Below are 228754 nucleotides of genomic sequence, written 5' to 3'. Positions count from 1 at the left end.
CGCTATCCTGGGCGCGGGCGCCCATGGACGTCAGTGCAAGGAAAATAAATACGGCTACGAGGGAGCGTATCCGCGGGTTGGCGTCTTTCATCGGATGGGTCTCCGTAATGCGGTTTTATTATTGTGGACCAAAGTCGTAGATCGAAGGTAAAGTAACTGCGTCAGCCAATCAAGCAGTTTTGGCGGCGTTGTCGCCCGTAAATGTAAATAACTTTGAAATTTGCGTGATGAAGCTCCTAATTTCCCTGAGCAGTGGCTTCCAGTTCACTGAAACATAACAATTCCGCTCCAATTTCTTCGGTTGCCCCCGGCATTTTGGGGACTTTTGCAACCCTCCCGAAAGAAACAAATTGACAAACGCGCCGTTTTTTTTCATCGTGTGCCCTCACGATTCAAACGACTGTATGAATTTTTGGATCGGATGATCGGGCAGTGACCGAAATCTCGCTGCACAAACAGCCGCGCCGGTAAACCAAAAGCACCGCTCGGCTGGAAGCAGTTCCAAACACAGACTGGAGATCAGTTGATGATTTACGAAGGTAAAGCCATCACGGTTAAAGAGATCGAAGGCGGGATCGCTCAGTTGAACTTCGACTTGCAGGGCGAGTCAGTGAACAAGTTCAACCGTCTTACTATTGAAGAGCTCCGCGCCGCGACTGACGCACTTAAAGCGCAGAAGAACCTGAAGGGCCTGGTAGTGACCAGCTCCAAGGACAGCTTCATTGTTGGTGCCGATATTACCGAATTCACCGAGCTGTTTGCGGGCTCGGAAGAGGATCTGGTAGCCAACAACCTCAAGGCCAACGAAGTCTTCAACGCTGTTGAAGATCTGCCGTTCCCCACCGTTACCGCGATCAACGGTATGGCCCTGGGTGGCGGTTTCGAGATGTGCCTGGCGACCGACTACCGGGTGATGGACAAGAAGGCCAAGGTTGGTCTTCCGGAAGTGAAACTGGGCATCTTCCCTGGCTTCGGCGGTACCGTGCGTCTGTCCCGTCTGGTAGGTGTCGACAACGCCGTTGAGTGGATCAGTGGCGGCACCGAGAACCGTGCAGATGCGGCACTGAAAGTCGGCGCTGTGGATGCTGTGCTCGAGTCCGACAAGCTTGTGGATGCAGCGGTTGGCATTATTAACCAGTGCAACGAAGGCAAGCTGGATTACGAAGCTCGTCGCGAAGAGAAGAAGGGCAAGATCAAGCTTAATGCCATGGAAAGCATGATGGCATTCGAGATCTCCAAGGCATTCGTGGCCGGCAAGGCTGGCAAGAATTACCCGGCGCCGGTCGAGGCCATCAAGGTCATGCAGAAGCATGCCGGTATGACCCGTGACAAGGCAATCGAGGTAGAGGCCAAAGGCTTCGCCAAGATGGCCAAGACCAACGTTGCGGCTTGCCTGGTTGGCCTGTTCCTGAACGATCAGGAGCTCAAGAAGAAGGCCAAGGCCTGGGAAAAAGAAGCCAATGACGTGAACCTGGCCGCCGTACTCGGCGCCGGTATCATGGGTGGTGGCGTTGCGTTCCAGTCCGCCCTGAAAGGCACGCCGATCATCATGAAGGACATCAACCAGGACGGTATCGCCCTGGGCCTGAAGGAAGCCAAGAAGCTTCTGACCAAACGGGTCGAGAAGGGCAAGATGAAGCCCGATCAGATGGCTGACGTGCTTAACAGCATCACGCCGACCCTGAACTACGGTGACTTCAAGAACGTCGACCTGGTTGTAGAAGCCGTGGTTGAGAATCCGAAGGTGAAAGACGCGGTTCTTCGTGAAACCGAAGATGCGGTTCGTGAGGACACTATCCTGACCTCCAACACCTCGACGATTTCTATCGATCTGCTGGCGAAGAACCTGAAGCGTCCGGAAAACTTCTGCGGCATGCATTTCTTCAACCCGGTACACATGATGCCGCTGGTTGAGGTAATCCGTGGCGAAAAGACCAGTGATCGTGCAATCGCGACCACCGTGGCTTACGCCAAAGCCATGGGCAAGACCCCGATCGTTGTTAACGATTGCCCGGGCTTCCTGGTTAACCGCGTTCTGTTCCCGTACTTCGGCGGCTTTATCGGCCTGGTGCGTGACGGTGCTGACTTCCAGCACGTTGACAAGGTTATGGAAAAGTTCGGCTGGCCGATGGGCCCTGCCTACCTGCTGGACGTTGTCGGCATGGATACCGGCAAGCACGCCGGTGAAGTGATGGCAGACGGCTTCCCGGACCGCATGAAGCACGAAGGTACAACCGCCATTGACGTGATGTTCGATAACAACCGTTACGGACAGAAGAACGACAAGGGCTTCTACAAGTATGAACTGGACCGCAAGGGCAAGCAGAAGAAGGTTGTCGACGAAGAGACCTACAAGCTGCTCGAGCCGGTTGTTCAGGGTAAGAACGAATTCAGCGAAGAAGACATCATCGCCCGTATGATGATTCCTCTGTGTCTGGAAACCGTTCGCTGCCTGGAAGACGGCATTGTCGAAGATCCGGCAGATGCTGATATGGGCCTGATTTTCGGTATCGGCTTCCCGCCGTTCCGTGGCGGTGCCCTGCGCTATATCGACGATATGGGTGTAGACAAGTTCGTCGAACTGGCAGACAAGTTTGCAGACCTTGGTCCTCTTTATCACCCGACCGAGAAGCTGCGTGAAATGGCCAAGACTGGCAAAAAGTTCTTTGGCTAACCCTGAACGAGATTTCCGAACGGAGAAAGATCTATGAGCCTTAATCCGAGAGACGTTGTCGTCGTCGATTGCGTGCGGACTCCGATGGGTCGTGCCAAAAACGGTTGTTTCCGGAACGTGCGTGCAGAGACCCTGTCCGCCAATCTGATCGAAGCACTGTTTGAGCGCAACCCGAAGCTCGACCCGAAAGAAGTTGAAGATGTTATTTGGGGCTGTGTAAACCAGACCAAGGAGCAGGGCTTCAACGTGGCGCGTCAGATTTCCCTGCTGACCCGCATTCCCCACGAGTCTGCTGCTCAGACCGTGAACCGTCTGTGTGGTTCGGCCATGAGTGCGATCCATACTGCCGCGCAGGCCATCATGACCGGTAACGGTGATGTGTTCTTCGTGGGTGGTGTCGAGCACATGGGGCACGTACCCATGACCGAAGGCTTCGACCACAATCCGGCGGCCTCCAAGTACTCCGCAAAGGCGTCCAACATGATGGGCCTGACTGCGGAAATGCTGGCCAAGATGCACGGGATTACCCGTGAGCAGCAGGACGAGTTCGGTGCTCGCTCCCACCGTTTGGCCCATGAAGCGACCGTAGAAGGCCGTTTCAAGAACGAAATCGTGCCGATTGAAGGTCACGATGAGAATGGCTTCAAGGTGCTGATTGAGCAGGACGAGACTATTCGTCCGGAGACCACGGCTGAATCCCTGAGCCAGCTGAAGCCGGCCTTCGATCCGAAGAACGGTACTGTGACTGCCGGGACTTCCTCCCAGCTGACCGACGGTGCCGCTGCCATGGTACTGATGTCCGCAGAGCGGGCTGAGGCCCTGGGACTTAAGCCGATTGCCAAGATTCGCAGCATGGCCGTTGCCGGCTGTGATCCCGCAATCATGGGCTATGGTCCGGTGCCTGCCACCAAAAAGGCGCTCAAGCGCGCAGGCCTGAAAGTTGAAGATATCGACTTCTGGGAACTGAACGAGGCCTTTGCCGGCCAGTCGCTTCCTGTTCTCAAGGACCTGAAGCTGCTGGGCGTTATGGAAGAGAAGGTGAACCTGAACGGCGGCGCGATTGCCCTTGGCCATCCGCTGGGCTGCTCCGGTGCACGTATCTCCACAACCCTGCTGAATGTGATGCAGGCCAAAGGCGGTAAACTTGGTGTTTCCACCATGTGTATCGGTCTGGGCCAGGGCATCGCGACGGTCTGGGAGCGTCTGTAACCCGTTAAGGAGGTTGCAGTGCGCGGTTTCAGAAGGCCCGGCAAATGCCGGGCCTTTCTGTTTCAATCGGCGGCCTGAACCGGGTTCCCGAATGTGAAAAAAAGCAGGATTGAAACCAAAGAATGGGTTGTCTTGCTATTCTTGACCCTGTAAAACAGTGAGCCTATACAGATTGGCGGCGTATGAGTGTTTTCTAGCCGACTGATTTTACAGCGAGTTTACGGTTTGCTGATTAATTGACCGATTTATCGCCAAGGATACAGAACTCCGATATGGGTAAAAGTCTCGTAATTGTCGAGTCACCAGCGAAAGCGAAGACCATCAACAAGTACCTGGGCTCTGACTTCATCGTCAAATCGAGCGTCGGGCATATTCGTGATCTTCCCGTCAGTGGCAGCGGATCCCAAACCGATCCCAAGGAGCGTGCCAAACAGGCTGCGCTCACCCGGAAGATGAGCCCGGAAGAAAAGGCGGTGCATAAAAAGCGCAAGGCCCGTGAGCAGCTGGTCGCCCGCATGGGCGTCGACCCGGATCAGGACTGGAGTGCGCGTTACGAGATCCTTCCCGGCAAGGAGAAGGTGGTCAGCGAGCTCAAGCGTCTCGCCAAATCAGCAGACCACATCTATCTGGCAACGGATTTGGACCGCGAAGGGGAGGCCATCGCCTGGCACCTTCAGCAGACGATCGGTGGCGAGCCCGAGAAATACCGACGTGTAGTGTTCAACGAAATCACCAAACGTGCCATCCAGGAAGCCTTCAAGGATCCCGGCAATCTTGACAATAACCGGGTGAATGCCCAGCAGGCCCGACGTTTCCTGGATCGGGTTGTCGGGTACATGGTGTCGCCCCTGCTTTGGGCCAAGATTGCCCGGGGCCTGTCTGCCGGTCGGGTGCAATCAGTCGCCGTACGGCTGATTGTTGAGAGGGAGCGGGAGATCCGGAAGTTTGTTCCGGAGGAGTTCTGGCAGTTACACGCCGATCTCGCGTCCGCCAAGGCGGATCAGCCGGTCCGCTTTGAAGTAACCCGCCATGACGACAAGCCTTATCGCCCGGTCAATGAGCAGCAGAGCAGCGAGCACGTCAGCCGCCTCAAGGCGGGTACGTTCAAGGTTGCCAAGCGGGAAGACAAACCAACCCGTTCCCGCCCTTCGGCTCCGTTTATTACCTCCACGCTGCAGCAGGCGGCGAGTAACCGCATGGGCTTCAGTGTCAAAAAGACCATGATGCTTGCCCAGCGTCTATATGAAGCTGGCTTTATTACTTATATGCGTACTGACTCCACCAACCTGAGTCAGGATGCGATCAACAGTTGCCGCACCTATATTCAGAAGCAGTTTGGCGATAAATACCTGCCGGAAAAGCCCCGGGTTTACGGTAGTAAAGAGGGCGCCCAGGAAGCCCACGAAGCCATCCGGCCAACGGAAGTCAGTCGCTGGCCCTCGGATATCAGTGGCCTGGAGAAAGACGCGGAGAAGCTCTACGACCTGATTTGGCGCCAGTTCATTGCCTGCCAGATGTCCGATGCGGAGTTTCTCAGTACCTCGATAGTCGTTGCCAACGGCGATTATGAGCTGCGCACCCGGGGCCGGATTATCAAGTTCGACGGTTTCCTGAAAGCCGCGCCACAGGCGGCCAAGAAAGATGAAGACATCGCGCTGCCTGATATTCAGGTAGATGAAGTGCTGGACCTGAAAAAACTCGACCCGAGCCAGCACTTTACCAAGCCTGCGCCGAGGTACACCGAGGCGAGCCTGGTCAAAGAGCTCGAAAAGCAGGGTATTGGCCGTCCCTCGACCTATGCGTCGATTATTTCGACGATTCAGGATCGCGGCTATGTCAGGCTGCAGAACCGCCGCTTCTATGCCGAGAAGATGGGCGAGATTGTGACCGAGCGCCTGTCAGAATCTTTCCCGAATCTGATGGACTTCGATTTCACCGCGAAGATGGAAGATGAGCTCGACGAGATTGCCGAGGGTGATGTCGAGTGGAAGAAAGTCCTGAATGATTTTTACGGCCGTTTCAAGCAGCAACTGGAAACGGCAGAAAGTGGCGAAGACGGCGGCATGCGCGCCAACACGCCCACCGAGACTGATATTCCGTGCCCGAGCTGTGGTCGGAATATGCAGATTCGTGTGGCCAGTACGGGTGTATTCCTGGGCTGCTCCGGTTACTCATTACCACCGAAGGAGCGTTGCAAGACCACCATCAATCTCGTGTCCGGCGACGAAGTGGTCAGCGCCGATGATGATGTCGAGGGCGAGGGCGAAACCCGGCTGCTGCGCAAGAAGCGCCGCTGCCCCAAGTGTGGCACTGCCATGGACAGCTACCTGGTGGACGAAACCCGCAAGCTGCATGTCTGTGGTAACAATCCGGATTGCTCTGGCTACGAGGTAGAAAAGGGCACGTTCCGCATCAAGGGCTACGATGGACCGACCCTCGAGTGCGACAAGTGCGGCTCTGAGATGCAGCTGAAGACGGGGCGGTTTGGAAAGTATTTTGGTTGTACCAATACCGAGTGCAAGAACACCCGTAAGCTGCTCAAGAATGGCGAGCCGGCACCGCCCAAGATGGACCCGGTACCCATGCCGGAGCTTCAGTGCCAGAAGGTGGATGACACTTACGTTCTTCGTGATGGGGCGTCCGGGTTGTTTCTGGCCGCGAGCAAGTTCCCTAAAAATCGGGAAACGCGACCACCTCTGGTGATGGAGATCAAACCACACCGCAAGGAAATCGACCCGAAGTACGATTACCTGATGGATGCGCCCGAGCGTGATCCTGAAGGCAATCCGACGGTGATTCGCTACAGCCGCAAGACCAAGGAGCAGTACGTCATGTCCGAGAAGGAAGGCAAGGCGACGGGCTGGTCCGCGTGGTATGTGAACGGAAAGTGGCAGCCGCAGGACAAGAAAAAGTAGTGCCTGTGGATTCGGGGCCGGTGAGAGTTTTCATCCGGCCCCAGCTTCAGAGACTTACCGGAATTTCCTGAGTCTCTGGATTAAAGAGGATGTATCCCAGCGTTTGCCCCCCATGGACTGCACATCCGCGTAGAACTGATCCACCAGAGCGGTGACTGGCAGAGACGCGTTCACTTTTCGCGCCTCTTCCAGGCAAATCCCCAGGTCCTTCCGCATCCAGTCAACAGCAAAGCCATGTTCGAATTCACCCGCAATCATCGTTGCCGAGCGGTTTTCCATCTGCCAGGACTGGGCTGCCCCTTTCGAAATCACATCCACCACTTTTGCCACATCCAGCTCAGCCTGCTCGGCAAAGTGCAGCGCCTCTGAAAGGCCCTGTACAAGACCGGCAATGGCGATCTGGTTCACCATCTTGGTTTTCTGGCCACTGCCAGCGGGGCCCATTCGGTTGAGTGCCCGCGCATAGTGCTCCATAACTGGCTCGGCTTTCGCATAGTCCTGTTCCGAGCCGCCGCACATGATAGTCAGTTTGCCGTTTTCAGCGCCTTGCTGGCCGCCGGATACAGGCGCGTCCACAAATCCCATGTTGTTTTTACTGGCAGCTTCAGCAAGATACTCAGCAATGCCGGCAGAAGCCGTGGTGTGGTCGACCAGAACTGCACCTTTGGAGGCATTAGCGAGGATGCCTTCATCGCCTTCGTAAACTGCTTTAAGGTCGATATCCGCACCAACGCAGGTGAGTACTATATCCGCGCCCTTCACGGCCTCGGCAATGGAGGTGCAGCTGGTTCCCCCGTATTCGCTTGCCCATTGCTCGGCTTTGGCGCTGGTTCGGTTCCAGACCCTGACGTTGAGCCCGGCCTTGGCCAGGTGCCCGGCCATTGGATAGCCCATTACGCCGAGGCCGATAAACGCTGCTGTAGTCATTGCTTTCTCCTCTTATGTTTTTGTCGGGTTAACTTAGCACAGAAGGGCGGGGCGGCACGCAATAAAAAAGGCCGCTGAATCAGCGGCCTTTCCATGCGTTGCCCGAGAAATCAGGCTTATTTCGCCGGATAATCCCGGGAATCCGAGCCAGTGTAAAGCTGGCGCGGACGGCCGATGCGATAGTCTCCGCTGACCATTTCGTTCCAGTGCGAGAACCAGCCGATGGTCCGCGACAGGGCGAAGATAACGGTGAACATCGAAGTCGGGATTCCGATGGCCTTGAGGATGAGTCCGGAGTAGAAGTCGACGTTCGGGTAAAGCTTGCGCTTCACGAAGTACTCGTCTTCCAGCGCGATTTTTTCCAGGCGCTGGGCGATCTTCAGCAGCGGGTCGTTTTCCAGGCCCAGCTCGGTCAGAACCTCGTGAGCGGTTTCTGCCATTACCTTGGCGCGCGGGTCGAAGTTCTTGTAAACCCGGTGTCCGAAGCCCATCAGGCGGAACGGATCGTCTTTGTCCTTGGCCTTGGCGATGAATTTCTCGATGTTGGACTCGTCTCCGATTTCGGCCAGCATGTCGAGGACCGCTTCGTTTGCGCCGCCGTGGGCAGGGCCCCACAGTGCAGCGATGCCGGAGGCGATGCAGGCGTAGGGGTTAGCACCGGTGGAGCCAGCCAGACGCACGGTCGACGTCGACGCATTCTGTTCATGGTCTGCGTGCAGAATGAAGATCTTGTCCATGGCCTTGGCCAGGATCGGGTTCGGCTTGTACTCCTCGCAAGGAACGCCGAACATCATCTGCAGGAAGTTCTCGGAGTACGAGAGGTCATTACGCGGATAAATGAAAGGTTGGCCAATGGCATACTTGTAACACCAGGCGGCAATGGTCGGCATTTTTGCAATCAGGCGATGAGCGGTGATCTCACGCTGCTCCTGGCTGGCTACGTCCATCTCGCCGTGGTAGAAGGCGGACAGGGCGCCGACCACACCACACATGATGGCCATCGGGTGTGCATCACGACGGAAACCCTGGAAGAAGTTCCGCATCTGGTCGTGCAGCATGGTGTGGTTTTTGATGGTCTCGTGGAACTTCTGGTTCTCCTCGGCGCTTGGAAGTTCGCCGTGAAGCAGGAGATAGCAGACTTCTAGGTAGTCGGAGTGTTCGGCGAGTTGTTCGATCGGGTAGCCGCGGTGCAGGAGAACGCCATTTGCACCGTCGATGTAGGTAATGGCCGATTCGCAGGCTGCGGTGGATACGAATCCGGGGTCGTATGTAAAAACGCCTTCCTGGACTAGGCCTCGTACGTCGATAACGTCAGGGCCGACGGTGCCGGAATAAATCGGTAGCTCAATGGACTTGTCCCCCACCGAGAGCGTGGCTTTCCTGTCGGTCATGGTGCTCTCCTATTTATCAGCTTTGAAAGCTTTATCTACAGTTATGGATGCGCTAGAAGGCGCGTATTATCGCAAAACTGGCGGCAAAATATAGGGCGTTGGCTTTTTTTGTCAATGGAAGAGTCGGGAAAACCCAGAATTTGACATTCGCTGTAAATCAGGGATATCCCGAATAACAACGGATTGGGGATGGAAAAGGATTTGTCAATCATCCTTATAGCTGGCTTAACCCCCTGAAATACGCGGCTTGAGCGACGTTGCAGGTTTGTAATTGGTTAGGGTACTCCTTATAATCCCTAGCCCGGAATTGGGGATAAACCTTCTCCCGCTGCCTGTAAATAGTGGTTTGCCGGTGAGGTTATCTCCCTTCTGAGCCAATCGTGTGCCGGTTTCGTATCTGCACGCCGATCCTTACATACCAACCATCCGCACCCGGTTTTCCGGTCCCGCGGAACCAAGAGAGAGTGTGAGAGCGCTGTGAATAGCAAACGACCAGTAAATCTCGATCTCGGCAAGTTTCATTTTCCGCTGCCAGCCATTACGTCCATATTGCACCGTATCAGCGGCATCATCATTTTTGTTGGTGTTGCGTTCCTGCTTTACGGGCTTCAGCTTTCCCTGTCGGGGGAAGAGGGCTTCAGTCGTGTCAATGAACTGCTGGACAGCTTCCTTGCCAAGCTGATTATCTGGGGCATCTTGTCTGCTCTGTTGTACCACCTGGTTGCGGGTATCAAGCACCTGTTCATGGATATGGGCATTGGTGAAGAGCTCGAGAGCGGCCGCCTCGCCTCGAAGATCACGATTGTGGTTTCCGTCATTCTCATCGTTCTGGCAGGAGTCTGGGTATGGTAAACAGCGTCACGAACCTGGGTCGCAGTGGTGTCTATGACTGGCTGATCCAGAGGGTAACCGCCTACGTACTTGCTTTGTATACAATTTTCCTACTCGGCTTTCTGTTGACCTCCGACGTCAACTACGAAACCTGGAGTGCGCTTTTCGACCAGACCTGGTTCCGTATCTTTACCTTGATGGCACTGCTTTCAATCGGTGCTCACGCCTGGGTAGGGCTCTGGACGGTGACGACCGACTATATCAAGGCCATGGGTCCCAGGTTTATCGTGCAGGCGGCTTGTGGGCTGACCATGTTCGTCTATGTGGTTTGGGGCATTCAGATTCTTTGGGGGCTTTAATCGATGGCTAATATCAAGACCATGTCCTTTGACGCAATTGTTATCGGCGGCGGCGGTTCCGGCATGCGTGCCGCGCTCCAGTTGACCGAGTCCGGCGTCAATACCGCGTGTATCACCAAGGTTTTCCCGACGCGGTCTCATACGGTCTCTGCCCAAGGTGGCATCACCTGTGCGATCGCCAGTGCTGATCCGAATGACGACTGGCGCTGGCACATGTATGACACGGTTAAAGGCTCGGACTACATTGCCGACCAGGATGCCGTCGAGTACATGTGTTCCGTTGGTCCTCAGGCGGTATTCGAGCTTGAGCACATGGGTCTTCCGTTCTCGCGCACCGAGCAGGGCCGTATCTATCAGCGTCCGTTTGGTGGTCAGTCCAAAGGCCCTGATAACCCGACTCAGGCAGCACGTACCTGTGCCGCTGCTGACCGTACCGGTCACGCCCTGCTTCACACTCTGTACCAGGCCAACATCAAGGGCGGAACCACCTTCCTGAACGAGTGGTACGCGGTAGATCTCGTCAAGAACAGTAAGGATGAGGTCGTTGGTGTGGTTGCCATTGAGGTTGAGACCGGCGAAGTCGCCTACATCAAATCCAAAGCGACCGTTCTTGCTACCGGTGGCGCGGGACGTATTTACGCCTCCACAACCAATGCGCTGATCAACACCGGCGACGGTATGGGTATGGCACTGCGTGCCGGTTTCCCGATGCAGGACATGGAAATGTGGCAGTTCCACCCGACCGGCATTTACGGTGCGGGAACGCTGGTGACCGAAGGTTGTCGGGGTGAGGGTGGCTACCTGATCAACGCCGAGGGTGAGCGTTTCATGGAGCGCTATGCGCCGAACGCGAAAGACCTGGCGGGCCGTGACGTTGTAGCCAGGGCAATGGTGATCGAGATTCTGGAAGGTCGTGGCTGCGGTCCGGATAAGGACCACGTTCTGCTGAAGCTGGATCATCTGGGTGAAGAGACCCTGAACCTGCGCCTGCCGGGCATCTGTGAGCTGTCCCGCACCTTTGCGCATGTGGATCCTGTCAAAGAGCCGATCCCGGTCGTGCCTACCTGTCACTACATGATGGGCGGCATTCCGACCAACGTTGGTGGTCAGGCGTTGACCCAAGATGAAAACGGAAAAGACAAGCCAATCCCCGGGCTGTTCGCCTGTGGCGAGGCAGCGTGTGTATCGGTACACGGCGCCAACCGTCTGGGTGGTAACTCTCTGCTGGACCTGGTGGTGTTTGGTCGCGCAGCTGGCCTGCACATTGAAGAGCAGCTTCGCGGCGGCTTCGAGGTAGACGGTGCCAGTGAGGACGATATCAAGCGTGCCATGGCGCGGCTTGACCGCCTGAACAACGCAACCGAGGGCGAGAGCGTTGCAGAGGTCCGCAAGGATCTGCAGAACTGCATGCAGTTGTACTTCGGCGTGTTCCGTGACGGCAAGAGCATGGAAGAGGGTCTCAAAAAGCTGGAAGCGATTGGTGAGCGTGTTCGCAACACCAAGCTGGCCGATACCAGCAACGCCTTCAACACCGCCCGTATCGAAGCGCTCGAGCTGGATAACCTCTACGAGGTTGCCCTGGCTACAGCGGTTTCCGCCTTTGAGCGGAAGGAAAGTCGCGGCGCTCATGCCCGGAACGACTACACCGAGCGTGATGATGAGAACTGGCTGAAGCACTCCATGTTCTTCCCGCTGGAAAAGCGTGTGGGCAAGCGTGATGTGAACTTTGCACCGAAGACGGTGGACAAGTTCGAGCCGAAGGTCCGGACTTACTAAGGGGGACTCCGAAAATGTTAGTAAGCCTTTATCGTTATAACCCGGAGACTGACAACGCGCCTTACATGCAGGACGTGGATGTTGATATTCCGGAAGGCAAGGATCTCATGGTTCTTGATGTGCTGAACCTGATCAAGGAGCGGGATCCTTCAATGGCCTACCGTCGTTCCTGCCGGGAGGGCGTGTGTGGCTCTGATGGCATGAACATGAACGGCAAGAACGGCCTGGCGTGTATTACGCCGGTCTCCCAGGTGGTGAAGGGCGACAAGCTGGTGCTGCGTCCGCTGCCGGGTCTGCCGGTTATTCGTGATCTGGTTGTAGATATGAGTCTTTTCTACAAGCAGTACGAAAAGGTCATGCCTTACTTGATTAACGACAAGCCTGCTCCCGCGATCGAGCGGCTGCAGTCTCCGGAAGACCGCCAGAAGCTGGATGGCCTGTACGAGTGTATTCTCTGTGCCTGCTGTTCCACGTCCTGTCCGTCGTTCTGGTGGAACCCGGACAAGTTTATCGGTCCTGCTGGCCTGCTTCAGGCTTACCGTTTCCTGGCGGACAGCCGGGATACAGCCCAGGACGAGCGACTTGCCGGCCTTGATGACCCGTTCAGTGTATTCCGCTGCCGGGGCATCATGAACTGTGTCAGTGTCTGCCCGAAAGGTCTGAACCCCACAAGGGCTATCGGCCACATTCGGAATCTTCTGCTGCAAAGGGCGACTTAAGCAGCAGGATTTGCGACAGACGCTATACTGTTCTGATCAGGTTAGTACCCGGAAGGCCTCGCAAGTTTGCGGGGCCTTCAACCAAAGGCTTATAGTCAAAAGTCTTACCCGGGTGCACACTACGCAAGCCGTGGCGGGAACTTATAAAGTTTTCTCCCTGTTTTGCTGAGTACAAAAACCACCGGGGAATGGAAAACATCCATGTCGGGTGTGGTGGCCAAAGTCGATCCCGTAAAAACCCGTATTGACTGAGATATACCCCTGGCCGACCATATCGGGCTCCCCGCACCAGCCCAAGGTGAGCTATTCAAGATGCACGAAAGCATAATGGAGCAGTTATGGCAGACTTCCCACCTTCAGGGTGGAAATCTCGCCTATGTTGAACAGCTTTTTGAAACCTACCTGACAGACCCCAATGCCGTTCCCGAAGAGTGGCGCAGCTATTTCGACAAACTCCCCAGTGTCGATGGCTATAAAGGCCGTGACATTGTCCACTCTTCCATCCGCGAACAGTTCGAACACATCTCCCGTAACCAGCGCTTTCTTGCCAGTGGCGGCGTTCCCGCCAGCGCAACGTCGGATGCGGACAAGAAACAGATTCGCGTTCTCCAGCTGATTAACGCCTACCGCTTCCGCGGCCATCAGGAAGCGAAGCTGGACCCGCTCGGTGTTTGGCAACGTCCCAAGGTTGAAGACCTCGATCCCGAATTCCATGAACTGTCCGACTCTGACCGTGACCTCGAGTTCCAGACCGGCTCACTGAACCTCGGCTCCGAGACCATGAAGCTCGGAGATATTGTCGATGGTTTGCGCCAGACCTACTGCGAAAGCATTGGCGCTGAATACATGCACGTTGTCGATACCCGCATCAAGCGCTGGTTCCAGCAACGCATGGAGCCGGTTCGTTCACGTCCCGCATACGAGGACAACACCCGTAAGCACATCCTTGAGCGACTGACGGCTGCCGAAGGTCTCGAAAAGTACCTGGGTTCCCGTTATCCGGGTGTGAAACGCTTTGGTCTTGAGGGTGGCGAAAGTCTCATTCCCTGTCTGGACGAGCTGATCCAGCGTGCCGGTTCCTACGGCGCCAAGGAAATCGTTCTGGGTATGGCGCACCGTGGTCGCCTGAACGTCCTGGTCAACACTCTGGGCAAGAATCCGAGAGAACTCTTCGACGAGTTTGAAGGCAAGAAACTGGCCGATTCCGGTTCAGGTGACGTGAAGTACCACCAGGGCTTCTCATCCAACGTGATGACACCAGGTGGCGAAGTGCACCTGGCGATGGCTTTCAACCCGTCGCACCTGGAAATCGTTTCGCCGGTGGTTGAAGGCTCCGTTCGGGCCCGCCAGACCCGTCGCAACGACGAGGATGGCAGCAAGGTAGTGCCAATCATCATGCACGGTGACGCGGCGTTTGCCGGCCAGGGCGTTGTGATGGAAACCTTCCAGATGTCCCAGACCCGTGGGTTTGGCGTTGGTGGCACCATTCATATTGTTATCAACAACCAGGTTGGTTTCACCACCAGCAAGCAGGAAGATGCGCGGTCCACGGAGTACTGCACCGACGTGGCCAAGATGATTCAGGCGCCAATCCTGCATGTGAATGCGGACGACCCGGAAGCGGTCATGTTCGTGACCCAGATGGCCATGGACTACCGCAACGAATTCAAGAACGACGTGGTGATCGATCTGGTCTGCTATCGTCGTCGTGGTCACAACGAGGCGGATGAGCCGGCCGCAACCCAGCCGGTCATGTACGAGAAGATCCGTAAGCTGAAGACCACTCGCAACCTGTACGTTGACCAACTGGTGGAAGCCGGTGTTATCACCGAGGAAGAAGCCAAGCAGATGGAGAACGACTACCGTGACGCCCTGGACAATGGCGAGCACGTGGTCAAATCCCTGGTCAAGGAGCCCAACAAGGAGCTCTACGTAGACTGGACACCGTACCTGGGCCACGAGTGGACGGCCAAGTGCAAGTCCAGCGTTGCGCTGAAGACCATCCAGAAGCTGGGCAAGAAACTGACCTCGGTCCCTGAAGGTTTCAGTATCCAGCGCCAGGTCTCCAAGATTGTGTCCGACCGCGAGAAAATGACCGCCGGTGCCCTGCCGATCAACTGGGGCTACGGTGAAGTCATGGCCTATGCGACGTTGCTCAACGAAGGGCATCCGATCCGCATTACCGGCCAGGATGTTGGCCGCGGCACCTTCTCGCATCGCCACGCGGTTCTGCACAACCAGAAAGACGGCTCGACTCATATTGCCCTTGAGCAATTGTCGGAAGACCAGCCGAAATTCGAAATTTACGACTCGCTGCTCTCGGAAGAAGCCGTGATGGCGTTCGAGTACGGTTACGCGACCACCGCACCTGATGGCCTTGTGGTCTGGGAAGCGCAGTTTGGCGACTTCGCCAACGGTGCCCAGGTCGTGATCGATCAGTTCCTGACCAGTGGTGAGCACAAGTGGGGGCGCCTCTGTGGCCTGACCCTGCTGCTGCCTCATGGCTACGAAGGGCAGGGGCCGGAGCATAGCTCTGCACGCCTCGAGCGTTTCCTGCAGCTGAGTGCCGAGCATAATATCCAGGTCTGCGTGCCGACCACGCCGTCGCAGGTATTCCATATGCTGCGTCGCCAGGTGAAGCGCCCGCTGCGCAAGCCTCTGGTTGCCATCACGCCCAAGAGCCTGCTGCGGCACAAGGAAGCGACGTCCGATCTTGACGATCTGACCACCGGTACCTTCAAGACCGTGCTGCCTGAGAAAGAGCTGTCCGATCCGAAGAAAGTCACCCGTCTGATCCTGTGTTCCGGCAAGGTCTATTTTGATCTGCTCGAGAAGAAGAAGTCGGACGAGCGTGAAGACGTCGCTATTGTCCGGATCGAACAGCTGTATCCTTTCCCCGGAGACGACCTTGACGAGCTCCTGAGCGAGTACACCAAGCTCAAGCACGTTGTCTGGTGTCAGGAAGAGCCGATGAACCAGGGTGCCTGGTATTGCAGCCAGCATCACATGCGTAATGCGCTGCACCGCCTGAATCCCAAGCTGTACCTTCAGTATGCCGGTCGTGACGCTTCGGCTGCTCCTGCCTGTGGCCATATGTCGGTCCACATTGAAGAGCAGAAGAAACTGGTTAACGACGCGTTTGAAATTTGACGAGCTACCGAACTAAGGATCTGTAATGTCAACTGAGATTAAAGCCCCCGTTTTCCCGGAGTCGGTCGCGGAAGGTACTGTCGCGACCTGGCACAAACAGCCGGGTGAAGCCTGCTCCCGTGACGAGCTGATTGTCGATATCGAGACCGACAAGGTCGTTCTTGAGGTGGTTGCGCCTGCTGACGGCGTGATCGAAGAAATCATCAAGAACGAAGGCGATACCGTTGAAAGTGGTGAGGTAGTCGGCAAGTTCAAGGAAGGTGCCAAGGGCGAGGCCAAGCCTGCCGAGGGCAAGAAAGAAGAGGCCAAGGAAGAAGCTCCGAAAGAAGAGGCCAAGAGTGAAGCCGCTTCCGGCGAAGCGATTCTGAGCCCGGCAGCGCGTAAGCTGGCCGAGGAAAACAACGTTGATCCGAACAGCATCAAGGGTACCGGCAAAGATGGCCGTGTAACCAAGGAAGACGTTCAGAACCACGTGGACAGCGCCAAGTCCTCCGGTGGTGCTTCCGCGCCCCAGCCTGCGGCGGGTATGCCGGAAGTGAACGTCAGCCAGGGCGAGCGTCCAGAGAAGCGCGTGCCGATGACCCGCCTGCGTGCGAGCATCGCCAAGCGTCTGGTCAACGCGCAGCAGAGCGCAGCCATGCTGACCACCTTCAACGAGGTGAACATGGCGCCAATCATGGAACTGCGCAAGCAGTACCAGGAGAGCTTTGTAAAACGTCATGGTATCAAGCTTGGCTTTATGTCCTTCTTCACCAAGGCGGCCACCGAAGCCCTGAAGCGGTTCCCCGCGGTGAACGCGTCCATTGATGGAAACGACATGGTTTACCACGGTTACCAGGATATCGGCGTGGCCGTATCCACGGATCGTGGTCTGGTCGTTCCGGTACTCCGCGATTCCGACGCCATGGGCCTGGCCGACATCGAGAAGAAGATCGTTGAATACGGTACCAAGGCGAAAGAGGGCAAGCTGGCCATTGAAGACATGACCGGTGGTACCTTCACGATTACCAACGGTGGCATCTTCGGCTCGCTGATTTCCACACCGATCCTGAACCCGCCACAGACGGCAATCCTGGGCATGCACAAGATCCAGGAGCGTCCGATGGCCGTGAACGGCAAGGTGGAAATTCTGCCAATGATGTACTTGGCGCTTTCTTACGACCACCGAATGATTGATGGCAAGGAAGCGGTGCAGTTCCTTGTTGCCATCAAGGAAATGCTTGAAGACCCGGCACGTATTCTGCTGGACGTCTGAGTCGACTTTAAACGTATCGGAAAACGGGATTAGCTATGTCTGATAAATACGACGTCATTGTTATTGGTGCGGGCCCGGGCGGCTATGTTGCTGCCATCAAGGCTGCCCAACTGGGTCTCAAGACCGCGTGTGTCGAATCCTGGACCGCCGAAGACGGCAAGGCGCAGGTGCTTGGCGGTACCTGCCTGAACGTGGGCTGTATTCCCTCCAAGGCACTGCTGGAGATTTCCCACAAGTTCGAGGAAACCACCCACGATTACGAGATGCAGGGCATCATCGCCAAGGATGTCAAGATGGACATCGGCAAGATGATGGAGCGCAAGGCTGGCATCGTGAAGCAGCTGACCGGCGGTATCGCCGGCCTGTTCAAGTCCAACGGCGTTACCTCCATCCACGGCCACGGCAAGTTGCTGGCCAACCGCAAAGTGGAAGTAACTGACAAGGACGGCAAGTCCAAGACCTACGAAGCCGAAAACATCATTCTGGCCACTGGCTCCAAGCCGATCCAGATTCCGCCTGCGCCGTTCGATGGCGAGTACATCGTGGATTCCGAGGGAGCCCTCGAGTTTACCGAAGTGCCCAAGCGTCTGGGTGTGATCGGTGCCGGTGTTATCGGCCTGGAGCTTGGCAGCGTCTGGGCACGTCTGGGCTCCGAGGTGACGGTCCTTGAAGCGGTGGATACCTTCCTGCCGGCGGTGGATCAGCAGGTTGCCAAGGACGCACTCAAGCAGTTCCAGAAGCAGGGTCTGAACATCGTCATGGGTGCTCGCATGACCGGCGCTGAAGTCAAACGCAAGCTGGTCAACGTTACCTATGAAGATTCCAAGGGCAAGCAAGAAGCCAAGTTTGACAAGCTGATTGTTGCCGTTGGACGTCGTCCGTACACCGATAACCTGCTTTCCGAGGATTCCGGTGTGCAGATGGACGAGCGCGGTTTCATCTTCGTGGATGACAACTGCAAGACCGAGGCGCCGGGTGTCTGGGCCATCGGTGACGTGGTCCGTGGTCCAATGCTGGCTCACAAGGCGTCCGAAGAGGGCATCATGGTTGCCGAGCGCATTGCCGGGCACAAGCCCCAGGTCAACTACGACTGCATTCCCAACGTGATCTACACCTCGCCGGAAGTTGCCTGGGTTGGCAAAACCGAAGAGCAGATGAAGGCAGAAGGTGAAGAGTACAAGGTAGGTACCTTCCCGTTTGCGGCCAACGGTCGTGCCATGGCTGCAAACTCGGCGTCCGGTCTGGTCAAGATCATTGCCGACGCAAAAACTGACCGCATTGTCGGTTTCCATGTAGTTGGTCCCCAGGCCTCTGAAATCGTTGCCCAGGGCGTAATCGCCATGGAATTCGGTTCCAGCGCCGAAGATCTGGCCCTGACCTGCTTTGCACATCCGACTCTGTCCGAGTCCGTGCACGAAGCAGCTCTGGCCGTCGGTGGTGGCGCGATTCATATCGCCAACCGCCGCAAGAAGAAGTAACGCAAACCAGGAATTTTTTAATTCGGGACATTAACTATGAATTTGCATGAATATCAGGGCAAGCAGCTTTTCGCTGAATATGGCCTGCCCGTATCCAAAGGCATTGCCTGTGATACTCCCAAGGAAGCAGTAGCAGCTGCTGACGAAATCGGCGGCGATGGCTGGGTAGTGAAGGCTCAGGTGCACGCAGGCGGCCGTGGTAAGGCTGGTGGCGTTAAGCTGGTTAAAAGCAAAGACGAGATCCGTGAGTTTGCCGAAAAGTGGTTGGGCAAGAACCTGGTAACCTACCAGACTGATGAAAATGGCCAGCCGGTCAGCAAGATTCTGGTTGAATCCCTCACCGACATCGACCAGGAACTGTACCTGGGCGCGGTCGTTGACCGTGGCACCCGTCGCATCGTGTTCATGGCCTCCACCGAGGGTGGCGTTGAGATCGAGAAGGTTGCCGAAGAGACCCCCGAGAAGATCCTGAAAGCCGAAATCGACCCACTGGTTGGCGCTCAGCCTTACCAGGGCCGTGAGTTGGCCTTCAAACTGGGCCTGGAAGGCAAGCAGATCGGTCAGTTCACCAAGATTTTCATTGGCCTGGCCAAGCTGTTCGAAGAGTGCGACCTCGCGCTGGTAGAGATCAACCCGCTGGTTATCACCCCGGCCGGTGACCTGCATTGCCTCGACGCCAAAGTCGGTATTGACGGTAACGCGCTGTATCGCCAGAAGAAGATCCACGAGATGCACGATCCCTCCCAGGAAGATTCCCGGGAAGCGGAAGCGGCCAAGTGGGAGCTGAACTACGTGGCCCTGGAAGGCAACATTGGCTGCATGGTAAACGGTGCTGGTCTGGCAATGGGCACCATGGACATCATCAAGCTTTCTGGTGGCCAGCCTGCCAACTTCCTGGACGTTGGTGGCGGTGCAACCAAGGAGCGTGTTTCCGAAGCATTCAAGATCATCCTGTCTGACTCCAACGTCAAGGCGGTTCTGGTCAACATCTTCGGCGGTATCGTTCGTTGCGACATGATTGCAGAAGGCATCATCGGTGCCGTTAAGGAAGTCGGCGTCAAGGTTCCTGTTGTGGTTCGCCTTGAAGGCAACAACGCGGAGAAGGGTACTCAGGTACTCGCCGATAGCGGCCTGAACATCATTGCCGCTACCAGTCTGTCGAATGCGGCAGAGCAAGTTGTTAAAGCCGCAGGGGGTAAATAATGAGCATCCTGATTAACAAAGACACCAAGGTTATCTGTCAGGGCTTTACCGGCGCACAGGGCACCTTCCACTCAGAGCAGGCAATTGCCTACGGCACCAAGATGGTTGGCGGCGTTAGCCCCGGCAAGGGTGGCACTGAGCACCTCGGCCTTCCGGTGTTCAACACCGTTCGTGACGCCGTTGAAGCAACCGGCGCAGAGGCGACCGTTATCTACGTACCGGCGCCTTTCTGTAAAGACGCTATTATCGAAGCCGCGGATGCCGGCATTCAGCTGATCGTCTGTATCACTGAAGGTATCCCGACCATCGATATGCTGTACGCCAAGGAATACGTGGATCGCAAGGGCGTTCGCATGATTGGTCCCAACTGCCCGGGTGTTATCACTCCGGACGAGTGCAAGATCGGCATCATGCCTGGCCACATCCACAAGAAGGGCAAGGTTGGTATCGTGTCCCGTTCAGGTACCCTGACTTACGAAGCGGTCAAGCAGACCACCGACTTCGGCTACGGTCAGTCCACCTGTATCGGTATCGGTGGCGACCCGATCCCGGGCTCCAACTTCATCGACATTCTGGCCCTGCTGCAGGAAGATCCTGAGACTGAAGCCATTGTGATGATTGGTGAGATCGGCGGTACCGCTGAGGAAGAAGCCGCGGCCTACATCAAGCAGAACGTCACCAAACCGGTGGTTTCCTACATCGCTGGTGTTACAGCGCCTCCGGGCAAACGCATGGGCCACGCTGGCGCCATCATCTCCGGTGGTAAGGGTACTGCAGACGAGAAGTTTGCCGCCCTGGAAGACGCTGGCGTTCGCACCGTCCGCAGTCTGGCCGAGATCGGCCAGGCCCTGAAGGAGGTCACTGGCTGGTAAGCTGGCCTTCTTTCAGCAAAAACCCCCGTTTCTGCCCTGCAGAGCGGGGGTTTTTTATTTATAATGCCGGGTCGCCTGAACTATGATGGCGGTTCCAATATCAAATAAGGAGTTCGTGCTTTGAGTTCTGTAGATTCCCAGCAAAGGGTTTTGTCCGGCATGCGTCCGACCGGCAAGCTTCACCTTGGCCACTACCACGGTGTGCTGAAAAACTGGGTTAAACTCCAGCATGAATTCGAATGCTTTTTCTTTGTGGCGGACTGGCACGCCCTGACCACCAACTATGACGACCCCTCCGGCATTGAGCAGAGCGTCTGGGACATGGTCATTGACTGGCTGGCGGCCGGTGTGAACCCGGGTTCGTCCACCATGTTTATTCAGTCACAGGTGCCCGAGCACGCAGAATTGCACCTGTTGCTGTCGATGATTACGCCTCTCGGTTGGCTAGAACGTGTGCCGACCTTCAAGGACCAGCAGGAGAAGCTGCGGGAGAAGGATCTGGCGACTTACGGATTTCTGGGTTACCCGTTGCTTCAGAGTGCAGACATTCTGGTTTACCGGGCAGGGAAGGTACCGGTCGGTGCCGATCAGGTGTCCCATGTTGAAATTACCCGGGAGATCGCCCGTCGCTTCAACCATATCTACGGTCGTGAGCCCGGATTCGAGGAGCAGGCAGAAGGCGCCATCGTGAAGATGGGCAAGAAAAACGCCAAGCTGTACCGCAACCTGAAGAAGCGGTACCAGGAAGAGGGCGATATGGACGCCCTGGAAACTGCTCGTGCGCTGTTGAAAGAACAGCAGAACATCTCCCTGGGCGATCGCGAGCGTTTGTACGGCTACATCGAGGGTGGTGGCAAGGTGATTCTGCCAGAGCCGCAGCCGCTGCTGACACCGGAGTCCAAGTTGCCGGGTCTGGATGGGCAGAAAATGTCCAAGTCCTACAACAACTATATTGGACTGCGGGAGGAGCCGGACAGCGTTGCCCAGAAGGTCCGCACCATGCAAACCGATCCCCAGCGAGTCCGCCGTACGGATCCGGGTGAACCCGAGAAATGCCCGGTGTGGGGGATGCACAAGATCTATTCGGACGCGGACACCCAGGAGTGGGTACAGACCGGTTGTCGCAGTGCCGGCATTGGCTGCCTTGATTGCAAGAAGCCGTTGATTGACGCGATTGTCGAAGAGCAGCGTCCGCTCCACGAGCGCGCGCGTGAGTATGAGGGCAACCCGGACCTGGTTCATTCCATTCTCCAGGAAGGTCGCGAACACGCCCGCGATGCTGCCAGAGATACCCTTGAGGAAGTCCGGGCGGCCATGGGGCTTCATTACCGCTGAATCCGCAGGAATCGGTCCCGCGGGCACAGAGCCGCGGGACCGATCCGGAGAGAAAGGTTATGACCGAAGAATCCACCGATCAGGCGACGCCGGAAGCTCAGGACGCCGGCCCGGAGCAATCGCCCCTGGCGCTGGTGTCCGGCAAGCCGGTGGTGGATCTTCCCAAGGACCTGTACATTCCGCCGGATGCCCTGGCGGTCTTCCTTGAAGCGTTTGAAGGCCCGCTGGACCTTCTGCTGTACCTAATACGTCGCCAGAACATGAACATACTGGACATCGACGTCAGCGAGATTACCCGGCAATACATGGATTACATCGGTGCCGTCGAGGCCATGCGCTTTGAACTGGCTGCCGAATATCTGGTGATGGCGGCCACCCTGGCGGAAATCAAATCGCGCATGCTGTTACCTCGCCAGGAAAGCGACGATGAAGAAGAGGTCGATCCTCGTGCCGAACTGATTCGTCGGCTTCAGCAGTACGAACGGTTCAAGCAGGCCGCCGAGGATATCGACGAACTGCCGCGGCTGGAGCGGGATAACTTCACAGCCTCCGCCGCCCTGCCCAGGATGCCGTCAAGTCAGCCCCATCCCGATGTGGATCTGAGGGAGATGCTGCTGGCCCTTCAGGGTGTTTTACAGCGCGCAGACCTGTTCACCAGTCACCATGTTGAGCGTGAGAAGCTGTCCACCCGTGAACGCATGTCGGCAATCCTTTCGGTGCTTCAGGATGACCATTTTGTGACCTTTGAGAGCCTGTTCACGGTCGAAGAGGGGCGGCTGGGGGTTGTTGTAACCTTCCTGGCGACGCTTGAGCTGGTCAAGGAGCAGTTGATCGAGGTGGTTCAGGCGGAAGTTCTCGGGCCGATTCATGTTCGCGCCAGGGCGGCAAGTTAGGGCCCCTGGAAGTCGGAAGCACGGAAATACGGATCAGACACCATGAACGAAGAGCACCTGCTGAGAATCCAGGCAATTGCCGAGGCCGCCCTGCTGGCGGCGGGCAAACCGCTGTCTCTTGACCAGCTGCGGGAATTGTTCAGTGAAGAGGAGCGGCCGGCGCGACAGGTCATGGAGCACGTCATGGTGCTTCTTGAAGCGGCCTGTGAAGGGCGAGGCTTCGAGCTGAAAAAGGTCGCCAGTGGCTACCGACTCCAGGTGCGTGAGGAGTATGCGCCCTGGGTGGGTCGACTGTTTGAGGAAAAGCCCCAGCGTTATTCACGGGCCTTGCTGGAGACCCTGGCACTGATTGCTTACCGACAGCCCATCACCCGGGGTGAAATCGAGGACATCCGGGGTGTTACGGTAAGCAGCAATATCATTCGTACACTGCTTGAGCGAGAGTGGGTGCGCGTCGTTGGGCATCGGGATGTCCCGGGGCGGCCGGCCATGTACGCGACCACGAAACAATTCCTGGATTACTTTAATCTCACGGGCCTGGACCAGCTACCGCCCCTGAATGAAGTCCGCGATCTTGAAGAAATCGGCCGGGAAATTGAGAAGAACATGCAGGGTGAGATCGAGTTCGAATCCACGACTGCCGAGAACGACGACGAATCTTCGAGCCAGACACTTCACTGACGCCATTCGGGTGTCAGTCAGAAACTAAGGATTGATTACATGGCGGCAGAACGCCCCAACAAACCAGCCAGACCCGCCCGTGACCCAGCCAGTCAGGGCGGCCCTGAGCGTATTCAGAAATTGCTCGCCCGGGCAGGTGTTGGTTCGCGCCGGGAAATCGAGGGCTGGATGGAAGCCGGTCGTCTCCTGGTCAATGGACAACCGGTGGCACCAGGGCAGAAGGCGTCCGTTGAGGACCGTTTCGAGCTCGATGGCAAACGACTGGAAGTGTCCGGCGCGGCTGAAGTGATGCGCCGGGTGCTGATTTATAACAAGCCCGAGGGCGAGGTCACTACCCGAAAAGACCCTGAGGGCAGACCGACGGTGTTTGATCGTTTGCCACGTCTTAAAGAGCATCGGTGGATTTCCATTGGCCGGCTTGATATCAACACCACTGGCCTGGTGCTTTTTACCACAGACGGAGAGTTGGCAAACCGGCTGATGCATCCTTCCAACCAGATTGACCGGGAATATGCGGTACGTATCTTTGGGGAAGTGGACGACGCCATGATCGAGCGACTGCTTCAGGGCGTTCTCCTGGAAGATGGCATGGCCAAGTTCACCGATATCTCTCCGGCCGGTGGCAGCGGTATGAATCGCTGGTTCCACGTTACCCTGCTGGAAGGGCGCAATCGGGAGGTGCGTCGCCTGTGGGAATCCCAGGGCGTTCGAGTCAGTCGGCTGAAACGCGTGCGTTACGGGCCGATCTTCCTGCCAAGCAGGCTGACCTTGGGAAAATGGGAAGAGCTGGATCAGCGGGCGGTAGATACCCTCAGTCGAACCGTTGGTCTCGAGTCGGTCGAGATTCCCCAGAAAACGCCAAACGAAAAGGCAGCCCATGATCGCCAGAGGCGCAAGAGCCCTGGCAGGGCCGGAAAGAAAACTCCGGGCAATAAATGGGCGGTCAGCGACACCAAGCCCGCCAGGCCCGCCGGGCGTGCTCCCAGGCCGGAGAGAGCCCGAAGCAAAACGCCGCGCGGTTAAGCGTTACGAAATGGTGGCAAACACCCGGGTGCAGTTACGACCCTGGTGTTTGGCACGATAGAGCGCTTCGTCAGCCCTGGCCAGCCAGGCCTGCGGGGCTTCCTGGGTCAGAAACGTAGCAACGCCACAGCTGGTTGTGACTCTCAGCTCCTTTTCTCCGCCATCCACCCGAATGGCCGCGATCGCTTTGCGAACCCGCTCCGCCACATCTTTTGCATCCTGCTCCGAGGTATGCGGCAGCAGGATGGCAAATTCCTCGCCACCAAAGCGATACACTGAGTCAGATGTGCGGATGGACTTCTCGATCTCCGCCGCCGCGATCTGAAGGATATGGTCGCCTACCACGTGACCATGTGTGTCGTTGATCGTTTTGAAATGGTCCAGGTCGCAGAGCACAAGTGAATATGGTTCCCCATGTCGTTCCGACAACAGGCTGGAGCGCTGAAGCGCGTCATCCAGGGCGCGTTTGTTGGGAATCCCGGTCAGGGAATCGGTCAGAGACGCCTGCTCAATGGCGACGTACTGGCAGGCGTTACGAATCGGGCAGATGGCCGCACCCAGAATTATCTCGATGCCTTCAAGCTCCTGTTCGGTGAACCTCTGACGGCGTTGCAGCACAAGAGTCCCGTAATTGACGCCCTCAAGGCTCAGACGATACTCGCAGCGGTGCGGGCCGCCCATTCCGGTGGCATAGACGAAATCCTGTTTACCGATCCGGTGGCGGTAGTTTAGGGAGCTGAACGGAATAATGGCGACCAGTTCTTCGGCCAGGATGGCCAGCTGTTGCTCCAGCGACAGGGTAGTCGAGAGCCGTCGTGTCAGTCTTGCAAGCACATCCGGCGTATTGGTCCAGTCCTGATGTGCCTGACGCAGCGCAGCCAGTTTTTGGGGCTGGGAAGGAGACTGATGGATCGACGGTATGTTTTTCACTACGGTTCACTCTGTCGCAGAAATTTACAGTGCTTTCGGGGTCAAAAGCAGAAACCGTGCCTACTTAAAAAATAACAACAAAAACAGCTGCTAATGAACTGTTTTTCACTCAATTTATGATTTTTCAGCGGTAGTTCAGGAATTGCTGTCAAAAAACCGGCAGTGATTTGCCGTGATGCGTTCCTGACCGCTCAAAATGTCAGACAAGGGGTGGGGCTATAGATTCCCTGTGGTAAACTTCTGCGTTTGAAATCGTGCCGTCTTCAGGAATGAGTGACCAACTTTATGAGGTTTCAGGCCCCGGAAAGTCTGTCTGAACAAATTGCCCAGCATCTGGGGCAAAGAATCATCACGCGAGATCTCAAACCCGGCGAACGCATTCAGGAACTGAAAGTGTCGGGTGAACTGAATGTCAGCCGTGGCTCTGTGCGCGAAGCGCTACTTATTCTGGAGCGCCGCCATCTGATCGAAATCTTCCCAAGGCGGGGCGCGGTTGTCTCCAGCCTTACGCCGGAAAGCGTCAACAGCCTCTACGATATCTACATCGATCTTCTCTGCATGCTCGGACGAAAGGTACTTGAACGTTGGTCCGGCAAAGAGCTTGGTGGTGTCATGGGTCAGGTCCGTGAACTGCAGGCGGTCATTGACGCCCTCAACGCGACCAGCGCTGACGCTGCCGAGCAGGTCATTGACGCCGGATTCGGGGTAATGCGCTACGCCTATGGGCTGGTTGAGAACCCCTTTCTTGAGGAAACTCTCGAGAACTTCCGGCCGGCCATCAGCCGAACCTATTTTGTGGCGTTGGAGCACTTCCGGGAAGAAATCGGGGAAACCGCGACCTTCTTCCGGCAGTTGGCCGAGGCTGCCGTTGATGACGACGCGGAACGATTGCAAGCGGTCATACAGGCCTTTGGTGAACACCAGCGGCAGCAGGTGTTGACGATTCTCCGGCAGGAGGCGAGCGCCTGATATGCGTCTGAAGTCCATCAAACTGGCTGGCTTCAAATCCTTCGTTGATCCAACCACTGTGCCGTTCCCATCGAACATGACTGCCGTGGTAGGGCCAAATGGGTGTGGCAAGTCCAACATCATCGACGCGGTGCGCTGGGTGATGGGGGAAAGCTCCGCCAAGTACCTGCGCGGCGAGTCCATGACAGACGTTATCTTCAACGGCTCCAGCGCAAGAAAGCCGGTAGGTCAGGCCTCCATAGAACTGGTGTTCGATAACAGCGATGGTTCGGCCCCGGGTGAATTCGCGAAATTCAGCGAAATTTCTGTTCGCCGCCGGGTTTCCCGGGAAGGGCAGTCCGAATACTTCCTGAACGGCTCCAAGTGCCGGCGTCGGGACATTACCGATCTGTTCCTGGGAACTGGCCTGGGCCCGCGGAGCTACGCCATTATCGAGCAGGGCATGATCTCCCGCCTGATCGAGGCAAAACCGGAAGAACTCAGGATCTACATTGAGGAAGCCGCCGGCATCTCAAAATACAAGGAACGGCGCCGGGAAACGGAGAATCGCATCCGTCGGACCCAGGAAAATCTGGAACGGCTGACCGACCTCAGGGAGGAGCTGGGCCGACAACTGCAGCACCTGGAGCGCCAGGCGGCAGCGGCGGAAAAGTACAAGGCTTACAAGCAGGAAGAGCGCCAAAAGAAAGCCGAACTGACGGTACTGCGCTGGCAATCCCTCGACAATGACCTGCAGGCCTGGCGGGGCAAGATCCGGGACACCGAGCTTGAGCTCGAAAAATACCTGACCGAACGCGTCAGCCTTGAGACCTCTCTCGAATCCCTCCGGGACAATCATCAGGAACGGACCGAACATTTCAACCGGGCCCAGGCACGCTATTACGAGGCCGGCGCGGATATCGCCCGTATCGAACAGAGTCTTGAGCACCAGCGCGAACGGAGCCGGCAGATGGCCGCGGAACTGGATCAGGCCATGGCCAACCAGCGCGAACTGGCCAGGGAACTGGAGCAGGACGAGGACAAGCTGGCGGGTATCCAGGAAGAGCTGGACATGATGGAGCCCGAACAGGAAGCGTTGGCGATACGCTCTGAAGAGTCGGGCGAGAAACTGCAGCAGGCCGAAGACGCCATGAGCGACTGGCAGCACCAATGGGAAGATTTCAGCGCCCGCTCGTCGGATGCCCGGCGCCAGGCCGAGTTGGCCCAGTCCAGGATTCGCTCGCTCGAAGACGCCATTGAGCAACTGCTCACTCGGCAACGCAAACTGCAGGATGAGCAGGAATTGCTGGAAGGCCAGATGGATCGAGCGGAACTTGAGGAGCTGCTGGAACAGCAAGAAACACTGGAGCTGAAACGGGAGGAAGCGGCTGAGCGCATTGCGGCGATCCAGGATGAGCTCTATGACGCCCGGCAGCATCAGCGTGACGCCGAGCAGGCCGTCTCGGAGGAGCGCCAACGGGTCCAGAGCCTTCGCGCCTCTCTTGAGTCTCAGCAGGCGCTTCTGGATGAACAGATGGGGGCCGGAGATGATGTCCTGCAATCCTGGCTTTCCCGGAACGATTTGGGCGATATGCCCCGGGTAGCCAGCCAGCTCGATATTGCCGATGGCTGGGAGTTTGCGGTTGAACAGGTTATCGGGCGTTTTACCCAGGGCCTGTGTCTCCCCGACATCGACCAGCTCTCCTCGGCGATGAGAGAAGCGCCAAGGGGCCTGGCACTCGTTGAAGCCGGGGCGTCTGGTAATGCTGGAACAACGGGCCTGGCGGCCAAGGTTTCCGGTGTGCCCGGAATTGCCTCGTTGCTTCACGGCATTGACGCGGTAGAAACCGTTTCCGATGCCATGGGTATGCGAGCCGGGCTCCAGAAAGGGCAGAGCCTGATGACCCCGGAAGGCGTTTGGGTTTCCCGCGATTGGGTATTGATGCCGGACTCAGACGCAGGCCAGGTCGGGGTGATTGAGCGACAAAAGAAAGTTACCGAATTGGCTTCACAACTGACAGAGGCTGAGGAAGCACTGGAGGCGGCCAGCGAGAAACTGGACGAATTGCACGAGCGCGCCGAGCGCTCCGAATCCGCCCGGGATGAGGCCCAGGCCCGTTTGAGCGAGGCAGACCGCGAGCTGAGCTCGCTGTCGTCCAGGGTCAGCGGCCTGCGAGCCCGAGCCGAGCAGATTGACGCCCGTCTGCAGAGAATCCGGGACGATATCGAGGATGTCTCTGAAAACCTGGAGGGTCAGAAAGAGAACCTGCAGGAGGCCCGGGAAGAATGGCAACTGGCGCTGGCGTCCAGTGAAGACAGCGATGAAGAAAAAGAGCGGCTTCTCGAGCAGCGGGACAGCCTGCGCGAGAACCTCGACCGTCTGCGCCAGGAGGCCCGGCACGACCGTGACCACGCGCATCAGTTGCAGCTTCAGCTACAGACTCTGCACAGTCAGCGGGACGGTCTGAGGCAGACAATTGACCGGATGCAGTTGCAGAAAGAGCGTATCGATGAGCGACTGGAGATTCTGAGGGAATCCCGGGAAAGCGCCGAGGAACCCATTGAAGATCTGCAGATGCAGCTTGAAGGCCTGCTGGATCGCCGATTGGCGGAAGAGGAGAAACTGGGCGCGGCGCGCGACGCCCTGGAAGAGATCGACCGTGAGGTCCGGGAGAAAGAGCAGGGCCGAAGCGGGACCGATCACCGCATCCAGGAAGTCCGGTCCAGGCTGGAACAGTTGAAGATGGAATCCCAGGCCCTGGAAATCCGCTCTGGCAATCATATCGAGCAGCTCAAGGAGCTGGACGTAAAACTCCAGGACATTCTTTCGCAGTTGCCTGAAGGTGCGAATGAGAAAGACTGGGCTGACGAGCTGGAGCGCATCGGCAACCGGATACAACGATTGGGCGCCATCAACCTCGCGGCTATCGAGGAGTACCAGGTACAGAGCGAGCGCAAGACCTACCTGGATTCCCAGCACGAAGATCTGATGGAAGCCCTGGAAACACTCGACAATGCGATCCGGAAGATCGACCGGGAGACCCGTCAACGCTTCAAGGAAACCTTTGATCAGGTGAATGGCGGCCTCCAGGCGCTCTTCCCGAAGGTGTTTGGAGGTGGAAATGCCTATCTGGAGCTTACCGGCGAGGATCTTCTGGAAACCGGCGTTGCGATCATGGCCCGGCCACCCGGCAAGAAGAACAGCACCATCCATCTGTTGTCAGGTGGTGAAAAGGCCCTCACGGCGATTGCTTTGGTGTTCTCGATTTTCCAGCTGAACCCGGCACCCTTCTGTATGCTGGATGAGGTGGATGCACCGTTGGATGATGCCAACGTGGGTCGCTATGCCAATATGGTCAAAGAGATGTCGAAGCAGGTTCAGTTCATCTACATTACCCACAACAAGATTGCGATGGAGATGGCGGATCAGTTGATGGGGGTCACCATGCATGAACCGGGATGTTCGCGGCTGGTTTCGGTGGACGTGGACGAAGCCGCAGCCCTCGCGGAGGCTTGAGGCTGTTCAGAATTCGGGCAACCATGACAAAAACGCCATCTGGCCCGGGTGTGCGTTGTATTCATTCCGGGCTTTTCTTAGAGTAGCAACGTTACGGGATCTGCAAACAGGACAGCAGCACTATGTCACTTAGGGAATGGTTAATTGCCATCGGTACCCTGGTTATAATCGGCATTGTCATTGATGGCGTGCGCCGGATGCGGCGCGCCCGTAAGGAATCCATGGCGATTTCATCCGGTATGGGCGCCGACGAGCTGGAGGATTCGCCACTCGACGACGAGTACAACCCCGAGTTGCCCAATGGCGGAGCAAGAACCATTTCCCGCGATACCCTCGAAGAACGGGGCTATGTGAAGCGCGAAAAGCCCAGTCGATTCGGTTCTCCGAAACCCAAGCCGACCCGTCCTGTCACTGCCGCTGCCAAATCGGAGCAGCCCGAATCGTCAGAACCGGATCCACAAACGGAAACCGAACCGACGGCTGAGCGCTACGAAGAGTCCGCTGAGTCGGAGCCCGATTTCGGACTTTCCAGTCAGGAGCCTGAGGAAACCGAGCTCGAATCCGGCTGGGGCGCCATTGAAGACGAGGCGGAAGCCGTCCCGCCAACGGTCACGACCGAAGTGGAAGAGGACACTGCGCGGCGTGAGCCCTCCCGACCGTCGGCCGGTCAACCTCTGGCGGGCGCGAATCGCCCTGAGGCCAGGGAAGTGATCGTCATCAACGTGTTGGCGAAGAGCGACGAGGACTTCAAGGGGCCGGCGTTGAAGAAGCTGTTCGAAGCGTGCGGTCTGGAGCACGGAGACATGGACATATACCACCGCCATGAAGAATCCGATACCACCAGCCCTGTGCAGTTCAGTGTTGCCAACGCCGTGGAACCCGGCACATTCAAACCCGGGGATATGCCGGCCCTCACCACGCCCGGGATCAGCTTTTTCATGAGTATGCCGGGGCCCACCAATGCGCTGCAGGCATTCGACTTCATGCTCGAAACCGCCCAGGCAGTGGTACGTAACCTTGGCGGGGAACTGAAAGACGAGCGCCGAAGCGTGATGACCCCGCAAACTATCGAGCACTGCCGCCAGAGAATCCGCGAGTTCGAGCGTAAGCAACGTTCCCAGAAAGTGTGAAACCAGGCGGTAACAGATGGCCCGATGCCCGGTTCGCTCCGGGCATTTTTTTGAGAAACGAGAGTGCCAGTCCATGAGCAAAGCCACGCCCGATATTACCCAGCGTGTAGAAGAACTCCGTTCGGTTATTGATGATCACAACTACCGGTATTACGTGCTGGACGACCCCCGTATTCCCGATGCGGAATACGACAGGCTGTTCCGTGAGCTGCAGACCCTGGAAGCCGATTATCCGGAGCTGGCCTCAGATACCTCGCCCACCCGGCGAGTTGGCAGTGCCGCGGAAACCAGTTTTGAGGAGGTGGTTCACCGGCTGCCTATGCTGTCGCTCGACAACGCCTTCAATGAGGATGAACTGCGGGAATTCGATCGGAGGGTGAGGGACCGGCTGGGCATCAGCGAAGATGTGGAATACGTGTGCGAACCCAAACTCGATGGGCTGGCGGTCAGTCTGCACTACGAGAATGGCGCCCTCACCACTGCCGCCACCCGGGGTGATGGTTACTCCGGAGAGGACATCACCGCCAATATCCGAACGATTCCTTCGGTGCCATTGAAGCTGCGGGGCGAAGATGTGCCGGATCTTGTAGAGATCCGTGGCGAAGTTTACATGCCCAAGGACGGTTTCGAGCAACTGAATCGTCGACTGGCCGAGCGCGGGGAGAAAACCTTCGTAAACCCCCGGAACGCGGCGGCTGGCAGTCTCAGGCAGAAAAAGTCCACGGTCACGGCGAAGCGTCCGCTGGAAATGTGCGCCTACAGTGTTGCCGTGACGGACGAGAGCCTGTTGCCCGATACCCAGTGGGATGGCCTCCAGCGCGTTCAGAGTTGGGGTTTCCGGATCAATCCCGAGATGCGCAAGGCGAAAGGCGTGGAGGAGTGCCTTGAGGCCTACAGCGAGCTAATGGCCAAGCGGGACACGCTGCCATATGAAATTGACGGCATAGTGTTCAAGGTGAACCGCCTTGACCAGCAAAATGCCCTGGGTTTTGTCTCCAGGGCGCCGCGCTGGGCGATTGCCCACAAGTTCCCGGCGCAGGAAGAGCTCACCGTTATTGAGGATGTGGAGTTCCAGGTGGGTCGAACGGGAGCCGTTACCCCGGTGGCCCGTCTCAAGCCTGTGTTTGTCGGTGGCGTGACCGTCAGCAACGCCACTCTCCACAACATGGACGAAATCCGCCGGCTCGATGTTCGCATCGGCGATACCGTGTTTATCCGTCGCGCCGGTGATGTGATACCTCAGGTGGTCAAGGTGGTTCCCGAAAAGCGTCCCTCGGGCGCCAGGGAAGTGGAATTGCCCGCCCATTGCCCGGTCTGCGATTCCGACGTTATCCAGATTGAAGGGGAAGCGGTAGCCCGATGCTCTGGCGGCCTGTTCTGTCCGGCCCAGCGCAAAGAAGCCATCCGTCACTATGCTTCCCGGAAAGCCCTGGACATTGAAGGGCTGGGTGACAAATGGATCGACATCATGGTTGATCAGGGCATGGTAAAAACCGTGGCCGACCTTTATCACCTGACCACCGATGATCTGGTCAAACTTGAGCGGATGGGGGAGAAGTCGGCCGCCAACCTGGTCGCTGCCATCGATAAAGCCAGAAAACCCGTTCTATGGCGTTTTCTATACGCGCTTGGGATTCGCGAGGTGGGGGAGGCCACCGCCAAGGGCCTGGCTTCGCACTTCGGGACTCTCGAGGCCATTGCCGCCGCCGATGAAGAAAGCCTGCAGTCAGTTCCCGATGTCGGGCCGATTGTCGCTGGTCATATCCGCAGCTTCTTCGAACAGACCCATAACCGGGAAACCCTGGATGCCCTGCGGGACGCCGGCGTGGAATGGCAGGAAGAGCAGATCCAGAAAGGGGACAAGCCCCTGAAGGGCCAGACTTGGGTGCTGACGGGCACGCTCTCAGGAATGACTCGCGACGAAGCCAAAGAAAAGCTGGAGTCTCTGGGAGCCAAGGTGGCCGGAAGCGTCTCCAAAAAGACCGCCTGCGTGGTAGCGGGCGAGGCCGCGGGTTCCAAGCTGGCGAAGGCCGAACAGTTGGAGGTTCCTGTCCTGGATGAGGCGGGCCTGGTTGCTCTGCTGCAGGAGCATGGCGTGGATGCGGGCTAACCGAATCTGAGAACTCGCGCAGATCCCCTGCGTAACAAATTGGCTACCATGGCGTTGTTCTGTAACGGTGTGTAAACCGCCCGGTGTTTCTGCTTCACCCGGCGGTCGCTACCACAATAACAACGATTGAAACGGATTTTTCCATGGGCGCCGATTTTTACTCCCGCATTCATCCCGTTCGCCAACTTGTCTTTCTGGCCCTGCTTTCGCTCGGGCTCTCTGGCTGCAAGACGGAAAAAGATCCCGATCAGCCCACCATTCTCGGCGTGCCCCCGGTGTTTGCCTATCTCGGCGTTGAGTACTCCTACAACTTCGGGGCTTACGGTGGCGAGGACATCCTTGACTATTCCCTGACCAACGCGCCGTCCTGGCTGGCGCTCGAAGACACCAGTAACAAAGCCCGGCAGGGCATCATAATGCGTGGCGTTCCTGGGCTTACAGGTGGTAGCAGGGGAGAGGCAGACCTGGGCAAAACTGAAGATATCAACCTCGTAACAACCGATGGCCGCATGGCGGGCGCCCAACCGTTTGATATCGATGTCAAATACAACGTGATGTCCCTGGATGCCGAGCCGTTCACGGAGGGCGAAAGCCCGGAGATTCCGGCAAGCAATCGGGAACAATGCGCCTTGCCGGATCTGGAGACCGGCGGTGAGCACAGTTTTACAATTAATCTCTACAACGACGACGGCTCGGTCTCCGGCACCAAAGATCTGACACTTCCGACGCGCCGCGTTTTCGTCAAGGTAATTCTCGATCAACCGTCGGTTACCCGGGTTGCGGTCGCCTTTGAGCTGCTGTCTGATTATGACGCCTCCAGCTGCGACGTCGGATTCTCGCCTCCACACCAGAATTGCGATTACAGTGCCTCCAACGCTGGTGATGCCATTCTGGGCAAGGACATCGTTGGATTGGGCAGTAACAGTCCGGTGCCGCTGGACGAAACCGGTGAGAATGAACTCGACTACATCGATTATGAGCTCGATGAGCAGGGCTTCTATACCCGGGGTGTCATCACCCTTGAGCCCGGTATTACCGAGTGTTATCTGCCGCTGGAAGTGGTCGAGGACAGTTTTGCTGAGCCGGTTGAATCCCTCAGGCTGGCTCTCACAGAAGTGCGCTCCGGTCTGGCGGGCCTCGGAAGCGGTAACGGTGGCGTCGTCACCAATCTTTCGATTCAGGATAACGAGCCTGTCCTGTCCCTCGAAACGGTAAAAGGTGGGGGCAGGGATACCCAGAACGTGGGTGATGTGCGCGAGTATGTTGCCACGCTTTCCGGCGATAGAGACCGGGATATTTTTGCCAAACTCAGCCATACCGAAGACTCTACGGCGAGGCTTGATTCCGAGTTCGTTATCGAGCGGCTGGAAGGCGGTAACTGGGTTGAGAACGACGAGCTGGTTTTCCCTGAGGGAACCGACGCAGTGCCATTCCGGATCCGGGTGTCCGCGGGCAGCTACGCCAATCCGGCCTTCAGTGACCGATTCATATTGCTTGGTATCAATGAGAGCTTTCAGGCTGGCCGCGAGGACTACGCCCGGGCTGCATCTGACAACCTGCTCCGGATCAGCCTCAACGAGCTGACAACGCCCCTCGCGCTGAGCGGCGGTAATGGCTTTGTTGCCACGGATATTACCATGGGGCACGACGGCAGGCTGTTTGTCGCAGGCTTCGACACTGAGGATAACAATAGGGTACTGGTGCGGATTTTCGACCAGCGCGGTGCCCAGTTACAGCAGGTGGCCGTTTCCTCTGCCGGCGATAGTCTGATTTCGCCAGATCCGGTCATTAACGTGGTACAGCGTAAGGTGACCGAGGGTGGCACCAGAGTAGACCGATTCGAATTTGTCGTCGCGTACAGCACCGATCAACCGGTCGCGGGCACCACCGCACTCGGTGGCAAGGATGTTGTAACCTCCCTGTACTGGTTTGATTCCGCCTCCAACGGTGGCGAATACGTTCCAACCTGGACGACCCGGACCGGGACGGATGCCGACGATCAGGTGCGCTGGGCCGGAATCAACCGGGACACCGGCTATGTGGTGTTGGCAGGGGAAACCGATGGTGTTTTTGATCAGCAGCAGGCAGCGGGCGGCACGGACAGCTTTTTGCAGCGTATTGATACGGAGCTGGACGGCAATACCCAGCAGCCTGCGGTGGCCTGGACCCGCCAGGTGGGGTCGGCTGCCGATGACAGCGTCGCCGGCGGCAGTATCGAGTCTATCAGCCCGGGGTTATTTGGTTCCGCGGCGGGCTCTGTTGAAGGCGTTCCGGTAATAGGAGGCATTGATGCATTCTTCTACACCGCGTCCAGTGCAACCAGCGAACTCAGTGTCAAACAGGTGGGCACTGCCGGGGATGAACCGGTATCCAATGGGCTGTTCCAGGGCAGCACGCTCTGGCTGATAGGCGCCAGTGACGGGGCGTACTCTGTGCTGGAGCAGGAAGAAGAGGACCCTGAATTGGAGCGGGAGCCGCTTTCCAGTACGGCAGGGTTCCTTCTGGGTTACTCCTCCTCAGGCCTCGTGAGTCGTGCCTTTTCCCTGAATGATGAGAACGACCAGGCTACTGAAACACTTCAAGGCCTGACCGGTTTCGATGGTGACTTGGTTGTTGCAGGGTCCACGGACGGAGATTTTGCCAGTGAAGGCGTTGTGTCGGGTATGGAGCAGGGCATCGTTGCCCGGGTATCGCTGGTTCCGGAAGCGGAGACTGAGGGTGAAGACACCGGGTTCAGAAACGACTGGCGCTATCAGCTTGCCGTGGACAACTCGGAAATCCTCGCTCTGACGAATTACCGGGAGGATGAGATCGTCGCGCTCAGCAGAACCGGCAGTGACTGGTACGTGCTCCTGTTCAGCCCCGAGGGTCAGCTGTTGACGCCACTGAACTAGCTGGCCGGGGGCGCTAAACTGTCCCCTCGTGTCGCCCAGAGCTGGCGTATAGCTTGAGGTAGTCTGTACTGGTTACGATGCCAGCGGCTGCGCCACTGGCGTCTACCACCAGTGCGGCATTGAGCTGATGGGCCAGCATCAGCCTGGCGAGTTGGTGGGCATCGGTTTCGGGAGAGGCCGTCAGAAAGGCGGGAAGCTCAATGTGAACCAGGCTCTGGGTCATGGCATTGGCGTCGTGTTCGTGCAGCCAACCAAGGAGCCAGCGCAGATCAACAAGGCCAGCCACGTTGTTTTCCGCCATGATCACCAGGTGATGAACCTGATGCTCATCCATCTCTGACAGCGCTTCGGAAATGGTTGCTGAAGCCTGCACCGAGTAAAGTGCCGGTGATGAAATACGGGATACGGGTAGGTAAGCGCGGTCTTCGCGACGCTCGCCGGCTGCCGCTGCCCCATATTCCTCCAAAGCCTTGTACCGACCAGCATTAGCCGCCTGCTGAAACTCTGCGTCTGTTGCTTCGCTCCTGCCGGGATTGATCGCCTTGGTTTCTGCCAGCTCCGTGACATCGCCCACGGGCCTTGCCCGGAATGTCTCCGGTAGCCGGGTGCCGACCGGTCGGCCGGGTTCGCTGACATAAATGGACATGGGCTCTCTCCGTGACTATGCCACTCTTTCCACGGTTAACGGCAGTCTGACCGGAAACTTCAGAGGTAGTTTATTACGAAACCGCCATATCAGTCTGGTACAGACGCCGTGTTTCCAGCCGTCTGATAAGGTTCGCCGGGAGGCAGGCAGGCTGCCCGGTCAGTTGGTCCGCCAGATACTCGGCCAGCAGCGGAGCGTAGGTCAGGCCTTTGCTGCCGAGGCCGGTGAAGAGAAAGAGACCATCCAGAGAAGCGCTTTCGCCATCGAATACCGGGCCGGCGACGGGCTGGTAATCGTGTGTGGTGCATCGAAAGGCGACCCGCCCGTCCAGATCCGCGCCACCGGGTTTTTCGCTTGTGGAAGAAAACAGGGACGGCAGCATTGAGCCGAGTTCCTGCATGTTTTCGTTATGGCTTTCGATCGTCGGCAACGGGTTGTTATCGCGAAGATCAAAGGTGGCTCCGGTCACAGCGATCTCACCGAGCGTCGGATTCAGGTACCGGTTACCACAGATAACGGCCTTGGGGCTGATAATGGCTGGTGCCGGAAGGTGTGAAACCTGGCCCCGTATTGCTTTCAGGCGAAAGCGTCCTTCTGTCGGAATGAGTTCCGGGCTGAGATGACCCGAGCAGATGGCCACGCGGTCGGCCACGATGGGCGATCCGTCTTCCATGGATATGTGCCATTGCCCGTTGCAGGGCCGGAGCCCGCTAACGGTGGCACCTAACGCGGTCGATATCAGCGGGTGGTCAGCCAGTGCTTTGCACAGGTTTCCCGGCTCCAGCCAGCCACTGCCGGGAAACCAGAGACCGCCTGTTTGCGTCGGAACGCCGGCAAGTTCGCTGGCCTGAGCCCGGTTCGCCGGCCATAGAATATCCCCGGGGTATTCGTTGCGATCGAGAAATTTCGCCTGTCGGGCCTCTTCCTGGGGGCTGTGGGCCAATTGCAGCAGCCCAGTCGGATGCCAGTACTGGTTGCGCCAGTTGTTGTAAAAGCGCTGGGCAAAGGTCAGGGCTGTGAGGGCCAGTTCGGTCTGGTCGTTGAACTCAACTCCCAGCTTTACGTAAAGAGCGCCCTGGGCGTTTCCGGACGCGCCATTTCCCGGCCCATGGGAATCAACGAGTGTGACGGGCAAACCCCGCTCTGCAAGGTTTCGTGCCAGCGTACAGCCTGCAATGCCCGCTCCAATGATGGCGATGGTCCCGTGTTGTTCGGGTTCAGCCAGGGCCGACGCCTCAAGCACTCCCTTCAGCATTTCCCGCTTGCGGCCGTACCCTGAGGTTTTCTCCATATGGAATCCGGCCTCGAGGAAAGCCCGACGGATCCGACCGACGGAAGTGAAGGTAGCCAGCGTTGTGCCCGGCTTGCTATGGGCGCGAACCAGGCGGATGGTGTTCTCCAGCCACATGTCCGGATTGCGGGCCGGAGCAAAGCCGTCCAGAAACCAGGCGTCGGCTTTAAAATCCAGGGCTTCCCAGGCGTCATTGATGTCGCCGAAAAACAGCGTCAGTCGAACCCGCCCACCGTCAAGAACCAGTCGGTGAACCCCTCGCACCAGAGGTGGGTAATGCAGAAGCAGTTCGTCAGCGAGCACCTTTAACTCGGGCCACAAAGCGAGGGCACGAGTCAGGTCTTCCCGAGTGAGTGGGAAGCGTTCCACCGAGACAAAATGCAGGGTAGCAGCATGGGTTGGCGCATGGTGGCGCCAGGCCTGCCAGGCTGCCAGAAAGTTCAGGCCGGTTCCGAAGCCGCTTTCGGCAATAGCAAAGCTCCCGCCCCGGGGAATCTGCGAGAAGCGCTCCGGCAACTGGTTATGCTGCAGAAAAACGTGGCGGGTTTCCTCCAGGCCGTTGTCCCGGCTGAAGTAAACATCGCCAAACCGCTTTGATTCCGGGATCCCGTCGTGCCAGACCAGTTCAGCTGGCTCGATCGCAGGGGGCTGAAATGGCCGGTTCACGGTGTCAGCCTTCGGATTCAACCACGGTGACGGTTTCGATGGTCACAGGTTCCACCGGCACGTCGGCCATGCCCTGTTTCCGGGTGGTCTGTTTGCGGGCGATGGCATCGACAACACCCATGCCCTGGGTAACCTTGCCAAAAACCGCATAGCCCGGGCCGCGGACCCCGGCATTCAGAAACCCGTTGTCCGTGAGATTGATGAAGAACTGTGACGTTGCAGAATCGGGCGCACTGGTTCGCGCCATGGCAATGGTTCCACGAAGGTTCGGCAGGGTTTTTGTGGCTTCATTGCGGATCGGGGCGCGGGTCGATTTCCGGGACAGCTCCTCGGTAAACCCGCCGCCCTGGATCATGAATCCAGGGATAACGCGATGGAAAATGGTGCCGTCGAAGAAACCTTCCCGGGCGTACTGCAGGAAATTGGCAACCGTATCCGGGGCGACATCCGGTCGCAGCTGGAGCTCGATCACGCCCTCGCTGGTCACCATGCGAACCATTGGCAGTGGCTCGTTGGCGGGCTGCTCATTGGTCTGGGCCATTGCCCAGGAGGCCGGCACCAGCAAGGCGAGAGCCATCAGCAGTACGGGTGTCACAGTTTTCAGGGGTTTTACCAAGTTTGTCATTTGCAACCGCTCTCTTTGTTATGCGCAGGCGTTTTAGCTGCGACAATTCAGCGAATTCTGTTATCAGGTGCCAGATCTTACCAGAAGGGGATGGTAAAACGATGACTGTATCCACGCACATTGCGTTGTGATCGTCTAACATTCCGGGTATCGGAAATCATGGATCACATTAGCCGGGCCGGGTTGTACGGTTTTCACTGTTCAAAAGGAGACACTGGGTGAGAATCCGTCAGGGATTTGAAGAAAAGTCACGCCTCGGGCGGCTGCTTGTTAATCGCGGCTACCTGTCCGAGAAACAACTGGATGAGGGCCTGAAGCTCCAGCGCGAAACCGGACAGCGCCTGGGTGAGGTGTTCATCCAGGCCGGCTGGATCAGCGAAAAAGAACTTCACCGGGTCCTCAAGCACCAGTCCCGGTATCGCAACGCTGCGGCGCTCGTCACAGCGGTAACGCTGCCATTCCAGCCCCTGGTCACCTTTGCGGCGAGCAATTCGGCCGAAGCGTCCCAGGCATCGCTGGAGGCTGGTGAATTGTATGAGCGCGGTAATCTCGCTCCATTGAGCGAGACTGAGCTGGCGGCCGTCTCAGGTCAGGGAGACCCGAACCTGCTGGAGCGTATCGGTATTGTACGCGATATGGTTGAGAATCCGGCGGGTGACGGCGAACAGGGCGCAGACGGATCCCCAGATGTTATCGAGGGGCTGAAACTTACCGCCAATATTTTTGTACCGGTCCTCAACTTTCTCGACTCGGACCTGACCATTTCCGGTGTCCACTACCGCGACGGGGAGCCTCGCTATCGGATTAGGGATGATGGCGCCTTGATGCTTGCGTTCCCCGAGCGCATCGAGGAAATCCGCATGGACAATATCCGGGTCAGCGGTAGCCAGGGTGCCTCAATGGGTAACGTAAGTATCCACGACATCCGCTTCCATCCGGACTCCCAGATGACAATCTATACCCGATGAAGTAAAAAGCGTTGCTTGCCAGGGCCCTGCTCAGGCGCTGGCAAGCACTGTGCTGCTGGAAACTGTGGTCTGCTGGCCCTGGGCACCGTACAGCTTTTGCTGACCGGTGGCGCCACGGAAGATGTCGGTAAGCCGGGACAGGCGTTTTTGCAGATGGCTGATCACCCGACCGTTGGTCTGGTTCAGCGTCTGACAGGCCCGGAGTTTCTGATCCGCTTCCTGCCAGAGCTGGAACAGCTCAGAAAAGCCGGCGCTACGGATAAAACGGGAAGGCTCGCCACTTTCCGGGCGGTATCCCATCTGGACCAATGTCCGGATTTTCTGTTTGGCGCGTTCGCGAACGGCACCCAGAAGCTCGTTTTTCTCTTTGGTCAGAGTTTCCAGCTGGCGGAGGTCCGAACTGGCAAGGCATGTCTTTTCTTTGTCGAGAATGTCAGCCAGCGTCTCTAGCTGACTGACATCCTGAGAAAGAAGGGTCTCCAGATCATCGATTGCGGCCATGGTTTACTCACCCGAAAATGCTTTCATCCATCTCAAGCATTTTCTGGGCCAGTTTCTCGGCGTCAATCTTGTAGGTTCCGTTCTCCAGGGCGGAGCGGATCTGTTCGATGCGGTCGTCATCCATTTCCGGATAATCGCCCAGCTTCTGTTCAAGTTGTTTGAGATTCTTGGCCTGATTACTCAGGCTGACGTTCTCGCCACGGGCACCCTGGGCCTGGGTTTTCGCCTGTTCGTTGGTCGCCGGCTGGGTGTTCTGGGTGCCTGCGCTCTTATCGGCCGTGGTTCTCTGGGTGTTGACCTGGCCGGGGCCAATTCCATTTAAGTCAACTGACATATCTGTACCTGCTTGCCTGTCGCGCCACGTGAATGCAGCGCTTACTCGAGTTTATGTCTTCTTAACGGCGGCGCCGCGAAAACCTTTAGTAATTTTCAGTAGTTTTTTCGTCTGTTTTTTTCTACCGGGTTTCCGGCAGGGATTTGCCGCACCGGCAAGCTCATGCCGAGCCGGCCTTACATCGGGATTTCGACATGTCCCGGCGCAACAACGCTGGCCTTGATCGTGCGGGAGGATCGCAGATTCTCAACCAGAACCTGTTCGCCAATCCCTGCGCTGGCAAGCGCCTTCCCGCGAGAACGCACTGAGAATCCGCCCGTTTTGGCGGTGATGATAACATGGTCGCCCCGTTCCACGGCATTTGGCGCAGAGAGCATATCCGGCGTAACGAGCGAGCCTGCGTTGACCGACCGCCGTACTTCCATGCCAATGGCCTGTTGCGCATCGGTAATGACGCCGCGCCGGGAGGCATTGATTTCAACGGACTGCTTGGTCAGGAGGCCTTCGGTTACCCGTTCTCCCCGTGTCAGCGGTCTTGCCGCCACAAGGGCCGGCCCGTGGATGGAAACGGAAGCCGTCACAAACATCCGCCAGGGCCTTGATCCTGCGCAGGCCACCTGCATTGAAGGGCTGGTGCTTTTCCAGGGATCTCCACTGAATTCGACACTTAAGGGCTTCTCGCATTCCGCGAGTGCAAGTCGGTCGTCGATGGAGCCCGGTTCAAAGGATACCGTATAGCCTTCTGCAGCCTGTTCTGTGGCGAAGCCGTCAAGAAATTCCAGGGTCGCCTGGCGAATCTGTTCAGCGGTTGTGTCAGCCAGCAGCGGGGCGCTCAAGCAAGACATTAGCAGTATCAGAACGAATTTCGTGGTGCGCATACGTAGCAGTTTGTCCTATGCTGTCAACAACAAGGCAGAAAAGCCCGAATCAGGCTAAGGATTCGATGGCAGTGGCCGTTAAACGGGCTAATCCGCCGCTGATATGACGGTTTTCCGTCAATCACGCTATTATTCAGTGACCAGCAAGATATATGCCGTTGTAATTCCGGCAGGCCAGGAGAATCGAAATGGCAGGGGTATTGGACAGTGTTAACCAGCGAACCCAGTTGGTGGGGCAGAATCGCCTGGAGCTCCTTCTTTTCCGCTTAAGGGGGAGGCAGATCTATGGGATCAACGTCTTCAAGGTGAAAGAAGTACTGCAGTGTCCGAAACTGTCGTCACTGCCAAACAGTCGGCCTGTTGTTCGTGGCGTCGCCCACAGCCGCGGTGAGACCATCCCCATCATTGACCTGAGCATGGCCATTGGCTTGCCCGGCATTCCTCAGGAAGAGCTGGCTACCAGCTTTGTCATCATTACCGAGTACAATCGCAAGACACAGGGTTTCCTGGTCACCGGCGTCGACCGGATCATGAACATGAACTGGGAGGACATTCTGCCTCCGCCCAAGGGGGCAGGGCGCGATGTGTACCTTACCGCTGTCACCAAGATTGATGATAAGCTGGTCGAAATCATTGATGTAGAGAAGATTCTTGCAGAAGTTTCTCCGCTTGGTGAGGATGTCACCGAGGCGGTTCTGAGCAAGAGTGCCGAGCGCGTCCCGGGGCATCTCCCGGTGCTGGTCGTGGACGACTCCTCAGTGGCCCGCCGGCAGATCGAGCGCTGCCTGACTGCCATCGGGATGGAAGTCATCACAAAGAACGACGGCAAGCAGGCGTTCGAATACCTGAAGGAGGTGACTTCTGACGGTTCAAAGGCGCGGGATCATTTCTCTTTGATTATCTCCGATGTCGAGATGCCGGAAATGGATGGTTATACCCTGGTCACCAAGGTGAAAGGTGACCCGGCCCTTGCAGACATGTTTGTCATGCTCCACACCTCCCTCAGTGGTGTGTTCAATCAGGCGATGGTGAAGAAGGTCGGGGCCGACGACTTTATGGCAAAGTTCAGTCCGGACGAGCTGGCGGAGCGGGTAATGGAGATCATCGACCAGGGTTGATGGCGCCGCTCGAAGATTCACTCAGAACAGAGATCCAATGAAAGCGGAAATAACGCCACAGGAATATGAAGCCTTCAAATCGTTCCTGCAGGATGCCTGTGGGATTTTACTCGGCGAGAACAAACAGTACCTGGTAAAAAGCAGGCTGCGCAGGATTCTCGAAGAGAACAGTCTGAATACCCTGGGTGAACTCCTTGATCGCCTCAAGCGTCCCGGGCGGGGCGGCCTGAAGGAGGTGGTCATCGATGCGATGACCACCAATGAAACCCTGTGGTTCCGCGACAATCACCCTTTCCGGATTCTCCAGGAAAAACTGCTTCCCGAGTTCGCTGAGCGCAAAACCGCCCAACCCCTTCGTATCTGGTCGGCGGCCTGCTCAACAGGTCAGGAACCCTACTCCATCGCCATGATCGTGGAAGAATTCCGGCGTGCGAGGCCCGGGAAGCTTCGCGACGTGAAAATCACGGCCACGGATATCTCCAAAAGCGTTCTGGAAGTCGCCCGCAAGGGTGAATACGAGATGATCGCCATTGGCCGGGGCCTGTCACCGGAGCGACAAAAGCAGTTCTTCACCCCGTCCCTGAATGGCGGCTGGCAAATCAAGCCGCAAATCCGGAGTATGGTGGAGTTCAAGGAATTGAACCTGCTTGAGCGCTACATGCTCGGCAAGTTCGACATCGTGATGTGCCGGAATGTTTTGATCTATTTTTCCGCAGATCTCAAGAAGGACATCCTTACCCGGATGCACGCCACCCTGAATCCCGGCGGCTACCTTGTTCTGGGTGCCTCCGAATCGCTGAACGGTTTGCCTCACCTCTACGAGATGGTGCAGTGCCATCCCGGAATCATCTACAGGAAAAAGTAGCCATGCCCCTTAATGTCTGGGTCCTGGTTGCTGCCCAGGCGCTCGCCATGTGCACCGCGCCTTTTATTGTGTTTATCGGCAGCATCCAGGGACGATTGCTGGCTCCAGCGCCTGAATATGCAACGCTGCCCGTCGGTCTGGTGGTGGTCGGTACTGTACTGGCCATCAAACCGGCAACCTGGTTGATGGAACGCATGGGGCGCAAGCGCGTGATGCTGCTCGGTGCGGTCATGGGCATCCTCGCCGGTTTTCTCGGAGCGTTGGCCTCCTGGTCCGGTCTTTTTTCACTACTGTGTCTGGCGGCTGTGGTTGGTGGTACCGGCCTTGCGGTCGTTCACCAATACCGGTTTGCCGCCATGGAATCCGTGGCACCGGGTATGGCCGGCTCTGCCGCCGCCCGTGTGCTGCTGGGTGGTCTGGTCGCGGCCTGGCTCGGGCCCGAAGTGGCAGGGCTGGGAAGCGGCGCAGCCGAGCGGTATCCGTTTCTGATCAGCTGGGTTGGGCTCGCCGTGGTTCAGGCCGCAGCCCTGTTGATTCTTGGTGCTGGCTACCGGGCCGGTGCTGAGCGAGTACAGGAAACGCGGCCTGGCGGAGGGCGTCCCTTGCGGGAAATTCTCGGCAACCCACTGGTTTGGGCCGCTATCAGTGCGGCCGCCATCGGCTATGCGGTGATGAGTTTCATAATGACAGCAACGCCGCTGAGTATGACCGAGATGGCCGGGCATGAACTGGACGACGCCAAGCGCGTGATCCAGCTTCATATCATGGCCATGTATTTACCCTCGCTGATCAGCGGTTGGCTGACCCGTGTCGTGGGTATACCGCTGATGATGGCTGCGGGATTGCTGGCGTATTTGGGCTGCATTGGCCTCGCGGCCAGTGGCGTGAGTTTTCACCATTATCTTTCAGCGCTCCTGTTACTCGGTGTCGGTTGGAATTTTCTCTTTGTTGGTGGCACAACGTTGCTGCCCCGGGGGTACCGGGATGCCGAACGTTTCCGGGTTCAGGGCCTGAACGACATGATGGTCTTTGGCTCCCAGGCCACCGCCGCCCTGTCTGCCGGCGCTATTCTGAACTGGTTGGGGTGGGGCGGCCTGGTTATGGTTGCAGTGCCATTCCTCATTATTCACGGGTTGTTGATGACTCTGTGGCTGTTGCGTGAACGAGCGCCCGAAGCCGCCGTCAAAGGGAGAGAATAATGCTTATAGATTTCGAGGGTATGGATCCGAAGGACGCCTACCACATCCTGACCCAGACGGTTATCCCCCGACCGGTGGCCTGGGTGCTGAGTGAAAACCCGGACGGCGACTTCAATCTGGCGCCGTTCTCTTTTTTCACGCCTATTACCAGCTATCCACCGCTGCTGATGATTTCGGTTGGTAAAAAGCCGGCGGAGGGTGTTTCCAAGGATACCCGGGTCAACATTGAGGCAAGAAAGCATTTTGTGGTTCACATCGCCCATCGGGATCTCGCCGCCGCCGTTACGGAATCCTCACGAACGCTGCCCCATGGCGAATCGGAGCTCAAAAATCTTGATCTGGAGCTGGTGGATTTCGAGGGTACAGGCTTGCCCCGGCTCAAGGACTGTCACGTCGCCTTTGCCTGCGAGCTTTATGACATCAAGGAAATTGGTGCAGCGCCGCAGTCGCTGGTATTCGGGAAGGTTACCCGGGTCTGGGTATCGGATGCTGCGGCCCGTTACGATGACAAGAATCGTCTGACCTTCGACGGCGCTGCGATTGATCCCATTGGCCGCCTGGGTGGGAGCGAATATGTCACCTTCGGTGAGATTCTCAAAATTCCGCGGCCCTCCTGACGCTGACAGGGCAGATCCATGGAACAGTTGAATCTTCGCCACCTGTATTATTTCTGGGTAATCAGTAGGGAAGGGTCGATCGCGCGCGCCAGCGAGGTCCTGGAGCTGGCTCCGCAGACGCTCAGCGGTCAGTTGGCGACGTTTGAGGCGTCGGTGGGTGGTCGCCTGTTTTCCCGGGAGAGACGCAAGCTTATTCTCACGGACCTTGGCCGGCTGATTCTCGGCTACGCCGATGATATTTTCGCCCTGACTGGCGAGCTTGCTGAGACCCTCCGGCTTGATCCTTCCGAGCGGCCCTTGACCCTGCGCGCCGGCGTATCGGCTTCCATTCACAAATTGATTGCCTATTACCTGCTGCAACCGGCCATGGCAGGTGAGCGCTCCGTTCAGCTGGAATGCCAGACGGGCCGGACCGAGGACCTCGTGCTGAGCCTGAAGCGCAAGGAGCTGGACCTTGTGCTGACTGACCGCATGCCGAAACTGCAAGAAGATGGCAACCTCACAGTGCATCCCCTTTCGGGGTCCAGCATGAGTTTGTATGCCGCACCGAAGCTCGCGAAAAAGCTGAGGAAAGGGTTTCCGGAATCCCTCAATGGGCAGCCGCTGCTGGCCAACGCCACCGACGCCCCTTACTTCGAACGGTTGATGAACTGGTTCTCCCTGAACGGGGTTCGCATGAAACTCGTTGCCCGTGTCGACGATAGCGCCCTGATAAAAGTGTTTGGCAGCCAGGGCTATGGCGTTTTTGCCGCACCTACATCAATCCGTGAGGAGGTGTGTCGTCAGTATGAGGTAGAGCAGATTGCCTCAATCGACGAGGTAATGGATGAGTTGTTTGCCATCACCCGGGGCCGAAAAACCGCCCACGAAGGTGTTCGGGCAATAGTTGAGGCCCATGCTGACAGCAGAGAAGCCTAAGTACATCGAAAATGTCGAAGTTAAAAGCTCACAAAAGCTTATTTTATCGATTCCTGTTCCTGTCCATGATGGAGTTGTGAAAGGCAGCAACCCAAAGAGGAGCAGCAGCTATGAAAACCATCCACAAATTCCGTCTGGAACCGGGCAAAGAGCCGACCACGCTCACGCTCAAAGAGGGTTACAGGGTGGTGCGCAGCGAATACATCGTGCCCCACAAGGCCGTTTACCTTTGGGTAGAGCAGCCCCTGAGCGTTACCACACCGACCCTGGATCGCCAGTTCCGTGTCGCTTTCTCGGGTGAACCCGTGCCGGACAGCTTCGAGTATGTCGACACCGCTCTGGATCCATTTGGCCCTGAGGCGTATCACGTGTTTGCGGTCCCCGCGGACGAAGAGACACTCTTCAGCCCGGTTCAAGAGGGTGCAAGCAACGACGCATTCAGCAGGCACAACTGGCAAAACACAGCGATCTCTTAGCCTTTTCAGGGCCCTCCGGGGCCCTTTTTTAATGCGCTTCGATCGGTAGATGACCGGTTTTTACCCAGATAATCGTTTCCTCGTCCACGAATGGATGATGCTGACTCATATGCGGGCTGCGAATCCAGGTTCCGGCGGGATAGCGCCCATGCTCGTCACAGAATTCTCCGGACAGCACAAAAATTTCCTCACCGCCGAAGTGCCGATGGGGCTGAAAGATCTCCTTGGCCGGCCACTTCACCAGGGCGACGTGCTCGTGCTCGAACTCATGTAGAGGCATTACCTCTAGCCCTCCGATACCCGGGAGCCACGGTGTATTGCGGGTGTCGATGCGCACCGTCGACCGGTCACGCTCATCGAACTGATGAAGTTTGACCAAGAGGGTGCAACCTTCCTTGCTGAATGGGGCGTGTCCGCTGCCGGGCGGATTGCGCAAATAGGTGCCGGCCGGATAATCGCCGGTCTCGTCGGAAAACACGCCTTTCAGCACCAGGATCTCCTCGCCCAAGGGGTGCTCGTGTCGCTGGAAGGAGGCTCCGGGCTCGTATCGGACGACGCTGGTGGCATGCCCACGTTCGGCCTCCTCACGTGCCAGGGGCTTTCTCAGAACACCTCCGGCGGGGCTGGGAACCCACTCCTCCTCGGTGGTGCGAACGACAACCTTCTTGGAAAAGTCCATATTGAGCATTGTGAACCTCGAAACCACCTGTGACTGAAGCGATTGTCTACGATTGCAGCCGCACAGTGGATGCCTTTATTTGATCAGGGACTGGATGTTCCGGAATTGCGGATGCTTGCAATGGCGCATCCACTCGAACGCGACCATTTCAAGCGTTACGATCCTGGCGCCGCTCTCGCTGAGGCGATCCAGCGCTACATCGCGATCAAATTCGTTACGGGACCCGGTCGCATCCGCCACCACCCAGACCTTGTAACCCGCATCAATCAGGCTCAGAGCGGTCTGCATCATACAGACATGGGTCTCGCAACCGCCTATGACAATGTGCTGTCGGCCCTCGGGTAGCTGATCAACAAGACCATCCGGGCAGGCATCAAAATGGTGCTTGGCCAAGGTCGTGTTACACAGTTCCCGAATGGCTTCAACGTTATGCCCAAGCTTGTCAGGCATCTGCTCGGTTCCCAACACAGGAACCTCCATAAGCCCCGCAATGGTGGCCAGAACGATGGACCGGTCCACCACTTCATCACCGTGACTGATGGCGGGCATCAGCTTCTCCTGAACATCGATGAGCAGCAGTGTCGATTGCTCGGCTTTCATCAGCATTTTTATTATCTCCCGATTGCTTTGATGATTCCTGTTCGCATTGTGTTAACGATAGCCCTGAAACTGTTCAACCGGTAAACACAAAACCGCCCAGGCAGTAATTTTTTCGACGATTTTACGCCAGGGAGTTGCCAACCGCCCATAAAACCATTAAAGTTTGCGCCCTCAAATGAGCGACGACATCGCTGATTTGAAACAGTTTATTGGAGAGGTGGCCGAGTGGCTGAAGGCGCACGCCTGGAAAGTGTGTAAACGTTAATAGCGTTTCGAGGGTTCGAATCCCTCCCTCTCCGCCAATACAAAACCCCAGCAGAAATGCTGGGGTTTTTTATTGGCTGATTGGCAGGGTAGAAAGAACCCTCGCGGTTCGACCGAAGCCTGCAAAGCAGGCTGAGGAACGTCGGAGCAAAGCGACGACGGCCCCGAAGGGGTGAGGGCCGCAGGCCCGAATAATCCCTCCCTCTCCAGGTTCCGACAGTTCGAGGGCCGCTAGTTTCTCATTCCTTCCTTCGCCAAACCAACAACCGATTATTAGCCGGCATCCCAAAATCCTCCTCGAGGACAAAGCCGGTGTCCTCAGCAAGCACCTTCAGATCCTCCATATCCCGTATACCCATATGCGGCGCCTGAGTTCTCAACGACAAATCAAACCGAGCATTACTTTCACTGGTGTTCCGGCCGCCATAGCTGAAAGGTCCATACAGACAGAAGATTCCCCCTTGCGGCAACACCTCCGATACACCGCGAAACATTGCCTGAACCTCCTGCCAGCCCATGATATGGGCGGTGTTGGCAGAAAAAACGCCATCGATGGCGGGCAGATCGGCCCAGCTTCCACCGAGCACGTCCAGGGCCAGGGGCGTGTTGATATTGGTAAGCCCTGAGTCATCGATCCACGCCCGAGAGAGCTGGGCATTACTGGGATGATCGGTGGGCTGCCAAACCAGGTGCGGTAGGTGGCCGGCAAAGTGCACCGCGTGCTGGCCGGTGCCCGTGCCAATCTCCAGAATGGTGCCTGGTTGTTTGAAAAGTGCCCTCAGTTTTTCCAGAATCGGCGCTTTGTTGTTTTCGCAGGCTTGGGAAAACGGCTTGTCCTGTTGCATGCTCGACCTTTTGAAAGGGGGTAATAGATGGCGGTATCGATGATCCGGCTCAGCGGCGATCAGATTAACCCATACATTGATGATCTCGCACGTCTGCGAATCGAAGTATTTCGCAGCTTTCCCTACCTGTACGACGGCGATATGGGCTACGAACGCAAGTATCTGGATACCTACGCCCGCTCGCCAGAGAGCCTGTTCGTTCTGGCAATGGATGGGGAGTCGGTTATTGGTGCCGCAACGGGTATCCCGATGGACCACGAAACAGAAGAGTTCAAAGGCCCGTTTATAGAGCAGGGTTATGAGCCGGAAAAGATCTTTTATTTCGGCGAGTCGGTGCTACTGCCGGACTACCGGGGGAAGGGCATCGGGGTGGCCTTTTTTGACCACCGGGAAGGCCATGCCCGGGAGCAGGGCCGTTTCACACACTGCTGTTTCTGCGCCGTCGAGAGGCCGCTGGATCATCCGCTAAGGCCGTCGGATTACCAGCCCCTGGACCAGTTCTGGCACAACCGCGGATACCGGAAAGTACCTGAGCTGGCCACCACCTACACCTGGAAAGATGTGGACCAAGCGGAAGAAACCGCCAAGCCAATGACCTTCTGGCTCAGGCGAATCTATTAACGCACGCTGAAACTGCTGAACTCGCCGGTCGGGGACTCCTGGGCAATATCGACCGCGTCCACCCGGGCATCCGGTGGCCCTTCGGCGCACCACGCTTTCAGCTGATCCAGTCGGTCTTCGGGCCCTTCGGCGACGATCTCGACCCGTCCATCGGGCAGATTGCGGGCGAAACCCGTGAGGCCAAGGGAGGAGGCCTTCTGTTCCGTGGAAGCGCGGTAATAAACCCCCTGTACCCGGCCGGATATCAGAAGTTGCCAGCGTTTAGTATCCATGGTTTGCCCCCGCTCGTTGTGTCATGTCAGTCTTCATTTCAATCTACCGGTTCGGGCATCACAACTTCAAGGAGCGCGAAAGTCGATGGTCAATACCTACCTGAAACACAACGCCACTGATTATGCTGATGCCCTGATCTGTGAAGCGGAGGGGTTGGAACGCCTCGCCAGCGCACTCGATGAGGCCGGGGTGACGGGCATTGGCGTCCCGCGCGTTCACCGGGTGGCTGAAAATGAACTCGAAATCACCGCCATACAGTCGTCAGGTGCCTCGGATCGGGCTCGCGAGGTCCTGGGTGAAGGGCTGGCGAGAATGCACGCTTTACGTCAGAAGGCCTACGGCTGGGGACGGGACAACTACATTGGCCTGTCGCCGCAACCCAATCGCTGGTGTGACAGCTGGGGTGAATTCTTTGTTCGGGAACGCCTTGGCTACCAGGTCTCCCGTGTCCGTGATACGGGCCAGAGGAGCCGTTTCCAGAAGGTTCTGGATGAGTACGGAGGCACGTTGATTGATTGGCTGAACGCGCACTGTGAGCACCCGAGCCTGCTTCACGGCGACCTCTGGAATGGTAATGTACTCTATGGCGCCGACGGCCCCTGGCTGATTGATCCGGCTGTTTACTGCGGTGACCGCGAGGCCGATATTGCCATGACCCAAATGTTTGGCGGCTTTGGGGAAGCGTTCTACCGGGCCTACGACGCGCACTACCCACGAACAGCGGTGTATGGTACCAAGCGGGATGTCTACAACCTCTACCACTATCTGAACCATTACAACCTGTTCGGCGGCGGATACCTTGGGGGATGCCAGGCGGGGTTTGCTGTTGTCGAGTCTGTCGGGCGCGGCGAGGCCTAGATCAAATCGGCGCTGCGAAGCACAAACACCCCCAGAGTTACGGTAATACTCGCCAGCAGGGTGGTCAGCGCAATGATATTGGCCGCCAACCGGTCGTTACCGCCCAACGCCTTAACCATCACGAAACTGGCGGCCGCCGTCGGGCTGGCGAAGAACAGGAACATCAGGCCCAGCTCGGAACCACGAAAACCAGCCAGCCACGCTGCGGCTGTGCAGAGCGCTGGCAATATCACCATCTTGAACAGGCTGGACCCCAACGCCGTCTTACTGTCGCTGCGGATGGCGCTCAGGGAAACCGTGGCGCCAATGCACAGCAGCGCCAGGGGCAGGGTGAGCGAGGCGAAATAGTCGCCGCTGGTCATTACCCAGCGTGGCAGCGTGATATCCAGGGCGGCAAAGGGGATGGCCACAAAGACCGCCAGGATGAGGGGATTGCGGACGATGTCGTGGAAGATCTTTGTCCAGTCCGTTGTCTGACCCGGCTGGTAGGCCACCAGCACGATCACCGAGAGAATGTTGTAGGAGATGATCACCAGGCCAAGCAGGATGCCACCCGCCGAAAGGCCAAAGTCGCCGTAAAGGTTGGCGGCCAGAGCCAGGCCGACGATGCCGCAGTTGCCCCGAAAGGCCCCTTGTACGTAAACCCCTCGATCTTCCCGAACCACGCGCCACCGGGCCCAAAGCCACGTGATGGCAAAGCTGGCCAGTGTCGCGGCCAGGTAAAACACCAGCAGGCCGGGGTTGAACGCGGTATCCAGGTCGGCCCGGATGATGCTCAGAAATACCAGGGTCGGCAGCGTGGCCTTGAACACCAGTGCCGACGCGGTGTTCACAAACGCATTGTCGATCCAGCCAATTTTCCGAAGCCCCAGGCCGATAAACACCATGGCAAACACGGGCAGTGTGGTTTCCATGGTTTGCAGGAACAGGTCGATCAGGGTCATCAAGGGTGGCCGTTGGGTCGAGGGAAGTTAAGAGATCCAGCCGGATTATAAGCGGGGAGAAAGCTAGGATGCTATGGGAATACCACGAAGGTATGGGCCGGAAAGAAAATAGCCAATAAAAAATCAGGGCCCCGGAGGGCCCTGATCGATTTCACCCTTTCAGCTGGTCGCCAACCGGCAACCGCCTGATGCGTTTACCGGTTGCTGCATAGATCGCGTTGCAGAGCGCCGGCGCTACCGGGGGCAGGCCAGGTTCACCTACGCCCCCCATGGCCTCACCCGGATTGTCGACCAGATGGACCCTAAGGGTTTTAGGGGCGTCCGGCATGCGCGGGATCAGGTATTTGTCGAAGTTACCCTGCTGCGCCACGCCGTCTTCAAAGGTCACCTCGCTTTGCAGCGCGATGCCGATGCCCATCACGATGGCGCCTTCCAACTGGGAACGAATTCGCTCCGGGTTGGCCTGGGGGCCGCAATCGAAGGCGATGTCTGCCCGGTGAATGGTTAGCTCGCCCTGGTCATCGACTTCCACGTCAAACACGATCGCGGTGTAGGAGACAAAGCTGTGGTGAAACGCCAGGCCAAGCCCTCGGCCTTTACCCATGGACTTGCCCCAACCGGCTTCACTGGTCGCGCGCTCAACGACGTTGCGCATTCGGCCGATATCGATGGGGTAGAGGTCCGGGTCTTCGCCATAGTTCCAGCCATCGCCCACGGTCAGGTTGTGGATCTTCCGGTCCGGCCCGAGAAGGTCGAGTACGTAATCCCGATGGTCCTTGCCGGCCGCCACAGCCATTTCATGGGCAAAACTCTGGATCGCCCAGGCATGGGGCAGGTTGTAGACCGAGCGGAACCAGCCAATGCGCACATGGGCGGGTGCAGGCGGGTTTTCCAGCCTCAGGGCAGGCACCGAGAACGGCATGGTGTTAAAGCCCATGCCCAGTTCAAACTCACCCTTGTGCTTTGGGTCGGGCGCGAACAGCGAGCCGATACTCGGTGACAGGGTCCGGTGTAGCCAGCCTGTGGCCTGGCCATTGTCGTCCAGCCCGGCCTCCAGATAATCGACAGACACCGCATGGAAGTAGGCGTGGTGGATATCGTCTTCCCGCGACCACTGCAGCCTTACGGGCCGGCCTTTGAAGGCCTCGGCAATGCTGGCCGCTTCAATGGCGAAATCCGGCTTGGATTTCCGGCCGAAGCCGCCCCCAAGCAGGGTAACGTGAACGGTGACATTCTCTGCATCAAGGCCGAGCCGGCCGGCGACCGTATCGCGGGTTGCCTGTGGATTCTGGACTGGCGCCCAGACTTCGGCCTTGCCGTCCTTGATTCGGACGGTCGCCACCGGAGGCTCCATTGGGGCCTGGGCCATATGGGGCATGTAGTAGGTAGCGGAGACGCGCTTGGTGGCATTTTCCAGAGCTTTATCCAGATCGCCATGCTGGCGGACCACCGAACCGGGCTGCTGCGCTGCCTTTTCCAGAGATTCGCGATAGGCGGACGAAGTATAACTGGCGTTGTCTCCCGCAGCCTCCAGATCCCAGTCGATCTTCAGTACTTTGCGTCCTTCCATGGCGGCCCAGGTATTGGAGGCCACCACGGCAATCCCACCGAGGGGGCTGAAGCCCGCCGGCTGGCCGGTACCCTCAACCTTCATTACCTTCTCTACGCCGGGCACCTTAAGGGCTTCGGTATCATCGAAGCTGGTGACGGTTGCGCCATAAACGGGTGGGCGTGCAATCACGGCATAGAGCAGGTTCTCAAACGGCACATCTGCCCCATAAACCGCTTTACCGGTCACGATATCTTCGCCGTCGATCGCTTTCGGGTAAGCCGATTTCAGCTCTCCGTTGATCAGACCGGTTTCCTTGCCGACAAATCGAAGCTCTTCATCGCGCTTGAGTACCAGTGCATTGCGCCCGGGAACCTCGAGTTCCCTGGCTTTTGCGGCGAGTTCGCCAAAGCCGAGCTCTTTGCCGGAGGATCTGTGAACGACTTTATGTACACCGGCCTGAACTTCATTGGTCGAAACGCCCCACTCATTGGCGGCGGCTTGCTCCAGCATCTGCCTGGCGGCTGCTGCGGCGCGGCGCATCGGCTGGTACCAATGGCGCATACTGCGCGAACCGTCGGTGTTCTGGTTGCCGTATTTGCTGTGGTCACCCTCGGCCTGTTCGACTCTCACCTGGTCCCAGTCAGCGCCAAGCTCGTCGGCACCGACCATCACCAGACTGGTCCGGATACCCTGACCCATTTCAGACCGGTTGTTTACGATAGTAACAAGGCCATCCGCATCGATATGGATGAAGACAGTGGGGTCGTCGACCCAGCCGCCGGGCATGGCCCCGGCACCAAATTGAGCTTTTTCATCGCCACCCAGGGCCACATCCCATCGGGCTGCGAGCACCAGGGCAGAGCCGCCGGCCAGGCCCATCAGGAACCGTCGACGGCTCACGTTGGCAATCATCAAGTTGTCATCGGCGCTCATGCTTCACCCTCCTTGCCGGAAGCCCGTTCGATTGCAGCAAGGATTCGGTTGTAGGTGCCACAGCGACAAAGGTTGCCCGCCATGGCGTCAACAATCTCTGCAGTTTCGGGATTCGGTGTCTGTTTCAGCAAAGCGGTCGCGTTCATGATCTGGCCACCCTGGCAGTAACCACACTGGGCGACACCGAGGTCGAGCCAGGCCTGCTGAACCTTGCTGCCAACCGGGTCGTCAGCCATGGCTTCAATGGTGGTAATCTCGCCGGCGGCGGCAGAGACCGGGGTCACGCAGGAGCGGATTGCTGTTCCGTTGAGGTGTACCGTGCAGGCGCCGCACTGGGACATGCCGCATCCAAACTTGGTTCCTTTGAGGCCGACAACGTCGCGGATCACCCAGAGCAGGGGCATGTTATCGGGAACGTCGAGCTCATAGCGCTCGCCGTTAATCGTGAGGGTAGCCATATCGTCCTCTCATTTATGAGTTTTGCGTCTCCTTCACTGTAGCCTTACGAAGAAAGAAGGCAAAAAGAGCAAACTGAATGAAAGGTAATGAAATCGCTTGCGCGTACGCCTCCGGCCTGGGCTATAGTAGGCCCCGGAAACACGAGAAGAAGAGGATAAGGATGGACGCCGTTAATCCCACTCCCGAACAGCTGCAGAAAGTCCTGGCGGATACCCCGAAAGACCAGCCTGTCGTCATGTTGAATCTGCTGCGCTTCCGCGACCGGGCCAACTACAAGGAAGAGGCGCCGGAGCGGACCGGTCGGGAAGCCTACACGCTCTACATGGAAGAGGCCGCTGCCTGCGTAAGATCGGTGGGCGCAGAAGTCATCTGGTCGGGCCGCAGCGTTGGATCACTGATAGCACCCCCGGATGAATCCTGGGATCAGGTACTGCTGGTCCGCTACCCGTCAATCGACGCCTTCATGGCGATGATCGAAAGCCCGGAATACAAAGGCGTGGTCAAGCACCGCACCGCCGCATTGCAGGATTCCCGGCTGGTCGCCAATCTCGAAAACAGGGTGTAAACCTGGCTGGATCAGAGCCCGGCTTGCTGTATGGCCATGTAGCTGATGGTGCCCGCAGCAATGGAGAGCAGGGCGTTGCGGCGCCAAAGGTGAATGATAACTACCAAGGCGCCCGGCAACAGGGCATCAAAGCCCATCCATGCACCTGACCAGTCCGCCGAACGTTGCAGGAACACCGTTGCCAGCAGGGCCATCACCGCCGCAGGTAAATAGCGCCCCAGGTGTCGGACCAGCGGGTGTTCCGTATGCCGCTCGAAAAACAGGAAGGGAATCACCCGTGTGGCGAAGGTGGCGAGTGCCGCGACCGCTATGAAGGCTGCTAAATGGCCGGATTCACCCATGGTTACTCTCCCTGTGCAGTGCTTGCCTGCGATGCTTCCGGTACTCCACCAAAAGCACGGCGGTTACCAGCGCTATGGCCCCGATCAACTGGTGTGCCGGCGGCAGAAGCAGCATTGCAACACCCGCTGCGGCGGCCCCAAGCCAGATCGGGAAACCCTCGCCCAGCGCCTTGAACTGTTCCAGAGTAAGAACAATGAACAAAGCCACCAGCGCGAACTCGATGCCCGTGCTGTCAAAGGCGACGTTGTCGCCAAGCAGTGCACCGATTGCGCAGCCTGCCACCCAATAGCACTGATTGAACCCTGTAATACGGAAATCCACCTCCTGCTCATGAGCCCGGTCGGTTCCGCGCGGGCGACTGGTGAGCAGGGAATAGGTTTCATCCGTTAAACCGAAAATCAGGTACAGCTTGCGCCAGCCCGCCCCCTTGAACTGGCCAAGCAATGAAAGCCCGTAGAACAGATGACGGGCATTCAGAACAAACATCGCGATGAATACTTCCAGCAGGCCGGCGTTAACCGCCAGAAGACTCACAGCCAGTATCTGGCCGGCGCCGGCGTAAATCACCAGTCCCATGAGAGGTGCTGCCCACCAGGCGTAGTCGAGCTGGGTGGCAAACAGCACGCCAAAGGCCATGCCCAACGGTAAGTAGCCGAACAGAATGGGTAAGGTGAGTCGAAAGACGGACTGGTTCATTAGCATCCAAACGGTCTGAAAGCGGCGATCATAGAGAATTCGTCACACTTTTTGAAGTAAGTCGCAGAAGCCGCACAGGTTTTCAACAGCTTGTTACCTTCATTCCCTGTCCGTTTATCCGTAATATGGTGGCGTCACAGGAGGTAGTATGACTGACAGCCCTGAAAACCAGCCCGAGCAAGATCCCCGGCAGGAAAAGTTCATTGTTGATACCGAGTTGCTGACCGAAGACCAGCTCCAGGGCCTGGTGGAAGAATATTGCACCCGGTACCACGGCCTGAACGATACTGAAAACCCAATGGGCGAGCAGAGCAGGGTGATGTCTGCGGTGCGGCGGGGCGAGCTGGTGGTCTGGTTCGACCCGGTTGAGAATACCGCCGGTCTGGGTGTGCCGGGTTAGGCGTCAGGTCTGTCACGGTATTTATGTTTGCACCTACCCGGGGCCGGAACTAAACGTTACAATCGCGCTGTTTTCCCGAAAGCCGTGTGCGAGGTGAATTTTGATCAGGGTACTGGTTGTAGATGACCATGAGCTGGTGAGGTCCGGCATTACCCGGATGCTGGCTGACAACCCGGACATTGAAGTCATCGGGCAGGCGTCATCCGGCGAGGACGCTATCGATTTTGTTCGCCAACAGCGTCCGGATATTGTGCTCATGGATATCCGCATGCCGGGTATCGGGGGCCTCGAGGCAACCCGTCGTATCCTCCGAATTGATGATTCCATTCGTGTAATTGTGGTCACCGCCTGCGCAGACGATCCCTATCCGACACGCGTTATGCAAAGCGGCGCCACGGCTTACATCACCAAAGGCGCTGATATCAAGGAAATGGTCCGCGCCATCCGTATGGCACATACCGGTCAGCGCTATATCAGCCCGGAAATCGCCCAGAAGATGGCCCTGAAGCAACTGGGCGGCGGTGATCGGGATGAAGACGGTGAGCTGTCTCTGTTCGACCGGCTGTCCGAACGGGAAATGCAGATTGCCATGATGGTGGTGGATTGCCAGAAGGTGCAGGATATCTCCGACAAGCTGTGCCTGAGCCCCAAGACGGTGAACAGTTACCGCTACCGCATCTTTGAGAAACTGGAAATCTCCAGTGATGTTGAATTGGCCCTGATGGCAGTTCGGCTCGGGTTGCTTGATGCCGACAAGGTCTGACCCTGAGAGCACCCACATCGGGGAGTTTGACAGCAAGAGCTTCCTGAAACAGTTGACCGAGCGGCCCGGCGTCTACCGAATGTACGACGAGGGTGGCTCGGTTCTTTACGTGGGCAAGGCCCGCAACCTGAAAAAGCGGGTTGGCAGCTACTTCCGCAAGACCGGCTTGGCGCCCAAGACCGAAGCCCTGGTTGGCAAGATTGCCTCCATTGAAGTGACCATCACCGGCAGCGAAACCGAAGCACTGCTGCTCGAACAGAACCTGATCAAATCGTTACGGCCGCCCTACAACATCCTGCTCCGTGACGATAAGTCCTATCCCTATATCTATTTGTCTTCCCACAGCGATTACCCCTCGCTGACGTTCCGACGTGGGCGCACCAAGAAGGGTGGCGGCACCTGGTTCGGGCCGTTTCCAAGCTCGGGTGCGGTCAAGGAAAGTCTTAATGTTTTACAAAAGATTTTCCGCATAAGGAACTGTAGTGAAAGCTTTTTCAGGAATCGCACAAGGCCTTGCCTGCAATACCAGATCAACCGTTGCACGGCACCTTGTGTTGAATACATCACGCCCGAGGAGTATCAGCAGGACATCCGTCACGCGACAATGTTTCTGGAGGGCAAGAACCCTGCGATTCTCCACGATCTGATGAACGCCATGGAGGCGGCATCAAAGAATCTGGAATTTGAAAAAGCGGCAGCCTACCGGGACCAGATCAACCACCTGCGCCACGTGCAGGAGCAGCAATCAATCGAAGGCGAGGGCGGCGACGCGGATGTCATTGCCATTGCCCAGGATGCCGGGGTTGTATGTATTGTTGTGATCATCGTTCGGGGTGGCCGGGTGTTGGGGACCAAAGATTACTTCCCCCGTTACTCCATCGAACAGACCGAAGGCGAACTGCTCAGCGCCTTTCTTGGCCAGTACTATTTCGGGGGCAACACCCGCCGGGAGATTCCTCGGGATATCCTGGTGCCGGTTGAGGTGGAAGGCCAGGAATTGCTGGCCCAGGCCCTCAGCGAGTCCGCAAACCGGGAAACCCGTATTCGCGGCAATGTGCGGGGTGAACGCCGCCGGTGGCTGGAGCTGGCGATGACCAACGCCCGCCAGACCCTGCTCACGCACCTGGCGAGCAAGGAGACCGTGTACCGGCGCCTGCTGGCATTGAGGGACCTCCTGGAGCTGGCGGAAACCCCGCAAAGAATGGAGTGTTTCGACATCAGCCACAGCCACGGGGAAAATACCGTCGCATCCTGTGTGGTTTTCGATGAGAATGGCCCCCTGAAGAGCGATTACCGCCTGTACAATATCGAGGGTGTCACCGCCGGCGATGATTACGCCGCCATGCGACAGGTGCTTACCCGCCGCTACAAGCGGATGGTGGCCGGGGAGGGCAAGCGCCCGGATCTGGTCTTCATCGATGGTGGTAAAGGGCAGTTGAATATTGCCCGGGAAGTGTTTGATGAGCTTGAGATTTCCGATATCCCGCTGATTGGTGTCGCCAAGGGAGTGACCCGTCGTGCAGGCATGGAGCAGCTGATTGACGCCATGACTGGCGATGTGTTCCGGGTGCCTGCCGATTCACCGGCGCTGCACCTGATCCAGCACATCCGGGATGAATCCCACCGGTTTGCGATTACCGGGCACCGGGCCCGGCGGGACAAAAAACGCCGGCAGTCTACACTGGAAGGCATTGAAGGCGTGGGACCGAAGAAGCGTCGCGACCTGATCCGGTATTTTGGCGGCATTCAGGAACTCCGCAAGGCCGGGGTTGATGAGATGGCCAAGGTGCAGGGCATCAGCAAATCACTGGCCGAAACCATATACGCAGCATTGCACGACGAGTAAGGACAGCATGAATCTACCAAACATCCTCACCCTCTCCCGCATCATCATGATTCCGGTGTTTGTGGTGATTTTTTACCTTCCGGTGGGGTGGAGCTACCTCGTGAGCGCAGCGATTTTCGGATTGGCAGCGGCCACGGACTGGCTGGACGGTTACCTGGCAAGAAAGCTTGATCAGAGCACTCCGTTTGGCGCATTCCTGGACCCGGTTGCAGACAAGCTTATGGTGGCCGTTGCCCTGGCTGTGCTGATCGAGGAACACTCGGCGATCCTGCTGACCATTCCGGCCACGGTGATTATCGGTCGTGAAATCGTGATTTCCGCATTGCGGGAGTGGATGGCAGAAATCGGCAGCCGTGCAAGTGTGGCAGTCTCCTACATCGGGAAGATCAAGACTACGGCACAGATGGCAGCCATCGTGGGCTTGCTGGCCTTCCCCCCTGGCGTGCTCTGGGCCAATGTTGCACTGGCGCTGCTCTACATCGCCGCTATTCTTACGCTCTGGTCCATGGGTCTGTACCTCAAGGCTGCGTGGTCTGATCTGTTTCCCGAGAAGGCCTCAGCCGAGGCGGATAGTCACACGTCGTAGCCCAGTCAACCACCCTGGCGGCCAGCTGGCTGCCAGCGGTCCCGAACGCCTCAACAATCTGGTCAACCGATGTGCCCGCCGCGGGCTCAACAATCCGGACGGAACGTGTACACAGGTTGGCCCTCGAACGATTGTGAATCATCTGCAGGTGTAGCTCGATAACCACCTGGGGGCCGGTGTCCGGGGTTTCCGAATTAAACGCAGAGAGTTCGGTCACCAGCGTCAGCTCAGCCTGCGCGGGATTCGTATCGGTGATGACGTTTGTGAAGGCGCCACTCTGGCGAAGGCTGGCAACCAGGGTATCCCGGACCACCACAGGCGCTGTATCCCTCCATCGGATGGCCTCGTAGGACCGAAACTCCTGCGGTATGGGCTTTGCCAGAATGAGGGAGCCATTGAAGGGCTCTGAGGCGTAGGGAGTATCCACGCGAAGGGATGCCTGAACCGTTTGCTCGACCGCGGGAATTGGCTGTACCAACGCCAGGTCCATAACCCTGGGTGGCTCGGGGTTCGGAAACACCGTGCAGCCACTGGCTAAGGCAGCGCCCAGGAGGAGCGCAACGCTTTTGATTGACCTCAATGTCACTGTGCCATCTCCTTCATGGTTTCATTGCCGAATAGCGTGCCTGTGGGATCCTGTTCCAGCCGGTGAGTGAACTGGTTCAGGCTGCGCAGAGTTGCCCTCAGCTCCCGGAGCGCGGGTGCCAACTCGCCCATGCCCTGAAGGCCAGCATCCATTGCGCCCTGATTGTCACGGGTCAGCTCATCAATTCGCCCAATGGTCGTGGTGATTACCGTCAGGGCTCGGTCCATGGACTCCAGAACCCGCTGGCCATCGGTTCGCAGCAGTTCGTTGGCATTATCCGATACATTGGACACCTTGATGGCGGCTTCTTCTGCACGAATGGCGGCAGCGTCGAACTGTTCAAGCAGGGCGGTCAGCTGATCCCGGCGGTCGAGCAGGGCATCCGTGGCCTCGCGCGTGTTTCTCAGGATCGCAGAGGCGTTCTCGATATTGTCTCCGGACAGCAACTCCGTGGCGCTGGTAAGCAACTGGTCCGCCTTGGCCAGCAGTTGTTCGCTGTTGGCCAGCAGGTTGTTGAATGCCGAGGGCTCGGCAAAGATGACCGGTGGGTTGTCCCGGTCGCCCTTTAGCACGGGCTGGTCGGGGCTCCCACCGCTGAACTGGACGCTCATGCTGCCGGTAATATTGGCGAGCACCATGCCGGCCTTGGTGTTCTCGCGGATGGGAATCGACTGATCAACCCGCACCAGAACCCGCACATGAGCGGGATTGTTCGGATCGAGGTTCAGTTCCACGACATCGCCAATCTGGACGCCGTTATAAAGCACTGGATTACCCTCGGACAGACCGCCGACTGCCTGCTCGAACACGATCTCATAGTAGCCCCATTCCCGATCGGCAGAGGATTTCGCCAGCCACAGCGAGAAGATCAGAGCGGCGGCGAAGGCCAGGATGGTAAACAGGCCAATGATCAGGTGATGGGCCCTCGGCTCCATGGTTACTGCTCCTGCGTCCGTGTGTTCGAATGGTCCCTGAAGGCGTAGCTCGCCGCCCGGCCACGGGGGCCGTGAAAGTAATCCTGGATCCAACCGTCCTCCGTGGCGGCAACGGCCTCCAGCGTATCAGCTACCAGGACTTTTCGCTGTGACAGAACCGCAACCCGGTCACAGGTTGAGTACAGGGTGTCCAGATCATGGGTGACCAGGAACACGGTCAGCCCCAGGGCATCACGCAGCGTTACAATCAGTCGGTCGAATGCCGCGGCCCCGATGGGATCCAGGCCGGCAGTGGGTTCGTCCAGAAACAGGATTTCCGGATCAAGGGCCAGGGCTCGTGCCAGGCTCGCGCGTTTAACCATGCCGCCGGAGAGTTCGGACGGGTAGCGAAGCGCCGCATTGGGCGGTAATCCGGTCAGCGCCAGTTTCATGCGGGCCAGCTGTTCCGCTTCGGGCCGCTTCAGGCCGGCGTGTTCAATCAGGGGAACCGCTATATTCTCTTGCAGGTTCAATGAGGTGAACAGGGCGCCCCCCTGGAACAGTACACCGAACCGTTGCTCTATCCGTGAGCGTTCACGGGCCGAAAGCTGGATCAGATCTTCGCCAAACACGCGTATGTGGCCCGAGGTGGGTGTGTTCAGCCCAACAATGCTGCGCAAAAGCACGGTTTTGCCGGTTCCAGAGCCACCAACCACACCCAGAATCTCGCCTCTAAGCAGGTCCAGGTCGAGGTCCTCGTGGACAACATGATCGCCAAACTGGTTGCACAGGTCCCGTACCGCAATCACCGGTTTACTGCCGGCTTCACTACCTGGGGATTCGCTCATAGCCGCCATGATTACCAGCCCATTTCCATAAAGAATAGTGCAGCAATGGAATCCAGCAGAATCACCATGAAGATGGACTGAACCACGCTGGAGGTGGTGTGTTCACCCACGGATTGGGCGCTGCCGGCCACCTTGAACCCTTCCAGGCAGCCAATCACGGCAATCAGGAATGCAAAGATCGGCGCCTTGCCAATGCCTACAAGGAAATGCTGAAGGGCAATATCCCTCTGCACGATGCTCATGAACTGATAAGGGGTAATGTCCAGCACCAGTGCGCAGACCATGGCGCCGCCTACCATGCCCGAAATCATGCCGACAAAGGTCAGGATAGGCAGGCTCACCATCATGGCCATCACACGGGGCAGCACCAGCAGTTCGATCGGGTTAAGGCCGAGGGTGCGGATCGCATCAAGCTCCTCGTTCACTTTCATGGCGCCAATGTGGGCTGTAAAAGCACTGGCGGTTCGGCCTGCCAGCAGTATTGCGGCCAACAGCACCCCGAACTCCCGCAGGAAGGAGAAGGCCACCAGGTTTACGGTGTAAATGGTCGCGCCAAAATCTTCCAGCACGGTTGCTCCCAGGAACGCCACCACAGCACCCACCAGAAACGTCAGCAGTGCCACGATGGGCAGGGCATTCAGGCCGGTGTCGTGAACTGCGGCAACGAAGGGTGTCATACGCCAGCGCCAGGGCCTCGGAAGGTTCCAGGCCAGGGTTCCGAGCGTCTGGCCGATAAAGCCGACAAGAATCCACAGCAGTCGGAATATGCCTTCCACCTTCTGACCGGTGCCGATCACGAAGCTCCGGATAAGGGAAGGTGTGCCGTTGTCTGGCTCGGGCTGGTCTTTCATCGCCTCGCAAACGGCAACAATCAGGGCGGATTTTTCCCTTGGCAAGTCGTCGGCAGAGGTCACCGCTTCCAGCAGGCGCTGGGGGCCAATGAGTGAGGCCAGCTGGGATGCTCCGGCCGTGTCGATCCGATCCAGCCTCGAGAGATCTATTGATAGTGCGCTCGTATCCCTGGAAGACATGGATGAAGCCAGGGACGCCAGTGACCGGTAATGACTCAACAGCCAGTCATCAGTCACTCTAAGGGTGCCGGCCTCAATGGTCACGGATCCGGGTTTGGAGGACGGTGGTTGTGGATCGGTCTGCTCGGAAGAATCAGGACTGGGCACGTTCTGTCGAATCCATGAGTGATTTGGCCTGCCAATTACTAGCTTACCCACAATCTCCAATAAAACAAAAACTTGATAAAAAACTGTTGACGCCCGAACGGTAATCCGTAGAATACGCAGCCGTTGACGAGGCAATGCCCCGGAAACAAAGAGCGGGAATAGCTCAGTTGGTAGAGCACAACCTTGCCAAGGTTGGGGTCGCGAGTTCGAATCTCGTTTCCCGCTCCAATTTCAAGTCTCTCAATGCCCACCTGAGAGCACAAAGATCCGATCTCTTCGATCTTTTCCGGCGCGGTGGCAGAGTGGTTATGCAGCGGACTGCAACTCCGTGTACGCCGGTTCGATTCCGACCCGCGCCTCCATTATTTCCCCTAGTTTCAAAGTTCCAGACCCAAGGCCAGGACAGACCCTCGGTTCATTCCGTTATTCATCGTCTGGCGCCATCCCGTCTTCCTATGCTTCAATGATTGCAAAGCAGTCAAGCCAGCCAACAAGGCTCTACCTGGATCCCCGGCGCCTGGTCAAAAGCATGGATACGGACGAAAAAGTGGTCAAACGTCGGCGCTCCGCCCTTCGGGGCCGTCAACTGGAACCGGCTATATTGTCGGAGCTGCGTGAACTGATCGGTGACGAACGCGTCGATTCGTCATTGCGAGACCGCGATCGCCTTATCGAGCACCTGCATGTATTGCAGGACGCAGACGGTTATCTCTCCATGCCCCGCCTGCGGGCCCTTGCGGCTTTCATGAATCTGCCCATGGCCGCCATCTATGAAACCGCCACGTTCTACGCCCATTTCGATGTCATTCACGACGAACAAACGCCACCACCGGCAATAACCCTGCGGGTATGTGATTCGCTTTCCTGCCAGTTGGCCGGGGCGGAGGCGCTGCATCAGGCGCTGTCGGGCGGCGCTGATCCCGCCCGGGTGCGTGTGCGGCGTGCACCCTGCATGGGGCGCTGCGACACGGCGCCCGTGGTTGAAGTTGGCCATCATCACGTCTGCCATGCCAACGTCGAGAATGTGAGCGCGGCGGTAGAGCAGGGCCGGATTCACCCGGAAGACATCCAATGGCAAGGACTGGCGGATTACCGTTCAACCGGCGGTTATGGCCTGCTGGCTGATTGCCATGAAGGTCGGGTGAGCGTTGAATCGCTGGCCGAGGAACTGGAGCATGCAGGCTTGCGCGGCCTCGGTGGTGCTGGTTTCCCCACCTACCGCAAATGGCAGGCCGTTCGGGCGGAACCGGGGCCACGCTATGCAGTGATCAACGCCGACGAGGGCGAACCGGGCACCTTTAAAGACCGCTATTACCTGGAACGGGAACCCCACGTATTCCTGGAGGGCGCGCTGGTTAGCGCCTGGGCTGTTGAGGCGGAAGCTCTCTACATCTATTTACGAGACGAATACCCCGGCCTGCACCGGGTTCTGAAAAACGCCATTGCCGAACTGGAAACGGGCGGTATCGTCGAGCCAGGGTTTATCATCCTTCGCCGTGGCGCTGGTGCCTATATCTGTGGTGAGGAATCTGCCCTGATCGAATCCCTGGAAGGCAAACCCGGCAAGCCGCGCCATCGCCCGCCGTTCGTGGCCCAGAAGGGGCTGTTCAACCAGCCAACCCTGGTGAACAACGTCGAGACGGTGTATTGGATACCCCGCATCCATGCCCAGGGCGCGGAGTGGTTCGCCAGCCAGGGTCGGCATGATCGCAAGGGGCTTCGCAGTTTTTCGGTGTCCGGCCGGGTCGCGCGGCCTGGAGTGCATGTGGCGCCTGCGGGCATCACGCTCAATGAATTGATCGAGGAATACTGTGGCGGCATGGCGGAAGGGCATCGCCTGCTGGCCTATCTGCCCGGTGGAGCGTCCGGCGGCATTCTACCGGCCAGCAAAGCGGACATTCCGCTGGACTTCGACACCCTGCAGGAACACGGCTGTTTCATCGGCTCTGCGGCGGTGATTGTTCTGTCTGATCAGGACGATTTGCAGGCCGCGGCCGCCAACCTTTTGGGCTTCTTCGCCGATGAGTCCTGCGGGCAGTGCACCCCTTGCCGTGTGGGCACCGAGAAAATGCTCACCCTTCTGGAACGCAAAACCTGGGATGAGGAAACCCTTGAGCAACTGGCGAGTGTTATGGCCGATGCGTCCATCTGTGGGCTGGGCCAGGCCGCACCCAATCCGGTGTTGAGCCTGCTGCGGGATTTCCGCAGCGAACTGGCCAGCAGCAACCTGATAGCGAAAGGTTAGGGGAGGCAGCCATGAGCCATTCCAGAACAAGCTTTACCCTGACACTCGACGACGTTGAAGTTCAGGCCTTCCCCGGCGAAACCCTGTGGCAGGTGGCCAAGCGCGCCGGCGAGACCATCCCGCACCTGTGCTTCAAAGACGCCCCGGGTTACCGCGCCGATGGTAATTGCCGCGCATGCATGGTGGAAGTGGAAGGTGAACGGGTGCTGGCCGCAAGCTGCATTCGCGAGGCAGCGCCCGGCATGGTGGTGCGCAGCGCCGGCTCTTCCCGGGTTCAGGCGGCCCGCAAAGGCGTGCTCGAATTGCTGTTGGCGGATCAACCTGAGCGAGAGAATAGTCCCGACCGCTCAAGCCGCCTGTGGGACACGGCGGATCAGCTGGCCATTGATGCCGCTACCGTGCGCCAACGCATTCCGGCGCATTCGGATCGGGATGAGCCCACGGTTCATCATGTGGAACCACGCTCTGATTCGCTGCCCCACGTCCAGGGGCATGACGCTTCCCATTCCGCCATGAACGTCAACCTGGATGCCTGCATTACGTGCGGCCTGTGTGAGCGCGCTTGCCGGGAAGTGCAGGGCAATGATGTGATCGGCCTGGCGCACCGTGGCGCTGCGTCGAAGGTGGTGTTTGATTTTGATGACCCCATGGGTGACAGCACCTGTGTTGCCTGCGGCGAATGCGTGCAGGCCTGCCCGACCGGGGCGCTTATGCCGGCCACCCTGATCGATGCCCAGGGCCGGGGAGATTCCGCCACGGCCGATCGCAAAGTCGATTCCGTCTGCCCCTATTGCGGCGTGGGCTGCCAACTGACCTATCACGTGAAAGATGAGCAGCGAGGACGCATCCTGTTTGTGGAAGGCAAAGACGGCCCCTCAAACCAGGGCCGGCTGTGCGTGAAGGGCCGTTTTGGCTTCGACTATCCCACGCACCCGGCGCGGCTCACCCGACCGTTGATTCGTCGGGAGGGCATACCCAAGGGGCTGGACCCGGAGTTCGATCCGGCTAATCCGTTGACGCACTTCCGAGAAGCAAGCTGGGAAGAAGCCCTGGATCTGGCGGCCAACGGGTTGACCCAACTAAAAGCACAACACGGACAGGCCGCGCTTGCCGGCTTCGGAAGTGCCAAATGCTCCAACGAGGAAGCCTGGCTGTTCCAGAAGCTGGTGCGCACTGGCTTCGGCTCCAACCATGTGGACCATTGCACACGGCTTTGCCACGCAAGCTCCGTGGCCGCATTGATGGAATGCCTGGGCTCCGGCGCCGTGACGGCCTCTTTCATGCAGGCATTGCAGGCCGACGTGGTGATCCTCACCGGCTGTAACCCGGCGGTAAACCACCCGGTAGCCGCCACCTACTTCAAGCAGGCGGCACGCAACGGCACCAAACTGATCATCATTGATCCACGGGGCCAGGCGCTGGATGCCTATGCCTGGCGCAGCCTGCGATTCTCTCCAGGCGGCGACGTGTCACTGTTCAACGCAATGCTGAACGTGATCATCAGCGAAGGTCTGTTTGACCAGGCCTACATTGACGCTCACACCGAAGGTTTCGAGGCGCTGGCGGCCAGCGTCGAAGGCATGACCCCGGAAGTGATGAGCCCGGTCTGCGGCGTGGCGCCCGATGCCATTCGTGAAGTGGCCCGCGCCTACGCGAGCGCGGATAAGGCGATGATTTTCTGGGGCATGGGCATCTCCCAGCACGTGCACGGCACCGACAACGCCCGCTGCCTGATATCCCTGGCGCTCACCTGCGGCCACACCGGCCGGCATGGCACTGGTTTGCACCCATTGCGGGGGCAAAACAACGTGCAGGGCGCATCCGATGCCGGGCTGATCCCCATGGTATTGCCCGACTACCAGCCGGTAGGCGATCAACAGCTGCGGGCCGCCTTCGAAGAACTCTGGAACACAGAGCTGGACCCTGAGCCGGGGCTCACCGTGGTGGAGATCATGGATGCCATCAAGGCGGGCACCATCAAGGGCATGTACATTCTGGGCGAAAACCCCGCCATGTCCGATCCGGACCTGACCCACGCCCGGGCCGCGCTCGCTGGCCTTGAACACCTGGTGGTGCAGGACCTGTTTGTCACCGAGACCGCCCAGTTTGCCGATGTTATCCTGCCGGCCGCCGCCTGGTCGGAAAAATCTGGCACCGTTACCAACACCAACCGCCAGGTGCAAATGGGCCGTGCCGCACTGGCGCCGCCGGGGGAGGCAAAGCCCGACTGGTGGGTTATCCAGGAAATCGCCCGGCGTTTCGGGCTTCGTTGGAACTACGCCGGCCCCGAGCAGGTGTTTGAAGAAATGAAGCAGGGCATGCACTCACTGGATCATATTTCCTGGTCTCGCCTTGAGCGCGAAGGGTCCGTTACCTATCCATGCCCGGCCGACGATGCCCCGGGCAACGACGTTGTCTTCTCCGATGCCTTCCCGCGAGCGGGAGGCCGCGCCAGATTCTCACCAGCCAGCCCGCTACCGCCGGACGAGCCGGTGGATGAGGCCTATCCCGTCGTACTAACCACCGGGCGATTGCTTGAGCACTGGCACACCGGCGCCATGACCCGTCGCAGCCGCGTGCTGGATGAGCGGGAACCGGAAGCGGCGGCGTATCTCGCACCAGCAGAGCTGGAACGCATGGGCGTAGCACCGGGCAATGACATTCAAATTGCCACCCGGCGCGGCACCATCACGCTGACGGCACGGGCCGACCAGACCATGCCCGAAGGTATGGTGTTCGTGCCCTTCGCCTTTGTGGAAGCGGCAGCGAACGTGCTCACCAACCCGGCGCTGGACCCGTTCGGCAAAATCCCGGAATTCAAGTACGCCGCGTGTCGACTGAGCCCGGCCTAGGCTTCGAAGCCAACTGGCCCTGCCCGGGCTCTGTTCGAATTCTGTCCAACTTCTGCCCGAACGACAGTCATGGTCGTACGGCGTCTGTAAACTGTGCGCAGTTGGTCTAGAATAACGCCAAAATTTCCAGATCTTTCAGGTAGATAAAATGCCAAAGTTTTTGCATACGGCAGACTGGCAGATGGGCCGCGCATTTACCCGTTTCGAAACGGAGGACGGTGCCGCCCTGGTCGAGGCCCGGTTCGAGGCCATTGAAACGCTTGCACGACTGGCCAACGAACACGAGTGCGATGCGGTCCTCGTGGCCGGTGATGTTTTTGATGCCCAGACCGTCTCCGACCGAACCATTCGCCGGGTGTTCAACGCCACAAAGGATTTTACTGGCCCCTGGGTCATGCTCCCCGGAAACCACGACGCTGCACTGGCAGAAAGCGTGTGGACCCGGGCCCAACGCCTAGGGGCGGTGCCGGAGAATGTGCATCTCGCGCTTCAGCCCGGCGTGATTGATCTGGCCCCCCAGAAACTCAGCATCCTGTGCGCACCGCTGACCCAGCGCCACACGTATGGTGATCTGACCGAGCCATTCAGTGGCTATGAAACGCCTGAAGGTTTCATAAGAATCGGCCTGGCCCATGGCAGTGTCCAGGGCCTGTTGCCGGACGAGATTGATTCCACCAACCCCATCGCGCCGAACCGTGCCGAAGCCAGCAGGCTCGACTACCTCGCCCTGGGCGACTGGCACGGTACCAAACAGATTAATGAGCGCACCTGGTACAGCGGCACGCCGGAACCCGAGCGGTTCAGAAACAACGAAGCGGGCAATGCCCTGATTGTTGAGGTTGCCGAACCCGGCGCCACACCTGCGGTAACCCGGGTTCCAACAGGGCGGTACCAATGGCACCAGTTTCGGGAAACCCTGGCTGTACACTCCGATCTTGAACAGTTGCTGGAACGTTTGAATACCTTGCCCGAATCCGCCGTAGTCGACCTTCGACTTGAAGGCTCGGTGACCCTGGCCGGCGAGGAAACACTGTTGAAGGCGTTGTCAGTTGCTGAAGCGCGATTCCGCAGCCTTCGCTGCGAGCGAAGTGGGCTTCAGCTTGCCCCGACCGACGAAGACATCTCGGCTCTGAAGGCCGATGGCTACGTGGGCGAAGTGGTTGAGAGTCTGCGCGATCGGCAAGAAGACGCGCAGGATGATACCGCCCGGGATGCGCTGGCTATCCTGGCGGGGTTACTGCGGGAACGTGAACAGGAGGCGGGGCAATGAAGCTGCAGCGAATGCGCATTGAACAGCTGCGCCAGTTCCGCAAGCCGTTTGAGCTGAACAATTTGCAACCGGGCCTCAACCTGATTCACGGCCCCAATGAGTCCGGCAAAAGCACCCTGGTGCGGGCCATCCGTGCCGCGTTTTTTGAGCGTTATCGGTCCACAGCCGTGGACGACCTGCGCCCCTGGGGCGACTCCGCCGCGGCGCCCACCATCGAGCTGGATTTCGAGCACGAGGGCCGTGCCTGGCGCCTGACCAAGAGCTTTCTCCAGCGCAAGCGGTGCGACCTGGTTGTTGGCACCGAGACCTACAGTGAAGACGATGCGGAAGAAAAACTGGCCGAACTGTTGGGCTACCAGTACCCGAAACGGGGCGCCAGCAAAGCCGAACACTGGGGCATACCGGGATTGCTGTGGGTGGAGCAGGGCACCGGGCAGGACATTGAGCAGGCCATAGAACATGCCGGAGATCATCTGAAGTCCGCGCTGAATTCCATGGTCGGTGAGGTGGCCAGTTCCGGCGGCGACGACCTGATCGAAACGGTTCGCAGCCAGCGGGACACCCTGCTGACCGGGACCGGCAAGCCCCGAGGCGATTACCTGAAACTGGAAAAAGACCGCGCCCAATACGTAGCTGAAATTGAAGAACTGAAGGAGCGGGTACACAAATACCAGGAGCAGGTCGACCGGCTTGGCAAACTGACCCGGGACTATGATCAGGCGGAAGCCGAACGGCCCTGGGAAGACGCTCAACGCCATCTGGAGGAAGCCCGGGCGCGCTATCAAAAGGTTGAGCGCCTGGAGCAGGAGCAAAACCAGGAGAAGGCCACGTTTGCCCAGCAGCAGCAAAACCACCGTCTGCTGCAGCAGAACAAAGAGCATCTGGAAGGGCTCAGTCGCCAGCTGGAGAGCCGAAAGGCGGAGCTGGATCGCGCTGAGCACGACCTCTCCGTGGCCCAAGCACAAACGCCGGCCGTCACAGGCCGTTTAGCCGAAGCGAGAACGGCCTTCGAGAAAGCGGAAAAGCGACGGAAACTGGCGGGCCTGCTGCAAACCCGGGAGCGGCTGGAACAGGACCTGAGGCGGCTTGAACAGCAACAACAAGTGATCAGCCAGAACCTCGCCATGGCCAGGGAATACCAACAGCAGTTGGAGCAAGCGAGGCAGCAGGCCAGGGAAAACCGGATCGATCCAGAGTTGGTGAAAAAACTGCGAGCGACCGGCAGCCAGCTCAACGAAGAGACCATTCGTTCACAGACCATCGCCACCCGATTGAGCTGGCAGCTGGACGCTGACGCATCACTAACGCTGAACAACGAGCCGCTTGTCGGGCAAGGCGAACAACAGCTTCTGGAAGAATCGACACTGGTTATTCCTGGCGTGGGTACCCTGGGCATAACACCCGGCGGGAAAGAACTGGCCAGCACGCGCCGGAAGCTCAAAGCGCTGGAGGAGAACCTGGCGGAACAGCTGAAGACCCTTGGCGTGGAATCGGTAACACAGGCTGAGGATCGTCTTTCTGCGTTCGAAACTGCCGAAAGAGCCCTAAAGCACGCTGAAGATCTGTTCAAAACCGTGGCCCCGGCGGGCATGGAGCAACTTGTCTTTGAACAAAGCGAGGCCGAAAGCGAACTGGAAAAAGCCAGGAAACAACTGGAATCCACGCCGAAGCCGGATTCGAACGAACCAGTTCCCACCCTGGAGGAGGCCGAGGCCGCTTTTAACCAGGCCAGCGCCGCCCTGGATAAAGCGGAATCCGATGAGCGAGCGCATCAGTCCAGGCTGTCGGCCCTGAAGCAGGCCCGGGACAATGCCAAAACGGAATGGCAGCGGCTGGCGGATGAAGAAAAGAGCCCGGAACGCCAGCAGCAACTTCGCCAGATAATCACCGACCTGGCAAACCTGGAAAAGCAGCAGGCCGAACTGGAAGCCAGCCTTGAGCGTCGCGAACGGGAAATCCGCGATGCCCGCCCCGACTTTCTCCGGCAGGACATCGAGCGCTACCAGAACGCCGTCAACCAGCTGCGCCAGACCCAGGAGAACCGTGGACGAGAACTGCGCGATATCAAAGTCAGACTGGAAGCCTGGGGCGCGGAAGGGCTGGAAGAGCAGCTCAACGAGAAAGAGGCGGAGCTCGACCAGTGCAATCGGCGCTACGAGGAATTGCACCGCCGTGCCCTGGCGCTGGACCTACTGCTTAATTTGCTCACCGAAAAACGCCAGGCCCTGACACGCCGCCTGCAGGCGCCCCTGCAAAAGCACCTCAATCACTATCTCTCTGTGCTTTTCCCGGAAGCCTTGCTGGAAGTGGATGAACAGCTACGGCCCGGCATCTTCAGCCGCGGCACTGAGCTTGGTCTGATTACCGAACTGAGCTTTGGCGCCCGCGAACAGATGGGCCTGATCAGCCGTCTGGCCTATGCCGATCTGCTGAGGGAGGCAGGAAGGCCAACGCTGGTTATCCTGGACGACACTCTTGTGCACAGTGACAGCGACCGACTGGAAGACATGAAGCGCATCCTTTTTGATGCGGCCAGCCGGCATCAGGTATTGCTGTTTACCTGTCATCCGGAGAAGTGGCAGGACTTGGGGGTGCCGCCGGTGGATATTGAGGCTTCGAAGGAGCTGAGCGCCTAGCTGGTATGTTCATAATGGATTATGTGGACCGGTGCACTTGAGTTTGGTTAATGTGCAAATAGATCGAAAGCAAATGGTTTTCTTACGAGAAAGGGGAGTTTAACCAAAATGGATTCGCTGGAAGAGTTGCGCCTGAAACTGAAGCAATTTGCTGAAGAACGCGATTGGCGCCAGTTCCACTCACCGAAAAACCTGACCATGGCCCTCTGTGGTGAGGCGGGTGAGTTGTCAGAACAATTCCAGTGGCTTAGCGAAGACGACTCGAAAAACCTCAGTGAAAAACGTTTGGCAGCAGTTAAAGACGAGATTGCGGACATCCAGCTGTACCTTGTTCTACTGGCAGATTCTTTGGGCGTCGATATTGCTAAAGAATCCGCCCGAAAAATAGAGGCAAATGCCGTCAAATATCCTGTTGCTAAAGCTAAAGGCAGGTCTAGTAAATATAACGAGTTGTAGGGGTTATTCGTGATCGTCTATTCGGCTTCCAAGGCGGAATTTGTTGAACATGTGAAGTTCAATCAGATCGAGAAGGTTATTGAGGAAGAGGTCTGGAGAAAGCTCAAGCGAAGAACCCCAAAATCCGAAATTGAGTCATGGAAGAACTCGCTTCAGTACATGTTTAACGCGTTGCTGGATCAAGGTATACCGCCGTCAGCCGGTGTTGCAATTGAGTATACGATTCCACTCACCAGTCGCCGAGTTGATTTTATCCTTACGGGGAAAGATTCTTCGCGCAATGACACCGCAATCATCGTCGAACTGAAGCAGTGGTCCGAAGCAGAGGTTACCGATAAAGACGCAATTGTCCGAACGTTTCTGAACGGGTCTATCCGAGAAGTTAACCATCCGTCCTACCAAGCGTGGTCGTATTCAGCCCTGATTGAGGATTACAACGAAACAGTCCGAGAGGAGCGCATCAGCCTTCAACCCTGCGCCTATCTCCACAATATGGATAGTGGCGAGGCTATTAACGACGCCCGCTATGCTGAGCACACTGAAAGAGCGCCGGTTTATATTTCGAGCGATGCGAAAAAGCTGTCGGAGTTCCTCAGGCGCAATATCCGGTATGGCGACAGCGATAACATCCTGTACCGGATCGAACATGGTGTAATTAAACCGTCGAAAGGACTTGCTGATTGCCTTGCCTCGATGCTTCGTGGCAACAGGGAATTCATTTTGCTTGATGAGCAAAAACTGGTTTACGAGACTGCGTTGGATCTTGCCGAAAAAGGCCGCGAAAAACCGAAACAGACCTTTATTGTGAAGGGTGGACCGGGCACCGGGAAATCGGTTGTTGCAATTAACCTTATCGTTGAAGCAACCAATAGAGAGATGCTGACCCAGTTTGTTAGCAAGAATGCAGCACCCCGGGAAGTCTTCAAAGCTCGTCTGACAGGCACAATGCGCAAAACCAACATCGACAACCTTTTTCGCGGTTCTGGTGGTTATACAGATACCGAGAACAACTATTTCGATATGTTGGTGGTTGATGAAGCCCACAGATTAAATGAAAAATCTGGCCTATACGGCAATCTGGGCGAGAACCAGATAAAGGAACTCATAACTAGCGCCAAAACCACCGTTTTCTTCATTGATGAAGACCAGCGCGTCACTCTTGCGGATATCGGTACGGTCGAAGAAATCCGTCACTTTGCCGGGCAATTGGGGGCAGAAGTCACTGTCTTGGAGTTAAGTTCACAGTTCCGCTGCAATGGCTCTGATGGTTATCTGGCCTGGGTTGATCATGTCCTTCGAATCCGGGAAACGGCAAATACTTCGCTGGAAGGCATTGACTACGATTTTCGGGTCTTTGACGATCCGAACGAGCTGCGAAGTGTCATTGAACGGAAAAATCGCCGGGCCAATAAGGCGCGGTTGGTGGCTGGATACTGCTGGGACTGGAATAGCAAAAAGGATCCAGAGAGGTTTGATATTGAACTACCTGAGCATGATTTCAGAGCAAGATGGAATCTGGACAAACACGGGTCAAAATGGTTAATCGCCGAGGATTCGATAAGTGAGATTGGTTGTATCCACACATGCCAGGGGTTAGAGCTTGATTACGTAGGCGTGATTATCGGGGAGGATTTTGTAATCCGTGACGGCATTGCGGTCACGAACGCCGCCGCTCGCTCAAGATCCGACCGATCTGTACGTGGTTACAAAAAGAGGCTCAAAGAGGATCGGGAGAGTGCCCTCGCGGATGCCGACATGATCATCAAGAACACATACCGTACGTTGATGACGCGGGGTATGAAAGGGTGCTTCATCTACTCTGCGGATGCAGAAACTAGGGAACACTTCCGTAGCTTTGCGGAAACCCAGCTCATGGAGCAGACCGATAGCGTCACAACGCAGCGCCTGCCCTATGAAGTAGTTGATTTTGAATCAGCGATCCCATACGACGGATTTGTTCCCGTGTTCGACCTGCAGGCGGCAGCCGGCGAATTCAGCGGCTTCCAGTCATCGGCTGATGAATTTCAATGGGTAAAGCTGCCCGAGCACTTTGCAACCAGACCCGGCCAATTTGTCGCTCAGGTTGTTGGTGAGTCCATGAATAAACGTATACCGAATGGCGCATGGTGTCTCTTCAATGAAAACCCAGGGGGGACTCGAAATGGCAAGATAGTGTTGGTGCAACATCGGGCCATTGAAGATCCTGACAACGGGAGTTGCCTCACCGTTAAACTTTATCGCAGCGAAAAAACGATGTCCGGCGATGAACTCGTTAACGAAAGAGTGATATTGAAGCCTGTTACCAGCGCTCATGGATATCGAGATATTGTTATTGAAGACGATGATCTTCACGACTTGAGGGTCGTTGGAGAGTTTGTTGCGGTATTGGCCTGAGATCAGAGATTCAAAAAAAATACTCCTGCATCTTGAAGGGAAGTTCTTGAGTAGATCTCCCAAGTTTGTTGGCGACGACCTGTCCGCCTGGTAGCCTGGTCTAGATCGACTTCAGGCTAATTAGTCGCAAGGGAACTATTTAATGCAGGATACGCTGAGTTATTACGACGGCAATGCCGATGACTTTGTGGAGTCTACATTTGAGGTCAGTATGGAAGACCTTTATCGAGAGTTCTTGCCACAAGTTCCTGAAGGTGGACACATTCTCGATGCCGGCTGTGGTTCGGGTCGAGATGCTTTGTTTTTCAAAAAGCATGGCTACCGCGTTTCTGCTTTCGATGGCTCAAAAGCCATTACCACTCTTGCCCGCCAAAAGACTGGATTGCCAATTCAGCACAGGTCCTTTTCAGACGTTCAAGAAACCATTACGTATGACGGCATTTGGGCCTGTGCCAGCCTTTTGCATTTGCCTCTCGTTGAAGTGCCCAGAGCTATTGAACGATTATGGAATGCCCTGAAACCGGGTGGCGTTTTCTACATGAGTTTCAAGATCGGCCAGGGGGAACGTGACCACAATGGCCGACACTTTACAGATGCTGACGAGTCGATTGCCGAGCAATGGATTCAGGGCCTGACGGACTTTGAAGCTTGCCAGATGTGGCGCACTGATGATCAGCGTCCTGATAGGGACGAGCAGTGGTTGAACATCCTTCTGACCAAGGCGCCGGCTTCCCACAAAAAGCTGACAACTGGCGGGAAAGAGCATCATTTTCTACCAAAGCTTTGCCAAGCAATTAAAGCTGCCGATCAAGTGGATATGGCGGTAGCTTTTGTTAAAACCACCGGTTTAAACCTCTTGTTCGCGGATTTGGTGACCGCGCTGCAACGAACTCCTTATCCGACTCGCATCCGCATTCTCACCAGTGATTATTTGGACATTACCGACACAGAGGCCCTTCGAAAGCTTGTCCTATTGCATGATCATGGCGCTCAGGTGCGCGTCTTTCAGAGCAAAGGGAGTAGCTTTCATTTGAAGGCTTATCTATTCGCTGGCCATGTTGAAAATCAACAAATGTGGGGCAGAGCGTTTATCGGCTCTAGCAATATCAGCCGACAGGCGCTTCAGGACGGTGTGGAATGGAATTATCAGGTGGATTTCCCGCCCGACTCTGGGTACCTTGAGGCCGCCAGCAGGTTCGAGGAACTGTTTCAGCACCCAAATGTTGTGCCTCTTACTGACAACTGGATCGATGACTACGAGAAACGGAGGAAGCCACCAGAACAGTCACTGGAGCCGGGCAGTGATGAGAAACAGGACGTTCCGACACCTAATGATGTGCAACATGAAGCACTAGAGGCACTCGATCTAACTCGCGTGGAGGGTTATAGACGAGGCTTGGTCGTTTTAGCGACGGGTCTGGGCAAAACCTGGCTATCTGCCTTTGACGCCGTTCAAATGGGTGCCAGGAGGATCCTTTTTGTCGCCCATCGCGAGGAGATTCTTTATCAGGCGGCTGAAACCTATTTGCGGATCAAGCCGAATAGCCGCGTTGGCTTTTACATGGGTAAGCAGCGCGATCGGACGGTGGATATCCTTTGTGCTTCGGTACAGACACTCGGCAAAGAAACCCATCTCGAACGATTCGATCCACGCCATTTCGATTACATCGTTGTCGATGAATTCCATCATGCCGCCGCGCCTGTTTATCATCGGCTTCTGAATTATTTCGCACCCCAGTTTCTGCTGGGATTAACGGCGACGCCAGATCGAACGGACCGCTCCGATATCTTGTCGTTATGCGATGACAATCTGGTATTCGAGTATCCGTTGTTCGAGGGTGTAAAGGGTCAATTCCTGGTGCCGTTTCACTACTACGGCATCTACGACGAGACTGTCGATTACACCGAGATCCCCTGGCGTAATGGAAAGTTCGATCCAAATCTGCTCGCAAATAAACTGGCTACATACGGACGTGCCAAACACGTGCACAGGGAATGGGGTGAAAAGAAGCAAAGCCGGACTTTGGCGTTTTGTGTTTCGCGGGTCCATGCCGATTTCATGGCAGAACAATTCTCTAAAAAGGGCGTAAGGTCTGCAGCCGTCCACGGTGAATCAGAGATGTCCCGTGGCGAGGCCTTGGAGCAGTTGGAGAACGGTCAACTCGATGTGATTTTTTCTGTTGACCTGTTCAACGAGGGTGTCGATCTGCCCGCCATCGATACGGTCCTGCTCTTACGCCCAACGGAATCCAAGATCCTTTTCCTCCAGCAGATCGGCCGGGGCCTGCGAAAAAGCGTGTCCACTGGAAAAGACAGGCTTGTGATTCTGGATTTTGTGGGTAACCACCAGAGTTTTCTGCATAAACCTCAGGCGCTGATTGGTCAGGCGATGAATCACCGTCAGTTGGCTGAGTTTGCGAGGAAAGCTGAAAAGAACCAACTGGATCTGCCAGACGGATGTTTTATCAATTACGATCTGCAGATAATCGATTTCCTGAAAGGTCTTGATCACCAGGGCGCTGAGAAAGACTACCAAGTATTGAAAGATACATTGGGCCGTCGCCCAACACTTACAGAGTACTACCATTTCGGTGCCAGTATCGCTAAAACTCGCAAACTGCACGGAAGCTGGTTTGGATTGGTTCGGGATATGGAGGATCTCACCGAGATTGAGACAGAACTCTTGTCCAGGCACGAAAGCTTTTTGCTGGAAGTGGAAACGACGGCAATGAGCAAATCATTCAAAATGATATTGCTAGACGCGTTCCAGCAGTTAGGCGGATGGCGTAGTCCGCCAAAGCTCTCGGAACTAGCGCAAACATCCTGGGAAACATTGAAACGCCGTCCCAGGCTTTATCAAGAAATTGCTGCCTCAGTGAGGGACGTGGATGGCTCCTCGACTCAATGGCAACAATACTGGAAGAAAAATCCGGTCGATCATTGGACCAATAAGTCCCCAGCTATTTTTGAGATCGAGAGCGATCAGTTTAAGCCTTTAATAGATTTGGAAGGTGAACAGATACCGGCTTTCGAGGAGATGGTGCAGGAGTTAATTGATTATCGCCTGGCTTCCTATGAAGCGCGGCAGTCTTCCAAACAGGAGCAGCAATCTGTTGAGAATGTTGTCCCGATCACTCCTTCTAGAACGGAACTGCCTTACTTCCCATCCCTAAAGATCGCTTGTGGCCATTTCAGGAACAGTAACGCCGAAGAACCGGAGTACAGGTCCATCGGGTTGGGGCACGGGCGAATAGAGCCAAATCGTCATTTTATTGCTCGAGCATTGGGTAACTCCATGAACGGTGGGAAGCAGCCGATTCACGATGGGGATTATCTGCTGCTTGAACAGATCAATCCCAATCAAGCTGGATCGATCACGGGTAAAACGCTGGCAATTGAGCGGCTGGATGATACAGGCGACACGCAATACCTTCTTCGTACCGTTCGTAAATCCCCCGTTGGGGAGTATCGGCTCGAAGCCGCTAACCCAGAGTATGAAGATATTATTGTCACTCCCGAACTGATTGAACAGTTTCGAACATTCGCACGCTTTTGCGAGGTTATAGATCCATTGGAAATGGCCCTTGGCCAGGAAATCCCGAGAGAAGAGATTCCGAAGTTATTCGGAGCGACGTTTAATCCCGGCAATTGGCAGAGCGGGCACGTCTTTCTGAAAGACGCCAATGCTCATGTTTTGCTTGTGACGTTAAACAAACAGGGTAAAGGCGTTCAGCACCGCTATGTTGATCATTGGATTGATGAGCAAACATTTCATTGGCAGAGCCAGAACTCAACGACACCTCAGAGCAAGCGTGGTCGGGAACTGATCGAACACAAAAAGCTTGGACTCTCCGTACACCTGTTTGTTCGTGAGAACAAGCTACGTAATGGCAAAGCGGCGCCATTTACTTATTTTGGACCCGTCGAGTATCAGAGCCATGAAGGAAGCAACCCAATGAGCGTGATTTTCAGATTAAATTCGACGGATTAAGACTGTCATGACCCAATCGCCTCTTTCCAAACCCCTAAAACTCCCCTGCGGAGCAGTCCTGCCCAACCGCATAGCCAAGGCCGCCATGACCGAAGGGCTGGCAGACGATCAACTCCACGCCACCCACCGCCATGAAACCCTCTACCGTCGCTGGTCCGAAGGCGGAGCAGGGCTGTTAATCACCGGCAACGTGATGATCGACCACCGGGTGCTGGAGCGGCCGGGTAACGTGGCGATTGATCCGGCACCGGCTGAAGGAGAGCCCGAGGGAATGGCGCAGTTGCGTGCCTGGGCTGATGCGGGCACCCGTAACGGCAACCATTTGTGGATGCAGATTTCCCACGCCGGTCGCCAGTCGCCCCGTTACGTTACCTCGCACCCGATGGGGCCGTCAGAAGTCCAGTTATCGTTGATGGGCAACTATGCCCGCCCACGGGCGCTCACGGAGCCGGAGATCCTCGATTTTATCCAGCGCTTTGCCAATGTCGCGCGGATCGCCAAACAGGCGGGCTTCACCGGTGTTCAGGTGCACGGGGCTCATGGGTATCTGTTGTCGTCTTTTCTGTCGCCGGTCACCAATCAGCGCACCGATCGCTGGGGTGGACCGTTGGAGAATCGCGCCCGTTTTCTGCTTGAGGTGGTGCGGGCGACTCGCGCTGCTGTCGGGCCGGAGTTTCCGGTGGCGGTAAAGCTGAATTCCGACGATTTCCGCAAGGGCGGTTTTAGTCTTGATGAGTCTGTGAAAGTGGTGCGCTGGCTCAATGAGGAGGGGATTGATCTGCTGGAGGTGTCCGGCGGCACCTACGAACAGCCACGGCTGCTTGGGTACAGCGGTAATGCCGACACGGCGAGCGAGGGGCCGGCCCTGCGGGAAAGCACTCGCAAGCGGGAGGCGTATTTCCTGGATTACGCCCAGACGATTCGTGAGGTGTGCGAATGCCCGTTGATGGTCACCGGTGGATTTCGGTCGCGGGCGTTCATGGAAGAGGTGATAGCCAATGGCGAGACCGATGTCATTGGCCTGGGCCGACCGCTCTGTACGGACCCGGCTACGCCCAGGGATCTGCTTGAAGGGCGCATCGAGAAGACGGTCTGCTATGAGGATGACATCAAACTCGCCCAGAGCGGGCTCTTCTCACCGGCCAGTCCTTTAATGCCGTTCAAGGTGATTAACGTTCTAGGCGGCCAGGCGTGGTACTACCAGCAGATTTTTCGGCTGGCGGATGACGAACAGGCCGATCCGGACCTGGGTATCCTCAAGGCCATCGGGGCTTACGTGAAGGATGAGCTGACCCGGGCCCGGAGGATCAAGAAGACCCACTCTACCTCAAGATAATTCTCTGGATCGAGCGGGGAATAAACCGGGTAATGAATTCGCCGGCATAGGTCTGAGGTGTCACCAGGTATCGAGGTTTGGGTCTTGTAGCCTCGGCAGCTGTGACTATCTTTTTGGCGACATCCGATGCACTGGCTGTAAACGGCTTGAAGCTGGCACCTGGCGCAAGCGCTGCTTTCATGGCTTCATACTTTTCCCGGTGTACCTCGCTTGCTTGCCCAAGCACCGGCTGCAAAGCGGCCAGGGCATGTTCTCTGAACCGGGTTTTCACGGGGCCCGGGAGCACCAGCGAGACACTCTCCAGGCTTTTGCTGCGCTGTTCATCAAACCAGAAGCTCTCGTGGGCCGTGTTCATTGCGGATTTGGCGGCACAGTAGGCGCCTTTCATTTTCTGGGGCGTCAGTGAGAGAACGGAGCTTACGGCAATGACCCTCAGGGGTGTTCCGTGTTGCTCGCAGAGCCGTAGGCAGACGGCGGCCAGTTTGATGGGGCCGAATACGTGGGTGCTGAATTGCTTTTGCCACATGGATTCGGACAGGTCGCTCAACGCGCCGAACTGCCCGTAGCCGGAGTTGTTAACCAGAATAACTTTCTCCGCCTCCGCAATTTCAGCCTCCAGCGCATCGGCCAGGCCTTCAATCTGCTCGAAGGATTCAAGATCCAGCGCCAGTTCCCGATCTGCGGACTCCACGCCGGTTGGTTGTCTTGAGAGGGCGACAACCCGGTAGCCTTTTTGGGCGAACAGGGTGCAGGCCTCATGGCCAATGCCTGCGCTGGCGCCGGTTATCAGGGCGAGTTTGGTCATTGTAAACTCCGCATGGTCGTCTTGTGCCGGGAATCCTGATTCTTTTGAGCATCGTAATGCTCTCATACCCGGCGGTTAAGGCATACGCTGAACAAAAGGAAACTGATGGTGTTTCAAAGCAAACGAAAGCAGGAACTACAGGCCGCTCTGGAAAAGCTGGAGGCTGCCGAGAACCGGGTGTCCGAACTGGAGGCCGATTGGCAGGCGATTCAGCGGTCGGTAGCGCTTGCGGTAATGAGCGGCGATGGACTGTTTGAGTCGGTCAGCGATGTCTTTCTGGAGTTGCTTGGCTACCAGGAGCAACAGCTGATTGGAAAGCATCATCGGGTACTCTGCAAGCCTGAGGATGCTCGTGGTGAAGCGTACATCCGGTTCTGGCGTGAGCTGGTTACAGGCCAGGTGCAACAGGGCCGATTCCTGAATCTCGGTGCAGATGGGCAGCCGGTCTGGCTGGAAGCCAGCTATTTACCGGTTCTGTCCGATAAGGGCATCGTAAAACGCATCATCATGATCGCCAGCGGCATCACTGAAGCCTTGCCAGCTTAGCTACGGAATAGCCGCCAAGTCAGCTTTCACAGACGAAAATCCGTCGTCTTTGTCCAGTCGTACAGTGCCGTGAAAGAGGCCAATACCGTCATCGTGACAGACAACCTCGCCATCAGACTGCTTGCCAATGACCTGGTCACCGAGTGGCTGCCAATGGAAGTCAGGGTTCTGGCAGTTTTCTTCGTATTATTGCGAATCTGCTATTGAGCTTTAAAGTAGAGCTTAACAAAGCTTCCGGGAAAGGCATTGATGGACGATTTCGTAGTTGAGGCCACTAGTCGTAAAGCAGGGGCTGATAGTCAATTTTCAAGGATGGAGAAGTAGCATGAGTGAAGGAAGCGATACCCCGATCGTTATCTATGAGAGTGCCGATCGGGCAGTAGAAGTTCGCCTGGATGCTGATCAAGAAACTGTCTGGCTTAGCCTGCAGCAGCTTGCAGATGTTTTTAGTCGCGATAAATCAGTAATTTCTCGGCATTTGAAGAACATATTCCGCGACGCGGAGCTGGACCGGGAGGCAGTTGTTGCAAAAAATGCAACAACTGCCGCGGATGGCAAAACCTATCAGGTTGAGTATTTTAATCTGGATGCGATTATTTCTGTGGGCTATCGCGTTAATTCCAGTCAGGCTACGCGTTTCCGCCAGTGGGCCACCCGTATTCTACGTGAGCACCTCACTCAGGGCTGGACCATCAATCGGCACCGTTTTGAAGAAAACGCCCAGGAATTGGAAGCGGCTTTGAGACTGGTTCGTAAGGCTGCCCAGAGTCCTGCGTTCGACACAGACAGCGGTCGTGGATTGGTCGACATCGTCAGCCGCTATGCCCAGACCTTTCTTCTTTTGCAACGTTATGACGAAGGGCTGCTAACCGATCCGCAGTCTCAGGCCGGTGGCACTTTGCCATCGCTGAAGGAGGCTCGATCAGGCCTGGATGGCTTGAAGAGCGAGTTAATGTCGAGGGGCGAAGCGACCGAGTTGTTCGCGCGTGACCGGGGTGATGGCCTAGCTTCGCTATTGGGCAACCTGGACCAGTCTGTTTTCGGCGAGCCCGCTTATCCCAGTGTGGAGGCAAAGGCGGCACATCTGTTGTATTTTGTGATCAAGAATCACCCGTTTTCCGATGGCAACAAACGCAGCGCGGCCTTTCTGTTTGTGGATTTCCTGCACCGCAATAGTCGGCTTTTTAACAACAGTGGTGAGCCGGTAATCAATGATGTCGGTCTGGCCGCCTTGACATTGTTAGTGGCCGAATCCGAACCTGCGAACAAAAACACTATGATCCGACTGATCATGAATATGCTGGCCGGGGAGAACGATTGAACGATTACCTCCAGAAAATCCTCCGTGGCCAGCCCATTAATTATGAAGCTTTCCTGAAGAAGTTGCCCGAGGCTTTTCGACGTCGCCATAGAGAATTGTTCGCGACGGAAAAGGTCAAAGGCAACCGCTGGCTTGTCTTCATCCTGGATGAAGCCGCTTTCAAGGAGCTGCAGGCTGTTGCGCAAACGCCGGTAAGCCGGGTAGACGCCGCGAAAAAGGGCAACTCTCACCGCCATGGCACAGAGGTCAGTTTTCTTCTCGTTTACCATGAGGGGTTGTCGCACAGCAGGCCCGACACTGTCGTTGTTGGAACGGAGTCCGTGGATATAGGGTTTCAGCAAGCTCGGTCGGTGCTGGTGGTAGAGAATGAGCGTAATTTTTATCAGTATGCGCAGATGCTCGATTTCGCCGGTGAAGTACTGGGCAACTCTCTTGAGCTAGCGGAGTGTGACGTGATGTTGGGAGGTGGCAACCGAATTACCCGGGGCGCGATTCTTGACTGGCTGCAGGGCTACGAAGAAGTATTCTGTGCATTCGATTATGATGCGGGTGGTCTGCAAATGTTCTCGACAATCGCAGCCTCTCTTGGTGACAAAGCCAGGTTTGTTCAGCCCCGCGACTGGCAACCCTGGTTGGGTCGGTTTCGCAACACACCGGACAGCACCGAACGATTTACAAGAGCGATATCGCTGGCGGAAGGGCTCGGCTTTGATAGCCTGGCAGAGGCCTTTCGATCGACCGGCAAATTCATGGAACAGGAGATGATTCTGGATGAGTGACTCCCAGGGGAGCCCAGGCAATTTCAATTTTGGTATCCGTCGTCTGGTACTGGTGGATTCCGCCGGCTTCTGTTACGTAGAAATTCCGGTGGACAACCACGGTCTGATCCTGGGCCCGGGCAATCTTGGAAAATCCAGCCTTCTAAACAGTCTGCGTCTGTTTCTGCTGCCGGAAAACACCTTTAAGAACAGCCGCAAGAAATTTGCCTTCCGTAATGCCAGTGCCGGTAGCTTTTACACCAACGAGGAAAGCTACCAGCATTATTTTCCCAGCCAGTTCAGTTTCCTGATCATGGAAGCCGAGAACCCGGCCGGTGTGCATTGCCAGATTCTGTATCGGGACAGCGCGAGCCAGCTCAGCTATGGCCGCGCCTTTGTGCCGGTGGGTTACGATCAACTCCGCCCGTTGTTCTGGGACGGGGATGATGAGGACGGAATTGGCCAGGCGGTGCCGGAGCTGTCGTTCAGCCGTTTGTCCGAGGCTTTGAAAAAGCGTTCCAAAGAAACCCGGCTGGTGAATGACCCGGCCAAACTCAAACAGATGCTGTACAGCAGCGAGCTGATGAATGCGGATGCTGTGCGTTATTCGGTACTGCCTCTGGGTGAGTCTGATGAACGCCGGGTTCAGTCCCTGCGCACACTGATCCTGCTGCTGTTTGAGATGAAGGCGGACGATCAGGCCATGTCCAATGCGGTAGCCAGCATTATAGAGGCGGATAAGAAGTTTGCCGACGACGCTTTCGATTTCAATATCGATGACTTCCTGAACCGCCATGACCAGCTGAAGCAGCAGCAGACTCAGCTTAACCGGATCGAGAAAGAGCGTTCACGGTTTGAAAAGCTCGAAAAAGATTATCAGGCCTACCAGACGCTTCTCCGCAGCCAGCATGATTTCGCCGCGTTTCGGGATGGTGTGAGCAATGCCTTGCAGGACATTGGTTTAAAACGAAAAGCTGCAGCAGAGGCATTCAATGAACAGAATGAGACTTTGCGCCATGTGCTGCAGGCTCTGAAAAAGCTTGAGCAGGACGCCAGCGGCTTGAAGGGCGAGATCCGTTCCGCTGATCGGCGTATCAAGCAGGCGGAGCAGAATCAGAAAGATGGCGATTTGCTCGTCTCCCAATATGGGGAGATGACGCTCCAGGAAATCGAGGATATCCAGAAGGAAGAGCTTGAGAGCAGGAAAGGCCACCTGGCCGCATTGAAAAGCGCCGCCCAGGCGGAAATTCGGCTGGAGCAGATCCAGAAGAAGAAACAGGAGCTTGAGCGCAAGCTGGAATCCCTGCAGGAACGGGAAAGCAAGCAGCATTGGCAGTTGCAGAACCAGTTGGACGAAGGTGCCGCTGCACCGCTGCGGGCCGTGGACCCCCGTTTGGTCATGGCCAGCCCGGGTCGGGATCTGGATGCCGACAGCAAGGCCGCCATTGAGGCTTTCGCCCGGCTGTTCGTGCCCAATGATAAAGGCTTTGACTGGTTCGATACGGAATACCAGGCACAGCCGGCCCGGCAGACCGACTTTGCAGAGCAGCGCCGGCATATGGAAGGCGAGCTTCATGGCCTGGAAAAGGAGCGGGCGGAGCTGGCAGACACCGCCAATCAGGAGCATGATCGGCCACGGCTGATCGAGCGCACCGAGAAAGAGATCCGAGCCATCGAAAAGGATCTCGAAACGCTCCAGCGCTACCCGGCCACCGCGACCACCCTGCGGGATGCCACTGAGGAGAAGCAGGCGGCCGAAGAACAGTTGGCCAAACTGGAAGAACAGGCCCGGCTGGAGCAGGAAAAGCAGGATGCGGTGCAGCAGAAAGCCGCCAAGGCCAGAGCCGAGAAAGAGCGGATCGAAGAAAGGGAGCGGGAGCTGGCGGGCCTCAGCCGCAGCGTTGGCACGGTAGAGCACCGGTTCCCGCACCTGAAAACCGTGGAAGCGGAAAAGCCGTTGGACATCGAACAGGTGTCCGTCGCGGCGTTTGACGACCTTCAAACCCAGCTGGACGACCTGGAAGAGCGTCGGCGCAGCATTCTCGACCACCTTCGCCAGTTCGTTTATCTGGGTATCCATGAGGATACCGAAGGTGAATTGCAGAAAGACAGCCCGGCCTCCTCGGTTATCCGGGAAACGTTCAAGAGCCTGTCGGACCTGTTTGCCGGTATGGCCGAGCGCTGGAACGTGCTGGAGCAGCAGGTGGGCATCCACAACGAAACCGTAGCCAGCTACCGGCAGGCCCTGAAATCCAACCACGAACACATTGCCCGTTTCGAAGCGCAGCTGAATCGCGAGCTGGATGGCGTGCGCATCAACGATCTGGTGGAAATCCGGGTGGATATCCACACCGATCCGAAATTCCGCAACCTGGTGGAAGAAGCCAACAACATCGACCCGTATGGCAACCAGCTGCAGTCGGACGCGTTCTATGACCGTTTGCGGGTGTTCGTGGCGGACTTTTTCGTGGAGGGCGGGAGCAAGCGCCTGACCATGGACAAGGTGATCACCGGCATTTCCTACCGTACTCGCAAGGAGAACGCCGCGAACCTGGACAAAAAAGGCCAGTCCACCTCCACCACTGCACTGATCAATCTGGAACTGGTGTACCGGCTCCTTAAACGGGTGCTGTACCCGGGCGTGCAGCTGTCTTTCCCTATGGTGCTGGACGAGCTGGCCAGTGTGGACATCAGCCAGATGCCGTCACTGTTGGAACGGCTCCGCAAACAAGGATTCAACCTGTTCTCGGCGGCCACCCACAGTGCCAGTGCGGAAGTGATTTATCTGATCGGCCGGCACCTGGAAGTAGGGCAGATGCGCACCGCAAAGCCTTACAGTCCGCAGCGCACCCTGGTGTTCTGGGGTGGGGCTGAAGGCTTCACCAACGGCGAGGCCATGAGCCACTGGGCCGACCAGGCCCAGGCCAGCCTGATGGAGCCGGTGGATGAGTAAACGCTTCAGCACCCTGGACACCACCCGGCTGCTGTTCGAGCACCCGAAAATTCTGTTCCGGATGATTGAACGGATGGACCGGAACGAAGCCCGGTATATCTGTGAGAGCGATCTGGTGGCCGAGGTGATGGACTACACCCGCTCACTCGGCAATGCCGATCGGGATCGGGTGCGTATGGCACTGAATACCGACAATCTGTTCCGCAGTGGCCTGGTGATCGACATCATCAAGGCCGAGGGTGAGCGGCGCTTGGTGTTCCAGGATGCCCTGATCAATCTGATGCGGGCCTGTAATGCCTCGCTGTACCAGGAACTGACGGATGCTCGCCTGCGCGGCCATCTGGTGACCCTGCGGGATGTGCGCAATCGGCTGGAAACCAGCAGTTTCAGCGACGCGGACCCGGACTATACGGAACTGCGCGATGACCTTAATGAACGAGTCAGCCAGCTGATTGGTCTGTTGCGCCAGAATGTCCTGCGTATGCAGACCATCAGTGCCCAGCTTGCGGATCTGTCCGGCGACGCCAGCCGGGCGCCGGAGAAATTCCTGGAGTTCCGCCAGAACCTGTTTGAGCAGATCGTTACCCTCTACGAGCGCCACATCAAGCCAACCCTGGTGTTCCTGAACCCGGATACCCGGCTGCCAGATGGCAGCAACCTGTTTGAGACCCTGGAAGCCATGGTTCGGCTGCTGGAAAGTCATGGTGATCACAGCCTGGCGGACCAGTTGTTCCGTTCCTCCATCAGCCTGAACGCCCTGTACAAACCCATTCAGGTGGTGGCTCAGGAGGTGGAGCACTTCCTGCGCAAGACTCGCCAGGGCATGGTCCAGTACAACGCCATGGAGCATTTCTACGGCAAGCTGCAGGAACTCAAGGGCGAAACCGAGACCCTCAGCCTGAAACGAAAGTGGCTGGAAGGTGGTGACTTTGCCCGCAGTACCGGCTTTCTGGTGGGTTTGCGGGCCCAGCAGCGCCCCAAGCATTATGCTTTCGGTGAATCGTCCAGCTACTACCAGCTATTGTTCAGCGAACTGGAGCTGCGCCTGAATGACCTTCGTCGCAAGGCCGAGGTGCCGGTTCTGCAGGAAGTGGAGGGCAGTGGTCGCCACACCAGAATCGATGTCCAGCGCATCAACCAGCTGTATCAATGGCTGGAAACCCTGGAGCTGCGGCCCACCAACGATCTGGTGCGGGAGCTGCACGGCCGCCTGGACGGCTTTATTCCGGGCTATCGCTTTCCGGATTTGCTGGCGGCTCTGAATCGGCTGGTCAATTCGCCGCCGGAGGGCTTGAAGGTGGTCACCACCAACCGATTCCGAATCCTTGATCAGTCATCCGACAGCGATCGGTTTGTCTACCGCAAGCGCCGTCTGGAAACGACTCAAAGCAACGCCCCGGTCAATCAAGAAGAGCAACAGCATGCCTGACTTATCAAACGCGATGGATACGAACGAATCCGCCGATCAATCACAAGCGTCGAGCAGCTTCGAGCAGATCCTGCCGGCCCAGAGCGCCGCGATCTACCGGGAGTTCCAGGCCGGCCGGGTGCTTGTGCGTGATCTGTGGGACAGCAACCGCTCCGAGCTGCGTGCCAATCCGCTTTACAACCTGTTGTACAACCATCTGTCTCACTTCCGGACTTTCTATGAGCACCTGGGCAGCGAGCTGGTGTTCAACGAATCCGGCGCGTTTTTCTTCCTTAAGGAAAGCAGTGACGACGAGAATGAAGAACACGATGAGAATGCCTTCCGGGTGCAGGTGATCCTGCTGTTGATCGGGCGCTATTTCGCGCGCAGCGGGCGGGATCTTGAATACCTGGGGCGCCCCGATGCCGGGCTGAATGAGCAAGACATGTCGGCGCTGGCCAGCGATGACGAGTATCAGGAGATCCTCCGGGCAGCCCGGTTCGAAAAAGGCGTACCGGAAGCCCTAGACTACCTCGATAAACGCCATCTTCTGTTCCGTGCCGGCGCAGGGCGGTGTTTCCTGAGTTCTGCCGGCCTGTATTTCCTGCAGGAACTGGTTCGGGAATACGAGCAGGGATAAGGTTTTCTGGTCAGAAGCTTGCCAGGAACTCTTCCATCTTTTGGGCCGGCATCGGCTTGGCATACAGAAAACCCTGGGCGAGGTCACAGCCCAGGTCTGTCACCAGCTGGGCCTGTTCATCCGTTTCAACGCCCTCCACAAGCACGCTTAACCCCAGACTGTGTCCGACCGTGATCATGGCCTCCATGATGGCCATATCGGCGTTGTTCTGCATCGCATGCTGGAGGAAGCTCCGGTCGATTTTTATGCCACAGACCGGGAGTTTTCTGAGATAGACGAGCGATGAGTATCCGGTGCCGAAATCATCGATGGAAATATGCAAGCCAGCCTCTTTCAGTTTTTCGAGTTGTCTGGTCTGGTTCTCATCACTGCCGAAAACCTCATTCTCGGTCAGCTCGACCCCTAACTGGTGCGGCTCCAGTTTATAGCGTTTGAGGGTTTCGAGAATGTGGTTGGCAAGGTGCGGATTCGTGAGCTGACGTCCCGACAGGTTGATATCAACCCGCAGGTTCTCCAGAGGCGTTCCTTTCCAGGCGTGGAGCTGTTTGCAGGCCGCTTCGATAACCCAGTCGCCAATCCGGTTAATGAGGCCGGACTTCTCTGCCACGGGAATAAAAATGGCGGGCGAAACGGCCCGTGATTGACCGTTAAAACACCGGAGAAGCGCCTCACAGGAGTCACTTTTCCGTTCGCTGAGGCTGATCTGGGGCTGAAACACCAATTCCAGTCCATCGTTGTTCAGGGCGTCCCGGAGCAGGTTGGTGATTTCCTGGTATTGCACCAGTCGATCATTGATATCGGGGGTATAGAAACAGAGGCCGTTCTTGCCGGTTTCTTTGGCCTGGTACATGGCCGCATCTGCATTGCCCATAAGCTCCGCCACGGTGGTGCCATTGTGCGGAAACAGGCTGACACCGAAACTGGCGGTAACCTGGTAACAGTCGCCTTCCAGGTGAACTTGATGTTCCAGGGCATCAATCAAACGACAGATCAGCTCATGCAGAGCTTCGGGGCCATCGAAGTCGAAGATCAGGAGCACAAATTCGTCTCCACCAAAGCGACTCAAAAGGTCGCCGCCCCGTAGTTCGGCCCTCAAGGTTTCCGCCACCGCTTTGAGGAGGCTGTCACCGTGATGATGGCCCAGCGTATCGTTGATGATCTTGAAATTGTCCAGATCGATGAACACGACCGCCAGTTCCTGTTGCAGGCGATCCGCCTCGTTGAGTCGGCTCGACAATTCCGCTTCCATGAAATGACGGTTCGGTAGTCCGGTCAGGTCGTCAAAACTCGCTCGCCGGTATAGCTCATCCCTGGCACGTTTTTGTTCTTCCAGGCTGATGTCGATACAGAACATCTCGCAGGCGCCGCTCTCCTGTTTGATCATGACATGGCTGGAGTAAACGGGAACCAGGTGTCCTTCTTTGTGCTTGAGTTCGAGTTCGTCGGAGGGAATGCTGATGTTGTTTTCGAGCCAGTCGCGATGGGCTTCAATCACACCGTCACGCATGTGATCGGGAATGATCAGGTCTTCTAACAACTGGCCGAGTGCTTCCTGGCGGGAATAGCCGTAAATACGGGCGCTGGCATCGTTCCAATAAATAACCCGGCGCTCTCTGTCGTATCCCTGGACAGCCACCATTGGCAGACTCTCAATCAGCTCGTAGAACCTGCTTTCACCGTCTTCTGTCGCTGATCGAAATCCTTGTCTATGTCCCATTGCGGGTCAGGATCCTCCTGGTAAGCGTTTAGCGCACCGCAAAGCGATGATGCGATAGAACTGAGCATAGTTCGGGACCGGTGTGTTATCTAGTTGATCTGCCAAGTGGCAGGGCAACGATTTTCAAGAGGGGTCAGGCATTGTGGTGCGCAGTGTCTGCGTCCAGCTCATTTTCCAGAGCGGATATGCAGCGGTCAAAAGCCCGGCTGATCCGTGTCTGATCCTCGATCATCGCCAGCCTTGGCCAGGTGGCCTGTTCCCCAAGATTGATAAACATTTCCAGATCCTCAGGGCTGGGGTTCGCCAGTACCTTGCGGTAGAGCGCGGGTTTCGGCGGGAAGTGGATGTTGATGTCTCCCAGGTACTGCTGGCTGGTCATGGCGTGGGCCTGCTCGATCAGCGGGCGAATGAGGCCGGGGTGCGGGCTTTGTTTGGTCAGTTTCAGTGCCGTGGCGATCTGGCCGTGGGCCATGGAAACCGCCGCCCGTTTGGCCCAGGCGGTAACGCCGCTCTGGTCATGGTGGCTGATAAAGGGCACCACATGGGGATTGGCCTGGCTCACAATGGTTTTGTTCACGTTGTGTAGGCGGGCCATCCGCATCAGGGGCAGATCGCCATGCACGCTGCCATCAATCCAGCTTTCGGTGGGCATATAGGGCACGCTGCTTTGCCGGCTGCCGTTTGATTCGCGTGCCTGAAGAACCACTGGCGGAAAGATGCCCGGCACGGCACAGGACGCCATCACTGCCGAATCCACCAGTACAGCCGGTGAGGACAGCCAGTTCAGCAGCCTGGGTTTTTGCTGGGTGCGGGTAGGGGATACGGAAATGTTCAGTGTACGGCCGCTGTGTTCGTAGGCCTCTCTGAAACTGACGCTGCCAAGGTTGTGCTGGAGATGCTCCTGCAGTTGCCGTGGGTCCATGGCATGGCCGGCCTTCAGGCCTTCCCGGACGCCGAGCCAGCGGAAGGCATTGCGATGGATGCGCTCCGGGTGATTGAAGAAGTTCGCCAGCTCCTTGTCGTTTCGGGTGCAGATGGCACCGGCCACGATGGCGCCCATGCTGGAACCTGCCATGACATCCGGTAGAAGGTCCTGGCGCCAGAGCGCCCGGGTAACGCCTATGTGGTAGATGCCGAAAGCCGCGCCGCCGCTAAGCATCAGTGCTGGCCGGCCATAGACCCGTTCGGCGTCCTGAAACATTTTCAGTTTGCGGGCGGTTGTCACTTCAGGTATCGGGTGTTCGCAAATGAATTCCATGGACGTCTCGACGGCGTCCAGGAATTCCCCCACCAACCGGTTGCTGCCGCTTCTTGCCACCGTGTACAGATCAGGGTTGGAGAGTTCGCCCAGGTGTCGGTACAGGCTTTCCTGCAGAATACGGATCAATCGCCTTGTGTCGCCATTCTGCCGGCAATGATCCATCAGGCCCATGTGCTTGCGCATCAGGCTTTCATGCAGCATTCCGGTTTCTTCCTGCTCGCGCCAGTCCAGCAGGCCGTCCATGTCGTCGAGCGCGGTGGCGGCCTGGCACCACTGCTCGTAGTCGCGGGCCTGTTCGAGTTGCTGCTGGAGTTGTCTGCGGGTCTTCGAGGCGTGTTGCATGATCTTTACCTTAACTGATCTCGGCGGAGCTGTGCAGCGGCTGGTTTCCTGGCTCCGGGTTATTTGCTATGTTTAGGCCCGTGGGTTGGGTTTTATTACCAATCAGACATGTCTGCGGGAGAGACTGAATCCCTTGCGATCAGCGCCGAAGGAGCAACTGCCCCGGAAACTCTCAGGCAAAAGGACCGCTGACATGAATACTTTCCGAAGAGCTGTCGACAATCGCGTCAGTCGGCACACCGAAGGAGCAAGCGACTGTTTTCATTGAAACAGGTCGTGAATCTCTCAGGTCCCGTGACGGAAGGGGTGCTTCCTGCCATTTCGAGCAGGGAGGAAACCCTTGGCGCTCACGGAGATTGGAATGAAGCGAATTGCAGTTATCGGCGGTGGCATTACCGGTATTACCACAGCCTACACCCTTGCCAAGCGCGGGCTTGACGTTACGGTTTACGAGAAACACCGCTATGCGGCGATGGAAACCTCCTTCGCCAACGGTGGGCAGCTCTCGGCCTCTAACGCCGAGGTCTGGAACAACTGGCAGACCGTTATGAAGGGCATCAAATGGATGTCCCGCCGGGATGCGCCACTGCTGGTCAACCCGAAGCCTTCCTGGCACAAATTGAGCTGGTTCGCCGAGTTCATTGCCGCTATTCCCCAGTACGAGAAAAACACCACGGAAACCGCCCGCCTGGCCATTGCTGCCCGCGACCACCTGTTTGCCTGGGCACAGGAAGAGGGCATCGATTTCGATCTGAAGAAGCAGGGTATCCTGCACATATACCGGGACAAGGCTGGCTTCGATCACGCGGCCAAAGTGTCTCGGCTTCTGGCCGCGGGCGGCCTTGAGCGCCGTTCGGTTACCCCGGAGGAAATGAAATCCATCGAGCCGACTCTGGCAGGTACCTACTACGGCGGCTTTTTCACCGAGAGTGACTCCACCGGTGACATTCACAAGTTCACCAACGGCCTGGCCGACGCCATCCAGCGCCTTGGCGTAAAAACCTGTTATGGCCATACCGTGACCGAGCTGAGCGCCGATGAGCGTAATGCCTGGGTGACCGCCCATGACGGCAACGAGCAAACCCGGGATACCTTCGACGGCGTGGTGATCTGTGCCGGTGTCGGCAGTCGTGGGCTCGCGAAAAAGCTGGGTGACCGGGTGAATATCTACCCGGTGAAGGGTTATTCCATTACCGTAGAGCTGGAAGACGAAGCCTCGCAGAAGGCAGCACCCACTGTCAGTCTGCTGGATGACGCCACCAAGATCGTCACCAGTCGCCTGGGCGATGGCCGTTTCCGCGTTGCCGGTACTGCCGAGTTCAGCGGCTACAATCGCGACATCAAGGACGACCGAATCCGCCCGCTGACCCGTTGGGTTGAGCAGTGCTTCCCCGGAGTCTGTACTCGCAAGGTAGTTCCCTGGGCCGGATTGCGGCCAATGCTACCGAACATGATGCCCAGGGTTGGGCCAGGGCGCCTGCCAACCGTGTTCTACAACACCGGTCACGGCCACCTCGGCTGGACCCTTTCGGCGATTACCGCGGAAATGGTGGCGGAGCGTGTTACCGGGGATAGCCGGTAATCTCCCGGATTTTCCGGTAGAGGGGTTGGAGCTGGGGGTACATCCTCAGGTACACCTCGGAATAGAGCCTCTGGTACAGGGCCCGGGTTTCTTCGTTGGGATGGAAAACGTCGCCAACCCGGGTCATGTTTGTCACTGCCGTATCGAAATCCGGATGCAGGCCCAGGCCTACCGCCGCGTCAATGGCGGCACCGAGCCCGGAGGTCTCATAGGTATGAGGCCTTTCGGCCGGCAATCCGAACACATCGGCGGTTAACTGCATGGCGGCATCACTCTGGGAGCCGCCACCTGCCACTCGAAGCTTCCGGATCTTCACACCGCTTCGCTTTTCGATTTTTTCCTTGCCTTCCCGCAGCGCATAGGCAAGGCCTTCAAGGATCGCGCGGTATATGTGCGAGCGGGTGTGAACGTCCCCGAATCCAATGATCGAGCCTTTTGCTTCCGGCCCGGGCTGACGTACACCGGGTGACCAGTAGGGCTGGAGCATCAGGCCCATAGATCCGGGGGGAACGGCCTTGACCAGTTCATCGAACAGCGCTTCGGGCTCAATGCCCCTTTCCTCGGCGATTTTCCGCTCCCGAAGGCCGAATTCCCGCTTGAACCAGCTAACCATCCAGAAACCCCGATAGATCATCACTTCCGTGGAATAGTGACCGGGCAGTGCAGAAGGATAGGGCGGCATCAGCCGGATAGGTTCCACGTAGCGCTTGCTGGTGGTGTTGATGGTGGCGGTGGTGCCGTAACTCATGCAACCGATGTCTGGTGTCAGCCCGCCGGACCCGAGTATCTCGCAGGCTTTGTCGGAGGCGGCTGCAATAACGGGCAGGCTTTTTTGCAAGCCGAGGTGTCGGCAGGCTTCGTCGGTCAGATGCCCCAATGTTTCCCCGGGCGCTACCAGTTCAGGCAGCATGGAACGCTCGACCGGCATGGTCTGCCATTTGAAATCCCGTTGGCCGGCCCAGCGGTGCTTCTTGTAGTCGAAGGGCAGGTATCCGACCTGGCTTCCGGTGGAATCCCTGAATTCTCCTGTTAGCCGGTACGTGAGGAAGCCCGAGAGCAAGAGAAAGTGTCGGGTTTTCGCCCAGATCTCGGGTTCATTCTGGGCAATCCAGTTAGCCTGGGTCTTTTCCCGAAACCGGTTGATGGTGTCTTCCAGCCGGGCGAGTTTGAACAGCCATCCCCAGGGCCCTTTGACCGGGCCATCAACTCTGGCATGGCGCTGGTCGAGCCAGATGATCGCAGGGCGCAGAGGTTGGCCGTTTGCATCAAGATTGATCACGGTGCCCCGTTGGGTGGTCACGGTGACCCCGGCAACCTGATCCGGCGTTGCCTCTGTTGAATTCCAGAGCAGCTTGCAGGCTTCCCCGAGCTGTTCCCAGAAATAATCCGGATGCTGCTCGGCCCAGCCGGGTTCCCGCGAGAAGTAGGGCTCGATTTCCTGCTTGCCTTTGCCCACCAGGTTGCCGCGGGTATCAAACAACAGCGCGCGAACGCTCTGGGTGCCATTGTCGATGGCCAGAATCAGTGAATCAGCCGGCATTGGACAACTCCCCGGATGGCATCGAATAGGCATGGTGGTAGATCGACAGGTAGCGGGCCTGTTCCTCGTACCAGCGCTGGTCATCCCAGCCAAGCACGGGTTGGCAATGCCTGCGGATCTCCGGCAGAAGGCTTTCGGCCGCGTTCGGAAGCACCAGGCCCAATCGGGTTCTGCGCAGCAGCAGATCATCCAGGTGCTGCACATCTTCTTTCTGGCAGGCCCAGCAGAGCTCCGCCCAGAGAAGCTCGGAAGCCTGGTGAGCAGTAACAGCTCCCAATGGTCCAACTGCAAGAACCTGGTTAAGCTCGGGACCATAGAACCCCTGGAGCCGTTGCCAGCACTGATGGCCGATCGCGGCTGGTCTTGCCGAACCATGTTCTGGCTGGAAGACCGGCTCGGATTCTGGCCGCAGAACCGTGGCGGCGTCTTCACCAAGTCCCCGGTTGAGCGCTTCCCGGGCGATAACCCGGAAAGTGGTGAGCTTGCCCCCGGCAATGCTGACGAGGCCCCGGTCTACCCTGAGTTCGTGTTCTCGGTTTTCCTTCGAGGGCGCTTTGCCCGTGCCGTCGGTTACCACGGGCCGCACCCCGGCCCAGGTTGAGAGAATGTCCTCGCGGGCAATGGGGCTTCCCGGAAACAGCCGTGACGCGACCTCAAGCAGATAGGCGGTCTCTGTTTCGGAGATAACCGGTTCCTGATCAAGATCGCCTTCATGATCAATATCGGTCGTGCCGAGAACGGTTGTGCCGAGCCAGGGGAAGGCGAACACCGGGCGACCATCCTCAGGATGGAAAAGGGAAACCGAACAGGACACCGGCAGGCAGGACCACGGGAGGACTAGATGGCTGCCGCGCAAGGGCCGGATGTGCATGGTGTCCCCGGTAGTCTTGTCGGATTGCAGCCGGTCTGCCCACGCGCCGGTGGCATTGATCACCAGGGGCGCGGAAATCATGATGAGCGCATCGTCTTCCTCTGGCTGAATCAGTAATCCAGACACCTTTCCGTCATCGCTGCGCTTTACTTCCGTCGCACGGGTGTAGTTCAGGCACAGGGCTCCATCACGTCGGGCTTCGGCAATCAGGCGCAGCACCAGTCTGGAGTCGTCGGTAACCGCGTCGGTAAAACCACTGGCGCCGACAAGTTTCTCGCTGGTCAGGCCCGGCACCCAGAGCATGGATTCGGCCGAGGTCAGAAAGTGGCGGCTGCGATTGCGGGCAATAAAGTCGTAAACCCGGAGCAGCGTCTGAAACAGGCGCGGTCCGGGGAACTGGCCTTTGAAATGCGGCATGATGAAGCGCAGGGGGCCAATCAACCCCGGTGCCTCCGCCATCAGCCGTTCCCGCTCCCGCACAGCATCCCGGGTAAGACCGTAATGGCCGCTACCGAGGTACCGAAGGCCGCCGTGGACCATCTTGGAGGACCGGCTGGAGGTGCCCCAGGAGAAATCCTTCTGTTCCACCAGAAGGGTGCGCAGGCCGCTGCCTGCTGCTTCCCGGGCCACGCCGGCACCGGTGATGCCGCCGCCGACCACCACCACATCAAATTCGGTTGTCCCTGAACGCAGCGCATTGAGGCTTTTAGTCCGGGTCATAACGAGGCTCCCATTCGGCGTTGTGCTCACTTCACCAGGGTTTCCGGGTTCAGGATGGAATTGGGATCAAAGGTGTTGCACAGGGATCTGATGGCGAGCATTCCCAGTTCGCCTTTCTCCACCGGCAGATAGGGCGCGTGATCCTTGCCAACACCGTGCTGGTGGCTGATGGTGCCGCGGTTTTTCACGATCAGTTCAGAGGTTGTGGTCTTGAGCTTTTGCCAGCGCGCGAGTGTTTCCTCGTAGCTGTCGCCTACCCGGAACACGTACGTGGTGTAAATGCTGCAGCCCTGGCTGTAAAAATGCGACAAATGAGTGAATACGTGGGTGCCCTCCTGCTGGTCGGTCAGTCCCTCCCGCAGATTGGTCTCGATCAGCCCCAGGAGATTATCGACGTTGTCCCAATCGGTGGCCGTCTCCAGAGTGTCGACCGCGTAGCCCATTTGCCAGAGGGCTTCCCTCAGATAGGGCATGGTGAAACGCTTGGCTGCCCATTTATCGCCGAGCCGGGTGCCGGTATAGACGCCATTTTGGGCCTTACAGATGCTTCGGGCCTCTTTGAGGGCGTTTCGGGTCTGGCGCCGGGTGCCGGTGATACCGAAGGTCATCATGCATTTGCCGGTGCCTGCGCCACGGAGTGACAGAAAGCGCTCGAGCATGCCGATCAGTCTGGGGTGGCCGGCCAGGGCGAGCTGGGTTTCCGTTTCTACCGCATTACTGAGCCTGAGCATCGAGAGTTGCGTGCGGTTCTGCACCAGCTGGCGGCTGGCAGTCCGGGCACTGTCCCAGTCAGGGAAAAACACTACGTGAAAACTTTCGTGTTCGGGAAGCGGGGTTACCCGAACCTTCACTTCGGTGATCAGCCCGATGCGGCCTTCGGAGCCCAGAATCATTTCGCGGATATCCGGGCCGGCGCTGGAAGCCGGAATGGTAGGCAGATCAAAGGTGCCTTGCAGGGTTTCGACCCGGCCGCCAGCAAACAGTTGTTCAATTCGTCCGTAGCGGAGGGATTGCTGGCCACTGGAGCGGGAGGCCACCCAGCCGCCCACGGTGGACAGCTCAAACGACTGTGGGAAATGCCCGAGTGTATAGCCGTGGGCCCGGAGTTGGGACTCGACCAGTGGGCCGGGCGTACCCGCGCCGAAGGTTGCGATCTGGCTTTCCCGGTCCAGATCCATCAGGCGATTCATCTTGCCCATATCCACGGTCAGCACGGGCTGACCCTTGTCCAGCGGGTTGATATGCCCAGCCACACTGGTGCCACCACCATAGGGGATCAGGTGAATGGTTTGCTCAGCGGCCCAGGCGAGCAAAGCCTGAACTTCGTCGCTGCTGGTAGGGAAAGCAACGCCATCAGGAAACACGCCAAATTCGCCACTGCGCATGGCCAGCCAGTCAGCCAGGCTCTGGCCCCGGGCATGCCGCACCCTTGCTTCCGGGGTTGTGTCGATCAGTGATTCCAGTTCTGCCGGCGGCTTCAGCCGGGAATCCGGCACTTTGGCGCAGACTGACTCCAGAGTGGCGTCGGCCAGAGGGCGGCCGTTTCCAATCCGCGAAGCCAGAAAATCCTGGCCCTGTTCCGGCATTGCCAGGTTGAATCTTTCATCGCCCCAGCCGTTCCAGCGTCGCATGTGTTTCATTCTCCTGATTAAAAAGCAGTGTGGCGCATTCTAGCGGGTCCGGGCCTACTGCAGATGTCGCTTGGCGCCAGTCGCGCTGTCATTTGCCGCCAGCAGATTCGTTGAAATGGGGGTCAGGGCCGGAGTGATTCGGTCAGCCGGCTGTTCAGATCCTGCCACCGGGAAAGCCGTCCTGCTTCCCCGATCCGTTTGCGGGCTCCGCCGGATCGATTGAGCCAGAGGCCTTCGCCATTGAAGCTATAAACCGGTTCAAGATCAGTGCGTTGAGAGGCAGGTTTAATGTCATTTATAAGATTGTCCAGAATAAGCGGGTCCGCGTCTGGCTCCGGGTACCATGCCAACACCATGTGGGCCTGATTCAGCTCCAGTGCTTTGACATACACAATCCGCAACTGGTCATCGGGAACACCCATGGATTTGAGGGTCAGATATTTCGCGATCGAAAAATCTTCGCAATCGCCGCCATTCGTGGTGAGCAATTCCACTGGCGTTGCCCAGTAGTCTTCCTCGCCCCAATGGCGGATATCGCTGACGAAAGCAACCCTGTTGAAGAAGGAGTTGACCAGTCGAAGCTGCCGGTCGACGGGGGCGTTCGCGGCCAGGGCATGAAGGCGCTGCCAGTTTTCCAGGCGCTGGTGGGCCTCGGTGCCGAATTCCTCCTGTACATAGTTCATCAGGCGGGAACTGAGCTCAAAGGCACCCACAACGGAAACTGCTAATAACAGCGCCGGCAGAAGGCTGGAACGGCGGCGTATCTGGATAGCGGCCGTTTCCATAGCGCGCCTCAGTTATTGTTCCGTAGGCGTTCCCTGAGCTGCTCAAGGCGCCGGCGGATTTCCTCCCGGCGCTGCTCATCGCTGGTGGCGGAGGCGGGCGCTCTTGAGGGCGAGGGGGTGGCAGCCTGTTGCGTTGCAGGCGTGGACGGTTCCTGTTCGTCCGCTGTGAAGGACATGCCGCTGCGGTCCTCGGATTCCGGGAAATACAGGTTCTCGAGTTTCCCGGAGCGTTCAATGATCACACGGTTCGGGTGGACCGAGCGCAGCTTGGCATTGCCAGGCAATTCATCACCCACCAGGTAGGCTTCGGTGTTACTTTTGTCATCTTCGATCAGAGCGCTGCCGGGGAATTCGCCATCAGCGGCCAGAACACCGCGGAGAAACAATCGAAGGTTGGTTTCCGGCAGGTTCTCGGTATCCATTTCCGCCGGCGCGGCTTCACCCGATGCGGCCCCGAACAGGTCCAGGGACGACAGGTTTACGCTCGGTGGCTCACGGCTGGCAGCCGGATCTGTGACCAATGGCTGCGCAGTGTCGTAGTTTCCTTGTCGGCTTTCCATTTGCCAGAAGCGGTAACCCTGCCAGGCTGTCAGAGCCACCATGGCAGCCCCTGCCACAAGCGCAAGAATCAGGGGAAGCCGTTCATTGTTTAGGAGCATTGATCATCCTGAATGCAAGTTTGTGGGCCGGGAAAAAGCTCACAGGTTATCAGACTGCAACGTTTTATTGGCAGTATAGTGTATAGAGTTATTCAGCGGGTCCATATCCTGTGGTAGCCTTTCTGAATTAGTTGAATCGAAAAGGGTTTCACGAACGAGGACGACCTTGGACACAGATACTGAACTTCAGCCGCAGGATGCTCCGCTGGGCCGTCTTCCGTTTACTTTCGCCAAGCGCAACGGAGTAATCCTGACCCGTTCGGATGCCGGTGAACCGGTTATTCTGGTTCGCCCCGGTGCGTCCCATTCAGCCCTTGCGGAAGCGAACCGAATCAGTGGCGGCCGGGCCCGTTTCGCCACCATTGACCCGGATCGATTCGATCAGGCCCTGAACTCCGCCTACCAGAACGATTCCGCTGAAGCCATGCAGATGGTTGAGGGCATCGGCGACGATATGGATCTGGCCTCCCTGGCGGACTCGGTGCCGGAAACCGAGGACCTGCTGGAGCAGGAAGATGATGCTCCGATCATCCGTCTGATCAATGCCATTCTCACCGAAGCGGTGAAAACCAGCGCCTCGGACGTTCACATCGAAACCTATGAAAAGCGGCTGGTGGTTCGCTTCCGGGTGGATGGCGTGTTGCGGGAAGTCGTGGAACCCAAGCGGGCCTTGGCGCCTTTGCTGGTGTCCCGGATCAAGGTTATGGCGAAGCTGGATATCGCCGAGAAGCGGGTGCCCCAGGATGGTCGTATCGCTCTCAGGGTTGCCGGAAGGGAAGTGGATATTCGTGTGTCGACCATGCCGTCTTCAAGCGGTGAACGCGTGGTTCTACGTTTGCTGGACAAACAGGCCGGTGCCATAAGGCTGGAATCCCTGGGTATGGCGGGGCGCGACCTGAAAGTTCTGCGCAAGCTGATTTACCGGCCCTATGGCATCCTACTGGTAACCGGCCCGACCGGTTCTGGTAAGTCCACCACGCTCTATGCCTCGCTGCAGGAAATCAACGATCGCAGCCGCAACATCCTGACCGTTGAAGATCCCATTGAATATAACCTGCCAGGCATTGGTCAGACCCAGGTCAACACCAAAGTAGACATGACCTTTGCCCGGGGCCTTCGGGCCATTCTGCGCCAGGACCCCGACGTGGTGATGATTGGTGAGATCCGGGACCTAGAGACGGCGGAGATCGCGGTTCAGGCGAGTCTGACCGGACATCTGGTTCTTTCCACATTGCACACCAATACAGCCGTTGGCGCTATTACCCGGCTGATGGACATGGGCATCGAGCCGTTCCTGATTTCCTCAAGCCTGGTGGGCATTGTCGCCCAGCGGCTGGTCCGGGTTCTGTGCCACGAATGCCGGGAGCCCTACACGCCAACCGAAGAGCACTGCGAGTTCCTGCAGCAGGACCCCACCAATCCGCCCACCATTTACCGGGCAACGGGTTGCAGCCACTGCAACCAGCTGGGTTACCGCGGCCGTATCGGTATTTATGAGGTAGTGGAGATCTCCGAGGAAATCAGCGCTCTGATTCACAAAAGGGCTGGTGAACTGGACCTTGAAAAGGTGGCGCGCCAGCATGGCCCGAGTATTCACGCAGACGGCGTGCAGAAGATACTGGATGGTGTGACAACGGTGGAAGAAGTGCTCCGCGTTACACACCGGGGTCAGTAAGCCATGCCTGCATACGAATACAAGGCGCTTGATGCCCGCGGCAAGCAGAAACATGGTGTGGTCGAGGCGGATGCCCCGAGAGCCGTTCGCCAGCAGTTGCGGGAGCGCGGCCTGACGCCACTGGCGGTTGAGCCGGCAGCGGAAAAGCAGGCCCGAAGCAATCCCCTGAGCAGCCGGGGCTCCCTGGCGGCTGCCGATCTGGCCCTGGTCACCCGCCAGCTGGCAACGCTGATTCAATCGGGTATTCCCATCGAGCAGGCGCTTTCTGCCGCCGCGCAGCAGTCCCCGAAGCCAAGAATTCGCAGCATGCTGATCGCTATCAGGGCCAAGGTCATGGAAGGTTACACCCTGGCGGACAGCCTCGGGGAGTTCCCGCGCGCGTTTCCGCGGCTTTATCGGTCCACCGTTGCCGCAGGCGAGCACGCCGGCCATCTGGACCTGGTGCTCAACCGGCTGGCGGATTACACGGAAAGCCGTCAGGAGGCACGCCAGAAGATTCAGCTGGCGGCAATCTATCCCATCATTCTGAGCATCGTCGCCATAGCCATCGTGGTGTTCCTCCTCACCTATGTAGTGCCGGATATCATTGATGTGTTTCTCAAGCAGGGGCAGGAGTTGCCAACGCTGACCATGGCGATGCTGGCAGTGTCGGAATTTCTGGCGGATTACGGTGTCTACCTGTTTATACTGCTGGTTGCGGCGCTGATGGTGTTCCGTTTTTTCCTGACCAAACCCGGGTTCCGGCTGCGGTTTCACAAGCGTCTGCTACATCTGCCCCTGTTCTCCGGGATGGTTCGCGGGGTAAACACCGCCCGGTATGCCAGCACCTTGAGTATTCTGACTACCAGTGGTGTGCCGCTGGTAGAAGCGATGCGCATTGCCGGTGAGGTGCTCTCCAACGATTTTCTCAGGCAGGAATTGAGGGACGCGGCCAGGAAAGTGAGTGAAGGCGGCTCGTTGCACCGTTCCCTGGATCAGACCGGGTATTTCCCGCCGATGATGCTGCACATGATCGCCAGCGGAGAGGCCAGTGGTGAACTGGATAGCATGCTGGAGCGGACCGCCCGAATGCAGGAAAACACCCTGCAGTCCAAGATAGCCGCGATCGTAGGGCTGTTTGAGCCCATGATGCTGCTGGTAATGGGCGTAGTGGTGCTGATCATCGTGCTGGCGATCATGTTACCGATACTGAATATGAGTAATCTCGTGGGATGACACCCATGCCGGATTGTCAGTAGACGAATCCGAACCGAAAGCAATCAATGCCAATGACGAGTGAGACAATGACCATCAAGAAACTCAACACACACAACCACAGCCGCGGCTTCACCCTTATCGAAATCATGGTGGTGATGGTGATCCTCGGCCTGCTGGTGGCCATCGTGGCGCCAAACATTATGGGCCGTAGTGATCAGGCAAAAGTCACCGTGGCGGAAACCCAGTTGAGCAACATTGCCAATGCGCTGGACCTGTATCGCCTGGATAACAGTCATTACCCGTCTACCCAGCAGGGTCTCGAAGCGCTGGTTTCCAAGCCCAGCGGTAGCCCGGAACCGAAGAACTGGAACGCGGATGGTTACCTCAAGAGCGTGCCGGAAGATCCCTGGGGATCTGAATACCAGTACGTGAGCCCGGGTACTGAAGGCCCCTATGATCTGTATTCCTATGGCTCTGACGGCCAGGAAGGCGGCGACGGCGATGCCGCCGATATCAGTGTCTGGGATACCGAAGGCTAAATAACTGTGCAGGTCAGCTCCCGACAGACCGGTTTCACCCTGATTGAGATACTGGTGGTCCTGGTGGTTGTGGGTCTGCTGGCATCCCTTGCCGTGTTTACCATGGGAGGGAGCTCTCAGCAGCGGGAACTGGAGAACGAAGTCAGGGAGCTGTATCTGCTCATGCAGACGGCGTCTGAGCAGGCCGTGCTCAACAACCTGGAACTGGGCTTGAGGCTTGAGGATGACGGCTACCAGTTCGTAGCCTTCCAGGATCAGACCGGGGACTGGAAAGCCTCTGGCGAGCGCATGTTCCGGGCCCGTAGCCTTCCCGAATGGCTAACGGTTACCGAGTTTATCGAGAGCGATGCACCGAGGCTGGCGTCCTCTGAAGACACCTTGCTCCCGGACGTGGTGTTCTTTTCCAGTGGCGAGACAACACCGTTCGAGCTTGAATTCACCATCGGCAGCGGGTCTGACAACATACACGTCCTCGCCTCTGATGGTGTATCGCCCATGGAGTGGCGCAAGCCGGGCGATGAGGGGAGCAGCGGGTGAAAACGCAAAGCGGGTTCACGCTGATTGAAGTTCTCATCGCGCTGCTTGTCTTTGGTCTGATTGCAACTGCAGCAGCCGAAGTGGGGAGCCAGTACATTTCCAGCTACGAGCGGGTGCGGGATAAAACCCTTGCCAGCTGGTTGGCGGATAACCGGATCAATGAAATCCGCCTGCAGGAAACTATCCCCGGCATCTCCGAAAATTCCAAGGACACGGATTTCGGGCCCTATCGTTGGCGAGTGACCACGGCAATTCTCGCCACTGCCGAGGCCAAGATGCGGCGTGTGGAGGTCACGGTTGCCCTTTACCGTGAGGAAGGCGCGGCTCCGGTTCCGGTCCATACCCTGTCTGCTTTTGTGGGGGCACAGTGATGATCGCCCCAGCAAAGACCTCCCAACCGCTGCAACACGGCTTCACCCTGCTGGAGGTGTTGATCGCGGTCACCATAACCGCCTTCATTGGGCTGGGCGTGTGGCAGGTTATCAATGGGGTGGTCAACTCCCGAGATCGGGTGAATGAGCTGGCTGAACAGTTCGACGGCCTGCAGCGGGCCATGCTGTTGCTTGAGCGGGATATCATGCAGGTGGTAAACCGGCCGGCCAGGGATATTTACGGAGATTTCCAGCCGGCACTGTCGAGTCGTGATGATGATTTTTCCCTGGTGTTGACCCGTCAGGGCTGGCGTAACCCCCTTGGAATTCGCCGCAGTGGCTTGCAGCGTGTTGGCTGGGAATACACCGGCAGCGAATTACGGCGCCGGTACTGGCCTATGGTGGACCAGGGGCAGGAAGATGACAGCCGCGATGTGCTGCTTCTGGAGGGCGTAAAACGCCTGGAAGTGCGGTTTCTGGATTCCAACCGAAGCTGGCAGCCGCAGTGGCCCACCGATGAAGTCATGGCCGGATTGACCCCGGGCAGCCGCCCGGATGTTCCGTTGCCACTGGGTATGGAAGTGACTCTGGAGCACGAGCGTTTTGGCACGCTGGTACGGACCTTTGCCCTGCCGGATTTTGATCCGGCGGTCGCCCAGGGTGCGCTGAACCAGGCAAACCAGGCTGCCAGTGAGGCGGAAGAAGAAAGCACCGAAGAAGAAGGAACGACAGAACAACCCGGTGAAACCACCGGCGCAACGGGGCAGGGAGGCTAGGCCAATATGGTGCAGATCCCGGCTTTTCCAAACCGTCAGCGCGGCGTTGCCCTGATTATGGTGCTGCTGGCCATGGCCCTGGTGGTCATGTTGGCGTCAGGCATGACCCAGCAACAAAGCCTCCGGGTGTTCAAGGCAGGTCACTACCTGGCACAGCAGCAGGGCCAGAGTATTGCGCTGGGTGCGGAAGCCTTTGCTCGCCAGATCCTGCGCAGGGATTACGACGAGGACAAGGAAGAAAACCTGATGGTCGACAGCCTGGACGAATTCTGGGCTGCCAATGTAGCCGTGTTGCCACTGGATGATAACGGCGTGGCCGAAGTTCAGATTGACGACCTGGGTGGTCGACTGAACCTGAATGATCTGGTCGGTGCCAATGGTCAGGTGGACCCTATTGTCAGGGATCGATTTGTTCAGTTGTTCGCTGCATTGGGGATTACGGCCGTTTCCGTGGACTCGCTGGTGGACTGGATAGACCCGAACGACCAGACGGTAACCGCTTATGGCGCCGAGGATGGCCAGTACCTTATGGCGGAGCAGGGATACCGCGCGGCGAATCAGCCTTTCACAACGGTGACTGAGTTACGCCTGATCGAGGGCATGACCGAAGAGATTTATCGCGCCCTGCGGCCCCACGTGACAGCACTGCCGGTAAACGGGGCGGGCATAAATGTGAACACCGCCACTGCCATGGTGATCCGCTCACTGCATGAGGAGCTGACGGACGCCCAGGCTGCGTCTATTCTTGAGAAGCGGGAAGAGGAACGGTTCGAGAACCTTCAGGACTTTATGGCATTACCGGAGTTCGCGGGCCTCGGGCTCAAATCGGTCGGCCTGGGGTTGCAGACACGGTTTTTTGAAGTTGCCTCGCGGATTACCTACGATAACCGTGTCGTGAATATGGTCAGTACCGTGTTCCGTACTCCGGAAGGGGAAGTCCAGACGGTTCACAGGGATACCGGGCAGAAGAACCGAATTACCAAAGAGCCCTTTACCATTTCAGAAGGATAATCATGTCTTATCGCCTCTACGTCCGTCCGATACCGCCGTTCGCGGACGCTGACCAGGATCCCGACGCCCAGATGTTCAATTGGGTGCTGCACGACGCCAGCGGCGATGCCCAGGCCCGGGGTGCCGGCGACAGCCGTGATGCCATCGAGCATACCCTGGGGCAGAATGCCCTGGATAACGTTCTGTTGATCGGCCTGATTCCCGGTGAGGAAGCGATTTATTGCCTGGCTGACATTCCCGCAAAGCAAAGTCGGTTTATCAATCAGGCCTTACCCTACGCCGTTGAGGAGCAGATTGCCCAGGACATAGATTCCGTGCACCTGGCGCTGGGCTCCCATACCGAGCATGGTTACCGGGTCGCTGCCATAGACCGTGAGCGTATGGGGCAATGGGTGCAGTTATTCAGCGGTTGGGAGCATCTCCGCCTGGATGCCATTTTCCCGGACGCCTCGTTGCTGCCCCGCACCGAAGGCGGCTGGTCAGTCTGTCTGGACGGCGAAACGGCCATGATGGTCAGCGAGCGGGGCGAGTGGTTGAGCATGCAGTCTGCCAATCTTGGTATGTTCGCCCACACCCTCGCGGCGCCATCCGCCGAAGAAGTGGTGGCGGAGATCCCGGTCACCGTGTACGGCACCGACGAAGAGTTTTATGTCCAGCAATCTGCACTTACCGAGTTAGCTGGCTCGGGGCGTCTTGCGGTTCGTCGGGAAACCCTGGAGCTCATGCCGCTGGAATTGCTCGCCTACGCCCATCACCATCATCTCTGCGAGCCGGTGAATCTTTGCCAGGGCGTGTTTTCGTCCAAATCGGGCAAAGCCAGCCCGCTGAAACCCTGGAAACCGTTGATTGCGGTGGCGGCAGTCTGGTTCGGCGTTCAGGTGGCGTTGAACCTGGGCATGGGGTTGTACTATCAGAATCAAGCGGAAGAGCTACAAAACGAGGCCATGGCAATCTATCGCGATGCTTTCCCCAATGACCGGCGTACTCACGCAGGTAATGTCCGGCGTGTGATCGAAGGTCAGTTGCGGGTGGCCGGCTCCAGTGGACCGGAAGTGGACTTTATCACCCTGATGAAATACACCGGCCAGCAATTTGCCCGCCTCCCGGGTAGTCAGGGGGTGAACTTCAATTCGGTGAACTACAGCCGCTCAAGGGGAGAGCTTATCGTGGATGTGCGAGCTGACAGCTACGATCGCCTGAGTGCCCTGCGTAACGGCCTCGCGAACCAGGGCCTGGAAGCGCAGATTGGCTCGGTCGTGAACGAAGCGAGCGGCGCCCGCGGCCGCCTGACGGTTTCAGGAGGTTAAGGCTATGCTTTCACGAATCAAGGATCAGCCGGCAGTCGGCAAGCTCATTGCACAGTATGATCAATTGCCCCGCCGCGACCAGCAGGCTCTGGTCGTGCTCGCCATCGCTGTTTTTCTTGGCATTCTGTATTTCGCCGTCTGGCGCCCGGCGACCGTATTCCATGATCAAGCGGAATCTGCCCGGAACAATGCCGGCGAGCTGTTGGCCTGGATGCAGGCAAATGAACAGACGATCCAGCGTTTGGGGAATGCCGGAGGTGCCAGCACGTCGGCGTCGGCAGACAAGCCTGCCGATGGCCGTGCCCTGATGGCCCTGGTGACCCGTTCCGCCGGTGAGGCGGGTTTGTCGCTCCAGCGGTTTGAACCTAGCGGGGAAGATGCAATCCGCGTCTGGATCGAGAACGCACCTTTTGCAGAGGTGGCGGCGTGGCTGGAGCGGCTGAATGGCAGCCATGGTGTTGTGATCGATCAGGCAGCCATGGACCGGGCAAGTGAACCGGGCCGGGTGTCCGTTCGTTTAACCCTGGCCATCTGATTCTGAAAACCAGATTCCGGGCCTTCCGTCCGGAACTGATGCAGGAGAGGGAAGCGATGAGTAACGGCAGCGACAACAAGAACAAATCCGAGCCAGCCATTGTTCGCCTGGACGAAACAGCGGTCAATGAAGCCAGATCCATTCTGTTTCACGCCTATCGAAACGAGCCGACGTTTCAGTACCTTTTTGATCATCGGCGTCCCGGTTACGATCAACGGGTTCGGGCAACCATACGGGAACTGATTGACCTGTATTTTGAGCTCGATCAGGAGGCCATCGGTGTGATGGTAGACGACACGCTGGTTGCCGTGGCGTTTATCGGGGACCCGGAGCTCAGGATGAACCTGGCCGATCAGCTCAGCTGGCGGATCCGTATGGTGCTGACCACCGGTTTTGCATCCACGCGCCGATACCTGGATTACCACCAGAAAATCCGGGACATGTTGCCACAGCCGTTGGCGCACCAGTTACCAATGATGGGGGTAAATCCGAAATACCAGAATCGCGGCTATGGCCGGCTGTTGCTGAAAACTGTTGAAAGGCTGTGTGCAGAGAACCCAAGGGGGAGCGGCCTGGTGCTTGATACCGGCAACAATCGCTATCTGCCTTTCTACGAGTCCGAGGGTTTCCGGAGCCTTGGCAAGATACAGCTCGGCGATTTCGAGGATCACGTGCTGTTCAGGGAAGTGCATCCGGAAAGTAAAACGGCCGCGCCCGGCCAAACCTGACTTTTTTAACGTTTAACGGGAGAAGCTGTGTCTGACCAGCAGGATTTTGATCTGATCGTTATCGGAGCCGGCTCTGGCGGTGTTCGTCTGGCCCGTATGTCTGCCCAAAGGGGCGCAAAAGTGGCCGTGGTTGAATCCCGGTACCTTGGCGGAACCTGTGTGAACGTGGGCTGCGTGCCCAAGAAGCTGTTTGTATACGGCGCTCATGTTCATGATGAGCTGGAAGACGCCGCAGGCTATGGCTGGCAGGTCCCTCTCGATGATGTCAGTTTCGACTGGCCAAAGCTGGTGGCGAACAAGAACGCCGAGATCGAGCGTCTGAACGGCATTTATGGCCGGTTGTTGGAGAATGCGGGCGTAACCATCATCGAAGGGACCGCGTCTCTGTCAGACGCCAACACAGTGGTGGTCGGCGAAACGTCTTACCGGGCCAGACACATCACTATTGCCACGGGTAGCTGGCCTGTAATTCCGGACGTGCCTGGCAAGGAATGTATTCTTACCTCCAACGAGATGTTCTACCTGCCACAGCTGCCGAAGCAGGCCGTGGTGTGGGGCGGCGGCTATATTGCCGTGGAGTTTGCCGGCATCCTGGCAGGACTGGGTGTTGAGACCACGCTGTTGTATCGCGGCGATCTGTTCCTGCGTGGGTTTGATAATGACATCCGCCGGTTCACGGAACAGGAAATGCGAAAGAAGGGCGTAAACCTGCGTTTTGGCGTGACCATTGAATCGGTTGAAGCCGAGAATGCCCATTACCGGGTACAACTGAACAATGGTGAAACCCTGGAAACCGGGCTGGTGATGGCGGCGACCGGACGCCGGGCGCTCGTCGACGGGCTTGGCCTGACCGATCTTGGTGTCCAGCTCAGCGCGTCAGGCCATGTTGTGGTGGATGATCATTTCCAGACCGCGGTGCCTTCCATTACCGCGCTGGGTGATGTAATCGGAACCCCACAGCTTACGCCGGTGGCTCTGGCCCAGGGCATGGTGTTATCCCGGCGATTGTTCGGGGATGGCAAAGGCGACATGGACTATTTCGCAATTCCAACCGCCGTGTTCTGTCAGCCCAACATCGGCACAGTGGGACTGACCGAGGAAGAGGCCCGGGAAGCGGGGCATCGTCTCAGGATTTATCGCTCCGAGTTCCGCCCGATGAAATACACCCTCAGTGGACGGGATGAGCGAAGCCTGATGAAACTGGTGGTGGATGATGAGACCGACAGGGTACTCGGCGCCCATATGGTCGGCCCGGACGCCGGCGAAATTACGCAGGGCTTGGCAGTAGCCATCAAGGCTGGAGCCACCAAGGCCCAGTTCGATTCTACCCTGGGCATCCACCCCACCTCTGCGGAAGAGTTTGTCACCATGCGGGAACCCGTCGCCTGATCCTGCGCCGGCGCCCGGGATGACGGCGCCGGCATTCTTCTAGAGCTGAATCCAGCGGCTCAGCACTTCCCGCAACATTTCCTTGCGGACCGGTTTGGCCAGATAGTCATTCATTCCACAGTCGAGAGCTCTTCTCGGTGCCGGGGAGTACATCGGCCGTCAAGGCGATGATCGGCGTGCCGATTTGGCCGTTACTCTGTTCCCATTCCCGGATAAACCGGGTTGCCTCATAACCATCCATCACCGGCATCTGGCAATCCATCAGAATAATGTCGTAACCCGTGTGATTGGTAGTGACCTTCTCAAGTGCTTCCTTACCGTTATTGGCGGAATCCGTCTGGAAGCCCAGCCGCTTGAGCATGGCCGTGGCAACGCGCTGGTTCACGGGGTTGTCTTCCACTACCAGGGCATGGCTGGTGCTGTTGATGGCTTCTCTGGGCGGCGGGCCGGAGGGCTCTGATTGGTTGGTCGGATTGGCCAACTCGAAGGGCAGTTCAAAGCGGAATGAAGAGCCTTTGCCCAGATCGGTTTCGACCTGAATGTGGCCACCCATGAGTTCCACCAGCCGTTGAACAAGGGACAATCCCAGGCCGGTGCCACCGAATCCCCGGCTGTTGCCATGGTCTAACTGTTCGAAGGAGTTAAAAATGTCCTGAAGGCGTTCCACCGGAATCCCGGAACCGGAATCGCTGATTGAGCAATTCAGGATAATGCAGTTGTCTTCCAGGGCAAAGAATCCCGCCTGGATATTGATGAAACCATCGCCGGTAAACTTGATAGCGTTGTCGGCCAATCCGGCAAGTATCTGACGCAGGCGTGCCGGGTCGCCGATCACCACCGGGTTGTCAGGCCAGTCACCGTAGAACTTGAGGTTGAGGGCCAGGCCCTGTTGTTCCGCCAGGTGCCGGTAGGTGGCGGTGCAGTTGGAAATCAATTCCCTGAGATCGAATTCCTGGCTCTCGAGCTTCAGGGTGCCGCTGTCCATCTTGGAATAGTCCAGGATATCCGCGATCACCGTGAGCAGATCCTCGGTGGATTGCCGGGCGGTGTTCAGGTACTCCCGCTGGCGATGGGTGAGCGGCTCTTCCTGGATCAGATCCACCATGCCAAGAACCCCGTTGAGAGGGGTGCGAAGCTCATGACTCATGGTGGCCAGAAACTCGGATTTTGCCTGGTTCGCCATTTCGGCTTTTTCCCGAGCGCTTTCAGACGCTGTGAGTGTCTGGTCACGAGCTGTTCTCAGGCCTGCGAGGTGTCGGGCAAGTTCGTTAAGCTGCTCCTCAATCGCCACGATCTCGCGGGAACTCTGGTGGGTGTTAAGGGCGCGTTCCTGATAGTCGCCGGCGGTCAGCTTTCCGATTCGTCCGGCAAGGTCCCGGATGGGCGCGAGGATGGTCCCCAGAAAATGGTTGATGATCAGAATGGTAAACAAAAGCAGGGCCACGCCTACGGCGATGGACGTCCAGAGAATATCCTGCCGCCTGTCGGCAAGGACATCGTGATCCATGCCCACCTGTACTGTGCCGACTCGCAGGGAGCCGGAGCCAAAGCCATAATCGGGTTCAAACCATTCCGCTGTTCGTTCCGAACCAAGCTCCAGGGGTTGCTGGAGAATGTCGGCCTCGAAAATCTGGTAGCGACTTGGCAAGTCACCGGCATTGACCGGTTGGTGGGAGACGAAACCAATCTGCTCTCCCATCACGTCTGAAACACGGATCCAGTCTGCGTTGCTGCGTCGCAGTGATTGGGACAGGATCTGATCCAATGCCAGAGTGTTACCCGAAACCACGGCGTACTCGAGCGCGGGCGCCAGGCTGTCCGCAAGCATCTGGCCGCTGTCTGACAAATCCCGGTGGGCGTCCTCCAGGCGCGCGGACGTAAAGAACACCATGAGCACGATGAACATGACAACGGCGGGGAGCGCACCCAGGAGCAAGAGCGTGCGGGAGAGGGGCCGCTGCTGTCTCTTGAGGTTACTCATCGGCCACCTCCCCATTGACGGTCAGTTGTCTGTCCACCCGTTGGGCAATGTCTTCACGGCTGGGAAGGGGTATGTTCAGGGAACGAGCAACCTGAGCGTTCACTTCAACCCGGAAGTTTTCCGGATAGGAGGGTGCCGGAAACTCTCCTGTCTCGAAATACGTGGTCAGAAACTCATCTGCCATCTCGATCATTTCCGGAAACGGCGCATAGCTGGATGCGAGTGATCCCGCCTTCACATAAGCTTGCGTTGGTCCAATGACGATCTGATTACGGCGATAAGCGGTCAGCAGAATATGTTTGATGGTTCTGGGGTTGTAGATGGCGCTGTCCGGGGCGGCTAACAGAAAATCACCGTAACCGAGAGCCCGGACGAGCGTGGGAATCAGCTTGTCGTCGTCATCGACAAGAAACAGCCGGGCCGACATGCCATAGGTCGGCAGCTTATCAATCAGTGGTTCGTAGAGTTCCACCGAATCTGCGGTTGCCAGCAGGGCTATCTTGGTAGCCTGTGGCAGGATGGCCTTTCCCGTCAGAGCCTGACGGATGAGAGGGACGTCATACAGAACGCCGGTGATCTGGCCGGGGGATCGGTCCGCAAAACCCGAAATGAAGGATTTATCAACCAGCAGCGCGAGAATGGGCGCGGAGCGATTGGCCTGCCGGGCGCGGGAGAAGGCGGAAGGTCCAGCAGTAATGATTGGTCCGGAATCAAGCGCGGCCAGCTGCTCGTCGGTGACCTCCACCAGGGAAATGGATGGCTCAAGCTCTGCTTTGAGGAGCTGCACGAGGTGCTGATCAAGTGGCGCGTTGCCCGAGCCGGCGAAGTAGACCGTTCTCGCCGTCGATTCCTGAGCGCTGACAAACGTGGAAAAAACGGCCAAAAGCAGAAACCACAGGGTCTTGTGAACAAGACCCTGGATTCGGCTTCCGGGCCGATTAGGGTGATTCGTGCCTGACCTTCGCTCCATACCGTCCAGGGCTCATGCTTTCCTTGTTAAATTCAGAAACGAATACCAGCCTCAACAAAGAACTGGTTGTGATCTTCAATCCGGTTATCCGGGCTGATCCATGGCTTGGCGTTAAGGTAATGCTGGATCGTCAATGCCAGCATATAGCTGTAATCTGTTTTGTCCACCCGGCGAGCCAAACGGAAATCGGCACGTTCGAACCGGGTTTCCCTGACTTCATTGGTCCAGTACATCGCCGCTGACGTCATGAAGCCCTTCGGTAGATCCTGGATCCAGGCGAAGCTGCCGGAATCGCGGGCGGACAGACGGGCCAGAAGATCGACAGCCCGTTCCTGTTTGTTCAGCGGGAGTGCGTTGGGATCACCCGTGTATCTGCCCTCCTGTTCAAGATAGGCGTAGGTGGCTCGGAGTTTGGTGCCTGAGAATTCCAGGGAGGTTTCCAGTTCGACGCCCTCCTGCTCCAGATCCACGTTGTTGGCGATATACCATTCTTCTTCGTTGATGACGCCGCTGATCATGTCGCGGAAGTCGTCATTGAAGTAGCGTACTTCCACGGAGAGCAGGGCCCTTTCCAGATGGAACTGCCCGAAGTAGCTGATTTCCCTGGAGGTGATCCATTCCTCCTCCAGCCTCTGTCCGTATGTGGATGTGGCTGGATCCAGGAGGTTTTCGACCTCGATTCGCTGGCCGTCCAATGCCTCGAAGGGTGGCTGAACATTGGTCGGCGTATAGCCCCAGTCCGGATTCTGTTCGAAGGCGTCCGGTGTGCGTACCGCCCGGGAAAACACAAACCGCAGGGCATGGTTATTGTTCAGGATGAAGTTCGCGGCGGCTCTGGGCGAGAAATAATCTTCATCGGTGGTTGTGGTCTGCTCCCAGTTGCCGCCTGCGTTGAAGGTCAGCCAGCGGAAAGGCGAGTACTCGGCGTTGGCGAATACCCTGGATTGGTAGTTATTCCCTTGCCCGTTAAAGAAGGTCTCAGAATTGAACGAGTCCTTGCGATAGCCCAGGCCAGAGACCAGCTTGAACTGATCGCTGAAAATGATGGTGTCCTGGAGCTCGATTTCCTGCCGGGTTTCTTCCAGGTCTTCATTCAGGTCAGCGATGAACGGTCCCTGGTCCTCTGGGAAGGGTGGGAACCCGGTCGGCAGCAGTGCGTTTATCTCCGCTGCAGGCGCGGCAACGGTCCAACGCTGGCGCTGCCGCTGATTCTGGTAACTGGCCTGGATATGATAGAAATGATCAGGCGAGGTCGCTCCATCGAACCGCACATGAAGGTAGTAATCGTCCATGATGATGTCCGGGTTTGTGGTGGCTCCCAGCTTGCCCGACTTCTCGAGATCTTCTTCATTCACTCCGTCCAGAACGCCTGCCCGGACGTCAATGGAGTGCTGGCGGTCGATGCGAAATACGCTGTCGAAATTGAAGCTGTTGATATCTTGGCCATCTTGGAAGGGGATTTCCTCTCCGCCATCAATTTGGTTGTCAAAACCGTTGGATTTCCGCTTTTCATAGGACAGGCGCCAGCTTTTATCGGCGTCGGCATCACCCACCGACGTAAACGTGCGCAGATGTCCGCGGGACCCGACCGAGGTGTAGGCTTCCACGCCGGCTGTATCCTGCGGCGAGCGGGTAATGATATTGATGCTGCCAAGAAAGGCATTGATGCCATAGGCGGCGGAATTCGGTCCCCGACTCACCTCAATGCGCTCAATGTTCTCCAGTGCCACCGGCATGCCCAGCCAGTCGACGTCGGCCAGACTGATTCGATAGGCCGTTCGCCCGTCAATCTGAACCTGCAGCCGGCGCTGCTCGTACTGGGAGGTACCGTGGTAGGTTGCAACCGGATTGGTGCTTCCCCAGTGGCCAACCACCATGCCGGGAACCAGCCGGAGTGCCTCTACGAGATTCATGATGCCGAGGTCGCGAATCATGTCTCCGGTGATGATCGTGGTGGTGCCGGGCACCCGGAGTTTTGACTGGCGCAATCGTGTTGTCGTCAGGACTTCGGGGATTTCGCTTTGTTCGCCTTCCAGGGCAAGTAAGCCGGGTATGAAATCAGGGGTATCGGTTTGGCCGGCTGCTGTGGTTGGTAGCAGAGCGGACAGGGCAAGGCTGAGGCCGAAGCACGCTGCGCGAGGATGGAGCTTACCCATCCTTGCCGTTTTGGTCGATTGATGCATGGTTGACGTTCTATAATCTGCCGAGAAAAACGGATAAAGCGGTTTTATTATCATTGGGTCCTATCGTAAGGGACTACAGACGTTTTGTCTCTCTTAAATGTAATGAATCTCGGCCCGGGAGTGGCAGCTGTATGAATTGTTGGGAAATCCTTGGAATTGAACCCACCGACGATCGTCGGAGAATCCAGGATGCGTATGAGCAACAGCTCAAATTTGCTTCGGAAAGCGAGGCAAGAAGCCTGGAACAGGCGTTTCGGGAAGCGGTGGGTGAGGCGCCAGCGCCGGCAACCCGGACTGCCGACACTGCACAGCCGGGCCAGACGACTCATGAGGTAGAAGAGGCAAGTGAACGTCCCCTGGATGCCAATGATGGGCAGGTGGTTCGTGAGGTTGTTATTCAGATCAAGGCACTGCTCAATGACTCATCCAGAAGCAAGGATGCGGGTATCTGGCAAGCCATTCTTTGCGAACCGCCTGCCGATCAGCCGCAATTGCGACGTGAAATCGGCAGGCAACTGGAGCCCCAGGTGCGACCAATGGCTGAAAACGGAACTTTTCCGGCCCCGGTTGCCCAGTTTCTGGGGGAGTGGTTTGACTGGTTCAGCATGGAGGAGGCTCCTGAAGTAGCCGACGAGCGTAACTACCCGGAACCCGGCATGGCAGAAGAGCAGGGTGACCAGCCTCCGCAGATGGTGAATTTCTGGCCGGCGGTTATTGGCTGGATTGTCGGCCTGGTGATCCTGGCCACGCTGTTTGGCGGAATGGGGGGCGGTTAATTCCGCCGTCCCGGTTAGCTGGTCTCGCTCGCGTTTGCCCGTTCAATTTTTTCGCGGTACTTCTGGGCCAGGATGGCTCCCACAATCACCTGTATCTGGTTGTAGCACATGATCGGTAACACGATCATGCCGAAACCGGGATGGCCCGAGAACAGAACTTTGGCCATCGGCAAGCCAGATGCCAGACTCTTCTTCGAGCCGCAGAACACCACCGCGGCTTCATCTTCCAGGCTGAAGCCAAATCGCCGCACCAGGAATTTCGCAAACACCATAAACAACAGCAGCAAGCCCAGGCACAGCGCGATGGCGAACAGAATGGCCTGGAGCGGCAGGTTCTCCCAGAGCCCGCTTTCCACTGAATGCGAGAAGGCAGAGTAAACAATCAGCCAGATCACGCACTGATCGTAGCGCGACATCAGCGTTTCATTTCTTCCCAGGAATCCTCCGAGCCAGGGCCTGAGGGCGTGGCCCACGGCAAAGGGCAGCAGTAGTTGCAGGATAATGTCTTTGAGGGCCTCCGCAATGGAGAAATCCCCGCCACCGGATGTACTCACCAGCAGCAACAGCAGGAACGGCGTCAGCATCATGCCGAAGACATTGGAGGCGGCTGCGCTGCAGATGGCTGCGGGTACATTGCCTCTGGCCATTGCTGTGTAGGCGATGGAGGAAGAAACCGCCGACGGCAGCACGCCCAAGTAAAGGAATCCGAGCCCGAGATCCCTCGGCATCCAGGAAGGCGCAATGTCGCTGAGTCCGTTGATCGGCAGCACCGCCAGCGGAAAAAAGATGAACGTGAGCGAGGTGATCAGGATGTGCAGTCGCCAGTGAGTGGCACCGGCGATGATCTGTTCCCGGGAAAGTGCCGCGCCATGAAAGAAGAAGAGCAGGGCGACGGCAACGGTTCCGGCGGTTGCCAGGGCGTCCCCGGCCTGGCCGGTGGCCGGCAGGAACGTCGCCAGGACGATGGCACCTAGCAGCAGCAGGGTAAAGGTGTCGATCCGGAATTTCATGAATCAGGACTCCCTGCGCTTGAGCGCCTGCAGGCTTGGCTTAAGAAGTTCCCGGGCCAGAGTCTCGGCTTTGCTCTCATCCTGCCGTCTGACGGCGGCGAGCAGCAGTTCGTGGTCTTCCTGGGAGGGCTCCGGAAGATCCGTATCCGTCTCGGTCTGCTCTATGGTCTGGCTGACGGCGTGGGAGAAGTAATCGTACAGTTCTACCAGCGCGGAATTATGGGACGCGGCGACCAGGGCATGGTGGAAGGCTTCATCGTGGCGGATGCGGGCCTGAAGATTTTGTCCCGCCCTGGCGCGCGCATCCAGGGCCTTGGTCATCTGCTGCAGATCCCGGTCGGTTCGCCTCGCCGCGGCCAGTTTGGCGGCTTCCGTTTCCAGCATGATGCGTACTTCCAGCTGGTCCGCCAGCTGGGTGCGGGCAATCCTCCGTAGGGTTTCCCCGGCGTCGCGAGTGGCGCGCACGTAGGTACCATCGCCCTGGCGGGTTTCCAGCATGCCTACATGCACAAGTACCCGAACTGCCTCCCGCACGGTATTTCGGCTGACTCCGAGGGAATCAGACAGCTCCGATTCCACGGGCAGGCGATCTCCCACCGACCAATCGCCTTTCTCGATTGCGTTTCTGAGGCTCTCTATGGCGGTTTCCACCAGCGAGCCTTTGCGGATACGTTCCAGCATGGTGTTTATCATCCCTCAAACCGATAACCCAATCATCCTATGAATCAAGCCAGCCTTCAAGGGAATGTTGAAATCGGACACCTAGCCCGGGGGCTGCCCCGGATAGAGAAACTGATAATCAGCGGTGTCTACGTGGCGGGTAGCGAACCGGTAGGTGAAGGTGAATCCCGGCCAGTTGACCGTATTTCGGCCGTTGGCGTCTAGATACCAGGACGTGCAGCCGGAGCTCCAGACCGTATCTTCCAGGCCCTGCTGGACCACCTGGGTGAAGCGGTCCTGACGGTCCTGGCGCACATCCATGGCGGATTGGGGGTATTTTTCCAGTGCTTCGAGACATTCCAGGACGTATCGGAACTGGGATTCCAGCATGTAAAGGATCGAGTTGTGGGCCAGATTGGTGTTGGGGCCATACAACATAAACATGTTGGGGAAGCCGCTTACGGTAATGCCTTTGAAGGCTGTGGCGCCATTCTGCCAGGCGTCGTTCAGGGTTTTTCCGTCACGGCCGGTTATCCGGATGGGCGAAAGAAACTTCGAGGCCCGGAAACCGGTGCCGCAGATAATGGCATCTGCAGGATGGTGGTGACCGTCCCGGGTGATCACGCCGGTTTCATCAATCCGCTCGATGGGGTCGGTAATCAGGTTCACGTTGGGCCGGTTGATGGCCGGATACCAGTCATTGGAAATCAGAATGCGCTTACAGCCGATCTTGTAGTCGGGAATGATCTTTTTCAGTTTGGCGGGGTCCGATACCCGCTTTCTCGCCTCACGTTTGGCCTGGTTGGCGTAATACTCCAGCAGGCCACTGAATTTGGTGAACGCCAGGGCCCGGCTCTCGTTTTTCCAGTAAATCAGGTAACGATAAAAGCGGTCCCAGAGAGGCAGTTTCTGGAACAGCGTCTGCTCCCAGCGCTTGAATGGCCGATCTGGTTTGGGCAGTACCCAGGCTGCGGAGCGCTGGAACAGATCCAGTTGTTCAACCTTATGTGCAATCTCCGGGACAAACTGTATGGCGCTGGCGCCGGTACCAATAACGGCCACCCGTTTACCGGTCAGGTCGTAGTCATGATCCCACCGGGCCGAGTGGAACATCTTGCCCTGGAAGCGATCCAGGCCGTCGAGTTTTGGCCAGGCAGGTTGGTTCAACTGCCCGGTGGCGGTAATGAGTACGTCCGCGGTGAGTTGCTCGCCGTCAGCCAGTGTGACCGTCCACTGGTTCGATTGATCGTCAAAGGTGGCTTCCTGTACTTCCGCCTGGAAACGGATGTGATCGTCAAGCCGGTATTTCTCGACGCAGTGCTGCATGTAGCCGAGTATTTCCCGCTGCAACCCGAATTTTCGCGACCAGTCGTGCTTTGGTTCGAAGGAGTAGGAGTAGAAGTGTGACTGTACATCGCAGGCAGCGCCGGGGTAGGTGTTATCGCGCCAGGTACCGCCAACACGGTCGGCTTTTTCCAGCAGGGTCAGGTTGGTGAAGCCTGCCAGTTTCAGTTTGATGGCCATTCCCAGGCCACCGAAACCGGTGCCGATAATCAGAATGGACGGGTGTTCACGGCGACTGGCTTGGGTCATATTCAGGTGTCCGGCATTATTATTGTGGTCTTTCGAAGTTAGTATACGCATGTAACCACCCGGTAGGGATGACATTTCTCGCCACACGGGCTAGTCAGAATGACCAATCGGCGTGCGGCTCAGGAAACTGTCCTCGGTTTGAGACAGCAGTTCCCGAAGCGCCGGCGTCTCGAACTGGCGTCGGATACTGATGGCGTAGAATTCCTCGAAAACGCCGGGCAGAGCGCCGTAATCCGCCAGAGCACCGCTTCTCATTTCGTCCCGCACGACCACCGGCGGCATGATGGCAAAGTGGCCGGTGTCCCGGGTCAGCAGTCGCATCAAGGCCATATCGTCTACTTCCGCGGCGATGCTCGGGCGTAGCCGGTGGTATTCGCACAGCTGATCAAAGGCCTGGCGTATGTTGTTGTCGGGCCCGGGAACGATCAGGCTCCTGCCGCGCAGCACGTCGACAAAATCACCCTGAACATCCACCCCCCGGGGGCCAATGATGCTGACCGGTTGTTTTGCAATCAAACGCGACCGCCACGGATTCTGCTCGTCGCCGTGTACCGACTGGTTGGCAAGGATCAAATCCAGCCGGTGGGCTGAAAGCCGCCGCAGCAATTCATCGATGTGACTGCTTTGCAAGCTGAGTTCCAGATCCTCGCGATTAAGGAGGGGTTGGAGAAAACCCTCCTGGAAGTTCCGGGAAAGGGTAGCGACCGCCCCGATCCTCAGGATTTCCCGATTGGGCTGGGCGCCAGAGGCAAACAACGCTGTCAGTTCCTCACCCTGTCGGAAAATCTCTTCTGCGTATGAAAAAGCCATGCGCCCCGCTTCAGACAGCTTGAGGCGCCGCCCCTCACGGATAAAAAGGTCATGCCCCAGGCTCTCTTCCAGCTTCCGGATCTGTCCGGACAGCGCGGACTGGGAAATATGCAACGAGTCGGCGGCGCGGGTCAGATGGCCGGTTCGGGCAACCTTCCAGAAATAGTAGAGATGGTGGTAGTTGAGTTTCATGGCTTTTCGTTCTCAAAAAAAGAATGAAGTGATCAGTATAAACCATTTTTTATATGTGATTGGTCAAGGCAAAGTACTGGCAAACAGGAGGTTTGCTGATATGCACCCAATCGCTGAATCGTCATCGCTATTGATCCTCGCAATCTGGCTGCTGCTTCCGGTGAGTCTTTTCGTACTGGCAGGGTTGAGTGGCTGGCTGAAAAGCCCGCTGAAGCTGAACCACTGCTGGAGAGTAGCCGGATGGCTACTGGTGTCCTCTATGGCTGCGTCTCTGACGGTGGGCGTGTTGCTTTTGTTGCAGGCCAGCGTTGGAGGAAACAGTAATACCTTGGCGAACCTGGGGAGTCGATACGGTCTCTACCCGGACGGTATTGCAGTCTGGATGGCGCTCATGGTGGCCTTTATCGGTTGGGTGATACTGCGGTTCGCGAACAACTACCTCAGCCAGGATCCCGGCCGCGACCGGTTTTTCCCCTGGTTTCTGGTCACCGTTGCCTCTGTCCTGATCCTGGTATTCACCAACCACCTGTTGATTCTTGCGGGCGCCTGGATTGGTGTCAGTCTGGCCTTGCATCATTTGCTGACCCTCTACCAGGACCGCCCCCAGGCCCGTATGGCGGCAGTGCAGAAGTTTATTGTCAGTCGGGTAGGCGATGCACTGGTCATCTCCGGTGTGGTGGCCCTGTATCTTCACTACGGCACCTTTTACCTGCCGGAAATGGTTCAGGCTGAGGCCGCCCGTGAAGGCGGATCCACTGCCCTGACTGTGGCATCGGTTGTTCTGGCCCTGGCGGCAGTACTCAAGTGCGCCCAGATTCCTTTTCACGGTTGGCTTATCCGCGTAATGGAAGCGCCGACGCCGGTATCGGCGTTGCTTCACGCCGGTGTAATCAACCTTGGGGGGTTCCTCTGGCTGCGCCTGTTCCCCGTGTTTGACGGCTTTACGGCCGGCCATATGGTGTTGCTGGTCTTCGGTGGTATGACAGCGATCGTTGCGATCCTGACCATGATGACGCAGTACTCCGTCAAGCATGCCCTGGCGTGGTCCACCTGCGCGCAGATGGGGTTCATGCTGTTTGAGATCGGTATGGGCGCTTACACCCTGGCTCTGCTGCATCTGCTGGCTCACTCGCTGTACAAGGCACACTCTTTCCTGGCTTCCGGTCGCACCGTGGCAGTATCTGCGGCAAATCCATTTCCGGAATCGTCGCCGGCCAGTCGGCTGTTTTGGGCCGGTTCTACCGGCCTGTTGGCCGCCGCTATCCTGGTTCTGGCTCCGTGGATCGTGGAGAACAACCCGGTATTCGGAGCTTTGTTGGTGTTGGCGGTCTCCGCGGCTGCCATGGGTATTCCGGCCGGAGCGACCTCTGCGCTGAAGCTGAGGCTTGCAGGCCTGGCTGTGCTGCTGGTTCCCCTGTACTCGCTGCTGCACTTCCTCGTTGGCCCGGCAGTGCCTGTGCACGAGGGCTTTGTTATCCCCATTGCAGCCTGGTCGGTTGCGTCCGCAATGATCGCGGTGTTGGCCGTCTTTTCTTTGATGATCGTTTTCGGGGCCCGTTTTCCGGCAACCCGAACGCTGTGTGTCCATTTCCGTCAGGGGCTTTATCTTGAGTTGCCGTTTGACCGGCTGACGCATTACCTGGCGGCGGAAGCCCTCAAGGTGCCTGCCATGTTTCACCGTGTTCCCCACCATCCGTTCAGACTGGAGGAGAGATCATGAGTGGCGTCAGCGAGTCGGTCCCGGATCTGCGTGCAATGACGGATGACTGGCAAAAGCCTTTCCGGCAGGCATGCGAGCTTATCGCTCCAGTCTGGCCCCTGGACCAGTGGATTGCGGTGAATCCGTTCTGGGGGCTGCGGCACCTGCCGGCTTCGCGGGCTGACCAGGTACTCGGCGAGCGCGGCGGATTCAGCATGCTTATGCCAACAGAGTTCTATCGGGAGGCCTGGCAAGGTGGTCGGATCCGGCGGGAGGATTTGCAGGCAAGCATCGCCGAACGGGGCGATGTGCAGAACACAGCATGGTATCTGGATTGGCTTGGTCGGGCACCTTCCACAAGAGCACCCCTGAAAAGCTCCATACTCGATACCTACAGGTTGGCAAGCGGCGACGATCAGGATGGTGTGGCCGACACCGCCCGTGATCAGGTGTCGCGTGTGTGTGGCGCCTTCTTCGATCAGCGGCAGGGCCGCTGGTCAGCTGTTGGCGATAGCCCCGAAACGGGTCTTTTCCAGTTTTGGCTGGAGTCCGTCCGCAGCGACCTTTCTCTGGATTTCAGTACCGGCCTAAAAGGGGCAAGGGCCTTCTTCAAAAGCGTGCCAGACAAGATGGACCAAGCCATTCCTGACGCCCTGAATCGGATCGGTGTCTTCGGAGAAGAGCTTGAGGCCCTGTGCCACAGCCTGTTGCTGAAGGTGAACGGCTGGGCGTCCTGGTGCCGGGGTGAGGATTGGCGGGCCGGCCTTGAGGGCCGCTCATCGGATCGGTGCGCGGAGATACTGGCCATCATGCTGGTATGGGAATCCGCCGGTGTTGCCTTCGCAACAACGGCCCAGAAAGACGAGTGGCAGAGGCAGAGAGCACGGGCGCGTCGCAACGGAGACCACGACATTCGCACGAGGCTCTGGGTCTGGCAACGTGCCTTTGAAATCGGCTATCAACGCACTCTCTGGAGCGCGCTCGCGGCTGGTCACGAGAAGCAACCGGCATCCGATCACGAAAGCGAAAGACCGGACGCCCAGGCCGTATTCTGTATTGACGTCCGCTCTGAAGTCATGCGCCGCCACCTGGAGGAGGTTTATCCCGGGGTTCAGACCCTCGGCTTTGCCGGGTTCTTCGGAATGCCAATTGACCACCAGCAGCACGGACCGTTCGCGCCGGCTCGCCGTTTGCCGGGTCTGTTGCCCGCCTCGTACCGGTTGATCGATACCAGGGGCAGCTTGCGCGAGGATTTGGCAGAGAACCGCTCCCTGGATCAGAGAGAAATTGCCCGGGAATCGGTGAGGAAGGCGAAATACACCAGCCTGTCGACCTTCACGCTGGTCGAAACGACCGGTCTGGCCTGGGCCTGGAAGCTGCTGAAGGACTCGTTGAAAAAAGGCCATAGAGCGAAAGATGAAAAAGCCGTCGAGGGCCGGTTGGTGCACAGTCTTGGCGGGGACCCCCTGTCGGATCCCCAAAAGGTTGCGCTGGTCGCAAATATGCTCCGTGGCATGTCTCTGACCAACGGTTTTGCACCTTTGCTGGCGCTGGTTGGCCATGGAAGTCATACCGACAACAACCCGAACCAGGCCGGGCTGGAGTGTGGTGCCTGCGGTGGGCAGAGTGGTGGCGTCAACGCGCGGCTGGCGGCGCGCCTGTTGAACGACCCACAGGTTCGGGCAGGCTTGGCAGACGAGGGCATCAGGATCCCGGACTTTACATGGGTGGTCGCTGCCGAGCATTGCACGGCGACGGATAAAGTAACGATTGCCGATCGCCATCTGGTTCCGGATTCCCATGTACAGAGGCTGGCGGATCTCGAAGCGGGGTTTGCAGGGGCTGGCGTTCGCGTGCGGAAGGAGCGGGCCACACCATTGAAACTGAATGGTCTGGACGATGCGAACCTCGAGGAGGCTATGGAAACCAGAACCCGGGATTGGTCTGAGGTGCGCCCGGAGTGGGGCCTGGCCAATAACGCGGCCATCATTTTTGCCAAACGAAACAAAACCCGGGGGTGCGACCTGACGGGGCGGGTATTCCTGCATGACTACGACCCGGCTCAAGACGCTGATGGTGCTCTCCTCGAATCCCTACTGGCGGCACCCATGGTGGTCGCCAACTGGATCAACCTCCAGTATTTCGCGTCCGTTACGGTTCCCGATGTTTACGGTGCCGGTAATAAGCTGCTGCATTCGGTGGTTGGGGGTAATGTGGGTGTGGTCGAAGGCAACGGCGCGCATTTGAGAATCGGTCTGCCGTTACAGTCTGTGCACGACGGCACCTATTGGCGTCATGAACCGGTCCGTCTGACGGTTCTTATTGATGCACCAGCGGATCGAATCGAATCGGTATTGCATCGCCAGCGGGATGTAGCCGCGCTGGTGGATAACCAGTGGGTCAGTCTGCACCGAATGGCTGACCAGGGAATCGTGCGCTATGACAATGGCAGATGGATAGAAGTTGGGTGAAAATAGGGCGGCAACTGACTGCCGCCCTTGAAGTTTTTTACTGATCCGCGTTCAGAAGCTCTGGCTTTTTGAGGGCCTTCTGGAACAGTTCTTTATCCTCGGCGATGGCCATGGCGCAGCGTTCGGCCAGGTCGTCACCCAGCCCCTCGACCTTGCGGCCCAGGAATACCTGAATTTCTTCGGCCAACTCGAGCACTTTGTCTCGTGCGTCGGCTTCGGCTTTTGAAGTGAACAGCATCGTCTCAGGATTTTTCAGTGCCATATCCAGGCCGTCCCTATCAGAAAAGTAGACTGCTTGTACTGCCATGGTCTTTCCTCGCAGTGGGATTGCTTATTACTGTATAAAAATACAGTTTAACCGAATGGCCTTTCGGGTGCCAATCTCATTCAGGAACGCTTCACTGCTTATTTACATTCCCTCACATCCCGGGAATGCCGGGATACGTAAAAGCTATCTGAGCAAGTGTTTTTGCAGGCTTTTGGTACCAATTCCAGCGACTCGAGAGGATGTTCAGATTGTCCGCAGCAGGTTACCCGAAAAGACGAATATTTGTGCCAGCCGCAGTCGCTTTTACCGTAGGCGTGGTCATCAGTCTTGCCCTTGGAAGACTGTTCTATATCGAGGAATCGAAAGCCGTTGAGCTCGAGTTCAAGGCGGACATAGATCAACTTTCCGATAGCATTGAACGCGAGGTTTTGTTGAACCTCGAGATTCTCTATGCGCTGAAGTCAGCCGTGGGAATCATGCCTGAAATGACCCGGGCCCGTTTCGAGACACTTACGAGGAACGTCCTCGATCGATCCCCGGCCATCCAGGCGTTTGCCTGGGCGCCTGTGCTGGAGCAGGACCAACTCAGCGAATTCACTCGCAAGCAAAGCGAGGTTTTTGAGGACTTCACTGTTCGCGAGGCAGGTTCGGACGGGCTGGTTCCAGTGAATTCGAGAGCGCAGTACGTGCCCGTTCAGTTCATTGAGCCGCTTTTTGATAACCGGGCGGCGCTTGGATTTGATCTTGCCAGTGAAGGCTCCCGCTTCGAGGCGCTTGACCGGGCAAAGGCGACCGGTGAAATGGTGGCGACGGCAGGAATCCGTCTGGTTCAGGAACCGGAGAATCAAAAAGGGTTTCTGGTGTTTGCGCCTCTGTATAGGGTCGAGCCGGGCGCCATGGCTGGGCAAGGTGACTCCGAAGCTTATCATTCCGGCTTTATCAACGGTGTTTTCCGGGTTGGAGAGCTGGTTGGGCAAGCGGTCGGAAGTGAGCTTGGAAGCGATCTTCTGTTGGAAGTGATTGATCGAACGGGGGGTGATGAGACGCTGCTTTTCAGATCCGGGGATCCGGCGGCCGAATCATGGCAGTACGATAATCGATACCGGGCGGGAGAATTCGAGATTGCGGGTCGTCAGTGGACCGTCGAAGCGGTTCCGTCTGCCCGCTTGATTCGCGAAAAACGCGGCCTGCTGCCAGTGTTTGTGGCCTCTTCCGGCATTGTTCTTGTGTGCGTTGTTGTCGGGTATTTCCTGGCAGGTGCCAGGCGCAACCTGGCGTTGACGGATGCAAAGGCCCAGTTGGAGCAGATTTCACTCACGGATGCCCTGACAGGGCTCGCTAATCGGCGACATTTCGATACCGTGCTTGAGCGAGAGGTCAGGCGGGCGGGGCGAGACGGTACCCGGTTGTCTTTGATCATGATCGATATCGATTTTTTCAAAGAATACAACGATGAATATGGTCACCCGGCAGGCGATGCTTGTCTGAAAGAGGTCGCGAGCATTCTGAGAGATATGGCAAAGAGGCCCGGGGACCTGGTCGCACGGTATGGCGGTGAGGAATTCGCAATCATCTTGCCGGACACTGCCGATCCCGGGGTGATTGCGGAGTCCTGTCGAAAAGGGGTTCTTGAACGGGCAATGCCCCACGAGCTGTCTTCAGTTGCAGAGTACGTCACCATCAGCCTTGGCCTAACCACAACGGGCGTGGCAACGGAGGTCACGCCCGAGGGGCTGGTCGATAGAGCCGATTCAGCCCTTTATGAAGCCAAGGAATCGGGGCGCAACCGGGTGTGCGTAGGCTGACTCAGTATCTCAGCAACGCTGAGCCCCAGGTGAAGCCGCCGCCGAACGCTTCCAGCAGCAGTACTTCATTGCGCTTGATGCGACCGTCTCTTACCGCTACATCAAGGGCCAGGGGAATGGATGCAGCTGAGGTGTTGCCGTGCTCATTGACGGTAACGACCACCTGGTCCATAGACATGTTCAGTTTCCTTGCCGTCGCCGAGATAATGCGGAGATTGGCCTGGTGGGGGACCAGCCAGTCGATTTCCGATTTCTGCATCTGGTTGGCGGCCAGGGTTTCGTCAACGATCTTCCCGAGCGTGTTGACCGCCACCTTGAACACTTCGTTGCCTTTCATCTCAACGAATGCGCGTCCGGCTTTTACCTGATCGTAGTTGTCCGAGATACCACAGGGTACGTGCAGCAGATCTTCATACTGACCATCCGCGTGGATGTGGGTAGACAGGATGCCGGTTTCCTCATCGGCCTCCAGGATCACAGCACCGGCGCCATCACCGAACAAAACACAGGTTCCCCGGTCGTCCCAGTCAATGATGCGGGAAAACACCTCAGCGCCGATAACCAGCGCTTTTTTGCTGCTTCCGGTCTTGATGAATTTGTCGGCGGTTGAAAGGGCGTAGACAAACCCGCTACATACGGCCTGAATGTCGAAGGCAGGGCAGCCATGGATTCCCAGGCGGGCCTGCAGGATGCAGGCGGAGCTCGGAAAGATCTTGTCTGGCGTGGAGGTGGCAAACACGATCAGGTCAATGTCTTCAGCCTTGATGCCTGCCGCGTCAATGGCATTCTTTGCAGCCTGCTCGGCAAGGTCTACCGTGGTCTGGCCTTCGATGGCGATGTGCCGCCTTTCAATGCCCGTGCGCTCGCGAATCCACTGGTCGGTGGTGTCGACCATTTTCTCGAGGTCTTTATTGGTAACAATGTTGTCAGGCAGGTAAGAACCGGTGCCGGTAATTCGTGCAAAGGTCATTCGCAAGTGTCCCGAGGCGTAACTGGATAACGTTCTGACATGCTATACCCATGCAACGTCGTGCGTAATTAGCGATTTGTCAAAGACGCCCAGAAACTGGCACGCTCGTCTATGCTGAAGGTGATCAGCTTTGATCAACACTCTGCAAACAAAAGGAGCGTATAACGATGGGCATTTCCAGCCACGAGCTTCACGTAGAATTCCCCCAGTACAAAGACCTTATCCAGGAACTCAAGAGCAATGATCTGAAGTTCAATGAAAAGCTTCAGGAGTACACGCATCTTGATCACGAAATTGAAGGGCTGGAAAAGAGGGACTCTCCCATCGGCGACGACAAATTGCACCGCATGAAGCAGAAGCGGGCACAGCTCAAGGACGACCTTTACCAGGTGCTGATTTCAAACGCCAAGGCGTCATGAAACTGCAATTAAAATGACACCATTCTGAAACGCTAAAATGCTGGGAGCCCCTGTTTATAGGGGTTTCCAAGTATTCAGAAAACTCCTTGTCAAGCCTAGAATAGGATCCTAATTAAACAAGGTCCCGGTTTTACCGACCGAATTCTGGGTTGACTAAGGAGTAATGAAATGAAAAGAGCTGCTTCTCTTTACAAAGGCTGGCGGATGAAGCGCAACTTTGTCCATTTGGTAATGACAATGGATCGCCGTTTGCTGAACGATGTGGGATTTTCCCCGGAGCTCGTTGAACAGAAATTGAGCACCCCGTTCTGGAAATTCTGATCGGTAGACGCGATCGAATGTGGCTAAGGTAACCTTCTGAGTTGGTTGAAAAATAACCGGTCCGGAAGGTTACATGTTGTCACAATAATGAAATATGCCCTTGTTCTTAAAGTATTTTTATCTCGAAAAAGTCTAAGAAAATTGATCTGAATCTGTATTCTCTATTAGCGGATCAGCTTATAGTTACGCTGCCTCCAGAACCAGACCGGTTCACCCCGAAAGGAGAGCTTGACGATGATCCAGGAATTCCTTCAAAGCACCTTACCTCTAGACTCTTCCGTAAGCCTCAGACGTTCTGACACAGATCCCGACAAAGAAATGGCCAGGGCCCACAGTGAAGCCTTTGAAATCGTTTCAGATGACGGTGAAACCGTCGGCTTTGTGAAAGCCTGGGAAGATGACCCCAGTTTTCGTGGTTATGTCCATTTCGACTCTGAAGGCAACGTGATCGACTGGAAGGTCTTCAAAGACCGGTTGCAGAGCTGACGCTCATACCAGCCAACCGAAAAAGAAGTCGAACAACTTGCTGAAAAAGCCGCCCCCGGTGCTCTGAGGTTTCTCGGCAGCCGTGGGTGTTGATGCAGTAGTCTCTTCCTCGATTGGCTGGGCTTTCCTGGTATCCGTCGCTTCCGGCTCGGCGTATCCCGCGCTGGTCGGTTCCGTAGGGAGTTGGGCCAGCACCGGGTCTGGTTCTTCGGTGACTTCCGGTGTTGTTACTTCGGCGACCACAGGTTTCGGCGTGGGATCTGGCGTTGGGGCTTGGGGTTCTGAGGGCGTCATTTCCTCGATCGCAACTTCAGGTTGTTTAGAAGTATCTGCAGTATCGACTTGTTTTTCCGTCGTTTTAATATCAGTTGAGGGTGTTTGAGCGACCTGCTCGGAAGGAGTTCGGGTGGGTGTCGCGACAGGTTGGGGCGCAGGCTCTGGCTTCGGTTCAGCTCTGGCAACGGCAGGAGAATCGGGTGCTGGCTCGGGCAGGGACAAACCAAGCTTTGCCATTGATGCCTTTCGACTGCCGACCGAATTTGCCGCGATGGTTGCGCTCGAGGTTTTGCTCACGCCGAGTGCTTCCAGTGTTGCTGCATCCAGGTTGCCGTTGGTTTGCAGCCCATTCTTACCTTGATAGGCGCGTATGGCCATTCGGAGTTGTTCATCGATCCAACCATCCGCGCGGCCGATATCATGGCCGGCCCCATAAAGCGCATTCTCTGCGGCGAAGATGACTTTCTCTGGCTCGGCGGCTTGAGCAGTGCCAAGGCCGGCAGCCGCTGTCAGCATGGCGACGACAGGGCTGCGTACGCCTGGCTTCCGGGATGATTGAGAGCGCGTCATTGCGGGATACCTCCGGGCAGTCCGTTTCCGGTTACATTGTGTAACTTGAAGCCCCAAGGTATCAGGTAATTATGGACGCTCTCGTGAAGTGGTTAACATCTGCAACCATTGTCCGCTCAGGATTCACTGGCGCGGAAGCGTCTCACCAGAGTGTTCAACTCATCAGCCATGGTGGCCAGCGACTGGCTTGAATGGTTTACCTGGGAGATATCCCCGGCGAGTTCTTCAATGGCACCGCTGCTTATCTCCACATTTTGAGTCATCTCTGATGCCGTGGCTCTCTGCTGTTCGGTGGCGCTGGCTATCTGGGTTGTCATTTCGACGATGCTGTTGACCGCGGCGAGAATATCGGTCAGTGCTTCGCCGGACTTGCTCGCCTCCTCGCTGGCCTCTTCTGCCATCTGCTTGGCCTTGCTCATGTCAACGACTGCACCGGCCGCGCCACTTTGAAGCTGTGACACAATGCGCTCGATATCGACGGTTGATTCCTGCACCCGTTTGGCCAACCCGCGAACCTCATCGGCAACCACGGCAAACCCCCGTCCTGCCTCGCCGGCGCGGGCCGCTTCGATGGCGGCGTTCAAGGCCAGGAGGTTGGTCTGTTCGGCAATGCTCTGAATCACCGCAAGCACATTGCCAATCTCGGCTGACTCATTTTCCAACTGCTGGATGCGCGTCGATCCTTTTTCTACCTGATTGGCAAGGTTAGTGACTGCTCTGATGGCAGAGCCAACGGTTTCCTGGCCGGAATCGGCAAGAGAAGCTGCCTTGCGGGCGGATTCGTCAGTTTCGCTGGTGTTCGAAGCGATTTCTTCAGAGGTCGAGACCATCTCCTGCATGGCGGCGGACACCTGAGTGATCTGATCGCGCTGCTGCTCGGAGTTGGCGGTGGTGCGCTTGGTGATGCCGGAGAGGGATTCCGACTCGCCAGTAAGCTGGCGGGAAGCCCTCACGATTTGCGAGATTGTCTTCTCGAGGGTTTCCAGGAAGGTGTTGACGGCACCAATGAAATCACCGATTTCGTCCGGGCGACCCGGGGTCAGCCTGGTGGACAAGTCGCCGTTATTGTTGGCGATGTCGTCGAGATAGCCGAGGATTTCGGTTTTCGCACGTTTAACACTGGAGCCCATCAAACGGCTCATTAACACCGCAACGATCAGCCCGAGCACCGCAGACACTGTGAACGCGGCGAGAGTGAATTTGAGTGCGAGGGATGTTTCTGCCGTCGCTTCATCCGCTTCCTGATCCAACGACGCGAAGATACTGCTTTCAAGTTGCCGTGCCATACTAGCAATTTCCGGCCCAAGGACATCCAGCTTCTGGGCTTTGACGCTCACCAGGATACTCTGTTGTTCCAGCATCTGTTGAACGCCGGTTCTGTATGCTTCCAGCTCCTCGACGACGGTATTGAGGTACACCTGAACGAATTCCGGACCGTTTGCAGCGTCAATCAGTTCCAATGCATCAGACAGGTCCTCGATGGCCCATCCCAGTGCCTTTTGCGAGTCCTCGTCGCCAGTCGCCAGATAGCGCTGAGCAGTCATTCGCATGATCAGCGCATCGTTCAGGAGCTGTTCCAGTCCAGCTCTCAATTCGCTGTCTGGTTCACGATTGGCGACGCCGTTTAAAGCGAGTCTGAGGGCTTTTGTTGCGTTCGGCCCATGCACATCCAGTTTCTCATCGATGATGCTGAGCACCTGACGCTTTGCTGGAACCAGTTCGTTTCTGAACGAATCAATGTACTGATTGGTTGTCTCTTCAATGCGATCAACCAGTTTGGCTCGCTCGGGCTCCTGGATGTCTTCCTGGGCTTTTGCCATCACCGCCCTGAAATCCGCCTCCGATTCACCGAAGCGTTCAAGGGTCTTTTCGTTTCCGGTCGAAAAATAATCGAACACGCGAAGTCTCATTCGATAGACGCTGGTGATCGAGTCGGTTCCTATCGCGGTATCCGGTGCCAAATCCCGGGCAACCGTGTTCATTCTCTGATCCAGTTCCTGGAATTCAAAAACGCTGAAAAGCGTGACAGCAGCGAACAGTAAAAGAATAAAAAGGGGAGCAATTAATAACTTGCCGGGAACACCTAATTTTCTTTCTAAGGAGTTTAGGAAAGAGGAAGCCAAAGCGTAGCCCTTCTATTAATTTGTTTTGTTTCTTATCGGCTGCGCCGACCAAATCTGAAGTTTTACGTCAGATTTTGGGGATCGGCGCAGCGGTCGTTAACGGGAAAGCGATGAATCTACTCTACAAAGTTCGCCTGACTGGCGATCAGCGGCGATAGCTGAAGGTTCCAGTGCTCGAGTCCGCTTTCGCTGTAGACATAATGGCCGCTGAGGGATTTCAGCTGCGGTATCTGGTCTGGTCTCATGCCATTGAGGATTAGCGAGGCCAGTCTTGCTGCCGTAAGCCCCTCCTGTTGGGCTGAGATGGTGAAACCGCCGATGCTTTGTTCTTCACCAACGAAGATATCCCAGAAGGAGAAAAGTGGAAGCTGGGCGCTGTAATAGGCCTCCTTGAGCAGTTCATGGGGTATAACGTAGTTGCCGTCCTTGTCCCGGATGGTGTGGTGGGTTCCCAGAACCACGGCGTCGTAGCGCTCATGAGCGTTTACCACCGATTTCAGCCAGGTATCCCGGTCGTTGGTCAGGACAATATCCAGGTCCGAGCCGTAAATAGTGGCCTGGCGTTTATCTCCGAAATATTCGTTTACCGCGTTGCGCATGGTGGGCGAGTCATCCATCAGCACCAGGAAGCGATCCCTCTGCCGAAGGACTTTTCGCAGATGCCGGATACTGTCGGCGAAGAAGGGGCGTTCCAGTATTCCGGTAACCAGAGGGTGCTCAAGGGTAGGGTGCTGAACCGGGCCTCCATTCACCCCCAGGAAGACCACCGGAATCTCGCGCTGCACCAGATGCTCCGCCATCAGTGAAAACGCGTTGTCATCCCCCAGGATGGCAACATCGGGGTTCACTTCGGCAATTTTGCCCTGAATTTCAGCCACCTTGTCTGGCCATGCGGGCTTAGGCAGGCGTTTGGTGTCCAGTTCAAAGACCTTTATGTCGTGGTCATTCCCAAGGACCGAACGGACTGCTTCAATGTAGTCGGCATCCCATTTGTATTCGATGTGGTAGCTTTGAACGATAACGACGGTTTTGGCAAAACACAGGGGGCTAACCAGCAACAGTGCCAGTAGGAGAAATCGCATAGTTGTTCCTTATTGTTATCCGAGCAAACGTGAAAAACAGTGTTTTTAACGAATTGTTCTTCAGGCAGTTTTTATAGTTATGTCCGGTTCTGATACAGGAACCATGCCAGTTTCCCAAGTGGCTGTTTTTCCGGGATCGTTTATCTTCTTCAGGACGATGTTTTCGCCGCGCGTCCAAGAATGTCCTGTTATCAATACAATAATTCTTCTTTTGGTCGTTTGTTGTCTGAAATGCCGGACAGATCAGTCCGGCATGCCGGACAACCTGGCTCTGTGCCCCTGACTGGCGTCAAGGGGCACTGTTCGTTGTTAAGGTTCCGTTCTGGATTCAGCGCGAACAGCAGGCTTCTGCTCGACTTTCACCGAACCTAAGCGCTTCCGGAAAAGGTGTTCAAGTTCGCCAACGATACCTCGACGGAAGAGGAGCACGCAGACAATGAACGTCAGGCCGATGGCGACCGTTACCCAGGAACCGAACCCGCTGAGCTCAGATTGCAGCGTCACGACGGTGAAGGCGCCGACCAGTGGGCCGAGAATGGTGCCAAGCCCGCCCAGCAACGTCATCAGTACCACCTCGCCAGACAGGTGCCAGGAAGCGTCTGGAAGCGAGGCAAACTGGAACACGATAGTTTTGGTAGCGCCCGCCACGCCAGCCAGCGCCGCGGACAGTACAAAGGCCATGTGCTTGTAGCGGGAGACGTTGAAACCCAGTGACAGCGCCCGGGGCTCGTTCTCCCGGATGGCCTTGAGCACTTGCCCGAAGGGCGAATCGACGATGCGTGCGATCAGCCAGAAACCGGCCAGGAACACGGTCATCACGAAGTAATACATGGCCATGGTGTCATTGAGGTCGATCAGGCCCAGCGCGCTACCCCGTGGCACCCCCTGAAGGCCGTCCTCACCGCCGGTGATGGGTGCTTTGAGAGCGATGAAGAACACGATTTGCGCCAGGGCCAGGGTAATCATGGCGAAATAAATACCCTGTCGACGGATGGCCAGGGCGCCGAAGACATAGCCTATTGCGCCGGCTGCCAGGCCACCGCTGAGTATGGCCAGTTCAGGCGTGAGTCCCACATCACGGGCAAGGTAACCGCAGACATAAGCCGCACTTCCGAAAAACGCGGCATGGCCAAAGGAGAGCAATCCGGTGTAGCCAATCAAAAGGTTGAAGGCGCACGCGAACAACCCAAAACACAGCAGCTTCGCGAGGAAGACTGGATACACGAAGAAAGGCGCAATCAGGCATGCGCCAACCAGTATCACCCAAAGTGTGCGATTCATCGTTTAGCGCTCCTTTCCGAATAAGCCGGCCGGGCGTACCAACAAGACCAGCACCATGAGCAGGAAAATGACTGTGTTGGCTGCAGGGGCATAGATTACTTTCGTGAGGCCCTCGATCATGCCCAGGGAAAGGCCAGTGACGATCGCGCCCATAATCGAACCCATGCCGCCGATGACTACAACGGCGAACACGATAATGATCAGGTCCGCGCCCATCAGCGGGCTGATAGAATAGATGGGCGCCGCTACCACCCCGGCGAAAGCAGCCAGGGCCACACCGAAGCCGTAGGTCAGCGTCACCATCAGAGGAACATTGACCCCAAAAGCCTGAACCAGGCCCGGGTTCTCCGTTCCGGCGCGCAGCAAGGCGCCAATCTTGGTGCGTTCGATCACATACCAGGTCGCGAAACAAACCGCCAGCGAGGCGATAATGGCGAACAGTCGGTAGGTGGGGAAATACATGAAGCCCAGGTCTACCGCGCCTTTGAGCAGGCTCGGGGTGGCAGGGTACGGCGTTCCGCCAGTGCTGAAATAGTTGAGGAAGTAGCCCTGGAGCACCAGGGCAATACCGAAGGTGAGTAACAGTCCATAGAGATGATCAAGCTGATACAGACGTTTGAGCATTGTCCGCTCGATGATCATCCCGAAGATGGCTACAACCAGGGGGGCTAAGGCCAGAGCCCACCAGAACCCGGTTTGCAGTTCCGGAAAGCCGATCCAGGTGCCCAGATAGGAATATCCGATCAGGGCAACCATGGCGCCCAACATGTACATGGCCCCATGGGCAAAGTTGATTATGTTCAGCAAGCCGAAGATAACCGCCAGCCCGAGGCTCAGTATTGCGTAAAAAGCGCCATTGGTGAGCCCAAGCATGGCTTGGGCAAGAATGGCATCGATTGAAAGACTCATGGAAATAGCCCCCGTTGGATCCTTGGCGTTACTTCAGCAGCGAGCAGGTGCTCTTCGACAGCGGGATGAATGCCTTGTCGCCAGGGATGGTCCCCTCGATGGTGGCGTAATCCCACGGCTGTTTGGATTCGCCAGGGGTCTTGACCTTGAGAAGGTACATGTCATGAATGACGCGGCCGTTCGGCTGGACTGTGGCGTTCTTGTGGAACATGTCATTCATGGTGGTTTCGCCGAAGTAAGCACGCACGGTCTTGCCTTCGTCGGTACCGGTCTCTTCAATAGCCTTCAGGTAGTTAGTGACCGCGGAGTACAGGCCGGCCTGGACCATGCTGGGCATTGACCCGGTGCGCTCAAGGAAACGCTCGGCGAAGGCGCGAGCTTCATCATTCTGATCCCAGTACCACGCAGAGGTGTACTGCAGCCCTTGCGCGGTTTCCAGGCCCAGGGCATGGACGTCACTGATGAAGACCAGCATCCCGGCGAGAGTCTGGGTGTCAGTGATACCGAACTCTCCGGCTTGCCGGACGGCGTTGGTGAAATCGGTGCCAGCGTTACCCAGGGCGACCACGTCCGCACCGGACGTCTGTGCCTGGATCAGGTAGGAGGAGAAGTCGGTAGTGCTCAGTGGGTGACGGACGGAGCCGACGACGTTCCCGCCATTTGCTTTGACGACATCCGAGGTGTTTTTTTCCAGGGACTGGCCGAAGGCGTAGTCGGCTGTGATGAAGTACCAGTTCTCGCCGCCGTTCTCGACAATGGCGGTCGCGGTGCCCACGGGCAGCGCGTGGGTGTCGTAAACATAGTGGATGCCCAGGGGGGCACATTCTTCATTGGTCAGTGCGGTCGTGCCGGCACCGGTGTTGATTGTCACCACGCCTTTCGAGGATGCCAGCTTCTGCACGGCAATAGCGACGGAGGAGTTGAGCATCTCGACGATGACATCAACGCCTTCATTGTCGATCCATTCACGGGCCTTGGACGAAGCGATGTCGGCCCTGTTCTGGTGGTCGGAACTCACAACGTTGATCGGTTTGCCGGCCACTTCACCGCCGAAGTCCTCCACCGCCATCTCTGTGGCTGTAACCGCACCAGCGCCGCCTACAGCCGAGTAGAGGCCGGTCATATCGGTCAGTACGCCAATATTAACCGCGTCGCCGGAAATATTTGCCTGCGCGGCACCGCTGGCTGCCATGGCCGTAGCCAGAGCCAAACTCATCATGTTCTTTTTCATTGTTCCCATCCTTTCATTGTTGTCTTTGTATTCAGACGCTTAGAAATCGATTAAGTCTTTCCTTGTTTTCTTCCAGTTCGTCCTTGTTGATCATCGCCGCTACTTGCCCGTGCTCGATCACGTAGTGTCGGTCGGCCAGAGGAGCGGCGAAGTGGAAGTTCTGCTCGACGAGCACGATGGTGTAGCCGCGCTCCTTGAGTTTGCTGATGACATCGCCCAGGGCCTGGACGATGACGGGGGCGAGCCCCTCGGTAATTTCATCCAACAGCAGAAGATGCGCTCCGGTGCGCAGAATTCGAGCAATAGCCAGCATCTGCTGTTCGCCACCAGAGAGCTTGCTGCCCTGGCTCTTTCGGCGCTCATGGAGATTGGGAAACATCTCGTAAATTTCTCGGACCGACATTCCGTCACTGCGAACTACCGGCGGCAGAACCAGGTTTTCTTCCACGGACAGGCTGGCGAAAATACCGCGCTCTTCGGGGCAGTAGCCCACGCCAATATGGGCGATCCTGTGGGTGGGCAGGTCAATGACAGGGCGACCGTTGACGCTGATCTGGCCTGTACGGGCGCCCACCAGGCCGAGGATGGCCTTCAGAGTGGTGGACCGCCCGGAGCCGTTGCGTCCCAACAGCGTTACCACTTCGCCACGATTAACGGCGAGGTCGATACCGTGGAGCACGTGAGATTCGCCATACCAGGCGTGCAGGTCAGAGATGCGCAGGATCTCGTCGGGTTGCGGATTCAAGATGGCACTAGGCATGTGCGGCGGTCCCCATGTAAGCGCTGATAACTTCCGGATTGGTCGAGACTTCCTCATAGTTGCCCTCGGCCAGAACGGCACCGCGCTGGAGCACGGTGATGTGGTCAGCCAGGTCGGCTACCACGCCGAGGTTGTGTTCGACCATGAGCACCGTCCGGCCGACGGCAACCTTCTTGAGCAGAGCAGAAATGGCACCGACGTCTTCAGTACCCATCCCCTGAGTCGGTTCATCAAGCAGCATCAGCTTTGGATCCAGCGCCAGGGTGGTGGCGATTTCCAACGCACGCTTGCGTCCGTAGGGCAGTTCAACGGCAGTTACCTCCCCGAATCTGGTTAGCCCGACGGAGTCCAGAAGCGCCATCGCTTCGTCGTTGAGGCTCTCCAGACACTTTCCAGCCCGCCAGAATGTGAATGAGTTCTGTGTCTTGGCTTGCAGGCCCAGACGCACGTTCTGCAACACCGTGAGGTGCGGGAACACCGAGGAGATCTGGAAGGAACGGATCATGCCCAGTGTGGCTATGTCCGCCGAATCGGACCGTGTGATGTCACGGCCGTCGTAAACAATTTCTCCCCGGGTGGGCTTGAGGAACTTGGTCAGAAGGTTGAAGAACGTCGTCTTGCCGGCACCGTTGGGGCCGATCAGAGCGTGGATGGTGCCACGCCGGACATTCAGGTCTACCTGGTCAACGGCAACAAAACCTTTGAACTCCTTGACCAGTCCGCGAGTTTGCAAAATGTATTCATTAGCCATGGAATCGGCCCTTTTTTTGTTATCTGGAACATTCCGTTTGCTGCACTATTGGGCAGTCCAGCCCCCGTCAATCGGGATTGATGCCCCGGTAATGGCGTCTGCACTGTCTGAAATCAGGAACTGGATCATCCGGCCGATGGCTTCCGGCGGAATCAGCTCTGGGTAGGGGGCCTTGGTTTGTATCAGGCCGACTTTTGCTTGTTCGAAGCTGACGCCATGATTCTTGGCGTACTGATTGAATTGGTGGTTCAGAATGGGTGTATCGGTCCAGCCAGGGCAGATGCAGTTCACGGTCACGCCGTGTTCTGCGTATTCCAGAGCAGCTACTTTGGACAGGCCCACCAGGCCGTGCTTGGCGGCGCAATAGGCGGCTTTATTGGGTGAGGCCACAAGGCCGTGCACTGAGGCCATATTGATTACCCGACCCCAGCCAGCCTGCTTCATGGCCGGCATCAGGCGTTGCATAGAATGGAATGCCGCAGACAGGTTCAGGGCAATGATGGCGTCCCACTTTTTTTGCGGGAAATCCGCCAGACTTGATGTGTACTGGATGCCGGCGTTGTTAATCAGAACGCCAATCGGGCCAAGGTCGGTTTCCGCTTTTTGGATCAGCGTTTCAAGCTGTTCCACGAGGCTGAGATCGGCCTGGCAATAGGATGTTCGGACACCGAATTCCCTCTGAAGACCTTCTGCCAGGGCAGCCCCTTCGGCGTGGGATTCCAGGCCATTGAGCATAAGATTGAAACCCTGCGCCGCCAGCACCCTGGCGGTCGCCAGCCCGATCCCGCTGGTGGAACCGGTGATGAGTACGTTGTCTTTATTCATTGTTATTGCTCCTTAAAGGCTCAGGATGCTTACGTAGTTGGCAACGCCGGATCCGCCCATATTGAAGACGCCGCCTAGCGAGACGTCTTTCAACTGCATGGCGTTGGCACGGCCCTGAAGCTGCAATGCCGCCATGGCGTGCATGGATACGCCGGTAGCGCCGATGGGATGGCCTTTGGCCTTCAAGCCACCGGAGCGGTTAACCGGCAGGCGTCCGTCCGCCATGACCCAGCCCTCCTGCAAGGCTTTGTGGCCCTGACCCGGTTCGGTAAGCCCCATGGCCTCGTACTGCATGAGCTCGGCGATGGTGAAACAGTCGTGGGTCTCCACGAAGTCCAGATCGGACACACCGGACAGTTGCGCTCGCCGGAAGGCCAGGTTCCAGGCCTCGCGACAGCCGCGAAGTTCGGAAAGGTCGCGTTTCGAGATCGGCAGGTAGTCGTTTACCTGGGCAATTGCCCGGAAACGCACGGAATTGGTCGGAGCGTGGACGCTTTCCGGCCGGCTTATAACCAGCGCCGCAGCGCCGTCTGAAACGGGCGAGCAGTCTGTTCGCTTCAACGGGCCCGCCACGCGAGGGTTCCTGTCCGAGACGGTGGCACAGAAATCCACCGACAGGTCTTTACGCAGTTGCGCAAGGGGGTTGTCCAGGCCGTTATGGTGGTTTTTGGCGGCAATCTGCGCCATGGCCTTTTCGTGATTGCCAAAGCGACTGAAGTATTGATTCGCGATTTCACCGAACAGCGCTGCGAACGAATCGTACTGTGCTTCCTCCGCCTGGTAGCTGGCGGTAGCCAGAGCCTGGCCGACGTTGTCACAGGCACTCATTTTTTCAACGCCGGCCACCAGCACGCAGCGGCTTTGCCCGGACATCACCGCACGAACCGCCGCATGGACAGCCGCAGAGCCACTGGCGCAGGCATTTTCCAGCCGGTGCACTGGCTTAAGATGCAATGCCGGGTCGGCGTTCAACACCAGTGAAGAGATGAAGCCCTGTGGGTCCATTCCGGCGCCAAAATGGCCGATAAACACCTCATCGATCTCCGACGCAGGTGTGCTGGCATCATTCAGGGCTTCGCGAACTGCGCTCGTGAGCAGGGTCTCAAGTGAATCCTCGTGGGCCCGGAATGGCGTATGCCCGATACCCGAGATAATGGCTTCAAACATTGCCGCTCTCCTCAATCTCTCCAACCCGATCACGCAGGGCGGTTTTCAGGATCTTGCCGGTCGCGTTTTTGGGCAGTTCCTCGAAGAACCGGTATTCTTTGGGAAGTTTGAAACGCGCCAGCTGTTTGGCGCAGAACTGGCTCAGGTTGTCGGTAGAGCAGGGCAGCCCGTCTTCGGTTGCAACACACGCAACCACTCGCTCGCCCCAGTCGGAATCCGGCGCACCGATCACTGAGACTTCCCGGACAGCCGGATGCTGAAGCAGCACTTCTTCAACCTCTCGGGGGTAGATGTTGGTGCCGCCGCTGATGATGACGTCCTTGGAGCGATCGGTGAGATACAGGAAGCCGTCCTTGTCGAGGTGGCCGACATCGCCGGTGTGCAGCCAGCCATCCCGGGTCAGGGTTTTGCTGGTGGCTTCCGGGTTGTTCCAGTAGCCCAGCATGACAGCGTTACCCCGAACGAGTATTTCACCGGTCTCGCCGGTGACCAGCTCGTTACCCGTGGGGTCGGCAATGCGCAGTTCGATGCCGGCGTGGGCCTGGCCTGCTGACGACAGCCTCTTGCGGTAATCCGGGTGGTCAGTATCCCGGTGGGCGGCCGCGTCGAGTACCGTAATGGTCATCGGGCACTCCCCCTGGCCATAGATCTGCACCAGCTTGTAGCCGAGAATCTGATGGGCCCGCTCCAGGTCACTCAGATACATCGGGCCGCCGCCGTAGATAATGCAGTCAAGCCCGGCAATGGCGGACTGGTTCAGCAAATCTGGGCGATCCAGCAGACGCTTGACCATGGTTGGTGCCGCAAAGAAGGATACCGACGGGTAGCTGGACAAAATGTTGCAGAGTTCTTCCACGTCAAAGCCGCCGGAGGGCGGAATAATCTGGCATCCGCCACGGGCCAGGAAGGGCAGAATGTAGTAGCCGCCACCGTGAGACATGGGCGCGCCGTGATAGACGCCCTGGCCGGGCTCCACGCGCTTTACCCGGTTCAGGAACCCGTCCAGCATGGCGTAAAGATTCCTGTGGGACTGCATGGCCCCTTTTGGCTTGCCCGTTGTCCCGCTGGTGTAGAACAGCCAGGCAAGGTCGTCGGCTTCGCGCTCGACCAGGTTGGCCGGTCGGGCTTCAAAGCACTGCTGGTACTCCGCTTTGTCGACGTTGATGAAGCTGCACGAAGGTTGGTCTTCGGCGTCGTCAAGCGCCGGCATCGTCTTAGAGCTCACGAAGGCAACAGAGGTGCCGCTGCCATCTGCGATATGCAGAAATTCCCGTGGATGGAGTTTGGCGTTGACAGGCACCACCACCAGGCCGGCGTACCAGGTCGCCAGCATGATTTCCGGGTAGGCCATGCGGTTTTCCATAAAGATGGCGATCCTGTCTCCGGGCTGCAGCCCGATGTCGGATTGAAGCCAGCCGGAAAGGCGGCGGACGCGGTCGTGGAATTCCGAGAAGGAGACTGTGGTGCCTTGGGCATCGGAGAGCGCGGGACGGTCTCCATAACGGGCTGCCGAGTCCGGCAGGATGTTGGCAATATTCATAGGGCGGTGAACCGGTCGTCTAATTATCGTTGTGACTATTGACCGATCAACAACCGTGCCATTCTTTCAAGATATTGTTTTATATGTATAAAAAATTATCGACCTCTTTTGGTGTCCAATAAAATAGACATTTATGTTCATAAAATTCAACACAAGTTGTCTAAAATTCTGTACACTGCCTGGTTAGGTTTCGCTGGGAGAAAGCTCGATGGCTAATCTGAATACTCCTCCAGAGGGGGTGAAAGAAAGTGCCGTACAGATGTTGGCCGAGTCCTTTGGTACGTTTTATGAACATGCCATCGCGGTGGACACCCGGCACCGGATAACATGGATCAGTGAGGGCTATCGCAAATTCCTGGGGCTGAACTATGAGCCCCTCGGCGAGCCGATCAAGCGGCACGTCCCGAACAGTTTCATGCCCCGGGTGGTTGATACCGGCAAGCCTGTTTTCCTGGATCTGCTGTATGTTCAGGAACAGTGGGTCATTGTAAGTGCCCTGCCACTGCAGAATGAGAAAGGGGATATTGTCGGTGGTTTCGGTTTTGTGGCCATGGCTGACAACACAAGCCTTGGCAAGCTCGCCGACAAGTACAACAAGCTCCAGAAAGAGCTGGACAGCGTTACCAGTCAGCTTGACCTGGAGCGCCGGAGCAAATACCGGTTGTCTCATATCGTTGGTCGCAGCCGGGAGTTGCAGGGCCTCAAGAAAAAGCTCAGGCAGGTGGCCCGTTTCGATATCTCGGTGCTTCTCACTGGTGAGACCGGTACGGGTAAAGAGCTCTTCGCCCACGCGATTCATCAACTCTCCAACCGCTCCCATAAGCCGTTTGTTTCTCTGAATGTCTCGGCCGTTCCGGAAAACCTCATAGAAGCCGAGTTCTTTGGTGTCGCGCCCGGCGCTTTTACCGGTGCGAGCCGGGAAGGCAGGGAAGGGAAGCTTGCCCTGGCCAGGGGAGGCACGCTGTTCCTGGACGAAATCGGCGACATGCCACCGAATGTGCAAAGCAAACTGTTGCGGGTACTGCAGGATCAAGAGTTTGAGGCCGTTGGCTCAAACAAGGTCCAGAAAGCCAATGTCAGGATTGTTGCTGCAACCAGCCGGGATCTTCAGGGAATGATCCGGGACGGGGATTTCCGGGCGGACCTGTTCTACCGACTCAACGGCATGCCAATCCATCTGCCGGCCCTGCGTCAGCGCCTTGAAGACATTGATCTGATTGCCGAACGCATCCTCGACGAGATCACCACCAGACTGAACCTGACGCTATACTTTCTGACACCTGAGGCGCTGGACATCTTGCGCAGGCACACCTGGCCGGGAAACGTGCGCGAACTGCGTAATGTGCTCGAACGAGCGGTGATCCTGTCGGAAAACAATCCTGAAATTGGCGCCGAACTTGTCCATGAGCTGATCGGAACGGACCTTTCTACCGAAGTGGTCAAACCTCCAGTCGAAGGCGTTTTCAGCAATGACTGGTCGCCGGACTTTCAGGCTCCCGTACCACTTCAGGAGCAGATGGCCGCCGCAGAGCGCACCATACTCCGCGAGGCTCTGGGTAAAACCGGTGGTAATCGCAAGCAGGCCGCGGAACTGCTGGGCATTTCCCGGGCGTCCCTGTACGAAAAAATGCGAAGGCTCGGCGTCTAGACCGTTTCTGATCTCGGGTTGCGCGGGTAATACCGGTCGGGCAGACGTTCGATATGCGCGAAGAAGCGCGTGTCCTTATAGGGCATCTTCATATACCCGGAAACTCCGAGCCCGGTGATCTGTTCGACAGCGGAAAGGATTTCATCCAACAGCCGCGTAAACTCCGCTTCCCGGTCGGGATCCAGCAGCCGGTAGTGGCTGTGAATCTTAAGGTGCCGGGGCAGGGCTTCGAAGATAATCATGCCGGTGTGGTGGATGTCGTTCAGGGCCTCCAGAGCGTGGATTATGATGTCCGGCAGAACCAGAAACTCCTCCGGATCGGGGCCGTCCTCGAAGTAGGAATGCACGCGGCTTTCATCCTCAACCTCCGGCGCAGCGCTGACCTCGTAATGCAGTTTCATTCCCGGTGACAGGAGAAAGGGTTGATCCGGCTCGTCACGGTCGATGTGCAGAGTGTTCCGGGCGTTAAACAGGCAGCTTTTGAAAATGCCCTGTCGGTAAATTGCCTGGGCGAGGTAAACCATGTTGTTGACCGCCTGAACAAATGCTGACTTCAGTGCCGGATCGTGCAGGTTCAGCGACGTGTCGATGTAGATTCCATCGGTTTCCCAACGCACGGCCAGGCCACCTTCCACCGGGTAGCGCCCCAGGCGGCTGACGGCCGCCAGGAAGGCTTTCTCGGTTTCGCCCATGCCCTGCATGAAGTTCTTGTAGTAGCGGTCGAGCTGAACGTCGTTAACGTCGTTGAGGGTTTCCGGCGCTCCTTCTTCCCGGAGGAAGGATTTGCGGGAGCTGTAAACCACGGTGTCGATTTCCTGGTCCGAGGCTCGCACCCAAACCGGTACCTGGGCCGCGACCGGCTTTTCGGGCAGATCGATCATCACCGTTCGGGCCATCCGTGGCATTTCCCTAAGGTAGTAATCACCGGCTTTGCGCCGGGTGTCTGGATCCGGCGACAGCATGCCATCCAGCATCCGGGCGAACTCCATGGGCAGTCCCAGGGAAGTGGCGGGAATGGCACGATGACCAAAACGGCAGGATTGCGCCGAAGCGAGGGCATAGAGTGTGCCGGCCGCCCCCTGTTCATCAAAGCGGGGTGAAGACAGACCACCGTTGAGCTGTTCCTCACCAATAAAATAGACATCCCCAAGCCGCGCGTTGGTTTGCTGCAGGTTGTCGGACATCAGTTCCATGACGTTGGCGGTAATGAACTGCTGGTTAGCGTCCAGCTGGGCAAACACCGAGGAGCCCCAGTCAATCAGCGCGATGTTTTCGGTGCTGGCGTCGAACACCAGATTGGATGGTTTGATATCACCGTGAACGATCGGTCTTCCGGCAGGGCCGTTTTCCCGGCGCAGGTTGCGCAGGATGTCGGCCAGCTGGTCGGCAATGCGGATAATGAGTCTTGGCTTCAGGCGGCCATCACGAAGGGATACCTCTTCCAGATTCAGCCCGGCAGCCCGTTCCATCACCAGAATCGGTTGGTTATTGGCTCGCTGATAGGAAATCAGCCGCGGCACCCTGGGGTGACGGACCTGCTCAAGAATATACGCTTCGTCTTCAAGCCGGTCCTGAAGATGTCTGGGCAGGTTGATGCGGGTGAATTTGAACACATGTTCCGGGCCACCGATGGCTGTGCCCGGCAGGCGGCCGGCAAAGACAAAGCCGTAGGCGCCCTTACCAATCAGTTCGATGTCCTGATAGCCGAGTTGGCGGAGCTGGGCGGCGCAAAGCGCCACCCAGTCCTTGAGCTTCTTGGCATCATCATGGCTGAGCAGATAGATCGACTGCTCTTCGGGGATGTAGAACTGCTGCAGTTGAGTCTTCTGCGCCATGATTGTCCGTCAGCCCATATGCAGCAGCATGGTTTGGGGCGATTCCAGGTAACCTTTCCAGCGGTTGCAGAAGCGGGCGATCGTGCCGCCATCGATTATGCGGTGATCGCCGGCCCAGCTCACCGTCATGATGGCCCGTTCCACCACCTGGCCGTTGGCGTCAAACCGGGGCAGTTTCTGGGTGCGTCCCAGGGCCACGATAGCAACCTCGGGTGCATTGATAATGGGTGCAGCGTAGGTGCCACCCAGTGCGCCAATGTTGGAGATGGTGATGGTGCCGCCCTTGAGGTCTTCCTGGCTGACACGGCCGGATCGGGCCGCTTCGGTAAGGCGCGCCACTTCGTCAGCAATGCCCAGCAAGGACAGGCTCTCAACGCCCTTGATGTTCGGCACCATAAGCCCGGCCTTGCCATCCACCGCCATACCAATGTTGCATTGGGGCAGGTAGTGAATCTCGGTGACGTCGTCGTTGAGCTGACTGTTGAGTACCGGGAATTCCTGGACCGCCAGGGCCATGGCCTTCATGAAGAAGGGCATGAGCGTCAGCCGTGAGCCCCGAGCTTCCGCCTCTGGTTTGAGTTGTTCCCGGAGCTTGAGCAGATCGGTGACATCAATATCCTCGCTGTAAATAAAGTGAGGAATGGTGGTCGCCGATTTCACCATGCTTTTCGCCATGGCGGCTTTCATGCCTCGGATCGGTTCCACACGAACGTCCTGCTCGGGCGCGTTCTGCCGGCGTGTTACGGTACCGCCGGAAGCTTGCGCTTCGTGGCCGGAATCCGGAGCCTGCGCCGATTTTGAACCACTCTCAATATGCGCCAGCACATCGGCCTTCAGCACCCGGCCATCTTTGCCGGAGCCGGCGATGTCGCTGAGGTTGAGCTCGTGTTCCCGCACCAGGCGACGGACGGCCGGGCTGGCGGGAATACGCTGTCCGCTGGCCTTAGCAACCGGTGAGGCCGTTGCGGTTGAGAGTTGCGCAGCGGGCTCCGGTTTGGCTCTGGGCTCTTCTGGCTCTTCCCGGTCCCGGGGAATGAACGCGAACAGCGGCGCATGAACCTTGGCCATCGCCTGCTGTTGGTGATAAAGCTTGGTTACCCGCCCGGCTTTGGGAGCAGTAATCTCGACCATGGCCTTGTCGGTCATAACGTCCACGACAGGCTGGTCTTCCTCGATTTCGTCACCCTCGGCAACCCGCCATTCCACCACCTCGCACTCAACGATGCCTTCGCCGATATCCGGCAGGATAAAGTCTTCGGTGGCGTTATCTCCGGACTCGGCGCCTGAGGGAGATTGCTTTTCAGCCACGGGCGCAGCTTTTGGTTCAGCAGAACTGGCAGACGGTGCCTGGCCACCACTTTCGCTCTCGTCCACCAGTTCAAACAGCGGGGCATGAACCTTGGCGATATCGCCTTCCTTGTAGTAAAGGCGTGTCACCCGGCCCTTATAGGGCGCCGGAATTTCCACCAGGGCCTTGTCGGTCATGACCTCGGCCACCGGCTGATCTTCTTCGATCACATCGCCTTCACTGACCAGCCATTTGACCAGTTCACATTCCACGATACCTTCGCCGATATCGGGCAGAATAAAATCACTCATAGTTGCTCTCCTGTCCTGATATCAGCCTAGAATTCAACGCTCGCCCTGATGGCCTCGTAGACCTTCAGGTGATTGGGCAGGTGCTCTTTTTCCAGCACCAGCGGGAACGGAGTGTCCATTCCGGTTACCCGAGCGATCGGAGATTCCAGATACAGGAAGCAGCGCTCCTGAATCGTGGCGGCGATTTCACCGGCGAAGCCGCCGGTCAGGGGAGCTTCGTGGGTGACCACCAGCCTTCCGGTCTTGAACACGGAGTTGGCGACGGTTTCCACATCCCAGGGCAAGATGGTCCTCAGGTCGATGACCTCACAGGAAATGCCATCCTTCTCGGCCCGTTCCACGGCCTGATCGATAACTTCCATCTGGGCGCCCCAGCCCAGAACCGTCACATCCGTGCCTTCCTTGGTGACTTCAGCTTCACCCAGGGGCAGGCGGTAGTCCTCGTCTGGCACTTCACCCACCGAGGCCCGGTAAAGCCGCTTGGGCTCGAAGAACAGGGTTGGGTTGGGATCGTGGATGGCGGCCAGCAATAGCCCTTTGGCCTGATGCGGGTTGCGCGGTACCACGATTTTCAAACCCGGGGTGTGGGCGAAGTAGGCTTCCGGGGACTGGGAGTGATACAGGCCGCCGGCAATACCGCCGCCGTAAGGGGCGCGAATGGTTAGCCCGCCAACGTTGAACAGGTTGCCCGAGCGGTAGCGGAACTTGGCGGATTCGTTCACGATCTGATCGAACGCCGGGAAGATGTAGTCCGCGAACTGGATCTCGGCTACCGGTACCGAGCCCTGTGCCGCCAGGCCGTTGGCAAACCCGATGATGCCTTGCTCTACCAGGGGTGTGTTGAAGCAACGGGCCTTGCCGTACTTCTGTTGCAGGTTACTGGTGGCACGGAAAACGCCGCCAAAGACACCCACGTCCTCACCGAAACACAGCACTCGCTCGTCTTCCGCCATGGCAGTGTCGAGGGCGTTGTTGATGGCCTGGAGCATATTCATCTTGGTCATATCATGCTCCTCCCTTGGCGTCTTCGGCACTCTTCGGGTACTCGTCCGGATACCGGCGAATATGCGCCTTCAGTTTGTCGAACTGCTCAGCCAGCGCCGGCGGGACTTCGTCATAGACATCACTGACCAATGATTCAAGCGGTGGTGGCGGCCGTTTCTGCGCCCGTTTCATGGTTTCGAGCACTTCCCGGCGCATGTTCTCCTGCAGCTGCTTTTCGTCGTCCTCACTCCACCATTTCTTGCTTTCCAGCCACAGGCGCATGCGCAGGATCGGATCTTTTTCCCGCCATACTGCCTCTTCATCCTTGCTGCGATAACCGGACGGGTCGTCTGATGAGGAGTGGGCCGCCAGCCGATAACTCATGGCTTCGATCAATACCGGACGGTTGTGTTCTACGGCCAGCTTGCGGGCCTCTTGCGTGGCCTGATACATCGCCAGAATGTCGTTTCCGTCCACCCGGATCACATCCATCTTGTAGCCGTAGGCCCGGGGTGCAACGCCGTCGGCTGCAAACTGTTCGGCGGCCGGTGTGGAAATAGCGTAACCGTTGTTCCGGCACAGGAAGATCACGGGCACCCGATGAACCGCCGCCATGTTCAGGGCCGCGTGGAAATCGCCCTCGGAAGCGGCGCCTTCACCGAAATAGGTAATGGTGCAATGACCTTCGCCCCGGAGTTTCTGACCGTAGGCATAGCCCGTGGCCTGGGGAATCTGGGTGGCCAGCGGTGAAGAGATGGTCATGTAGTTCAGCTTTTTCGAGCCATAATGGACCGGCATCTGGCGACCCTTGCCATAGTCCATCTCATTGCCGAACAGCTGGTTCATGAATTCGTCGATGGTAAAGCCGCGGTAGGCGAGGGCACCTTGCTCCCGATACTGCGCCATAATCATGTCGCCATCATCCAGCGCCGCCGCGCTGCCAATTACGGCCGCTTCTTCACCGGTGCACTGCATGTAAAAGCTCAGGCGGCCCTGCCGTTGGGCGGCAAGCATGCGTTCATCAAGAATTCGGGTGGTGACCATGGCCCTATAGATGCGAAGGGCTTTGTCTTTGTCGAGATCAGGAGCTTTGGCGCTCTTGTAGAGCTTGCCGTCCTGTTTCAGAAGCCTGAACGTGGGAATACGGAATTCCGCACCGTCGGTAAACACTGGGGAATACACAACTTTGGACTTTGTTGTTGTCATAATCCTCTTCCTGGGGTAGTGGCCTGAGGAACAAACACTCCTTGTGGGAGTGTAGTTAATGTCATTGTAGACAGCCTGGCAGAATCTGGTGTGATTCGTGCCAGGTGATGTTTACCTTAACGTAAACTGCTGGAGAGGGGTAGACCCCCGTTGATAGATTTTAAGTGATGAGTAACCGCTGTCTCCGCGTTTTCCGCGCCTGGCGAAGCGTGCTACCGTCAAGGTATACACTTTTTAACGGATTCAGACATTTGACTCACGCGGGCAGGTTTTAATGAACGTAATCATTATCGGCGCAGGAATAATGGGCACCACTTTCGCCACCCTGGCGAAAGAGTTGGCACCGGAACTGGAAATCACCATTCTGGAAAGACTGGACGGCCCCGGGGCCGGGAATTCCTGGGTGTTCAACAACGCAGGTACCGGGCACGAGGCAAACTGTGAGCTGAACTACACACCGGTGGACGAAGAGGTTATTTCGGTCGAAAAGGCGGTAAAGATTCACGCCCAGTTTAACGTGGCCAAGCAGTTCTGGGCCTATCTGATCCAGAAGGGCGCTATCAAGGATCCCAAATCCTTCATCAACCAGACCAAGCACTGCACCATTGTCTCGGAACCGTCGATTCAGGAACTGAAACTCCGCTTCAACGAGATGTCGGCGCACCATTTCTTTGAGCAGATGCGCTATTCAGAAGACTTCGACGAGATCAAGAGCTGGATTCCCTACACCATGGAGGGGCGGCCGCGCCATGAGAAGATGGCGGCGACGGTTATCGAAACCGGCACGGACGTCAACTTTGGTGCGCTGACAGAGCAAATGGCCCGGCACGCCGTTGACGACCTCGGGGTAAAGATTGAATACGGCACCCACGTGAAGCGCGTACATCGCAGCCCGGCCGGTAGCTGGCTTGTGGAAACCCAGAGTAGGGGAGGTGATCGACAGTACAAGGCGGATGTTCTGTTTGTCGGTGCGGGCGGTGGTGCATTCCCGATCCTGAAAAAGAGCCATCTGCCTTTTGCCCGTCGTTTCACCGGTTTTCCCGTTGGCGGGCGTTTCCTGCAGGCCGAGATCACCGCCGTGCAGGCCAAGCAATACAGGGCCAAAACCTACGGTAAGGCAAAGGTGGGTGCACCGCCGATGTCCGTTCCGCACCTTGATCTGCGGGTATCAGACGGAAAGTATTACCTTCTGTTTGGCCCGTTCGCCTCGTTCAAACCGGTACTGGAGAGAGGGCGGGGATTCCTCGATTACCTTCGTTCAATGCGCCTCCACGATATTCCGAGCCTGCTGAACGTCGCCCTGGAGCACTTCCCTCTGGTCAAATATCTGGTTTCAGAGACCTTCAAGGGCGAAAAGAGCATGTTCGAAGAGCTGGACAGCTTCGCTCCGGGCATGAGTAAGAAGTTCAACTGGAAAGCGGTTGAGGCTGGCCAGCGGGTACAGATCATCCGGGATGGGGACCTGCAGATGGGCACCGAGATCCTGGTATCCAGTGACAAGACCTACGGTACCTTGCTCGGCGCATCCCCGGGTGCTTCGGTGTCGCCGGAGGTCATGCTGCGTTGCCTGGAACAGCTTTTGCCGTCTATTTTTACCAGTGAGCAAGCGGAAAAGAAGAAGAAAGAAATATTCCCCGAAGATAACCTGGAGGCGCTAGCGAAGAATCCCGACCGATACCGGGAGATCCGGGATTTGGTCAATGAGCGGTTGGGTATCAAGCCGTCGGCATCACAGCAGGACTGAACAGGCCAACAAATAACAGGGAGATTTCCATGGACAGCAGAATCAGTGTCACCTCGCCTCTTGTGATCCTTCACGGCGACGAAATGGCCCAGGTAGCGTTTGACCATATTCTGAAGAAGTTCGTGAACTCACGGCTTGATATTCAGCTTGAAGAAATCGACCTGTCTGCGGAAAACCGACTGTTGACCAATGGCCAGGTAGTCATCGATGCCATTGAAGCTCTCCAACGTCATGGTGTGGGAGTCAAAAATGCCGGCATGACCGTAAACCGGCAGCAGCTCGAGGACTTGCTCCGTAAGCATCCGGATGTGGACGGCAACAACCTGCACCCGCTTGCGACCAAATCGCCAAACGGCGCTATCCGGAAGGGCATCAGCGGCAATATAACCCGGGAAGACATCAAGTTCCGTAACCTCAACATTCGTCGTCCGGAATGGGTAGGGCGCGACATTGAGGTGGATACCATGGAATTCGGTGGCATCAAGGACAGCTTTAACCAGCTATCCATGGCAACCGGTGTGGTCAAGCTGATGTTTGTCGGGAGTAGTGGAGACCCTGTAGAGCTGCATCGCCGAGAGATTCGCAAGGGCGATCCCTGGCTGTTGGCAACCAATGACCTGGAGGACGTTAAAGCCTGGGCACATCGCTTCTTCCAGCGAGCTATTGCCGAGAAACGGGATGTCTACCTGGGCCTGAAAGACACCGTGATCCCCGGCTACGACGGCGCCATGAGAGCAGCGATCGAGGACATCTACCACAGTGACTACAAGAAGCAGATCGAGGATCTGGGTCTGAAGTACTTCTACGAGCTGATTGATGCCCAGGCGGCACGAATTGTTTCCAACCCACCTAAGCGAGCGCTGTGGGGCGTGCCGGACAACACCACCGGGCGTAAATTGCTCAAGCTGGTGAACCAACTCAAGGAGTTTGGTATTCCGGGCCGGGGTGCCCATGTGTCAATTTCTCGCATGAGTGCCGGAGGCGGCGACCAGTACGGCAGCTTCAACATGGCGGCCAAGGAAGATGGCATTCTCAAGGTGATCGTCGACGGTGACGAGAAGCATGCCCGCCGGGTCAGAAAAGGCGATCCGATGCTTCTCATGTCTAATGACCGCGAGGCCATCAAGGACTGGGTTCTGCAAGTGTTCCGGGATGCCTCGCGCAAAGACAAGGAGGTGTATTTCGGTCTAAAGCGCGAGTACATGGAGTACGACGAAGTCTACAGCGATGTGATTACCGAAGTGCGCCGCGAGTTGGCCAGTGAGGACACGCCGCCACCATCGTTTATGATCATGCGGCCTTCGAGCCAGCTCAAGAAGATGATCACCGATCCTCCCAGAAATGCGCTGTATCCGTCCCAGAACCTGGATGGGGACATCTTCTCGGACATCTCAGCGGCGCTCGGCGGCAGCCTGGCGACCGCCAGTTCCATCATCGAGAGCAAGGACGGCACCATGCTGTTCGAGGCGCCCCATGGCACGGCACATGATCTTTACCTGAAGTATCTTGAGAGTGACGGAAAGATCGCCCACTTCAATCCATCGGCGTTGATCTTCGCGCTGGCCAACGCCCTGGAAACTGTCGGTGAGCGAGAGGGTAACGAACCTTTGAGCCAGTACGCCGTTCAATTGAAGGCCGCGTTAACGGATACCGTCGACAGCGGAATTGTTACTGCCGATTTGAGGGGTAAAACCGTTGATCCGGATTCTGAACAGGTGGTGGATATGATTGGCTTTCTGGAGGCGGTGGAAAAGGTGCTCGGATGAAACCTCAGAAAAAGCCGAGCCCCCTTTAAAAGAATGGAGACGCGATGTAACACCTGGGCCAGTCGGGTTACTGATAGCAAATGGGATAACATTTTCAGAACCTCGGGAGCCCGCCATGGCGCACAAGTTTGCCGAAATCGCGTTTACCAGAACGGTAAAGCAGGTCCAGGAAAAGATGGGCAGCCGTTCGGGGTATTCATCCATCGAGTCCGGGCCTGACCGTAACAATCTGCTGAGAGACCGCGAGCGTGGGTTCATCGAGGCCCGTGACAGCTTTTACATTGCCAGTGTCAGCGAAACAGGTTGGCCCTACATTCAGCATCGGGGAGGACCGGCCGGTTTTTTGAAGGTGATAGATCAATCGACAATCGGCTTTGCCGATTACTCCGGCAATCGCCAATACATCACCACGGGCAATGTCCTTACCAATGACCGAGTCGCCCTGTTCATGATGGACTACCCAAACAAAAGGCGGCTCAAACTGCTTGGCCGGATGACACTGGTCGGCTCAGACCAGCCTGACCTCCTCGAGCAATTGCAGGATGGCGATTACAACGCCCAGGTAGAGAAGGGCATGATCATTCGAGTTGAAGCGTTTGACTGGAATTGTCCGCAGCATATTACCCCTCGCTATACTCAATCAGAGGTCGAAGCATTGCTCGAGTCCATGCGTGATTGAGGCTGAAGAGGCGTCAGAGGGTCGACTGGAGTTTACTGCTGTAGCGCCGGAGCTTTCCCACGGTCTCTGACCAGTCATCTGCACCCACCATGTTGGTGAACTCATCGTGAGCTTCCTCCCACCTTGCCAGTGCCTGCACGTATATGTCTTCGCCCTCCGGCGTCAATGAAAGCCCCAGAGAACGCTTATGCCCTGTAGGCTGGGACTGCAGAAGCCCCTTGGCGATCAGTTTTTCAACCGTGCGCTGAAGGGATGTGCGCTCCATGCCGAGAAGCTCGGCCAGCTCGTTGATGGAGTTTGGTGGCGACAGTTTGATGGCATTCAGAATAGAAAACTGGGTAATCCTGAGGCCGGTGTCCGAAAGGTGATGGTTGTAGTGACGGGTTACCAGCCTGGAAAACACGCGGGAGTACAGAGCGGCGCAGGTTCTGGCAACATCGAGAGGCGTTGCTTCCTGGTCTAATGAGTGCCCGGACACGGTGGGTTTCCCTGTGTTTAAGTGTATATGCATGATGCTAGGTGGAAGTGCCCGTGATGTCCAGCCGATCAAACCAAAGAAGTTCAGGGAATCTTGCGTGGTTTCAGTAACAGTCAGGCCTCCAGGGCGTCTGAGAAACAGGTATCACGTTCTCTCCGATGTCCTCTTCACACGCAAGCGAGGCACCATGAAAAATCAGGAACTCAACTTGTTGCATGTCTTCAGCGCCATCATGACTGAAGGCTCCATTACACGAGCGGCGGACCGCCTGGGCATGACCCAGCCTGCGGTTTCGAATGTAGTTTCCCGAATGCGCATCGCCTGGAAGGATCCTCTGTTTGTTAAACGCGGAAGACAGGTGGAGCCGACGTCCTATGCCCAAAGCCTCTGGGACCAGATTCGCAACCCCCTGCACGAGCTGTCCAACGCGGTAAACTCCACCCGCTTCACGCCCGGCGAATCCCGCAGGACGTTCAGGGTTGCGGTCACCGATCTGATACTCGAAATGGTCTGGCAACCGCTGGTCTCCGAGTTGCAGCAAAGTGCGCCCGGGATTGATCTGCATGCGGTGCCTTTCTCTCCGGCCACGGCAGCGAATCATCTGCGAGAAGCGAGTGTCGACTTTGTGATTGGATTTTTCGAACAGCATGATCACAGCCTGCGAAGCCTTTGGCTTTTTGACACCGGCTATGTGCTGGCCATGAGAAGCGACCATGACCTGAGTGGTCGGCCCGTGGACCTGGATTCATTTCTGGAAGCTCAACATTTGCTGGCAACCATGTCTGGTGAGGCTCACGGTGTTGTCGACGATACACTCAACAGGCGTGGCCTGGAGAGACGCGTCGCAGTGACGGTAAACCATTTTTCCGCCGTTCCAAATCTGCTCAGAAACTCCGACCTGGTTGCTACCATCCCGGAAGTTATTACCGGCGACTGCGAATTCTGCGCGGGAATTTCGATCACCAGTCTGCCAATTGAGGTGGAGCCAACCAGCCTGTACCTCGCATGGCACACCCGCCACGACCGGGACCCTGGCATTATCTGGATTCGAAGCGTAATCGAGCGAGTGGCCAAGGCGTGTTGGGCGCAAGCCATGGCCGCCAGAGAACTTGATTGTGGACCACTGACGGTGATTAACCCCGGTTTGGACAATCGGCCCATAAACTAGAACACCTGTCCATTTGTCGGGGTGTTCCGGTGGTTAGTATTTCTCCCGTAGACATCAACCACTGGAGAAACCCATCATGAAAAACCTTACTGCCAAAGCACTGCTTGTTGTTTCCATCGCCCTGATCTCGGCATCCGCCAGCGCATCTCTGGCGGACCGAAAGTCCGATATCGACGATTTCAGCGAGACCGTGAGTAGCCCATACAGCGGGCAAAAGGTCATCCGCGGGCAGATTGTTCTGAAGTAAAACGTTAAACCAAACGAAAAGCGGGCAAGGATTCAGAATCCTTGCCCGCTTTTCGTTGAGCACCATTCACGCGACGTTGGCGTTCTCCTCAGCTACGGTGTTCTGAGCCTCGGTAGCTGTTGCGTTCAACTTTTTCCATTCCCTGGGCGTCATGCCCGTATTCTTTTTGAAGGCCCTGGAGAACCCCGAGGCGTCTTCGTAGCCTACTTCGAAACAAATAATCGACATGGGCTTGTCTTTCAGAATGAGCTTCTTGGCAGCAGAGATACGGGCATTCTGGACGTATTCGCCAGGTGCCAGACCAAGCACATTCTTGAAGTGTTGGATGAAGGTTGATCGGGACATGGTCGCCACGTCAGCCAACTTATCAACAGAAAGATCTCCATTGAGATTGCTGTCGATGCAATTCAGTACCTTGCTCAGCTGACGGTCCGCGAGCGCGGATAGCATGCCCTTGGGTGTTTCCCCCTCGGAAACGATATGCCGGAGCACATTTACGAAAATGACCTCAACGAGTCGGTTCATAACCGCGTCCCGCCCTTCCTGGGCTGCTTCGGCTTCCGCGAACAACACATCTACGAATGAGCCAAGGCCCTGAACCGAAGACAGGGGAAGTACAACGGAAGGAGGCAGCGCCTGGAGGACCGGGTTTCGGGAACCAGTCTGAAACTTGATTGAGGCGCAAATCATCTCGGCACCTTCCTTGTTTGCGCCGAACAGCTGATGGGGCTGGGAGCGCACCGAGAAGATCATGGTCGGCTCCGTGAGTGTCATTTTTTCCCGGTTCGCTTCCATGATATCGAGCACCCCCGAACGGAGTACATGGATGTATCCGGTTCCTTCCTCTTCAAAGGACGCGAGTCCACAAAGCTGGCCCCGAAAGAACACGCCGGCGTTTACGTTGAGCTGGTCGAGAATGTAAGAAAGCCTGTCCATAAGCCACTCCAGATAATTGGCATAGAAGTTTGAACGATCGTACGCATTCAGTACCGCCCGAGGCCTTAATGTTTCAAACGTAGTCATCATTCATTCAAAGGAGATACCCAATGACTCGTTTCAACAAACTTCGTGCCTTCGTTGCTTTTGCTGCCATGAGCGCGGCTTCTGGTGTTTTTGCTGCCGATATCGACATGAACGCCGACGCCAATGATGTCGCCATCAGCGGTTACGACCCGGTGGCCTACTTTTCTGATTCAGAGGCCACCAAAGGTTCGGCCGAATACACCGCCACCTACAAGAACGCGATTTACCATTTCTCCAGCGCGGAGAACCGTGATCTGTTCCGTGCCGACCCCAGTGCCTATGCGCCCCAATACGGCGGCTACTGCGCATTCGGCGTAACCATGGAGAAGAAGTTCGACGTTGATCCCGAGGCCTGGCGGATTGTCGATAACAAACTCTACCTGAACCTGAACAAAGATGTGCAGAAGCGTTGGCTCACTGATGTACCTGGCTTCATCGCCAATGCCAACGACATCTGGCCGGAGATCAAAACCGTGGAAGCAGCCGAGCTGTAAAGCGCTGCCAGTGATCGGAGCAATTCGCAGGGTCCTTGATCTCAAGAACAAGGACCCTGAATCAAACTTTCAGGGTGATCGATATGAACCAGAAGCTTCTTTTTAGCGCGGCACTGGCCGCTGCACTGGCCGGCGCCATGTCCGCGCCACTGGCTCACGCAGGCGGCAAGAAAAAAATGCTATGGCATTTCCCCGGTTGGCGGTAACGACTGTGCGAACCTTGCGGGAACGCACTCCTGTGCTGGCCAGGCAAAGGTCGCCAACGACCCGGGTGAGTACAAGATTGTTGAGAAGGGCACCTGTGAAGATCTGGGTGGTTTTGACAAGGAAACGGCTCTGAAAATCATTGCTGAGAAAAGCAAGGGTTAAGGGTCATGAGTAATCGTCAGGACTCAGGCCAAAGCCAGCAGGAACTCAAGAGCACCGCCGTTGGGGTAGGGCTGCGACCAGAGCACTACCAGGACGTTCTGGAGCAGGCACCCTCAATCGATTTTCTTGAGGTTCACTCGGAGAACTTCTTCGCAGACGCCGGCATCTCTGTCGATCTTCTACAAGAGGTCTCGGCCAGCACGCCGATCAGCCTGCACGGCACCTCGGCAGGTTTGGGGTCGGTTGAGGCTGTTCCTGACGATTATCTCAAAAAACTGAAACGCCTTGTGGATCGGGTGGATCCGGTACTCGTGTCGGACCACCTGTGTTTCACCTGGGCAAGGATCGGTGGAAGGCTTTTTCACGGTGGTGATCTTCTACCCATTCCCTATACCGAAGACAGCTTGCTGCATGCAGTGAACAACATTGATCGCATACAACAGTACCTCGGTCGTCAGATCGCTATCGAGAATGTCTGCGCCTACATCGAGTTTGACCAGAGTGATTTCGACGAAGCGAGTTTTATCGGTGAAATCGTAGCTCTCACGCAGTGTGGACTGATCCTCGATATCAACAATCTGATGGTGAACGCCCGAAATGGGCAAGTCTCAAATCTGGAGAATTTTGTTGATCGCTATGTCGGATCACTCGACCACTCTGCGATTACCGAGATTCATCTTGCGGGCTCGACGCCCGTGGGCGAAGAAGAGCTGCTGATCGACGACCACGCCTGCCCGGTAACCGTGGCTGGCTGGCAAACCTACGAACGCGTGCTCAATGTGATTGGCCCAAAGCCCACGTTGATTGAATGGGATAACAATCTCCCATCCTGGCGCGAGCTTCTTGGGGAGGCTACCAAGGCCAGAAAGGCACAGCGCCGGGTACTGGGGAGTGAGCGCAGCCGTGAATCTCTCTGATTACCAAGCTCATTTCCTCGAATTCCTGTTCGGCGGTACGAGCACGCCGGTGCAGCCCAATTCCGAGGTGTATCGATTTGGGGTTGAGGCAAAGGCAGTTCGAGCCCTCGAGCAAGGTTATCCAACCGTGAGGGCACTGCTAGGCCCTGCCGACTTTGAAGGGCTGGCCCTCGACTATTTCAGGATGATCCGGAAACAGAGCGGAGACTGGGGCGATTTCGGTTGGGGCTTTTCGAGCTGGATTATCTCCCATCGGATTTCAGACCGCGTTCCTTATCTGTCCGATGTGGCGCGACTCGACAATCACGTAGCGGGGGTTGAGAGGAGCCAGTACGAAGAGGTGAGCGTTGCGAGCTTTAACGCAATTGGAGAGGACCTGGCGTCTTGCTCTCTGATTCTTAACAAAGGGATCCAGTTTTTCCGCTCCATGTACCCAGTGGTCAGTATCTGGGAGGCGCATAAAAGCGAGACCCCGAAGGACACACTCAGTTTCGCTCAGGCGAAGAGAATGATCGCCAAGGGCCTAGGGCAGAATGCGCTGGTCTATCGCGCGGGTTGGAAGGGAATGGCGGAAGTCATTACTGAGAGAGATGTGCTGTTGCTGGAGGCAGTCAGAAACCAGCGGAGTATCGCCGAAGTCTTTGGCGAGGATGTTCTGAAGGACAGCAACTTTACCTATTGGCTGCAAGACATGATCGCAAAAGGCGTCATTGTTGGCGCCAAAACCATTCACTAAGAGGAGATCGACATGAAAACCTTGGCTTACAGTTTCTACGGTTTGAACGATTCGGTTCAGCGATTGGTTGGCAGCCTGCTACCTATCGCGTTGTTTCTCGGGCGCCTTTATGTGGCCTGGGTCTTTTTCAAAGCTGGCCTAACAAAGATAGATGACTGGGGAACCACCCTGTTCCTGTTTGAGGAAGAATACAGTGTTCCTCTGTTGAGCCCCGAGTTTGCGGCGTTCCTGGCGACCTTTGGCGAACTGGTTTTTCCGGTGTTGCTGGTCATTGGCCTGTTTTCCCTGGTGTCCTCGCTGGGTCTGTTCGTCATCAACATTGTTGCGGTCATCAGTCTTGAAGCGATTGCACCAGCAGCAGAGTTATATCACGTGGTCTGGGGCCTTATTCTGATGGGCTTGGCCATGTGTGGGCCCGGTCTGTTGTCGCTCGACAAGCTGATCAGAACCCGTTTGAGAGGTGACTATGCCGCTAATTAATCTGAATACCTTTGAAGAACTGGGCGAACTCGCCAATAAACACGAATGGCTGCTACTGGACTTCTGGGCACCCTGGTGCGCGCCGTGCAAGGTAATGAATCCCGTGCTTGAAAAGTTCAGTGAACTGAATCCTGACAACGCGGTCATCAAGGTGGATGTGGATCAGAAGCACGAGATCGCCGCCAAATTCGGCGTCAGGGCGATACCGACTCTGGTTCTTCTCAGACGCGACCAGTTCATGGGGCAGGAGACCGGGTCCAGATCACTGAACGATCTGAACAAGTGGATCGACGGGCTAAAACAGAAGGTATCCCATTTGGCGTGAGTTGTTGGCGGTTTTCAGAGTAAACTCAGTTCGCCGGGTCCACGCCCGGCTTTTTTATTTGGAAATCGGGTAAGGTTCGCTTTCGCTCGATGTTCCGAATAGATTCCTGAGTGTGTGTGGAGATGGATCAGGCAATGACAGTCGATTTGCCCAAATACCAGGCGCTTGAGAATACTCTTCGAAAGAGTATCGAGGGTGGTCGATGGCGGCCCGGCGAACGGATGCCATCCATAAGAGAACTCTGCAACCGCTACGGGTTTTCCAAGATTACCGTACAGCACGCGCTGCAGCGGCTTGAGGCTCAGGGATTGATTCAGGCCCGGGAGCGAAGCGGCTTTTTTGTGTCGTTGGGGCAAAGCGAGTTCGAGCCCCCCAGGCAAGCCGCCATGCCTGCCGCGCCCCAGCCTGTCTCAGTTAGCCAGGTGTTTCAGGACATCATGACCCGGAGCGCTGCCTTTGATTTGCTCCCGGATCTCCAAAGCGACGAGCCGCCACCGGCCATAATTCAGCTGAACCGGTCGATCGGCCGGGCCCTGCGTCGCCAGTCTGCGAGCTTTCAATATTATGACGGGCCGGCTGGTGATCAGGCGTTGAGGGCCCAGCTTGCGCTTCGAGCCGCCAAAAGAGGGTGGACGGCGGAGGCCAATCAGTTCTGCGTCACTTCTGGCTGCCAGCAGTCCTTGTTCCTGGCCTTGATGGCGGTTTGCAAGAGCGGCGACGTGGTTGCGGTTGAAGCCCCGGGGTTTTATGGGGTTCTCCAGTTGCTTGAACAACTGGAGCTAAGGGTGATTGAGATCCCGGCTTCGCCGACGACTGGAATGGATGTCCGGGCGCTTGAAGAGAGCCTCCAAGTCTGGGACATCAAGGCGTGCGTGGTTTCACCGTCCTTTGCCACTCCTACCGGAGCTGTCATGCCTTCCGAAGACCGTCGACGGTTGCTTGAGCTTGCCGAACGACATGATCTGGCCATCATTGAAGATGATATATACGGCGAGTCAGGGTGGTTTAACACTCCCGATTCCCTGAAGGCGATTGATGAGTGTGACCGCGTCATCCATTGCAGTTCTTTCTCGAAAGTTCTCTCGCGAGACCTGCGTTTGGGATGGGTTTCAGGTGGCCGGTGGCATCGAAACATACTGCAACTGAAATTGACCACTCAGTTGGCCAGTAGCCGGTTCCTGCAGCAGGGCGTGGCAAGCTTTATTGCCGAGGGCGGCTACGCATCGTACCTCCGCCGGTATCGGCAACGCTTGCGTCTGCAGCGAGACCGTTTACTGGATTTGCTGGGAAACTGGCCGGTGCCTTTGAAAGCAACCGCGCCTCAGGGTGGTTTGGCTTTGTGGGTGGAATTGCCGCCAGAAGTGGACACTCTGAGTCTTTACGCCAAAACCCTCAAGGAAGGTATTGTCATAACGCCCGGTAGCCTCTTCTCGGTTTCCGGAAAGTTTTCGAACTGCCTGAGAATCAGCTTTGCCCATCCGTGGAACGAAGCACGAACAGATGCGTTGCAGAGACTACCCGCACTCATGCTCTGAAGTTCCGTCATCTGTCCCTATCAAATATTAAAAAAGTGGTCCTGCCCCCGTTAAGTGCGATCCATTAACCTCGCGTCACCTTTTATTCCCTGGTGATGGCAAGGTGCGCAACAAATGAGTCGCCTTATCTCTGTAAAGCAAATCGAGTCAACTTCGAAAGTCCTCGAGGCCGACCACAAAATCCAACCCCGAAGTTTCTCCGGTTTCTATCGTCGTGTGCGAATTACCGGAGGTCTTGTTCTCTTTGCGCTGTATTTTGGTGTGGCGTGGCTCGACTGGGGTGGCAGACAGGCAGTCCTCTGGGATCTCTCAGAGAAGAAGTTCCATATCTTTTCCGCCACGTTCTGGCCGGAAGACCTGGTGTTGCTCTCCGGGATTCTCTTGATCTGTGCATTCGGCCTGTTTTTCTTGACGGTACTGGCGGGTCGAGTGTGGTGCGGCTACGCGTGCCCTCAGAGTGTCTGGACCTGGGTCTTCCTGTGGGCGGAGCGAGTGGCGGAGGGCGATCGATCAAAAAGGATCAAGCTTGATGCAGCGCCTCTCAGCGTGAAGAAGCTCGTTCGCCGCGGTTCCAAACATGGGCTCTGGCTCCTCATCAGTCTCTTAACGGCGATAACGTTTGTAGGGTATTTCACACCGATACGCGATCTTGTCGGAGATCTGTTTGTCTTGGAAGCATCAGGATGGGCCGTGTTCTGGGTTCTGTTCTTCACGGCGGCCACTTATCTGAATGCTGGTTGGCTGCGCGAGAAAGTCTGTTGCCACATGTGCCCTTACGGCAGATTCCAGTCGTCCATGGTGGATGCAGACTCCATGGTTATTTCCTATGACGCTGAACGGGGTGAACCCAGAGGTTCTCGGAAAAAGGATGTTACGCCAGCTTCAGCGGAGCTGGGAGACTGCATTGATTGTCAGCTGTGTGTGCAGGTGTGCCCGACAGGGATTGATATTCGGGACGGGTTGCAGATGGAGTGTATTGGGTGTGCCGCCTGCATCGACGCCTGCGACTCGATCATGGACAAGATGGGCTATACCCGTGGCTTGGTGCGTTACGCCAGTGAACGCGACCTGAAGGGCGGGAAAACAAATCTGTTGAGACCACGACTGGTGGGGTATTTCGGCTTCCTGATTGTGATGATTGGGCTGTTTGCATGGGGCGTGGTGTCCAGGCCTCTGATCACGCTCGATGTTGAAAGGGACCGGGGTATGTACCGGTATACGAGTGAGGGCGAGATCGAAAACAGCTACCTGCTGAAACTCACGAACAAAGACAGCAGCCAAAAGTACATCATCATACAGGTTGAAGATCCATTGCGAGCGTCAACCACAGGCCCCTTGGGCGTGGTAGTTGAGGCCGGAGAAAAGGTTGAGGTTCCTTATTCCGTGGCCCTGCCTGCATCCTCCCTCAATGCTGGCGCCAACGACATCGTTTTTCAGATCAGCACCCTGCATGGGGAGAAGGCGTTGGTTACCGAAACCAGTACGTTCCTTGCTCCGTCAGAGCATTGATGGCGTCGATCAATGCTGCCAGCTAAACTCAAAAAGTTGAGTATGACAACTAAAGGTATCTCAGATGTTACAGACGCAGGATGTAACAGGCCCCATCTCTGGGGGCAGTGCCATTCCCTATGATGAGTGGACTGAAAAACTGGGGACTGTTTATGGGCTTTGGAGGCCCAGGAAAGCCGCGTCTGATGACTTTACGGCGGGAGTCGTCCATCGTTCCGTTGGTAACTTCGGAGTCGTCAACTGCGTTTGCGACCCCTGTGGTGGTGCTCGCCAGGCTAAAGAAATATCCGGCGATGACCTGGAGACAGTCATCCTGCAACTGGTTCTTTCGGGGCAGGAGAGGTTCACGATTGATTCGAAAGGCTTCGAACTGACGGCCGGGGACATTATTTTATGGAATACAACGCGCCCAATGACATTCGATGTTACGGAAAAGCTGCACAAGATCTCGGTGCTGATGCCTCTGGCGCGTTTGAGGAACTGGCTGCCAGGCTCCTGGCATCTCATTGACAACAAATTTGCCAGAGACTCCACCACAGCATCATTGTTGTGCGCGTTGATACAATCAATGGCGCCGCAATTTTTAGCCGGCAGGCTGGAGAACAGCGACGCTTTAACGGATGCGCTGATGGGCACACTGGTCAGTACTCTCGGACCGCCGACCAGTCGAGGCGAGTTTTATGAACGGCATCAACTGATTCGGATCAAGCGTTTCATCGATAAACATCTGAGTAATCCGGACTTATCCCTCCAGAGCATTGCCTCTGCGCACCAAATTTCCTTGAGGCACCTGCATTCTCTTTTCCAATCGGAAGGGCAAACTGCATTGCAGTATCTGATAAGCCAGCGCCTGCTGCGCTGTCGGCGGGATCTTTCGAATCCTGCGATGACGGGCCGAACGATCACGGAAATCGCGCTTGGCTGGGGTTTCCAGCATCCCACTCACTTCAGCAGACGTTTTAAGTCCGAGTTTGGCTTGACCCCCTACGAATTTCGGCATGCTTCGAATGAAGGTTTAGTTCTTCACGACTAAGTGAACAAGCCTGCACGGACAGTTCAAAGAAGATTCACCCAGAAGCATGCTGCCATCTCTGAATCCCTCTAATGTGGATGCATAACTGATCTATCGCGATGTGTCCCCGAGGCGGAGCTGGAGGAGTGCAGCATGAATATCCAACCAAAAAACATTCAGAAAGTACCCGCCTTTGGGCGCGAGGCTGATTTAATAGAGGGCTTGCAAACTGGGGATCCGATAGCCTTCGATGAAGCGTATCGGAAGTATCACCCGGTAATGCTGCGAGTGGCCGCCAAGTACACCTCTGCGGCCGTTGCCGAAGATATTGCCCAGGAGGCCTGGTTGGCCGCCATTGGAGCCATCGCGTCGTTCGAGGGCCGTTCGTCCCTGAAAACCTGGCTGTGCCGGATCGTGATCAATAAAGCGTTCAATACCTATCGGGAAAAGCGGCCGGAATTCCCTGCGACGCCCAGCCTTGCAATGCTGTCAGACCAATCAGCCGAGAACCAGGGTGTCAGTGCTTCCTGTCATCTCAGCGAACCGGAACTGGCTGTGCAGACGTCCAGGGCCCGGGAGCGCATTCGGATTGAAATGAAGAATATGAACCGGGATCACGCCCACGCGATTCTGTTGAAAGGCATGACCCAACTGACGGGCTCGCAGGTATCTGAGGTGTTGCAGATTTCTCACGGAAACCTCCGGGTCATACTGCATCGAGCGAGAAACGAGCTAGCGGCCGTGCTCCAGGCATAAGGGCAGCGACCGCGCTCTGAGAGTTAATAGTCCGCCAGCTATATAAAGTATCACAGCCCCAGATCACTCAACCCCGGGTGATCATCCGGTCTGCGCCCCAGGGGCCAACGGAAAAGCCGATCTGACTCTTTGATGGGGCTGTCGTTGATGCATGCGAATCGACGCTGCATGAGACCGTCCGCATCGAATTCCCAGTTTTCATTGCCATAGGAGCGGAACCAGTTTCCGCTGTCGTCATGCCACTCATAGGCATATCTCACGGCAATGCGGTTGTCGGTGTAGGCCCAGAGTTCTTTGATCAGACGGTAATCCAGTTCACGATTCCATTTGCGGGTGAGGAATTCTTCGACCTCCTTCCGGCCGTTGGCGAACTCGGCCCGGTTACGCCAGCGTGTGTCCTCGGTGTAGGCGAGGACAACCTTTGCCGGATCCCGGCTGTTCCAGCCATCTTCGGCAAGGCGAACTTTTTCAATGGCGCTTTCCCGGGTGAAGGGTGGCAGTGGTGGACGTTGGGAAGTCATGTTGGTTCTCCATTTCTTGGCAAACAGATTGGTGCGGCCGCCTGGATCAGAGCAGGGCGGCCAGCTCGTTTCGTGCACGGTGCAGGATGACTCGCAGATTTCCATGGGAGATCTGCAGCACATCCGAAACCTGCGAACCGGTGAGCGCGCTCATGCCCTTTAGCAGAATCGCGTTGGCGTAATCCCGGTTCATATTCTTCATTTCTACGCGAATGCGTTCCTGAACCTTTGCAGTCTGGGTAGCCAACTCCGGTTCGCTAAGATGCCCGGCGGTGCCACCAAATTGGTTGTCTGGTGAGTTATCGGATAACAGAGCGAGGCTTGGCGAAGCAGGAAATTCCCTTCGGTTTTCACGGTAGGTGTTGAAGGCTTTGTTGGTGACGATCCGGCACAGCCAGGTTTTCAGCGACGAACGGCCCTCGAACGACGCGATGGCTCCAATCGCAGCCATCCAGGCCTCCTGCGCGATATCTTCAGCAACGGCCGCAGAGGTGTACTTGGCGGCCACTCGCAGCATTACCGGATGGTATCTCCGGTAAGCTTCATCAAAGGCCTTCGGATGGCCCGCTTGCAAGCCATCAATCAAGCCTGCCTCATGCTCAAAAGCCGTTTCCTTCCGGGTGACTTTAATTTGAATGTCCATCCTGCTTGTCTCCATGCCGTTTTCATTGGTGGTTCGCAAATGAAACCGACAACAACACCAGTCAAAAAATACCCTGCTTCGCTTCCCAAACTGGCATTTCCCGAAGTAGACAAGTCGGTCTATTTTTAATAGTAGACAGGTTTGTCTAATTTGGTCAAGATATATTCAATGAAAAAGGTGGAGGTTTACCGATGGGACGCAGACAGGATCTGATCGATACAGCACTAAGACTGTTTTATGAACATGGAATACACGCCATCGGCATTAACCAGGTGCTGCAGGAAGCGGGTGTTGCAAAGCAAACGCTCTATAACCATTTTGAGAGCAAAGACAGCCTTGTAGAGGCTGCCGTTGAGCACCGGGACAAACTTTTTTTCCAATGGCTTGACTCGCGAATGAACAGCCAGCCGGCGGGAAGAGAGGCTCTGATGGAGATGTTTGATGCGGTTCACGACTGGTTCAATGACCGAGTTCCGTCACTCCAGCGTTTCTACGGTTGTTTTTTCATCAACACCTGCGGTGAGTACAGCGACCCGGACCACCCGGTCCACAGACGCTGCGCGGCTCATAAAACAAAAGTTTTTGAGCTACTGAAGCGGCACGCTCTGGAAATCTGTACTTCAGAGACTGAAGCAGATGAACTGGCCAATGCGCTGTTTTTGCTTAAAGAGGGTGCCATCGTTAAAGCGCACGTTGAAGGCGATCTGGATGCGGCGTTGAAGGCAAAGGCAATTGCCTCAAGGATGATTTCGCCGCACTGAAAAAAACTGTGCGGCGAAATTCGGGGTTCAACGGTACCTTGAAATTGGCACATTGAGGCCAGAGGACCTTTCACAATCCCGGTCGCTGGACCATTTGCCAAGCATGAAAACGCAAAATGGAACGCAGTAGGTCAAGACTGCCGGCAGCCATTGAATGTCCTGATATCCAAAAAGCGCATCGTGCTGATTTATCAGTAACAGAATCGTACCCACCACCAGGGCAACTCTTGTCGCCTGTGTGTAATAACGCTTAAACAGTTCAAGCAGCTGCATGAGGCGCCTCCTTACGTTCGGCCTGTCTGAGCTTTTCTGCAGCATCCCGGAAGGCGGTGCGAACACCTTCTTCAATAACAGGGTGATAGAAAGGCATTCCGAGTATCTCGTTCACCGTCAGAGACTGCTGCACGGCCCAGGCCAGCAGGTGACCAATATGCTCTGCTGCTGGCCCAAACATTTCAGCGCCCATCAGCGTGCTGGTGCTCTTATCGGCGTAGACTTTCAGCATGCCCTGGTTTTTGGCCATTACGCGGCTTCTTCCCTGATTGTGGAAGCTCACCTTTCCGGAGATGAAGCTGTCGGCCAGCAGTTCGTGCGCTCGTTTGCCGACACTGGCAATTTGCGGGTCGGAAAAGACAACGCCCAGCGCGGCACGACGATGACCCGCTTCTACCGTGGGAAACGTGCCGGCGTTACGGCCTGCGATACGCCCCTCATCTGAGGCTTCATGCAACAAGGGCAGCTCGTTGTTAGCATCACCTGCGATGAATATGTGCGACTCACGGGTCTGCAAGGTGTAATGATCGAAGCCAGGAACGCCGCGGGCGTCCAGTTCAATGCCGGTATTCTCGAGGCCCAGCTTGTCAGTATTCGGAATTCGACCGGTCGCTGCCAGAACATAGTCCACCACGACTGTATGAACCACACCTCCGGACGTGCGGTAGGTCACCTGCACTCCGTTCAGGGTTTCCTTTGCTCCGAGGACATCCGCGTGAAGGATCAGGTCAAATTCAGACTGGAAAGTATCCGCTGCAATCTGACGAATTTCGTCGTCGGCAATTCCGCCAATCGATTCGTTGCGCGACAGCATTGTAACGTCAACGTGTAGCCGGCTCAGAGCCTGCCCTAACTCGAGTCCAATAACGCCTGTGCCGACCACGAGCACGGATTGCGGAAGTTGCTCCAGTTCGAATACATCGTCGTTAATGAGCAGGCGTTTGCCCGCACCCTCGAGTACTTCAGGAATGAATGGTCTGGAACCCGTTGCGATAACAACCCGGTCGGCGGTAATTTCGAGCCCGGTATCAATCTGCAAACGATGGGCGTCGAGAAAGCGAGCGTAACCACGGACCTTGTGGCTATCATCAAACTCATCGACGTCTTCAACAACAAACCCCACGAAACGGTCGCGCTCTTTTTTCACGCGATCCATGACCGCCGCACCGTCAGTCTCAACGGTCGGGACATTGAGCCCGAAAACCCCCGCATGCTTTGCGCCGTGGGCGGCTTCTGCCGCGGCAATCAAAAGCTTACTGGGCATGCAGCCGACACGCGCGCAAGTGGTGCCGTAATGGCCGCCCTCAATCAGCGCGATGCTGTCGGTAAATTTGCGAGCTTCGCGGTAGGCACCCATACCAGCCGTGCCCGTGCCAATGATGGCAACATCAACCTTTCGTTTGAGCATTTTTACTTTCCTGTAGGTTATGAGGACCGTTCATGCGGTTTGATTTTGATCAGCCGACTGGGCGGCATGGCGCTGCAGGTAGCGGACGATATCCTGGGACTCATACAACCACCGAACCTTGCCGTTTGATTCGATTCTCAGGCAGGGAACCTGTGCCCGCCCTCCGCCTTTGATCAGCTCTGCCCGGTAGGCAGGGGTTCTGGCGATGTCACGTTCCTCCACTTCGATGTCGATGTGCTTCATCGCAGAGCGGGTATATGCGCAAAAAGGGCACGCGCGATAGTGGTAAAGAGAGAACGATGTGGTTTGCGAACTGACGGACATGGACTGTCTCCTTCGTAGTGAATGTGCCTGCCATTCTCTGTTCTTCAGGCAGACCGGAGGCGGCAGGACGGTTGGAATAGTTGTCCATCTGTTTCAAAGGCACCCTGTTGGCGAGGGGTGGTGTTGGGTAAGAAATATACAATTCTGCTTGCAGCTCTGATTAGAATGTATATACACTTTATGAAAACCGATTCGAGACGGAAAGCGGTTCCGCTCAATCGACGATTCATTGTTCATCAGACTGAGGAAACGAACATGAACCTTTCGCTTACTGTGTTCCAGGCTGCTTTCGGTTTCTACAGCCGATTGATGCCAGCAAAAGCGGCTTCAAAAGCTGTCGAACTTATGACCAGCCCACGAATCAAGACAGAACGCAGAAATTCATCCCGAACGCTGTTCGAACGAGTCGTGCCGCTCAATAATGACGGTCTACTCTCGATCTACGGAGTTGGCCCAAAGAAAATCCTGCTCTTGCACGGGTGGTCCGGCTGGATCGGGCAATTCAAGGATCTGATCAGTGAGATTGATCCCCAGGAATACACCATCTACGCGGTGCATCCGGCAGGGCACGGTGAGTCGCCGGCCACCGAATCACATCCGGGGCGGTTTATCGAGGCTGTACTGGAAGCCCATCAATACGCTGGCTCGTCTTTCGACGTTGGGGTTGGCCATTCATTGGGAGCCGCTGCGCTTGTTTATGCCCAATCCACCAGAAACTGTTTTGAACGTCTCGTATTGGTTTCTGGACCGGCAACGATTGAGGGGGTTCTGAGCCGGTTCGCCCGTTTCGTAAACCTTGGGGAACGCAGTAAACGCCTGTTCGTAAACGACATGGAAAAAACGGTGGGATTGAGTGTTGACCGATTGGATCTTGTTGCATTGGCCCCCTCGATCGAAACACCCGTGTTGTTGATTCACGATGACCGGGATACCGAGGTTCCGGTTGCGGAATCCAGGGCACTGCACGCGGCGTTTCCGAGGAGCCGTTTGACCCATACAACGGGTTATGGCCATAGCCGGCTTTTGCAAAAACCTGAGGTCATTAAGGAAATTGTTGAATTTTCGAATTCACCGTTCAGGCCTTAGTCCGAAATGGTATCGGATCAGGAAAAACGCACCGTCCCTGGTGCCAAGACGCAGATGAAACTTCTAACGCTTAACCGTGGGTCCCGGAACGTACTTCACCACGAATGACAATTTGGCCGCTGTAAGGCGCCGGTTCTGCATTCTCGTAGTTAGCGTCCCGGTTCTGGATCTCGCCACGAATCACGATCTGGCCACTATAGGGCGCGGGTTGGGCCTGCTCGGAACGAGGCTCGTCGGATTTCCGGTCTGCCAGGGTTGCATGGGCGGGCAGGGCAGCGATGGTAACGAGTGAAGCGAGGGTAATCAGTGCAAATTTACGCATTTTCAATTCTCCATAGTGTTAGTCGGTTCAGCTGACTCCGAGGCCCCAATGGCTCGGATATCAGATGAGCGAATTATGTGGATGGAGAAGGTCAAGGAATAATTCTGAAACAGTATGGAAAGCATCATTTTCAGTGATGAAGCGTGGCCGTAAGCCTCTAAAAGGCACTCGTATTACTACTTATTTATAAGCGAAAGTGATGTTTTAAATATCTACGCTTGATTAGTCGTGCGGGCCCGGTATTCGAAAAATAGCAGCCAACGTTTTTTCCGACACACATTCGGAGTTGGCTATGAATTTTCGCTTCTTGACCGTTCCTTTTCTTGCTGTGGCGATGGCTTCAACTGTGCAGGCCGAGTCTGCTGATTCTGTGCTAGCGCTCTCTACTGATAATGACCTGTTTGCGCCCACACAGACAGATCGGGATTACACAGCCGGTGTTGCTATTACCTATTCCTCCAATTCAGAGGATTTCATCCGTAACCCAGCGTCCAGAGTGAGTCAGGGGCTGGACAGTATTGTGCTGCCTCTACTGGGCGGGGAGATTGGAGAACCGGGGAGTACCGCACTTGAACTGGGGGTTTATGGCTTTACGCCCGAGGAAATCAAGGAATCGGCAATTGATCGTAGCGATCGACCATACAGCAGCCTGGTCTACTTATCCTCAAGCCAGAGCTATCAGACGCCAGGCGCTGATTCGGGGTGGACAACATCTATGACGGTCGGCGTACTCGGGCTTGATATCTTCAAATCCGGCCAGAACGCGGTGCATAAAATAGTGGGTAGCGATCGTGCGAACGGTTGGGATCATCAGATCTCGAATGGTGGTGAACCGACTTTCCGGTACTCTGCGGCGTACCACCAATATCTGGATGCCAGCGAATCAGACCAACAGTTCAAAGTGACGTATTTTGGATCAGCCGGATACCTGACTGAGTTTGGTGCGGCACTCGTCTTCCGGGATGGTCTGATTTCCTCCCCGGATAACCGCTTTAATCCGGAGTTGATGGCTTACGGCGAACGAGCGCCCGGGGTATCAGCTCCAGGGGGACGTGAACACTATTTCTGGGGCGGCTTGTCGGTAAAAGCTCGGGCCTATAACGCTTTTCTTCAGGGGCAGTTTCGTGACTCAGACCACGAACTGGATGCCAACGATCTGAACATTCTGCTGGCAGAAGTGTGGGCGGGCTACACCCACAGCTTCCTGGCAGGCACTGAATTGAGTTATGTGCTGCGTGTACAGAGTTCCGAAATCAAATCCGGTACAGGGAACCGCACGCTGGCGTGGGGTGGGCTGGTTTTTAGCATGCGACTGTAAGAGCCGGGGAGGGAATCATCATCAGAAGAAATACAACTTATACAGTCCCGCTATTGGTTTTCGCCAACAGAAGGCTTCAGTGTTTGAAACAGGTTTTTACAGAGAAGAGGTTTGCCGATGAGCAACATGATAGAAGTAACAGATGTGAATTTTGAACAAGCGGTTGTTCAGAGTGATCGCCCCGTACTGGTCGACTTCTGGGCGCCCTGGTGCGGCCCCTGCAAGACCGTCGCCCCCATGCTGGAGGCAATCGCTGATGAATTTGGCGAGCAGTTGACCATCGCCAAAGTGAACGTGGACGACAGCCCCGATATAACGGCAAAGATGCGCATCCGGGGCATTCCGACTCTGGCGCTGTTTCAAGAAGGCGGCGTTGTTGCCCAAAAGACCGGAGCTGGGAGCCTGAGTGAGCTGAGAACTTTCGTAAAAGGGAATCTGTAAACCTTACCCAAAGTCTCCCGATCGGGAGGCTTCTTCGCTTCTTACTCAAGAAAACCACGCCTAAATACATACCGCAATTGCGGTCCAGGCACTTCCAAGCCAGACTTGACCGGACCCATTCCCCAGGAACATTGAATGAAAACGCAAGAACTCCAGCTGCTGTACATCTTTGATGCGATCATGACCGAGCGCTCCGTAACCCGCGCAGCAGATCGGCTTGCCATGACCCAGCCTGCGGTATCGAATGCGATTTCCCGGATGCGCCAGATCTGGAACGACCCATTGTTTGTGCGAAAGGGCCGCAATATAGAGCCAACATCCTATGCGCTCAGCCTGTGGGATCAGGTAGGCGACCATATGTACGCATTGACCAACGCAGTCAGCGCCACGCAATTTGATCCGGCCACATCAAAGCGAAAATTCCGGATTGCCGTGACGGATGTGACTGTCGAAATGATCTGGCGCCAGTTAATTGAGTTGCTGGAGGAGCAGGCGCCTGGTGTTGATATCCACGCGGTGCCCTATACGCCCGAAGGCACCTACGACGACTTGCGCGAGGCCCACGTGGATCTGGCGGTCGGTATGCTGACCCAACATGATCACAGTCTGCGCAGTACGTGGCTTTTTGAGGGCGGTTATGTTCTGGCGATGCGCGCCGACCACCCCCTGGCTGGCCGACAGATTACCATGGAGGAATTTCTCGAGGCCCGGCACCTGCTGGTGACAATGTCCGGCGATGCCCATGGCTTCGTGGATAGCTACCTCGACCAGAAGGGCCAGAACCGGCGCATTGCCGCGACGGTCAACCATTTTTCGATTGTTCCCCAGGTTCTACGGGATTCGAATCTCATCGCCGCGGTTCCCGAATTGATCAGCCAGGATTGTGGGTTCGTGGATGGCCTGTGGATGGGGCAGCTTCCTTTCGAAGTCGACCCGACCAGCCTGTACCTTATCTGGCACACGCGCCATGATCGTGACCCCGGCATTGTCTGGTTGCGGGACCACGTGGAGCGGCTGCTGCGCGAACGATGGCATGACATCATGACCAACTCGCCTTGCGGTCATTCGCCTACAAAAGCCATCGCCTGAGCGGTTGGCCAGAGGCAGTCATCATTTTTCGTGATGACAAAGATACAGCAACGGAATTATTCAGGATCCCGGAAACTCCCAATAATGCTCCCCAGATGACGCTAGCAGCGGCATTGGCATGAGTGCCGGTTGGGAGACGCCCAGTTCGGTCCTCTTGCCCCAATTATCTGCGTTCTTCACGAATTGGGAGGAGGGTATGAACGGTCAAGTGAACTGCCCGTCAATGGGGTCCGGCCTGGAGCCCATCGAAGTCAACGATGCCGCAAACCAGAAATGGTATAAGCCAATCATCTCCGTTGATGCGGACGCCAGCGGCAACAGACACGTCTACAAGGCGTTCAGGTTTTCCCACGGCCTGTTGGGAAACTACTTCAGATTTCTGGCGTTTCACGAATTCAGGATGCTAAGAAAAGTCGAGCATCTCGACTTCACTCCAGACCAGGTAAGTCGCCGGTCCGACACCTCTCCGACAATCCATTACCGGTTGATTGAAGGGAAGTCGATAAAAGATGTCGCGGCAAGCAATGGCGTGCCTGCAAACTTCTTTTCGAAGCTGTTCAGCGATGTAAAAACGTTGCATCAGCATGGCGTTGTGCATATGGATCTGGGCAATTCCGGAAACATCCTGGTATCTGGCCAGGGTTCCCCGGCCATCATCGATTTCGGCTCGGCGATTCCTTTGAGCTGGCTGCCATCGTCCGTTCAGAGCTGGGCCTGTCGCAAGGATATCCTCGGCGTTCTGAAGCTGTGGCACCGTTTCGACAAGGAATCCATGCCGTTGTTTCTACTGCACTACTATCAGAGCAATTACCGCAAGAACATCTACACGCCCAAACGTTTCCTGAAAGCTGCGCGTCGTTGGGTAACAGGCGACACCGGCAGCGCGGACCTTTCTGGTGTCACGACTGTTATCAGCGTGTTTTTCGGACTGTTGGTGCTGGTGTCTTTCATCTGAAGAGCGGCGTTCTGCCGCTCCATTTTCCCTCAAGCGCGGCGCAGGAAACAGGATCAAGAGGCAGGCAAAAAAAAGGGGCGGTCGTAATGACCGCCCCTTTTCGGTGTGCTCAGCTTAGTTGCTGATACCGAGCTCGACTGTTTCGATGGCCGGGTTGTTGCCACGATCGATATCTTCCTGGCTTACACCTTCTGCCTGTGCGAAAGCAGAGAAAGCGACGACAGAGAAAACGAGAAAGAACTTGTTGATTGCGTTCATGTGATATTCCACCTTTCAAGAGAGTTAAGTTAAACAGCATCGCCGTATTGGCTTGATGGTTATTCTCTTGGTTTCCCGTCTTCAGAAAAAATTGCTTTGCGGTATACAACACATCAAGTCAGGTGATGGGTTTAGACGAGCGCATTCTTGCTTATAGCGCTCGTCTTCAAATCATCATAGGTCCAGGTGAACAACTTCTTTGATTGATCCCCGACCACCCGCGAACAGGTTTTCGATCCCGTTGTCGTTTCCAATGGTCAGCCTTACATTGATAACGCTCGGTGAGGGTGTGGCCATCCAGCGTCCCTGTTCGATTGTGAACTCGTGCTTTTGCATGCCCAATTGTTCACGCAGATAACAGGCGAGCGGGCCCGCCGCCATTCCCGTTGCAGACTCCTCCAGGATGCCATAGCGGGGTGCAAACATGCGGGTTCCTGCGTCCCTCCCATCGCCAACGCCATCGAGGGAAAACACGTAGAATCCGATCAGATCCAGGGATTCGCTGAGTTTCTCAATGAGGTCGAAATCCGGCTTCAGACCTTTGATCGTTTTGCTGTCTCGAATGCCGATGACGACGAAGCTATTGCCGGTGTTGACCAACATCGGCTCTGCCCCTTCGATCAGATCGTCGGCCGCCAGGCCAAGGGACTGGAGGGTTGCTTGCAGATCATCCTCGCTAAGCGTTTCGAACCTGGGTGCTCTTTGCTCCATATAGGCCGAGTCGCTCTCCATATTGACTGATCTCAGGCCATCGATTGTTTCTTTCGATGACCGATCGCGAACCAACAAGCCGTTTTGTTTCAGAAAGCTGAAGGTGGCAATTGTTGCGTGGCCGCAATGAGCGATCTGCTGGGTTGGCGTGAAGAATTCCAGCTTGATGTCTGCAGATTTGGAAGGTGAAACGAAAGCGGTTTCTGACAATCCGACTGCCGCAGCGATGTTCTGCTTTTGCTCAGAACTGAATTGTTCGGCGTTCAACACGACACCTGCCGGATTTCCGCCAGCATCGCCGTCGACAAAGGCGCTGACTATGGGGACTTCAATTTTCATGTGATGTTCCTCGGGTGGTTTGTATCACCTGATTCTTTCAGTGGCCGGTTCCTGGAACAAACGGATAAAACTGGTCTATGCTTAATTAAAAGTTAACTATGGGAGAGCAGGTGAATGCAGAAACTCCCTCCTCTGCGGGCGCTGCAGGCGTTCCGATACGCGGCCAGGGAGCTGAGCTTCAAGTCTGCGGCCGAGGCGCTGAGTATTTCCCAGGCAGCCGTCAGCACTCATATTCGCGGCCTGGAAGATTTTCTGGGCCTGAAGCTCTTCGTTCGCATGACGCGCGAAGTGGAATTGACCCAAGAGGGCAGGATGCTCTCAGGCTATGTGGAAACGGGCTTTCAGGAGTTGGAAAGAGGGGTTGCCCTGTTCCGGCCCGATTCAGATCCAGGACGATTGACCGTCGCAACCGTTCCATCCTTCGCTAGCCGCTGGCTTGTTCCAAGGATCGAGTCATTCCAGCGGGCTCATCCGGAAATCAGGCTTAGCCTTCAACCCAATTTGCAATTGGCGAGTTTTCAGGGAGATGGGGTCGATCTGGCGATTCGTTTTGGGAAAGGCGACTATCCCGGGCTCGAATCAAGGCTATTGCTGGAAGAAAAACTGATGCCTGTCTGTCATGGCATGCTCGTTGACAACAAGCCTGTAACCCGGGAATCACTGGCGCGCCTGCCCTGGCTTATCGATGAATCAGCCGATCTGGCGAGCTCGTGGACTGACTTCCAGGAAAAACTCGGCACCCAAATACCCGATTCCTCCATCATACTGAGGGTTAACGAGGGAGCGACGCTCGTGGAAGCGGTGCTTGCGGGCAGGGGAATTGCATTGATGCGGTACAGCCTTGTGGCCGATCTCCTGAAAACCGGGCTGCTCAGGTGCCCGATGGATTTCTCGGTTCCTGCGGAGTACCAATACTACCTGGTGGCACCGGAGGCGAAATTTCGAACGGATAAGGTTCGGGCATTTGTTTCATGGATTATCGGGGAAGTCTCATCACTAAGGGAATGAAAGGCTTTGCAGTTCGATGGCTGCACCAGGAAAGCACCAGTTTGCAATGAGCGGCTCAAAACGGTGCTAGATTGTCATATGTGCGCGATATTCGGCTAGAGGAAAGGAAAAGATGATGCGAACTCAGTTTCTGCAGGATTTAATCAAACAGCTTTCGCCAACCGTTGATCCAACTCACTACGTCTACTGCACTGTAGAGAAAGCGAAGTATGGTGAGCTGGAGCACCTGAAACCTATTGTCAGTATTGCCGAACTTGAGGGGCTGACCCTGGTAATCCCCCTGGAAGAGGCCAAAGCAGAGGGCCTGGATTATTACAGGGTATTCCGGCGAATCACTCTGGAGGGACACTCCAGCCTTGAAGCCCTGGGCCTTACATCTGTGGTAACTAGCCTGCTGGCTGAACGGGGGATCACGACAAATGTGATCGCCGGTTTCTACCATGATCATATGTTCGTACCGAGTGACCGGACCGAAGAGGCTATTAGAGCGTTGAAGGAGCTGGCCAGCAATCCAGGCGGCTGATGCGAGCCCCTTGCATTCGGGCCTGAAGTCCGGTTGTGGCGGGTTAATCCAAATGCTGAAGGGAACACTATAATTTTAACAGTGCTTGGGTTCTTTTAGACAAAAATAACCAATAAACGAAAAGCCTGTTTCCGAGGGGAAGCGCCTATGGCTCGTCATACTGGTTTGTTCTCCCCGGACCTACAAAGTGTTGGGCTGACCCTTCTTCTTTCCTTTCTGGCTTGCCTGGGCAACATGCTTTCGGTCGGACTCGCGTTCGGTGTCGATTTGATTTTCGGCACGATTTTCGTGTTCGTTGCTATCTCTTACCTGGGACCCAGATCATCGGTGATCGTCGCACTCGCAGGTGGGCTTTATACCTGGGTGATTTGGGATCATTTTTACGCATCGGTCGTGTTTGTTCTGGAAGCGATCGTTGTCTATTTCCTTCACAGACGCCTCAATAAATCCCTTCTTGCGTCAGATGTTCTCTTTTGGAGCTGTCTGGGCTTTCCAATTACCCTGCTTTACCTTACTCAGGCCATCGAACTGTCAATTGACTCTTCGGCTCTCATCGCATTGAAGCAATTTATCAACGCCATCTTCAATGTTCTCCTTGCCAGTTTCATCGTTTTGATAGTGAACATCGCGCAAGGGAAACTCTCGTCATTTTATCTGGGACACAAACAGATAAAGGACATTCTCTTCTACTCAATGGTCGCTTTAACGCTGGGTGCTGGAACTCTTCCCATCATCCAGTCCAGTAAAACCGACGAGCGTAATACTGAGAGAAGCTTGGAAGCGACGCTCTCCGGGCCTCTTAATCACCTTGCGACTGACCTTGAGTTGTCACGACAACCAGCAAATGATGTGCTGGATGAGTTCACTTCCCGTCCGAGGATCGACGACTCCCTTTCCTTTGCCGTGCTTGACCAATCAGGTAAAGCGGTCGCCAGCAAACGGGACCCATGGCTGAAGAATAGTGATCAAGTGCCTGCCAACTCCCGCGAAGGGGAACTGGTATTTATTGAACCAGAGGGCGACCTTTCGTTTGTCCAGCGTCTTCGACAGGGCCGATATCAGATGGTGCAAGCCATCGAAAACGGTCAGCCACTGTGGGTGGTGATTCAAACTCCGGCAGCCCCATTTGCGGAAAAAATGGCGCAGGCAACATTTAACCTTCTGCTGTTGCTCGGGGTCCTCTTAGTGTTGGGAATAATTGTCTCGCAGGTTTTGAGCCGAGTGCTGACGGCTCCGATCTGGAGACTGTCGGCAGCGTTGGACAGCTCAACGAATGGCATTGTTATTACTAACCTCGAAGGTGAGGTTGAGTGGATCAACAAGGGTTTTGGCAAGATCTCTGGCTACTCCATAGAAGACATGAAAGGGAAAAAACCTGGAGCGATACTCCAGGGCATTGGTACAGACCCGGAAACGGTGGACAGAATTCGTTCATCGCTTGCGGAGGAGCGCAAGTTTGATGAAGAAATGGTCAACTATGGCAAAGATGGTCGGCCATATTGGGTTCACATCAATTGCGAGCCATTGAGAGGGGAGAGCGGAAAGAGTCAGGGCTACATTGCGGTTGAAACGGATGTGTAGTGGTTCAATGATTCCGGACACCAACGTAGGTGGTAAGATCGCCACCATAAACGAGGTGTCTGATGACCAGAAAGCGACGTTCTTTTTCTCCTGAGTTCAAACAGGAAGCAGCCAGCCTGGTGCTGGATCAAGGTTACACGATTCCCCAGGCGAGCGTGTCCCTGGGAATTGGTGAAAGCGCTATCCGGCGCTGGGTTAACCAACTGACCGAGGAGCGTGACGGTGTCACCCCAAAGGGTAAGGCTTTAACCCCGGAGCAGCGTCGGATTCAGGAATTGGAAGCCCGCTGCAAGCGCCTTGAGCAGGAGAAAGACATACTAAAAAAGGCTACCGCTCTCTTGATGTCGGACGACATGAATCGTACGCGCTGATAGACCAGTTGAGTGAGCAAGTGCCTGTTGAAATGGTCTGCAATGCGTTCGATATCAGCCGTTCCAGCTATTACGAGTATCGCCAACGGCGGAAGCACGTGGATGTTGAGCGTCTGGCCCTGAAGGCTCAGGTGAACCGCCTGTTTACCAAGAGCCGCAGTTCTGCTGGCAGCCGGACAATCAAAGGCATGCTCAACGACGACGGCGTTGTCATTGGTCGCTTCAAGGTTCGACGATTGATGAGTGAGCTGGGGCTGATCTGTAAGCAGCCGGGTCCTCACGCCTACAAGCAGTCGACCGTTGAGCGGCCGGATATCCCGAACCATCTGGCTCGTGAGTTTACGGTAGACCGGCCCAATCAGGCGTGGTGTGGTGACATCACCTATGTCTGGAGCGGCCAGCGGTGGAGCTATCTGGCTGTCGTGCTGGATCTGTATGCCCGCCGCGTTGTTGGTTGGGCGATGTCATCCAGCCCCGATGCCGATTTGGTGGTCAAAGCTCTGGACCACGCGTGGGAACAGCGTGGTCAGCCAGAGAAGGTCATGTTCCACTCGGATCAGGGAAGTCAGTATGCCAGCCGTAAGTTCCGCCAGAGGCTCTGGCGTTATCGAATGACACAAAGCATGAGCCGACGTGGCAACTGTTGGGACAATGCCCCGATGGAGAGGCTGTTCCGGAGCCTGAAATCTGAATGGATACCGGCCCCGGGGTATCCGAACCTGCCCGAGGCCAAAAAAGATGTGGGTGGCTATCTGATGGACTACTACAACCGGCAAAGACCTCATACGTTCAACGGTGGCATCTCTCCCGTTGCAGCAGAGGAAAACCTTAAAATACTGTCCGGGATTAGTTGACCACTACAATGTGACTGAACAAAAGCAAATCAAGGAACTTGAACTGTTTGGCCGTGAAGCGCTGGAAAAACTGGCGAAGAAAGAATCACTGGAAGATATTTACCAAACCGTTTTGCACAATGTTGAATCAGTTCTTCCGGTGAGGTGTGTTATTGAATTGGGTGGAAGTGGATGCGGGGACAATAGTTACCTGCCCAAAGCCTGTTATTTAAACATTGAAGACGGCAATTATCGATTACCTTCCCAAAGTCCATTGCACTCAATCCCCATAGTTAACTCAAGTGGCGAGCATATGGGGACTTTCCGAATTTTACACCGTTACAGGAACACTCATCCCGGCCGGGAATTGGAGTTTGGCAACCGAGCCAGTCAGTTGATTGCGATAGCTACGGAACGTTTTTGGTCCGACAGAAAATTGCAGGAAACTGCCAGCGTTTTTAGTTGCGTTGATGAGGGGATTTTTATCACCGATGCGGACTTTCTGGTACTGGATGTCAATGCTGCTTTTTCTACGATTACTGGCTTCACTGGCAGCGAAATCATCGGCCAGAAGGCTAACAGCTTCATTTCAAATCAGGGTACTGCCCTTTTCTCATCAAGTGTAGTGGGCGCACTGAATCAGTTTGGCCAGTGGCAAGGCGAAACTTCGATCAAGAATGGAAACGGACGGGAGGTTTATCTCTCGCTAAGTATCAGCACCATACCTGACGAGCTGGGAGAACCCAGTGGGTATATATTTTTGATAAGCGATATTACTGAACTCAAGGAATACCAACGTCAGCTCGAAAACATGGCCCACTATGATGGGCTTACGCAGTTGCCAAATCGGGTGTTGCTGGGAGATCGCCTGGATCAGGCTATGCGGAAGGCTGACAGGAACCGGGACCGCCTTGCGGTTCTTTTTATCGACCTTGATGGTTTCAAAAAAGTGAACGACACGATGGGGCACGAGGCTGGTGATGAGTTGCTGAAGGTTGTTACCAGTCGCATTTCGAGCCAGCTCCGAGATACCGACACATTTTCCAGATTTGGCGGCGATGAGTTCGTGGTTGTTTTACCAGAGCTGGAGAATGCAGAAACCGTTGATGACGTTGTGCGACGGATTCTTACTGCCGTCGAGGAGAAAATCCTGTTGGCCGATCGCGAACTGCAAATCACTGCAAGCATAGGCGTTGCTTTTTATCCCCAGAAAGAGTCGCTCGACGCTGACCAGGTTCTCCGACAGGCGGACCAGGCTATGTATGCCGCAAAGCAACGTGGGCGTAACTGCTACCAGTATTTTGACATGGATAACGATAAGGCCGTTCGGCAATTCCATGAAATTGTGGCTGAAATTGGCGCTGCCCTTAAAAACAACGAGTTTTCGCTCTTCTACCAGCCGAAGGTGAACCTGAAAACCACTGAAATCATCGGGGCGGAAGCGCTCATACGTTGGACTCATCCCACTCGGGGATTGGTTCCGCCGAGCGATTTTCTGCCTTTGATTGAGCACCATGTCCTGAGCGTGGAAATCGGCGAGTGGGTTCTGAACAGTGCGTTGTCGCAAATGGATGAGTGGCGAAAGCAGGGCATTCATATGCCAATCAGTGTGAATATTAATTCGTTTCATCTCCGACAACTTAACTTCGCCAGCCGTCTGAGAGACATATTGAAACAGCATCCATTAGTGCGCCCTGGAGATCTGGAACTGGAAATTGTTGAAACTTCGGCGCTAGAAAACCTTGAGACAGTGTCTGGCTTAATAAGTGAATGCCAGCGGATGGGAGTAAGCTTTTCGCTGGATGATTTCGGGACCGGGTACTCGTCGCTGTCTTACCTCCGCCGGTTGCCGGTCGAGCGTCTGAAGATCGATATGAGTTTTGTTCGCGATATGCTACAAGACGCAAACGATTTCGCAATCGTACAAGGCGTGCTGGGTCTGGCTAGCTCCTTTGATCTTGCAGTCATTGCCGAGGGAGTAGAGACCGCAGAACACAGCGCAAAGTTAATTGAAATCGGGTGCTATTTCGGCCAGGGCTTCGGTATTGCCAAACCGATGCCGAGCAATGCCGTTCCCGGCTGGGTAGAAAGTTGGAATAACAAGAAAGTAGACGGCGAGTCCTTGCGCACAGTGTAAGACGGCTAGCGTCCTGCGTTCGCCAATCGTCGAGCCGCTTTCCGAATGCTCTGCCAGGGCATATTAAACGTCAGAAGAGATAATACCTTTTTGGGTCATACGCTCAATGAGCGCGTGGCACCTCTGTTTCAGAGTATCCCGCAGCAAACGCACGGATGGGGTCACGGATTGGCGTGTTGGACAAATCAACCATAATTCAGAGACGGGCGGGGCATAGCTCGGCATGACATTGGTGACTCGGCCAGAGAGCAAATCGTGCGACATATCCAGGCAGGATTTCACTGCAATGCCGTGACCGGCCACGCACCACCGTCTTACCAGGTCGCCATCGTTAGACGCCCGGTTGCCCCTCATTTTCACCCGGAATTCTTCGTCGCCTTTCTTGAAAGCCCACAGATCGTAGGGGATGTCCTGAAGCTGATAAAACAGCCCGTTGTGCCCTGCAAGATCCCTTGGGTGCATCGGCACGCCACGCTCGTTCAGGTAACTCGGTGCCGCACACAATAGGCGAGGGACATCACAGATCTTGAAGCCATACAGATTGGAATCATCGGGTGACCCGTAGCGAAGAGCCATATCGACCGAATCCCGGAAAAAATCTACATTGCTGTCTGTGATCTGAACCCGCAGACTGAGCCCCGGGTGGAACACCAAGAGTTCATCTATCCAGGGAACCACCAGGTTTCGCCCCAGATCGGATGACACTGAAAGCCGAATCTCTCCTTCCACGGCCTCCGTCCCTGACCGGATGTTCTGGCGGGCCTCGTCCAGCAATGCCAGAGCTTGTTGACATTGAGGCAGATACTTTTCCCCAGCGGCTGAAAGTCGAAGCTGTCGGGTTGAGCGAACAAACAACTCAGCCCCTAGCGACTTTTCAACGCGTTTAACCGCCGCGCTGGCCGTTGCCGGGCGCATGTCGAGACTGGTGGCGGCCGCCGAAATGTTCCTGAATTCCGCTACTTTGAGCACAACGGTAAGATCGTCGAATGTCATTTTCAAAAATTCTTTGAATATGTTTATGGGATTGGCCTGTTTTTCATAGTGTAAAGGTCGGTCAAACTGCTCGTCATTAGAAACCTGTTTTGGAGAAAAGCATGAAAGCTGTCGGATACACTGAGTCACTACCCATCGACGATCCGAAATCGCTGCAGGATGTTGAGCTGCCCAATCCAGTTGCCGAGGGCAGAGACCTCCTGGTGCGGGTCAGGGCGATTGGCGTCAATCCGGTTGATTGCAAGGTGCGGAAGCGGGCGGCGGCTGAAGCAGGGCAATTTAAAATTCTGGGCTGGGACGCCGTCGGCGAAGTTATCGCGACGGGCGAGGACGTTTCATTATTCAAACCAGGCGATGAGGTGTACTACGCAGGCGATGTTACCCGCCAGGGGAGCAATGCAGAGTATCAGATCGTTGATGAGCGAATTGTAGGTCGTAAGCCTGCTAGCCTGAGTGATGCGGAGGCGGCAGCACTGCCGTTGACTACCATCACCGCTTGGGAAATGCTCTTCGACCATTTGGGCCTCGACCAGCAGCAACCAGAGAAAATCAGTCCAACTGAAGACGTTATTCTGGTAGTTGGCGCGGCTGGTGGCGTTGGTTCCATACTGATCCAGTTGGCCAAGAAACTCACAGGCGCCACCGTGGTTGCCACGGCCTCGCGGCTTGAATCTCGCCAGTGGGTTGAATCACTGGGCGCAGATTTCGTGATAAACCACCGCGAGTCTCTGCAGAAGCAGATTGACCAGCTCGTGTCTGACAACAAAATCAGTCCCATTACTCATGTCGCGAGCCTTAATGCGACGGAGCAGTACTTCGATGACTACGTGGCGTTGCTCAAGCCATTTGGCAAAATCGCCATGATTGACGACCCGAACACTTTGGATGTGATGAAAATCAAGCCGAAGAGCCTGTCGCTTCATATTGAGTTCATGTTCGCTCGCTCCATGCACAGCGCCGATGATGTGCAGGTACAGCATGATCTGTTGGAAAAAGTCGCGAGCCTGGTCGACGAGGGTCACATTCGCACAACCGCCGGAAAGAATCTCGGGCTGATCAATTCGGGGAACCTACGTTCAGCGCACGCCGAGCTGGAAGGTGGCACAGCGATAGGTAAGATTGTATTGGAAGGTTTCGAATAACCTGTCCAGAATAACGTGTAAAAAAGGGTGACCCTCAGGGCCACCCTTTTTTGATTTACACCTGACAAACCGTTGATCCTTATCCGGCCAACGGTTTGCCCTCTTGTTTTGCGGGCGTTTGGGTTTTTGCAACTACGAACCTCAGGGCAACTGCCAGGGTGAAAAATGCTGCCAAGCCGCCGAACAGAGTAATTAAGGGAAAAATGTTCATGGGGTAAAACCTCCAAACGATCCGTTGTCGGCTAGACCTCATTTACTCAGAAGTATTGCCGAAACTAGTGTGTAAGCTCACTATTAGTATACGAGGAAGATGTGCACTGGTTTGTAGGCAGAAACCATTACCGCGCGTATGGACATACCCCTATATCCAGGGAAAAGGGGTAAACAACCAGTTGTTTATTGAACGGTTAGGTGTATTTGAGGGCACTGTATGCAGCCGAAAGCAAGAACTCGCTATAACCTCGCCCAGCTGATCTTACAGGGCCTGATCGTGCTGGTGTTGATCCTGTCAGTGGCTGGATCGGTCAAACTTATCTGGTTAGTGCTCGCCATAGCCTTGTCTCAGATATTGGCTGTGATTGAGGTTATCTCGGCCGCCAAAGGCAGTACAGGGTCAACGTTGGCCGCAAGCAGTATTCAGGTTGGTGCCCGGATCGCAGTTTCTGGTCTACTGTTCTTTTTCCTGCCGGTGGGGCCGCACTGGATGGTTATGCTCTTGGGCGTGGCGTGGGCCGGCGCGGATACGTTGCGCTACCTTTACTACCTCCAAAAAACCAACCGTGTTTGGGCGTGGCTCCGATACAGCGGTTTTATAGTGCTCTATCCAATGGGGATGACGCTGGAAAACATGATTGTATGGCGCCTCATGCAGCATTATCTCAGTGAGCCGTTGTGGTTCTTCCTGCCATTCTTATCCATATACCTCGTCTTCGCTCTAAAGATGTATCGCTACATGATGGGCCAGAGACGACGCTTTTCGTCTCGTGAGGGCCCGCGGATCCTCTCGCAGGATGAGCTAGACAATAAGGTGAGCTACGAAAAAGCACTGGAATCTCTCCCGGCTCAAGAAGTTGCACAATCACTCGAGTTTGGATTATTTATGTCCTCATGGCCCAAATAACGTCACTGTATGTTTATAAAGTCTTAAGTCAGGCAACCCCGGGTGTCGAAACGGGGGACTTGATGGGCAAACTTGGCCTTTCGATGGAGTGCCCCATCGATCCGACCCAGATGGTGTCCTCATCGGAGTATTATGATTTTTTTGCTGCTTTGGTTGATCGTGACCCCAACGGCCTTCTATTACCGCTTGAGATCGGTGCCTCGATGCGAAGCGACGAGTACGGCGCTTTCGGTCTGGCCTGGAAATCCGCGCCGACCCTGCGCGGCTCTTTCAAACGGGCAGAGCGGTACGGGCATGTTCTAGGCAGTGCAGAGACGTATTCGCTTGAGGAAACCGCGGAGGGGGTCCTCTTTAACCTTGAGAAGGCTGGCGATGGTTGCCCTGGAATGCTGCTTTCTAATGAGGCCAGCATGGCTGCGGTGAACACCATCAGCAGAGAAGTCAGTTCGTCGAACTTTGTTCCTTTGGCGATCTGTTTCAAGCATGCGCCAAGGGGCGATACCAGAGTTTACGAAACCCATTTCGGTTGCCCGGTTCATTTCGAGACTGGACGAGATGCTGTACTTGCGAGTAAAGAAAGTATTGAAAGTCCCAATAAACTGGGCGACGAGACGATTGCCCGGTTCTTTGACCAACATCTTGAACAGCAACTGAATTCGCTCAAAAGCGACATCGACCTGCAGCAACAAGTCAGGCGCGCTGTAGTGAACGTGCTCAGTGAGGGTGTGCCCAGGCTGTCGCGGATTGCGTCCGAACTGAAAATGGGCACCCGGACGTTGCAGAGGAGGTTGTCGGAGCAGGGCTACTCCTTTCAGAACGTTGTTGATATGGCGCAGAGAGATCTCGCTCAAAGGCTGCTCCGGGAGACAGATTACAGTCTTGCCGAAGTGGCCTTTTTGACCGGCTTTGCGGAGCAGAGTGGATTTACTCGTGCTTTCAAGCGTTGGGCAGGGCAGACGCCTCGATCCTATCGACTCTCCTACCGTCGGTGCTGAGTCTTAAATTGTCGCCCTCTGCACAAACTCTGACATGCTGAGGCAATAACACGCGACGCTGTTTCACGAGAATAGACTTGCACTTACATCAAAGGGAGCAAGTCAATGAAATCATCCAACCAGGCACATCAAACCATTCTTGTTGTAGGCGGTACCGGGAAAACCGGGAAACGCGTCGTTGATCAGCTGAAAGATAGCGGTTACGAGGTTCGAGTGGGATCCCGCTCGGCTATCCCATCTTTTGATTGGGGCAACGAGAAAGGGTGGGATGCCTGCCTTACTGGTGTCACGTCAGCCTACATTACCTACTCGCCGGACCTCGCGATGCCGGGCGCCACGGACGCCATCCAGGCCTTCGTTGGCCTGGCAAAGCGACGCGGAGTGAAGCGACTCGTTCTGTTGTCCGGGCGTGGCGAAGCCGAGGCTCAAGCCTGCGAAGCCATTGTTCAGGAATCTGGCCTCGAGTGGACCATTGTCCGCGCAAGCTGGTTCAACCAGAACTTTTCTGAAGGCGCATTCATCGACATGGTGTTAAATGGTGCTATTACCCTGCCAGCGGGCGACCAGGTCGAGCCTTTCGTTGATGTCGATGACATTGCAGACGTCGCTGTTGCTGCGCTGACTGAAGACAACCACAACGGCCGTATCTATGAAGTGACGGGGCCACGCCTCATGACCTTCGCCGACGTGGCCAAGGACCTTTCCCGCGCGACCGGTCGCGAAATTTCATTCATAGACGTGCCGCACAAGGCCTTTATCACCGAGATGGAGAACGCTGGAGCGCCCGAGGATGTGGTCTGGATGCTGGATTATCTCTTCGCAACGGTTCTTGATGGCCGCAACGCCCATTTGACTGACGGCGTTCAACAGGCTCTTGGCAGACCACCGAAAGACTTTGCTGTGTTCGCAGAGGAAGCGGCCGGGACCGGTATCTGGGAAGAACGCTAGAGGCAGCAGCGCCCGCGAAATCCTACTGTTTTGACAGTCGTTAACAGCGGCTGTCAAACCTCGTACCCTCCCAAGTCTATAGCACAGAGAATATTAAAAATGCTCGATAAGATACTGTTAACAATATCAATTGTGCTTTACGCAATTGCTGTCCCGTATTTGGAAATTAACGACACCCACGTGTTCAATCCGGACTGGGTAGCCCACGCAAAATTGCACGAAGTCTGGCAGTTGATCACCAACTCTTCCCTTGGAGCGGTCGCGCTATGGCTTACCTGGGTGTCTGCCGATGGCAGAGGCAAAGCGAGTGTGATCGCACTATTAATCACCGGTGGGTTCCTGGCGGCTTATGCCATGCAGGGGTTGTATGGCGGATCAATGGTGCATCCGGATGGTACTGAGAAGACTGCGTTTGGCATTAATGTTGGCGTGATTGGATTCGGCTGGGTATTTGTGAGTTCCGTTTTCACACTCGTGAGAGCAGGGCGCCAAGATGTTGTTAGGAAGGCGATTTAAAGGCAACGAACCCAGCTCTGGAGAAATCTAGGGCTAAACAGTGATCGTGATGTCCGGCCCCACGGGGCCGGATTTTTTGTGTCTCTGAATCTAGCCCAGACAGATGGAATATAACTTCAACCATCCGCTTGGTCGCTGGTGCTTTCTTCAGGCGGTCTGGGGTTCAGAGGCAAAGGCACTCAATACACTTTCAAGCTTTTCAACCAGATCGCTATTCGTCAGCTCGCCGAGATCGACATCGAAGTTATCGAAAAAGCTTGGAATGCTGAGGCTGCCAACGACCTTGCCATTGAAAAACGGAGCAGGGTGGATTTATATAGGCTTTCAAGAGACTCCACGGCCCTTTGAGGATTCTAAACAGATGACAAAAATCAGCTTTGCTTGCGAGATTGCTTGACGCGATACATTTCCTGATCAGCTCGCGCAATAAGAGCTTCACGATCCGTCTCTCCCGGAACAGATACTACGACACCGACGCTGGCACCCTTATAAATCAAGCTCTCGCCATTCAGGTCAAACGTTCCAGATGTTGCTTCCTCAATTCGCTCGCGAATAATCCGACAAGTCTTAGCTGGATCACGACCTTCTGCGTGACCAACGAAAACAAACTCGTCACCTCCATACCGAGCCACGAAGTCGCTTTCTCTTAATTGGTTTGTGAGCCTCTGTGCGATTTGAAGCAAAAAACGGTCTCCTGCGTCGTGTCCATATTGATCATTAATCCCTTTAAAACCATCGAGATCAATGAATGCAAGAAACAGCTCTTCACCGCTACGCTGCCTGTAGGCGAGGCTTCTCGACAGCTCCTCAAAAAGGGCTCGTCGGTTTGGAATGCCCGTAAGCGGATCTGAAAGTGCCTGTGTACTGTATGCCAGGTTTTCTCTTTTCAACTGTTTAATAAGAAGGTCGCGTTCAATCTGGCGTGAAATAAGCTTGGCAAGCAGGGATAACAACCTGCCGGCTTCTGGACTGACGTCTACGCGAGATCCACTGGCACCGCACAAAGTCCCGTACAGAGCACCAGAGTCCAGGCAAATTGGTTCACTCAGGTAAGTCCCAATGCCCAGTTCACATGCCGCTTCTGAGTCACTCCAGGATTCTGCCACGTCGTTAGAAAATGGTTTTTCCTCGTCCAAGGCACGCTTACAGAGCGTGTCACTCCAATCAACTGACAGTCCCTCAGGTATGTTTAGCTGATGTGTCTTAGTGTTGTGGGAAAAGACGATGTATTGACGACCCTTGTCCTTATCTATTCGGGTCAGGTAGGTTGATTCAAGCCCAGTCACTTCTTCTAAAATCTCTAGGAAAGGCCGGACCAATTCTTCCATGTCGGAGCTTTCGGTGACAGCTACCGTTAGCCTATCCAGAATACTCTTTTCACTCATGTTCGCATCTCATCAAGGGCACATTTGTTCATGTATTCAGAAGCGCTCCAGCACGAACACCTGTATAACAAAATAACATCGACGATGATTTTTAGAAATCGGCAAGGGCATTCGGCTGACAAACCAAATTCACACCATTCTATTTTCACCATGCAATACTGCGCATAATGTATATTATGTTAAATAAGCTATAGGCATACTCAAGCTCATCCCCATACAGTCGTTATACTCTACCAACCCAACTCACCCTTCCGGCTTTCAGGTGTTCGTTAATGAAGTGGTACCGGCGGCTGTTTCTGTTTTCCCTGTTGTTATCCTTGATACCGCTTGGACCGGCTGCGGCCAATCAGGAAACCATTCGGATCACTACCGGCCAGTGGCCTCCCTACCTGGATGAGAATCGGCCGGATGGCGGCTTTCTGGTGCAGATTATCCGTGAGGCGTTTGCCTCTCAGGATATTGATGTTGAGTTTTCTTTTTTCCCCTGGTCGCGTGCGTTAGGGCTGGTGAAATCCCGCGAGTACCAGGCGTCGGCTGTCTGGTCATGCACTACAGAAAGAAAGCGCGAATTCCTCTATTCAGCACCGATTTTGCCGTACCAGTACGTTTTCTATCATCGTCAAAAAATGCCATTCGATTGGGATGCCCTCTCAGACCTCAGGGGCAGGAATGTCGGGCTAACCCAGGATTACAGCTATGGCGATACACTCAGCGGGGCCATCGAAAGTGGTCTGGTAAACGCCGATGTCACCACGTCAGATATCGCCAATTTCAGGAAGCTGTTGCTCGAAAGAATCGATCTTTTCCCTATGGATCCGATCGTTGGTGAAGCAATGCTTGCCGAACAGCTTGGTCCGGAGGCCAGAGAGAGCCTGGAGTTCCATCCAAGGCCACTAAGAAGTGCCCTCTACCATCTTCCGTTTTCCCGTGAAGATCCGGAGGCGGGTCGCCTGAAACGGGCCTTTGATCGGGGGTTGGCTAAACTACGGGAAAACGGCCGCTATCAGGAGATTATTGAAAAAGCCCTGAAGGCTCACAGTTCCCCAGCGGCCGCTGAAATACTGGAAGAGAAACTGGTAAACTGGGATGAGGATCCCAGTACTTGCGATTAGGCGTCCGGATCGACTTCCTCGACCACACTCTCGGCATGCCTCGTTGCCAGCTCTTCCAACGTCATGTATTCACATTCTTTTTCGGCCATAAACGCGTCCGCCGAGTCGATGAGAATGTTGTCATCGCGCATGAATCGCCGGCCTAACAGCGCCGGATAGGAGAATTTGCCGCGGTCTGTCAGTGAAAACTGTGTGGTATGGGTGGTTCCGGCAATGCAGAAGTCCATCATGACCACGTAGCGCTTCTGGGACGGCGCGCCTTTGCGCTTGATCAGTACGGTTCGTTCCACCGGCCTTTCAAATTCGAGGATCACGTCTTCGTGGTCCAGTTCGCCTTCAGTGGGCTGATCTTCGTGGTCACCAAGTGGGATCTGAAAGCTCACCCATTCGGCTCCATCCTTTTCGAAGGGTTCGACGTTCACAGCGTGCAATGATGAGGTTTTCGCGCCGGTATCCAGCCTTGCCTTGAGACGAAGGCTGGTGTCCTGCATGACTACCCATTCCACGTAGCCAAGCGTTTCCGGTGGGCGCTGGTCATTTTTGGCCTCTGATTCGGCGGCAAGCGCCATCGTTGATGGCAAAATCAATGCTGCGGCCAACAACGCCCTGTTGATAACCCTCATTCAATACCTCCTGCAAATTCCTGTAAATCCGGGAAAAAAGATAGAAACCTGAATTCCAGTTCGTCGTGGTTTGCGCGGACCTCCGTAATAATGCCGGCGAATTCGTTTCTGAAGCGTATGCGTCCCGCAACCCGGTCCAGAGCGTGCCCGATGTTCTCAAGGTCCTCGTAGGCTCCAAACCAGTCATTCCAGACCATGCTTCGGGTAACCCGGGCCATCTTGTCCGGCATCAGATACTCTTTTTGCTGCAACTCGTTGTAAATACGCCGAATAAACGCCTCTCTCTCAATGTCACTGAATTGGTCCCAGTGCTTGAGAAGAAAATGGTCGTAGAGGATATCGAGTGCAACCCCGGCAAATCGGCGTCTCTGACGTGAGAACACCTGCTTGCTCGCAAGTACATCCGGATGCTGATCGGTAAAACTATCCACCGCCAGGTGATGGCGAACGCCGTGTTTTACCGAGTCCGGGAGTGCCGAGAGATCGACACCCCGGGTAAAGTCACCGAGGATGCTCCCCACCCTTGCTTCGGGCGAGTCCGGCGCCAGAAATACATGAGCCAGATGGTTCAAACAGTCTCCCCGGTGGTCTGGTCTCAGAAGTTGAATTGAATGCCGACACCCAGACCATCGATTTCAGCATCACTGTCTTCATAGTAACGCATGTACTCGAGGTTGCCGGACAGGTTCGGCGCAAATTCCATATTCATACCGATGCCATAAGAGACATCCGTTTCATCCTCGGTGACCGTGCCAAGGAACGAAGAGGCCTCGAGTTCAACCCGGGTGAAGCCGAGTATGGCGTAGGGCGTGATCGGCGATTCGTTGGCCAGATTGAACGTGGCGTAGCCGCCGAAGAAATTGTCCAGTGAATAGTCGACGCCACCGACGCGCTCATCATCTACTCCGAAACCGCCGCGGGCTTCGATCCCCAGGTAAGGCGTCGCCATTACGCCCACCTTCGCAGAAAGAGTTCCGACATCGGCATCGGCGTTACCGCTTTCCAGATTCACGAAGGTGTAGTTTAGGCCTGTATACAGTCCGCCAACGCCAGACTTGTACATATCCTGGGCCGAAGCCGTGCCGGCAGCCGCCAGAGCGGTCGCAAAAATAACGGCAATTGAACGTACGTGTTTCATTCTGGTATCTCCTTAACCGAATCATTCGGTGTACATCGCTGAAGTTGCACCAGCCTCACGGATTTTTCCATCAGAAAGATCCGCATTTACGCGTTATTTACACCGATTTAATTCGCCGGTAATTTCAGTATCCGCGCGGTGTTACCTTGCGGAAGCCGGAACCCACAGGTATTCTGACGCCGTCTCCCGGTATCAGCTGGCTCGAGCATCCATTGAGAAATCTCTACCCCGTCATTTTTATTGTCAGCGTCATGTTTGTGCTTTTGAGCATTTTCATGACTTTGCCTGTCATTTTACTTGCGGGCTCCGAGACGCCGAATGCCATGGCGTTTGCGGAATCGGCCGCTATTGTCTGCGGCCTGGGCATCCTCGGGATGGCTGCCACCTATAGCAAGCCTCGGGATCTCAAACCCCGCTACATGTTTGTGCTCACGGTTTCGTCCTGGTTCATCATCGCACTGTTTTCATCCCTTCCTTTCTACCTGAGCGACCTTGGAATTTCCGCGGCGGACGCTTTCTTCGAGGGTACCTCCGGGATTACCACCACCGGGGCAACCGTTCTCAGTGGCCTGGACGACATGGATCGGGATCTGCTGATCTGGCGTTCCATTCTGCAATGGATCGGCGGCATCGGTATTATCGGCATGTTCGTTGCGGTGCTTCCGTTTCTTCGCGTCGGTGGCATGCGGCTGTTTGCCACGGAGTCCTCGGAGTGGACCGACAAGGCATTGCCGAGAATGAAAACCCTTAGCCGCGGTCTGCTGGTGGTTTACCTTGTTTTCTCGATCATCGCAGTGGTCACCTACTACTTCTCTGGCATGACGCTGTTCGATGCCTTTAATCATGGCCTGACCAGTATTGCCACCGGCGGCTTCTCCACGTCGGATATGTCCATGGGTAAGTTCAATGATCTGATTCTCATGGAAGCGACGTTGTTCATGATTATCGGCAGCCTGCCCTTCTTCCTTTTTGTGCGCGAAATGCATGGCCAACATGGCGTGCTTTTCAGGGATCAGCAGGTTCGGCTCTTCCTGGCCATCCTGTTCTTCGTGCCGCTGTTGTTGACCCTCTACCGCTGGATGGTGTCTCCGGTACCTTTTGATCCCATCCACAATTATGCGTCGACTCTATTCAACGTTACTTCGGTGGTAACAACCACGGGCTACGCGTCCGAGGATTATTCAGCCTGGGGCCCGCTGGCATTCGTGTTGTTTTTCTTCCTGATGTTCGTGGGTGGCTGTTCAGGATCCACCGCCGGCGGTATGAAGATTTTCCGGTTCCAGCTGTCCCTTATTATTCTTCGTGAACAGCTGATGCGGCTTCTGCACCCGCGAGCGGTGCTTACCCGGAACTACAACGGGCGGGCAGTGAGCGATGAGATCATCTCGTCCATGATTGCCTACACGTTTATATTCCTGTTATGTCTGCTGTTGATTACGATTGCCCTCGCCGCAATGCAACTGGACTTCGTAACCGCACTGTCAGGCGCCCTCACCTCGCTGACCAACGTTGGCCCCGGTCTTGGTGACATCATCGGTCCGGCCGGGAACTTTGGACCACTGCCCGACGCGGCGAAATGGGTCCTGTCTGTGGGAATGTTGATGGGGCGTCTGGAAATTCTGAGTGTTGTAATCGTTCTTTCGCCCGCGTTTTGGCGAAGCTGACGCTTACTTGAGCCAGAGTATGGCCGGATTTTCCAGCGGCAGGTTCAGGCGCTCATCACGCACTCGGAGCCTGGGTGTGTAGTGTCCTTGCGGCCTTGAGGGCACTGTGCACTCGTATAGATAGGTGTGTGCAGAACCGCCCAGGGGATGCTTCATTTCCATCGCCACCACCGTTCTGGGCCCCTGCTCTGATTCTTCCGCCACCAGGTCAACGGCAATCCGCTGCTCGTCGATTCCATCCAGGTAGACTTCCACTTTGCAGAACAGGCCGTCTGGGGTTTCAATGGCATTGAAACTGTTGAACCTCAATCGAGGCCAGTGCTGCGCGATTGCGTTGCATTCCGCCAACAATTCCTTCGAGGTTTCCATCGTCCGGTTTCTGCCTTTTTCGGCCATGGGCAGGTAAAACTGCTCCACGTACTCTCGCACCATGCGATTGGCAGAATACGCGGCTGTCAGCTGGTCCATGCTGGCACGCATTCGCTTCAGCCATTGCCGGGGAATGCCCTCTTCGTCCTCATTGTAGAAGTCGGGAACGACCTCTTTTTCAAGCAGATCAAACAGTTCACTCGCGTCTGAAAGGTCGTGGTCGTGATTGTTGGAGCCACTGAGCTCTCTGAACGTAGCGCCGGGTCGAATGGCCCAGCCCACATCCCGGTTCCAGGCCTCCGCCCACCAGCCGTCGTACTGGGACAGGTTCAGGCCACCGTTCACCAGTACTTTCATACCACTGGTGCCGCAGGCTTCCCAGGGGTGTCTCGGGCAGTTGAGCCAGACATCGACTCCCTGAACCAACTGATTGGCCACACCCAGGTCGTAGTCTTCAATGAACACGACCTTGCCCTCCACATCCGGTCGACGTGAGAATGCTTTCCACCGGCGGATGATGTCCTTCCCGACAAGGTCATAGGGATGAGCTTTGCCGGCAAGAACGATCTGGAGTGGGCGGTCCCGGCTTGCCAATAGCTTTAGCAGTCGGTCCTGATCCTTGAGCAGGAGGTCCGGTCGTTTGTATTCGGTAAAACGCCGGGCAAAGCCCAGGGTCAGGGTTTCATGGTCCAACAACAGCCCGCAGGCAGCAGCATGGTCGAAGCCAGGATTCTGCTCGCAGTGCTGGCTTGAAAGCCGTCTGCGAAGGTAGCCGACCAGCCGTGTCCGCTGCAAACGCCTCATCTCCCACAACGCCTCATCGGTGATGTCGGTCATTGGGCAGGTTTTCTGGAGAGGTCTGCGCCATCTGTCCTTGCCGCAGGCTTGTGTCCAGATGGCATCGGATTCCGGTGAATCCCAACTGGGCGTGTGAATGCCATTGGTTACATAGTCTGCGGGAATGTCCTCGGCCGGCCAGCGGGGGAAAAACGGCTGAAAAATGGTCTGGGTGACTTTCTGGTGGATGCGGCTGACCCCATTAAACCGTCCGCTCATGTTCAACGCCAGCAGTGCCATATTGAGCTTCTGGCTGCCAGACTGATCTTGCGAATCCTGGTTTTCGCTCCCCAAGTCCATCAACTGGTCGATATTGAGGTCGCGCCCCTCCAGCCAGGGAGCCAGGTACAATCGGAGCAGCGATCGGGAAAAATGATCAAAGCCAGAGGCCACCGAGGTGTGCGTGGTGAACAGATTGGTTGCCCTGGTCGCGGTACGGGCGAGCTGGAAATCGGCGTTGTATTGATCCTGCCAGCTGAAGGCCCGTTCAATCAGTGCCAACGCGCAATGTCCCTCGTTCAGATGGCACAGCGCAGGCTTTCGGCCCAGCTGTTTGATCAGGCGCCAGCCACCAATGCCAAGCACCATTTCCTGTTGCAGGCGTTTTTCCGGGTCGCCGGTGTATAGCTCACTGGTAATCCCCCGGTCGCCGGGTTCATTCCGCGGGTCGTTGCTGTCTAGCAATAGCAACTCGCAGCGTCCAACCTGGGCCTTCCAGGCGCGTAGGCGAACGTTTCGCCCCGGGAAAGGCACAACCACCCTCACCCACTGGCCTTCGTCATCTCTTAAGGGGGAAACCGGCAGCATCGTTGGGTCGTTGTAGGGATAGAATTCCAGTTGCTCTCCATCGGTGCTGATGGCCTGGCGGAAATAGCCCTGCTGGAAAAGCAACCCGACAGCCATCACGGGCACACCAAGATCGCTCGAGGCTTTCAGGAAATCCCCCGCCAGGACACCCAGTCCGCCACTGTACAGGGGCAGAGATTCGCTCAGCCCATATTCCATGCAGAAATAGGCGATGCCCTCACCAAGATCCCCGGAGCATTCCGACGTATACCAGGTATCAGCCTGAATAAACTCACTATGTGCTGATATCTGGTCACGGTAGCGTTTCTGGAAGTCAGAATCGGCGGCCAGTTCTTCAAGCCGGTCGCCGGAGACACTGTTCAGCACCAGCCAGGCGTTCCGGGTGGTATCCCAGATTTCCTCATCAAGGGCGCGCCAAAGCTCATCAGTGCCATGGTGCCAGGTCCATCGTAAATCGAGGGCCAGCTGAAACAGACCGGCCAAGGAGTCCGGCAAGGATCGCGTGGTATAAGCTGCCAGCGTCAAAGTAGGACTCCGCTCAGGTTGGCCGGTATATTAGAGGGAGCTCCATGAGAGATCTCCCCCATCAATTCAGAAGGCTTGCTGACGACGAACCGGAAAATAATTGACGGGCATATGGTGCTTTTTTAGCCATTGCACCAGAGAGGAGATGGTGAAGCTGTCGTTCTCAACTCCCTCAAAGTCGACACCCAGCCCCCGGTCGGATTTGCGGACTACGTGTGCCTTGAGGCGACGAAACCGCTTTTCCTGCTGGTCTGGGAAACGAAACTCAAGCTCTACCGTCTGGTTTAACTGCACGTCCGTGTAATCGGTCGCGATGAAGAGCCCTCGTTTGGACGCATCCCGAATCTGTCCGGTGGCCACCGGCATCCCTCGTTTGTATACCAACAGGCCAAGCTTTCCCTGAACGCGTTTACTGAGTCTGTGTTCCATGTTTCCCCCCGGTGACTCATCAAGAACGGCAATTGTTGATACTGTTCGTGCTTTATAGCGAAGGTTGGGAGACGCCTCTTTGACTCTGGTCAAAAAATGCTCAGCCAGCAGGTAAGCGTCCATGTCGCTTTACAGCTTCAGCAATGCGTATTGACAGATCTTCCTGTGGAAAATTCCAGTCCAGTTGCCAAACCCAATTATTTGTAATCGTTCCCGGCGTATTGAATCGCGCCTCGGTTCCCAGCCCCAGAAAGTCCTGCATCGGTACCACCGCGATAGAGCATACGGATCTGAGAGCCGCCTCAATCACGGGCCATGGCATTCCGTCGCCGGTGGTTTCCAGATAATCGTTCACGTTGCGTCTGGTGTGCTCGTCGAGACTCTGATACCAACCGAGTGTCGTATCGTTATCGTGGGTACCTGTGTAAACCAGATCCCGATGATGGTGGTTATGCAACAGGTGGGGATTGCTGGGACTGCCATCGAAACCGAACTGCATTACCGTCATCCCCGGCAACCTGAACCGCTGCCTGAGCTCCTCGACGTCGTCGCTGATGATGCCGAGGTTCTCGGCCACGAGCGGCAAGTCCGGAAACCGGTTGAAGCAGGCTTGCAGAAAATGGTCGGCCGGACCTGGTACCCAATATCCGTTTCTCGGCGCTGGCGACTCGGCAGGAATCTCCCAGTACGCCTGAAGACCCCGAAAGTGATCAATACGGATCAGATCGAAAAGCTGACGCTGACTTTCGAGCCGTTCCAACCACCACCGATAACCGTCTTCCGCCATAATCTGCCAATCGTAGAGAGGGTTTCCCCAATGTTGGCCATCGGCGGAAAAGTAATCCGGCGGGACGCCAGCAACAACGGTTGGTTCACCCCGGGCGTCAAGTTTGAACAGGTGTCGATTGGCCCAGACGTCCGCGCTGTCATGTGCGACGAAAATGGGAATATCACCGAATAACAAAATGCCCCTCTCGCGCGCATAGTCCCGCAGGGCTTGCCATTGATGATTAAACAGGTATTGCTCGAATTGTATGCGGGCCAGCCGAGCCTGATTCTGGTCAATAAAGCTCTTTAGTGCGGTTGGGTCCCGGTTTCTCAGGGGCTCTGGCCATTGCAACCAGCCCGGCGACTCCTGAACCTCACGGATTGCGCAGAACAGGCAGAAATCATCCAGCCAGTAATCGTTCCTGGCCCGGAAATGCTCGAACCCGGGTTGATCAAGACCGTTCCGGCCTTGCGCCTTGCCATCGAAAAAACGCTGGGCGGCAATGCCCAGAAGCTGTTGCCGGGACTCGCCAATCGGCTGCGCAATTTCTGAATCCACCAGCAGGCCGACCTGCAGCAGCTCCGCCAAGTCGATGAAATTCGGATTGCCCGCGTGGGCGCTGAGGGACTGATAGGGGGAAAGATCGGAATGTGTTGGGCCGATTGGCAGAGTCTGCCAGACCGTGATATTGCTGGCGGCCAGGAAATCCACGAAACGGCGCGCACCTGCTCCCAAGACGCCGAGGCTGCCCGGCAGACACGTAGGATGCAACAGCACCCCCGCTCTCCTTACACTGAACAGGTCGTTGGTATTCGTTTGCGTCATGCCTGTTTTTCCGCGTCATGGCCCGGACGCATGGTTCCGCCCCGGGCTGGTTCTCCGCTGCCCTGGCTTAGCTGCTGGAATACCGAGGGCGGCGCCGGGTACCCGATCATTTCATAGAGGTTGACCAGGTGGCGGCGGTAGAGATGTTCAAAGTCACTGACGATCTGAGCCGGGTTGTAGTCGCCAAACCACCAGAACCAGTCGGAGCCTTCACAGATCGCCAATTGTTGCATGGCAGCCTCTTTTTGTTCTGAATTGAGGCTGCCGTTATCCATCACACGGTCAAAGTGGACTTTTGCCTCGCAGAGCAGATCCCAGGCGCGGTTCTTGTCCGGATCACCAATCCAGGTGGAGAAGGTGCCGTAAATCCAGCTCCCGGCAACCAGATGTGGCAGATTGATGGGCTCGGTGACGGGGTTGGCTACCAAATCGCTGTAGGTGGTCAATTGCAGCTTGGGGTGGTTCGCCAGAACCCGATAAAGCTCATCCAGAAAATGAAAGCCGTTTTCCGGGTAATACTCCCAGGCGTTTTCACCATCCATGATCACCGAAATCACCGGCAGTGCTTTGCCTTTGCCCTGGCCTGCGATGTTCTCCATGTGATGAACCAGGTCGCCGACGGCATCCCTGGCGTGCCAGTCCGCGTAGGTAAACCCGATGAGATCAGACAGGCCGTCGTCCCGAAAGAACACGAACGTGCCCGATTCACCAAAGGTATACGGCCGATGAATGCCGTAATCGGGCAGTTCCGGGTTGGTTTCCCGGGCTCGGTTCAGGCTGTTGTGCACCACCGAATCCCCACTGGCCGTCCAACGGAATTGATGGTCTTCCAGCAAGGCCAGTGTGGCGGCGCTGAGGCCACCCTCTGAGGCCCAGCAGCCGGATGGTTCAAGGCCGAAGAACCGCTGAAAGACGGTTTTCGCCTCCTGGAGCTGCCAGCCGGCCCGCGCCTCACCACCCGGGTAGTCACTGTGCACCGGCAAAGTGATGTCTGGCATGGCCTCCCGGGCGGAAGCCAGGTCGATGAGCAGAGGCAGCATGGCATGGGTGTAGGGGCTTACGGAGAGTTCAACCTGGCCCTTCTGGGCGAGATGGCGGTATCTCGGGCCGATGCCGGATAACACATCAAAGATCACGTCCAGCAAAGCTCGCCGGTCGTCCATCGAGAAATTATGGCCTTTTTCCTGAAGGCTCTGGATGCAATGGCTTTTCCTTCGAATCGTCTCCCCCATCCAGCCGAGGTGATACCAGACCAGCAGATCCGAGAGAAATCTGCGGGAAATATACCTCTGAAGCTCCGGTTTTCGGCGGTAGACGTCGGCCAGTTCCGCAAGACGCGCGAACGCGGGGTAGCGATTGATTATCCGCTCGCGGTTCGCCCGAAGGGACTTTTCCATCAGGCCAAGAAAAGCCGGGGTACCGGTTTCGGGCAACTCCTCGGCGACAAGGGCAGCCAGCAGAGGATCACCGATCTCACCTGCTCCATGCCGCCAACGCTCGATCTGGATCAGATAGGTCTCGATCTGCTCAAGCAGAACGGGCGCGAAATTGACCACAGCCCTGGCCTCAGGATTGCCTTCCAGATGGGCAGCCATGTCGCTGTAATCCTTGATGGTATGCAGGTATACCCAGGGAAACAGGAATTGATTGGTTCGCATGTCCTGATAGGACGGCTGGTGCATGTGCCAGCAAAGTACTACCGGCGTTTTTGTGTCAGAGGCCATGGGGATAATCCTGCCCGAGCATCTCGGGCGTGGTCAGCACAATACCTTTTGGAGAAACATGGAACCGCTTCCGGTCTTCCTCGGCATCAAAGCCAATCCGGGTGCCCTCCGGAATCCGGCAGCCACGATCAATGAGGCAGTTTCGAAGGCGGCAATGGCGGCCTATCTGCACATCCGGATAGATCACTGAATCTGATATTTCACTAAAGGAATGCACCATAACCTGCGAAAAAAGCAGGGAATGCTTCACCAGTGAGCCGGAGACAATGCACCCGCCCGCCACCATGGAATCCACTGCCATTCCGCGCCGGTTGTCGTCGTCGAACACGAACTTGGCCGGTGGCAGTTGCTCCTGATAGGTCCATATCGGCCAGTGAGAATCGTAGAGGTTCAGTTCCGGGCTTATACTGATGAGCTCAAGGTTCGCCTGCCATAGGGCATCAACGGTACCCACGTCGCGCCAGTAGGCAGGTTTGTTCTCGACCGGGTTCCGAAATGGAAATGCCACCACCCGCAAACGTTTGATCACCGATGGAATAATATCCTTGCCGAAATCGTGGGAGGAATCGCCATCCATCTGGTGATCACGCATCAGCTCATCAAACAACACCTGGGTGCTGAACACATAGATGCCCATAGAGGCAAGCGCCTTGCCGGGTTGGCCGGGCATCGGCTTTGGCTGCTCCGGCTTCTCGACGAATTCAGTGACTCTGAGTTCATCGTCCACCGACATAACGCCGAATGCCGAGGCTTCATCGAGTGGCACCTCGATACAGCCGACGGTGATATCAGCATCGTTTTCCACGTGGTGGGCCAGCATCGTGCCGTAGTCCATCTTATAGACATGGTCACCTGCCAGGATCAGCACGTACTCCGGCTGATGGCTGCGGATGATGTCGAGGTTCTGGAGCACAGCATCCGCTGTTCCCTCATACCAGGAGGTTTCGATCCGTTGTTGTGCCGGCAGGAGTTCGACGAATTCATCCAGTTCCCCGCGGAGAAACCCCCAGCCCCGCTGGATGTGGCGAATCAGGGAATGAGATTTGTACTGGGTAATCACACCAACCTGGCCAATGCCCGAGTTGATGCAGTTCGAGAGGGGAAAATCAATGATCCGGAACTTGCCGCCAAACGGAACCGCCGGTTTGGCCCGCCATTTGGTGAGATCATGGAGGCGGGAGCCCCGCCCTCCGGCAAGTACCAGTGCAAGAGTCTGACGAGTGAGACGACTGACGAAACGCTTGGCCGTTTGCATAGCTGCTTCCCTGAAGAAAACCTTCCGTCGGACCGATCGTTCAACCGCTAGGGTTTGCCACGTTTTTGACGCCTTAAACTATATTAGAACACTAGCACGGAATTATGACGTAAACTTGTTTTGGGTCATTTTTTAAACAGGCCCTTTCGCGTCCAATGAACGGATGCCCAATGCGCTTTACCCGGTCAGGAACAGCACGGTCTATGGACAGTCCAACGCTCAGCGAATTTGACCTCCACCTCTTCGGCGAAGGCCGTCACTGGCACATTTACAATGTCCTTGGGGCCCACGTTTGCCGGAGCAAGGGAGTGGAAGGCGTGCGATTTGCGGTCTGGGCACCCCACGCCAAGGCCGTCAGCGTTGTCGGGGATTTCAATCACTGGGCCACCGGCGCCAACACCATGGCCTCCAACGGGGACACCGGTGTCTGGTCCTGCTTTGTTCCCGGCATTGGTACCGGCGCTCTCTACAAGTACTCCATCACGACAGAAAAAGGCGACCAGCTTCTAAAAACCGATCCCTACGGGCAGGCCTTCGAATTGAGGCCCTCCACCGCCGCTGTTGTGACCGAACGCGGCCGTTTCGGCTGGGGCGACGGCGACTGGCTTGCCCGCCGTGGCCGCTGGAACTGGCAGCAGTCCCCCATTTCCATTTACGAGGTGCATGCTGCCTCCTGGCGACATCACGGTTCCGGTCGCTGGCTGACATACAGGGAACTGGCCGACCAACTCGTTCCCTATGTCCTGGAACTGGGCTTTACCCACATTGAGCTTTTGCCGGTAACGGAACACCCGCTGGATGAATCCTGGGGTTACCAGACCACCGGTTATTACGCGCCGACCAGCCGTTTCGGCAGCCCGGACGATTTCCGTTACCTGGTAGACCAGTGTCATCGGCACAACATCGGCGTGATCCTGGACTGGGTGCCAGGGCATTTTCCCACCGATGAGCACGCCCTGGCCCGGTTTGATGGCAGCGCGCTCTACGAACATGAAGATCCCCGCAAGGGGCGTCATCAGGACTGGGGTACCCTTATCTACAATTACGGGCGTCATGAGGTACGGAATTTCCTGATCGGGAGCGCCCTCTTTTGGCTGGACGCCTTCCATATTGATGGTTTGCGGGTAGATGCAGTGGCGTCGATGCTCTATCTCAATTATTCCCGCAAAGAAGGCGAATGGCTGCCCAATGTCCACGGCGGACACGAAAACCTTGAAGCCATCGAGTTTCTCCGCGAGTTGAACCGCGTTTGCCAGAGCCGCTTTCCGGGAACATTGATCTGTGCGGAGGAATCCACGTCCTGGCCCCGTGTTACACGGCCGCCCGAAATCGGTGGGCTGGGGTTCAATCTGAAATGGAATATGGGCTGGATGCACGACACCCTCGATTATCTGGCCCAGGACCCGGTATACCGACAGTACCACCACGACAAACTGACCTTTGGGCTGTTATATGCGTTCTCTGAGAATTTTCTCTTGCCGCTGTCCCACGATGAGGTTGTTCATGGCAAAGCCAGCCTGATCAACAAGATGTCCGGCGACGACTGGCAGCAGCGGGCAACCTTAAGACTGCTCTTCACCTATATGTTCTGCTATCCCGGCGCAAAGCTTCTTTTTATGGGCGGGGAGTTTGGTCAGCGCCGTGAGTGGAGCGAATCCCGGGAGCTGGACTGGTCTCTGCTGGCGCACCCGGAGCATCAGGGAATCAAGAAGCTGGTCCAGGACCTCAACGGCGTTTACCGGCGGGAAGTTTCGCTAAACGGCGCCTGCTTCACGCCGGATGGATTCGAGTGGATCGATTGCCATGACTCCCCACAATCCGTTATCAGTTTCCTGCGGACGGCTGGAGGCGAAACCTCGGTGATTGTGGTCAGTTTCACCCCTGTGCCCCGGCACCATTACCGGATCGGGTTGCCCCAGGGTGGCAACTGGCGGGAAATCTTCAATTCCGATTCGGAATATTACGGCGGCAGCAATCTCGGTAACCCTTACACCATGCCAGCGGATCAACAGCCGTGGATGAACCGTGACTGGTCACTGGAACTCACGCTGCCACCGATGGGCGCGATAATCCTGAGGCCAGCGTTATGATCCGGGTTCTTTTCGCCACCAGTGAAGTCTATCCACTGGTGAAGACCGGCGGTCTTGCCGATGTTTCTGCCAGCTTGCCCGAAGCGCTCTGTCGTCTTGAATACGATGTTCAGATTCTCCTGCCTGGTTACCCGGACGCGATAAAGGCCGCCAGAAAAGCCGGTTCCCGCAGAAAGGCCCGATTCCAGCTTGGCCAATACAATGTGAGCCTGTGGCAGACTCGGCTGCCAGGCACCGCGGTTACTCTCTGGTTGGTTGACTGCCCGCCCCTTTTCGATCGCCCCGGCAACCCCTACAAAAACGAGGAAGGGAGAGACTGGTGGGACAACGCCCACCGGTTTGAGCTGTTTGGCAAAGTGGGGGCCATGATCGCCATGGGCGAAGCCGGTCTGAACTGGAGGCCCGATCTGGTGCACTGCAATGACTGGCAAACCGGGCTGATACCGGTATTCCTGGAAGCCTATCAGGAGCGGCCGGGCACCGTGTTTACCATTCATAACCTTGCCTACCAGGGGCTCTTCTCAAACGAGACGTTCCGCGCCCTCGGTCTGCCCGACACCCTCTGGAGGTTTGAACAACTGGAGTTCTATGGCCAGCTTTCGTTTATCAAGGGCGGCCTGGTATTCAGTGATCGGATCACCACCGTCAGCCCCACCTATGCACGTGAGATTCAGACTCCGGAATTCGGCAATGGCCTCGATGGTCTGCTCCGGCACCGGCAACACGCCTTGACCGGCATTCTCAACGGCATCGACACCCGGGTCTGGGACCCGGAGGAAGATCAAGAGCTGGCCTTCCACTACGGACGCGACCATCTGAAGAACAAAGCACAGTGTCGGGCAGCGCTGCAACACGAGCTTGGGCTGGAAGTGAACGGCGCGCCGCTTCTTGGTTTCATTGGCCGACTGGTGGAGCAAAAAGGGGTGGACTGGATAGTGTCCGTGATGCCGGATTTGCTGGAACAGGGCTGCCAGTTTGTGATTCTCGGTTCGGGAGAGGACCGTTATGAGGAGCCGCTGAAACAACTGGCCCGTCAATGGCCCGGGCAGTTCTCACTCACCCTGGGCTACAACGAAGGGCTGTCCCATCGCATCACGGCAGGCTGTGATCTCTTCCTGATGCCGTCCAGATTCGAACCCTGTGGGTTAAACCAGATGTACAGCCTTCGGTACGGGACAATTCCGGTGGTGCACGGTGTCGGAGGGCTGGCCGATACGGTACAGGATCCGCAGCAGGTGGGAATCGACAAGGCCAACGGATTCGTGTTTGCCGGTGCCAGTGCCGCATCGCTGCTGGCTGCGATACACCGGGCACTGCAGGTGTTTGAAAAGCGAAAACAATGGCGGCGATTGCAGGAAAACGGCATGGCCATCGATTATTCGTGGAAGCAGCGCGCTCGCACCTATGGTGACCTGTATCAGGGCATTCTCAAAGAACGTGATCAACAACAGCTGGATTAGTGCGAGCGTTTGCCCGCCTGGAGGCAACCAACATGCATAAAGCAACGGAATTTCGACTCGAAGCCCATCCCTTGATTCCAGAACCCCTTGAGCGACTGGAAGAACTTGCCAACGATCTGTTCTACAGCTGGGACCATGGCGTCCGTAGCCTGTTCGCCAGGATTGACCTGCGGCTCTGGCAGAAAGTGGAGCACAATCCCAAGCTGTTCCTGCGCCGGGTCGCCCAGGACCGACTGGACGAAGCATCGGAAGACCGAGCGTTTCTGGCTGAGTATCGCCGGGTTCTGAGCAGTTACGATGCTTACCTCGAAGCCGGCCCCGGCCCGGAAGTCACCGAAAAACTGGATCCGGAGCAGGCTCTGGTGGCCTACTTCTGCGCCGAGTTCGGTTTCCATGAGAGCTTTCCGATTTATTCCGGCGGCCTTGGCATCCTGGCCGGGGACCACTGCAAGGCCGCCAGTGATCTTGCCCTGCCGTTCGTGGCTGTGGGCCTTCTGTACCAGCAGGGGTACTTCATCCAGAGTATCGACGCCCACGGCCAACAGATCGCACGTTACCAGTCCCATTCAAGCGATGAGCTGCCGATAACACCCGTGGAAATGGATGGCCAGGTTCTGAAGGTATCGGTTCCCTTCCCTGGCCGTGATGTGGTCGCACGGGTCTGGGAGGCTCGGGTTGGTCATATCCGGCTGTACCTGCTGGACAGCAACACCGAGGAAAATAACCAAGAGGATCAGGACCTCACACTACAGTTGTATGGTGGTGACGAGTCCACCCGCATCAGCCAGGAAATGCTCCTTGGCATCGGTGGAACCCGGGTTCTGGAGGCATTGAATCTGAAGCCGACGGTCTGGCACATCAACGAAGGGCATGCCGCGTTCCAGATCCTCGAACGCTGCCGAAGCACCATGTTGAGTTCGCAACTCGGCTTTGAAGCGGCCCTGGAAGCAGTTGCCGCTGCCACCCTCTTCACCACCCATACGCCTGTACCCGCCGGCCACGATATTTTCCCCAGGGCTCTGGTGCATCATGCCCTTGGCCGCTACCTGGAGGAGTCCGGGCTGGATTTCGAGCAGGTGTTCGCCCTCGGTTCGAAAGATGGCGGCGACAGCTTCAACATGACCAGCCTGGGGCTCCGTGGCTCCCGCTATCACAATGGCGTCAGCCGCATTCACGGAGGCGTCGCGTCGTTGATGGAGGGCGATGTCTGGCCCCAGGTACCACCAGCCGAGAACCCTATCGGTTACATAACCAATGGCGTTCATGTACCCACCTTTCTTGCGCCGGAATGGTCCAGCCTGTTTGATATACAGGCGCCCACCTGGAAAAGCGAACTCAGGAATCCGGATTTCTGGGAATTTATCGACCAGATTCCCGATTATCACTACTGGAGCGTGCATAAAGCGCTTAAACAGCAAATGGGCGAGTATATTGTCCAGCGCCTGAAGCGCCAGCATAAGCGCAATGGCACCGGCCACTCCGTGACAGACCGGATGACCCGGCAGATTATGTCCTCGGAAAAGGACACGCTGGTTATCGGTTTTGCCAGACGCTTCGCCACTTACAAACGCGCGACGCTGATTTTTTCAGATCTGGAACGGCTTGAGCGGATTCTCACCAATCCGGACAGGCCGGTGGTGCTGGTCTTTGCTGGCAAAGCCCACCCGAAAGACAAGCCTGGCCAGCAACTGATCAAGGTTATCCACGATCTGTCCATGCATCCCTCCCTGATGGGGCACCTTATACTGCTGGAAGATTATGATCAGGCCATGGCTCGCCGGCTTCTCAGTGGTGTGGATGTCTGGCTGAACACCCCGGAATACCCGAAGGAAGCGAGTGGCACATCCGGTGAAAAAGCCGCCCTGAACGGCGCCCTCAACCTCAGCGTGCTCGATGGCTGGTGGGGGGAAGGCTACAACGGCAAGAATGGGTGGGGTATTCCGCCACGAGATACCGAACTGGACGCGGAGTTCCGGAACGAGGAGGAAGCCAGGGACCTGATCGATCTGATCGAGTTGGAGGTGGTGCCACTGTATTATGATCGAGCTTCCCAGGGCTTTTCGAAGGGCTGGGTCAAGCGCTCCAAAGCGTCTATGAAGTCCATAACACCCAGGTTCAACGCCCAGAGGATGGTGATGGACTACGTCAATAACTATTACCACCCCGCCTCCAGTCAGGGCGCGCTCCTGATGGCCGACGCCGGCCGGGTTGCGATTGAACTCGCAGACTGGAAAGCAAGGGTGCGACAGGCCTGGAACGGGGTTGAGCTGCGGGTGGTAGGCTGCGTGAAATCCTCATGCCCCCACGATGGCGCGGTGGAACTGCGGGTTGAGGCGGCGCTTAACGGCCTGATCGCGAAGGATGTCCGGGTGGAGTGCCTGGTTAGCCCTGAGTGCACCGGCACCGATGGCAGCCCCGGGCCAAACAGCTTCCTTCTGGAAAAAGAGGGGGAAGAGGAGGGCCGAACCCTATTCGCCACCCAAGTGCAGCCACCCTACCCTGGCTTGCAGACCCTGAGGCTGCGGATGTATCCATACCATGAATCGCTGACCCACCCGCTGGAAATGGGCGCCATGCTCTGGGTCTGACCCGGAGCATGGCTGAGCCTTAAAGCAGGTGTCGGCGAATGAACCGGCCAATATCCTGTATTTCCTCCAGGCACACGCTGTGTTCCATAGGGAAGGTCTGGTAGGACGGGTCGTAGCCCATTTCCTTCAGGGTTTCGACACTGCGAACGCCCAGAGACTCCGGCACCATCGGATCGAATGTTCCGTGATACACACTGATCGGTACATCTGCATTCGCCTCTGAACACTGGACTGTCTTGGCGGTGGCGAAGTAGGTGGAGAGCGCCAAAATGCCGCCCAGACGTTCCGGGTAGCTGAGCCCCAGTTCGTAGGCAACCGCCCCACCCTGGGAGAAGCCGGCGATGATGATCCGGTCTGCCGGAACACCTTTCTCCTTTTCGCGCTCCACCAGTCTGGCGACGGAATCGGCAGAGGCCCGCAGTTGTTCGGTATCCACCACCCGGTCAATGTCCATTGCCTTGATGTCGTACCAGGCCGGCATGGACATTCCACCGTTGATGGTCACAGGCAGGTTCGGCGCGTGGGGAAAGATAAACCGCACCGCGGCATCTTCCGGAAGGCCCAGTTCAGGCACGACCGGCTCGAAGTCGTGGCCACTGGCACCCAGGCCATGAAGCCAGATCACGGCCGCGGTCGGGTTTTCTCCGGTTTCAATCTCGATGTACTGAAGATCCTGCACGGTATACCTCTTTTCTGAAAATTGGGTGCCGAATTACTCGGAATGGCCGGATTTTTCGGCATTGGCCTCAAGCGCGGTAACTACCGGATTGGCATACATATCCAGTAGATAGGGCCGGATGGCCGGATCGCAGGCTTCCAGGCGCCGCTCCATCTCCGCCTCGGCCGCTTCCATCTCCGCCGGTGACCAGGTTTCGGCGGTGACCACCGCATCGCTGACGGTATCAGGCGTGTCGTGAGCCTGGGGATGAAGGCCGCGTTGCTGGTAGGCCACCAGGTTCGAGGCATGCAGGTGGTAGTTCGCATGCATCTCGCGGTCTATACGCTGGGCCAGATCCTTGGGGTTATCCGGTGAATCATGAATGGGCGCGCCGAAGTGCACATGCACGTGCCCCTTGAATCCGGTCAAACCTTTCATGATCTGCTCGGTGTCCTCGCCCTCACGCTTGATGTATTTGCCGGTTCTGGCGCGGGTTTCCAGTTCCTGAGCCTTGTCGGCATCGCATGGGTCGTACTCATAGGCGATGGAAACCGGCACGATGTGCAGCCGGCTCATGGCCTCGCCAAAATCCAACCCGCTCTTCTTACGGCTCATGTAGAACATCTTGATGATGGCCGGATCGGTGAAATCAAGGCCGTCCTTCGCCCTGCCTTCCCGTTGGGCAATCCAGATACTGTGATTGGTATCAATGCTGTGGTTGATGAAGCCGGAGAGCGTTATGTAGGCATCGCGCATCTCCCGCGGGCTGGTCATGCTACGACGTACCACAAAGCTCTTGTTCAGCCGCATCATTTCGGCGAACACCCGGTTTGCCAGCAGATTGTCGCCTATGGCAATTCGGGTGGTATGGAAGCCGTTCTGGAACAGCAGGTAGTTCACCACCATGGGGTCAAACACGATGTCCCGGTGGTTTGAAATGAACAGATAGGCGCCGTGTTTATCGAGTTTATCCAGGCCGCTGGTCGTCACTCGTGTGGTGGTGCTGTCGACCAGTTCACCGACGTAGCCGGAAAGCCCAGCCTGGAGATCATCAACACGCGTATAGCGACCAAAATGGCTGGTGAGCCATCGGCGGGTAAACACACGCAACATGGCCGGTGCCCAGCGTGCCAGTGTCGGAGACTTGAAGCGACCGACCATATCCAGAAATTCCCGGTCGTTGACCAGGCGGTTAATAGCAGCGCCGGTTTCTTCGTCCGAATACGGACGGATGGCATCAAATTCCTGCATGGAAGCCCTGTTATTATCAGTGTCTGTCACAGTATGGCGTGAAACGGTGGTTCAAAAACGCGGTATTGTAGCGTTTCTTACACTGCTTTGCCTCCATCTGGCACATGGGTTTGCTGGCCAACCCTCAGGGTTAATCTGGTATCATTGCCCACCGTGCCGACCCCGGCTTTCCACCCGTCTCAATAAAGCGGCTCCACGTCGACGAACCGGTTACCCTATGTATCTTGATCAGGACTTCGAACAGCTTTCCACCGAGCGCCCCACCACCTCGGGACGGGATCCGGAACAGGTGCTGCACGAAGTCTTCGGCTACGAATCGTTCCGGCCGCTGCAGGGTGACATCATCCGGGAAGTGTCGGAAGGCCGCGACGCTCTGGTGCTTATGCCAACGGGCGGGGGTAAATCCCTGTGTTACCAGGTGCCGGCACTGGTTCGCTCTGGCACGGCGATTGTGATATCCCCGCTGATCGCCCTGATGCAGGATCAGGTGGCAGCGCTCAAGGAGCTCGGGGTAAGAGCTGCGTTCCTCAACTCAACCATGGATTTCGAGCAGGCCCGAGCCACCGAGTACGCGCTGATGACCGGTGAGCTGGACCTGCTGTACTGCGCGCCGGAGAGGCTGATTCAACCTCGCACGATTGAACTGCTTCATGATGCCTCGATCTCGCTGTTCGCCATAGATGAAGCCCACTGTGTGTCCCAATGGGGCCACGACTTCCGGTCAGATTACCTGCAGCTCAGCATGCTGGCCGAGCAGTTTCCCGGCGTACCCCGCATTGCGCTGACCGCAACAGCCGATGAGCGGACCCGGAAGGAGATCGCGGAACGTCTGTCGCTGACCGGGGCAAGGCACTTCGTCAGTGGCTTCGATCGCCCGAACATTCAATACCGAATTGCGCCAAAAACAAACGCAAACAAACAGTTATTGGATTTTATTAAAGCCGAGCATGAGGGCGACTGCGGCATTGTGTACTGCCTGTCCCGCAACAAGGTGGACGCTACCGCGAAAACCCTCGCCCAGAAAGGCTACACCGCTCTGCCCTACCATGCCGGCCTGTCCTCGGAACAACGTGCCCATCACCAGGAGCGCTTCCTGCGCGAAGATGGCGTGATCATTGTTGCCACTATTGCGTTCGGCATGGGTATCGATAAACCCGACGTGCGCTTCGTCGCTCATCTGGATCTCCCAAAGAGCCTTGAAGCCTACTACCAGGAAACCGGCCGCGCCGGACGGGACGGCAAACCTTCGACGGCCTGGATGGTGTATGGCCTTCAGGATGTGATCAAACTGCGGCAAATGCTGGAAAGTTCCCAGGGCAACGACCATTTCAAACGGGTGGAGCGCCAGAAGCTCGACGCCATGCTGGGTCTCTGCGAGGTCACCAGTTGCCGTCGTCAGGTTTTACTGCGGTATTTCGGGGACGAACTGGAGCGGCCCTGCGGCAATTGCGACACCTGCCTGAATCCTCCGGAAACCTGGGATGGAACAGTGGCCGTCCAGAAAGCGCTGTCCTGTGTGTTCCGCACCGGGCAACGCTTCGGTGTGACCTACCTGATCGACGTGCTTCGTGGCTCAGAGAACGAGCGTATTCTGCAGGCCGGCCATCATCAGGTTTCCACCTACGGCATTGGCACAGAGCTCAGCGCCAACGAATGGAAATCTGTATTCCGCCAACTGGTCGCCAACGGCTATTTGCGGGCAGATCCGGAGGGTTACGGCGCACTTCAGCTTACAGAAGAATGCCGCCCGCTGCTGAAAGGTCGGCAAACCATTGAGCTGCGTAAGGATCCGGTGGTCAAGAAGGCATCAGGCCGGGCCTCGGGTGGCCGTTCAAGCGCTCCGGTTAAAGACCAGATAACGGATCAGGCCGGGTGGGACGCCCTGCGGGCCTGCCGCAAGGAATTGGCTGACAAACAGGGCGTGCCTCCTTACGTCATTTTCCATGACACGACCCTGTTCGGAATGCTTGAGCGCAAGCCCCGCACCCTTGAAGAGCTGGCCGAAGTCAGCGGCGTGGGGGCTGCCAAGCTTGAAAAATATGGCGAGATCTTCCTGGAAGCCATTGCCGGCCTTGATCCGGCCTGATCTTCAGGCCTCTGCTTTAAAGCCTTTCTTACGTACCCGGTAATGAGCAATGGAGGTAGCCACATGGTTGCCCTCCTCGTCTTTCAGTGTCCCCTCCAGGGTGAACTTGGCCCGGCCGGTTTCGTCGGCGTCTGCAAGGATGCCTGCCACAGTTTCCGGCGGCAGCGTAAACTCCACGGTGACATCACTATTGGCCGGTTGCAGGAATTGCAGGGTCATTTCCTTGAGGATCGGGGTGTAAGCAGGGCCCAGGTCAAACAGCGTCAGGACGCCACCGGGAATTTCAGCCACCAGAAAATAGGCACCGGCATACAGGCTTCCAAAGTGGTTCTTGTTGCCCTTGAGCCGGATTTTAGCCCGCACATAGCCCGGCCTTACTTCTTCAACACTGAAGTTGTTCCGCGGCGCAAAGGGTATGGACAGGCCAATGATCTTGTTTACTGCCGCATAACCGCCGGTTTTCTTTAGCCAGGCCAGTGGGCTGGCCAAGGTAGCCTTTGGGTCTGTGCTGGCGACCCACTGGCCAGTGGCGCCGATAAGGTTGTCGATAATTGCCATTCACTTGCTCCGATTTCTTGGTCGAAGCCGATGATTACAATGGTCTCTGGCAGCCGCAAGAATCTTTTACAATTTTTTTGGACATCGTCCGATTTATTTTTGAATTTATGTTCTAAAGTGATGGTGGCTGCCTGAATTACGGCTGCTTTTTTGCCGGTTTTTCCAGTATTAAGAAAGGATTTCTGATTTGGAATGTTCTCTGCCCGCCTTCAGGAACTTGTTCCGGTTGCCCAAACTGGCCATCTTCCTCGCTCTGCTCGGTGTGTGCCTTGAAGTGGCCCCCATCGCAGCCTCAACCTCAACGTCCGGCATTACGGGGGCAGCCAGTCGTGACTATGTTCTCTGGTACAGGAATTATGACAGCCCGGCTATTCGTGCGCTTGTCGAGCTTGCATTAGAGAAAACGCCGGAATATGGCGACTCCCGGGTTATTCGCAGTGAAGAACTGAGTCAGGGGCGCGTGCTCCGCGAACTGGCAGATGGCCAGTCTCGCCTGGTTGATATCGCCAATGTAGCCACCTCGGCCGAGCGGGAAGAGTTTCTGACTGCGATCCCCTTCCCGGTTGATGGTGGCCTTCTCGGCTTTCGCGTCTGCGTGGTGTTGCCGCAATCTCTGCCCAAGTTCGCCGACATAAAGAGTCTGGATGATTTCCGAGCCAGCCAGATCTGGATCGGTCAGGGTTCACACTGGCCAGACACGCCGGTGCTGGAGGCAAATGGCATTCCGGTGGTAACGCACTCCCGATACGAGATACTGTTTGGCATGCTCCGTAACGAACGCTTTGATTGTTTCGCCCGCGGCGTCAGTGAGGTCCTGTACGACCTGGAAATGGAGCAGGATCCCAACCTGGTGATCGAGCCCAATCTCCTGATCGCCTACCCCATGCCGTCCTATCTGTTCGTTGGCCCAGACGACCAGGAGACCGCCCATCGTCTGCAGCTGGGCATTGAGCGCGCCATCCACGACGGCAGCTTCAGCGAGTTCCTGAGGCGCTACTACTCCCGTGCCGTCAAGGAGCTCAACCTGAGCCAACGCCGGGTAATTGCCCTGGAGAACCCGTACCTGAGTGAGGAATCCCGATACATAGGGCGCAGCACCCTTGAGAATCTGCGCCGGCGCCTCGAGGTCCTCAGCCGCTAGGTTTTCCTGCTATACCCGGAACCGGGAGACGTTCTGGTTCAGGGCCTTGCCAATGCTCTCTATCTGCCCGCTGTAAACGTCATTTTCGGTGGCTGCGGCGGCCGCTTCCTGCCCCTGATCCGCGATTCTCGTAATCGACGAGTTCAGCTCTTCGGTCACCGATGTCTGTTCTTCGGAGGCCGTGGCAATCTGCGAGGTCATCTGGCTGATGGAAGTGATAGCCTCGGCAATCCGGTTCAGTGCCTCCATGGCATCCTGGGCTTTTTCCATGCTGACACTGGAAACGGCAGTTGACGCTTTCATTACATCAACCGCATCGTTAGCGCCTTTCTGCAGACGCTCGATCATATTGTTGATTTCCTCGGTGCTGGATTGGGTGCGTTGGGCAAGGTTGCGCACCTCGTCGGCCACCACCGCAAAGCCGCGCCCTGCCTCACCGGCCCGTGCGGCTTCAATGGCAGCATTCAGCGCAAGCAGGTTGGTTTGTTCGGCAATGCCCTGAATCACTTCCAGGACCGTCGTGATTGAAGCGACATCCTTGCCGAGTGTGTCGATGACTTCAGCGGCGGCGTTGACCTCTTTCGAGAGCTTCTGCACCGCATCCCGGGAGGCGGCGACGGTCTCCAACGATGCCCGGCTGTCGCCGTCTGCAGTATTGGCGGCGTCGGCTGTCTGTTGTGCGTTCTGGGCGATTTCACCTGCGGCCGCCGACATTTCGTTGATGGCGGTGGCCACCATGTCGATCTCGACCTGCTGGCTCTCCACGCTTGAACGGCTGGTGCTGGCTGTGTCTCTCAGGGAACTGACATTCTGGCCCAGCTCCGCACTGCCCTGCTGTACGTCCCGGACTACGTTCTGGATATTCTCAACAAACCGGTTGAAGCTTCTGGCCAGCTCACCAAATTCATCTTTTGCACTGTCGTCCAGGCGCTGGGTCAGGTCTGCATCGCCACTACCAATGTCGCCCATGGCCTTGTTCAGACGACGAACAGGCGCCATAAGCACCTTGATGCCCAGATGCAGAATGACCAGTGAAACAATCAGTCCGATGACTGCCATGATCAGCCCGGTCGTGCGGGCACTTTGAACCGGCGCGTTGATCTTGTCTGCATTCACAAAAGTGCCCAGATACCACTCCACGCCGCGGGCATCGCTGATTGGATGGAAGCTGGCCTCCCAGTTCCCCTCATCATTGGTGTATTCGTGTGCAGCCCCGCCGAGGTCCGGGCTCCCGCCAATCAGAGCACTGATGTTCTTGCCCACAAGCGCCTGCTGAGGGTGGAACAGAACGGTTCCGCGTTCGTTGATCAGGGCGGCGTAGCCGGTATCCGCCAGGGTTACAGTCGAGAGGGTTTCCGCAATGGCGCCCAGACCGATATCTGCGCCGGCCACGCCTTCGTAGTCACCGCGCTTCACGGGTGCAAGCGTGGAGATAATCATGTCGTTGGTGCTGGCGTCCTGGTACGGTTCGGTAAGTGAGGCGCTTCCAAGCCTCATGGCCTTCTTGTACCAGGGACGTTCGCGGGGGTCGTAATCAGACGGCAGGGTTGCATTGGCTTCCGGCGATTTCATCAGCATGTAGCCGTCGGTGCGGCCCACATAGACATCGCGGAACCCGCCACCGGTCGTAATGGCCTGGAGGATAACACGGGCCTCTTCGTCATTTTTGGCACTTTCCAGCGCTTTGGCGGTGGCTTCGGTCATCACCAAACGGGTATTGAGCCATTCGGCAATGCTTGATGTGCTTTGCTGCACGGTATCGTCGATTAGCGCGTCTACATAAGTTTTCGTGGTGTTCTGCAGCCGTAAATCGCCAGAGAGGGTGAAAGCCCCCATCACCAGCAGCAACAGAATACCGAAAGCAGTCAGGAGCTTTTGCCCGAATGTCAGCTGCACGGTCGAATCCTCTGCAATAAAATTGATATTCGTTAATGTGTCTTTCGGCCTGCCATGCGAAGTCTTTAGTGGCTTCTGTTAAACTTTGTCAGTATTGACGCAATTGGCGAGCTTGTCCTCACTCAATAATGAACGGGAGCCGAACTGAATGGCCCATGAAGAACTGCACCTCAACCTCCGGAACCTGAAGCTTGAAGATTACGAACAGCTTCAAAAGCTTATGGACCGCGTTTACGACGACATCGGAGGCGCCTGGCCCAAGGACACGATCAAAGCTCTGGTGGAACAGTTTCCAGACGGCCAGATCTGCATTGAGGAAAGTGGCCAGCTGGTAGCAGTTGCGCTGACGGTTTCCGTAAAATACGACCGATTCAGCAACCCCCATACCTACGATGACCTGATCCTTCGCAACGAGAAGATCTGGCACAACGCCAATGGCGATTCGCTTTACGGTCTGGATGTTTTTATTCACCCGGATTACCGGGGTTACCGGCTCGGGCGTCGTCTCTATGAGGCCCGGAAAGAACTCTGCCGCTCCATGAACCTCAGGGGCATCCTGGCTGGCGGCCGCATACCCAACTACTTCAAGTATGCCGAGCAGTATTCCCCCGAGGAGTACATCCAGCGCGTGGATCGCAAGGAAATCTACGATCCGATCCTGAGCTTCCAGCTTTCCAATGATTTCCAGGTCACCCGGCTGATGCATAAATACCTGCCGGAGGATGAGAAATCGATGGGCTACGCCACCCTGTTGGAGTGGCGCAACATCCTTTACACCCCGCCTTCTCCGGTCCTCAGCGTCAAGAAGACGCAGGTGAGGCTTGGTGCCGTGCAGTGGCAGATGCGGGAATTCACCTCCGTTGAAGAAGTTCTAAAGCAGGTGGAATACTTCGTGGATGCGCTGTCTGATTACAAGAGTGACTTCGCTATCTTCCCGGAATTCTTCAACGCGCCGCTGATGGGGCTTACGGACCAGATGGACCAGACCCGCGCCATTCGCTTCCTCGCCGGGTTTACCCAGCAGTTCAAGGAAGAAATGTCTGAAATGGCGGTGAGCTACAACATCAACATCATCACGGGCTCCATGCCGTTGATCGAAAATGACCGGGTGTACAACGTTTCCTATCTCTGCCACCGGGATGGCCGAGTGGACGAGCAGCGCAAGGTTCACATTACGCCCCATGAACGGCGCGACTGGGTTATTGAAGGTGGCAATCAGTTCGAGGTCTTCGAAACCGACGCCGGCCGGGTCGCTATCATGATCTGCTACGACATAGAATTCCCGGAGCTGGGGCGAATTGCTGCCAGCCAGGAAGTCGATATCATCATGGTGCCCTTCTGGACCGATACCAAGAATGGCTACTTGCGGGTTCGCCAGTGTGCACAGGCGCGGGCGATCGAAAACGAGTGTTATGTCGTAATCACCGGCAGCGTGGGCAACTTGCCGAAAGTCGAGAACCTGGACGTCCAGTACGCGCAGTCCTCCGTATTCTCGCCATCGGATTTCGCCTTCCCCCACGATGCGGTGATGGCCGAAACCACGCCCAATACGGAGATGATCATGTTCTCCGATATGGACCTGGAAAAGTTGAAGCTGGTTCGCAACGAGGGGTCTGTCACTAACCTGAAAGATCGCCGCGTCGATATGTACGAGCTGAAAACAAAGTAAACTGGCCTGATCTGCCGTAAAAGATTGTTAAAAAACTGCCTTAGCGGTGGAGCGTATGGCACTGATGGCGTTGCAAAACCAAAGTCCAGTGTCTATTGTTTAATCAATATCCAGCCTGTCTCCCCATGAGACAGGTTGCTGTGGATACGGACATCACCAGAGAAGCTGATTCATGAACGAAGCATTGCCGGATCTTGTCGCCCGATTTCGAATCAGACAGGGCCTTTTTCGAAAGGAACTTGTCGAGGCAGCCCTCTACGAACTGGACGGCTATGGGTGCGTGATGAAAACCGACAAGGTGTTCAACCCCGGTGATACCGTGGTGCTGGATCTCGTGATGGACATGCCCTTTGACAAGATCCGTGCGGAAGGCCTGTCCGGGCTGGTCACCGAACGCAGAAAACACTGCAGCAATTTCTTCTATTCCATCGATTTTGTGGAACTCGACTCCAACGGTGGCTCGTCCCTGGCGGAGAAGCTTCGCAGAATTCGGGAAGTGGTATCCAAAAAGCAGTCACTCAAGTCACGTCGTTCCCCAGGCTCCATTTCCGGTTTTCGGCAAATGGCCTGATTCTGATTTTTCGTTGAAACCTGTCCGTAAGGAGACAATCCATGGCGAAGAAAGCCAAACAGAACGTTGATAAGATCGTGAAGAAGGTCAACAAGGAGTTCGAAAAGACCTCCGCCCAGATCGAAGGTCTGGTGAACGATGCACTGAAGCAGTTCGACAGTCTGCAGAATCAGGTTCAGGAGCCAGTGCGCAAACTGCTCAAGGAAATTGACGAACTTCGCGACCGTGAGATGAAGCGTTTCCACGAAGAGTTTGAACGCCGCCTTGACGAATTTCACGAACTTCAGAGCAGTATTCTTGAACGTCTGGGTGTTGCCTCCAAGGAGGCGGGCAAGGAAGTGAAGAAACTCACCGACGAAGTGAGCAAAGAAGCCGGCTCCGCCGCTAAAAAAGCAGCCCCGAAGAAAGCCGCCAAACCGGCCGCCAAAGCAAAAGCCGCTACCAGCAAACCTGCTGCCAAAAAGCCGGCTGCCAAGAAACCTGCCGCCAGGAAAGCGCCGGCTGCCAAAGCGGCCAAGCCGGTGGACAAGAGCGACCTGACACTGGTCAAAGGCATTGGTCCTGCCACTGCCAAGAAGATGAAGGACGCTGGAATCACTTCCATCGACCAGATCGCCAATCCTTCTGCAGCAGACCAGGAAAAGCTGAAGGCTTTCTCCAACGTCAAGGGATACAGCCAATTTACAGCTGAAGCCAAGAAAATCAGCTAATGCGAACGCCTGACCAGCCTGTATTACGGGACATTGTCCTGATTGGCGGCGGGCACAGCCACGTCGGGGTACTCAAACGGTTCGCCATGAACCCGGTCCCCGGCGTGCGCCTGACCCTCATCTGCCGCGACACCCACACCCCCTATTCCGGCATGTTGCCTGGCTATGTGGCCGGCCACTACAGCTACGATGATGTCCATATAGATCTGAGCCGCCTGGCAGAATACGCCGGTGCGCGCTTTTATCGTGCCGAAGCCATGGGCATCGACCGGGAACGCAAGCGGGTTATCTGTCGGGGGCGCCCGGACGTACCCTACGACATTCTTTCCATCAACATTGGTTCCTCGCCGCGGGTTAACGAAGTGGAAGGCGCCTCCGATCATGCCGTGCCGGTGAAGCCGATTACCGGTTTCAACAACCGCTGGCTTGCACTGCTCTCCCGGATCGAGAACCACGAAGGCCCCCTGACGGTGGCGGTTGTCGGAGCGGGTGCCGGTGGTGTTGAGCTCACCCTGGCAATGCAGTTCCGGCTCAAGAACGAATTGAAACAGCGTGGCAAAGACCCTGGGCAGCTCCACTTCCACCTGTTTGACGCAGCAAACGAAATCCTGCCCACTCACAACCCGAAGGTTCGCGAGGTTTTCCGCAGAACGCTGGCGGAACGCGGTGTGAAGGTGCACCTGGGGTCCCCGGTAAGCAAGGTTCAGGAAGGGCTATTGATCACCGAATCCGGTGAAACCCTGCAAACCGACGAAGTGCTCTGGGTAACGCGAGCTGGCGGACCTGAGTGGTTGAAGGATACCGGCCTTGCCCTGGATGACGGACTGTTCCTCCGTGTGCGGGATACCTTGCAGGTGGAAAACGACGACAGCATTTTCGCTGCCGGCGACATCGCCAATGTAATGAACCATCCCCGGGAGAAAGCGGGTGTGTTCGCGGTAAGGCAAGGCCCACCACTGGCTGACAACCTCAAGCGCCTGGCGACTGGCAAGGATCCAAAAGATTTCTACCCCCAGAAAAAATGGCTGGCGCTGATCAGCACCGGCGATAAATACGCGGTTGCTTCCCGTGGGGATACCCAGTTCGACGGCGCCTGGGTGTGGCGATGGAAGGATTGGATCGATCGCCGGTTCATGAAAAAGTTCAACGATCTCCCTCCCATGGAGGAAGAATCCAAATTGCCGGATACCGCGGCGGCCCAGAATGCCGAGGAGGCTTCCCAGGCAATCTCAGCCGTTGCCATGCGCTGCGGGGGTTGTGGTGCCAAGGTGGGCAGCACCGTGCTTTCACGGGCCCTGGGGGAACTCAAGCCCATCGAGAGAGACGATATTCTCATCGGCCTCCACGCTCCGGACGATGCGGCCGTCCTGAAGGTACCGCCTGGCAAGGCCGTGGTTCACACCGTGGATTTCTTCCGCGCATTTATCGACGATCCCTACATCTTCGGTAAAGTCGCTGCGAATCATAGCCTGGGTGACGTGTTTGCCATGGGCGCCGAGGCGCAAAGTGCTACGGCTGTAGCTACCGTGCCCTACGGCATTGAATCCAAGGTAGAGGATGTGGTTTACCAGATGATGTCCGGTGCCGTGGAAGTGCTGAACGAAGCCGGTTGTGCCCTTGTTGGCGGGCATACCGGTGAAGGCAAGGAACTGGCCCTGGGCTTTGCGGTAAACGGCCTGATCGACCCGGAAGAGGTTATGAGCAAGGGCGGATTGAAAGCCGGAGACGCTCTTATCCTCACCAAGCCCATCGGCACAGGTACCCTGTTCGCTGCTCACGCAAAGCTGGCTGCGAAAGGCCGGTGGATCGACTCTGCCCTCGCCTCCATGATTCAGTCCAACAAGGCCGCGGCAGACTGTCTCCGTAAGTTTGGCTCCAAAGCGTGCACGGACGTGACCGGGTTCGGCCTGCTTGGGCATCTGGTTGAAATGACCAAACCTTCGGGCGTCGATGCCGAGCTGGACCTCTCGGCCATACCCATCCTTCCGGGCGCCGAGGAGACTGCAGCCGCCGGGATCCTCAGCTCCCTGCAACCGGCCAATATCCGTTTGCGCCGGGGGATCCGGGATCAGGAAAAGTGGGTTAACCACGCAAGGTATCCGCTGATCTTTGATCCGCAAACCGCGGGAGGGCTGCTGGCAAGTGTTGCGGCACACAAGGCCGAGGAATGCGTGCGGGAACTGAAGGCTCTGGGCTACCCACATACTGCAATCATCGGCCGCATCACCGCTCAGGATGAATCGGGGCCCATTGAGCCCATTTCCCTGCGGGATTAACGCCTCTCTGAGCAGCGCTGCATCGCCAGTTGTAGCGCCTGCTCCAGGGATGCCTGCTCCTTTTCTGGAATAAAACGCTCTGCCAGCTTTCCAACCTGTTGCGTTAAAGTAGCGAGAAACCCGGGATCGGTCTCGGCGCGATTCAGCAGATCGGCCAGTGCCTCTTCGTTGCCAACGGGGAAATATCCACCATAGTCCCGCCCCAACAAACCGACGTTGCCCGGAATATCGGATGCCAAAACCGGTAAGCCAGCCCGACAGGCCTCGGATACCACGTTTGCTCCGCCTTCCATGATGGAGCTGATCACCATCACCTGGCTGTTTGCCATCAACTGCCGGGTATCGGCCTGATCCAACTCTCCGAGCCAACGGAAGCGAAGGTTCTCGGCCATTTCCCGTTCCGCTTTGCGTTGCCACTCGTCGTTGTGAGCCTTGCCGGCGCAGAGAACCTCGATCCGCGAGTCCCCTGGCAGCAGCCGCGTAGCATAGGCCGCCCGGAGAGAGTCCTTTTCGTGCCGCAAATGACCGATTACACACACGCCGAACCGGTTGCTCTTGGAGTCCATTTCCGGTTCTGGAAAGGACTCTGGACCCTCGGCCGACTGATACAGCGTTACCAGTTTCTCCGCCAGACCGGCCGGTATGTCGTCGGCTACCAGACCGTGCAGTCCGATGAGCGCATCCGCCACGTTCATGGAATAGAGGGTTTGTTCAGGATACTCGTGCTGGTGGTGATAGATATCCGTACCAGTCAGCGCCACTATGAGTGGCTTTTCGGGCCAGGTTTCACGGAACCGCCGGATGGCACCAGCGCTGCGCCAGGCATGCAACGCTATCAGGGCATCACAGGGCTCACCGTCGTATTCAGTAACCACACGTACGGAATGACCGGCATTTGCCAGCAGGGTTTTCCAGCGCTCAGCCGTTGCCCGGTTCCCTGCTTTCGATCCCGGCTTCGCCGGTGTAACCAAGATTAAACGCATTCTAATCGCCTGAATTGGTCGGCCGTCTTGAGCCATTTAAAAACGTATGCCGTATAGCTGTTCAGAGTTAACGTGAATACAGGTATCCTTCTGTAACAGGAGCCGCTCGTTCAGACTCCCCACTCTAAATATCCGTTTCAACAAGGAAAAACCATGACCCACAATCTTATACGGAAATTGCTGATTATTGGTCTCTGTTCTCTGTTCTCTGCAGCCGCATCGGCCCAGACGTTTATTTTCACGGCCATCCCCGATGAAGACGAAACCAAGCTCGTCGAGCGTTTCCGCGGCATTGCGGACTACCTGTCCGAGGAACTGGATGCGGATGTAAAGTACATCCCCGTCAAGTCCTATGCAGCCGCCGTATCTGCATTCCGGAACAATCAGGTGCAGTTGGCATGGTTCGGCGGCCTGTCCGGCGTTCAGGCCAGATCCCTGGTACCCGGTTCGCAGGCGATCGCGCAGGGCACCGAAGACCAGGCCTTCTACGTTTATTTTATTGCTCATGAGAGCACCGGCCTGGATCGCGCAGACCGTTTGCCGGAAGATGTGCGTGGCAAGACATTTACCTTTGGATCGAAAGGCTCGACTTCCGGGCGATTGATTCCCGAGTACCACATCCGCGAAACCTTTGGAGAAGCTCCTGAAGACGTATTCTCCCGCGTGGGTTACAGCGGCAACCACACCCGCACCCTCCGCCTGGTAGAGTCCGGCACTTATGAAGTGGGCGCCATGAACTTCGCGGTCTGGGAAAAAGAACTGGAAAACGGAAACATCAATACCGATGCGGTGAAGGTGATCTGGAAAACGCCAAGTTTCCCCAACTATCAGTGGAGCATCCGTGGCGACGTGGATGAAAACTACGGCGAAGGCTTTACCGATCGCGTCCGCGAGGCCCTGCTCTCCCTGGATGATCCTGAGTTGCTTGAAAGCTTCCCGCGCTCTGCGTTTGTTCCCGCTTCAAACGATGATTACGAGCCGATTCGCAAGGTTGCAAAAGAAATCGGAATCATTGATTGATGGCAGGCTTTGATCTCTCGGGCCTGACGGCCTCTTTTGGGGGTGAGCGGGTTATCGGCCCGCTCACCCTTACTGTTAAGGAGGGAGATCAGGTCGCCCTGGTTGGGAAGAGTGGTGCCGGAAAATCCACTCTGATCCGGCTCATTCACCAGAGGGTGGATCGGGAATCTTCTCTTGTGCCACAAGAGCTTGGCCTGGTTAACGCCCTACCGGTATTCCACAACGTTTTCATGGGGCAGCTGGACAAGCACGCCACCTGGTACAACACCGTTACCCTGATCCGGCCCTTCAAGCAGGATAGAATGCAGATTGCAGAACTGCTGGACGCGCTGAGAATGTCAGAGAAACTCTGGATCCCGACGGCGTCCCTTTCCGGCGGACAGCGCCAACGGGTGGCCATTGCCAGAGCCCTTTATCGCAACGCTCCCGTGTTACTGGCAGACGAACCGATCTCCGCACTGGATGGGCCAATGGCGCATCACGTCATGAAACTGCTGAAAGACCGCTTCAAAACGAGCGTTATTGCGCTGCACGACGTGGACATGGCCATGAAGTACTGTAACCGCATTGTTGGCATCCAGGATGGCCAGGTCGCCCTGGATGAGCCTACAGAACGATTGACGGCTGCAGACATCATGTCGCTGTACTAGGATCTGTCCTACGATGCTCTCCTACCCGACGGTACGCACCAGCCTGATTTTTCTTGCGATTGCGCTCGTGGGGTTGCTGTTTGCCGACATAGCGATAACCGCCAACAATCCCTGGCGCGACCTCGGCAATTTTTTCCTGGGCGTACTGACCCCCAATTTCTTCAGTAGCGAAGGGCTGCTTACCGCCCTGTTACGAACCGTGGCCTTTGCGTTCGTGGGGGTGACGGTTGGCGCCATTTGCGGCTTTCTGTTGGCACTGGTGTATCGCTTTCTCCCGGTGCGTATATTCTGTGCCTTTATCAGGGCCATTCACGAGCTGTTCTGGGCTCTGATTTTTCTCCAGTTTTTCGGCTTCCACCCGCTGACGGGCGTACTGGCGATCGCAATTCCCTATTCCGGCATTTTTGCCAAGGTTTACTCCGAGATTCTTGAAGAGGCAGATCCGGAACCGGGCAGGTTATTGCCTCCGGGCACCGGCACCATTGCAGCCTTCCTGTACACCAAGATCCCGGATTGCTGGGTTCAGCTACGGACCTACACGGCCTACCGTCTTGAGTGTGGTCTTCGCTCAAGCGCTATCCTCGGTTTCGTTGGCCTGCCAACACTGGGGTTTTATCTGGAAACCTCATTCTCGCAAGGCATGTACTCCGATGCCGGCGCGATGCTGATCCTGTTCTATGTGCTTATTGCCACCATTCCCCTCTGGGTGAAACCCAAGTTGTTGCCCGTGTATATCCTGGGCGCTCCGTTCTTCCTCGGCGATGGCTTGCCCATTGTCTGGGGCAACGTTGAGCGGTTCTTCACCCAGGACATTGTGCCCAGCCCATTGAGGGATGGTGAGGGCCTTGTTGGCCTGATGCCGTGGCTCAATGAATTGATGATTGAACAGGCCCTGCCCGGTATCTGGAATACCGTGATTCTCACGCAGATCGCGCTCGTGGCCACCGGCATCCTCGCATTACTTGCGTTCCCGCTGATATCGAACCATTTTGGCGGCCCAATACGCCGGACCTCCGGGCATGTTTTCCTGGTGATTGCGCGCTCAACACCGGAATACATCCTGGCCTACATTCTCCTGCAGCTATGGGGGCCCTCCATGCTGCCGGCCGTAGTTGCATTGGCGCTGCACAATGGCGGAATCATCGGCCATCTCATTGGCCGGCAAACCAACACAATCCGGTTGAGATCCGACGCTCCCCACGGCTTCAATCGTTATGGCTGGGAGCTGGTGCCTCGAATCTACCGCGCATTCCTGGCCTTCCTGTTCTACCGCTGGGAAATCATCATGCGTGAGACCGCCATCCTGGGCATTCTTGGAATCTATACCCTGGGTTTCTACGTCGATAGTGCCATTCAAAGCATCCGTTTTGATCAGGCAATGGTGCTCATACTAATCACCGCCATGCTGAACATTGGCGTAGACATCCTTGGCCGATTCATTCGCCGCAAGCTGGCCCTGCAAACCATGCCTACCTGCTAGCCGCAGCCGCTGCGATCCCCGTCACAGTTCCGTCATTTCAGTCAATCCTCGGCCGGGTAATGGGGACGGGGTGGCGGTATTGACGGGATACATTCCGTTACACTCCGATAACCTCTTGCAACATTCAGAGTTCTGGTGATGATGGCAAACGGATTGATTCTCTTGGTTCAGCTTGGGCTGCTTGCACTGCTTGTTCTTCTGGCTGTGAAGATGATCTCGCTGATGCGCGCCGAGCCTCTGGCTGCCGGTCATCAGGAAGACTGGGCAGGCAAGCATCCGGGAACCCATCAGTCTGAACCAGCCTCACGGCATTCAGAGTGGCCGGTCGCAGTGCGCAAACCGGTTGTCGACGCTGCCCCGGACCGCGCCGAGCTGATTACCCAGCTGCTTATTCTGGCGGGCCTTCAGGAAAGGGATTGTCGAGTGAACGGCGTGGATCTATCAACGGCGCCGAATGCGGTTAAAACGTACGCGGCGGTCTGGCTCTATGGCGCCGGTTGTGCCCTCAGCGATAAAACCAATCGGCACTCTTGCGCTCTGGCAACCACCGTTGCCCAGATTGCCAGTCGAAAAACCGGAATTCGTCAGTCAGAGATTGTTGAGGCGATCGATACCTTGACGGCCAGTACGGTTTACCTGGCGTGTTTCAGGGCGGGGTTGGAAGGAGCGGAATTCTGGCGGTTCAACCACTATGTACCGCCGACTTCGAGCCTTTACGAGGCCATTACCGCTAACGCGTTTATTTAGCAGCCTGCCCGGAGGCAGTCTCAAGTACCCAATCGGTGCCCAGTGCCACAGGTTCTGCGTGATCCTGTTCGTCAGCACGGGTGCCGGTGATCTCGGGCCGGCTGAATCCACCATCGTCCGTATTGGCCATGCTGTCCACGTCGACAGAACGAACCACATAGGCCACGCCATCGGACAACACTTTCGCCCGGTGAGTTAATCCGAAGACAAACCGGCAGTAATCCAGTTTGAGCTGAATCAGATCCTGCTCCGCTTTGCGGATTTTTCTCAGCAGTACCTTCTGAACGCTATCTCCGTAATCCATCACGTTGTCCCTGGTAGTGGCGGTATGGTGATTTTACACAATCCGGGTCCGTTGTCAGCCGACTGACGTCCGGTTGCCCGTGTCTCAGTGTGGCTCGGCCTGAAATACCAGCTTTGCCGGAATGCCCTCGATAGGCTGTTGCCCCTGCTGCAGATCAATCCGCCAGGTCATGGTAGCGTCTACGGTACAGAATGGCGCCGTAAAACGCGCGGAGTATTCGTTTCTGTCCCGGTTGCCCAGTGGTACGGGATACTCGCCCATGTACATGGACTCTCCCCGAAGAACGGCGAGAAAACGCTCCGGCCGCTCTGGTGTGACTACCGTGAGTTGGTACTCCATGCCCTGGGTGCCCTCACCCAGTTCGCTCAGGCTGATTTGCCACTCGCCCGAACCGTCTGACCAACTGCAAGGGCCCTCCTGAAGCAAATCACAACGGGCAAGGGGCGCGGCACTCCCTTTGGCAGTAGCACTTTCCAGATCCCCATTGGCATCCTTAAGCAAGCCCGGACCAAACATTGCCACGGCAACAAGCCCCAGAATCAATCCTGCCACTGCTATTACACGTAACATAACGGCACCCCGAACAAACCTGCCGGGCATTATGGGGATTTCTCCCGCCAAGGCAAAGGTTTCTAAACTGGCGCCAGTCATGAGAAAATACCGCGCCTTCAATTCGACCCATTTTGACCACAGGACACGCCCGTGCAGCCGGATATTTCCGTTAAGCACCTGAGCAAGGTATATGGTGACGGTTTCCAGGCCCTGAAGAACATCAACCTGGACATCCGCCGTGGCGAAATCTTCGCCCTGCTCGGCCCCAATGGCGCCGGCAAGACCACGCTGATCAGCATCATCTGCGGCATTGTTAACCTCTCCTCAGGCGAGGTGAAAGCCGCCGGCTACGACATTGTCAAAGACTACCGCAAGGCCCGCGAGACCATCGGCCTTGTGCCCCAGGAACTGAACACCGATTCGTTCGAAACCGTGTGGGATGCCGTTTCCTTCAGCCGCGGTCTGTTTGGCAAGGCGCCGAAGCCGTCCCACATCGAGAAGGTGCTCAAAGACCTCTCGCTCTGGGACAAACGCAACAACCGCATCATGTCGCTGTCCGGCGGCATGAAACGCCGGGTGATGATTGCCAAGGCACTCTCCCATGAACCGCAGATCCTGTTCCTTGATGAGCCGACGGCCGGTGTGGATGTGGAGCTGCGGAGGGACATGTGGGATATGGTCCGCAAACTCCGGGAAAGTGGTGTGACCATTATCCTCACCACCCATTACATCGAAGAGGCCGAGGAGATGGCCGACCGGATCGGCGTGATCCGGCAGGGTGAAATCATTCTGGTTGAGGACAAGACCCAGCTGATGACCAAGCTGGGCAAAAAGGAGCTGCGCCTGCACCTGGCGCACAAGCTCGACAAGGTACCGGGCGAACTGACCCTGGAACCGGTGGAGCTGTCCGAGGACGGCTACCAGCTGATCTACACCTTTGACTCCCAGCAGGAACAGGCCGGCGTTGCCCGGCTGCTTCGGACACTCGGGGATCTGGGCATTGAATACCGGGATCTGCAAACCCGGGAAAGCTCCCTTGAAGAGATTTTTGTCGGCCTGGTGCACGAGTAAGCCCGCCGGCCCAACGGAGAAAGGCATGAACCTTTACGGTATCCGCGCAATCTACAAATTCGAAATGGCCCGCATGCGCCGAACGGTTATGCAGAGCGTGCTCTCACCGGTGATTTCCACCTGCCTGTATTTCGTGGTCTTTGGCTCCGCGATCGGCTCGCGCATGGGTGATATCGACAACATCGCCTATGGGGCCTACATCATTCCAGGGCTGGTGATGCTGTCCCTGCTGATGCAGAGCATCTCCAACGCCTCGTTTGGCATCTACATGCCCAAGTTCTCCGGCACCATCTACGAAGTGCTCTCAGCACCGGTGTCCTACGTGGAAGTGGTCCTGGGATACGTTGGCGCCGCTGCCACCAAATCCGTGATCCTCGGGCTGATCATACTTGCTACGGCGAAGTTCTTTGTGGATTACGACGTACTGCACCCGTTCTGGATGTTCTCGTTCCTGGTGCTGACCTCCATCACCTTCAGCCTGTTCGGGTTCATCATCGGGATCTGGGCGGATGGCTTCGAAAAACTCCAGATTGTCCCGATGATGATCATCACCCCGCTGGTGTTCCTCGGCGGAACCTTCTACTCCATCGATATGCTGCCGGAGGTCTGGCAAACGGTTAGCCTGTTCAATCCGGTGGTTTACCTGATCAGCGGCTTCCGCTGGGCATTCTACGGCGTGTCCGACGTTCATGTCGGCATCAGCGTGGGCATGACCCTGGTGTTTCTCACCGCGTGCATGGTGGGCATCTGGTGGATCTTCAAAACCGGGTACCGGTTACGCTCGTGACAGCGACACCGCAACGCCTTCGAGGCCTGAAAGTCTGGGTCGTACTGGCGGTCAGCTCGCTGATTTACGGGTGCTCTTCAGGCATCGCAGCGCCGCAGGAAGGTCTTCCGGTTGTCGACGCCTGCTTTGTGTCCGCAGCGGGCACAGTGCCGGTAAAACTGGAAGTGGCCAATAGCTCTGAACAGCGCCGGAAGGGATTGATGGGCCGTACGTCTCTCGCTCCCGACGCCGGTATGCTGTTCGAGTACAGCGAGCCGAGGGAAGCGAGCCACGGCTTCTGGATGTACAAAACCCTGATTCCCCTGGACATTGCCTACCTCAACGAGGATGGCGTGATCGGCAGTATCCGGCAGATGGTGCCCTGCGCCTCGGCGAGCGGTGCTGGCTGCCCCACCTACCCCGCCGGCGTGTCGTTTATCCAGGCCGTTGAGATGAACGCCGGTTTTTTCCAGGAACATGGAATCCGGACCGGCGACGGGCTATTCATTGGAAACGGTAATTGCCCGACCCAGTAGGCCGGGCTGATACTCCCGGGCGATTCTAGCTGTCCTGCCACTCCGGCTTACGCTTCTCCAGGAACGCGCAGATACCTTCCTGGGCATCGTTGGCCATCATGTTGTCGGCCATTACTTTCGATGTGTACTCGTAAGCATCTTCAAGCGGCATTTCCAGCTGCCGATAGAAGGCTTCCTTGCCAATTTTCAGTGTATGGCCGGATTTGTCGGCAATGGTGCGGGCCAGCTTGTAGACCATCTCGTCCAGGTGCTGCTCATCGACAATCTGATTAACCAGCCCGATGCGTTCCGCCTTCACGGCGCCGATCATTTCGCCGGTCAGCAGCATTGCCATGGCGTGCTTGCGGGACACGTTCCGGGACAGAGCCACCATCGGTGTGGAACAGAACAGCCCGATGTTCACGCCCGGGGTGGCAAACCGCGCCGTATCCGCCGCTACCGCCAGATCACAGCTGGCCACCAGCTGACAGCCCGCGGCCGTGGCAACACCCGCTACCCGGGCAATCACCGGCCGGGGCAGATTGACGATCTGCTGCATAACCTTGCTGCACTGGTTGAACAGCGCCAGCTGGAATTCATGGCTATCAAACTGCTCCCGAACTTCCCGAAGATCGTGGCCGGCACAGAACACATTGCCATGGGCCGCGAGCACCACAACCCGGGTTTCCGTATCGGAGGCAATAATCTCCAGCTCTTCAGACAGCGCCTCCAGCATGGCCATAGACAGGCTGTTTTTCTTCTCCGGCTGGTTCAGCGTGAGCGTGGTAATGCCATTTTCGCTGTACTTGTGAACCAGTTCTGCGGTTTGTTCAGTCATGAGGACACTCCATTTTTAACGGTGCTGCACCAGGCAACCTGCAAACTTACCCTGAGTATTGCTGACTGCGTCTATACTGTCGAAGCGACTTTTGTAGGATGCTCAGTTTTCGGGGCTTTGCGGTTGTTATAGCCCTCTCCCGCCCATAGGCTGTTTGTATAAGCCAGAACGCAGAGAGGAAGAACGCATGTCGAAATCGATAATCCTCAAAGCCATCTTTGCCATCGCGGTTATTGGCGGCGCTATCTTCATTATCATTGAGGACGAACCGGCAACACCAACTGGCGACATCAATAGCA

General features: G+C 56.6%; 203 protein-coding genes, 3 tRNA genes, 1 pseudogene and 1 riboswitch (2 of these 208 running past the window's edge). Of the genes and pseudogenes, 123 read left to right on the top strand and 84 right to left on the bottom strand.

Features of this window, described 5'->3' with window-relative positions; all coding sequences use genetic code 11:
• On the bottom strand, positions 1-91 hold the start of the coding sequence (locus ABNF92_RS01835; protein WP_069185003.1) for a hypothetical protein. 728 nt of this gene lie to the left of the window's left edge; 91 of the gene's 819 nt are visible here — the first part of the coding sequence; its start codon is at positions 89-91; its stop codon lies beyond the left edge, outside the window.
• Positions 92-526: 435 nt separating this feature from the next.
• Between ABNF92_RS01835 and fadB the strand changes: the two genes are divergently transcribed.
• The 3 genes from fadB to topA all read left to right on the top strand — a co-directional run bounded on the left by fadB (position 527) and on the right by topA (position 6798).
• Positions 527-2674, top strand: a complete 2148-nt coding sequence (gene fadB / locus ABNF92_RS01830) for a fatty acid oxidation complex subunit alpha FadB (RefSeq protein ID WP_153634638.1) — start codon at positions 527-529, stop codon at positions 2672-2674.
• 33 nt (positions 2675-2707) lie between these two features.
• Entirely contained in the window at positions 2708-3883 is a 1176-nt protein-coding gene (gene fadA, locus ABNF92_RS01825) for an acetyl-CoA C-acyltransferase FadA (protein WP_069185005.1), read from the top strand.
• A gap of 272 nt (positions 3884-4155) precedes the next feature.
• A complete protein-coding gene (topA, locus tag ABNF92_RS01820) occupies positions 4156-6798 on the top strand; it encodes a type I DNA topoisomerase (RefSeq protein WP_349343283.1) in 2643 nt (880 codons plus the stop codon).
• 54 nt (positions 6799-6852) lie between these two features.
• Here topA and ABNF92_RS01815 read toward each other — a convergent pair whose 3' ends face one another.
• Together ABNF92_RS01815 and gltA are read right to left on the bottom strand one after the other, a co-directional pair.
• A complete protein-coding gene (locus ABNF92_RS01815) occupies positions 6853-7725 on the bottom strand; it encodes an NAD(P)-dependent oxidoreductase (protein WP_349343282.1) in 873 nt (290 codons plus the stop codon).
• A 116-nt stretch (positions 7726-7841) separates the two neighbouring features.
• Positions 7842-9116 carry a citrate synthase gene (gene gltA, locus ABNF92_RS01810; protein WP_069185007.1) on the bottom strand — a complete coding sequence of 425 codons (1275 nt, stop codon included), beginning with the start codon at positions 9114-9116 and terminating at the stop codon, positions 7842-7844.
• A gap of 477 nt (positions 9117-9593) precedes the next feature.
• On the opposite strand from gltA, the gene sdhC reads away from it, so the two are divergent.
• The 13 genes from sdhC to rluB all read left to right on the top strand — a co-directional run bounded on the left by sdhC (position 9594) and on the right by rluB (position 24691).
• Positions 9594-9968 (top strand): succinate dehydrogenase, cytochrome b556 subunit, encoded by a 375-nt coding sequence (sdhC, locus tag ABNF92_RS01805; protein WP_064228094.1) that lies wholly within the window; start codon positions 9594-9596, stop codon positions 9966-9968.
• Entirely contained in the window at positions 9962-10306 is a 345-nt protein-coding gene (sdhD, locus tag ABNF92_RS01800; RefSeq protein ID WP_064228095.1) for a succinate dehydrogenase, hydrophobic membrane anchor protein, read from the top strand. The genes sdhC and sdhD overlap by 7 nt, the downstream gene beginning before the upstream one ends.
• A 3-nt stretch (positions 10307-10309) precedes the next feature.
• Complete coding sequence (sdhA, locus tag ABNF92_RS01795) at positions 10310-12082, top strand: succinate dehydrogenase flavoprotein subunit (RefSeq protein ID WP_349343281.1); 1773 nt, start codon at positions 10310-10312, stop codon at positions 12080-12082.
• Between the two features lie 14 nt (positions 12083-12096).
• Complete coding sequence (locus tag ABNF92_RS01790) at positions 12097-12801, top strand: succinate dehydrogenase iron-sulfur subunit (RefSeq protein ID WP_064228097.1); 705 nt, start codon at positions 12097-12099, stop codon at positions 12799-12801.
• A 312-nt stretch (positions 12802-13113) separates the two neighbouring features.
• Positions 13114-15951: a 2-oxoglutarate dehydrogenase E1 component gene (locus tag ABNF92_RS01785; RefSeq protein WP_349343280.1), complete on the top strand. Its 2838-nt coding sequence runs from the start codon at positions 13114-13116 to the stop codon at positions 15949-15951.
• Positions 15952-15976: 25 nt separating this feature from the next.
• The gene (odhB, locus tag ABNF92_RS01780; RefSeq protein WP_209397840.1) at positions 15977-17206 is read left to right on the top strand and encodes a 2-oxoglutarate dehydrogenase complex dihydrolipoyllysine-residue succinyltransferase; all 1230 of its coding nucleotides are present in this window, start codon (positions 15977-15979) and stop codon (positions 17204-17206) included.
• Between the two features lie 35 nt (positions 17207-17241).
• Positions 17242-18684 (top strand): dihydrolipoyl dehydrogenase, encoded by a 1443-nt coding sequence (gene lpdA, locus ABNF92_RS01775; RefSeq protein ID WP_349343279.1) that lies wholly within the window; start codon positions 17242-17244, stop codon positions 18682-18684.
• 36 nt (positions 18685-18720) lie between these two features.
• Positions 18721-19887: an ADP-forming succinate--CoA ligase subunit beta gene (gene sucC / locus ABNF92_RS01770; RefSeq protein WP_349343278.1), complete on the top strand. Its 1167-nt coding sequence runs from the start codon at positions 18721-18723 to the stop codon at positions 19885-19887.
• Entirely contained in the window at positions 19887-20759 is an 873-nt protein-coding gene (gene sucD, locus ABNF92_RS01765; protein WP_064228102.1) for a succinate--CoA ligase subunit alpha, read from the top strand. Before sucC ends, sucD begins: the two co-directional genes overlap by 1 nt.
• A gap of 120 nt (positions 20760-20879) precedes the next feature.
• Positions 20880-22094: a tryptophan--tRNA ligase gene (locus ABNF92_RS01760; RefSeq protein ID WP_083231878.1), complete on the top strand. Its 1215-nt coding sequence runs from the start codon at positions 20880-20882 to the stop codon at positions 22092-22094.
• Positions 22095-22153: 59 nt separating this feature from the next.
• Positions 22154-22987, top strand: a complete 834-nt coding sequence (locus ABNF92_RS01755) for a ScpA family protein (RefSeq protein WP_349343277.1) — start codon at positions 22154-22156, stop codon at positions 22985-22987.
• Positions 22988-23029: 42 nt separating this feature from the next.
• Entirely contained in the window at positions 23030-23668 is a 639-nt protein-coding gene (gene scpB, locus ABNF92_RS01750) for an SMC-Scp complex subunit ScpB (protein ID WP_064228104.1), read from the top strand.
• Between the two features lie 39 nt (positions 23669-23707).
• The gene (gene rluB, locus ABNF92_RS01745) at positions 23708-24691 is read left to right on the top strand and encodes a 23S rRNA pseudouridine(2605) synthase RluB (RefSeq protein ID WP_349343276.1); all 984 of its coding nucleotides are present in this window, start codon (positions 23708-23710) and stop codon (positions 24689-24691) included.
• Positions 24692-24694: 3 nt separating this feature from the next.
• Here rluB and ABNF92_RS01740 read toward each other — a convergent pair whose 3' ends face one another.
• Positions 24695-25621 carry a GGDEF domain-containing protein gene (locus ABNF92_RS01740; protein WP_273082141.1) on the bottom strand — a complete coding sequence of 309 codons (927 nt, stop codon included), beginning with the start codon at positions 25619-25621 and terminating at the stop codon, positions 24695-24697.
• A gap of 285 nt (positions 25622-25906) precedes the next feature.
• Between ABNF92_RS01740 and ABNF92_RS01735 the strand changes: the two genes are divergently transcribed.
• From ABNF92_RS01735 to ABNF92_RS01715, 5 genes are all read left to right on the top strand, one after another.
• Positions 25907-26590, top strand: a complete 684-nt coding sequence (locus tag ABNF92_RS01735; RefSeq protein WP_064228107.1) for a GntR family transcriptional regulator — start codon at positions 25907-25909, stop codon at positions 26588-26590.
• Between the two features lies 1 nt (position 26591).
• On the top strand, positions 26592-30086 hold the full coding sequence (gene smc / locus ABNF92_RS01730) for a chromosome segregation protein SMC (protein WP_349343275.1): 3495 nt from the start codon (positions 26592-26594) through the stop codon (positions 30084-30086).
• A gap of 122 nt (positions 30087-30208) precedes the next feature.
• Positions 30209-31216: a cell division protein ZipA gene (zipA, locus tag ABNF92_RS01725; RefSeq protein WP_349343274.1), complete on the top strand. Its 1008-nt coding sequence runs from the start codon at positions 30209-30211 to the stop codon at positions 31214-31216.
• A gap of 73 nt (positions 31217-31289) precedes the next feature.
• Entirely contained in the window at positions 31290-33326 is a 2037-nt protein-coding gene (gene ligA / locus ABNF92_RS01720; protein ID WP_069185073.1) for an NAD-dependent DNA ligase LigA, read from the top strand.
• Between the two features lie 143 nt (positions 33327-33469).
• Complete coding sequence (locus ABNF92_RS01715) at positions 33470-36220, top strand: hypothetical protein (protein ID WP_349343273.1); 2751 nt, start codon at positions 33470-33472, stop codon at positions 36218-36220.
• A gap of 13 nt (positions 36221-36233) precedes the next feature.
• On the opposite strand, the gene ABNF92_RS01710 is transcribed toward ABNF92_RS01715, so the two are convergent.
• From ABNF92_RS01710 to ABNF92_RS01700, 3 genes are all read right to left on the bottom strand, one after another.
• The gene (locus ABNF92_RS01710) at positions 36234-36866 is read right to left on the bottom strand and encodes a CBS domain-containing protein (protein WP_349343272.1); all 633 of its coding nucleotides are present in this window, start codon (positions 36864-36866) and stop codon (positions 36234-36236) included.
• Between the two features lie 73 nt (positions 36867-36939).
• Positions 36940-38823 carry a bifunctional tRNA (5-methylaminomethyl-2-thiouridine)(34)-methyltransferase MnmD/FAD-dependent 5-carboxymethylaminomethyl-2-thiouridine(34) oxidoreductase MnmC gene (mnmC, locus tag ABNF92_RS01705; protein WP_349343271.1) on the bottom strand — a complete coding sequence of 628 codons (1884 nt, stop codon included), beginning with the start codon at positions 38821-38823 and terminating at the stop codon, positions 36940-36942.
• A gap of 4 nt (positions 38824-38827) precedes the next feature.
• The gene (locus ABNF92_RS01700) at positions 38828-39400 is read right to left on the bottom strand and encodes a peptidylprolyl isomerase (RefSeq protein WP_349344050.1); all 573 of its coding nucleotides are present in this window, start codon (positions 39398-39400) and stop codon (positions 38828-38830) included.
• A gap of 266 nt (positions 39401-39666) precedes the next feature.
• Between ABNF92_RS01700 and ABNF92_RS01695 the strand changes: the two genes are divergently transcribed.
• Positions 39667-40416, top strand: a complete 750-nt coding sequence (locus ABNF92_RS01695; RefSeq protein ID WP_349343270.1) for a pilus assembly protein PilB — start codon at positions 39667-39669, stop codon at positions 40414-40416.
• 30 nt (positions 40417-40446) lie between these two features.
• On the opposite strand, the gene ABNF92_RS01690 is transcribed toward ABNF92_RS01695, so the two are convergent.
• From ABNF92_RS01690 to flgA, 3 genes are all read right to left on the bottom strand, one after another.
• Positions 40447-40917: a flagellar protein FlgN gene (locus tag ABNF92_RS01690; protein ID WP_349343269.1), complete on the bottom strand. Its 471-nt coding sequence runs from the start codon at positions 40915-40917 to the stop codon at positions 40447-40449.
• A 7-nt stretch (positions 40918-40924) separates the two neighbouring features.
• Positions 40925-41251 carry a flagellar biosynthesis anti-sigma factor FlgM gene (gene flgM / locus ABNF92_RS01685; RefSeq protein WP_069185021.1) on the bottom strand — a complete coding sequence of 109 codons (327 nt, stop codon included), beginning with the start codon at positions 41249-41251 and terminating at the stop codon, positions 40925-40927.
• A gap of 176 nt (positions 41252-41427) precedes the next feature.
• Complete coding sequence (gene flgA, locus ABNF92_RS01680; protein ID WP_349343268.1) at positions 41428-42129, bottom strand: flagellar basal body P-ring formation chaperone FlgA; 702 nt, start codon at positions 42127-42129, stop codon at positions 41428-41430.
• Positions 42130-42317: 188 nt separating this feature from the next.
• Here flgA and ABNF92_RS01675 point away from each other — a divergent pair, with 188 nt between their 5' ends.
• The 6 genes from ABNF92_RS01675 to ABNF92_RS01650 all read left to right on the top strand — a co-directional run bounded on the left by ABNF92_RS01675 (position 42318) and on the right by ABNF92_RS01650 (position 47322).
• Positions 42318-43247, top strand: a complete 930-nt coding sequence (locus ABNF92_RS01675; protein WP_222464376.1) for a chemotaxis protein CheV — start codon at positions 42318-42320, stop codon at positions 43245-43247.
• A 37-nt stretch (positions 43248-43284) separates the two neighbouring features.
• The gene (locus ABNF92_RS01670) at positions 43285-44112 is read left to right on the top strand and encodes a protein-glutamate O-methyltransferase CheR (protein ID WP_069185024.1); all 828 of its coding nucleotides are present in this window, start codon (positions 43285-43287) and stop codon (positions 44110-44112) included.
• Between the two features lie 2 nt (positions 44113-44114).
• On the top strand, positions 44115-45311 hold the full coding sequence (locus ABNF92_RS01665; RefSeq protein WP_349343267.1) for an MFS transporter: 1197 nt from the start codon (positions 44115-44117) through the stop codon (positions 45309-45311).
• A complete protein-coding gene (locus ABNF92_RS01660; RefSeq protein ID WP_349343266.1) occupies positions 45311-45928 on the top strand; it encodes a flavin reductase family protein in 618 nt (205 codons plus the stop codon). The genes ABNF92_RS01665 and ABNF92_RS01660 overlap by 1 nt, the downstream gene beginning before the upstream one ends.
• Before the next feature lie 18 nt (positions 45929-45946).
• Positions 45947-46846: a LysR family transcriptional regulator gene (locus tag ABNF92_RS01655; RefSeq protein ID WP_069185027.1), complete on the top strand. Its 900-nt coding sequence runs from the start codon at positions 45947-45949 to the stop codon at positions 46844-46846.
• A gap of 110 nt (positions 46847-46956) precedes the next feature.
• The gene (locus ABNF92_RS01650; protein ID WP_349343265.1) at positions 46957-47322 is read left to right on the top strand and encodes a hypothetical protein; all 366 of its coding nucleotides are present in this window, start codon (positions 46957-46959) and stop codon (positions 47320-47322) included.
• Positions 47323-47350: 28 nt separating this feature from the next.
• Here ABNF92_RS01650 and ABNF92_RS01645 read toward each other — a convergent pair whose 3' ends face one another.
• Together ABNF92_RS01645 and ABNF92_RS01640 are read right to left on the bottom strand one after the other, a co-directional pair.
• Positions 47351-48010 (bottom strand): cupin domain-containing protein, encoded by a 660-nt coding sequence (locus ABNF92_RS01645; protein WP_349343264.1) that lies wholly within the window; start codon positions 48008-48010, stop codon positions 47351-47353.
• 66 nt (positions 48011-48076) lie between these two features.
• A complete protein-coding gene (locus ABNF92_RS01640; protein ID WP_349343263.1) occupies positions 48077-48607 on the bottom strand; it encodes an isochorismatase family protein in 531 nt (176 codons plus the stop codon).
• Positions 48608-48812: 205 nt separating this feature from the next.
• Between ABNF92_RS01640 and ABNF92_RS01635 the strand changes: the two genes are divergently transcribed.
• Positions 48813-48903: transfer RNA gene (locus ABNF92_RS01635), tRNA-Ser, on the top strand.
• Between the two features lie 201 nt (positions 48904-49104).
• Here the strand turns inward: ABNF92_RS01635 and ABNF92_RS01630 are convergent.
• On the bottom strand, positions 49105-49710 hold the full coding sequence (locus tag ABNF92_RS01630) for a DUF938 domain-containing protein (RefSeq protein ID WP_349343262.1): 606 nt from the start codon (positions 49708-49710) through the stop codon (positions 49105-49107).
• 27 nt (positions 49711-49737) lie between these two features.
• Here ABNF92_RS01630 and ABNF92_RS01625 point away from each other — a divergent pair, with 27 nt between their 5' ends.
• Positions 49738-50331 carry a GNAT family N-acetyltransferase gene (locus ABNF92_RS01625; protein WP_349343261.1) on the top strand — a complete coding sequence of 198 codons (594 nt, stop codon included), beginning with the start codon at positions 49738-49740 and terminating at the stop codon, positions 50329-50331.
• Here the strand turns inward: ABNF92_RS01625 and ABNF92_RS01620 are convergent.
• Positions 50328-50603 carry an acylphosphatase gene (locus ABNF92_RS01620; protein WP_349343260.1) on the bottom strand — a complete coding sequence of 92 codons (276 nt, stop codon included), beginning with the start codon at positions 50601-50603 and terminating at the stop codon, positions 50328-50330. The two genes, ABNF92_RS01625 and ABNF92_RS01620, sit on opposite strands and share 4 nt — an antisense overlap.
• 85 nt (positions 50604-50688) lie before the next feature.
• Between ABNF92_RS01620 and ABNF92_RS01615 the strand changes: the two genes are divergently transcribed.
• The gene (locus ABNF92_RS01615) at positions 50689-51462 is read left to right on the top strand and encodes a fructosamine kinase family protein (protein WP_349343259.1); all 774 of its coding nucleotides are present in this window, start codon (positions 50689-50691) and stop codon (positions 51460-51462) included.
• Here the strand turns inward: ABNF92_RS01615 and ABNF92_RS01610 are convergent.
• From ABNF92_RS01610 to ABNF92_RS01600, 3 genes are all read right to left on the bottom strand, one after another.
• Positions 51459-52406, bottom strand: a complete 948-nt coding sequence (locus ABNF92_RS01610; RefSeq protein ID WP_069185048.1) for an AEC family transporter — start codon at positions 52404-52406, stop codon at positions 51459-51461. The genes ABNF92_RS01615 and ABNF92_RS01610 overlap by 4 nt on opposite strands.
• A gap of 151 nt (positions 52407-52557) precedes the next feature.
• Positions 52558-54891, bottom strand: a complete 2334-nt coding sequence (locus ABNF92_RS01605) for a molybdopterin cofactor-binding domain-containing protein (RefSeq protein WP_349343258.1) — start codon at positions 54889-54891, stop codon at positions 52558-52560.
• A complete protein-coding gene (locus ABNF92_RS01600; RefSeq protein ID WP_349343257.1) occupies positions 54888-55349 on the bottom strand; it encodes a (2Fe-2S)-binding protein in 462 nt (153 codons plus the stop codon). The genes ABNF92_RS01605 and ABNF92_RS01600 overlap by 4 nt, the downstream gene beginning before the upstream one ends.
• Before the next feature lie 161 nt (positions 55350-55510).
• Here ABNF92_RS01600 and ABNF92_RS01595 point away from each other — a divergent pair, with 161 nt between their 5' ends.
• The gene (locus ABNF92_RS01595) at positions 55511-55915 is read left to right on the top strand and encodes a DUF1330 domain-containing protein (RefSeq protein ID WP_069185051.1); all 405 of its coding nucleotides are present in this window, start codon (positions 55511-55513) and stop codon (positions 55913-55915) included.
• Positions 55916-55926: 11 nt separating this feature from the next.
• On the opposite strand, the gene ABNF92_RS01590 is transcribed toward ABNF92_RS01595, so the two are convergent.
• A complete protein-coding gene (locus ABNF92_RS01590; RefSeq protein ID WP_349343256.1) occupies positions 55927-56256 on the bottom strand; it encodes an AzlD domain-containing protein in 330 nt (109 codons plus the stop codon).
• Positions 56249-56953, bottom strand: a complete 705-nt coding sequence (locus ABNF92_RS01585) for an AzlC family ABC transporter permease (protein WP_209397747.1) — start codon at positions 56951-56953, stop codon at positions 56249-56251. Before ABNF92_RS01585 ends, ABNF92_RS01590 begins: the two co-directional genes overlap by 8 nt.
• Positions 56954-57101: 148 nt before the next feature.
• On the opposite strand from ABNF92_RS01585, the gene ABNF92_RS01580 reads away from it, so the two are divergent.
• The 4 genes from ABNF92_RS01580 to pgsA all read left to right on the top strand — a co-directional run bounded on the left by ABNF92_RS01580 (position 57102) and on the right by pgsA (position 60548).
• Entirely contained in the window at positions 57102-57353 is a 252-nt protein-coding gene (locus tag ABNF92_RS01580; RefSeq protein ID WP_209397743.1) for a hypothetical protein, read from the top strand.
• A gap of 100 nt (positions 57354-57453) precedes the next feature.
• Complete coding sequence (gene uvrY, locus ABNF92_RS01575; RefSeq protein WP_069185056.1) at positions 57454-58116, top strand: UvrY/SirA/GacA family response regulator transcription factor; 663 nt, start codon at positions 57454-57456, stop codon at positions 58114-58116.
• Positions 58100-59962 (top strand): excinuclease ABC subunit UvrC, encoded by a 1863-nt coding sequence (uvrC, locus tag ABNF92_RS01570; RefSeq protein WP_349343255.1) that lies wholly within the window; start codon positions 58100-58102, stop codon positions 59960-59962. Before uvrY ends, uvrC begins: the two co-directional genes overlap by 17 nt.
• Before the next feature lie 7 nt (positions 59963-59969).
• Entirely contained in the window at positions 59970-60548 is a 579-nt protein-coding gene (gene pgsA, locus ABNF92_RS01565) for a CDP-diacylglycerol--glycerol-3-phosphate 3-phosphatidyltransferase (protein ID WP_349343254.1), read from the top strand.
• Here pgsA and ABNF92_RS01560 read toward each other — a convergent pair.
• From ABNF92_RS01560 to ABNF92_RS01545, 4 genes are read right to left on the bottom strand one after another with little or no spacing between them, the layout of a single operon-like run.
• The gene (locus ABNF92_RS01560; RefSeq protein ID WP_349343253.1) at positions 60481-61134 is read right to left on the bottom strand and encodes an ABC-type transport auxiliary lipoprotein family protein; all 654 of its coding nucleotides are present in this window, start codon (positions 61132-61134) and stop codon (positions 60481-60483) included. The genes pgsA and ABNF92_RS01560 overlap by 68 nt on opposite strands.
• Positions 61131-62069, bottom strand: a complete 939-nt coding sequence (locus ABNF92_RS01555; RefSeq protein ID WP_349343252.1) for an MlaD family protein — start codon at positions 62067-62069, stop codon at positions 61131-61133. Before ABNF92_RS01555 ends, ABNF92_RS01560 begins: the two co-directional genes overlap by 4 nt.
• 2 nt (positions 62070-62071) lie before the next feature.
• Positions 62072-62896 (bottom strand): ABC transporter ATP-binding protein, encoded by an 825-nt coding sequence (locus ABNF92_RS01550; protein WP_222464404.1) that lies wholly within the window; start codon positions 62894-62896, stop codon positions 62072-62074.
• A gap of 11 nt (positions 62897-62907) precedes the next feature.
• On the bottom strand, positions 62908-64074 hold the full coding sequence (locus tag ABNF92_RS01545; RefSeq protein ID WP_349343251.1) for an ABC transporter permease: 1167 nt from the start codon (positions 64072-64074) through the stop codon (positions 62908-62910).
• Positions 64075-64226: 152 nt separating this feature from the next.
• Between ABNF92_RS01545 and ABNF92_RS01540 the strand changes: the two genes are divergently transcribed.
• The 10 genes from ABNF92_RS01540 (at position 64227) to ABNF92_RS01495 (ending at position 81254) form a co-directional block, all read left to right on the top strand.
• Positions 64227-64302, top strand: a tRNA-Gly gene (locus ABNF92_RS01540).
• 60 nt (positions 64303-64362) lie between these two features.
• A tRNA-Cys gene (locus ABNF92_RS01535) sits at positions 64363-64436 on the top strand.
• Positions 64437-64603: 167 nt separating this feature from the next.
• A complete protein-coding gene (locus ABNF92_RS01530) occupies positions 64604-66319 on the top strand; it encodes an NADH-ubiquinone oxidoreductase-F iron-sulfur binding region domain-containing protein (protein WP_349343250.1) in 1716 nt (571 codons plus the stop codon).
• A gap of 11 nt (positions 66320-66330) precedes the next feature.
• On the top strand, positions 66331-69171 hold the full coding sequence (gene fdhF / locus ABNF92_RS01525) for a formate dehydrogenase subunit alpha (protein WP_349343249.1): 2841 nt from the start codon (positions 66331-66333) through the stop codon (positions 69169-69171).
• A 148-nt stretch (positions 69172-69319) separates the two neighbouring features.
• Entirely contained in the window at positions 69320-70441 is a 1122-nt protein-coding gene (locus ABNF92_RS01520; RefSeq protein ID WP_349343248.1) for a DNA repair exonuclease, read from the top strand.
• Positions 70438-73077 carry an AAA family ATPase gene (locus ABNF92_RS01515; protein ID WP_349343247.1) on the top strand — a complete coding sequence of 880 codons (2640 nt, stop codon included), beginning with the start codon at positions 70438-70440 and terminating at the stop codon, positions 73075-73077. The genes ABNF92_RS01520 and ABNF92_RS01515 overlap by 4 nt, the downstream gene beginning before the upstream one ends.
• Positions 73078-73185: 108 nt before the next feature.
• The gene (locus ABNF92_RS01510; RefSeq protein ID WP_064228015.1) at positions 73186-73533 is read left to right on the top strand and encodes a nucleotide pyrophosphohydrolase; all 348 of its coding nucleotides are present in this window, start codon (positions 73186-73188) and stop codon (positions 73531-73533) included.
• Between the two features lie 9 nt (positions 73534-73542).
• Positions 73543-75927: a DNA/RNA helicase domain-containing protein gene (locus tag ABNF92_RS01505; RefSeq protein WP_349343246.1), complete on the top strand. Its 2385-nt coding sequence runs from the start codon at positions 73543-73545 to the stop codon at positions 75925-75927.
• 142 nt (positions 75928-76069) lie between these two features.
• Positions 76070-79918, top strand: a complete 3849-nt coding sequence (locus ABNF92_RS01500; protein ID WP_349343245.1) for a DUF3427 domain-containing protein — start codon at positions 76070-76072, stop codon at positions 79916-79918.
• A 7-nt stretch (positions 79919-79925) separates the two neighbouring features.
• Positions 79926-81254 carry an NADH:flavin oxidoreductase/NADH oxidase family protein gene (locus tag ABNF92_RS01495; protein WP_349343244.1) on the top strand — a complete coding sequence of 443 codons (1329 nt, stop codon included), beginning with the start codon at positions 79926-79928 and terminating at the stop codon, positions 81252-81254.
• Here ABNF92_RS01495 and ABNF92_RS01490 read toward each other — a convergent pair.
• Positions 81241-82059: an SDR family NAD(P)-dependent oxidoreductase gene (locus ABNF92_RS01490; protein ID WP_349343243.1), complete on the bottom strand. Its 819-nt coding sequence runs from the start codon at positions 82057-82059 to the stop codon at positions 81241-81243. The two genes, ABNF92_RS01495 and ABNF92_RS01490, sit on opposite strands and share 14 nt — an antisense overlap.
• 105 nt (positions 82060-82164) lie before the next feature.
• Here ABNF92_RS01490 and ABNF92_RS01485 point away from each other — a divergent pair, with 105 nt between their 5' ends.
• Complete coding sequence (locus ABNF92_RS01485; RefSeq protein ID WP_349343242.1) at positions 82165-82605, top strand: PAS domain-containing protein; 441 nt, start codon at positions 82165-82167, stop codon at positions 82603-82605.
• On the opposite strand, the pseudogene ABNF92_RS01480 reads toward ABNF92_RS01485, so the two are convergent.
• Positions 82606-82749 (bottom strand): annotated as a pseudogene (locus tag ABNF92_RS01480) (CIA30 family protein); the annotation flags it as partial.
• Between the two features lie 181 nt (positions 82750-82930).
• Between ABNF92_RS01480 and ABNF92_RS01475 the strand changes: the two are divergent.
• The 5 genes from ABNF92_RS01475 to ABNF92_RS01455 are packed head-to-tail and all read left to right on the top strand — an operon-like array spanning position 82931 to position 89685.
• On the top strand, positions 82931-83926 hold the full coding sequence (locus tag ABNF92_RS01475) for a virulence protein RhuM/Fic/DOC family protein (RefSeq protein WP_291908768.1): 996 nt from the start codon (positions 82931-82933) through the stop codon (positions 83924-83926).
• Complete coding sequence (locus ABNF92_RS01470) at positions 83923-84705, top strand: hypothetical protein (protein ID WP_349343241.1); 783 nt, start codon at positions 83923-83925, stop codon at positions 84703-84705. Before ABNF92_RS01475 ends, ABNF92_RS01470 begins: the two co-directional genes overlap by 4 nt.
• Positions 84698-87637 (top strand): hypothetical protein, encoded by a 2940-nt coding sequence (locus ABNF92_RS01465; protein WP_349343240.1) that lies wholly within the window; start codon positions 84698-84700, stop codon positions 87635-87637. Before ABNF92_RS01470 ends, ABNF92_RS01465 begins: the two co-directional genes overlap by 8 nt.
• Complete coding sequence (locus tag ABNF92_RS01460; protein WP_349343239.1) at positions 87630-89066, top strand: hypothetical protein; 1437 nt, start codon at positions 87630-87632, stop codon at positions 89064-89066. Before ABNF92_RS01465 ends, ABNF92_RS01460 begins: the two co-directional genes overlap by 8 nt.
• Entirely contained in the window at positions 89059-89685 is a 627-nt protein-coding gene (locus ABNF92_RS01455; protein ID WP_349343238.1) for a hypothetical protein, read from the top strand. The genes ABNF92_RS01460 and ABNF92_RS01455 overlap by 8 nt, the downstream gene beginning before the upstream one ends.
• Positions 89686-89695: 10 nt before the next feature.
• On the opposite strand, the gene ABNF92_RS01450 is transcribed toward ABNF92_RS01455, so the two are convergent.
• Together ABNF92_RS01450 and ABNF92_RS01445 are read right to left on the bottom strand one after the other, a co-directional pair.
• The gene (locus tag ABNF92_RS01450; protein WP_349343237.1) at positions 89696-91402 is read right to left on the bottom strand and encodes an EAL domain-containing protein; all 1707 of its coding nucleotides are present in this window, start codon (positions 91400-91402) and stop codon (positions 89696-89698) included.
• Between the two features lie 133 nt (positions 91403-91535).
• Positions 91536-93005, bottom strand: coding sequence for a DUF3336 domain-containing protein (locus tag ABNF92_RS01445; RefSeq protein ID WP_349343236.1), 1470 nt, complete (start codon positions 93003-93005; stop codon positions 91536-91538).
• Between the two features lie 105 nt (positions 93006-93110).
• Positions 93111-93203: riboswitch (glycine riboswitch) on the top strand.
• A gap of 163 nt (positions 93204-93366) precedes the next feature.
• Between ABNF92_RS01445 and ABNF92_RS01440 the strand changes: the two genes are divergently transcribed.
• A complete protein-coding gene (locus tag ABNF92_RS01440; RefSeq protein WP_064228003.1) occupies positions 93367-94587 on the top strand; it encodes a D-amino acid dehydrogenase in 1221 nt (406 codons plus the stop codon).
• On the opposite strand, the gene ABNF92_RS01435 is transcribed toward ABNF92_RS01440, so the two are convergent.
• The 5 genes from ABNF92_RS01435 to ABNF92_RS01415 form a co-directional block, all read right to left on the bottom strand.
• Positions 94568-96127 (bottom strand): FGGY-family carbohydrate kinase, encoded by a 1560-nt coding sequence (locus ABNF92_RS01435; protein WP_349343235.1) that lies wholly within the window; start codon positions 96125-96127, stop codon positions 94568-94570. The two genes, ABNF92_RS01440 and ABNF92_RS01435, sit on opposite strands and share 20 nt — an antisense overlap.
• Positions 96117-97718 carry a glycerol-3-phosphate dehydrogenase/oxidase gene (locus ABNF92_RS01430; RefSeq protein WP_349343234.1) on the bottom strand — a complete coding sequence of 534 codons (1602 nt, stop codon included), beginning with the start codon at positions 97716-97718 and terminating at the stop codon, positions 96117-96119. The genes ABNF92_RS01435 and ABNF92_RS01430 overlap by 11 nt, the downstream gene beginning before the upstream one ends.
• A 26-nt stretch (positions 97719-97744) precedes the next feature.
• A complete protein-coding gene (locus ABNF92_RS01425; RefSeq protein WP_349343233.1) occupies positions 97745-99349 on the bottom strand; it encodes an FAD-binding oxidoreductase in 1605 nt (534 codons plus the stop codon).
• Positions 99350-99471: 122 nt separating this feature from the next.
• Positions 99472-100134 (bottom strand): transglutaminase-like cysteine peptidase, encoded by a 663-nt coding sequence (locus ABNF92_RS01420; protein ID WP_153637215.1) that lies wholly within the window; start codon positions 100132-100134, stop codon positions 99472-99474.
• Between the two features lie 8 nt (positions 100135-100142).
• The gene (locus ABNF92_RS01415) at positions 100143-100793 is read right to left on the bottom strand and encodes a type II secretion system protein N (RefSeq protein WP_349343232.1); all 651 of its coding nucleotides are present in this window, start codon (positions 100791-100793) and stop codon (positions 100143-100145) included.
• A gap of 166 nt (positions 100794-100959) precedes the next feature.
• Here ABNF92_RS01415 and gspE point away from each other — a divergent pair, with 166 nt between their 5' ends.
• The 11 genes from gspE (at position 100960) to gorA (ending at position 110858) form a co-directional block, all read left to right on the top strand.
• Positions 100960-102468, top strand: a complete 1509-nt coding sequence (gene gspE / locus ABNF92_RS01410) for a type II secretion system ATPase GspE (RefSeq protein WP_349343231.1) — start codon at positions 100960-100962, stop codon at positions 102466-102468.
• Between the two features lie 3 nt (positions 102469-102471).
• Entirely contained in the window at positions 102472-103683 is a 1212-nt protein-coding gene (gene gspF, locus ABNF92_RS01405) for a type II secretion system inner membrane protein GspF (RefSeq protein ID WP_064227996.1), read from the top strand.
• A 68-nt stretch (positions 103684-103751) separates the two neighbouring features.
• Positions 103752-104204, top strand: a complete 453-nt coding sequence (gene gspG / locus ABNF92_RS01400; RefSeq protein ID WP_064227995.1) for a type II secretion system major pseudopilin GspG — start codon at positions 103752-103754, stop codon at positions 104202-104204.
• Positions 104205-104210: 6 nt separating this feature from the next.
• The gene (gene gspH / locus ABNF92_RS01395; RefSeq protein WP_349343230.1) at positions 104211-104741 is read left to right on the top strand and encodes a type II secretion system minor pseudopilin GspH; all 531 of its coding nucleotides are present in this window, start codon (positions 104211-104213) and stop codon (positions 104739-104741) included.
• Positions 104738-105112, top strand: a complete 375-nt coding sequence (gene gspI, locus ABNF92_RS01390; protein ID WP_069185279.1) for a type II secretion system minor pseudopilin GspI — start codon at positions 104738-104740, stop codon at positions 105110-105112. The genes gspH and gspI overlap by 4 nt, the downstream gene beginning before the upstream one ends.
• The gene (gene gspJ, locus ABNF92_RS01385) at positions 105112-105888 is read left to right on the top strand and encodes a type II secretion system minor pseudopilin GspJ (RefSeq protein ID WP_349343229.1); all 777 of its coding nucleotides are present in this window, start codon (positions 105112-105114) and stop codon (positions 105886-105888) included. The genes gspI and gspJ overlap by 1 nt, the downstream gene beginning before the upstream one ends.
• 6 nt (positions 105889-105894) lie before the next feature.
• Positions 105895-106899, top strand: coding sequence for a type II secretion system minor pseudopilin GspK (gspK, locus tag ABNF92_RS01380; RefSeq protein ID WP_349343228.1), 1005 nt, complete (start codon positions 105895-105897; stop codon positions 106897-106899).
• A 2-nt stretch (positions 106900-106901) separates the two neighbouring features.
• Entirely contained in the window at positions 106902-108206 is a 1305-nt protein-coding gene (gspL, locus tag ABNF92_RS01375; protein WP_349343227.1) for a type II secretion system protein GspL, read from the top strand.
• Positions 108207-108210: 4 nt separating this feature from the next.
• Positions 108211-108741, top strand: coding sequence for a type II secretion system protein M (locus ABNF92_RS01370; protein WP_349343226.1), 531 nt, complete (start codon positions 108211-108213; stop codon positions 108739-108741).
• 56 nt (positions 108742-108797) lie between these two features.
• Positions 108798-109469, top strand: a complete 672-nt coding sequence (locus tag ABNF92_RS01365) for a GNAT family N-acetyltransferase (protein WP_064227988.1) — start codon at positions 108798-108800, stop codon at positions 109467-109469.
• 27 nt (positions 109470-109496) lie between these two features.
• Positions 109497-110858 (top strand): glutathione-disulfide reductase, encoded by a 1362-nt coding sequence (gorA, locus tag ABNF92_RS01360; RefSeq protein WP_349343225.1) that lies wholly within the window; start codon positions 109497-109499, stop codon positions 110856-110858.
• Positions 110859-110964: 106 nt separating this feature from the next.
• Here the strand turns inward: gorA and ABNF92_RS01355 are convergent, their stop codons facing one another.
• The 3 genes from ABNF92_RS01355 to ABNF92_RS01345 all read right to left on the bottom strand — a co-directional run bounded on the left by ABNF92_RS01355 (position 110965) and on the right by ABNF92_RS01345 (position 115992).
• Complete coding sequence (locus ABNF92_RS01355; protein WP_349343224.1) at positions 110965-112839, bottom strand: ATP-binding protein; 1875 nt, start codon at positions 112837-112839, stop codon at positions 110965-110967.
• On the bottom strand, positions 112832-113722 hold the full coding sequence (locus ABNF92_RS01350; protein WP_349343223.1) for an ABC transporter substrate-binding protein: 891 nt from the start codon (positions 113720-113722) through the stop codon (positions 112832-112834). The genes ABNF92_RS01355 and ABNF92_RS01350 overlap by 8 nt, the downstream gene beginning before the upstream one ends.
• A 119-nt stretch (positions 113723-113841) precedes the next feature.
• A complete protein-coding gene (locus ABNF92_RS01345; RefSeq protein ID WP_349343222.1) occupies positions 113842-115992 on the bottom strand; it encodes a TonB-dependent receptor in 2151 nt (716 codons plus the stop codon).
• A 131-nt stretch (positions 115993-116123) separates the two neighbouring features.
• Here ABNF92_RS01345 and ABNF92_RS01340 point away from each other — a divergent pair, with 131 nt between their 5' ends.
• Entirely contained in the window at positions 116124-116768 is a 645-nt protein-coding gene (locus tag ABNF92_RS01340; protein ID WP_349343221.1) for a J domain-containing protein, read from the top strand.
• A gap of 14 nt (positions 116769-116782) precedes the next feature.
• Here ABNF92_RS01340 and ABNF92_RS01335 read toward each other — a convergent pair whose 3' ends face one another.
• From ABNF92_RS01335 to ABNF92_RS01320, 4 genes are all read right to left on the bottom strand, one after another.
• On the bottom strand, positions 116783-117778 hold the full coding sequence (locus ABNF92_RS01335; protein WP_349343220.1) for a bile acid:sodium symporter family protein: 996 nt from the start codon (positions 117776-117778) through the stop codon (positions 116783-116785).
• Between the two features lie 3 nt (positions 117779-117781).
• Positions 117782-118459 carry a FadR/GntR family transcriptional regulator gene (locus ABNF92_RS01330; protein ID WP_222464436.1) on the bottom strand — a complete coding sequence of 226 codons (678 nt, stop codon included), beginning with the start codon at positions 118457-118459 and terminating at the stop codon, positions 117782-117784.
• 81 nt (positions 118460-118540) lie between these two features.
• Positions 118541-120031 carry an NAD(P)/FAD-dependent oxidoreductase gene (locus tag ABNF92_RS01325; RefSeq protein WP_349343219.1) on the bottom strand — a complete coding sequence of 497 codons (1491 nt, stop codon included), beginning with the start codon at positions 120029-120031 and terminating at the stop codon, positions 118541-118543.
• A gap of 90 nt (positions 120032-120121) precedes the next feature.
• The gene (locus tag ABNF92_RS01320; protein ID WP_069185268.1) at positions 120122-121033 is read right to left on the bottom strand and encodes a LysR family transcriptional regulator; all 912 of its coding nucleotides are present in this window, start codon (positions 121031-121033) and stop codon (positions 120122-120124) included.
• A gap of 100 nt (positions 121034-121133) precedes the next feature.
• Here ABNF92_RS01320 and ABNF92_RS01315 point away from each other — a divergent pair, with 100 nt between their 5' ends.
• Positions 121134-122753 carry an NADH-quinone oxidoreductase subunit L gene (locus ABNF92_RS01315; protein ID WP_349343218.1) on the top strand — a complete coding sequence of 540 codons (1620 nt, stop codon included), beginning with the start codon at positions 121134-121136 and terminating at the stop codon, positions 122751-122753.
• The gene (locus tag ABNF92_RS01310) at positions 122750-125203 is read left to right on the top strand and encodes a DUF2309 domain-containing protein (RefSeq protein WP_349343217.1); all 2454 of its coding nucleotides are present in this window, start codon (positions 122750-122752) and stop codon (positions 125201-125203) included. The genes ABNF92_RS01315 and ABNF92_RS01310 overlap by 4 nt, the downstream gene beginning before the upstream one ends.
• A gap of 37 nt (positions 125204-125240) precedes the next feature.
• On the opposite strand, the gene ABNF92_RS01305 is transcribed toward ABNF92_RS01310, so the two are convergent.
• Complete coding sequence (locus tag ABNF92_RS01305; RefSeq protein ID WP_069185266.1) at positions 125241-125510, bottom strand: YebG family protein; 270 nt, start codon at positions 125508-125510, stop codon at positions 125241-125243.
• A 245-nt stretch (positions 125511-125755) separates the two neighbouring features.
• Here ABNF92_RS01305 and ABNF92_RS01300 point away from each other — a divergent pair, with 245 nt between their 5' ends.
• On the top strand, positions 125756-127276 hold the full coding sequence (locus ABNF92_RS01300) for a diguanylate cyclase (protein WP_291908687.1): 1521 nt from the start codon (positions 125756-125758) through the stop codon (positions 127274-127276).
• A gap of 1 nt (position 127277) precedes the next feature.
• On the opposite strand, the gene ABNF92_RS01295 is transcribed toward ABNF92_RS01300, so the two are convergent.
• Positions 127278-128246 carry a beta-ketoacyl-ACP synthase III gene (locus tag ABNF92_RS01295; protein WP_349343216.1) on the bottom strand — a complete coding sequence of 323 codons (969 nt, stop codon included), beginning with the start codon at positions 128244-128246 and terminating at the stop codon, positions 127278-127280.
• Between the two features lie 167 nt (positions 128247-128413).
• Here ABNF92_RS01295 and ABNF92_RS01290 point away from each other — a divergent pair, with 167 nt between their 5' ends.
• The 3 genes from ABNF92_RS01290 to ABNF92_RS01280 all read left to right on the top strand — a co-directional run bounded on the left by ABNF92_RS01290 (position 128414) and on the right by ABNF92_RS01280 (position 129472).
• On the top strand, positions 128414-128665 hold the full coding sequence (locus ABNF92_RS01290; protein WP_136632255.1) for a DUF465 domain-containing protein: 252 nt from the start codon (positions 128414-128416) through the stop codon (positions 128663-128665).
• A 168-nt stretch (positions 128666-128833) separates the two neighbouring features.
• Positions 128834-128986 carry a hypothetical protein gene (locus ABNF92_RS01285; RefSeq protein ID WP_167352733.1) on the top strand — a complete coding sequence of 51 codons (153 nt, stop codon included), beginning with the start codon at positions 128834-128836 and terminating at the stop codon, positions 128984-128986.
• A 234-nt stretch (positions 128987-129220) separates the two neighbouring features.
• On the top strand, positions 129221-129472 hold the full coding sequence (locus ABNF92_RS01280) for a hypothetical protein (RefSeq protein WP_069185262.1): 252 nt from the start codon (positions 129221-129223) through the stop codon (positions 129470-129472).
• Between the two features lie 3 nt (positions 129473-129475).
• Here ABNF92_RS01280 and ABNF92_RS01275 read toward each other — a convergent pair whose 3' ends face one another.
• From ABNF92_RS01275 to ABNF92_RS01225, 11 genes are all read right to left on the bottom strand, one after another.
• Entirely contained in the window at positions 129476-130264 is a 789-nt protein-coding gene (locus ABNF92_RS01275) for a peptidoglycan-binding protein (RefSeq protein ID WP_349343215.1), read from the bottom strand.
• 170 nt (positions 130265-130434) lie between these two features.
• Positions 130435-132300 (bottom strand): methyl-accepting chemotaxis protein, encoded by a 1866-nt coding sequence (locus ABNF92_RS01270; protein ID WP_349343214.1) that lies wholly within the window; start codon positions 132298-132300, stop codon positions 130435-130437.
• 257 nt (positions 132301-132557) lie between these two features.
• Complete coding sequence (locus ABNF92_RS01265) at positions 132558-133523, bottom strand: ABC transporter substrate binding protein (RefSeq protein ID WP_349343213.1); 966 nt, start codon at positions 133521-133523, stop codon at positions 132558-132560.
• Between the two features lie 309 nt (positions 133524-133832).
• Positions 133833-134804: a branched-chain amino acid ABC transporter permease gene (locus tag ABNF92_RS01260; RefSeq protein ID WP_349343212.1), complete on the bottom strand. Its 972-nt coding sequence runs from the start codon at positions 134802-134804 to the stop codon at positions 133833-133835.
• A gap of 3 nt (positions 134805-134807) precedes the next feature.
• The gene (locus tag ABNF92_RS01255; RefSeq protein WP_349343211.1) at positions 134808-135713 is read right to left on the bottom strand and encodes a branched-chain amino acid ABC transporter permease; all 906 of its coding nucleotides are present in this window, start codon (positions 135711-135713) and stop codon (positions 134808-134810) included.
• A gap of 28 nt (positions 135714-135741) precedes the next feature.
• The gene (locus ABNF92_RS01250; RefSeq protein WP_349343210.1) at positions 135742-136944 is read right to left on the bottom strand and encodes an ABC transporter substrate-binding protein; all 1203 of its coding nucleotides are present in this window, start codon (positions 136942-136944) and stop codon (positions 135742-135744) included.
• Positions 136945-136975: 31 nt separating this feature from the next.
• Entirely contained in the window at positions 136976-137704 is a 729-nt protein-coding gene (locus ABNF92_RS01245; protein ID WP_349343209.1) for an ABC transporter ATP-binding protein, read from the bottom strand.
• Positions 137697-138455, bottom strand: coding sequence for an ABC transporter ATP-binding protein (locus ABNF92_RS01240; protein WP_349343208.1), 759 nt, complete (start codon positions 138453-138455; stop codon positions 137697-137699). Before ABNF92_RS01240 ends, ABNF92_RS01245 begins: the two co-directional genes overlap by 8 nt.
• A gap of 45 nt (positions 138456-138500) precedes the next feature.
• Positions 138501-139280 carry a 3-hydroxybutyrate dehydrogenase gene (locus ABNF92_RS01235; RefSeq protein WP_349343207.1) on the bottom strand — a complete coding sequence of 260 codons (780 nt, stop codon included), beginning with the start codon at positions 139278-139280 and terminating at the stop codon, positions 138501-138503.
• 12 nt (positions 139281-139292) lie between these two features.
• Positions 139293-140447, bottom strand: coding sequence for a thiolase domain-containing protein (locus ABNF92_RS01230; RefSeq protein WP_349343206.1), 1155 nt, complete (start codon positions 140445-140447; stop codon positions 139293-139295).
• Positions 140440-141987: an AMP-binding protein gene (locus tag ABNF92_RS01225; protein WP_349343205.1), complete on the bottom strand. Its 1548-nt coding sequence runs from the start codon at positions 141985-141987 to the stop codon at positions 140440-140442. Before ABNF92_RS01225 ends, ABNF92_RS01230 begins: the two co-directional genes overlap by 8 nt.
• A gap of 208 nt (positions 141988-142195) precedes the next feature.
• On the opposite strand from ABNF92_RS01225, the gene ABNF92_RS01220 reads away from it, so the two are divergent.
• On the top strand, positions 142196-143635 hold the full coding sequence (locus ABNF92_RS01220; RefSeq protein ID WP_349343204.1) for a sigma 54-interacting transcriptional regulator: 1440 nt from the start codon (positions 142196-142198) through the stop codon (positions 143633-143635).
• On the opposite strand, the gene ABNF92_RS01215 is transcribed toward ABNF92_RS01220, so the two are convergent.
• Genes ABNF92_RS01215 through ABNF92_RS01200 form a run of 4 tightly spaced genes read right to left on the bottom strand, consistent with a single transcriptional unit; the run spans position 143632 to position 149259 of the window.
• Positions 143632-145470 (bottom strand): protein kinase, encoded by a 1839-nt coding sequence (locus tag ABNF92_RS01215; protein WP_349343203.1) that lies wholly within the window; start codon positions 145468-145470, stop codon positions 143632-143634. The genes ABNF92_RS01220 and ABNF92_RS01215 overlap by 4 nt on opposite strands.
• 9 nt (positions 145471-145479) lie before the next feature.
• Positions 145480-147069: a dihydrolipoyllysine-residue acetyltransferase gene (locus ABNF92_RS01210; protein ID WP_349343202.1), complete on the bottom strand. Its 1590-nt coding sequence runs from the start codon at positions 147067-147069 to the stop codon at positions 145480-145482.
• Positions 147070-147095: 26 nt separating this feature from the next.
• A complete protein-coding gene (locus tag ABNF92_RS01205; RefSeq protein ID WP_069185257.1) occupies positions 147096-148073 on the bottom strand; it encodes a transketolase C-terminal domain-containing protein in 978 nt (325 codons plus the stop codon).
• A 1-nt stretch (position 148074) separates the two neighbouring features.
• The gene (locus ABNF92_RS01200; protein ID WP_349343201.1) at positions 148075-149259 is read right to left on the bottom strand and encodes a thiamine pyrophosphate-dependent dehydrogenase E1 component subunit alpha; all 1185 of its coding nucleotides are present in this window, start codon (positions 149257-149259) and stop codon (positions 148075-148077) included.
• 274 nt (positions 149260-149533) lie between these two features.
• On the opposite strand from ABNF92_RS01200, the gene ABNF92_RS01195 reads away from it, so the two are divergent.
• From ABNF92_RS01195 to ABNF92_RS01185, 3 genes are all read left to right on the top strand, one after another.
• A complete protein-coding gene (locus ABNF92_RS01195; protein WP_349343200.1) occupies positions 149534-151003 on the top strand; it encodes a malate:quinone oxidoreductase in 1470 nt (489 codons plus the stop codon).
• Positions 151004-151032: 29 nt separating this feature from the next.
• Positions 151033-152769, top strand: a complete 1737-nt coding sequence (locus ABNF92_RS01190; protein ID WP_349343199.1) for an isocitrate/isopropylmalate family dehydrogenase — start codon at positions 151033-151035, stop codon at positions 152767-152769.
• Positions 152770-152884: 115 nt separating this feature from the next.
• Positions 152885-153448 carry a pyridoxamine 5'-phosphate oxidase family protein gene (locus ABNF92_RS01185; protein WP_222464447.1) on the top strand — a complete coding sequence of 188 codons (564 nt, stop codon included), beginning with the start codon at positions 152885-152887 and terminating at the stop codon, positions 153446-153448.
• A gap of 13 nt (positions 153449-153461) precedes the next feature.
• On the opposite strand, the gene ABNF92_RS01180 is transcribed toward ABNF92_RS01185, so the two are convergent.
• Positions 153462-153926 carry a MarR family winged helix-turn-helix transcriptional regulator gene (locus ABNF92_RS01180; RefSeq protein ID WP_291908660.1) on the bottom strand — a complete coding sequence of 155 codons (465 nt, stop codon included), beginning with the start codon at positions 153924-153926 and terminating at the stop codon, positions 153462-153464.
• Between the two features lie 187 nt (positions 153927-154113).
• On the opposite strand from ABNF92_RS01180, the gene ABNF92_RS01175 reads away from it, so the two are divergent.
• Together ABNF92_RS01175 and ABNF92_RS01170 are read left to right on the top strand one after the other, a co-directional pair.
• Complete coding sequence (locus ABNF92_RS01175; protein ID WP_349343198.1) at positions 154114-155094, top strand: LysR family transcriptional regulator; 981 nt, start codon at positions 154114-154116, stop codon at positions 155092-155094.
• Positions 155095-155170: 76 nt separating this feature from the next.
• Positions 155171-155341 carry a hypothetical protein gene (locus ABNF92_RS01170; protein WP_291908656.1) on the top strand — a complete coding sequence of 57 codons (171 nt, stop codon included), beginning with the start codon at positions 155171-155173 and terminating at the stop codon, positions 155339-155341.
• 66 nt (positions 155342-155407) lie between these two features.
• Here ABNF92_RS01170 and ABNF92_RS01165 read toward each other — a convergent pair whose 3' ends face one another.
• On the bottom strand, positions 155408-156277 hold the full coding sequence (locus ABNF92_RS01165; protein WP_349343197.1) for an AraC family transcriptional regulator: 870 nt from the start codon (positions 156275-156277) through the stop codon (positions 155408-155410).
• A gap of 110 nt (positions 156278-156387) precedes the next feature.
• Here ABNF92_RS01165 and ABNF92_RS01160 point away from each other — a divergent pair, with 110 nt between their 5' ends.
• From ABNF92_RS01160 to ABNF92_RS01110, 11 genes are all read left to right on the top strand, one after another.
• Entirely contained in the window at positions 156388-156858 is a 471-nt protein-coding gene (locus ABNF92_RS01160; RefSeq protein ID WP_222464452.1) for a YHS domain-containing (seleno)protein, read from the top strand.
• 83 nt (positions 156859-156941) lie between these two features.
• Positions 156942-157064, top strand: a complete 123-nt coding sequence (locus ABNF92_RS01155) for a hypothetical protein (RefSeq protein ID WP_349343196.1) — start codon at positions 156942-156944, stop codon at positions 157062-157064.
• Positions 157045-157227 carry a DUF2282 domain-containing protein gene (locus ABNF92_RS01150; RefSeq protein WP_349344049.1) on the top strand — a complete coding sequence of 61 codons (183 nt, stop codon included), beginning with the start codon at positions 157045-157047 and terminating at the stop codon, positions 157225-157227. Before ABNF92_RS01155 ends, ABNF92_RS01150 begins: the two co-directional genes overlap by 20 nt.
• Before the next feature lie 5 nt (positions 157228-157232).
• Positions 157233-158144 (top strand): DUF692 domain-containing protein, encoded by a 912-nt coding sequence (locus ABNF92_RS01145; RefSeq protein ID WP_349343195.1) that lies wholly within the window; start codon positions 157233-157235, stop codon positions 158142-158144.
• Entirely contained in the window at positions 158131-158880 is a 750-nt protein-coding gene (locus ABNF92_RS01140; protein WP_349343194.1) for a putative DNA-binding domain-containing protein, read from the top strand. The genes ABNF92_RS01145 and ABNF92_RS01140 overlap by 14 nt, the downstream gene beginning before the upstream one ends.
• A gap of 12 nt (positions 158881-158892) precedes the next feature.
• A complete protein-coding gene (locus tag ABNF92_RS01135; protein ID WP_349343193.1) occupies positions 158893-159360 on the top strand; it encodes a DoxX family protein in 468 nt (155 codons plus the stop codon).
• Positions 159347-159685, top strand: a complete 339-nt coding sequence (locus ABNF92_RS01130) for a thioredoxin family protein (protein ID WP_349343192.1) — start codon at positions 159347-159349, stop codon at positions 159683-159685. The genes ABNF92_RS01135 and ABNF92_RS01130 overlap by 14 nt, the downstream gene beginning before the upstream one ends.
• 134 nt (positions 159686-159819) lie before the next feature.
• Positions 159820-161220, top strand: a complete 1401-nt coding sequence (locus ABNF92_RS01125; protein WP_349343191.1) for a PLP-dependent aminotransferase family protein — start codon at positions 159820-159822, stop codon at positions 161218-161220.
• 114 nt (positions 161221-161334) lie between these two features.
• On the top strand, positions 161335-162729 hold the full coding sequence (gene ccoG / locus ABNF92_RS01120; protein ID WP_349343190.1) for a cytochrome c oxidase accessory protein CcoG: 1395 nt from the start codon (positions 161335-161337) through the stop codon (positions 162727-162729).
• A gap of 64 nt (positions 162730-162793) precedes the next feature.
• Complete coding sequence (locus tag ABNF92_RS01115) at positions 162794-163762, top strand: helix-turn-helix domain-containing protein (protein WP_349343189.1); 969 nt, start codon at positions 162794-162796, stop codon at positions 163760-163762.
• A gap of 132 nt (positions 163763-163894) precedes the next feature.
• Positions 163895-164497, top strand: coding sequence for a sigma-70 family RNA polymerase sigma factor (locus tag ABNF92_RS01110; RefSeq protein ID WP_069185241.1), 603 nt, complete (start codon positions 163895-163897; stop codon positions 164495-164497).
• 50 nt (positions 164498-164547) lie between these two features.
• Here ABNF92_RS01110 and ABNF92_RS01105 read toward each other — a convergent pair whose 3' ends face one another.
• Positions 164548-165018 (bottom strand): nuclear transport factor 2 family protein, encoded by a 471-nt coding sequence (locus tag ABNF92_RS01105; protein WP_069185240.1) that lies wholly within the window; start codon positions 165016-165018, stop codon positions 164548-164550.
• A 46-nt stretch (positions 165019-165064) separates the two neighbouring features.
• On the bottom strand, positions 165065-165661 hold the full coding sequence (locus tag ABNF92_RS01100; RefSeq protein ID WP_349343188.1) for a sigma-70 family RNA polymerase sigma factor: 597 nt from the start codon (positions 165659-165661) through the stop codon (positions 165065-165067).
• A gap of 191 nt (positions 165662-165852) precedes the next feature.
• On the opposite strand from ABNF92_RS01100, the gene ABNF92_RS01095 reads away from it, so the two are divergent.
• Positions 165853-166422: a TetR/AcrR family transcriptional regulator gene (locus ABNF92_RS01095; RefSeq protein WP_349343187.1), complete on the top strand. Its 570-nt coding sequence runs from the start codon at positions 165853-165855 to the stop codon at positions 166420-166422.
• Positions 166423-166449: 27 nt separating this feature from the next.
• Here ABNF92_RS01095 and nrtS read toward each other — a convergent pair whose 3' ends face one another.
• The 3 genes from nrtS to ABNF92_RS01080 are packed head-to-tail and all read right to left on the bottom strand — an operon-like array spanning position 166450 to position 168427.
• Complete coding sequence (nrtS, locus tag ABNF92_RS01090) at positions 166450-166695, bottom strand: nitrate/nitrite transporter NrtS (protein ID WP_209397485.1); 246 nt, start codon at positions 166693-166695, stop codon at positions 166450-166452.
• A complete protein-coding gene (locus tag ABNF92_RS01085; RefSeq protein ID WP_349343186.1) occupies positions 166682-168103 on the bottom strand; it encodes a dihydrolipoyl dehydrogenase in 1422 nt (473 codons plus the stop codon). Before ABNF92_RS01085 ends, nrtS begins: the two co-directional genes overlap by 14 nt.
• A 30-nt stretch (positions 168104-168133) precedes the next feature.
• The gene (locus tag ABNF92_RS01080; RefSeq protein WP_349343185.1) at positions 168134-168427 is read right to left on the bottom strand and encodes a glutathione S-transferase N-terminal domain-containing protein; all 294 of its coding nucleotides are present in this window, start codon (positions 168425-168427) and stop codon (positions 168134-168136) included.
• A 255-nt stretch (positions 168428-168682) separates the two neighbouring features.
• Here ABNF92_RS01080 and ABNF92_RS01075 point away from each other — a divergent pair, with 255 nt between their 5' ends.
• Positions 168683-169513 (top strand): alpha/beta hydrolase, encoded by an 831-nt coding sequence (locus tag ABNF92_RS01075; RefSeq protein ID WP_349343184.1) that lies wholly within the window; start codon positions 168683-168685, stop codon positions 169511-169513.
• A 70-nt stretch (positions 169514-169583) separates the two neighbouring features.
• Here ABNF92_RS01075 and ABNF92_RS01070 read toward each other — a convergent pair whose 3' ends face one another.
• Positions 169584-169835 carry a hypothetical protein gene (locus ABNF92_RS01070; protein ID WP_349343183.1) on the bottom strand — a complete coding sequence of 84 codons (252 nt, stop codon included), beginning with the start codon at positions 169833-169835 and terminating at the stop codon, positions 169584-169586.
• Between the two features lie 292 nt (positions 169836-170127).
• Between ABNF92_RS01070 and ABNF92_RS01065 the strand changes: the two genes are divergently transcribed.
• From ABNF92_RS01065 to ABNF92_RS01050, 4 genes are all read left to right on the top strand, one after another.
• Positions 170128-171153 (top strand): lipid A deacylase LpxR family protein, encoded by a 1026-nt coding sequence (locus ABNF92_RS01065; RefSeq protein ID WP_349343182.1) that lies wholly within the window; start codon positions 170128-170130, stop codon positions 171151-171153.
• A 117-nt stretch (positions 171154-171270) separates the two neighbouring features.
• On the top strand, positions 171271-171594 hold the full coding sequence (gene trxA / locus ABNF92_RS01060) for a thioredoxin (RefSeq protein WP_069185233.1): 324 nt from the start codon (positions 171271-171273) through the stop codon (positions 171592-171594).
• Between the two features lie 135 nt (positions 171595-171729).
• Positions 171730-172683, top strand: a complete 954-nt coding sequence (locus ABNF92_RS01055; protein ID WP_349343181.1) for a LysR family transcriptional regulator — start codon at positions 171730-171732, stop codon at positions 172681-172683.
• 196 nt (positions 172684-172879) lie between these two features.
• A complete protein-coding gene (locus ABNF92_RS01050; protein WP_349343180.1) occupies positions 172880-173638 on the top strand; it encodes a hypothetical protein in 759 nt (252 codons plus the stop codon).
• Between the two features lie 114 nt (positions 173639-173752).
• Here ABNF92_RS01050 and ABNF92_RS01045 read toward each other — a convergent pair whose 3' ends face one another.
• The gene (locus ABNF92_RS01045; RefSeq protein ID WP_167352731.1) at positions 173753-173896 is read right to left on the bottom strand and encodes a hypothetical protein; all 144 of its coding nucleotides are present in this window, start codon (positions 173894-173896) and stop codon (positions 173753-173755) included.
• Positions 173897-174070: 174 nt separating this feature from the next.
• Positions 174071-174946, bottom strand: coding sequence for a PhzF family phenazine biosynthesis protein (locus tag ABNF92_RS01040; protein ID WP_209397467.1), 876 nt, complete (start codon positions 174944-174946; stop codon positions 174071-174073).
• 114 nt (positions 174947-175060) lie between these two features.
• Here ABNF92_RS01040 and ABNF92_RS01035 point away from each other — a divergent pair, with 114 nt between their 5' ends.
• The 5 genes from ABNF92_RS01035 (at position 175061) to ABNF92_RS01015 (ending at position 181399) form a co-directional block, all read left to right on the top strand.
• Entirely contained in the window at positions 175061-175954 is an 894-nt protein-coding gene (locus ABNF92_RS01035) for a LysR substrate-binding domain-containing protein (protein ID WP_349343179.1), read from the top strand.
• A gap of 115 nt (positions 175955-176069) precedes the next feature.
• Entirely contained in the window at positions 176070-176477 is a 408-nt protein-coding gene (locus ABNF92_RS01030; RefSeq protein WP_349343178.1) for an ACT domain-containing protein, read from the top strand.
• A 147-nt stretch (positions 176478-176624) separates the two neighbouring features.
• Positions 176625-178058, top strand: a complete 1434-nt coding sequence (locus tag ABNF92_RS01025) for a PAS domain-containing protein (RefSeq protein WP_349343177.1) — start codon at positions 176625-176627, stop codon at positions 178056-178058.
• 62 nt (positions 178059-178120) lie between these two features.
• A protein-coding gene (locus tag ABNF92_RS01020; RefSeq protein WP_349342704.1) for an IS3 family transposase occupies positions 178121-179283 on the top strand; the annotation gives its coding sequence in 2 pieces (ribosomal slippage) (positions 178121-178376 and positions 178376-179283; 1164 coding nt in all).
• Between the two features lie 10 nt (positions 179284-179293).
• Positions 179294-181399 (top strand): EAL domain-containing protein, encoded by a 2106-nt coding sequence (locus tag ABNF92_RS01015; RefSeq protein ID WP_349344048.1) that lies wholly within the window; start codon positions 179294-179296, stop codon positions 181397-181399.
• Positions 181400-181462: 63 nt separating this feature from the next.
• Here the strand turns inward: ABNF92_RS01015 and ABNF92_RS01010 are convergent, their stop codons facing one another.
• Complete coding sequence (locus ABNF92_RS01010; RefSeq protein WP_349343176.1) at positions 181463-182392, bottom strand: LysR family transcriptional regulator; 930 nt, start codon at positions 182390-182392, stop codon at positions 181463-181465.
• Positions 182393-182493: 101 nt separating this feature from the next.
• On the opposite strand from ABNF92_RS01010, the gene ABNF92_RS01005 reads away from it, so the two are divergent.
• The 5 genes from ABNF92_RS01005 (at position 182494) to ABNF92_RS00985 (ending at position 187113) form a co-directional block, all read left to right on the top strand.
• Positions 182494-183534 (top strand): zinc-binding alcohol dehydrogenase family protein, encoded by a 1041-nt coding sequence (locus ABNF92_RS01005; protein ID WP_349343175.1) that lies wholly within the window; start codon positions 182494-182496, stop codon positions 183532-183534.
• 430 nt (positions 183535-183964) lie between these two features.
• Positions 183965-184654, top strand: a complete 690-nt coding sequence (locus tag ABNF92_RS01000) for a protein tyrosine phosphatase-like domain-containing protein (RefSeq protein WP_349343174.1) — start codon at positions 183965-183967, stop codon at positions 184652-184654.
• The gene (locus tag ABNF92_RS00995; RefSeq protein WP_349343173.1) at positions 184642-185649 is read left to right on the top strand and encodes an AraC family transcriptional regulator ligand-binding domain-containing protein; all 1008 of its coding nucleotides are present in this window, start codon (positions 184642-184644) and stop codon (positions 185647-185649) included. Before ABNF92_RS01000 ends, ABNF92_RS00995 begins: the two co-directional genes overlap by 13 nt.
• 105 nt (positions 185650-185754) lie before the next feature.
• Positions 185755-186597 carry an NAD(P)H-binding protein gene (locus ABNF92_RS00990; RefSeq protein WP_349343172.1) on the top strand — a complete coding sequence of 281 codons (843 nt, stop codon included), beginning with the start codon at positions 185755-185757 and terminating at the stop codon, positions 186595-186597.
• A 99-nt stretch (positions 186598-186696) separates the two neighbouring features.
• Positions 186697-187113 (top strand): hypothetical protein, encoded by a 417-nt coding sequence (locus ABNF92_RS00985; RefSeq protein ID WP_349343171.1) that lies wholly within the window; start codon positions 186697-186699, stop codon positions 187111-187113.
• A 371-nt stretch (positions 187114-187484) separates the two neighbouring features.
• On the opposite strand, the gene ABNF92_RS00980 is transcribed toward ABNF92_RS00985, so the two are convergent.
• The gene (locus ABNF92_RS00980; RefSeq protein ID WP_291908593.1) at positions 187485-188498 is read right to left on the bottom strand and encodes a sensor domain-containing diguanylate cyclase; all 1014 of its coding nucleotides are present in this window, start codon (positions 188496-188498) and stop codon (positions 187485-187487) included.
• Positions 188499-188770: 272 nt separating this feature from the next.
• On the opposite strand from ABNF92_RS00980, the gene ABNF92_RS00975 reads away from it, so the two are divergent.
• Positions 188771-189610 (top strand): transporter substrate-binding domain-containing protein, encoded by an 840-nt coding sequence (locus tag ABNF92_RS00975; protein WP_349343170.1) that lies wholly within the window; start codon positions 188771-188773, stop codon positions 189608-189610.
• On the opposite strand, the gene ABNF92_RS00970 is transcribed toward ABNF92_RS00975, so the two are convergent.
• Genes ABNF92_RS00970 through ABNF92_RS00960 form a run of 3 tightly spaced genes read right to left on the bottom strand, consistent with a single transcriptional unit; the run spans position 189607 to position 191371 of the window.
• A complete protein-coding gene (locus ABNF92_RS00970) occupies positions 189607-190233 on the bottom strand; it encodes an ATP-dependent zinc protease (RefSeq protein ID WP_349343169.1) in 627 nt (208 codons plus the stop codon). The two genes, ABNF92_RS00975 and ABNF92_RS00970, sit on opposite strands and share 4 nt — an antisense overlap.
• Positions 190230-190805 carry an ACP phosphodiesterase gene (locus ABNF92_RS00965; RefSeq protein ID WP_349343168.1) on the bottom strand — a complete coding sequence of 192 codons (576 nt, stop codon included), beginning with the start codon at positions 190803-190805 and terminating at the stop codon, positions 190230-190232. Before ABNF92_RS00965 ends, ABNF92_RS00970 begins: the two co-directional genes overlap by 4 nt.
• A gap of 23 nt (positions 190806-190828) precedes the next feature.
• Positions 190829-191371 (bottom strand): porin family protein, encoded by a 543-nt coding sequence (locus ABNF92_RS00960; RefSeq protein WP_349343167.1) that lies wholly within the window; start codon positions 191369-191371, stop codon positions 190829-190831.
• A 251-nt stretch (positions 191372-191622) separates the two neighbouring features.
• On the opposite strand from ABNF92_RS00960, the gene ABNF92_RS00955 reads away from it, so the two are divergent.
• A complete protein-coding gene (locus tag ABNF92_RS00955) occupies positions 191623-193035 on the top strand; it encodes a TrkH family potassium uptake protein (RefSeq protein ID WP_174805027.1) in 1413 nt (470 codons plus the stop codon).
• A gap of 3 nt (positions 193036-193038) precedes the next feature.
• Here ABNF92_RS00955 and glgP (ABNF92_RS00950) read toward each other — a convergent pair whose 3' ends face one another.
• From glgP (ABNF92_RS00950) to glgC, 5 genes are all read right to left on the bottom strand, one after another.
• On the bottom strand, positions 193039-195573 hold the full coding sequence (glgP, locus tag ABNF92_RS00950; protein ID WP_349343166.1) for an alpha-glucan family phosphorylase: 2535 nt from the start codon (positions 195571-195573) through the stop codon (positions 193039-193041).
• A gap of 66 nt (positions 195574-195639) precedes the next feature.
• Complete coding sequence (locus ABNF92_RS00945; RefSeq protein ID WP_136629485.1) at positions 195640-196002, bottom strand: PilZ domain-containing protein; 363 nt, start codon at positions 196000-196002, stop codon at positions 195640-195642.
• 100 nt (positions 196003-196102) lie between these two features.
• Positions 196103-197596, bottom strand: coding sequence for a 4-alpha-glucanotransferase (gene malQ, locus ABNF92_RS00940; RefSeq protein WP_349343165.1), 1494 nt, complete (start codon positions 197594-197596; stop codon positions 196103-196105).
• Complete coding sequence (locus tag ABNF92_RS00935; RefSeq protein WP_349343164.1) at positions 197593-199320, bottom strand: glycoside hydrolase family 57 protein; 1728 nt, start codon at positions 199318-199320, stop codon at positions 197593-197595. The genes malQ and ABNF92_RS00935 overlap by 4 nt, the downstream gene beginning before the upstream one ends.
• A complete protein-coding gene (gene glgC / locus ABNF92_RS00930; RefSeq protein WP_349343163.1) occupies positions 199310-200575 on the bottom strand; it encodes a glucose-1-phosphate adenylyltransferase in 1266 nt (421 codons plus the stop codon). The genes ABNF92_RS00935 and glgC overlap by 11 nt, the downstream gene beginning before the upstream one ends.
• 203 nt (positions 200576-200778) lie before the next feature.
• Here glgC and glgB point away from each other — a divergent pair, with 203 nt between their 5' ends.
• From glgB to glgP (ABNF92_RS00915), 3 genes are read left to right on the top strand one after another with little or no spacing between them, the layout of a single operon-like run.
• Complete coding sequence (gene glgB, locus ABNF92_RS00925; RefSeq protein ID WP_349343162.1) at positions 200779-202665, top strand: 1,4-alpha-glucan branching protein GlgB; 1887 nt, start codon at positions 200779-200781, stop codon at positions 202663-202665.
• The gene (gene glgA, locus ABNF92_RS00920) at positions 202662-204125 is read left to right on the top strand and encodes a glycogen synthase GlgA (protein ID WP_349343161.1); all 1464 of its coding nucleotides are present in this window, start codon (positions 202662-202664) and stop codon (positions 204123-204125) included. Before glgB ends, glgA begins: the two co-directional genes overlap by 4 nt.
• Before the next feature lie 32 nt (positions 204126-204157).
• Positions 204158-206713 (top strand): alpha-glucan family phosphorylase, encoded by a 2556-nt coding sequence (glgP, locus tag ABNF92_RS00915; protein ID WP_349343160.1) that lies wholly within the window; start codon positions 204158-204160, stop codon positions 206711-206713.
• A 19-nt stretch (positions 206714-206732) separates the two neighbouring features.
• Here glgP (ABNF92_RS00915) and ABNF92_RS00910 read toward each other — a convergent pair whose 3' ends face one another.
• Positions 206733-207392 carry an alpha/beta fold hydrolase gene (locus ABNF92_RS00910; protein WP_291909055.1) on the bottom strand — a complete coding sequence of 220 codons (660 nt, stop codon included), beginning with the start codon at positions 207390-207392 and terminating at the stop codon, positions 206733-206735.
• A gap of 33 nt (positions 207393-207425) precedes the next feature.
• Positions 207426-208622 (bottom strand): 1-acyl-sn-glycerol-3-phosphate acyltransferase, encoded by a 1197-nt coding sequence (locus tag ABNF92_RS00905; RefSeq protein ID WP_069183632.1) that lies wholly within the window; start codon positions 208620-208622, stop codon positions 207426-207428.
• 217 nt (positions 208623-208839) lie between these two features.
• Between ABNF92_RS00905 and recQ the strand changes: the two genes are divergently transcribed.
• Positions 208840-210708: a DNA helicase RecQ gene (gene recQ / locus ABNF92_RS00900; RefSeq protein WP_349343159.1), complete on the top strand. Its 1869-nt coding sequence runs from the start codon at positions 208840-208842 to the stop codon at positions 210706-210708.
• Positions 210709-210711: 3 nt separating this feature from the next.
• On the opposite strand, the gene ABNF92_RS00895 is transcribed toward recQ, so the two are convergent.
• Complete coding sequence (locus tag ABNF92_RS00895) at positions 210712-211266, bottom strand: YiiD C-terminal domain-containing protein (RefSeq protein WP_349343158.1); 555 nt, start codon at positions 211264-211266, stop codon at positions 210712-210714.
• A 226-nt stretch (positions 211267-211492) separates the two neighbouring features.
• Between ABNF92_RS00895 and ABNF92_RS00890 the strand changes: the two genes are divergently transcribed.
• The gene (locus tag ABNF92_RS00890) at positions 211493-212407 is read left to right on the top strand and encodes a hypothetical protein (RefSeq protein WP_349343157.1); all 915 of its coding nucleotides are present in this window, start codon (positions 211493-211495) and stop codon (positions 212405-212407) included.
• A gap of 9 nt (positions 212408-212416) precedes the next feature.
• On the opposite strand, the gene ABNF92_RS00885 is transcribed toward ABNF92_RS00890, so the two are convergent.
• Positions 212417-214303 (bottom strand): methyl-accepting chemotaxis protein, encoded by a 1887-nt coding sequence (locus tag ABNF92_RS00885; protein ID WP_349343156.1) that lies wholly within the window; start codon positions 214301-214303, stop codon positions 212417-212419.
• Between the two features lie 148 nt (positions 214304-214451).
• Between ABNF92_RS00885 and ABNF92_RS00880 the strand changes: the two genes are divergently transcribed.
• From ABNF92_RS00880 to selD, 4 genes are all read left to right on the top strand, one after another.
• The gene (locus tag ABNF92_RS00880; protein WP_069183627.1) at positions 214452-215972 is read left to right on the top strand and encodes a bifunctional GNAT family N-acetyltransferase/carbon-nitrogen hydrolase family protein; all 1521 of its coding nucleotides are present in this window, start codon (positions 214452-214454) and stop codon (positions 215970-215972) included.
• Between the two features lie 172 nt (positions 215973-216144).
• Positions 216145-216543 (top strand): hypothetical protein, encoded by a 399-nt coding sequence (locus ABNF92_RS00875; RefSeq protein ID WP_069183626.1) that lies wholly within the window; start codon positions 216145-216147, stop codon positions 216541-216543.
• Positions 216544-216584: 41 nt separating this feature from the next.
• Entirely contained in the window at positions 216585-217253 is a 669-nt protein-coding gene (locus tag ABNF92_RS00870) for a helix-hairpin-helix domain-containing protein (RefSeq protein WP_305966854.1), read from the top strand.
• Positions 217253-219529 (top strand): selenide, water dikinase SelD, encoded by a 2277-nt coding sequence (gene selD / locus ABNF92_RS00865; protein WP_349343155.1) that lies wholly within the window; start codon positions 217253-217255, stop codon positions 219527-219529. The genes ABNF92_RS00870 and selD overlap by 1 nt, the downstream gene beginning before the upstream one ends.
• Here selD and senB read toward each other — a convergent pair.
• On the bottom strand, positions 219526-220512 hold the full coding sequence (gene senB / locus ABNF92_RS00860) for a selenoneine biosynthesis selenosugar synthase SenB (RefSeq protein ID WP_349343154.1): 987 nt from the start codon (positions 220510-220512) through the stop codon (positions 219526-219528). The genes selD and senB overlap by 4 nt on opposite strands.
• Positions 220513-220665: 153 nt before the next feature.
• On the opposite strand from senB, the gene ABNF92_RS00855 reads away from it, so the two are divergent.
• The 4 genes from ABNF92_RS00855 to ABNF92_RS00840 all read left to right on the top strand — a co-directional run bounded on the left by ABNF92_RS00855 (position 220666) and on the right by ABNF92_RS00840 (position 224409).
• Positions 220666-221532, top strand: a complete 867-nt coding sequence (locus tag ABNF92_RS00855; protein ID WP_069183622.1) for a putative selenate ABC transporter substrate-binding protein — start codon at positions 220666-220668, stop codon at positions 221530-221532.
• Positions 221532-222182, top strand: a complete 651-nt coding sequence (locus ABNF92_RS00850) for an ATP-binding cassette domain-containing protein (RefSeq protein WP_291909030.1) — start codon at positions 221532-221534, stop codon at positions 222180-222182. The genes ABNF92_RS00855 and ABNF92_RS00850 overlap by 1 nt, the downstream gene beginning before the upstream one ends.
• A gap of 13 nt (positions 222183-222195) precedes the next feature.
• Positions 222196-223662: an ABC transporter permease gene (locus ABNF92_RS00845; RefSeq protein WP_291909028.1), complete on the top strand. Its 1467-nt coding sequence runs from the start codon at positions 222196-222198 to the stop codon at positions 223660-223662.
• A 138-nt stretch (positions 223663-223800) separates the two neighbouring features.
• The gene (locus ABNF92_RS00840) at positions 223801-224409 is read left to right on the top strand and encodes a hypothetical protein (protein ID WP_291909187.1); all 609 of its coding nucleotides are present in this window, start codon (positions 223801-223803) and stop codon (positions 224407-224409) included.
• On the opposite strand, the gene ABNF92_RS00835 is transcribed toward ABNF92_RS00840, so the two are convergent.
• Both ABNF92_RS00835 and ABNF92_RS00830 read right to left on the bottom strand, forming a co-directional pair.
• Positions 224402-224713, bottom strand: coding sequence for a hypothetical protein (locus ABNF92_RS00835; RefSeq protein WP_291909025.1), 312 nt, complete (start codon positions 224711-224713; stop codon positions 224402-224404). The genes ABNF92_RS00840 and ABNF92_RS00835 overlap by 8 nt on opposite strands.
• An 84-nt stretch (positions 224714-224797) precedes the next feature.
• Positions 224798-225283 (bottom strand): hypothetical protein, encoded by a 486-nt coding sequence (locus ABNF92_RS00830; RefSeq protein ID WP_291909022.1) that lies wholly within the window; start codon positions 225281-225283, stop codon positions 224798-224800.
• A 132-nt stretch (positions 225284-225415) separates the two neighbouring features.
• On the opposite strand from ABNF92_RS00830, the gene ABNF92_RS00825 reads away from it, so the two are divergent.
• The 3 genes from ABNF92_RS00825 to ABNF92_RS00815 are packed head-to-tail and all read left to right on the top strand — an operon-like array spanning position 225416 to position 227638.
• Entirely contained in the window at positions 225416-226336 is a 921-nt protein-coding gene (locus tag ABNF92_RS00825; protein ID WP_069183617.1) for an ABC transporter ATP-binding protein, read from the top strand.
• Positions 226337-226361: 25 nt separating this feature from the next.
• Positions 226362-227123 carry an ABC transporter permease gene (locus ABNF92_RS00820; protein WP_136632317.1) on the top strand — a complete coding sequence of 254 codons (762 nt, stop codon included), beginning with the start codon at positions 226362-226364 and terminating at the stop codon, positions 227121-227123.
• A complete protein-coding gene (locus ABNF92_RS00815; RefSeq protein ID WP_349343153.1) occupies positions 227087-227638 on the top strand; it encodes a DUF192 domain-containing protein in 552 nt (183 codons plus the stop codon). The genes ABNF92_RS00820 and ABNF92_RS00815 overlap by 37 nt, the downstream gene beginning before the upstream one ends.
• A 25-nt stretch (positions 227639-227663) precedes the next feature.
• Here ABNF92_RS00815 and ABNF92_RS00810 read toward each other — a convergent pair whose 3' ends face one another.
• Positions 227664-228455 carry an enoyl-CoA hydratase gene (locus ABNF92_RS00810; protein ID WP_349343152.1) on the bottom strand — a complete coding sequence of 264 codons (792 nt, stop codon included), beginning with the start codon at positions 228453-228455 and terminating at the stop codon, positions 227664-227666.
• Between the two features lie 187 nt (positions 228456-228642).
• Here ABNF92_RS00810 and ABNF92_RS00805 point away from each other — a divergent pair, with 187 nt between their 5' ends.
• On the top strand, positions 228643-228754 hold the 5' portion of the coding sequence (locus ABNF92_RS00805) for a hypothetical protein (protein ID WP_167352695.1). 32 nt of this gene lie beyond the right edge of the window; the window shows 112 of its 144 coding nt (coding positions 1-112); its start codon is at positions 228643-228645; its stop codon lies off the right edge, out of view.

Origin of the sequence: Marinobacter sp. MMG032, assembly GCF_040112695.1 — a bacterium.
In the GTDB taxonomy this organism is placed as follows: domain Bacteria; phylum Pseudomonadota; class Gammaproteobacteria; order Pseudomonadales; family Oleiphilaceae; genus Marinobacter; species Marinobacter salsuginis.
This window is presented reverse-complemented; position numbering and strand designations above follow the sequence as displayed.

Excerpts from the sequence above, each read along its gene's own strand:
- ABNF92_RS01530 (WP_349343250.1), top strand. The coding sequence starts at position 64,604 with ATGGATACGGACGAAAAAGTGGTCAAACGTCGGCGCTCCGCCCTTCGG.
- ABNF92_RS01625 (WP_349343261.1), top strand. The coding sequence starts at position 49,738 with ATGGCGGTATCGATGATCCGGCTCAGCGGCGATCAGATTAACCCATAC.
- sucC (WP_349343278.1), top strand. The coding sequence starts at position 18,721 with ATGAATTTGCATGAATATCAGGGCAAGCAGCTTTTCGCTGAATATGGC.
- ABNF92_RS00955 (WP_174805027.1), top strand. The coding sequence starts at position 191,623 with ATGTTTGTGCTTTTGAGCATTTTCATGACTTTGCCTGTCATTTTACTT.
- scpB (WP_064228104.1), top strand. The coding sequence starts at position 23,030 with ATGAACGAAGAGCACCTGCTGAGAATCCAGGCAATTGCCGAGGCCGCC.
- ABNF92_RS01165 (WP_349343197.1), bottom strand. The coding sequence starts at position 156,277 with ATGGACAGGCTTTCTTACATTCTCGACCAGCTCAACGTAAACGCCGGC.
- ABNF92_RS00835 (WP_291909025.1), bottom strand. The coding sequence starts at position 224,713 with ATGGATTACGGAGATAGCGTTCAGAAGGTACTGCTGAGAAAAATCCGC.
- ABNF92_RS01330 (WP_222464436.1), bottom strand. The coding sequence starts at position 118,459 with ATGCTGGAACGTATCCGCAAAGGCTCGCTGGTGGAAACCGCCATAGAG.
- ABNF92_RS01645 (WP_349343264.1), bottom strand. The coding sequence starts at position 48,010 with ATGCTCAATATGGACTTTTCCAAGAAGGTTGTCGTTCGCACCACCGAG.
- ABNF92_RS01355 (WP_349343224.1), bottom strand. The coding sequence starts at position 112,839 with ATGAGTAACCTCAAGAGACAGCAGCGGCCCCTCTCCCGCACGCTCTTG.
- ABNF92_RS01170 (WP_291908656.1), top strand. The coding sequence starts at position 155,171 with ATGAAAAACCTTACTGCCAAAGCACTGCTTGTTGTTTCCATCGCCCTG.
- ABNF92_RS01010 (WP_349343176.1), bottom strand. The coding sequence starts at position 182,392 with ATGACATTCGACGATCTTACCGTTGTGCTCAAAGTAGCGGAATTCAGG.
- ABNF92_RS01105 (WP_069185240.1), bottom strand. The coding sequence starts at position 165,018 with ATGACTTCCCAACGTCCACCACTGCCACCCTTCACCCGGGAAAGCGCC.
- ABNF92_RS01710 (WP_349343272.1), bottom strand. The coding sequence starts at position 36,866 with ATGTCCATTTATGTCAGCGAACCCGGCCGACCGGTCGGCACCCGGCTA.
- senB (WP_349343154.1), bottom strand. The coding sequence starts at position 220,512 with ATGCGTTTAATCTTGGTTACACCGGCGAAGCCGGGATCGAAAGCAGGG.
- ABNF92_RS01040 (WP_209397467.1), bottom strand. The coding sequence starts at position 174,946 with ATGAAAATTGAAGTCCCCATAGTCAGCGCCTTTGTCGACGGCGATGCT.
- recQ (WP_349343159.1), top strand. The coding sequence starts at position 208,840 with ATGTATCTTGATCAGGACTTCGAACAGCTTTCCACCGAGCGCCCCACC.
- ABNF92_RS01125 (WP_349343191.1), top strand. The coding sequence starts at position 159,820 with ATGACAGTCGATTTGCCCAAATACCAGGCGCTTGAGAATACTCTTCGA.
- topA (WP_349343283.1), top strand. The coding sequence starts at position 4,156 with ATGGGTAAAAGTCTCGTAATTGTCGAGTCACCAGCGAAAGCGAAGACC.
- ABNF92_RS01185 (WP_222464447.1), top strand. The coding sequence starts at position 152,885 with ATGGCGCACAAGTTTGCCGAAATCGCGTTTACCAGAACGGTAAAGCAG.
- ABNF92_RS01515 (WP_349343247.1), top strand. The coding sequence starts at position 70,438 with ATGAAGCTGCAGCGAATGCGCATTGAACAGCTGCGCCAGTTCCGCAAG.
- ABNF92_RS01085 (WP_349343186.1), bottom strand. The coding sequence starts at position 168,103 with ATGCTCAAACGAAAGGTTGATGTTGCCATCATTGGCACGGGCACGGCT.
- malQ (WP_349343165.1), bottom strand. The coding sequence starts at position 197,596 with ATGACGCAAACGAATACCAACGACCTGTTCAGTGTAAGGAGAGCGGGG.
- ABNF92_RS01345 (WP_349343222.1), bottom strand. The coding sequence starts at position 115,992 with ATGCATCAATCGACCAAAACGGCAAGGATGGGTAAGCTCCATCCTCGC.
- ABNF92_RS01245 (WP_349343209.1), bottom strand. The coding sequence starts at position 137,704 with ATGCCTAGTGCCATCTTGAATCCGCAACCCGACGAGATCCTGCGCATC.
- fdhF (WP_349343249.1), top strand. The coding sequence starts at position 66,331 with ATGAGCCATTCCAGAACAAGCTTTACCCTGACACTCGACGACGTTGAA.
- ABNF92_RS00820 (WP_136632317.1), top strand. The coding sequence starts at position 226,362 with ATGAACCTTTACGGTATCCGCGCAATCTACAAATTCGAAATGGCCCGC.
- ABNF92_RS01675 (WP_222464376.1), top strand. The coding sequence starts at position 42,318 with ATGGCAGGGGTATTGGACAGTGTTAACCAGCGAACCCAGTTGGTGGGG.
- ABNF92_RS01650 (WP_349343265.1), top strand. The coding sequence starts at position 46,957 with ATGAAAACCATCCACAAATTCCGTCTGGAACCGGGCAAAGAGCCGACC.
- ABNF92_RS01490 (WP_349343243.1), bottom strand. The coding sequence starts at position 82,059 with ATGACCAAACTCGCCCTGATAACCGGCGCCAGCGCAGGCATTGGCCAT.
- ccoG (WP_349343190.1), top strand. The coding sequence starts at position 161,335 with ATGAGTCGCCTTATCTCTGTAAAGCAAATCGAGTCAACTTCGAAAGTC.
- ABNF92_RS01080 (WP_349343185.1), bottom strand. The coding sequence starts at position 168,427 with ATGTCCGTCAGTTCGCAAACCACATCGTTCTCTCTTTACCACTATCGC.
- ABNF92_RS00985 (WP_349343171.1), top strand. The coding sequence starts at position 186,697 with ATGCTCGATAAGATACTGTTAACAATATCAATTGTGCTTTACGCAATT.
- fadA (WP_069185005.1), top strand. The coding sequence starts at position 2,708 with ATGAGCCTTAATCCGAGAGACGTTGTCGTCGTCGATTGCGTGCGGACT.
- odhB (WP_209397840.1), top strand. The coding sequence starts at position 15,977 with ATGTCAACTGAGATTAAAGCCCCCGTTTTCCCGGAGTCGGTCGCGGAA.
- ABNF92_RS01510 (WP_064228015.1), top strand. The coding sequence starts at position 73,186 with ATGGATTCGCTGGAAGAGTTGCGCCTGAAACTGAAGCAATTTGCTGAA.
- ABNF92_RS01620 (WP_349343260.1), bottom strand. The coding sequence starts at position 50,603 with ATGGATACTAAACGCTGGCAACTTCTGATATCCGGCCGGGTACAGGGG.
- ABNF92_RS01590 (WP_349343256.1), bottom strand. The coding sequence starts at position 56,256 with ATGGGTGAATCCGGCCATTTAGCAGCCTTCATAGCGGTCGCGGCACTC.
- ABNF92_RS01310 (WP_349343217.1), top strand. The coding sequence starts at position 122,750 with ATGAGTGGCGTCAGCGAGTCGGTCCCGGATCTGCGTGCAATGACGGAT.
- ABNF92_RS00875 (WP_069183626.1), top strand. The coding sequence starts at position 216,145 with ATGAACGAAGCATTGCCGGATCTTGTCGCCCGATTTCGAATCAGACAG.
- ABNF92_RS01005 (WP_349343175.1), top strand. The coding sequence starts at position 182,494 with ATGAAAGCTGTCGGATACACTGAGTCACTACCCATCGACGATCCGAAA.
- ABNF92_RS01195 (WP_349343200.1), top strand. The coding sequence starts at position 149,534 with ATGAACGTAATCATTATCGGCGCAGGAATAATGGGCACCACTTTCGCC.
- ABNF92_RS00970 (WP_349343169.1), bottom strand. The coding sequence starts at position 190,233 with ATGAGGGTTATCAACAGGGCGTTGTTGGCCGCAGCATTGATTTTGCCA.
- ABNF92_RS01610 (WP_069185048.1), bottom strand. The coding sequence starts at position 52,406 with ATGACCCTGATCGACCTGTTCCTGCAAACCATGGAAACCACACTGCCC.
- gspG (WP_064227995.1), top strand. The coding sequence starts at position 103,752 with ATGACCATCAAGAAACTCAACACACACAACCACAGCCGCGGCTTCACC.
- ABNF92_RS01280 (WP_069185262.1), top strand. The coding sequence starts at position 129,221 with ATGATCCAGGAATTCCTTCAAAGCACCTTACCTCTAGACTCTTCCGTA.
- ABNF92_RS01000 (WP_349343174.1), top strand. The coding sequence starts at position 183,965 with ATGCAGCCGAAAGCAAGAACTCGCTATAACCTCGCCCAGCTGATCTTA.
- gspF (WP_064227996.1), top strand. The coding sequence starts at position 102,472 with ATGCCTGCATACGAATACAAGGCGCTTGATGCCCGCGGCAAGCAGAAA.
- ABNF92_RS01030 (WP_349343178.1), top strand. The coding sequence starts at position 176,070 with ATGCGAACTCAGTTTCTGCAGGATTTAATCAAACAGCTTTCGCCAACC.
- glgC (WP_349343163.1), bottom strand. The coding sequence starts at position 200,575 with ATGCAAACGGCCAAGCGTTTCGTCAGTCGTCTCACTCGTCAGACTCTT.
- ABNF92_RS01495 (WP_349343244.1), top strand. The coding sequence starts at position 79,926 with ATGACCCAATCGCCTCTTTCCAAACCCCTAAAACTCCCCTGCGGAGCA.
- ABNF92_RS01500 (WP_349343245.1), top strand. The coding sequence starts at position 76,070 with ATGCAGGATACGCTGAGTTATTACGACGGCAATGCCGATGACTTTGTG.
- ABNF92_RS01700 (WP_349344050.1), bottom strand. The coding sequence starts at position 39,400 with ATGGCTCTCGCCTTGCTGGTGCCGGCCTCCTGGGCAATGGCCCAGACC.
- ABNF92_RS01600 (WP_349343257.1), bottom strand. The coding sequence starts at position 55,349 with ATGGCTACCCTCACGATTAACGGCGAGCGCTATGAGCTCGACGTTCCC.
- ABNF92_RS01095 (WP_349343187.1), top strand. The coding sequence starts at position 165,853 with ATGGGACGCAGACAGGATCTGATCGATACAGCACTAAGACTGTTTTAT.
- ABNF92_RS01425 (WP_349343233.1), bottom strand. The coding sequence starts at position 99,349 with ATGCGACGCTGGAACGGCTGGGGCGATGAAAGATTCAACCTGGCAATG.
- ABNF92_RS01370 (WP_349343226.1), top strand. The coding sequence starts at position 108,211 with ATGCTTTCACGAATCAAGGATCAGCCGGCAGTCGGCAAGCTCATTGCA.
- ABNF92_RS01580 (WP_209397743.1), top strand. The coding sequence starts at position 57,102 with ATGACTGACAGCCCTGAAAACCAGCCCGAGCAAGATCCCCGGCAGGAA.
- smc (WP_349343275.1), top strand. The coding sequence starts at position 26,592 with ATGCGTCTGAAGTCCATCAAACTGGCTGGCTTCAAATCCTTCGTTGAT.
- ABNF92_RS01340 (WP_349343221.1), top strand. The coding sequence starts at position 116,124 with ATGAATTGTTGGGAAATCCTTGGAATTGAACCCACCGACGATCGTCGG.
- ABNF92_RS01615 (WP_349343259.1), top strand. The coding sequence starts at position 50,689 with ATGGTCAATACCTACCTGAAACACAACGCCACTGATTATGCTGATGCC.
- ABNF92_RS01075 (WP_349343184.1), top strand. The coding sequence starts at position 168,683 with ATGAACCTTTCGCTTACTGTGTTCCAGGCTGCTTTCGGTTTCTACAGC.
- ligA (WP_069185073.1), top strand. The coding sequence starts at position 31,290 with ATGAGCAAAGCCACGCCCGATATTACCCAGCGTGTAGAAGAACTCCGT.
- ABNF92_RS01655 (WP_069185027.1), top strand. The coding sequence starts at position 45,947 with ATGGAACAGTTGAATCTTCGCCACCTGTATTATTTCTGGGTAATCAGT.
- ABNF92_RS01325 (WP_349343219.1), bottom strand. The coding sequence starts at position 120,031 with ATGACCCAAGCCAGTCGCCGTGAACACCCGTCCATTCTGATTATCGGC.
- ABNF92_RS01110 (WP_069185241.1), top strand. The coding sequence starts at position 163,895 with ATGAATATCCAACCAAAAAACATTCAGAAAGTACCCGCCTTTGGGCGC.
- ABNF92_RS01440 (WP_064228003.1), top strand. The coding sequence starts at position 93,367 with ATGAAGCGAATTGCAGTTATCGGCGGTGGCATTACCGGTATTACCACA.
- ABNF92_RS01605 (WP_349343258.1), bottom strand. The coding sequence starts at position 54,891 with ATGAGCGCCGATGACAACTTGATGATTGCCAACGTGAGCCGTCGACGG.
- ABNF92_RS01420 (WP_153637215.1), bottom strand. The coding sequence starts at position 100,134 with ATGGAAACGGCCGCTATCCAGATACGCCGCCGTTCCAGCCTTCTGCCG.
- ABNF92_RS01460 (WP_349343239.1), top strand. The coding sequence starts at position 87,630 with ATGAGTAAACGCTTCAGCACCCTGGACACCACCCGGCTGCTGTTCGAG.
- ABNF92_RS01630 (WP_349343262.1), bottom strand. The coding sequence starts at position 49,710 with ATGCAACAGGACAAGCCGTTTTCCCAAGCCTGCGAAAACAACAAAGCG.
- ABNF92_RS00935 (WP_349343164.1), bottom strand. The coding sequence starts at position 199,320 with ATGGCCTCTGACACAAAAACGCCGGTAGTACTTTGCTGGCACATGCAC.
- ABNF92_RS01430 (WP_349343234.1), bottom strand. The coding sequence starts at position 97,718 with ATGACCCGGACTAAAAGCCTCAATGCGCTGCGTTCAGGGACAACCGAA.
- flgA (WP_349343268.1), bottom strand. The coding sequence starts at position 42,129 with ATGCGCACCACGAAATTCGTTCTGATACTGCTAATGTCTTGCTTGAGC.
- glgA (WP_349343161.1), top strand. The coding sequence starts at position 202,662 with ATGATCCGGGTTCTTTTCGCCACCAGTGAAGTCTATCCACTGGTGAAG.
- ABNF92_RS00870 (WP_305966854.1), top strand. The coding sequence starts at position 216,585 with ATGGCGAAGAAAGCCAAACAGAACGTTGATAAGATCGTGAAGAAGGTC.
- ABNF92_RS01755 (WP_349343277.1), top strand. The coding sequence starts at position 22,154 with ATGACCGAAGAATCCACCGATCAGGCGACGCCGGAAGCTCAGGACGCC.
- ABNF92_RS00990 (WP_349343172.1), top strand. The coding sequence starts at position 185,755 with ATGAAATCATCCAACCAGGCACATCAAACCATTCTTGTTGTAGGCGGT.
- ABNF92_RS01335 (WP_349343220.1), bottom strand. The coding sequence starts at position 117,778 with ATGAAATTCCGGATCGACACCTTTACCCTGCTGCTGCTAGGTGCCATC.
- ABNF92_RS00855 (WP_069183622.1), top strand. The coding sequence starts at position 220,666 with ATGACCCACAATCTTATACGGAAATTGCTGATTATTGGTCTCTGTTCT.
- ABNF92_RS01220 (WP_349343204.1), top strand. The coding sequence starts at position 142,196 with ATGGCTAATCTGAATACTCCTCCAGAGGGGGTGAAAGAAAGTGCCGTA.
- ABNF92_RS00945 (WP_136629485.1), bottom strand. The coding sequence starts at position 196,002 with ATGGAACACAGACTCAGTAAACGCGTTCAGGGAAAGCTTGGCCTGTTG.
- gltA (WP_069185007.1), bottom strand. The coding sequence starts at position 9,116 with ATGACCGACAGGAAAGCCACGCTCTCGGTGGGGGACAAGTCCATTGAG.
- ABNF92_RS01130 (WP_349343192.1), top strand. The coding sequence starts at position 159,347 with ATGCCGCTAATTAATCTGAATACCTTTGAAGAACTGGGCGAACTCGCC.
- ABNF92_RS01175 (WP_349343198.1), top strand. The coding sequence starts at position 154,114 with ATGAAAAATCAGGAACTCAACTTGTTGCATGTCTTCAGCGCCATCATG.
- ABNF92_RS01550 (WP_222464404.1), bottom strand. The coding sequence starts at position 62,896 with ATGAGCGAATCCCCAGGTAGTGAAGCCGGCAGTAAACCGGTGATTGCG.
- ABNF92_RS01660 (WP_349343266.1), top strand. The coding sequence starts at position 45,311 with ATGCTTATAGATTTCGAGGGTATGGATCCGAAGGACGCCTACCACATC.
- ABNF92_RS01145 (WP_349343195.1), top strand. The coding sequence starts at position 157,233 with ATGAGTAATCGTCAGGACTCAGGCCAAAGCCAGCAGGAACTCAAGAGC.
- ABNF92_RS01585 (WP_209397747.1), bottom strand. The coding sequence starts at position 56,953 with ATGAACCAGTCCGTCTTTCGACTCACCTTACCCATTCTGTTCGGCTAC.
- ABNF92_RS01445 (WP_349343236.1), bottom strand. The coding sequence starts at position 93,005 with ATGCAACACGCCTCGAAGACCCGCAGACAACTCCAGCAGCAACTCGAA.
- ABNF92_RS00840 (WP_291909187.1), top strand. The coding sequence starts at position 223,801 with ATGATGGCAAACGGATTGATTCTCTTGGTTCAGCTTGGGCTGCTTGCA.
- zipA (WP_349343274.1), top strand. The coding sequence starts at position 30,209 with ATGTCACTTAGGGAATGGTTAATTGCCATCGGTACCCTGGTTATAATC.
- ABNF92_RS01210 (WP_349343202.1), bottom strand. The coding sequence starts at position 147,069 with ATGAGTGATTTTATTCTGCCCGATATCGGCGAAGGTATCGTGGAATGT.
- ABNF92_RS01670 (WP_069185024.1), top strand. The coding sequence starts at position 43,285 with ATGAAAGCGGAAATAACGCCACAGGAATATGAAGCCTTCAAATCGTTC.
- ABNF92_RS00960 (WP_349343167.1), bottom strand. The coding sequence starts at position 191,371 with ATGAAACACGTACGTTCAATTGCCGTTATTTTTGCGACCGCTCTGGCG.
- ABNF92_RS01465 (WP_349343240.1), top strand. The coding sequence starts at position 84,698 with ATGAGTGACTCCCAGGGGAGCCCAGGCAATTTCAATTTTGGTATCCGT.
- ABNF92_RS01315 (WP_349343218.1), top strand. The coding sequence starts at position 121,134 with ATGCACCCAATCGCTGAATCGTCATCGCTATTGATCCTCGCAATCTGG.
- ABNF92_RS00995 (WP_349343173.1), top strand. The coding sequence starts at position 184,642 with ATGGCCCAAATAACGTCACTGTATGTTTATAAAGTCTTAAGTCAGGCA.
- ABNF92_RS01455 (WP_349343238.1), top strand. The coding sequence starts at position 89,059 with ATGCCTGACTTATCAAACGCGATGGATACGAACGAATCCGCCGATCAA.
- sdhA (WP_349343281.1), top strand. The coding sequence starts at position 10,310 with ATGGCTAATATCAAGACCATGTCCTTTGACGCAATTGTTATCGGCGGC.
- gspJ (WP_349343229.1), top strand. The coding sequence starts at position 105,112 with ATGATCGCCCCAGCAAAGACCTCCCAACCGCTGCAACACGGCTTCACC.
- ABNF92_RS01035 (WP_349343179.1), top strand. The coding sequence starts at position 175,061 with ATGCAGAAACTCCCTCCTCTGCGGGCGCTGCAGGCGTTCCGATACGCG.
- ABNF92_RS01240 (WP_349343208.1), bottom strand. The coding sequence starts at position 138,455 with ATGGCTAATGAATACATTTTGCAAACTCGCGGACTGGTCAAGGAGTTC.
- ABNF92_RS00905 (WP_069183632.1), bottom strand. The coding sequence starts at position 208,622 with ATGCAGGAATTTGATGCCATCCGTCCGTATTCGGACGAAGAAACCGGC.
- ABNF92_RS01260 (WP_349343212.1), bottom strand. The coding sequence starts at position 134,804 with ATGAATCGCACACTTTGGGTGATACTGGTTGGCGCATGCCTGATTGCG.
- ABNF92_RS01135 (WP_349343193.1), top strand. The coding sequence starts at position 158,893 with ATGAAAACCTTGGCTTACAGTTTCTACGGTTTGAACGATTCGGTTCAG.
- ABNF92_RS01045 (WP_167352731.1), bottom strand. The coding sequence starts at position 173,896 with ATGAACGCAATCAACAAGTTCTTTCTCGTTTTCTCTGTCGTCGCTTTC.
- ABNF92_RS01285 (WP_167352733.1), top strand. The coding sequence starts at position 128,834 with ATGAAAAGAGCTGCTTCTCTTTACAAAGGCTGGCGGATGAAGCGCAAC.
- ABNF92_RS00895 (WP_349343158.1), bottom strand. The coding sequence starts at position 211,266 with ATGGCAATTATCGACAACCTTATCGGCGCCACTGGCCAGTGGGTCGCC.
- ABNF92_RS01715 (WP_349343273.1), top strand. The coding sequence starts at position 33,470 with ATGGGCGCCGATTTTTACTCCCGCATTCATCCCGTTCGCCAACTTGTC.
- ABNF92_RS01275 (WP_349343215.1), bottom strand. The coding sequence starts at position 130,264 with ATGCTGACAGCGGCTGCCGGCCTTGGCACTGCTCAAGCCGCCGAGCCA.
- ABNF92_RS01070 (WP_349343183.1), bottom strand. The coding sequence starts at position 169,835 with ATGCGTAAATTTGCACTGATTACCCTCGCTTCACTCGTTACCATCGCT.
- ABNF92_RS01265 (WP_349343213.1), bottom strand. The coding sequence starts at position 133,523 with ATGCGATTTCTCCTACTGGCACTGTTGCTGGTTAGCCCCCTGTGTTTT.
- gspK (WP_349343228.1), top strand. The coding sequence starts at position 105,895 with ATGGTGCAGATCCCGGCTTTTCCAAACCGTCAGCGCGGCGTTGCCCTG.
- ABNF92_RS01595 (WP_069185051.1), top strand. The coding sequence starts at position 55,511 with ATGGACGCCGTTAATCCCACTCCCGAACAGCTGCAGAAAGTCCTGGCG.
- ABNF92_RS01205 (WP_069185257.1), bottom strand. The coding sequence starts at position 148,073 with ATGACCAAGATGAATATGCTCCAGGCCATCAACAACGCCCTCGACACT.
- ABNF92_RS01270 (WP_349343214.1), bottom strand. The coding sequence starts at position 132,300 with ATGAACACGGTTGCCCGGGATTTGGCACCGGATACCGCGATAGGAACC.
- ABNF92_RS01155 (WP_349343196.1), top strand. The coding sequence starts at position 156,942 with ATGAACCAGAAGCTTCTTTTTAGCGCGGCACTGGCCGCTGCACTGGCC.
- ABNF92_RS01365 (WP_064227988.1), top strand. The coding sequence starts at position 108,798 with ATGAGTAACGGCAGCGACAACAAGAACAAATCCGAGCCAGCCATTGTT.
- ABNF92_RS01255 (WP_349343211.1), bottom strand. The coding sequence starts at position 135,713 with ATGAGTCTTTCAATCGATGCCATTCTTGCCCAAGCCATGCTTGGGCTC.
- ABNF92_RS01690 (WP_349343269.1), bottom strand. The coding sequence starts at position 40,917 with ATGGCCGCAATCGATGATCTGGAGACCCTTCTTTCTCAGGATGTCAGT.
- sucD (WP_064228102.1), top strand. The coding sequence starts at position 19,887 with ATGAGCATCCTGATTAACAAAGACACCAAGGTTATCTGTCAGGGCTTT.
- ABNF92_RS00975 (WP_349343170.1), top strand. The coding sequence starts at position 188,771 with ATGAAGTGGTACCGGCGGCTGTTTCTGTTTTCCCTGTTGTTATCCTTG.
- ABNF92_RS01415 (WP_349343232.1), bottom strand. The coding sequence starts at position 100,793 with ATGCTCCTAAACAATGAACGGCTTCCCCTGATTCTTGCGCTTGTGGCA.
- ABNF92_RS01450 (WP_349343237.1), bottom strand. The coding sequence starts at position 91,402 with ATGGGACATAGACAAGGATTTCGATCAGCGACAGAAGACGGTGAAAGC.
- ABNF92_RS01815 (WP_349343282.1), bottom strand. The coding sequence starts at position 7,725 with ATGACTACAGCAGCGTTTATCGGCCTCGGCGTAATGGGCTATCCAATG.
- fadB (WP_153634638.1), top strand. The coding sequence starts at position 527 with ATGATTTACGAAGGTAAAGCCATCACGGTTAAAGAGATCGAAGGCGGG.
- ABNF92_RS01235 (WP_349343207.1), bottom strand. The coding sequence starts at position 139,280 with ATGAATAAAGACAACGTACTCATCACCGGTTCCACCAGCGGGATCGGG.
- ABNF92_RS01025 (WP_349343177.1), top strand. The coding sequence starts at position 176,625 with ATGGCTCGTCATACTGGTTTGTTCTCCCCGGACCTACAAAGTGTTGGG.
- ABNF92_RS00810 (WP_349343152.1), bottom strand. The coding sequence starts at position 228,455 with ATGACTGAACAAACCGCAGAACTGGTTCACAAGTACAGCGAAAATGGC.
- ABNF92_RS01520 (WP_349343248.1), top strand. The coding sequence starts at position 69,320 with ATGCCAAAGTTTTTGCATACGGCAGACTGGCAGATGGGCCGCGCATTT.
- ABNF92_RS01320 (WP_069185268.1), bottom strand. The coding sequence starts at position 121,033 with ATGAAACTCAACTACCACCATCTCTACTATTTCTGGAAGGTTGCCCGA.
- trxA (WP_069185233.1), top strand. The coding sequence starts at position 171,271 with ATGAGCAACATGATAGAAGTAACAGATGTGAATTTTGAACAAGCGGTT.
- ABNF92_RS01225 (WP_349343205.1), bottom strand. The coding sequence starts at position 141,987 with ATGAATATTGCCAACATCCTGCCGGACTCGGCAGCCCGTTATGGAGAC.
- ABNF92_RS01160 (WP_222464452.1), top strand. The coding sequence starts at position 156,388 with ATGACTCGTTTCAACAAACTTCGTGCCTTCGTTGCTTTTGCTGCCATG.
- ABNF92_RS01305 (WP_069185266.1), bottom strand. The coding sequence starts at position 125,510 with ATGGCAGTACAAGCAGTCTACTTTTCTGATAGGGACGGCCTGGATATG.
- ABNF92_RS01215 (WP_349343203.1), bottom strand. The coding sequence starts at position 145,470 with ATGGCGCAGAAGACTCAACTGCAGCAGTTCTACATCCCCGAAGAGCAG.
- ABNF92_RS01290 (WP_136632255.1), top strand. The coding sequence starts at position 128,414 with ATGGGCATTTCCAGCCACGAGCTTCACGTAGAATTCCCCCAGTACAAA.
- ABNF92_RS01100 (WP_349343188.1), bottom strand. The coding sequence starts at position 165,661 with ATGGACATTCAAATTAAAGTCACCCGGAAGGAAACGGCTTTTGAGCAT.
- ABNF92_RS01555 (WP_349343252.1), bottom strand. The coding sequence starts at position 62,069 with ATGGAGCCGAGGGCCCATCACCTGATCATTGGCCTGTTTACCATCCTG.
- ABNF92_RS00880 (WP_069183627.1), top strand. The coding sequence starts at position 214,452 with ATGGCCCATGAAGAACTGCACCTCAACCTCCGGAACCTGAAGCTTGAA.
- nrtS (WP_209397485.1), bottom strand. The coding sequence starts at position 166,695 with ATGCAGCTGCTTGAACTGTTTAAGCGTTATTACACACAGGCGACAAGA.
- ABNF92_RS01050 (WP_349343180.1), top strand. The coding sequence starts at position 172,880 with ATGAACGGTCAAGTGAACTGCCCGTCAATGGGGTCCGGCCTGGAGCCC.
- ABNF92_RS01230 (WP_349343206.1), bottom strand. The coding sequence starts at position 140,447 with ATGTTTGAAGCCATTATCTCGGGTATCGGGCATACGCCATTCCGGGCC.
- ABNF92_RS01665 (WP_349343267.1), top strand. The coding sequence starts at position 44,115 with ATGCCCCTTAATGTCTGGGTCCTGGTTGCTGCCCAGGCGCTCGCCATG.
- ABNF92_RS01250 (WP_349343210.1), bottom strand. The coding sequence starts at position 136,944 with ATGAAAAAGAACATGATGAGTTTGGCTCTGGCTACGGCCATGGCAGCC.
- glgP (WP_349343160.1), top strand. The coding sequence starts at position 204,158 with ATGCATAAAGCAACGGAATTTCGACTCGAAGCCCATCCCTTGATTCCA.
- ABNF92_RS01115 (WP_349343189.1), top strand. The coding sequence starts at position 162,794 with ATGTTACAGACGCAGGATGTAACAGGCCCCATCTCTGGGGGCAGTGCC.
- ABNF92_RS00980 (WP_291908593.1), bottom strand. The coding sequence starts at position 188,498 with ATGAGTGAAAAGAGTATTCTGGATAGGCTAACGGTAGCTGTCACCGAA.
- ABNF92_RS00850 (WP_291909030.1), top strand. The coding sequence starts at position 221,532 with ATGGCAGGCTTTGATCTCTCGGGCCTGACGGCCTCTTTTGGGGGTGAG.
- uvrC (WP_349343255.1), top strand. The coding sequence starts at position 58,100 with ATGCCGACAAGGTCTGACCCTGAGAGCACCCACATCGGGGAGTTTGAC.
- sdhD (WP_064228095.1), top strand. The coding sequence starts at position 9,962 with ATGGTAAACAGCGTCACGAACCTGGGTCGCAGTGGTGTCTATGACTGG.
- ABNF92_RS01485 (WP_349343242.1), top strand. The coding sequence starts at position 82,165 with ATGGTGTTTCAAAGCAAACGAAAGCAGGAACTACAGGCCGCTCTGGAA.
- ABNF92_RS01475 (WP_291908768.1), top strand. The coding sequence starts at position 82,931 with ATGAGTGAAGGAAGCGATACCCCGATCGTTATCTATGAGAGTGCCGAT.
- flgM (WP_069185021.1), bottom strand. The coding sequence starts at position 41,251 with ATGTCAGTTGACTTAAATGGAATTGGCCCCGGCCAGGTCAACACCCAG.
- ABNF92_RS01790 (WP_064228097.1), top strand. The coding sequence starts at position 12,097 with ATGTTAGTAAGCCTTTATCGTTATAACCCGGAGACTGACAACGCGCCT.
- ABNF92_RS01190 (WP_349343199.1), top strand. The coding sequence starts at position 151,033 with ATGGACAGCAGAATCAGTGTCACCTCGCCTCTTGTGATCCTTCACGGC.
- ABNF92_RS01200 (WP_349343201.1), bottom strand. The coding sequence starts at position 149,259 with ATGACAACAACAAAGTCCAAAGTTGTGTATTCCCCAGTGTTTACCGAC.
- ABNF92_RS01785 (WP_349343280.1), top strand. The coding sequence starts at position 13,114 with ATGCACGAAAGCATAATGGAGCAGTTATGGCAGACTTCCCACCTTCAG.
- glgB (WP_349343162.1), top strand. The coding sequence starts at position 200,779 with ATGGACAGTCCAACGCTCAGCGAATTTGACCTCCACCTCTTCGGCGAA.
- gspL (WP_349343227.1), top strand. The coding sequence starts at position 106,902 with ATGTCTTATCGCCTCTACGTCCGTCCGATACCGCCGTTCGCGGACGCT.
- ABNF92_RS01295 (WP_349343216.1), bottom strand. The coding sequence starts at position 128,246 with ATGACCTTTGCACGAATTACCGGCACCGGTTCTTACCTGCCTGACAAC.
- ABNF92_RS00830 (WP_291909022.1), bottom strand. The coding sequence starts at position 225,283 with ATGTTACGTGTAATAGCAGTGGCAGGATTGATTCTGGGGCTTGTTGCC.
- selD (WP_349343155.1), top strand. The coding sequence starts at position 217,253 with ATGCGAACGCCTGACCAGCCTGTATTACGGGACATTGTCCTGATTGGC.
- ABNF92_RS01640 (WP_349343263.1), bottom strand. The coding sequence starts at position 48,607 with ATGCTGATGAAAGCCGAGCAATCGACACTGCTGCTCATCGATGTTCAG.
- rluB (WP_349343276.1), top strand. The coding sequence starts at position 23,708 with ATGGCGGCAGAACGCCCCAACAAACCAGCCAGACCCGCCCGTGACCCA.
- ABNF92_RS01735 (WP_064228107.1), top strand. The coding sequence starts at position 25,907 with ATGAGGTTTCAGGCCCCGGAAAGTCTGTCTGAACAAATTGCCCAGCAT.
- pgsA (WP_349343254.1), top strand. The coding sequence starts at position 59,970 with ATGAATCTACCAAACATCCTCACCCTCTCCCGCATCATCATGATTCCG.
- ABNF92_RS00845 (WP_291909028.1), top strand. The coding sequence starts at position 222,196 with ATGCTCTCCTACCCGACGGTACGCACCAGCCTGATTTTTCTTGCGATT.
- ABNF92_RS01065 (WP_349343182.1), top strand. The coding sequence starts at position 170,128 with ATGAATTTTCGCTTCTTGACCGTTCCTTTTCTTGCTGTGGCGATGGCT.
- ABNF92_RS01435 (WP_349343235.1), bottom strand. The coding sequence starts at position 96,127 with ATGCCGGCTGATTCACTGATTCTGGCCATCGACAATGGCACCCAGAGC.
- ABNF92_RS01055 (WP_349343181.1), top strand. The coding sequence starts at position 171,730 with ATGAAAACGCAAGAACTCCAGCTGCTGTACATCTTTGATGCGATCATG.
- lpdA (WP_349343279.1), top strand. The coding sequence starts at position 17,242 with ATGTCTGATAAATACGACGTCATTGTTATTGGTGCGGGCCCGGGCGGC.